Genomic DNA, 221,084 nt, shown 5'->3' with positions numbered 1-221,084 from the left:
ATCCTCCTCCCGGAAGGCTCGATCATGACCGTCGCCACCCCCACCCTCACCTTCGACCGCAATATTCCGCGCGGACTCGTGCACCGCGAATCCATCGCCGAGGTATTCCTCACCGACGCCCAACCCACCCCCGACGGCGCGATCTTCGCCGCCCAGCTACCGCGCAACCATTCCTATTTCAGCGATCATCGCGGCACTGCCACCACCTATGACCCGCTGCTGCTGATCGAGGTGTTCCGTCAGGTCGCCATCTATTACGCGCATTCCTTCGTCGGTGTGGCGCGCTCGGAGAAATTCATCTTCGGGTCCGCCGACTTCACCATCGCCGACGCCGACACCCTGCGCATCGGCCAGTGCCCCGGGCACTGCGTCATCGAGGCGCGCGTGATCGCCGACAAACGACGCGACGACCAGGTCATCGGGCTCACCCTGGAAATGGTCGCCGAGATCGAGGGCCACGAGGCGGCCCGGGAGATCATGGTCTACCAGTGGATGCCCGCGCCGGTGTGGAACCGGATCCGGGTGCGTGGGCGCGAATCGCTCGGCCTGCCCGCCGAGCCGAGTATTCCGCCCCAGCCGCCGGTCGCCCGGATGCGCCCGGGCTCGGTGGGCAGGCACAACCCGCGCAACGCCATCCTCGCCAACCCGGTGCTCACCGGGGAGGAACTGACCGCGCTCACCATCATCGACACCGATCATCCGTCGCTGTTCGACCACGCCCTCGACCATGTGCCCGGCATGCTGCAGTTCGAGGCGGCCCGGCAGGTGGCGATGGCGGCCGCCAACGCCGTTCTCGGCCTGGACACCAGCCGGATGGTGATGCACCGGCTCGGCATCGAATTCACCAAATTCGGGGAATTCGAACGGGATACGATCGCCCGCGCCACCGTCACCGGTGACACCGACGGCGCCCGCGCCCGGGTGAGCCTCACCCAGGGCACCGATGTGATCGCCGCCGGTGACGTGGAACTGCGTTTCCGTCCCGCCGACATCAGGACGATGGTCCAGTGAGCGCGCCGTTCGTCTGGTTCGATTTCGGCGGCGTGCTCTCCCCACCGCTCGACGAGCTGTTCCAGCGCTACGAACAGGTGGCGGGCATCCCCGTCGACCTGTTCAAACACGCGATCGCCGAGGTGGGCGCCCAGTACGGGCTGGCACCCCTTGCCCCGATCGAACTGGCCCTGCTCGACGAACGCACCTGGGTGGCGAAGCTGCACGCGGTGCTCCGGGCCAAGGCACCCGAGCTCGACTTGTCGCGCAGTGAACCGGATTTCGGCAGACAGTGGTTCGCCGATCACGAGGTGAACCACGCCGTCCGCGATTTCGCCATCGAGCTGGCCGGCGAAGGGGTCCGGGTCGGTGTGCTGAGCAACAACGTCGTCGAATGGGAGCCGTACTGGCGCACCATGATCGACCTGGACGACCACCTCAGCGCCCTGGTCGATTCGTGCAAGGTCGGCTTCCGCAAACCTGACCCGGAGATCTTCGCCCTCGCCGCGGAGACCGCCGGGGTCGCCCCGCAGGACAGCCTGCTCGTCGACGACCTCGCCGAAAACTGCGCGGCGGCAAGGGAAGCCGGGTGGACCGCTGTGCAGTACCGCGACGCCGACCAAGCCATCGCCGATGTGCGTAGGGCCTTGCGCGAGGCCCGATGATGCGACGGCCTCCCCATCGCCCGGCTGAAAGCTGTGCACACAGACACCTGGTAGCCACAACCACGGCCCGCGATCCGATCCTGCGCACGAGCGCTGAAGGCTCGAGCGGCCCGGTCCAGTGGTCTGTTCAGCACGAAGGCGCATGCGGTGGGGCGGGGCCGGTTCGGTGGTTGTTCCGGTGGGGTGGCACATGGGGTGGGGCCGGCGCGGCTCGGCGGTCGGGCCGGTGCGGCGGCGCGCAAGGTGCGGAAGGTGTTCGCCCCGGGTCGGCATGGCGTGGCAGCGGGTTCGTCCCGGCCGGTCTCGACTCGGTGGCCCGCTCACAAGGTGGACGCGAGGTAGCCGTCGGGGCGGATCACAGCCGAGGTCCACGGCTGGTCGGGTGTCACCTTGCCGGTGACGACCAGTGCGTCGTCGGGAGCGTCGGGGACGGGAGTGTGTTCGTCGGGACGGATCGCGACGAACCGGCCCGCGTGCAGCAGTTCCGCGAGAGTGCTCCCCCGCCCGTCGTTTTCGGTGAGGACGAGGTCGTGCTGGAATCCGGGCTGGAACTGGCCGCTGATGAGGTGGGCGATCCCGTCGTGCACAGCGGGCACGGCGAGCATGGCCAGCACGGCGTCGCGGACCTGCGGGTTCGCGGGATCCATCATCCGGGATTGCAGCACGGTGTTGCCGACGATCGCGGCGGCGTGGGCGACGCGTTCGCGGGAGTAGTCGGCCAGGACGGTGGGTCGCGCGCGTCCGGTGAGGACGCGGGCGAGCCGCCAGCCGAGGGCGAAGGCGTCCTGCATGCCGGAGTTGAGTCCTTGGCCGCCGAGCGGGTAGTGGCTGTGGGCGGCGTCGCCTGCCAGCAGCAACCGCCCGTCCCACATGCTGGTGCGGTAGCGGCCGTGGTCGCTGAACCGGGTGAGGTGGCTGACCCGGCTCAACGCGGGCTCGGCACCGAGTACGTAGGCGAGGCGTTCCCGGTACTCCGCTTCGGTCGGTTCGGGGCGGTGCTCGAGAGGTCCGCTGAAATCCATCGCGATGATGCGAGCCTGGCCGCCCAGGTTCGGGTTGTGCATCGTCCAGCCGGTCGGCGTCGGATTCCAGCCCGGCGGAATCTCGCCGGGCATATCCGAAACCGCGAGTCCAGCAATGGCATTCATCGTGGCCGGGTACACCTCGGCGGGGAAGTTCCCCGTGCGTGCGACAAGACTGCGCGCACCATCCGCACCGACCACGTACTTCGCTCGAATCCGCAGCCCGGCGGCGCCCCGCGCGCTGCCTTCGGTCGTGGTCTGAGCGCTGCCGCCCTGCGTGCGATCCTTGGTCGCGGCGTGGCCGCCGTCGACAGCCGCCCGTTCGTCGAGGTGCGCGTCGACCTGGGCGGTGACCTCGTGTTCTCCGATCTCCAATCGGATAACACTGTGCCCCCGCAAGATCCGAACGCCCAGCGATCGCGCCCGATCCTCGAACGCCGCCTCCAACCTGGCCTGCGGGATCCCCGCGATCGGTGCGGGCTCCACGCTCGGCGCGCTCAGCGTGAGCACCGGTTGCGCCGCGAACTGGAACCGGGTCCGGTGCACGCCCACCGGATTCCGGGCGATGGCCTCGGGCGGGACCGACGGGATATACCCGCGACGGGCCAGCAGCGACAGTGTGCGGGCGTGCACGGTCCCGGCGCGCGGACGCAGGTCGAGCTCCGTGCGCGACTCCACGACAACCACGTTCACCTGCTGCAAGGCCAGCTCCGCGGCGACGAGCATGCCCACCGGACCGCCGCCGACCACCAGGACATCGGTCTCGATCGCGTGCGGTTCGGTGCTCATCGGCTGCTCCTGGGGCGGGTAAGCCGCATCCGCGACTTCCGGTTGTACGAGAACTGTCGTAGCTACTAATATCATCGTACCTACCGATCGGGTAGTACCTAATTCGCGTACCGGAGCCCACCGAGGGAGATCCATGTCGACCGCAACCGAAACTCAAGCTCCACCCAGCCCCGCCACGCTGCCCGTCGTTCTCGCCGCGCAGTTCGTCACTCCGATGGCGATCGCGGGCACCGCCATCGCGCTACCGCTCATCTCCCGTGATCTCGGCTCGAATCCCACTGCGCTGCAATGGGTCGTCAACGGGTTCAATATCGCCTTCGCGCTCACCACTCTGCTGTGGGGTGCGGTCAGCGACCGGATCGGGCACCGCCGCACCTTCGGGATCGGCGCCGCGCTGGTGGTCGTCGGCAGTGTCGGCAGCGTCGTCGCACCCGCGCTGATCGTGCTCGACCTCGCCCGGGTCATCGCAGGCGTCGGCGCGGCGGCCATCCTCACCGGATCCACCGCACTGCTGTCCAGCGCTTACGAAGGCGCCCGCCGCACAAAGGCCTTCGCGATCTTCGGCACGGTCAACGGCCTCGGCCTCGCCCTCGGTCCCACCATCTCCGGCCTGCTCATCGCGGTGGTCGATTGGCGGGGAGTGTTCGTGGTGCACGCGGTGATCCTCGCGGCCGCCGGCCTCGGGACGCGCCTGCTGCCCGCCGCCGAACCGAGCACCGCCGAGCACGGCCCGATCCTGGACCTCGGGCTCCTGCGCAATCGCGAATTCCTGGCGATGTGCCTGGTTCCGGTGGCCGGGTCGATCGGTTTCGTCACCTTGCTCACCTACCTGCCCTCGGCGCTGAGCGGCATCACCGACCTGTCACCCGGGTCCTCCGGGCTGCTGATGCTCGCGATGACCATTCCCGTGTTCATCGCGCCGGTGGCCATCGGTCACCTGGTCACCCGGTTCCCGGCGCTCACCATCGGCCGGGTCGTCTACCTCAGCCTCGCGGCGCTGATTCTCGGCAATATCGGCGTGCTCGCGCTGGACGAGGGCCGCTCGGTGCTGTGGATTGTCGTACCGATGGTGCTGCTCGGCCTCGGTTTCGGGCTGCCCATCGGTCTCGTCGACGGGCACGCGCTGTCGGTCGTTCCCCCCGAACGCGGTGGGACGGCGGCCGGTGTCCTGAACTTCTTCCGCATCGGGAGCGAGGCCGTGTTCGTCGCGGGCTACGCGATCGTACTGTCCGCGGTGGTCGGCAGGCAGCTCAGCGGAGCCGCCGCGCACGACACCGCCGCGGGCCAGTTCGGTCACCCCGACGTCTACCGCACCGCGTTCACCACCACCGTCGGCGTGCTCATCGCCCTGCTCGTCGCACTCACCCTCGCCATCATCGTGGTCCGCCGTCAGGCGCGCCCGGAAGGAGTCACCTCATGACACACGCCATCGACGCCGTCCGGGTCGATCTCGACGGCCTCGCGAACATCAGTCCGCCGACCATGATCGAGCCGGTGGCCGAGCGCTCGCGCGGCGGGTTACCGCAGGTCGTGCTGCCCAGCGGCCACACCGTCGTCCACGTGACCAGCTACCGCGACGTGCACGCGGTGCTCACCGACCTGAGCTTCGCCCGCGCGGAGACCAATGTCGAGGACGGGCCGACCTTCCTGCCGACGATCATGCCGACGGAGATGCTGCTCAACCTCGATCACCCCGGGCACGGCAGGCTCAAGGGATTCGTCGCCTCGGCCTACAGCGCCGCGACGATCGCCCGCCGCGCACCCGCGGTGCAGCGCGTCCTTGACGGAACGGTCGCGGAATTGCGGGCCCAGAATGCCAGTGGCACAGCCGATCTCGTGCAGACGCTGCTGGACCCGGTGACCATCGGCGTGAACGTGGACTACCTCGGTATCCCGACCGCCGACATCGCCTACTTCCGGCACCTCTCGCGGAAGATGCAACTGGCCCACGACACCGACGTCCCCGCCCTGCTCGCCGAGTTCTGGACCCTTTACCACTACATCGAAGACCTGGTGGCCCGGCGCCGCGACCTCGAACCGGGCCTCATCCTCGACCTGCTCGACGCCCGCGATTCGGTCTCACCCCCGGTCACCGACGCCGAGTACGCGGCGATCCTGCTCGGCTCGATCGTCGGCGGCGATCAGAACATCCTGTCCGTCATCACCAAGATCGCCTACGTGGCCCTGGCCCGGCCCGAACTGTGGGACCACCTGGTGCGCAACCCCGACACCATCCCCACGGCGATCGAGGAATTCCTGCGACTGCTGCCACTGGGGCGCATCTCCACCTTCCCTCGGGTCACCACCAGGGAGATCGCACTGTCACAGGGCGTGCTCCACCCCGGCGACATCGTGTACGCCGACGCCCACTCGGCCAACCGCGACCCCGACGTGTACCCGGACCCGTCGGTGCTCGACCTCGGTCGCGACGGGAAACGGCACCTGCAATTCGGGTACGGCATGCATCACTGCATGGGCGCGGCACTGGCCCGGATGGAGATCATCGAGGTGATCCGGCGGCTCGTCACCGAGTTCCCCACCCTCCGGCTGGCCGTGCCGGAAAACGAGATCGTCTGGGAGACAGGGGTTCTCGTGCACCGGCCGGTGTCACTGCCGGTCAGCTGGTAGCCGGGGCGGCCGGATGGCGGTCCGCTGCGAGGATCGCGGCGAGCAGACCCGGAAACGCGGTTTCCATGTCGTCGCGCCGCAGCTTCGTCATCCGGCCGTTGCCCACATCGCGCTGCCAGATCAGCCCGGCCTTGCGCAGCACCCGGAAATGATGGGTGCGGGTGGACGGCGCCCAGGGCATCCCGAACACGCTGCAGAACTGTTCGGCGCCCTCGGGCTCGGCGTAGAGCTGGGCGATCACGCTGCGCCGGTTGTCGTCGGCGAGAGCGGCGAGCACGGTCGACAGGTCGAACTCCTCGATATCGGGATGACCATCGGCATCGGCCACGATGCACTCCTTCCGCTCGAACCTACGACAACCATAGTACCTATCTAGCGCCCGCGACCCTCCATCAGCATCTGCGTGAAGAACTCGTACACCAGCGCCGACAGGTACGCGGACTGCTTGTTGTCGGCCGCGCCGCCGTGCCCACCCTCGATGTTCTCGTAGTACCAGACGGTGCGGTCCTGGGACTCCAACAGCGCGGCCATCTTTCGCGCGTGCCCGGGGTGGACCCGGTCGTCGCGGGTGGAGGTGGCGAGCAGGATCGGCGGGTACTGCTTGTCGGGGTCGGTGTTCTGATACGGCGAGTACTCACTGATGAACGCCCACTCCTCGGGCTTGTCCGGGTCGCCGTACTCCGCGATCCAGGAGGCGCCCGCCAGCAGCAGGTGGTAGCGCTTCATGTCCAGCAGCGGCACCTGGCACACGATGGCACCGAACAGCTCCGGGTAGCGGGTGAGCATCACGCCCATCAGCAGACCGCCGTTGCTGCCGCCGATCGCACCGAGCCGGTCGGCGGTGGTGATGCCACGAGTCACCAGGTCGCGCGCCACGGCGGCGAAGTCCTCGAAGGCGCGGTGGCGGTGCTCTTTCAGTGCGGCCGTGTGCCATTCGGGGCCGTACTCGCCGCCGCCACGGATATTGGCGAGCACGTAGGTGCCGCCCTTCTCGAGCCAGCCCATGCCTGCCGAGCCCAGATACACCGGGGTTCTGGAGACTTCGAAGCCGCCGTAGCCGTTCATGATCGTCGGGCCGGGGGTGCCGCGGCGGTCGCGGTGGCGAATCACGAAGTAGGGGACGGCGGTTCCGCCGTCGGAGGTGGCAAAGAACTGCTCGGTTTCGATGCCGTCGGCGTCGAAGTACGCGGGTGCCTGCTTCAGCAGCGCGGGAGTTTCGCCGACCGCGCTGTTCAGGAGGGTGGTCGGGGTGGTGAAACCGGTGGTGGTGAGCATGAATTCGTCGCCACCTTCCAGCGGGTCGAGATTGCTCACGGAGGTGCTCGACATGGCGGGGGTATCGGGGAGGTCCGCGCTCGCCCAGCCGTCGGGGCCCGGGGTGAGGACGCGCAGGCCCGTCTGCACATCGCGCAGAGTGGTGAGGATCAGGTGGTTCTCGGTCCAGCCCCACGATTCCAGCGAGGTGTGCGGATCGGGGGCGAACAGTACCTCGAATTGCCCTTCACCCGCGAGGAAGTCATTGATATCGGTGACCAGCAAGCTGCCCGCCGGGAAGGTGGTGTCGGCGGGGGCCCACTCGGTCTTCAACCGCACCAGCAGCCAGTCGCGGTACCAGTCGACGTCGGCGTCGGTCGGTGTTTCCACCAGTCGCCATTCACCGTCGATGAGCAGGGAGACCTCGGAATTGAAGAAGTCCGTCGATCGATGCAGGTAGTGCCGTTCGTAGCCGGGGTGCCTGTCGTATCCGGCGCCGATCGACACATCACTCGGCTTGCCCTCGAAAACCGTTTCGGCGGCGGATAGCTCGGTGCCGCGCCGCCATCGCTTCGCGATGCGGGGGTAGCCCGAATCGGTGAGTGACCCAGGTCCGAAATCGGTGCCCACGTAGACGGTGTCGGCGTCGATCCAGCCGACCCGTGACTTTGCCTCGGGCAGAAAGAACCCGCCGTCCTCAGGGGCGATGAATTCTGGTGTGGTCATGTCGAATTCGCGTTCGACCGTAGCATCGGCACCACCGCGCGACAGGTGGACGATGGCGCGTTCCTGCGAAGGCCGAAGCACCGCGGCACCACCCCACACCCAGTTCTCCCCATCGGCCTCGGCGAGCGCGTCGACATCGATCAGCACATCCCACTCGGGATTCTCGCCGGCATACGACTCGAAGGTCGTCCGCCGCCACAGCCCGCGCGGGTGCTCGGCGTCGCGCCAGAAGTTGTACAGCCACGGTCCGCGCCGCGCGGGATAGGCAATCTTGGTGTCGTCGTCGAGCATCGCGAGGATGCGCTGCTCGAGGTCGGCGAACCGTTCGGTGTTCGCGAATCGGTCCGCGACCACCTCGTTGCGGGCACGGGCCCAGTCCAGCGCCGGTTCGGCGGTCACGTCTTCGAGCCAGAGGTAGGGATCGGTCACATTCTGCTCAACGCCGCTCATCCCCACATTGTTGCCGACCCGGCTCACCAATAGTGCGCGACGTCTATCACCACGCGGGATGGGCCTTCGAGGGTGAACACCCGGAACGGCAGCCGGGCGCGTACGCCGAGCCCGAGGGTGGTCTGGCCCTCGAACGAGCCGGCCCAGGCGACCTGACGGAAGGTCTGGTAGCCGTTCACGTTCACCAGGTCGCTGCGGTTACCCGGCAGGTAGGTGCTCGCGCCCGCGTCGTCGTGGGCGGGCGCCAGCACCGTGACCTGCAGGAACGCGCCACCGCGCAGCGGGACGCCCGCACCGGAACCATCCTGGGTGACGGTGCCGACGTAGCCCACCCGGTAACCGGACACCGGCCCGGCGAGATCAACGACGAGACGGTCGTAGCAATCGTGGCGGCCCGCGCGCACATCGCGCACGACACCCGACGAGTAGTTCGGACTCGACTTGTCGAGCGAGCCCCACGCGAGACCGCAGTAGGAGGGGGTCGCCGCGGCGGGCAGTGTCGACAGGCCGACAGCCGCCGCGAGACAAGCGAGCAGGACGAGGAAGCGACGCATGTCGCACCGCCTTCGAGCAAAGGGACGCAGTACTGATTAATCGGACGAATCAGACATCGCGTTAGCGTCGGTCCGGTGCCGATAGCGTTGCGAAACGTAGGATCGCAGGTCACGGATAACGATGGGGAGGTGTGTCCATGCTCTGGGAGCAGCATTGCTGTCTGCCGTTGTTGCCCACGGCGCGGGTCGCGGATCTGGCGCGCTACCCGCTCGGGTCGTATCTGTCGGTGAATGTCGGGTACTCGGGGGAGACCAAGGCCGACTCGCTCGCCCTGCTGCGATTGTTCCGCGAGCAGGCCGCCGCCGACCCACGGTTCCGGCTGGTCGATCGGGTGAGTGATATCGGTGCGCCCGAAGTGATTTCACTGGCCTTCGACCTGGAGGATTCCGCGCCGCTCGACGGTGACCTCGACAACGTCACGGTGTTCTACGAACTCGGCGTGCGCTCCCTGCTGCCCACCTACAACCACGCCAACGCGGCCGGCTGCGGCTGCCTCGACACGGTCGACACCGGCCTCACCGCGTACGGAAAAGACCTGGTGCGCAAGCTGAACGAGGTCGGCATGTTCGTCGACGGCTCGCACTGCTCCCGCCGCACCGGCCTCGACCTGGCCACCCACACCGCCGCCCCGATGATCTACTCCCACTCCAATTTCGCCGCCCTGTGGGCACATCCGCGCAATATCACCGACGACCAGGCTCGCGCCTGTGCCGCGACGGGCGGGGTGATCGGCATCAACGGTGTCGGCATCTTCCTCGGTGAGAACGCCCCCGAAGCGCGAGCCGAGCGCCTCGCCGCCATGGCCGACCACATCCGCTACGGCGTCGACCTGGTCGGCATCGACCACATCGGCATCGGCTCCGACTACTCCTTCGACGGCGACCAGTTCAACGCCGAGATCCACGAGAACCCCGCCGCCTTCTCCGCGGACTACACCGCCTGGGGCCCCTTGCAGTGGACCCCACCCGAAGACCTCCTCGGCGAAACCCCCGGCATCCCCAGCCTCGACGACCTCCTCACCGACCGTGGCTTCACCCCCACCGAACGCACCGCCCTCTTCGGCGGCAACTTCACCCGCGTAGCCACCCATGTCTGGCGCTGACCGGCATCGTCGCCGAGCGTGGCGACCCGGGCGCTCGCGCGCAATCCGCCACCACGGCCGCCGAGGTCATGCGGAGTCCGCAGTCAATCTTTGAAGTGTCGACTCCCGCCGGGCACGGGCGGCGCACCGGGTTCACGAAAGGTCAAGCGTGGCGGCTTGTAGATGCGGGATACATACGCGTAGCGCATATCTCGTCCGCCCGGACGGGACACGACTCCATACTTGGCCGGATCACCGGCGAACCAGATCTCGCGAGTGCCGTGGTTGACCAGTTTTCCCCGGTCCCACGCCCACGTGCTGAGCAGGAGGGTGCTCACTGTTTCACCGTGCGGGCCGAGCAGGTCCACCCACTCGTAGCGGGTACCGGACACGTACCGGATCCGCCATACAGTCCACGGGTTCCGCAGGGCTTTGCGGCGGCGCCGATTGATCCACAGGAAGCACCCACCGAACATCGTCCCGAAGATGAAGTACTGCCCGACCAAGGCCGCCACATCCATACCTTCGTTGATCATTACGACGGTCAGTGGTGCGGTGGCCAGCGCGGTGAGTAGCAACGGCCACCGAATCCACCAGTTACGGCGCATAGCTCGCCTGGTCGGTGGAAACTGCCGAGCCGGTCCGGGCGGCGGTGGAACGTCCACGGCGGGTGGCCGGTTCACAGGTCGAGACTCGGGGTCGTCGAGGAGGCTACGAATTCCAGGCTGGCCGTGGTGATCGCGGCCTCGATGTTCCGTTCGATACCGAATTCCCAGCTGCGCTGAAAATTCGCGGCGGCGTCGTTCAGGCCGGTGGTGCCGATATCGCCGTCGCCCGCACTCTCCAGGGCCTTCATCGCATCACCGAGTACTTGTTCGGAGTTCTTCAGTGACTGCACCGTGCTCGCGAGCACGTCGATAGGCACCTGGAAGTATCCGGCCATTTCCCCCTCCCCATCCGATGTCTCGCAGCACGATATAGCCGGTCGGGGAACCCGGCAAACCTCGAGCCGCCCGGCGCCTTCGCCGCGGACTTCACCCGCGTAGCCACCCAGGTCTGGCGCTGACGTGGACATTCGATCACCACGCTCTGGTGGTGGACGGCACTCGGACGATGCCGCCACCAGAGCGTGGGGATCTTGGTCCTCACGCGAGATGGACGAGCATTTTGCCGGTGTTGGCGCCGGTGAGGACGCCGAGGAGGGCGGCGGGGGCTTGGTCGAGGCCCTCGTAGGTGGTTTCGGCGGTGTGGAGGGTGCCGTCGGCGAGCCAGGCGGCGGCCTTCGGGATGTACTCGGCGAAGAGGGGGAGGTAGCTGGTCACGAGCATGCCGCGCAGGGTGAGTTCCTTGGTCGCCGCGAGGTAGAGGCCGGGGGTGGAATGGGTGGGTGCGCCGTTGTAGCCGCTGATGGCGCCGACCAGGGCGATGCGGCCGTGCTGGTTGAGGGCCTCGATCGCGACCTTCAGGTGTTCACCACCCACGCTGTCGAGGTACACGTCGATGCCGTCCGGTGCGGCTTCGGCGAGCTGTCCGGCGAGGTCACCGGCGCGGTAGTCGATCGCCACGTCGAAACCGAACTCCTCGAGCACCTTTCGCGTTTTGACCGGGCCGCCCGCCGAACCGATCACGCGTTTCGCACCGAGGGCCTTGGCGATCTGGCCCGCCACACTGCCGACCGCGCCCGCGGCCGCCGAGATGAACACCGTGTCGCCCGGTTCCACCTTCGCCACCTCGGTCAGGGCGGCGTAGGCGGTGAGGCCGGTGGTGCCGAGAGCGCCGAGGAAATGCTGTGGGGCAGCGAGTTCGGGGTCGATGGGAGTGGCCGATGCCGCATCGACGACGGAGTGTTCGCGCCATCCGGCGAAGTGCGTCACCGTGGTGCCGACCGTGATCTCCGCTTTCGACGCGATCACCTCACCGACCGCCGAACCTTCCAGTGCCGCACCGATTTCGAACGGCGCGATATAGGACGGCTTGTCGTCCATCCGGCCGCGCATGTACGGGTCGACCGACATCCAGGTGTTGCGCACCAGGATCTGGCCGTCGGCGAGTTCGGGCAGCTCCCGCTCCACCAGGGCGAAATCGGTGGCGACCGGTGCACCGTCCGGGCGGGCGGCGAGATGGATTTCGCGGGTATGCGTCGGAATGGTCATGATCTAGCCTTCTTTCGAGGTCAGCCGGTGTTTTCTGACCGGTGAAGACCACGTTATGGCGGTCCGATCGCCGTTCCCAGGTCCGCGCGCGCCACTACCCGGTCCTTACACGCCATGACCAGACAGGCCGGGTGCCATGGTCGCCACACCTGGCGAGCGAAAGGATTTCGCACCGATGAGTTCCGTACGCACGGCGCGTCTATATCGATGACAACCGATTCGCCAGGAGGCGCGAGCATGGGCAAAGTATTCACGCATATGACGATGTCGCTGGACGGATTCGTCGCCGACCCCGACGACGGGATCGGCGAACTGTTCGAGTGGTACGAGGGCGGCGAGGTGACCGTGCCGAGCGCGAGCAGCGAGCGGTCGCTGCAGGTCGACGAGGCAGGCGCACAGGTGCTGCACGAGTGGATCGACAACACGGGCGCCCTCATCGCGGGCCGCCGTCTGTTCGACATGACCAACGGTTGGGGCGACAAGCACCCGGTGGGCGCGCCCGTTGTCGTCGTCACCCATCACGCCCCGGACGACGCCGCGCAGCGCTGGCCGAACACCACCTTCGTCGGCGATGTGGCCGCCGCCGTCACCGAGGCCAAGCGGATCGCGGGCGACAAGAACGTCACCATCGCCAGCTCGACAATCATCCAGCAGGCCCTCGACCTCGGCCTGGTCGACGAGGTGTGCGTGAGCCTCGTGCCGGTGCTGTTCGGCGAGGGCGTCTCCTACTTCGGCAAGCTCGCGAAAGGACACCTGCTGCTCGACGACCCGGTCGTCGTCCCGGGCCGCCGCGCCACCCACCTGAGCTACAAGGTCCGCCGCTGAACGACCACTGCCCGGCCCCTGTGCGACAGGACCGGGCGGTGGCGATTCGGGCTAGTCGGCCACGGGCGCCGGCACGAACTGCGCGGGCCGCTTTCGGGCCGCGAACTTCTCGTACAGGAAGAAATATCCCTTCACGTATTGCCCCACGAGAATCGCGTTGATGATCGTCCCTTCGCGAATGAAATGCGGTGCGCCGAGGAACACGAGCCCGATGCCCGCCGAAAGCGCGAGCAGGGTGCAGTCGAAGACCGTCTTGATATTGCCCCATTTGCGGCCGGTCATCTGCTGGATGGTGTTCACGAACAGATCGATCGGCATCAGGATCAGGTTCGCGCGGATCATCAGGAACAGGCCGAGCGCCAGCATCGCATCGGCGAAGACCAGCAGGACCAGATTGGCCGTGTACGGCTCGAGATGGATCCACTCGGTGAGCCACAGGTTGAGATCGAGGAGCAGGGCCAGGACCAGCGCCGGGATCATCGAGAGCAGATAACTCGCCTTGAAGGCCTTCGGGCGGACCAGGAAGGTCAGCACGAGCATGATGACCTCGAGGATGAGGTTGTAATTACCCTGACTCAACGGTGTGAAGACCAGCGTCATGGTGCGGGTGAGACTGCTCTGTGGGGAAATGCCGATCGCCGCCCTGATGGCCAGGCTGAGACCGAGGGTGAGGATGTATATCCCGGCCACGTAGGTGATCCAGCGGCGCACCTTGTTCCCGTTGTCGATGACTGCCGCGTCTTTGTCGTGTTGCATAACGGTGGATCCCTTGCTCTGCGGTAGCCGAGGCTATTTCATGAAGCCGAAGCGGTCGAGCGAGATGAACAGCGTCAGCAGTTTGTTGACCACCGGCTCACCTTCGTTCTTGTTGCCGAGAACGGCCAAAGCGTTGTCGATCGTGCGGGTGGCCTCGACGAGTTCGGCGAGATCCATATCGGCCATCACGCCGTAGAAGTCGAGCGGCAGCACAGCTTTCACCGCGCCGCCCTCGGTGACGACGCAACCGCCGACGAGACCGTCCAGGTGCCCGAGGCTGCCGCACATCTCGGCGCTGTCGGCACCGACGACCACGAAATAGGCCTTCGGTGCGGGCCAGAACGTGGCGACCGCGCCGCCCTCGATCGAGACGCCTTTGAACAAACCGTTCACGATGTGCCGCTCCCCATCGGCATAGCGCTGCACGACGGAGATCCGGTTGAGCCGCACACCCTCGTGCTCGGGCACTATCGAACCGTCGCGCACAGGAACCCAGACTTCCTGGGCAAACTTGAGATGCCCCCGTCCGTAAACGTCGAAGAGCAGGACTTTCGCCTGCGTGCCGTCGTCGGAGACCTCGAGCGGTGTGAGGTCGAGCTGCTCGGGACGCAGGTCGTCGAGACCGGGACGCGGTTGCTTGGCGAGCACCGAATAGTCGATGCGGACCGGATCGAGCAGCCGGCGGTCCTTCGCCACCAACTTGCCGCCCTTGAAGACATAGCGCGGATTGATGCGCGAAAGGCTGTCGGTGAGCACGATGTCGGCGAACCGACCCGGACTCAGCGAACCGAGATCGCGATCCTTGTGGAAGGAACGCGCGGCATACAGGGTGCCCATCTTGATCGCCTGAATCGGCGGCATCCCCATTTCGACGGCCAGCGAGATCACCCAGTCGATATGGCCCTGCCGCAACACCCGGTCCACCGAGATATTGTCGGCGCAGAGCTGGAAATTCTCGGCGGGCCAGCGACGTTTGACGATGGCGCGCAACATGGTTCGAATAACCTCCGGACTGCCGACCCCGAATTTGATCTGGGTGTTCAGGCCGTAGCGGATGCTCTTCTCGATATCGTCCTCGTTCCACACATCGTGGTTGTTGTCGACGCCGATGGCGGGCATGTAATTCAGCAGGGTGTCCGACAGTGCCGTCACGCCCCAGTGGCAGTTCACGAACCCCGCGTTCGCCCAGCCGAGCGCGGACTTGCGGAAGTCCTCGGCATTGCCGGTCATATACGACAGGTGGGCGAGTTCACCCAGGCCGATGACCGGATCCATCTCCAGCATCGCCTCGGTGACTTCCGCCGGGGACTTCTTCCCCGGTGCGAACGCGTAGAGCCGGTACGGGAGCTTGTCGTGGTCGGCGAATAGTGCCCGTGCCGCGTCGACGGCCTCCTTGCCGGCCGCACTGGCGAAGTCGAGCGTCTCCCCGAAAACCGTCGTGGTTCCGCTCGGCACGATAGCCTCACCGAACGCGGCCGGATGGGCGAGCTGGGACTCGAAGTGCAGATGCACATCGATCAGGCCCGGGATCGCGTAAAGCCCACCGCCGTCGAAGGATTCGCGGTACCGAATGGTGTCGTCGGGATTCAGCGCGATGATGCGTTCGCCGTGCACCAGCAGCGAACCGGGATAAACGGTTTCGCTGTGCACGTCGAGTATGTGCAGATTGTGGAGCAGCAGATCGGCTTCCCGCCTGCCCTCCAGGATGTCGAAAATCGTTCGGACATGGTTTTCCTGATCGGCGACCGCGGCGGATCCGGTGAAGGAGTCGGTTGTCGAATTCGATTGGGGCATCGGCGTCCTCATCTCGATATGTGTGCCTGTATTGATTGGACGCGACCGGCACTGTTGCCCACAAGCATTCGTTTTCGCACGAGGTGTACTCAATTCTCGTACACTCTGCCGAGGAGGTGCGTGATGCTCCATTCACGATTGCTGCACTACATCGACGAGGTAGCACGGCTCGGGTCGATTCGTGCGGCAGGCGCCCGGCTGCACGTCGCGCCCTCGGCGATCAACCGGCAGATCCTGCTGCTCGAGGCGGAGCTGGAACAGCCGCTGTTCGAGCGGTTGCCTCGCGGTATGCGCCTCACCCCGGCCGGCGAGGCGCTGGTCGCCCATATCCGGCAGACGCTGCGCCAATACCGGGAAACGGTCACCGATATCCGGGACCTGCGCGCCCTCGGCAGCGGCGAGGTGGTCATCGCCACCATGACGGGCCTGGCCAGCAGCGTCGTCGCCACCGCCGCCGCGAGCTTCCGGGCTCGGCATCCGCAGATCCGGATCTCGATCCGCACCATGTCGACCCTCGACATCGTCGGGGCCATCGAGAACAGCGAGGCCGACCTCGGCCTCGGCTTCAATATCCCGGCCTCGGCCCAGCTGGAAGTCTGCTGGCAGATGAACACCCGGCTGGGAGTTGTTGTCTCACCGCATCATCCGCTCGCACCGATGGACACTGTTCCGCTCGCCCAGTGCACGCCGTTTCCGCTGATCTTCGCCGACCGTTCCATGGTGATCCACGGCATCGTCGCCGAAGCCTTCACCAATGCGGGACTCGATATCCAGCCGGCCTTCCACACCAATTCCATCGAAACGATGAAGCGGCTCGCCATGTCCGGAGACGCCATCGCCTTCCTCAGCGAATTCGACATCGCCGAAGAACTCCGCGACGGGCGGCTGCTCTTCCGTCAAGTCCGAGACGCGTTCAGCCTCAACATCATCTCCCTCGTGCGCCGGGAGAAACACGCACACGGTCTGGCCGGTTTTCTGCTCGCCGACGAGATCGGGAAGACCTTGCGGCCGGGGGCGTCAGCGCGCGAGGGTGGGCGGGGTCCCGGTCCAGCGGTGGAAGGCCTTGCGGAGGGCGCGGTCGTCGGTGAAGGCCAAATGGCGGGCGATGGTTGAGGTGGTGAGGCCCTGGGAGAGCAGGGTTTTCGCGCGCTCGTAGCGCAGGCGGTCCAGTTCGTCGCGCCAAGTGGTGCCCTGGTCGGCGAGGTGGCGTTGCAGGGAGCGTTCGCTCATGGCCAGGGCCTTCGCGACGCGGGCGAGGGTGGGGTCGGCGGCGTCGAGGGCGGACGCGAGGGCAATGCGGAACGCGTCGAGGGGGTCGGCGACGGTGCGTGCGGACGCGAGGACGAGGTCGGCGTGGCTGCGCATCAGGTCGGCGAGCATCGGGTCGGCGCGGGGGAGCGGGGCGTTGGCATCGTCGGCGCGGAACGTGATCGAGTCGGCCTCGGCACCGAATTCGATGGTGCGCGTGCCGAATACGTCGATCAGGTGGTGGCGGTCCGGTGGCGCCGGATGCCCGAAGGTCACCTTCGTCGGAACAAGCGGGCGGCCGGTCGCCTCGCGGGCGCGGCGCAGGTAGTACGCCAGCACGTATTCGTTGACCGTCGACGCGACCGCCGGGTCGCTCGCCGACGTGCGATAGCCGATGGTGAGATCGGCCTCGCCGGACAGGTCGAAACCCTCGGCGGCCGCGGTGACCAGACGGTGGTACGGCTGGGCGGCACGCAACGAATCCGCCAGTGTCGCACCGGTTGTCACCAGGTAGTCCCAGGTGTTCAAGGTGCCGAGCGGTGCGGCCTCGGCTACCGCGATGCCCGCGCCTGGCCGCGCGATCAACTCCCACAACCTGAGCAGCGAACTCATCGGCAGCCGGTTCAGCTCACCACGCAGCACCATGTCGTCGGTGCCCGGTACGCGCGCCAGCTGTTCCTCGGCCACCCCGAGCTTCCGTGCCGACTGAACCAGCAGGCGCACCAGGTGGACCGAAACGGTGCCGTCGACCCGGCTGCCGATCTCCGCTCGGCCCCCTGATCCCGCGCCGCTCACCCCGCCGACAGTACCGTTCGGTCCGCCTCGGTCGAGGTCGGGCGAGCGCATCTCAGGCGAAGTGGGGGACGGGTGGGTGAACTCCCCGAAACAGAGTTAGGCTCGGTGACGTGACTTCCCACTACGATGTCGTCGTTCTCGGCGCTGGTCCCGGCGGATATGTCGCCGCGATCCGTGCCGCTCAACTCGGCCTGCGAACAGCGATTGTCGAGCAGAAATACTGGGGTGGCGTGTGCCTGAACGTGGGCTGCATCCCGTCCAAGGCACTGCTGCGCAACGCCGAACTGGCCCACATTTTCCACAAGGAAGCCAAGACCTTCGGCATCTCCGGTGAGGTCAGCTTCGACTTCGGCGCCGCCTTCGACCGCAGCCGCAAGGTGGCCGACGGTCGCGTCAAGGGCGTGCACTTCCTGATGAAGAAGAACAAGATCGACGAGTTCGACGGTCTCGGCACCTTCACCGGCCCGAACTCGCTCGACGTCGCCCTCACCAAGGGCGGCAACGAGTCGATCAGCTTCGACAACGTCATCATCGCCACCGGCACCACGACCAAGCTGCTGCCCGGCACCCAGCTGTCGGAGAACGTGGTCACCTACGAGGAGCAGATCCTCACCCGCGACCTGCCGGGTTCGATCCTCATCGTCGGCGCGGGCGCCATCGGTATGGAGTTCGCCTACGTCCTGAAGAACTACGGCGTCGACGTGCGGATCGTCGAATTCCTCGACCGGGCCCTGCCCAACGAGGACGTCGATGTGTCCAAGGAGATCACCAAGCAGTACAAGAAGCTCGGCATCACCATCACCACCGGTGCGGCCGTGCAGTCGATCGACGACGACGGGTCCAAGGTCACCGTCCAGATCAAGGACAACAAGTCCGGCAACGTCGAGACCGTCACCGTCGACAAGGTGCTGCAGGCCGTCGGCTTCGCGCCGCGCGTGGAGGGCTACGGCCTCGAGACCACCGGCGTCGAGCTCACCGACCGCGGCGCCATCGCGATCGACGACTACATGCGCACCAACGTGGGGCACATCTACGCCATCGGTGACGTCACCGCCAAGCTGCAGCTGGCCCACGTGGCCGAGGCGCAGGGCGTGGTCGCGGCCGAGACCATCGGCGGCGCCGAGACGATGCCGCTGGGTGACTACCGGATGATGCCGCGCGCCACCTTCAGCCAGCCGCAGGTCGCCAGCTTCGGCCTCACCGAGCAGCAGGCCCGCGACGAAGGCTACGACGTGAAGGTGGCGACCTTCCCGTTCACCGCCAACGGCAAGGCCCACGGCCTGGCCGACCCGACCGGCTTCGTGAAGCTGATCGCCGACAACACGCACGGTGAACTCATCGGTGGCCACCTGATCGGCCCCGATGTCTCCGAGCTGCTGCCGGAGCTCACGCTGGCCCAGAAGTGGGACCTCACGGTCAACGAGCTGGCCCGCAACGTGCACACCCACCCGACGCTCAGTGAGGCGTTGCAGGAAGCGATCCATGGCCTCGCCGGCCACATGATCAACTTCTGAGTAGCAGAAACCGAGGGGCGGTTCGCGCAGCGGCCGCCCCTCACTCATGCCCGGAACTACCGGGTTTCTATTTCTTTTCGGCCGAATCGCGGAGTTTGATTTGGTGAATCTTCTTTTGTGGTCGATGATGCGTTAGCACCTTCTGGTGGTTGTTCCTGGCTCGTGTTCGAACTGTTCGTGTTCCATGAGATGGTCCCCTCGCCCCGGTCGACTCGCGGGTGGCGGGCACGGTTGAGAGGCAACTGAGAACCCATGAGCAAGCGCATTCTCGGATGGATGGCACGTGTGGCGGCTCTGGTCGCGGCGGCTGGATCGGTTGCCGTGGCACCCGCAGCGGCGGAACCTCTTTTCCCTGGTGGACCCGATATTCCGGGTGTCCCCTCCGTGATTCCGACGGCGTCGCCCTGCCCGGTGGTCGAGGCGAGGGCGTGCATGCGGCTGTCGACGAACGAGGCATGGCTGGTCGACAACGGGCGGGTGGTCTTCGGGCCGACACCGATCTCGCACGGAATGGCGGGCTTCGAAACTCCGCCCGCGGTGACCCGCATTTCCTTCAAGCGGGAATTCCACTGGAGCACCATGCACGACGCACCGATGCGGTGGGCGACATTCTTCAACGGTGACATGGCATTCCACGTCGGCCCGGTCACCTCGAAGTCGCACGGTTGCGTCCGCATGACCGAAGACGGCGCCCACCGCTTCTTCGACTACCTGAACCCAGGCGATATCACCCAGGTAATACCGTAGCCGCCTCTCCGGGACTTCAGGCCGGACTCGGGTACGTGGGGACTGCGGACGCGGCAAGCTTTTGGATGTGGTCGCGTCCGCCCGTCCCCGGTGAGTTACCCATGTTCTCGCCTTGGGTCGTCGGCGCGAGATATCTGCGGTATACACCACTATGCGCAAATGGTTGACCGGTGGGGCCGCGGTGCTTGTCGTTGTGGTCGCGGTGGTGGCGGGACTTTATGTGCTGATGAATTCGCGCACCTACCAGCTCACCGGCGAACTCGTGAACCGGGTCGAAACCCAGGACAAGGTCGTCGCGCTCACCTTCGACGACGGACCGACCGAGCGCACGCCGGAGATCCTGCGCACGCTGGCCGAATTGCAGGTGCCCGCCACGTTCTATCTCGTCGGTGACGATCTCGCCGCGCGTCCCGAATTGGGGCAGGCGATCGCGGCGGCGGGGCACGAAATCGGCAATCACACCTACACCCATCGCCGCATGGTGCTGGTTTCGGGCGACACCGTGCGTGACGAAATCGAACGCACCGACTCCGAGATCCGCCGCACCGGCTATCAGGGACCGATCACCTTCCGCCCGCCCTACGGCAAGAAGCTCTACGGGCTGCCGAAATACCTCGCCGACCACGACCGCACCACGGTGACCTGGGATGTCGAACCCGATTCCGCGGGCGGCGTCGACCGTGACACCGTGCTCGCCACGACCCTCGAACAGACCCGGCCCGGTTCCATCGTGCTGCTGCACGTCATGCACGGCACCGAATCGGCGGCCGCCCTGCCGGGCATCGTCACCGGCTTGCGCGCACAGGGATACCGGTTCGCCACCGTCTCCGAACTGCTGGCGAAGAACTAGCCGTTGCCGCGGTAGCCGGAGCGTGCCGCCCGCACCGTGTCGATATTGGTCTCGAGGACCTCGATCAGCGCGTGCAGCCGGTCGGCCACCTGTGCGCCCAGCTCGGTGAGGGTGTATTCCACGCGCGGCGGAATGGCCTCGAGGACTTCGCGATGCACCATGCCGTCGCGCTCGAGGGCCTGCAGGGTCTGCGACAACATGCGCTCGCTCACCCCGTCGACCCGCCTGCGCAGCGCGCTGAACCGGAACGGGCCCTCCCGCAGCGCCACCAGGGCGAGCACACCCCACCGGCTCGCGACGTTCTGCAGCACCGACCTGGAGGCGCAGTCGCGCGCGAAGACGTCGGCTTCCAGCGTCTGATCGTCGTCGAGGTGCTGCTCACTCATACCGGTGATCTTACCCTCCTTGACGACAGCGCCTACTGAATGCATAGTACTTACTAATAGTTAGTGCATGTCGATCAGTTCGGAGGAAGTCATGACTGTTGCGGTGGCCGGAGCGAGTGGACAGCTGGGCAGGCTCGTCGTCGAGGCATTGGTGGCGGCGGGTGAGCGGCCGGTGGCGATCGTGCGGGATCCGTCGAAGGTGGCCGATCTCGATGTCGAAGTACGCCGGGCGTCCTATGACGACGCGGCCGCACTCGATACCGCGCTGGTCGGTGTCGACCGGTTGCTGCTCATCTCGGGCAACGAGTTCGGTGCGCGGGTCGCCCAGCACACCACCGTGATTCGAGCGGCCGAACGCGCGGGCGTCGAGCTGCTGGCCTACACGAGCATTCCGCGGGCCGAGGTGAACCCGATGATCCTGGCCGCCGAACATCGCGGCACCGAAGAGGTGCTCGCGGGTGCGTCGGTGCCGACGGTGCTGCTGCGCAACAGCTGGTACTGGGAGAACTACAGCCAGGCCGCGGGCCTCGCCGCGCGGACCGGCGTGCTGCACGGCGCGATGGGCGAGGGTCGCGTCTCGGGTGCGGCCCGGGCCGACTACGCCGAGGCCGCCGCCCGCGTCCTCACCGGCGACGGGCACGCGGGCCGCGTCTACGAGCTGGGTGGTGACGAGGCCCTGTCCGGCCCCGACCTGGCCGCCGCGATCGGTGCCGCCACCGGCGCGACTGTGCGCTACGAGAACCTGCCGACCAGCGAATACGCGGCCACACTGCACGCCGCGGGCGTGGACGAGCAGTTCGCCACGGTCCTCGCCGACTCGGACGCGGGCATCGCACAGGGCTTGCTCGAGGTGCGCACCGGCGACCTCACCAAGCTCCTCGGCCGCCCGGCCACCCCGGCAGCCTCGGTCTTCGCGCCCGCCTGAGCCCCCGGGCCTCCGAGGTTCCGTCGGCTTCGACCGGATCCTGAGCGGTCCCCGTCCGGCGATCTGAGTGCCGACGGGGACCGGTTGGAAGGTGACGGTGCCCCGGGGCGGCCCAAGTGCCCGGTGACGACCCCGGTTCGCACCGCTACAGTGCGGAGCGTGGCTCATGAAACTCCCCGTCGACGCGCGCACACCTACCTGAGCGGTTTGTTGTTCGTGGTCGGTGTCCTGCATTTCGTCGCGCCGAAGCTGTTCGACGGCATCGTTCCCAAGCAGTTGCCCGGCGAACCCCGGGCCTACACCTACGGCTCAGGGGTCGCCGAGCTCGGGGTCGCGACGGCGCTGGCGGTGCCGAGGACCAGGCGTTTCGGCGGGTGGCTCGCCGCGGGCCTGTTCGTCGCCGTCTTCCCCGCCAATGTGCAGATGACCGTCGACGTGCTCGGCAATCCCAAGTCCTCGCCCGCTTTCAAGGCCGGGGTGATCGCGCGGTTGCCGCTGCAGATTCCGCTGATCGTGGCCGCCTTGCGCGTCGCGCGCCGCTGATCACACCCACTGCACGAGCTGGATGACCACCCCGTTGGGGTCGGTCATCTGGAAGTAGCGCTCGCCCCATTCCTCGGTTTCGATGGGCGTCTCGATCGGGACGCCCGCGCCGCGCAAGCGCTCGTATTCGCTGTCGATATCGTCGACCACGAACACGACGAGCACGCCCTCGCCCGCGCTGCCCGCGATGCGCGCCGGCTTGAACGACTTCAAGCCGGTGCGCAGGTAGATGACGTCCATGCCCGCGTCGGGCCGTCCGACGCTGACGAACCCGTCGGCGGCCATGTTCTCGGTGAAACCGAGGTGGTCGATGAGGAACTGGGCCGACGCCTGCGGGTCGTCCACATTGAGCGAGACGGCGGAAGCGGTGATCTGCATGGACTCTCCTCGGTGACGTTACTCCGTACTTTGTACGCTTTTAGTCTGCGAAGAATGACCACGAACCGCTCTATGAGCTGGATCACACCTTGAAGGTGTCGCGTTCGATCCGCAGCGTGGTGATGGTCGACGCGAGGCCCTCGTACTGGTTGACGAGCAACACGATCTCGATGAGCAACCGCTCGTCGTAGTGCGCGGCCAGCTCCGCCCACGCCGCGTCGTCGATATCGCGGGTGGTCACCAGCCGGTCGGTCGCGGTGAGCAGTGCCCGCTGACGCGGCGTCCACCCCTCCGCATCCGGCCCCGCCGCCACCCGGTCCACCTCGACCGCCGTGAGTCCGGCCTTGCGCCCGAGCCGGCGATGATGATCGGCCTCGTAACCGCAGTCGCGCAGATGCGCCACCCGCAGAATCACCAATTCGGCCTCCGCGCGCGGCAATCGCCCACCGGGCATGAGCTTGCCGGAGAAATGCAGCCAACCGCGGAACAGTCCACGCGTGCGTCCGAGTGTGCTGAAAAGGTGGGCGTCCGCCGTGCCCGCCGCGCGAGAAAGTACCTGCCAGACAACCCAGTTGATCGGTCCGAGTTCACCCAACCGGCCGGGGGAAATGCGTGGTAGGGGCGTTGCGGCCATCGTCGTCCACCTCGTCTTATCGCTCGGTTCCGTCGGAATCGACAGCGTACTCGGCGGTACGCGCGCACGGTGGCGAGTCGGTTTTTCTTTGGTTTCCAGTGGTTTTCGGAACAGTTGCGCGTCATGATTTGGGTACCGCAGCGCGCAGCGGCGGTGAGGTCGCAGCAGTGGTAGGGGAACATCGCAATGCTGGTTCGGATCAGGCCGGGCGCGGAACTCACCGGCGCCGAGCGGGAGTTCGTCGAATGCCTGAGCGCCTATCCGAGCCCGGGGCTCGCCCTGATCGACCCACAGGTGGGGGATCGGCGCCTCGACGCGGTGGTGGTGACGCCACGGGGGATCACGGTGCTCGACGTGTTGGGATTCCGGCGACGGCAGAGCGGGTTGCTTGCCCTGTCGCGCACGGGGGCGTGGACGATCAGTGACAGTCCGCTGGAGTTGGAGGCCGGACCGTCGAGCGGGCTGACCGACCGGCTCGAACACGGTGTGCACGCGGTGCGGGTGGCGCTGGAACACGCGCTGCAGGAGAGCAGGCATGTGTGCGGCGCGGTGGTACTCGTGCCGTACCGGGGTGTGGTGGTTCGACCGGCGCGCACCGCCTTACGTCCGGGCCTCGACGTGCTGGTCGCCAATACCGTAGACGCGCACGAACTGCGCGTCTACCTGGAGAACTTCTCGGTCGGCCCGCGCGAATGGACCGTCGAGAGGGTGCTCAACACCTGCGCCGCCCTCGGCCTGGCCGACCTCGCCCCCACCCGTGCCGAGCTCACCGACGACGGCTTCCCGGCCAAACGCCCCGACCCGGCACCGCGCGCCCCGCGCCCCCGCCGTGTCGAACCGCCCGCCCCGCCGACCGAACCGGCCGAGGAGGGCAAACTGGCAGGTTTGATTGTGTTCGGACTGGCTGTGCTCGGCATGTTGATCGTGCTGGTGATGGTGATCCTCGCTCTGCTCACCGACTCACCGTCCCCACGAACGGTCTCCGACGTCACCGAGTCGACCACCCCTGCCCCGGTCACCGTCACCCATCGTCCCGCGCACTGCTGGCCGTTCCAGTCCGACTGTTGACCCACATCCGACACCGCTGCACCATCGTGGCTCGGGCCGAGCTATGACATGTCCGGCTGGCGTCGACAGCGCGACGCAACCGTCAATCACGCACAGTTCCACCCAGTTTCGTGAAGGCGATAGCCTGCTCGGCCCGCGCCCGCACGTGCACGCAGGATGCGGTGATGTGGGTGACGAGGGTGTGCATGGCACGCTCGCGGCGTCCGGCCAGCACGTGCTCGGCGATGGCGATGTGCTCGGCGGTCATCGCCGCGACCCGGTCGGTGGTCGGCACATCCATCGTGCGCACCGGGCGCACCCGGATGTAGACGGCACTCAGCGCTTCGGCGAGGGCCGAATTGCCCGCTGCCCGAAGCAGTTCGGTGTGGAACCGCTCATCGGCGGCGACCAGCTCGGGTCCCGGGCGGGGCGGCGCGTCCCTGAATTCCTGCCAGCGCGTGAGTTCCGTGCGCACAGCGGCCAGGTCGTGTCCGGCCGGGGCCGCCGCAGAACCAAGCGCCGAACGTTGAAACCCGCGTGTCTCCAGCACCATTCGCAACTCGAACAGCTCGTCGAGTTCGGCCAGCCGTGGCCGGTACAGGTACAGACCCTCGGGATGACGCTGCACCAGCCCGTCGGCCTGCAACCGTGCCAGCGCCTCGCGCACCGGCGTGCGCGAGACGCCGTAGCGCCGGGCCAGCCGTTCGGCGCGCAACCGTTCGGCCGGTGCGAGCCGACCGGTCGCCAGGTCGTCACGTAGCGATTCGTACACGCGGTCGGCCAGCGAAACCCGCCCACCCCTGCCCATGACGCGGCCTGCGTTCAGATCGCCATCGCCGCGCGCACAGCCGATTCCGCGCCCGCACCGCCCGGTCCGGTGGAACCGACGTGCCCCGAGTGCAGCACGTAGTACTGCTGGGCGGCCTGCAACGCGAAACCGATGTGTTGCTCCACCAGCAGCACGCTCAGCCCACCGCGCTGCGTCAATTCGATGATGGTCCGCTCGATCTCGGCGACGACCGAGGGCTGGATACCCTCGGTCGGTTCGTCGAGGATGAGCAGCTTCGGTTCGGTGATGAGGGCGCGCGCGATGGCGAGTTGCTGCCGCTGACCACCCGAGAGCAGCCCGGCCTTGCGGGTGAGCAGCTCGCGCAGGGCGGGGAACAGATCCAGCGATTCGTCGATCAGCGCCTTGCCGCGCTTGCGACCGTCGGCAACCACCTGCAGGTTCTCGGCTGTGGACAGCTGGGGAAAACTCTGCTGGCCCTGCGGAACATAGGCGATGCCCCGTTTCACCCGTTGCGATGGCGAGAGCTTGCTGATCTTATCGCCGTCGAAGGTGATGGTGCCCGACTTGGTCGGCAGCAGTCCGACGGCGGTGCGCAGCAGGGTGGTCTTGCCCGCGCCGTTGTGGCCCATGATGGCGACCACGCTGTCGTCGGGGACGGTCAGGCTCACGCCGTGGACCACTTCGGTGCGCCCGTATCCCGAACGGACCTCGTCTAGTTCAAGCATCGGCGGCTTCCTTGTCTGTGGTTGCCATGGCGGCGGTGCCGAGGTAGACCTCCTGCACGCGCGGGTCGGCCTGCACCTGTTCCACGCTGCCCTCGCTGAGCACCTTGCCGCCCGCGAGCACCGTCACCGAGGTGGCGAAGGACCGCATGAAGTCCATGTCGTGCTCCACGACCAGGACCACACGGTCACCGCCGATGCGGCGCAACAGGTTTCCGGTTTCCTCGCGTTCTTCGGCGCTCATGCCCGCGACGGGTTCGTCGAGCAGCAGCACTGAGGCGTTCTGCACCAGCAGCATGCCGATCTCGAGCCACTGCTTCTGCCCGTGCGCGAGCACACCGGCAGGCTTGTCGCGCAGTGCGGTGAGACCCGTTGTCTCCAAGGCCTCTTCGATGGCGGGCAGCACGGATTTGCGCGCACGCAGCAGCGACAGCGCCGAGCGGCCCGCACCCGCCGCGATGTCGAGGTTCTGCAGCACCGTGAGCTGCTCGAACACACTCGCCGTCTGGAAGGTGCGCCCCACACCGAGCCGGGCGATCTGGTGCACCTTCTTGCCGAGCAGTTCGATACCCGACTTCTGCGCCGACCCGATGGCCGGGACCAAGCCGGTGATGGCGTCGATCAGCGTCGTCTTGCCCGCACCGTTGGGACCGATGAGGAACCGCAGGTCGCCCTGCAGCACCGTCAGGTCCACGTCGGTGACCGCCTTGAAACCGTCGAAACTCACCGAGAGCCCACGGATTTCGAGGTAGTCGCTGTTCATGCCCGCATTGCCGCCGGGCTTGGGTTCGTGTGAAGTCATCGGGCCAGCACCTTCTCCTCGGTGACCACGGCGGGTGTTTCCGGTTTGCGGCTCGCGCGCCATCCCTTGACCATCGGCCACAGTCCGGCGAGACCGGCGGGGATGAACCCGACGACCACGATGAACAGCACGCCCTGCAGGTAGGTCCAGCCCGACGGGAACGACTCCGACAGCGAGGTCTGCGCCCAGGCCACACCGATCGCGCCGAGTACCGGACCGAGCAGGGTGGTGCGGCCACCGATGGCGACCCCGATCAGGAACGCGATCGACGGGACCACACCGATATCGGCGGGCGAGATGATGCCGACGATCGGCGTGAACAGCGCACCGGCGATACCGGCGAGGAACGCCGCGACCACGTACGCGACGATCTTGATATTCGCGGGATCGTACCCGAGGAAGCGCACCCGCTCCTCGGCGTCACGCACCGCGATCAGCAGCTCGCCGTAGCGGCTGCGGTTGAGTTGACGGATCAGCGCGACCACCACGAGCAGCGTGCCCGCCGCGATGAAGAACAGCATCTGCCGGTTGGCCGGGTCCGAGAGGCGGAACCCGAAGAACGCCCGGAAGTCCGACAGCCCGGTGAAGCCGCCGATGGCCTGCTGACCGGTCAGCAGAATCGCCAGCGCCGCCGCGAGCGCCTGGCTCAGGATGGCGAAGTACGCACCGCGCACCCGCCGCTTGAACACGCCGTACCCGAGCACAGCCGCGACCAGCGCGGGCAGCACGAGGATGGCCAGGATCGCGACCGACGCGGATTCGAACGGCTGCCAGAAACCCGGCAGTTCGCTGATTCCGGAGATCTCCATGAACTCCGGCACCTCGTTGCCAAGGCGCGCGGCGTCGGCGAGCTGCATGTGCATGGCCATGATGTAGGCGCCGATACCGAAGAACACACCCTGGCCGAGGGTGAGCATTCCGCCACGGCCCCAAGCCAAACCGATGCCCGCCGCCACGATCGCGAAGCAGAGGAATTTGGCGAGCAGGTTCAGCCGGAAGTCGCTCAGCACCGCCGGGGCGACGGCGAACAGGATTATCGCCGCGACCGCGAACCCGGCCAGCGGAGTGAGCCGGGGATAGGCGCGAAGGCGTTCAGTCAGTGCGTTCATGCCAGGCTCCTCGTCCGCACGGTGAACAGACCCTGCGGGCGGACCTGCAGGAAGATGACGATCAGCACGAACACGATCACCTTCGCGATCGACGCGGTGGTGGAGTATTCGATGAAGGAATTGAGCAGACCGAGCGCGAACGCCGCGATCACTGTGCCCTTGATCTGGCCGAGCCCACCGATCACCACCACGAGGAAGGCGTCGATCAGATAGCTCTGCCCGATGGTCGGGCTGGTCGAACCGATGAGCGTGAGCGCGACACCGGCCACACCCGCCAGGCCCGAACCGATGAAGAACGTGCTGATATCGGTGAATCTGCTGGATATACCGCTGGTTTCGGCGAGACCGCGGTTCTGCACGACCGCGCGGATGCGACGGCCCATCGGGGTCGTCTTGAGGACGGCGGCCAGCGCGGTCACCGCGACGATCGCGAGCACGAGAATGAAGATGCGCGTCTTGGGCACCACCGCACCGGCGATAGTGATTCCGCCACTGAGCCATTCGGGCACCAGCACGTTCTTGGCCGGCGCGCCGAAGATGTCACGCGCGGCCTGCTGCAACACCAGGCCGACACCGAAGGTGACGAGCAGGGTGTCGAGCGGGCGGTCGTACATGTAGCGGATGAGGCCCATTTCCAGGACGGCACCGAGCAGGCCACCGATCAGGAAACCGGCGAGCAGCGAGACGGCCAGCGACACACCGGCCGAGGAGAAGACCTGCTGCACAACATAAGTGGTGTAGCAGCCGGCCATGATGAACTCGCCGTGCGCCATATTGATGACGCCCATCTGACCGAAGGTCAGCGACAAACCGAGCGCGGCGAGCAGAAGAATGGATCCCAGGCTCAGCCCTGTGAAGAGCTGGCCGATCAGCACGTCCATGGTGGTGGACTCCTAGAGAAACGGTGTGGGGCGCGGCGCGCCCCACACCTGCCGGGCGACTTACTTCAGGCCCTTGGCCCACTCGTAGGACTTCAGGTACGGGTCGGGCGTGATCGCCTTGCCGGAATCCCACACCGTGTAGATCAGGCCGTCGGCGCGGATCTCACCGATGCGGGCGGTCTTGGTGATGTGATGGTTGGAGCCGTCGATGGTGACGGTGCCCTCGGGCGCCTCGAAGCTCACGCCGTCGGCCGCGGCCTGGATGTCGGCCACCGCGAACGACTTCGCCTTCTCCACCGTGTTCTTCCACAGGAACACCGAGGCGTACGCGGCTTCCATCGGATCGGAGGTCGGCTTGTCGGCGCCGAAGGCGGCCTTGTAGTCGGCGACGAACTTCTTGTTCGCCGGGGAGTCGACGGTCTGGTAGTAGTTCCAGGCGGTCAGCTGGCCGGCGAGGCGATCCGCACCGATACCGACGACCTCTTCCTCGGCGATCGACACCGAGACCACCGGCATCTCGGCGGCCTTCAGGCCCGCGTTGGAGTACTCACGGAAGAACGCCACGTTGGAGTCGCCGTTGAGGGTGTTGAACACCGCGCCCGCCTTGGCGGTGCGCACCTTGTTGACGATGGTGGAGAAGTCGGTGGAGCCGAGCGGGGTGTAGTCCTCGCCCTTGATCTCGATGCCGTTGGCGGCGGCGTAGGCCCTGATCTCGCGGTTGGCGGTCTGCGGGAAGACGTAGTCCGAACCGACCAGGTAGAGGGAGGTGATGCCCTTCTGCTTCAGGTAGTCCAGGGCCGGGACGATCTGCTGATTGGTGGTGGCGCCGGTGTAGAAGATGTTCTTGGAATCTTCCAGACCCTCGTACTGCACCGGGTAGTAGAGCAGCGAGTTCAGGCTCTCGAACTTGGGCTTCATGGCCTTGCGGCTCGAGGAGGTCCAGCCGCCGAACACCGCGGCGACACAGTCGGAGCTGATGAGCTTCTCGGCCTTCTCGGCGAAGGTCTTCGGGTCGGACGCGCCGTCCTCGGGGACGAGCTCGATCTTCTTGCCGAGCACGCCGCCCGCCGCGTTGATCTGGTCGACCGCCAGCTTGGTCGAATTGGCAACGGTGACTTCGGAAATCGCCATGGTGCCAGAGAGCGAGTGCAGCGAACCGACCTTGATGGTGTCTTTGGTTGTGTCGACGCAGGACGCCGCGGTGGAACCGGTCGAGGCGTCGTCGCGGGCGCCGCAGCCGGTGAGCAACAGGCCGGCCAGGGCTACCGCCGTGGGGACGGCCAGTGCCCTGAGCACACGGGAATCAGACATGGGGCGTTCTCCTCATCAGGTGTAACGGCGGCGCACGCGCGCCACAACGAACACACCGCTGCCTGGCTGTACACCGGGTTGTATACAGCGGCTGTATTCGTGAGCGGAACAGTAGATGGAACATGTTGCAGCGGAATATCTCCCGATCACGTGCCCGTTTCGTCTGTTTCGTCCGTGTGAATTGTTCGGCGGGGAGCTACGGCGTGGCTACGGTTGCGTAGCCACGCGCCCGTGCGGCACGCTGGCGATTCGTACGACGTCGAACAGCCGGAATCTCGCGGCGCTCGGGCCGCGGGGTGGTCAGTCGAGGAGGAGCCCAGTGGGGCACTACAAGGCCAACGTGCGTGACATCGAATTCAATCTCTTCGAGGTACTCGGGCTCGACAAACTCCTCGACACCGGCGCCTACGGCGACCTGGACTCCGACACGGTGCGTCACATCCTCGACGAGGTGCGCAGGCTGGCCGAGGGGCCGATCGCGGAGACCTTCGCCGAGGCCGACCGCAACCCGGTCACCTACAACCCCGACACCTTCGACATCACCGTGCCCGAGCCGCTGCGCAAGACCGTGGCCGCCGTGCACGAGGCGCAGTGGTACCGGCTCGGCATGCCCGAGGGCATGGACGGCACGCCCGCGCCCAACGTGCTGCTGTGGGCCATCAACGAGCTCATCATCTGCGCCAACCCCTCGGCCAGCTTCTTCAATATGGGCCCGCTCATGGGCTCGGTGCTCTACGAGATCGGCACAGAGGAGCAGAAGCGTTGGGCGCGTGGGGGTTTCGAGCGCGGCTGGCAGGGCACGATGGTGCTCACCGAGCCGGACGCGGGCTCCGACGTCGGCGCGGGCCGCACCAAGGCGATCCCGCAGCCCGACGGGTCCTGGCATATCGAAGGAGTGAAGCGGTTCATCTCCGGTGGCGATGTGGGCGAGGCGGCCGAGAACATCTTCCACCTGGTGCTGGCCCGGCCCGAAGGCGCGGGACCGGGTACCAAGGGTCTGTCGCTGTTCTACGTGCCGAAGTTCCTCTTCGACCCCGACACCATGGAGATCGGCGACCGCAACGGTGTGTACGTCACCGGGCTCGAGCACAAGATGGGCATCAAATCCTCGCCCACGTGCGAGCTCACCTTCGGCGCCACCGGTGTGCCCGCCAAGGGGTGGCTGGTGGGTGAGGTGCACAACGGGATCGCGCAGATGTTCAAGGTGATCGAGAACGCGCGCATGACCGTGGGGGTGAAGTCGTCGGGCACGTTGTCGACCGGGTATCTGAACGCGCTCGAATACGCCAAGACGCGGGTGCAGGGCGCTGATCTCACGCAGATGACCGACAAGACGGCGCCGCGCGTGACCATCACCCACCATCCCGATGTGCGCCGGTCGCTGGCCATGCAGAAGGCGTACGCGGAGGGGCTGCGGGCGGTGTACCTCTACACGGCCGCACATCAGAATGTGGATGTGGCGCAGCTGGTTTCGGGCGCCGACCCGGAGATGGCGCACCGGATCGACGATCTGTTGCTGCCGATCGTCAAGGGTGTCGGCTCCGAGCGGGCCTATCAGTTGCTCACCGAATCGCTGCAGACCTTCGGTGGGTCCGGGTATCTGCAGGACTACCCGATCGAGCAGTACATCCGCGACGCGAAGATCGACTCGCTGTACGAGGGCACCACCGCCATCCAGGCCCAGGACTTCTTCTTCCGCAAGATCATTCGCGACGGCGGCGCCGCGATGGGCCACCTCAACGCCCAGATCACCGCGTTCCTGGCCAACGATTCCGGCCGCTTCGCCACCGAACGCGCCCTGCTGCGCACCGCCCAGTCCGACGTCGCCGCCATGGCCGCCACCCTCACCGGCTACGCCATGGCAGGCCAACAGGACCCCGCCGAGCTCTACAAGGTCGGCCTGGGCTCGGTCCGCTTCCTGATGGCCGTCGGCGACCTGCTCATCGGCTGGCGCCTGCTCGCCCAGGCCGAAATCGCCGCCGCCGCCCTCACCGGCGAATCCTCCGCCAAGGACCGCCCCTTCTACCAGGGCAAAGTAGCCGTAGCCTCCTTCTTCGCCAAGAACGTCCTCCCCGAACTCACCGCAACCCGCTCCGTCCTGGCCGCCCTCGACACCGACATCATGGCCATCCCGGAAGAAGCCTTCTGAGCGCTACTTGATGAGGTAGGGGGAGACGGAGCTGCGGTGTTCGCTGATGTCGAGGGACTTGCCGAGTGGGGGGAAGGCGCGTTGGGGGCAGTTGGAGCGGACGCAGACTCGGCAGCCCGCGCCGATGGGGGTGGCGGTGGCTTCGCCGAGGTCGATGCCGTCGGCGTAGACGACGCGGGAGGCGTGGCGTAGTTCGCAGCCGAGGCCGATGGCGAAGGTCTTGCTCGGCTGGCCGTAGCGGGTGGCGCGACGTTCCACGGTGCGCGCGACCCACAGGTATTTGCGGCCGTCGGGCATCTGGGCGATCTGGGTCATGATCTTGCCCGGATAGGCGAAGGTCTCGTAGACATTCCACAGCGGGCAGGTGCCGCCGCTGGCGGAGAAGTGGAAACCCGTGGCGGACTGGCGTTTCGACATGTTGCCCGCGCGGTCCACCCGAACGAAGGAGAACGGCACACCGCGCAGCGACGGGCGTTGCAGGGTGGACAGGCGGTGGCAGATGGTCTCGTAACTCTGCGAGAAGAACGCCGACAACCGTTCGATGTCGTACCGGAAGTCCTCGGCCACTTCGTGAAAGTGGGTGTAGGGCAACACGGTTGCCGCGGCGAAGTAGTTGGCGAGACCGAGCATGGCCAGCTTGCGTGACGCGTCGGAGGCGAAATTGCCCTCCTCGACCAGCTTTTCGAGCAGTCCGCCGCATTCCAGATAGGCCAGTTCGGCGGCCAGTTTGAAGGTGCGCTGCCCGCCGGACAGGTGCGGGGAGATCTCGAGCTGCTTGGTCTGCGGGTCGTAGGTGTGCAGCACGCCCTCGCCGAGGTCGATGCGTTCGCTGATCCGCACCCCGTGGGAGCGGAGCAGTCGCGCGATCTCGGTGCTCACCTCGCCGCCGTGGAAGCGGATGCGCGCGGTGAGATCCTCTGCGGCGGTGTCCAGCTCGTGGATGTAGTTCTGGCGCTGATAGAAGTAGTCGCGCACTTCCTCGTGCGGTTTGCTGATCGCGGCACTGCCTGAGCCGTCGGCGAAACGGTCCTCGGTGGCGGCGGCCAGCTGGGCGCTGGTGTTGCGGTACCGGTTGTGCATGGCGACCAGGGCCCGCGCCATCGACGGGTGCGCCGACACCATGTCGGCGATCTCCTTGGTGTCGGCCTCGATGCCCAGCTCGGCATCCATCACGACTTCCTGGAGTTCGGCGATGAGCCGGGTGTCGTCCTGGGCGGAGAAGAAGGTCGGATCGACGCCGAAGACCTCGTTGATGCGGGTGAGCACCGGGACCGTCAGCGGCCGCACATCGTGCTCGATCTGGTTGAGGTAGCTGGCCGAGATCTCCAGTTTCTGGGCCAGCGTCACCTGGCTCAGCCCACGCTCGGTACGCAGCTGGCGCAGCCGCGCACCGACATAGGTTTTGGCCATATGTCCAGTTTATGGGCGGTTTCACAGGGTTGCCAACCGGTTCTTAGCAGCGTGTGCTGAGCGATGTGTCACACCCGCGCGCTACGGTCGAACGGTGCTGTTCAGCGATGTCGTCGCGACCTCGGAGCAGGTCCGGGCCACCCGGTCGCGCAAGGAGAAGACCGCCGCCCTCGCCGCGTTGCTCTCGGCCGCGGGTCCGGCGGAGATCGGCACCGTGGTCGCCTGGTTGTCGGGTGAACTCACCCAGGGCCGGATCGGTGTGGGGTGGCGAACGGTGACCGGGCTGGGCGCGGCGGCGAGCGACCGGAACCGACTCACGGTCGAACAGGTCGACGACTACTTCACCCGGCTGAAGGGCCTGAGTTCCACCAACAGCCGCCGCGAAATACTCACCGAGCTGTTCACGGCGGCGACCGAAGAGGAACAGTCCTTCCTGATCCGGCTGCTCACCGGCGAACTGCGCCAGGGCGCGCTCACCGCGCAGGTGGTGGAGGGCCTGGCCCGATCCACCGGCATCGGCGTCGACGTGATCCGCCGCGCGCACATGCTCTCCGGGAACCTGCCCGCCACCGCGGTCGCCGCGATCACCGGCGGCGAGGACGCGCTGCGGGCGTTCCGTCTCGAGGTCGGCAGGCCGGTCGCGCCGATGCTCGCTTCCCCGGGCGGCTCGCTGGACGAGGCGCTGGCCGAACTCGGCCCGCAGGTGAGCGTCGAACACAAGCTCGACGGCGCCCGCATCCAGGTGCACCGGGCGGGGGAGCAGGTGTGGGTATTCACCCGCACCCTGCGCGACATCACCGCGGGCGTACCCGAACTGGTCGAACTGGTTCGTGGCCTGGACTGCACGAGCGTGGTGCTCGACGGCGAGACCCTCGCGCTCACCGACGCCGGTCGCCCGCGCCCGTTCCAGGAGACGATGAGCCGCTTCGCCACCATCGGCGACACGCGCGAACTGCTGCTGCACCCGTACTTCTTCGACTGCCTGCACCTGGACGGCGAAGACCTGCTCGACGAACCCCTGCGCGTGCGCCGCCGGGCGCTGGACCGGGTGGCCGGACCGCACGCCATCCCGGCACTGGTCGCGCCCGACGCCGAGGCGGCCGCCGAGTGCTACGACGACGCGCTCGCCGTCGGCAACGAGGGCGTGATGGTCAAGTCGCTCGAAGCGCCGTACGCGGCGGGCAGGCGCGGCAAAGCCTGGCAGAAGGTCAAACCCGCGCACACCCTCGACCTGCTGGTCATCGGTGCCGAATGGGGTTACGGCCGCCGCACCGGATTCCTGTCGAACCTGCACCTGGCCGCGCTCGACCCGGACACCGGCGAACCGGTGATGGTCGGCAAGACCTTCAAGGGCCTCACCGACGAACTGCTGCGCTGGCAGACCGAGGAATTCCCCGCCCACGCCACCCACCGCGACGCCCAGACGGTGTACCTGCGCCCGGACCTGGTGGTCGAGATCGCGCTCGACGGCGTGCAGACCAGCACCCGGTACCCCGGCGGCGTCGCCTTGCGTTTCGCCCGGGTGCTTCGGTACCGCCCGGACAAGGAACCCGCCCAGGCGGACACCATCGAAACCGTGCGTGCGCTGGGCGGACACTGACCCGCCACGACTTTCGGGGCAACACTGCGGCAATCCGGAACGGCCATACGACACACTGTTCGGGTGAGCGCCGAACTTGTGGTCCTGTTGATCGTCATCGTCACAGCTCTCGCCTTCGACTTCACCAACGGCTTCCACGACACGGCCAACGCCATGGCGACCTCCATCGCCACCGGTGCGTTGAAGCCGAAGACGGCCGTGGCGATCTCGGGTGCGCTGAACCTGATCGGCGCGTTCCTCTCGGTGGCCGTCGCCGCGACCGTCGCCAAGGGGATCGTGCGGCTCGACGAGGTGCAGGGCCAGGATCTGCTGGTGATCGTGTTCGCGGGGCTCGTCGGCGGCATCCTGTGGAATCTGTTCACCTGGTTGCTCGGCCTGCCGTCGAGTTCCTCGCATGCCCTGTTCGGCGGGCTGATCGGCGCCACGCTCGCCGCGCTCGGTTGGAGCGGCGTGATCTGGGTGTCGGGCACCGAGGGCGTGCTGGTGAAGATCGTGCTGCCCGCGGTGCTGGCGCCGGTGGTCGCCGCGCTGGTCGCCGCGATCGGCACCTACCTGGTGTACCGCATCACCCGTGGGGTGAGCCGGGACAAGACCGACGAGGGCTTCCGGTGGGGCCAGATCGGGTCGGCGTCGCTGGTCTCGCTCGCCCACGGCACCAACGACGCGCAGAAGACGATGGGCGTCATCTTCCTCGCGCTGGTGGCCTACGGCTCGATCGACGCCGACGACCACATGCCGCTGTGGGTGATGGCCTCCTGCGCCTTCGCCATCGCGCTTGGCACCTACCTCGGCGGGTGGCGCATCATCCGGACCCTCGGCAAGGGCCTCGTCGAGATCGAGTCGCCGCAGGGCCTCGCGGCCGAATCCACCTCGGCGGCGATCATCCTCACCTCCGCGCACTTCGGGCTGCCGCTGTCGACCACGCAGACCGCGACCGGCGCCATCCTCGGCACCGGCATCGGTAAGGGCGCCGAGGTGCGCTGGGGCGTGATGGGCCGCATGGTTGTCGCATGGATGCTCACCCTGCCCGCGGCGGGCGTGGTCGGTGCGATCTGCTGGCTGGTGGCGCATCTGATCGGCGGGCTGGCCGGAGTGCTCGTGGTGTTCGCGATACTGGTCTTCGGAGCGCTGGCGATCTACCTGCGCTCGCGCCGCGACCCGGTCGACCACCACAACGTCAACGAGGAATGGGCCTCGGCCGAACCCGACCACCCGCGGCCGGAATAGGAGGACACCGGGATGCACACACTCTGGCTGAATCTGCGTGAACTGTGGGATGTGCTGATCGCCGCACTCGTTCTCGGCGCGGGCGTGCCCGCCGTCTTCGCGTTCGCGGTGCGCTGGTGGGCCAACGGCGAAACGGTCGACGCCGACGGAGGGGTGCGGCGCAACCATCTCGCCCTCGCGGGCGCGTTCGTCTGCGTCGTTCTCATCGTCGTACTGGTGATCTGCGGAATCCTGTTCACGGCAAAGGCTTTCATCGCGCACCAGTTCGGCATCCACCTGTTCGGACAATCCTGAGCGAGGACCAATGACCGACTCGTCATCCACCCCACCGGTACGGCCCGGCCTGATGTCGCGGGTGCTCGGCTGGCTGCGCGCCGGCTACCCGCAGGGCATTCCGCAATCGGACTATGTCGCGCTGTTCGCGGTGCTGCACCGCAACCTCACCGATTACGAGGTGGTGGCCATCGGCGAACAGTTGATCGCGGCCAATCCGAACCGCGAATCCATCAGCCATGCCGAGATCGCGGCGGCGGTCGCCGATTTCGCGAAACAGCAGCCCGCCGCCGAGGACGTGTCGCGGGTGGCTTCGCACCTGGCGGCCGGTGGCTGGCCGCTGGCCGAACCGATCGACGACTCCGAGTAATTCGCCGTGTGCCAATAGAATTGGTGGCTGACGATTCCACCGGATTCGTGCCGTTCGCGCGCTAGCATGCACGGGTGGTACGGCGTGCGGCAGAAGTCGAGAGTGGTCGAAGTTATGGTGGATTGTCGCGCGAGCAGCGAATTGCCCTACGCCGGAGCCGTTTGACCGACGCGGCACTGGAATTGTTCGGAACCCGTGGTTATTCGTCGACCTCGATCGAGCGATTGTGTGCCACTGCGAATGTGTCGACGCGCAGTTTCTACGAAGACATCGGCAGCCGCGAAGCGCTGCTGATCGCGCTGGTCGACCGGCTCAATTCCGCCGCGCTGCAACGACTCGACGAAGCCCTCGACCGCACCCGTGAACAGCCGCTCGTGGTGCGCGTGGTGGAGAGTTTCCGCGCGTTTCTCTCGGTGACCTGCCGCGACCGGCGGGCCGCACGGGTTTTCTATGTGGAGATCGTCGGGGTGAGCCCGGCGGTGGAGGAATGGCGGCGCGCGCAACGGCGTTCGATTTCGGCGCTGCTCACCCGCGAGGCGCAACGCGCCGCCGAACGCGGTGAGGCGCCCTCGCGCAGTTTTCACCTGTTCACCCTCGCGCTGATCGGCGCGGTCACCTCGCTCGCCCAGGAAATGGTGCACGCCACCGTGCCGGGCGACGCGATCTCGGTCGACGAGATCTGCGACCAGATCGCCTACTTCATCCGTTCCGGCCTGCCCGCGCGCACGGCCTGAGAAACGAGAACGGGAGGCGCCCGAAGGACGCCTCCCGTTTCAATGCTTACCGCGAATCAGATACCCATACCCTGGGCGAGCAGCGGCCACGAATCGTGCAGCGCCTGCTCCCAGTAGGGCCAGTAGTGGGTGCCCATCGGGGTGAACTGGTAGGTCGCCGGGATGCTCAGCGAATCCAGCTTGGCCTTCAGGTTCTGGCTGCAGGCGTTGGTCGCCGCCTCGATGCCGACACCGAGGCCGAGGTTGATCGCACCCATCGGGCCGGGCGCGTTGCTGAGGTAGTACTCGACATCGGCGTTGGACGGCATGCCGCTACCGCTGGAGATGTAGAGGTTGGTGCCGCGCAGCTTCTCGGCGTTGATGACCGGGTCGTTCTCCACCCAGGCCGGATCGTTGTCGGCGCCGTACATGTTGGCGGTCTTGCCGCCCGCCCAGGTCTCCACCGAGAACTTGACGGCCTGCTTGCCCAGCGGGTCGGCGATCTGCGCGCAACCGCTGTAGGCGGCCACCGACTTGAACAGGCCCGGCTTGGCCTCGGCCAGCTGCAGCACCGAGGTGCCGGAGGTGGACAGGCCGGCCAGCGCGTTCAGGCCGGTCGAGTTCAGGGTGCTGTCGAGCAGCGGCGGGAGCTCTTCGGTGAAGAAGGTCTTCCACTTGTTCAGACCCAGCTTGGGGTCTTCCTGCTTCCAGTCGGTGTAGTAGCTGCCGCGACCACCGATGGGCTGGATGACATTGACCTGCTTGTCGGCGAGGAATCCGAGCGCGTTGGTCTGCGCGGCCCAGCTCGCGGTGCCCTCACCGGCGTCGAGGCCGTTGAGCATGTAGAAGTTGGGCGCGGGCTGCGACTCGTCGACGGGGCGCTGCACGTCGATGGTGATGTCTTTCTTCATCGCCGCCGAGTACACCTTCAGGTGCCAGGTGCGTCCTTCCTTGACGACCGAGGTCACCGAGGATGCCTTCTCCGGCTGGGCCGAGGCGCCACCGGCGAGCGCCGCCACCGACATGGCGGCGGTCAGGGCCACGGCCGTCGTGCGCAGCGCGGCGACATTTCGTAGTGCAGAAAGTTTCATCGAACAGTCGGTTCCAGTCCACGGGCCGTGTCGGCGCCGTCATCGCAGTTGGTCCCCGCGCACCGGGTATACGCCCGGTGGCGACGAGGCTGTCAGATCCTCCGGTATCTTATGTCCTCCCCGAGAGTGAAACTGTTACGAGTCCCAATCTGTGGACTTAACGGTCGCGCAATAACCGCCGGTGAATCGGAAATATCGGGGAAACCGGGCGCTCTTAGGGTGACGCCATGGGTATAGAGGTCAGCGGATTATCCAAGTCGTTCCGGGTGGGGCGCGACACCGTGCACGCCTTGGATTCGGTCGACCTGCACACCGCCGACGGCGCGTTCCTGTCGTTGCTCGGGCCATCGGGCTGTGGGAAGTCGACCGTGCTGCGGATCCTGGCCGGCCTCGACGAACCGAGCGCGGGGAGCGCGCGAATCAACGGCCACACCCCGGCGCAGTTGCGTGGTTCACATGAGCTGGGCATCGCGTTCCAGGATTCGGCGCTGCTGCCGTGGCGCAGTGTCGTGTCGAATATCGCGCTGCCTTTGCAGGTGGCGGGGCTGCCCGTGGACCGGGAGCGGATCGCGGACCTGGTCGCGCTGGTCGGGCTCGAGGGATTCGAGAAGGCCAAGCCCGCGCAGTTGTCGGGTGGGATGCGTCAGCGGGTATCCATCGCGCGGGCGCTGGTGGTCGAACCGTCGGTGCTGCTGCTCGACGAACCGTTCGGTGCCCTGGACGATATGACCCGACAGCGGCTGAACCTGGAACTGCTGTGGATCTGGACCGAGAAGCCCGCGACGACGCTGATGGTGACCCACGGCATCGGCGAGGCGGTGTTCCTGTCCGATGTGGTCGCGGTGATGAGCCCGCGACCGGGACGGGTGCTCGAACTGGTCGAGATCGACCTGCCGCGGCCACGCACGCCGGAGATGATGCGCACGCCCGAATTCCACAAGCTGCACGACTACCTCTCGGAGCTGCTGTTCGGGCGGGCGGGCGTGGCATGACGACCTCGGTTACCGGCGTGCGCTCGGCGCTGGGTGGGCACCTGTGGGTCGGCGGTGCGCGGTTCGCCGGGGCGCTCGGTGTGACGGCCTTGATCGTGTGCTGGTGGGTGCTCGCCGCCGCGGGTGTCGCGGGGGGAACGGTGCCGACGCCGTGGCAGGTGCTCTCCACCATGTGGTCGGACGGGTGGGCGCTGTACGGGCCGAACTTCCAGGTCACCGCCGGTGGTGCGCTGCGCGGCTTCCTCTGGGGCAACGCCCTCGCGATCGGAATCGCGGTGACGATCATGCTGGTGCCGCGCGTCGAACCGCTGGCCACCCAGCTCGCCATTCTGAGTTACTGCACGCCGCTGGTCGCGCTCGGTCCGATCATCCTCGTGGTGTTCGGCGGACGCACGCCGACGGTGTTCCTGGCCGCGATGTACTGCTTCTTCACCACGATGGTCGGCGCGGTGAGCGGGTTGCGCTCGGCCGACCCGGCGAGCCTGGACCTGGTGCGCGCCTACGGCGGTGGCCGATGGCAGCAGCTCTACCGAGTCCAAGCCGTTGCGGCACTGCCGAATACGTTCGCCGCGTTGAAGATCGCGGCGCCGTCGGCGGTGCTCGGCGCGATCATCGGTGAGTACCTCGGCGGGGTGGACAGCGGGATCGGGGTGGCGCTCACCGCGGCGCAGACCGCCTACAACGTGCCGCGCACCTGGGGGATGGCCTTGGCCGCGGCGGCTCTGGCCGGGCTCGGCTATGTGCTGATCGCGCTGCTGGCCCGGGTGGCCGCACCGTGGACGAGTGCGGAGGCGAAACGATGACGGTGCTGCGCGGCCTCGGGCGGTTCCTGTTCCCGCTGGTCACCTCGCTGCTTCTGCTGCTCGTGATCTGGACGCTGTTCCTTCGGGCGTTCCCGCAGATCGGCCCGCGGGTCGGCAAGACACCCTCGGACATCTGGGCGTACCTGGTCACCTCACCGGGTGCGCCGACGGCCCGGCAGGCGATCCTCGACGATCTCGCGATCACCCTGGCCGACGCCGCCGTCGGGTTCGCCGTCGGCATGGTCGGTGCGATGGGAGTCGCGGCGCTGTTCGTGCTGTATTCCGCTGTGCGACAGACCTTTATGCCGGTGGCGATGCTGCTGCGGTCGGTGCCGTTGGTGGCGCTGAGCCCCATCGTGGTGCTGGTGTTCGGCCGCGGGACGACGGGCGTGACGGTGCTGACGGCCATCGTCGTGTTCTTCCCCGCGCTGGTGATGATCATGACCGGCCTACGTGCAGCGCCGAGGCAGGCAATGGAATTGGTGACGGTATACGGCGGCTCGCGGTGGACCGGGCTGCGGATGGTCGCGGTGCCCGCCGCGCTGCCGTCGATCTTCGCCGCCGCGCGAGTGTCGGTGCCCGGCGCCCTGATCGGTGCGCTGCTCGGTGAATGGCTCGGCAGCGGAACAGGTTTGGGTGCCGCCCTGGTTCGCGCCATTCCGATGTTCCAGTACAACCGGCTGTGGGCGTCGATCGTGGTCGTCACCGTGGTGTCGGTGGTGCTGTACGCGCTGGTCGGGGTGATCGAAAACCTGGTGCTCGCCCGATTCGGGGTAAGGCGGAAAGAATAGTCGCGGAACCTGGCGGCAAAGAAAACGAAACGCGGCGAATCTAGCGTCTGCGTATGAACAGTATCGACCGCCGTGGTTTCCTTCGCTTTTCCGCGCTCACCGGCGCCGCTATCGGCGGTGCGAGCGTGCTCGCCGCATGCGGGGGTGGTTCGGCGACTTCCGGTTCCACCGACGACGGCTCGAAATACGGCAAGGTCGCGGTGCAGTTGTCCTGGATCAAGAACATCGAATTCGCGGGCGAGTATTTCGCCGATTCGCGCGGGTATTTCAAGGAAGCGGGATTCGGAACGGTAGATCTCATCGCGGGTGGTGCGGCGAGTACCTCCGTGGAAGCCGGTCTCGACACCGGGAAGGTGTGGATCGGCCTGTCCGCACCGCAGACCACCGCGCCCGCCGTGCTGGAGGGTTTGCCCGCCAAGATCGTCGGCGCGACTTACCAGAAGAACCCCTTCGCGATCGTCAGCGCGGCGGGCAAGCCGATCAAATCCCCGGCCGAGATGAAGGGCCGCAAGATCGGTGTGCAGGACACCAACCAGCTGATCTTCAGCGCCTTGCTGGCCGCCAACGGCATCGCCCCCGGCGAGGTGACCGTGGTGCCCGCCCAGTTCGACCCGACCCCACTGGCCAACGGCGAGGTGGACGGCTGGGTGAGCTACGTGACCAACGAGCCGATCACCTTGGCGGCCAAGGGTTTCGCCAACGATCACTTCCTCTTCGCCGACTTCGGCCTACCGCTGGTGGCCGAGACCCTGACCGTGGCCCAGTCGACCATCGACAACGAACGCGACAAGCTCAAAGCCTTCCTCACCGCCCAGATCAAGGGCTGGAAGGACGCCGTCGCCGACCCCGCCGAGTCGGCCCGCCTGGCGGTCGAGGTCTACGGCAAGGACCTCAAACTCTCCCTCGACGAGCAGATCAAGGAGGCCACCGCCCAGAACGACCTGGTCGTCTCGGCCGCCACCCGCACCGACGGCCTGCTCACCATGTCCGACGCCCTGATCGAACAGAACATCGCCGCCCTGCGCACCGCCGAGATCGACATCAAGGCAGACCAGCTCTTCGACCTGTCGATCCTCCGTGAGATCTACGCGGAGAATCCCTCCCTCAAATAGCGCAGACCCGCGGCGCCGGCCGCGAATCAGATAGCCATGCCTACCGAGGTGGAGTTGCCGAAGTCGCGGTGGGCGGCCAGGCGCAGGCCTGCGCGCGAGGCGAGGAAGTCGGCCGTGATGAAGACGGCGGTTTCGGCGGGGGTGCGTGGGCCCGCTTCCAGCCCGGCGGGGACGTGCAGCCGGGACAGCGTGGGCTCGTCGAAGCCGCCCGCGCGCAGGTCGTCGAGGCGACGGGCCTGGTCGGCGGGGGTGCCGAGGGCCGCGAGGTAGCCGAGTTCGGGCAGGCGAAGGGCCACGGTGAGCAGGGGAATCTCGAAGCGCGGCTCGTTGGCGAGCACGACGATGCCTGTGCTGCTGTCGATTTCGCCCGCGGCGGACAGCGTGTTCAGGTAGCGGTGCGGCCAGTCGACGACCACCTCGGCGCCGGGGAACGACGCCGGGTCGGCGAACTCGGGGCGCGAATCGCAGATGCTCACCCGGTAGCCGATCATCCGCGCCTGGGCGGACAGGGTGGCGGCGTAGGCGTTGGCGCCGAAGATGAGCAGGCGCGGCGGCGGGCAGTAGGAGGCGACGAACAGGTCCGACTCGGGCAGGGCGACCAGCTCGGTGGCGTGTTTGCGGTCGGTGATCAGGTGCTGGCCGATGACGTCGGGATCCTGGTTCCACACCACGGTGAACACGGTGACCCGGCGATGGGCCTGAATGTCGGCGGCGACGGTGGGGAATTCGGGGAAATCGCGGCAGGAGAACGGTTCGACGAAAATGTCGACGAGGGTGCCGTCGTCGGAGGACGATTCCAGCCCGGTGAGCATGCTGTAGCGGCGTAGTTGCCGGATGCCGGTGCGCGCGGCTTCCATCGCCGCCTCGTACACGGTTTCTTCCAGCCTGCCCGATGCGATGGATCCGAAGACGCCGCCATTGGGGGTGACGAGCATTGCCGATCCGATCGGCAGAGCGCTGGTTCCGATCGTGCGGACTACCGTTGCCAGGCCACCGGTAGCGCCCGAATGCCACACTCGCAGAAGGTCATCGACGATATCGCGCATATCTCAAATCTCCGATCACCGTGCGCCGACTTCCGGGAAATCGCGATCGGTCCCTGTCGCCAAGTCGTCGCACGTGACGCACACCATATCCTGTCGGGTACCCAAATAGGAACCTGCCCCCGCATCCCCAACGGCGGCAGTGTAAATGGCTTCCCAGTGCTTGTTCTCTATCACAACTGGATGGCCCGGAGTGTCGTGGAACACACTACGAGCCAATCCGCTCTCGCTCGCGCGGGCCGCGGCGAGCACTCGGGCCACCACGTCGGCACCGATATCGGGAGTGTCGACGGGGCGGAAGGCCACATATCGGGTACCCGCCCGCGCCGCCTCGGCCAAGCCCGCGCGCACCGTCGCCGACAGTCCGGTGGCCCAGTCGGCGACCCAGTGCCACCGAGTGCCGGGTGGCAGGTTCAGCGCCGCCGGGTCGGGGCCGGTGGCGCCGAGCAGCACGATCACCGGGTCGCAGCCGCCGTCGCGCAAGGCGGTGATCGCGGCGGTGAGCCAGGCGCCGTTTTCGGCGAGTGCCTTGGGTTTGCCGTAGCGGGTTCCGGCGCCCGCCGCGAGGACGATGCCCGCGCACGAGTCGTGCGTGAGCGCTTCGATCCGGGGCATGCAGGTGAAGGTAATGGCGCAATGTTGCCGGTCGATTACGGCCGGGGAGCGCGCGGGCGACGACACGGGTACGTCGGCGGTCGGCTCGAGTGGCGGGCCGCCGGTATTGGGGAGATGCTGGATCGATGACTAGGGAAGCGATCGGACTCGCGGGCTTCAACTCGTTGCCCGCCGACGCCGCTGAGCAGGCATTGCTTGCCTGTTGCTCGTCGCCGCGCTGGGCGAGGGCCATCGCGGCCGCCCGGCCCTATGTCAACGCGGTGTCGTTGCTCGATGCCGCCGACGCGGCTCTCGACGCGCTCGACGAGGCCGATATCGACGCCGCGCTCGCCGGGCATCCACGCATCGGTGAGCGCGCCACCGGCGCGGCCGCGCACGAACAGTCCGGTGTCTCCGGCGACGACGTGCGGGCCCGGTTGGCCGAGGGCAACCGGGCCTACGAGGAGAAGTTCGGGCACATCTACCTGGTGTGCGCGGCAGGCCGTAGCGGCGAGGAACTGCTCGCCGTGCTGCGGGCGCGACTCGACAACGATCCGACGACCGAAAGGCGGGTTATGCGAGACGAATTGGCGAAGATCAATCGGCTGCGCCTGACACAGCTGGTGGCGTCATGACCGGGCTGAGCACGCATGTGCTCGATGCCGTACGCGGGGTCCCCGCCGAGGGGGTCGCCGTGTGGTTGACGCGCGGTGAGTTGCGGCTCACCGAGGCATTGACCGATGCCGACGGGCGAGTGAAAGAGCTTGCCGCCGGGCTCAATCCGGGCGAATACCAGTTGTACTTCGATACCGGCAGTTACTTCGCGGCTCAGGGCGTCGAGACGTTCTACCCGGAGGTCTGTATCGCTTTCACCGTCGGCGAGCAAGCGCATCTGCATGTGCCGCTGCTGCTTTCGCCGTTCGCCTATTCGACCTACCGAGGGAGTTGAGCCGTGGCACTGACCGGCCCGATCATGTTGACCGACAACCGATACGGCAAGGCCGAGAACCGGGTGGTGCGGTTCTACAAGGAGAACGCACGCCACGAGATCCGCGATGTGAATGTCACGACCACGCTGCGGGGTGACTTCGAGGCGGCCTATACCGAGGGCGATCAGCGGCAGGTGCTGCCGACCGATACACAGAAGAACACGGCGTTCGCCTTCGCGAAGAAGGTCGGTCTCGACACGGTCGAGGATTACGCGATCGCGTTGGCGAGGCATTTCCACGAAACCGTCGAGCCGGTCAGCAGCGCTCGCGTCGATGTCGAATCCTATGGCTGGCAGCGGGTTTCGATCAATGGTGCCGAACACGATCACACCTGGGTGCGACAGGGCCCCGAGGTGCGCATCGTGGCGGTGACGGCCGCCGATGCCGGAACCTGGCTGATCGGCGGAATCAAGGATCTCGTGCTGCTCAAGTCGACCGGGTCGGAATTCGCCGACTTCCTCGTCGACGAATACACCACTCTGGCGCCCACGAACGATCGCGTCCTGGCCACTTCCCTCGACGTGCACTGGCGATTCGCCGAAATCGACGGCATCGACTGGGACGAGGTGTTCGCCGGGATTCGCGCCACCCTGCTGGAACTGTTCGCCACCACCTATTCCCGCGCGCTGCAGCAGACCCTCTATGCGATGGGAACAGCTGTGCTGGAACGTTTCCCGATGCTCGCCGAGATCCGCCTCTCGGCCCCGAACAAACACCACTTCGACTACGACCTCGACCGCTTCGATATCGAGAACAAAGGTGAGGTGTTCTGGGCCGCCGATCGCCCCTACGGTTCGATCCACGCGACCTTGCAGCGCGCGGACGCACCCGATGCCGGAACGGCGTGGTCGGCATGAGCGGGCCGGGTGTGGTCGCCGTCGGCGGCGCGGCGGGCCCCGGGACGGTCGTGCATGCGATGTGTAGTGGGGCGAGGTGGTCGCGGTGAGCGCGCCGGATCTGGTGGTCGACGGGTGTGCGGTCGTCACTGTCGATGCGTCCGGGACCGAGTATCGGCGCGGATGGGTCTCGGTGCGCGGCAACAGGATCGAAGCGCTCGGGGAAGGCAGGGCGCCTGCGTTCGGGGCGGAGACCGCGCGGGTCGACGGGCGGGGTTGCCTGCTCACGCCGGGATTGGTGAACACCCATCACCACCTCTACCAGTGGATCACCCGTGGGCTCGCCGCCGACAGCACCCTGTTCGAATGGCTGAAGACCCTGTACCCGGTGTGGGCGCGGATCGACGAGAAGTCGGTGCGGGTGGCCGCGACCGGCGCGCTGGTGTCACTGGCCCGTACCGGGTGCACCACCTCCGCCGACCACCACTACCTGTTCCCGCACGGTGGTGGTGACCTGCTCGCCGCCGAGATCGCGGCCGCCGCCGAGGTGGGGTTGCGCTTCCACCCCACCCGCGGGTCGATGGACCTCGGGCAGAGCAAGGGTGGGCTCCCGCCCGATGATGTGGTCGAGTCCATCGACGACATCCTCGCCGCGAGCACCACCGCGATCGAGCAGTGGCACGACCCCTCGCCAGACGCCATGGTGCGCATCGGCCTCGCCCCCTGTTCCCCGTTCTCGGTGACCACCGACCTGATGCGCGAATCGGCCGCCCTGGCGCGCTCGGCCGGGGTGCGGTTGCACACCCACCTCGCCGAAACCGTCGACGAGCTGGACTTCTGCCGCGAGAACTTCGACTGCACGCCCACCGAGTACATGGAGCGGCTCGGCTGGCTCGGCGACGACGTCTGGTACGCGCACGGCGTGCACCTCGACGACCACGCGATCTCGGCGATGGCCCGCACCGGCACCGGCATCGCCCACTGCCCGACCTCCAACGGCCGCCTCGGCGCGGGCATCGCCCGCACCGCCGACCTGGTCGCCGCGGGCATCCCGGTCGGGCTCGGCGTCGACGGCGCGGCCAGCAACGAGTCGAGCTCGCTGATCGAGGAGCCACGCAACGCCCTCCTCTACGCCCGAGCCGTCGGCGGCCCGCAAGCCATGACGGTGCGTGGGGCACTCGAACTCGCCACCATGGGCGGTGCCCGCGTCCTCGGCCGGGCCGACGACATCGGCTCGATCGAACCCGGAAAGCTCGCCGACCTCGCCCTCTGGCGCCTCGACACCCCCGCCCACGCGGGCATCGAAGACCCGGTCGTCGCCCTGATCCTCGGCTCCGCACCGCCGCTGGCGGCCCTGTTCGTGAACGGCCGCGAGGTGGTCCGCGACGGTGTGGTCACCACGGTCGACGAAGCGGCCGTCGGCGCCGACGTTGCCCAGGCCCAGGCCACCCTCCTCGCCGGAGCCTGATCCTCGGGACACCCGATCAAGATCACCACGCTGTGGTGGCGGGACCTACTCGGCCGATGCCGCCAACACGGCGTGGTGATCGGGTGACCAGGTGCGGAACGCGGGTGGAGGGGCACACTGGAGGGTGGATATCGGGTTTACCGCGGCGCAATCTCGAGTGGGTGTCGCGCAACATCGTGGCAACTCGCCGCCCCTACTGTGGCTGGTGAGGTAAGCGAGGTGGATGTGGATCTGGATACCGTGCGGGAGGTGGTGCTCGCTCGCCGGCGCGCCGATTTGGCGCAGGTCGGTGCGGGGAGCGCGGTGCTCGCCGGCGGGACCTTCCTCTACTCCGAACCGCACGATCACCTCGACCGGCTGATCGACATCACCACGCTGGGCTGGCCGTCGCTCGTCGAGACCGCCGAGGGCCTGGAAATCGCCGCGACCTGCACGCTCGCCGAGTTCGCCGGTGCGCGTGCCGGTCAGGAACTCGGCTCGAAGACCCTGCGGCCGGATTGGCCAGGGACGGAATTGTTCGCGCAGGCGTGCCGGGCTCTGCTCGCCTCGCACAAGATCTGGCGCACGGCCACGGTCGGCGGAAACGTATGCCTTTCCCTGCCCGCCGGTGCCGTACTCGGTGCGCTGGTCGCCCTCGACTCCGACGCGGTGGTGTGGCCGCACGAGGGCGGTGAACGGCGAATCACGTTGCGAGACTTCGTAACCGGTCCCGGATTGAATGTGTTGCCGCCGGGATCGGTGGTCCGCTCCTTTGTCGTCCCGCTGCGTAACCTTCACGCGCGCACCAGCTTTCGGAAGATCGCGTTGGCTCCGCTCGGGCGTTCCGGTTCCGTTGTGATGGGCAGGCGTACAGCGGATGCCTGCGCTCTGACGATCACGGCGGCGACGACCCGACCTGTCGTCCTGGATTTCGACGGACCGCCGAGCGTGGACGAGCTGACCTCCGCGCTCGCCGAGATCCCACCGAACATCTGGTTCGACGATCCACACGGCGCACCGGACTGGCGCAGGCACGTCACCCGTTTGCTGGCGACCGAGGTTGTCGCCGAACTGGCGGAGGGTCGGTCGTGAACCCGACGACAAGCGTCGATGGCGTCCCCGAGCCGGCGGTTCGGTACGAGGGAGGTGGACCGTGCGGCTAGAAGTCGACGGCCGCGTCGTCGACACGGCGCCCAGGCCGGGCCAGTGCCTGCGAACCCTGCTGCGGGAGCAGGGCACTCTCGCGGTGAAGAAGGGCTGCGATTCCGGCGACTGCGGCGCCTGCTCGGTCCTGCTCGACGGCGCCCCCGTCCACTCCTGCCTGATCCCCGCCCACCGCGCCGCCGACAGAACCGTCACCACCGCCGCCGGTCTCGCCGGCGAAGCCGGACCGAACACCGTGCAGCGCGGTTTCGTCGACAATGCCGCGTTCCAATGCGGCTTCTGCACCGCCGGAATGGTCGTCACCGCCACCGGATTGCTCCGCGACCGCACCGGTTCGGAAATCACCGAGGATGAGCGCGCGGAGTTGATGAAAGGAAACCTGTGCCGCTGCACGGGTTACCGCGCCATTACCGACGCCCTCACCGCGTGTGCACCACTGTGCACAACTCGTGAGGCCACTCCTGAACCGCCTCCCGGTGTGGAAGCACGAGTCGGAGTGCCTGGCGATGCCGCCTTTGGACAGCCTCCCGGTGTGGAAGCACGAGCTGGAGTGCCTGGTGATGGCCCCCTTGAACAGCCCCCCGGTATGGAGGCACGGGTTGGAGTACCTGCCGATGCCTCCTCCGTGCGCCCGCACGATGGGCATCGGCGGAGTGCCGGAGGTGTGACGACGGCGTCCGCGGGGGAGGGTCCTGCGGTGGCGGGCCGCGAGGTGAGCGCGGTCGCGGAGCGGGTGCGGGAGTTCGGGCCGGGGCAGGTCGGAAAGGGTGTCGGAGCGCCCGCCGGGGAGCGGGTTGTGCGGGGCGGCGAGGCTTTCACGTTCGATGTCGGGGTGGGGGACGAGCGGGGGCCGGGGGTGGCGCCTTGGCATCTCGCGGTGTTGAGCAGCCCGCACGCGCATGCGCGGGTGGTGTCGATAGACATCGCGGAGGCGGCGGCCGTGCCCGGCGTCCGGGCGGTGCTGACGTCGGCAGACGCGCCGGGGGTGGCGTTTTCCACGGCACGGCACGAATTCCGGGAGGACGATCCCGACGACACCTTCGTCCTCGATCGCACGGTGCGTTTCGTCGGGCAGCGCGTCGCGGCGGTGGTGGGGGAGACCCTCGATGCGGCGCGGGCGGGGGTGCGGGCGTTGCGGGTGGAGTACGAGGTTCTGCCCGCTGTGTTCGAGCCGGCGGAAGCGCTCGGAGACGAGGCGCCGAAATTGCACGGGGACAAGCCGGATACCGCGCGTATCGCCGACCCGCAACGCAACGTGATCGCGGAAATACACGGTGGTGTCGGTGATTTCGATCGTGGTATCGAAGAAGCGGCGCATGTTGTCCGTGGTGTCTGGCATTCGCCGCGCGTGCAGCACGTGCACCTGGAAACGCACGGCGGAATCGGCTGGCTCGACGACAACGGCAGGCTCGTCCTGCGCACGAGCACCCAGGTTCCGTTCCTGGTTCGCGACGAACTGTGCCACCTGTTCGGCCTCGACCGTGACCGGGTGCGGGTATTCGCGGCTCGGGTGGGCGGCGGGTTCGGCGCCAAACAGGAAATGCTTGTCGAAGACCTCATCGCGCTCGCCGTCCTGCGCACCCGGCATCCGGTGCAATACGAATTCACGCGGACCGACGAATTCACCTCTGCCACTTGCCGTCACCCGATGCGGGTGGCTGTCACTGCCGCCGCCGACAGGAATGGGTTGCTCACCGCATTGTCGGTCGACGTGCTCGCCGACGCTGGTGCCTACGGCAACCACAGTGCGGGTGTGCTGTTCCATTCCGTCGGTGAATCGGTGGCCGTCTACCGGTGCCCGAACAAAAAGGTCGACGCGCAAGCGGTGTACACCAACAACATTCCCTCCGGCGCCTTCCGTGGTTACGGGCTCGGTCAGGTGATCTTCGGCGTGGAATCCGCCATCGACGAACTGGCCCGCCGAATCGGCGTCGACCCGTTCGATTTCCGCAGGCGCAATGTGGTGGTTCCGGGCGACCGGTTCACCGGCGCCGAAGTCGACGAAAGCGACCTCACCTTCGGCAGTTACGGCCTGGACCAGTGCCTCGACACCGCCCAGCGGGCGCTGCATCGCGGCAACGGTGCGAAGGCGCCCGGCCCCGACTGGCGCGTCGGGGAAGGAATGGCCGTGGCGATGATCGCGACCGTTCCACCACGCGGCCATCACGCCGACGCGACGGCGCGCCTGCTCGTCGACGGGAACTACGAGATAAACGTTGGCACAGCGGAATTCGGCAACGGTACAACCACCGTCCACGCCCAGCTCGCCGCGACCGCCCTGGCGACATCCGCCGACCGGATCGTGATCCGTCAATCCGACACCGATCTCGTCGGGCACGACACCGGTGCCTTCGGTTCGACCGGCACCATGGTCGCGGGCAAGGCGTCCTATGCCGCCGCACTGGAACTGCACGCGATGATGCTGGCGCGAGCGGCCAAGGTGAGCGGCCACCCCGAGCGGGATTGCGTGCTGGAAGCGGGTGGCGTGCGCTGCGGGGACGAACTCGTCACCGGCGCACAACTCCTCGCCGACGGCGACCTCATAGCCCACGGGACCCATTCGGGCACACCGCGTTCGGTGAGTTTCAACGTGCACGCGTTCCGGGTAGCCGTGCGTCCCGTGACGGGTGAGGTGCGGATTCTCCAGTCGATCCAGGTGGCCGACGCGGGCACCGTGCTGAATCCGGTGCAGTTGCGCGGTCAGGTGGAAGGTGGTGTCGCGCAGGCCATCGGGACCGCACTCTACGAGGACATGCGCACCGACGCGGGTGTGGTGACCACCCGCGCCCTGCGGCACTACCACGTACCGCAATTCGCGGACCTGCCACGCACGGAGGTGTATTTCGCCGAAACCAGTGACGCGCTCGGCCCGCTCGGTGCCAAATCGATGAGTGAGTCACCCTACAACCCGGTTGCCCCGGCCCTGGCGAACGCGATCCGCGACGCCATCGATGTCAGACCCGACCGATTACCGATGACCGCCGACCGGATCTGGCGGCTCGCGAGGAAAGGAACGGCCGAGTGAATACCCGACTGCCCGAACACATCCGGGCACGCGTCGACGCAGTCCTCGATTCCGTCGACGCGGAGCTGCGGCTGCGCTATCCCGGCCAGGGGACGCGGATTCAACCGGTGCACACGGTGTATGTCCCCGCCGACCGTGCCACCGCCGACACCCCGGCGGAATGGGGCGCCACCGCGCTGGAACTGCTGGATCGCCATACCGACTTCCTCGCCGGTCTCGACACCACCGATTCGCTTCCCGCGGTCCGGGTCGGCCTGTCCGCTCGACCGGTGCAGGACCTGCGGATAGATTTCGAGGACGGATACGGTTTCCGCGCCGACGATGTGGAAGACGCCGCCGCGACAGCAGCGGGAAAGACCTTGGCATTGATGGCCGAAAAGCCGGGCGCACCCGGTTCGTTCGGGATCCGGATCAAGGGGCTGGCCAAGGACGAACGCAGGCGAGCGCTACGAACACTGGAATTGGTCCTCGACGGCGTCGCCGACGTATTACCCGGGTTCCTCTTCACCGTTCCGAAAATCCGGGCGGCCGAACAGGTCTCGGCCATTGTCGACATCTGCTCCGGCATCGAACGCGCCCACGGACTTCCCGACCACACCCTGCGCTTCGAACTGCAGATCGAAAGCCCGCAGGCGATCATCGCGCCCGACGGCACGGCCCCCATCGCCCGCATGCTCGCTCTGTCCGACAACCGCTGCAGTGCACTGCATTTCGGCACCTACGATTACACCGCCGCCTGTGGAATCGCCGCCACCGACCAGGCGCTCGACCATCCGGCCGCGGACCACGCCAAAACGGTGATGCAGGTCGCCGCCGCCCAGACCGGTGTGTGGATCTGCGACGGCTCCACCCAGATCGTGCCGGGTAGCGACCCCGAATTCGCTTTCACCAACCACTACCGCCTGGTGGAACGTGCCCTGCGCCGCGGCTACTACCAGGGCTGGGACATGCATCCCGGCCACCTGGTCACCCGCTGGCTGGCCACCCACAACTTCTTCCGTACCGCCACCGATGTGGCCGTCCCCCGCCTACAGGCCTACCTCGGTCGCGGCCAGGAAGGGGTGGTCGACGAGCCGGCCACCGCCGAAGCCCTGTCGGCCACGGTGGTGCGCGCCCTGCGCTGCGGTGCGGTCAGCGATGACGAGTTGCGCGCCCGTGCACCGGAACTCACCGAGCAGACACTCGTCGACCTGATGACCCGCCGGTGGTCGAGCCGAGAAAATACCGAAGCACGGGAGACCCGATGACCGACGACTTCACCCACCTGCCCGACCTGGCGGTCCGGCCGCTCGGCGGGTCGGTGATCTGGGCGAACGACGAGTTCTTCGCCGAGAAGGAAAACCTCGTCAACCCCGGCCCGGCCGAATACCGGCCCGCGACATTCGGGCACAAAGGGCAGATCTACGACGGTTGGGAAACCCGCCGCCACCGCGGCAAGCCCGGTGACGACGCGGCCATCGTCCGCCTCGGCGTGCCGGGCGTGATCCGCGGCATCGTGGTGGACACCGCCTGGTTCAAGGGCAACTACCCGCCCGAGGTGTCGGTCTCGGCGCTGGCGATCGACGGTTACCCCGCCGCCGAGCAGATCGCCGAACGCACCGACTGGGTGCCGCTGCTCGACCGCGTGAAGGTCGCGGGCGACTGCCGGACCCCGTTCACCGTCGACGACGAAAACCGGTGGACCCACGTCAAACTCACCATGCACCCCGATGGCGGCGTCGCCCGGCTGCGGGTCCACGGCGAGGGCAGGCCCGACCCGGCACTGCTCGGCCTCGGCCCACTCGACCTGGCCGCCCTCGAGAACGGCGCCCTGGTCCTGGACTGCTCCAACCGCTTCTACAGCTCACCCAACCAACTGCTCTACCCCGGCCAGGCGCGCGTCATGGGCGACGGCTGGGAAACCGCGCGGCGCCGCGACGACGGAAACGACTGGGTGCGTATCAAACTCGCGGGCCCCGGCGCCATCCGCCTCGCCGAGATCGACACCTCCTGCTTCCTCGGCAACAGCCCCGGTGCCGCCTCGCTCACCGGCTTCACCAGCGACGGAACCGAAGTCGAGATCATGCCGCGCACCGACCTGCTCCCCGACACCCGCCACCGGTTCGCCCTCACGCCCGCCGGCGCGTCGGTCGAAGAGGTTCGCCTCGACATCTATCCCGACGGCGGCCTGGCGCGCCTGCGGCTCTACGGCGAGCTGTCCGCATGACCGGGCCACGCGACTTCATCGGCTACGGCCCGACTCCGCCGGACCCACGGTGGCCCGGCGGAGCCCGGATCGCGGTGCAATTCGTGCTGAATTACGAAGAGGGCGCGGAGAACAACGTCCTCGACGGATCACCGCATTCGGAAACCTTCCTGTCCGAGATGACACCGGCCGAAGCCTTCCCGAACCGGCACATGAGCATGGAATCGCTCTACGAATACGGTTCACGCGCCGGCCTGTGGCGGATATTGCGCGCCTTCGAACGGCGCGGTATCCCGCTCACCGTTTTCGCGGTCGCCCGCGCGATGCAACGCAATCCCGAAGCGGTCGCGGCCTTTCTGGAGCTCGGCCACGAAATAGCGTGTCACGGTCTGCGCTGGCAGTCGTATCAGCTCGTGGATCGCGACACCGAACGTGCCGACATGGCCGAAGCCGTGCGCATCCTCACCGACCTCACCGGCGAGCCGCCACGCGGCTGGTACACCGGCCGCGACTCACCCAACACCCGCGAATTGGTCGTCGAGCACGGCGGTTTCGTCTACGACGCCGACTCCTACGCCGACGACCTGCCCTACTGGACCACGGTGCGCGGGCAGCAGCACCTCGTGGTCCCGTACACCCTCGACACCAACGACATGCGCTACTGCTCGCCCGCCGGCTTCGCCACCGGCGAGGAGTTCTACGCCCACCTGCGCGACGCCTTCGACGTGCTGTACCGCGAAGGGACCGAGGGCAGCCCGAAGATGCTCTCGATCGGCCTGCACTGCCGCATCGCGGGCCGCCCCGCCCGCACCGCGGCCCTGGAACGCTTCCTCGACCACGTGCAATGCCACGAGGACGTGTGGATCACGCGCCGCATCGACATCGCCGAGCACTGGCGAACGACGCATCCGGCCGGATCAGGCGAACAGGTCCCGGACGAACGGGAGCGAGTCGACCAGTGAGGCGTTGACCGTGCCGTCGTGGTCGGTGGGGTAGGTGCGGGTGGTCACCGGCTGGCGGTTGGCCTCGAGCACCGCGAAGTAGCGCAGGGTCGCGGGGGTGACCACGTCGGTGTCGCGCAGGCCCTGGGCCAGCAGCAGCGGGCGGTCGTAGCCGGATTCGGGCAGACCCATGTACTCGCCGAGCAGGCCGCGCAGGTTCGGGATGGACGACAGCGGGCGGGCGAACATGCTGCCCACCGACGGCTTGGCGGCGGCCAGTTCGTCACCGAGGGGTCCGATGCACGCGGTCTGGGCCCGCTCGAGCCAGGCGCGGCCGGTGTCGGTGAGCAGACCGTCGATTCCGAGGTCGGGGTAGGTGGTGCGCAGGCCGCTGAGGATGTACAGGACGTAGGCGGTCAGGTGCGAGCTCAGGGAGATCGGGGGCACACCCGGGCCGACGAGGCCGATGACGTCCTCGATGTAGGCGGGCACGCCCGTGCCGACGGCACCGCGGTAGTCGAGTTCGGGGCCGCCGAACTCGGTGGCGTAGCGGGCGGTGAACACCGCGGCGCCGCCGCCCTGAGACTGGCCGACCATGGCCCACTTGTTCGACAGCGACGGGTATTGCGCGGTCGCGGCGCGCACGGCGTCGACCACATTGCGCGCCTCCACGACGCCGTTCAGATACGGGTGCTCGCCCGGACCGCCGAGACCGGCGTAGTCGGCCGCGACGACGGCGTAGCCCTGCTTCAGCCAGGTGCCGAGGTAAGCCCAGTCGCGTTCGACGGCGGCCGGACCGGCCACGCTGTAGGCGCAGTCGTCGCCGAGCCCGACGGTGCCGTGGGCCCAGGCGATCACCGGCCAGCCGCCCGCGGGCGCTTCGCCCGGCGGGAAGTACACGGCGGCGCTGGTGGTGGTCGGTTGGTCGCCCGCGGTGGTCGAGCGGTAGATCAACCGTTCGGCGCGGGCCGAACCCGGCAGCGTCGCCGCAGCCGACAGGGCCTCCACCGAGACAACCTGCCCGCCGGTGGGTTCGGCGTGCGCCGGAACGACCGGCAGCACGGTCAGCGCGGCCATCGCCGCGATCGTCAGCATCCTCGACTTGCGCACGGTCCCTCTTCCCTTCGTCGGACAGTCCGATTCTGCCCCGTGCGCCACAGGGGTGACACGCCGGGCGGGCGTTGCGGAGTGACGACACGCACATGATCGACGCCCGGCGTGGTGTGTGAAACGACTCACAGCCTGGAAGGCTCGAGAGCATCGGCACCCACCCGGCCGAAGATCGCTAACAGTACGGGCGTTATGCTAAAACTCCTGGTCAGCACTACCCATCGGTAGCCGCAGTGCTTGCAATCACAGGGCAAATTTCGCAAAGTTAGCAACAGCGGCGGCAAACCTAGCTGAGATTCACACAACCAACAGGTAGACGGCTATTTCCGGGTATGCCATTGTTTGGAAGTACACCCCTCAGGCCCTAGCTAGTCCTAGCAAGCCTGCAAATTGCTTCAGCAGTACGACCCGTGCAACCGAAAGCGTTCAGCCGCCGGTTGTTTGAACGGCCGGACAGCGCGGAGCACCGACCACACCGAGGAAGTGGAGTCAGAGATGTCGACTGCCGGCACCCCGAAGACCGCTGCGGAAATCCAGCAGGATTGGGACACCAACCCGCGCTGGAAGGGCATTACCCGCAACTACACCGCCGAGCAGGTTTCCAAGCTGCAGGGCACTGTCGTCGAGGAGCACACCCTCGCGCGTCGTGGTTCGGAGATCCTGTGGGACCTCGTGAACAACGAGGACTACATCAACTCCCTCGGCGCCCTCACCGGCAACCAGGCCGTGCAGCAGGTTCGCGCCGGCCTGAAGGCCATCTACCTGTCGGGTTGGCAGGTCGCCGGTGACGCGAACCTGTCCGGCCACACCTACCCCGACCAGTCGCTGTACCCGGCGAACTCGGTCCCCTCGGTGGTCCGTCGCATCAACAACGCGCTGCTGCGCGCCGACGAGATCGCCAAGGTCGAGGGTGACACCTCGGTCAAGAACTGGCTGGCCCCGATCGTCGCCGACGCCGAGGCCGGCTTCGGTGGCGCCCTGAACGCCTACGAGCTGCAGAAGGCCATGATCGCGGCCGGCGCCGCGGGCGTGCACTGGGAAGACCAGCTCGCCTCGGAGAAGAAGTGCGGCCACCTCGGTGGCAAGGTGCTGATCCCCACCCAGCAGCACATCCGCACTCTGACCTCCGCGCGTCTGGCCGCCGACGTCGCCGACGTGCCGTCGGTGATCATTGCCCGCACCGACGCCGAGGCCGCCACCCTCATCACCTCCGATGTGGACGAGCGCGACCGCGAGTTCCTGGACGGCACCCGTACCGCCGAGGGCTTCTTCGGTGTGAAGAACGGCATCGAGCCCTGCATCGCGCGTGCCAAGGCCTACGCCCCCTACGCCGACCTCATCTGGATGGAGACCGGCGTGCCGGACCTCGAGGTCGCGCGCAAGTTCGCCGAGTCGGTTCGCAGCGAGTTCCCGGACCAGCTGCTGGCCTACAACTGCTCGCCTTCGTTCAACTGGAAGGCGCACCTGGACGACGCGACCATCGCGAAGTTCCAGCGTGAGCTCGGCGCGATGGGCTTCAAGTTCCAGTTCATCACCCTGGCCGGCTTCCACTCGCTCAACTACGGCATGTTCGACCTGGCGCACGGCTACGCTCGCGAGGGCATGACCGCGTTCGTCGACCTGCAGGAGCGCGAGTTCAAGGCTGCCGCCGAGCGTGGCTTCACCGCCATCAAGCACCAGCGTGAGGTCGGTGCCGGCTACTTCGACACCATCGCCACCACCGTTGACCCCAACACCTCGACCGCGGCCCTCAAGGGCTCGACCGAAGAGGGTCAGTTCCACTGAGTTGCTTTGACTAGCAACGGATTTCCTCTACACCAGTAGGGGTGTACGCCCTCCCCTGCCGATCAGCCCCGGCAGGGGAGGGCATCCCTATATTGTGGGTCGCGAGCCGCGGTGGCCAGTGACCCGAACAGGGCCGAAATCCGCGGCGCCAGCCGCCAACAAACCCAGGAGTGGGACGTGAGCAGCGACAAGATTCAGCGCGTCGGGATCATCGGCGCCGGACAGATGGGCGCGGGTATCGCGGAAGTGTGCGCACGCGCGCACGTCGACGTCCTCGTCTACGAAACCACCCGTGAACTGGCCGCCGCCGGTCGTGCGCGCATCCTGCGCTCGCTCGATCGTGGCGTCAGCAGCGGCAAGATCACCGAGCGCGAGCGCGAGCAGGCCGCCTGGCGGCTGCGCTTCACCTCCGACCTCAGTGACTTCGCCGACCGTCAGCTGGTCGTCGAGGCCGTTGTCGAGAACGAAGAGGTCAAGACGGCCATCTTCAGCGAGCTGGACAAGGTCGTCACCGACCCCGACGCCGTGCTCGCCTCCAACACCTCCTCCATCCCGATCATGAAGATCGCCGTCGCCACCGCCAATCCCGAGCGCGTGGTCGGTCTGCACTTCTTCAACCCGGTGCCGGTGCTGCCGCTGGTGGAGCTGGTCACCACGCTCAAGACCAGCGAGCCTGTTGCCAAGCGGGCCGAGGCGTTCGCCGCCGACATCCTGGGCAAGCAGGTCGTCCGGTCGGCCGACCGCTCCGGGTTCGTCGTCAACGCGCTGCTGGTTCCGTACCTGCTCTCGGCCATCCGCATGGTCGAGTCGGGGTTCGCCACCAAGGAAGACGTCGACAAGGCCATGGTGCTCGGGTGTGCGCATCCGATGGGTCCGCTGGCACTGACCGACCTCGTCGGGCTCGACACGGTGAAGTCGATCGCGGACTCGATGTACGCCGAGTTCAAGGAGCCGCTGTACTCCGCGCCGCCGCTGCTCATGCGCATGGTGGAAGCCGGTTTGCTCGGTAAGAAGACCGGCGCCGGTTTCTACCAGTACGGAAACTAGGTTCCACGCACCGACGGCCGCCTTCCTCCCCGACGAGACGAAGGTGGCCGTCGGTGTTCCCAGGGGTGTTTGCAGGGGGAACGGCACACTGCCGACCGCTCGGCTTAAGCTGCTGTAGGCCGCTCGTGCACGCGCGAACCGGCTACTCGTCGAGCGCAGTAATTGCGCGGCGCCCGGTTGCCGGGCGACCACGCAGGTGATGGAAAGGGATGTCCCGTTCATGGTCAACGTCACCGATGGATTCGGGTCGAGCGTTCTCGGATATCCGCGGATCGGTCCGCACCGGGAACTCAAGCGCGCGCTGGAGTCGTACTGGCGTGGGTCGCTCGAGCGGGAGGAGCTGCTCGCGGTAGGCCGGGACATCCAGGAGCGTCAGTTCGACGAGCTGGCCGCCACCGGGCTCACCCAGGTGCCGGGCAACACCTTCTCCTTCTACGACCACATCCTCGACAACGCGCTGCTGTTCGGTGCGGTGCCGTCGCGGTTCAAGCCGCATCAGGAGGGCCTGCACCCGCTGGACTTCTACTTCCTGATGGCGCGGGGTAACCCGGATCTGCCGCCGCTGGAGCTGGTGCGCTTCTTCGGCACCAACTACCACTACCGGCAGCCCGAACTCGACGCCGACTCCACGTTCTCGCTGCACCCCGAGGCGCTGCTCGACGAGTGGGACCGGGCGATGGCGCGCGGGATCGAACTGCGCCCGGTGGTGCTCGGGCCGGTGTCGTTGCTGCTGCTGTCCAAGGCCGGCCAGGTTCCCGGCGAAGCGGAGTTCGACACGCTGAGCCTGCTCGACAAACTGCTGCCGTTCTACGAGGAACTGTTCGAACTGCTCGCCAAGCGCGGGTCGACCTGTGTGCAGCTCGACGAACCGTGCTTCACGGGGGAGCAGTCCGACGCGGCGCTCGCGGCGTTCGAGAAGACGTATCAGCGGTTGTCGAAGGCGCCGCTGCGCCCGCGCATCCTGGTCACCGGCCAGTACGGCGACTTCGGTGAGGCGCTGCGAATCCTGGCGGCCAGCAATGTGGAGGCCATCGGGCTGGACCTGGCGTCCTACCGGATGACGCCCGAGGAGCTCGCCGAGATCCCCGGCATCCGCCGCAAGCGGATCTACGCCGGCGTCATCAGCGGCACCAATGTGTGGCGCGCCGATCGTTACGTGACGCTGAACTACCTGAACTCCATCGCCGAGGTGTGCCCCGATCTGGTGGTGTCGACCGGCACCACCCTGCTGCACGTGCCCTACGACGTGCTCGCCGAATACGACATCGAGGGCAATGTCGCCGACCGGCTCGCGTTCGCGAAACAGAAGGTGGGCGAGGTTGTTTCGCTCGCCAAGGCGCTCACCGAGGGTCCGTCGGAGAAGTGGCGCAAGCGGCCCACCTCGGTGCACTTCAAGCAGAAGCACGCCGTGCGGCAGCGGGTGTACGCGATCACGCCCGAGATGCGCGAACGCGTGCCGTACGCCGAGCGGGCCGCGGCTCAGCAGGAACGGCTGAACCTGCCGTTGGTGCCCGCAACCACGCTCGGGTCGTTCCCGCAGAGCAGCCGGTTGCGGCAGGCGCGTCACGAAGTCGCCGCGGGCCGGTTGTCCGAGCAGGACTACCGCAAGCAGGTCGAAGCCGAGATCGAGGCGACGATCCGGTTGCAGGAGGACATCGGTCTCGACGTGTTCGTGCACGGTGAGCACGAACGCAACGACATGATCCAGTTCTTCGCCGAACAGCTCGACGGCATGGCGACCACCCGCTTCGGCTGGGTGCAGGTCTACGGCTCGCGCTGCGTGCGGCCGCCGATCATCTACGGCGACGTGGCCCGGCCCGCGCCGATGTCGGTGGACTGGACCACCTACGCCCAGTCGCTCACCGACAAGCCGGTGAAGGGCATGGTCACCGGTCCGGTCACCATGCTCGCGCGCTCGTTCGTCCGCCAGGATCAGCCGCTCTACGAGACGGCCGACCAGGTGGCGCTGGCGATCCGCGACGAGGTGGTGGATCTGGAGAAGGCGGGCATCGCCATCATCCAGGTCGACGAACCCGCCATCCGCGAACTGCTCCCCGCCCGCCCACAGGGCCGCGAGGAGTACCTGCGCTGGGCGGTCGGCGCCTTCAAACTCGCCACCTCCGGCGTGCGCCCCGACACCCAGATCCACACCCACATCGGCTACTCCGGCCGCACCGAGGTGGTGGACGCGATCGAACAACTCGACGCCGACGTCACCGCGATCGTCGCGACCCGCTCGATCGAATGGGTCATGCAGGCCCTCACCGAGGACGCCGCCACCGGCCACGGCCTCAGCCACGGCGTCGGCCCCGGCGTCTACGAAAGCCGCTCGGCCCGCATCCCCGACATCGACGAACTCGACGAACTCCTCACCCAAGCCGCGAAAGCGGTTACCCCACAACGGTTGTGGGCCAACCCAGACGGTGGTCTGAAGACCCGCCACTACTGGCAGCTCGATCCGTCACTGCGCAACATGGTCGCCGCGGCCCGCCGCGTCCGTCGCCGGGCCCTTGCCGCCCTCGCGGAAGAAGCCGTCGCGAAGTAGCGCCAGAACCCGAAGGGGCACACCGGATCCGGTGTGCCCCTTCGTCGTGTACCGCTAGTGGCTCAGTGCCGACACCACGAACATCGCGCCCACTCCGAGGATGGTGAGGAAGAGGGTCAGGCGGGAGGGGTGTTCGGCGTGGGCTTCGGGGAGGATGTCGGCGGTGGCGAGGTAGAGGAGGAAGCCGGCGAAGTAGCCGAGGTAGAGGCCGATCCATTGTTCGGGGACGTGGATGAGGGTGCCGAGGACGGCGCCGACTACCGGGGCCAGGGCGTCGAGGGCAAGGAGGGTGATGGCGCGTTTGCGGGCGTGGCCGTAGAGGGTGGGGATGGTGAAGGTGTTGAAGCCGTCGGCGAAGTCGTGGCAGATGACCGCGATGGCTACCGACAGGCCGACGGTGGCCCCCGCCTGGTAACCGATGCCGATGCCGAAACCGTCGAGGGTGCTGTGGAAGATCAGGCCCATCGCGGCGAGCAGGCCGACGGATTCGAAACCGTGGTGGTGCGAACCGAATTCGTCCTCGTGGCCGGTGTGGATGGCGACCGCGCGTTCGATGATGTGCAGACTCATGAACCCGACGACCGCCGCGATCAGCGCCACCGGCACACCGAACGCCTCGTCGGGTGACTGCTCGAGTGCCTCGGGGATCAGGTCGAACGCCACCAGGCCGAGCATCACCCCGGCCGCGAGACCGAGGACCAGGTGCTTGCGGTCGCCGATGCGCATGGCGACGAATCCACCGAACAGGGTGGACAGCATGGAGACCACAGACAACAGAATTGCCATGGTGCGGGCCTATTCGTCGACGGTTCGGTCGGGCTCGACGGGTGTCTTCGTCCGGGACCTGGACAACCACCGGCGCTTCTGCTTCGGCGGTGGCCCGGCTTCCTCGGTCACCCGATACCGCCGGACGTAGGCCCCGGCGAAACCTTGCAGCGTCGCGGTGACCGGGATGGCGAGCAGCGCACCGGTCGGCCCGAGCAGCGCCGCACCCGCGATCACCGCCCCGAACGCCACCGCCGGATGCATGTCGAGGGTGGTCGCGGTGATCCGTGGCTGCAGCACATAGTTTTCGAACTGCTGGTACGCCACGATGAACAGCAGAATCCACAGCGCGGTGATCGGGTCGTGCACCAGGGCGACCAGCACCGGAAGGGCACCGGCGAGATAGGTACCGACGGTCGGGATGAACTGCGAGACCACACCCACCCACAGCGCCAGCGCGAACGCCGACGGCACATCGAACACCCGCAGCGCCACATAGTGCGCGATCGCCGAGCACAGCGCGAGCAGCGCGCGCGAGTAGATGTAGCCGCCGGTCTTCTCCACCGCGATATCCCAGGCGCGCAACACATGTTTCTGCTGGCGCGGCGGGAGCAGCGAACACACCCAGGTGCGGAAGCGCGGCCCGTCGGCAGCGAAATAGAACGTGAACAGCAACACCCCGAGCAGCTGGAACAGCGCACCGATCGCGACCGTGCCGATGCCCCAGACGTTTCCGGCCAAACCCACGAGATAGCCCTCGATGGTCGAGCTCCACTCGGTGGCGTATTTGGTGAGGTCGGCGCCGGACAGGTTCTGGTCGAAGGTGCGGTTGATCCAATCGACCACGTCCTGGATGTAGCCGGGTGCGTCCTGCACGAGCATGGTGACCTGGTCGATGAGCAGGGCGCCGAGCGTCCCGAAGAACGCGACCATCACCACCAGTAGGACGAGGAACACCGCACCGGTGCCCGCGCCACGCGGAATACCGTGCCGGGCAAGCCAATTCACCGCCGGTTCGATGGCGAAGGCCAGGAACAGCGACACCAGCAGGATGGTCAGCAGGCCCTGCAGTTTGCCGAGCACCCAGAAGCCCGCGATCAGGATGACGAGGGCGAGGGCGGTGTAGAGCAGGGCGCGCGGGAACCAGCTGGGCGGGGTCCGCACCGTCCAGGTGATCGGCAGGGCGCCCACCGCGGTCGGTGTGTCCGGGCGCGTATCGTCGTCGGCCACGACGTCACGGTACCCGGCGGTGGGCGCCGGACCGGCCTAGATGGACGCGGTGTCGATCACGAAGCGGTACTGCACATCGCTGGCGACGACCCGGTCGTAGGCGGAATCGATGTCGTCGGCGGAGATGAGCTCGATCTCGGCGCCGATGCCGTGCGCGGCACAGAAATTCAGCATCTCCTGGGTCTGCGCGAGACCGCCGATCATCGAACCGGACAGCGAGCGGCGGAAGCCGGCCAGATTGCGGCCGGTGACGCTCATCGGCTTCTCGGGCAGGCCGAGGATCACCAGGGTGCCGTCGAGGGCGAGCAGCCGCAGGTAGTTGTCGATGGGCAGGTCGGCCGAGACGGTGTTGATGATGAGGTCGAACTCGCCGCGCAGCCTGCGGAAGGTCTCCTTGTCGCTGGTGGCGTAGTAGTTGGTCGCTCCCATGCGCAGGCCGTCGTCGCGTTTGCGCAGCGACTGGCTCAGCACCGTCACCTCGGCGCCGAGCGCGGCGGCGATCTTCACCCCGACGTGCCCGAGCCCGCCCATGCCGATGATCGCGACCTTCTTGCCGGGACCCGCGCCCCAGTGGCGTAACGGCGAGTACAGGGTGATGCCCGCGCACAGCAGCGGTGCGGCGACGTCGAGGCCGATGCCCTCGGGAATGCCGACGACGAACTTCTCGTCGACGACGATGTGGGTGGAGTACCCGCCCATGGTGTAGCCGCCGGGCTGGACGTCCTCGGGGACGGGGTTGTTGTAGGTCCAGGTGGCGCCCTTGGCGCAGTACTGCTCCTCACCGGCCAGGCACGGTGCGCACTTGCCGCACGAATTCACCAGACAGCCCACCCCGACGCGGTCGCCCACCTGGTACTTGCGCACCGACGACCCGACCGCGCTGACGATGCCCGCGATCTCGTGCCCCGGCACGCACGGATACCGCGCACCACCCCATTCGTCGCGGGCGGTGTGGATGTCGGAGTGGCAGATGCCCGCGAATTTGATGTCGATCGCGACATCGTCGGGTCCGAGCGCACGGCGTTCGATCGCGACTTTCTCGAAGGAACCGTCGGCGGACGGCAGGGCATAGGCGGCAGCGGTGCTCATGGGTATATGCCTACCGCTGCATACGAGGTTTGCCAACCGCCGGGTGGCGGATGTCGATCGAGCCGGACCCGAGCCGGGTGACAATGGAAAGGGTCGGCCCGCGAGAGAGGACGTGCGCGTGCAACGTGGATCACGGGTGCTCATGGCGCTGGTCGTCGCGCTGCTCGCCCTCGGCGGTGTCCTCGGATATCGCGGTGAGCTGGGGTTCGAGCGGGCCGCCCCGCAGGAATTCGTCGCGGCGACGCCCGCGCCCGTGCCGCTGGATCCGGGCCTGGTCGCCGCGCAGGTGCAGCCCGCGCTGGTCAATATCTCGGTCGACGCGAGCCGGTTCGGAACCGCGGCCGCCGGGTCGGGCATCGTGCTCACCGGCGACGGGCAGATCCTCACCAGCCACCACGTCATCAAGGGCGCCGACGACGTGTCGGTCACCGACGTGGGGACCGGGCTGCGCTACCCGGCCACCGTGCTCGGTTACGACTCGAGCGCCGACGTCGCCCTCCTGGCACTGGCAGGCGCCTCCGGCTTGCCGACCGCGCGGATCGGTTCCTCGGCCGGGCTGCGACTACGTCAGGACCTGCTCGCCATCGGTGACGCGGGCGGCGACGGTGGTGAGCAGACCTCGGTGGCCGGGCCGATCACCGACCTGGACGCCAGTATCGTCGCGATGAACTCCGCGGACCTGAGCCGTAAATCGTTGCGCGGGATGGTGGAGATCGCGGCACCGGTGGTGGGTGGGCAGTCCGGTGGGGCGCTGGCCGACGGCACGGGCGCGGTGGTCGGCGTCATCACCGCGGCCTCCGGTGATCGCGGCACGCAGGACCGCCAGCCCAAACCCGCGCACGGTTACGCGGTGCCCATCGACACGGCCATGCGGATCGTCGCCCAGATCCGCTCGGGCACGCCGACCGATACCGTGCACATCGGGCCGACCGCCACCCTCGGCGTGCAGATCGTCGACGCGAAACCGGCGGGCGCGCGGGTCGACTGGGCCTTCTTCGGGCAACCGGCCCGCGCCGCCGGGATCACCGACGGTGACGTGGTCACCGCCGTCGACGGCGAGTCGATCACCACCGCGCGGGCGCTGAGCGCGGCCATCGGCAGGCGCAAACCCGGCGATGTGGTGCGCCTCGACGTCACCGCGCCCGACGGCAGCGTCCGCGTCGTCGACGTGGTGCTCGCCGAGGGCACGCCCAACTAGACCTTGCTCAGCCAGTAGTCCTGGAACTTCAGGAACATCAGCAGCAGCACCACGGCGTAGAACACGACGACGAGCGTCCAGCGCCACTCGGCCAGGATTCCCATCGGCCCGCGCGAGCCGCCCCAGGTCTCCTGGGTGGCCACCGCGAACAGCACCGGCACCGCCACCCACACCACCATGCAGTACGGGCACAGCGCGTTGATGCGGTACAGGCTCTGGAAGATCAGCCAGCAGATCGCGGCGACGCCGAGGACCGTGCCGACCCAGAGCGAACCCCAGATCCAGCGCGGGAAACCCACCCCGATCACCGAGAGCACGCCGAGGGTCACCACCACCGAGAACCCGACGATGCCGATGATCGGGTTCGGGAAGCCGAATACGGCGGCCTGCTGGGTCTGCATGATCGACCCGCACGACAGCACCGAGTCGAAATTGCACGAGGCCATGTAGGTGGGATCGGTGAACAGCTTGAACCGTTCGACGGTGAGCGTGCACGACGCCAGCCACCCGGCCAGCCCCGCGATCAGCAGCAGCCAGGCCGAGCGAGCCGACGCGGTGATCACTTGGCCGCGTCGGCGATCACGGACGCCAGGCCGTCTTCGGTGTAGACGGCGTTGCTCTCGATCAGCTCGCCGTCGACGAAGACCGACGGTGTGCCCTTGAGCCCGCTGGTCAGCAGGGTCTGGGTCGTCTTGGCGAGCGGGTCGGCCATGGCCTTGTCGTTGATGCAGGTGGCCACGGCCGGATCGGTGTATCCGGTCTCGTTCGCGATGGCCACGAGCTGCTCGTTGCTCAGGCCCGCGCCGCCCTCGGCGGGCTGACGGTGGAACATCAGCTGCAGCCAGTTCGGGAACTTGTTCGCGTCCGAGCGGGCCACACAGTAGGCGGCGTTGCCCGCGCGCGAGGAGTACTGGTTCGTCGAGGCCTTGTCGAGGAAGGAGATGATCTGGTATTCGACCGACGCGGTGCCCTCGGCCGCGGCCTTGGCCAAGGCGAGGCCGTTGGCGGTCTCGAACTGCTTGCAGGCCGGGCACTGCAGGTCGGCGACGACGCGCACCTTCACCTTGGCGTCGGGGTTGCCGATCAGCACGCTGCCCGACGGGGTGACCGTGCCGACGGTCGCGGGCAGCGTTGGCAGTCCCTCGGCCCCCGTGGTACCGCTGCCGGTACTGGTGTCGGAATCGGATCGGTTCATCGCGATACCGATACCGATCGCCGCGACCAGCGCCACCAACACCGCGGCGACACCGACCTGGATCGCCAGCTTGCGCTTCTTGTCGGCGGCCTCCGCCGCCGCAAGCGGATTCTTGCTGCCCGTGCTCACCGTTGTCACACGCCTTTCGCTCGTCTGCTCCACGACATCATGCGGGCCGAACCTGAGATTTTGTTCAAAGACAAGATCAGGACTGATCGAGCAGACGCAACTGCTCGGCCACGTCGAAATCGGCCTTCGGCCAGTCGAGCTCGAGGCCGGTGAGCGCGTCGATCAGTAGTTCGGTGACAGCCAGCCGCGAATACCATTTCTGATCGGCGGGCAGCACGTACCACGGAGCGTAATCGGTATTCGTGCGATCGAGAACGGCCTGGTAGGCCTTCTGGTATTCGGGCCAGAAGGCGCGTTCGGTGATGTCGGCCGGGTTGAACTTCCAGTACTTGTCCGGCCGTTCCAAGCGGGCGCGCAGCCTGCGCTTCTGCTCGTCGAGGGAGACGAACATGGCGACCTTCACGATGGTCGTCCCCGAGTCGGCGACCTCTTTCTCGAACGCGTTGATCAGGTCGTAGCGCTGCTCCCATTCCGACTGCGGTACCAGGCCGTGCACCCGGACCACCAGCACGTCCTCGTAGTGGGAGCGATCGAAGACGCCGAGCTGACCGGCAGCGGGCAGGCGCTTGCGGATGCGCCACAGGAAATCGTGCGCCCGCTCCTCCTCGGTCGGCACCCCGAAGGAGGCGTGGTCGACGCCCTGCGGGTCGACCGAACCGATCACGTGCCGCACGATGCCGCCCTTACCGGCGGTGTCCATGCCCTGCAGGATCAGCAGCACCCGGCGGTTACCACCGGTGCGTCCGTGCGCGAACAGCTTCTCCTGCAACACCGACAGCACCTCGCCGCGTTCGGGCAACATCGACTTGCCCAGCTGCTTGCCGCCGAGGAAACCGGGCGTGGCCGAGGTGTCGATATCGGCGACGCGCAGCCCGTCGGCGCGCAGGGCGGTGGTGACGGGCTCGGTCCACAGTTTCGCCATCAGCCATGCCTACCACTAGTCGCGGCGCGTCTGCCAGCACGCCACCCCGGCGGGGTCGGCGATCTCGGCCCGGTGCACGTACACCGGGTCCTTGCCCGCGCGACGCTGGGCGCGGTAGTCGGCGAGCAGCCGGAACGCCACCGCGCCGAGCGGCAGGATCGCGGTGAGGTTGACCAGGGCCATCACGCCCATGAACACGTCGGCCAGGTTCCAGATCAGCGCCACCGAGCCGAGCGCGCCACCGAACACCGCGACCAGCACCAGCACCCGGAACACGGTGAGCAGGCGCGGATGATCGGTGATGAACTCGATATTGGCGCGGCCGTAGTAGAAGTTTCCGATCATCGAGCTGAACGCGAGCATGAACACCACCGCGGTGAGCACGTGCCCGGCCCAGCTGCCGAGGGTGGTGTGCAGCGCGGTCTGGGTGAGGTCGGCGCTGTGCCGCTCGGACAGGTCCGGGTCACTGGTCAGGATGATGAACGCGGTGATGGAGCAGACGAGCAGTGTGTCGAAGTAGACGCCGAGCGACTGCACGAGACCCTGCTTCACCGGATGCGAGACATCCGCTGCCGCGGCGGCGTTCGGGGAGGAGCCGAGACCCGCCTCGTTGGAGAACATGCCGCGCCGGATGCCCTGGGTGATGGCCATACCGATACCGCCGCCCACCACCTCCCGCAAGCCGAACGCCCCGCCGACGATATCGGCGAACACCCGTGGCAGGTCGTCGAGATTCAGCGCGACCACGGCGATGCCGAGCAGCAGATACACCATGGCCATCACCGGGACGAGCACCTCGGTGATGCGGCTGATGCGGCGCACCCCACCGAAGATCACCAGGCCGAGCAGCCCGACCAGTGCCAGCCCGACCAGCGGCGCGAACCAGTCGCCGTCGATCGCCGCGAGCGAGGCGCGACTGGTGGCGACGATGGTGTTGGCCTGCACCGCGTTGAAGACGAAACCGAAGGTCACCGTGATGACCACCGCGAAGATCAGGCCCTGCCAGCGCCGGCCGAGACCGTGCTGCATGTAGTAGGCCGGGCCGCCACGGAATGTGCCGGGTTCGTGTTCGGGTCGCTTGTAGAGCTGGGCGAGTGTGGATTCCACGAATGCCGACGAGGCACCCAGGGTGGCCATCGCCCACATCCAGAACACCGCGCCCGGCCCGCCGACACTGATGGCGGTCGCGACGCCCGCGATATTGCCGGTGCCGACCCGCGCGGCCGCCGAGATACTGAAGGCGCCGAACGCCGACACCGACCGCTTGCCGTCCGCGGCGGGGGTGCCCTTCTCGGCGACCACCCGGAACATCTCCGGCACGAACCGCAACTGCACGATGCCGCTGCGCGCGGTGAAATACACCCCGGTCACGATCACCAGCGGGATCAGCAACCAGTCCCAGAACACGTTGTTGATGTCGACGATCACCGAATTCAGCGTGTCCATGCCCGGCAGGCTACCGCCGGGCTACCGGGTGTCGGCTCAGGCGGGGCGGGTCGCCTCGACGTATTGCATGAAACGGTGCACGCGCTGGGTGATTTCGGTGAGCCCGGAGGTGGCGAACAGGGTGGGGAAGGTGTCGCGGTCGAACAGGCGAAGACCGCTCACGCCCGCGGCCAGGGTGCTCGCCTTGCCGAAGAGGTTGTCGTCGCGGTAACTGGTGGTGATGGCGATGCGACCGCCCGGCGCGAGAACGCGGATCATCTCGCGGGCGGCGGCGATCGGGTCGGGGATCAGGTACAGGGCACCGAAACAGCAGACGGCGTCGAAGGTTTCGTCGGCGAAGGGCAGGGTGCGGGCGTCGCCGCGCACGTAGCCGACGCGCGGGCCCGCGTTGTCGGCGGCGGCGCGCGCCAGCATCGGCGCGGAGTAGTCCAGACCGGTCACGAAACCGTCGCCGCTGAGGTGTTCGCTCAGGTAGCGCGTGAAATTGCCGGGGCCGCAGGCCAGATCGAGCACCTTCTCGGGGCCGCCCAGGCGCAGCGAGCGCACCGCGTCGCGACGGTCGTCGCCCGTGGTGCGGCCGCTGGCCAGGTAGAACAGGGTGGGACGCCAGGCGTGCTCGTAGATCGCGGCGAGCGCGGGCGCGTTCATGGCTTTGCGGGCCAGGTTCACTGCCGTGCGACCTCGATGGTCATGCCCGCCGCGCGCAGCCGCTCGGTGAGCGCCTCGCCCATGGCGGACGCGGGGGTGAGAATGCCCGCGCGCTCGGGCAATTCGTCGAACGCCAGGCACAGACCGCTCTGGCCGAGCAGCACGGCGGTGGCCTGATAGCCGGGGTCGCCGGCGCCGGAGAACGTCGCCTGGTACTTGGCGCCGGAACTGGTGCGGGCGAAGGTCTTCATGGTGAACCAGCCACTGCGGCGGGCCTTTTCGTCCGGGCCGGTGCCGGGCTTGGGCAGGATACGGTCGAGCAGTTTACGGCCGAGCGACACCCGCGACAGCACCGCGCCCGAGGTCATCCCGGCCACGATGCCGCCCGCGATACCCGCCGCCACCAGCGGTGCGGTGGCCGAGGTGCCCGCGTTCATCACCTCGCGGTAGCGGAACTGCTTGCCGTAGGGCCAGCCGAGCAGGCCGTTGCTGCGGCGGACCACCTTGGTGTTGTGCGAGGCCATGATGAACGTGGTGACCCAGCCGTGCAGGCTCGGATCGATGCTGTCGGCGCGGGCCAGGGCCTGGTCGGTCTGCCTGCCGACATCGGGATCCATGCTGCGATCGGGGCTCAGCGAGTACGGATGCGCCAGGATCTTCGCGCGCCCGGAATCGGCGGCGATGTCCTCCATCATGGCGCGCCCGGAGTCGATGGTTCCGCCACTCATCCCACCCTTGAGGTAGGCGACCAGCGTGGTGTCCTCCAGCTCGCCGGTGTTGTCGGCGACGGAGGCGCGGTAGATCTCGTACACGCTCAGGTCCGACGGAATCGAGTCGTAGCCACAGGAATTCACGATCTTGGCGCCCGAGTCGACGGCGGTCTGCTCGAACTGCTCGATCGCATCGTGGATGAACAGCGGTTCGCCGGTGAGGTCGGCGTAATGGGTGCCCGCGGCGGCGCACGCGCCGAGCAGCGGCAGACCGTAGCGCAGGTACGGCCCGACCGTGGTGACCACGACCTTGGTGCGCTCGGCCATCGCCGCGAGCGAGGTCGCGTCGGTCGAATCGGCGACCACCAGATCCCACGACGCGGCGGCGGGGCCGAGCTCCTCGCGCACGGCGGCGAGCTTGTCGCGCGAACGGCCCGCCAGCGCGATCTTCGCGGTGGCGGGGGCGGCGGTGAGCAGGTACTCGGCGGTGAGTTTGCCGACGAAGCCCGTGGCGCCGAACAGGATCAGGTCGAACTCGCGGTCTTGCGGCACGGAGGAGCCTTTCATCGGGTGGTTGCCTTGCGGGGGCGCGTCTTCTTCACCGGTTTCGGTGGGTGGGTGCGCAGCCAATCATGATGGGCGATGCCGAGTTCGGTGACCGGCGGCTCGTCGTAGAGCCATTCGCGGGCGATCGAATGCCAGTTGTTGGTCGCGTCGAGCTGGCCGAGCATGCCGAAGGTGAGGAAGTCGGCGCGGCGGGAGAACAGGTGCTCGGGGGGCAGATTCTGCTGCTTCATCCCGGTGAACTCGCTGGCCCTCGGGTCGACGGCGAGCAGGAACGCGCCGCTGGCCAGCTCCGGGGTGATGGTGAGGACCTCGTCGACAAGACACCACTCGGAGGCGGCGAGCACGTATTCGAGACACTCCTCCGCGCCGATCTCGTCGGGCGAGTCGATCACGCCGCGATCGATCATCAACTGGCGCAGGTCTTCCGAACGTTCCTCGGCGGCCGCGCGCAGGCACAGTTTCTCGAAGTGCACCAGTTTCGGGTCCATCCGGTTGAACAAGCCGAAATCGAGGAAGGCCACCCGGCCGTCGGGCGCGAGCAGCACATTGCCCGGATGCGGGTCGCCGCAGAACTCGTTGAAGGTGAACAGCGAACCCACGTAGAAGCGGTAGACGATCTCGCCGATCCGGTTGCGCTCGGCGTCGGGCAGCGTGCGCATCTCGTCGAAACCGGCACCCTCGACGAACTCGCTCACCAGCACCCGGGTGGTCGACAACTCGGGCACGGCCGACGGAACGAAGATGAACGGGTGGTCGCGGTAGAGGTGCGCGATCTCGCTCTGCGTCGCCGCCTCGGCCCGGTAGTCGAGTTCGGCCCCCATATTGAGCTTCAGCTCGTCGAGCACAGCCGGCGTGATCCACGGCATGGCCGAGGCGAGCACGCGCCGGAACATGGTGAGGTTCTTCAGATCGGCGCGGACCGCAACGTCGACGCCGGGGTACTGCACCTTCACCGCCACTCGCCTGCCGTCGGCGAGGGTGGCGCGATACACCTGGCCGATCGAGGCGGCCGCGATCGGCTCGGGGTCGAATTCGGCGAACACGTCCGCCAGCGGGCGGCCGTAGTCCTGCTCGATCACCGCGCGCATGTTCTCGAACGACACCGTCGGTGCCGCGTTGCGCAAGACGGCCAGACGCTGCTGGAAGCGATCGCGGTGGTCTTCGGGGACCAGGTCCAGATCCAGCACCGACATCATCTGGCCCAGCTTCATGGCCACCCCCTTCATGGTGCCGAGCACCATGACCACCTGCTCGGTGGTGCGGATCATCGACTCCTCGGCCATCTTCGCGCGCACGGCCTCGGACCTGCCGCGCATCGACAACCGGGTCTTCTTGGAACGGATGACCGAACTCGCCGCCACCGCCCCCAGCTTCGTGCCACGGGCAAGCCGGGATGTCGGCACGTTCTTCGCCATCGAGGTACCTCCGTTGGTGCCGACGTGCACGCTGCCCGAACGCCTGAGGGCGCACGGCAACCTCGCGGTGACACATGCCACAGCGCCCCGCTCGGTTCAGCGTAACCAACCGCGCGGCGATGTCGAGCCCGGGACGGCGATGTCTGGTATCAGCGCTGGTCAGGACTCCGGGAGTGGCGGTAGAACGTGTGTCTGTTCGGTGAAGACAGCGGGCGAGCCACCCGCGCGAGCGATGCCCTCGATCGCGCTCCAGGCCATCATCGTGAGGTAGTCGATGACGTCCTGGCGCGGCATCGCCTTGTCGGTGGTGGTCCACCAGTGGGTGGCCAACTGGATGCCGCCGACCAGCACGTAGGACCACAGCATCGCACCGTCGGTGCGGATGCCCTTGGCCCCGGCCCGGTCGATGAGTACGGCGGTGACCACCTCGGCGAACAGGCGCTCGAACTCGGCGAGCGAGGCATTGTCGCCGCTGCCGTTGTGCATGATGAACCGGTAGACCTCGGGGTCGTCGTCGACGGTGCCCACGTATTCGGTCATGGCGGCGCGCACCAGCTGGTACTCGTCGGCATCGAGGCTGATGGCGCCGTACACGCGCGGCAGCAGCGTGGTCTCGATGAAGCGCTGCATGGTGGCGTGCACCAGGTCGTTCTTGTCGGCGAAGTACCGGTACAGCACGGTCTTGGACACGCCGATCTCGGCGGCGATCTCGTCCATGCCCGCCTGCGCGCCGCGTACGCGGATGGCGTTGAGGGTGCCGTCGACGAGCTCCTCGCGCCGGTCGATCTTGTGCTGGCGCCACCGCCTCTTGCGGCCGTCGACGGGACCCGCGCCGCGCACGGCGGAACCCCGACCGGTCTGCTCGCCGATCTCGACAAGGTCTTCGGTGGACAGGACAGCCCCCTTGCGATCGATGTGGCGTCTCTCGCGATACAGCTTATGCCTGCCGATGTGGGGTGGCGCTCGTTTAGGCGACGTTGGGGGATTTACCACAGGCCGGCGTCGGCGCGGCGGCATTTCGCACAGCAGAATGGGGGCCATGGAGAAAGCTCCCGGCAACACGGCGGTGCTCACGCCGCGCACCGCACCGGCGCAGCCCGCCGGGTTCGCGGATCTGACCGACGAGGCGGGCAAACGACGCGACCTGTTCAAGATGAAGGCCCTCGCCACCGGCTTCCTGCTGGTGGCGACGGTGATCTATCTGCTGTGCCGCTGGCTCGAGTCGCGCGGCGGTGGCGGCGCGTGGGTCGGTTATGTGCGCGCGGCGTCGGAGGCCGGCATGGTCGGCGCGCTGGCCGACTGGTTCGCGGTGACGGCGTTGTTCAAGCACCCGCTCGGCCTGCCCATCCCGCACACGGCGATCATCCGCAAGAAGAAGGACCAGCTCGGCGAGAGTCTCGGCGCGTTCGTCGGCACCAATTTCCTCGCTCCCGATGTGGTGTCGGCCAGGCTCGACGCGGCCCAGATCTCGCTGCGGGTCGGGCGGTGGATGGCCACACCGGCCAACGCGGCGCGGGTAGCGCAGGAGAGTTCGACCATCCTGACGGCCGTGGTCGGCGTGCTGCGCGACGAGGACGTCGAGCAGATCATCGACAACACCATCGTCAAACGCATCGCCGAACCGCAGTGGGGTCCGCCGCTGGGGCGGGTGCTCTCGGAGCTGATCGCCGACAACCGGCAGCTGCCGCTGATCGATCTGCTCGCCGAGCGGGCGCATCAGTGGGCACTCGGTTCGCAGGAGACGATCGACCGGATCGTGTTGCGCGACGCGCCGCAATGGGCGCCGAAATTCGTCAACACATTGTTGTCGGAGCGGATCTACCGGGAATTGGTGGAATTCACCTGGAAGGTGCGTTCGGACCCCGAACACGAACTGCGTCTGGCCGCCACCCGATTCCTGCAGGATTTCGCCGACGACCTGCAACACGACGAGGCCATGATCGCCAAGGCGGAAAAGGTGAAGGCCGAGATCATGGGCCGCGAACAGATCACCGGAATGGCGGAGGCCACCTGGCGTGCGGCCAAGCGACTGATTCTCGAGTCGGCGAACGACCCCGATTCCACGCTGCGACGCAAAGTGGCGGAGAATGTGCAACAGCTGGGTGAACAGTTGCGTGACGATCCGGCGATGCGTGGCAAGGTCGATGGGTGGATCGACCGGGGGGCGCGCTATCTGGTCGGTAACTACGCCGCCGAGATCTCGACGCTGGTGACCGATACGGTCGCCCGCTGGGACGCCGACGAGGCGAGCCGGAAGATCGAATTGCAGGTTGGCCGGGACCTGCAATTCATCAGGATCAACGGCACGGTCGTCGGATCGCTGGCCGGCCTGGCGATCTACACGATCTCGCAGCTGCTGTTCCACTGATTCCGGGCGTTCGCCCGGCGGCTGCTAACTGTAGTGCTTGCAAGAGCTAGCACCCTGACCTAGTATTGACCGTACAACGCCAGAAGGTGAGTGATGGCAGACCAGCCCGAGAACCGAGTGGTGCATGCTGCTCAAGATATCGGAGGGTTCATCAGGTCCCAGCGCGAAGCAGCGCAGGTGTCCCTGCGTCAACTCGCCGCCCTGGCTGGGGTGAGTAATCCGTACTTGAGCCAGATCGAACGCGGATTACGTAACCCTTCCGCCGAAGTACTCGCGCAGATCGCCAAGGCACTGCGGGTTTCTTCGGAGGTGTTGTATGTGCGGGCCGGATATTTGGAACAGCGCCCGCACAGCCCGGTCCGGGACGCCCTGCTGGCCGACACTTCGGTGACCGAACGGCAGAAACAGGTGTTGCTGGAAATCTATGAGTCGTTTCGCCGGGAAAACGGGGAAGAAACCGGCTCAGGGGGGAACGAACGGGACAGCGACGTTTCGTTCACGACAATTGACACTCCGCCACACCAGGAGAGCGAAGACTGATGACCGAGAAGACCGCTACCGTGACCAAGCCGCTGTTCGCCACCGTCGGCGCCGGTGATGCCATCTACACCGCCGTGAACGAGGTCGTCGCCGACGTCCGCGAGCGCGTCGCCACCACCGATGCCAAGGCCCGTGTCGAAGAGGCCCGCGAGCGCATCGCCAACGTGCCCGCCGACGTGCAGGCCCAGTTCGACACCATCCGTGAGCGCCTCGCCGGCCTGCCCTCGGAGCTGCCGGAGGACCTCGCCGAGCTGCGCGAGAAGTTCACCCCCGAGGAGCTGCGCAAGCTGGCCGAGCAGTACTACCGCCAGGCTCTCGACATCTACGCCGACCTCGCCGTGCGCGGTGAGGAGACCGTCGAGCGGCTGCGTGCCAACGAGGCCGTCGACGAGCAGATCGGTCGCGTCGAGTCCCTGTACAAGGATGCCTCCGCCCGCGCCGAGGAAGCCCTCGCCAAGGTCACCGACCTGCTGGGCCGTGGCAAGGAAGAGGCGCAGGCCGCTGCCGCCGAGGCCGCCGCTGTGGTCGAGGCCGAGGTCGTCGCCGTGACCGACGAGGCCGCCCCGGCCAAGGCTCCGGCCGCCAAGAAGGCGCCGGCCAAGAAGGCCCCCGCGAAGAAGGCCGCACCCAAGAAGGTGTAACCCTCACCGCCGACAGCGGCCCCGCGCACCCCTGGTGTGCGGGGCCGCTGTTCGTATGATGGGGGAGTGAATGTGGTGCATGGAGTGACGGGGATGATTTTGCTGGTCTTGTGGCTGGCAGCCTTCGGTGCGACGGTGTTCGCGCTGATCCATGCCGTGCGTCAGCGGCCGGACGCGTTTACGGCCGTCGACAAGATGACCAAGCCGATCTGGCTGGCGATCCTGGCGGGTGCGCTGGTGTTCCTGCTGCTGGGGATCAGCGGGTTCGGCATGCTCACCTCGTTCATCGCGATCATCGCGACCGGTGTGTATCTGGCCGATGTGCGGCCGAAAGTCGACGAGGTGCAGCGCGGGCCGCGCTGGTAAATCGTCGTCGGACCCTCGCGGTCGAGCGCTCCCGGTGTTACTGTTTCTATGAGTAACACAAAGGAGTGTGTCGATGCGCGCAACGCTGCCCGCGGCCGTGAACGACCTGGTCGATACCGTGACCACCAGGATCAAGGCCGGACTTGCCGCCCACCGGGCCGATCTGCGGACCCGGACCCACGGCGTGGCTGCCTTCGATCCGCCGAGCGTCCCGCACGAGGTGATCCCCGTGGTCACCGCCGACGGCGCCCGCCTGCGCGTGCACGCCTACGGCCCGGTCGACGCACCCGTCATCGTGTTCGCCCACGGCTGGACCTGTTCCATCGAGTACTGGAACGCCCAGATCAACGCCTTCGCCGGCGAGTACCGCGTGATCGCCTACGACCAGCGCGGCCACGGTGAGAGCACCAACGGCTACGCGCGGCCGAGCACCGACCTGCTCGCCGACGACCTGTGCGACGTACTCGACGCGGCCCTGCTGCCCGGCCAGCGCGCGGTGCTCGTCGGCCACAGCATGGGCGGGATGACGCTCATCGCCTGGGCGGGCCGCTACCCCGAACGAGTCGCCGAACAGGCCGCCGCCGTGCTGCTCACCAACACCGGCGCGCACTCGCTGGTCGAGGTGTCGACCATGGTTCCCGGCCTGAACAAGCCGCTGCGGTTGCTGCGCGGCCGGGCCCTGCCCTCGCCCGACTGGCTCGGCAAGCTCATCCTCGGCACCCCGGTGGTGTTCCCGCCGATCGCGCCCGTGCGCTGGATCTTCGCCCGCCAGGTGATGACCCTGGACACCACGCCGGAGAAACTGAGCTACGCCCTGTCGGTGGTGCGTGGATGCCCGATGATGACCCGCTCGCGCTACGGCCTGCTGCTGGCCGCGCTGCACCTGGGCGACGCCGCGAGCAACTTCACCGTGCCGACCACCGTGCTCGCCGGCGACCGCGACGACATGACCCCGGCCATCCATGCTGAACGGCTCGCCGAGCTGCTGAGCAAGGCGGGCACGCTGGCGAAGTTCGCGGTGCTGCCCACCGGCCACCTGGGCAATGTCGAGCGCTACGACCTGTTCAACCGGGAGCTGCGCGAAGTACTCGCCGCCGTCCGCGAGCCCGCACGCGCCTCTGCCTGAGGGCCTGCGAGGATGAGGGGATGAGTTCTGCCCCTGTGACCTCGGACGACCGTCGGTTCGTGTTGACGCTCGGCTGCCCCGACCGGCCCGGCATCATCGCCGCGATCTCCTCGTTCATCGCCGATTTCGGCGGGTCGATCGTGGAGGCCGGCTATCACTCCGACGGTGACATCGGCTGGTTCTTCACCCGGCAGGCGGTGAAGGCCTCGACGGTGCCGTTCGGCATCGACGAACTGCGTACCCGGTTCGCGCGGGTGGCCGCGGAGTTCGGTCCCGAGACCGACTGGCAGCTGCACGACACCGGTGCCCGCCGCCGGGTGGTGCTGCTGGTGAGCAAGGACGGGCACTGCCTGCACGACCTGCTCGGTCGCGCGGGGGCCGGTGAGCTGCCCGCCACCATCGAGGCCGTCATCGGCAACCACCCCGACCTGGCCGCGATGACCGAGGCGCACGGGGTGAAGTTCCACCACGTGCCGTTCCCGAAGGACCCGGCCGAGCGCGGACCGGCGTTCGAGCAGGTGCGCGAACTGGTCGACGTGCACGACCCGCACGCGGTGGTCCTGGCCCGGTTCATGCAGGTGTTGCCCGCCTCGCTGTGCGAGCACTGGGCGGGCCGGGCGATCAATATCCACCACAGCTTCCTGCCGTCGTTCGTCGGCGCCCGTCCCTACCACCAGGCCTACGACCGTGGCGTGAAGCTGATCGGGGCGACCTGTCACTACGTGACCGCCGAGCTGGACGCGGGCCCGATCATCGAGCAGGACGTGATCCGCGTGGATCACGCCGACGACGTGCCCGACATGGTCCGCCAGGGTCGCGATATCGAGCGGGTGGTGCTCGCCCGGGGCCTGCGCTGGCATCTCGAGGGCCGGGTGCTGGTGCACGGTCGGCGCACCGTGGTGTTCGAGTAGGCCTACAGGTCGTAGAACGGCGCCGGGTAGCGGAATTCCCCGGTGACCGCCGGATCGTAGGCAGCGAGCGGCCTGACCTGGAAGTATTCGGCCCAGTCGGCCTGATCGGGGACGATGCCGCGGCGCGCGCCCGGCACGAAACCGAAGCGCGAGTAGTAGTCGGGGTCGCCGACGAGGCCGACCACCGATTCGTCGAGGGCGTCGGCGGCGCCGAGCGCCGCGTGCACCAGGGCCGAACCGACGCCGGTCTTCTGATGATCCGGGTCGACGCCGAGCGGGCCGAGGGCCAGCACCGGGAACGGGCCGATGCCCGCTCTGGTGAGGCAGATGTGCCCGACCACGGTGTCGTAGGCCAGCGCGACCAGCGACAACGTCGGCATCCAGGATTCGTCGGCGCGTAGGGCATCGACCAGCGCGGGCTCCGGTGGCTCGGTGACGGCCGGATCGCCGACATAGTGCGGGGCGAAGGCGGCACGATGGATCGCGGCGATCGCCGCGGCGTCCGCAGGGGTCTCGCGACGAATCAACACGGTCCAAGTCTCCCGGATAGGGGTACGCGTGCGCAATGGACTTCTGTGCCGATATGCCAGACTCGCTCCCATGACGTCGCTGACCCGGGCCGACGTGGCCGCCATGATCGATCACACCCTGCTCGCTCCCGAAGCGACCCCGGACCAGGTGAACGACCTGATCGCCGAGGCCCGCAAACTCGGCGTGTACGCGATCTGCGTTTCACCGTCGATGCTTCCGGTGCGCGCGCCGGGGCTGGTGGTCGCCACCGTCGCGGGATTCCCTTCGGGCAAACATCATTCGCTGATCAAGGGTGCCGAGGCACGCCTGGCCGTCGACAGCGGCGCGGCCGAGGTGGACATGGTGATCGACGTGGGTGCCGCGGTGGCCGGTGATTTCGCGGCGGTGCTCACCGACATCATCACCGTGCGCGAGGCGGTCGAGGACCGGGCCGTGCTGAAGGTCATCATCGAATCGGCCGCGCTCACCGACGAGGCGATCGTCGGCGCCTGCCGCGCCGCCGAGAAGGCCGGTGCCGATTTCGTGAAGACCTCCACCGGTTTTCATCCCGCCGGCGGGGCCAGCGTGCACGCGGTGCGGCTGATGGCCGACACCGTCGGCGGCCGGCTCGGCGTCAAGGCCAGTGGCGGGATCAGGACCGCGCAGGACGCGGCGGCGATGATCGAGGCGGGCGCCACCCGGCTCGGGCTGTCGAAGTCGGCGGTCGTGCTCGACGGCTTCCCGGACTGATCAGCAGCGCAGCTCGGCGTCGCTGCGCCCGGAGCTCTCCAGGACGGTGCGCCCGCCCGAAAGGTGAACGACCACACCGTCATCGGTGACGTCGACCTTCTGGTCGCGCAGGCCGAGCGGGTAGCTCTGCAGGCTCTGGGTGAAGGTCTCGACGATGCCCTGCACCAGGTCGGTGGGCAGGCCGATGCCGAGCAGCTGCGCGGACTTGGTCTCCACCTCCACATTGCCGTTGCGGACCATCGGCTGCACCTGCAGCTGGGCCAGGCCGCCGAGCACGTCGAGGGTGAGCACGTCGCTGCTCGCCGAGGAGCTCACCCCGCTCACCATGGTGCCGAGGGTCTGGCGGATGCCGTCGTTGTTCCAGGTCACCTCGGCACTGGAGCTGCCGACGGTCGCGCCGCCGCGCCCACGATCGGTGAGTTCGATGTCGGAGAACTTCGCGTGCACGACCATGCCCACAGCCGGGCCGAACTTGTTGTCCTCGCTGTCGATGCTCATCGACCCGACCTTGCCGTCGAGATAGGTGATCAGCATCGGTTTCGGACCGAAACTCACGTCGATGCTCGAGCCCATCTCCTGCTCGAACTGGCTGCTGATGCAGCGCGAGATCTGGTGGCGGGCATACGCTTCGGTCGCGACGATGGTGCCGACGAGGAGCACGGCGACCACGGCCAACGCGATCACCAGCGTGCGCCGACGGACCTTCGGGCGTTGGGGTGTCTGGGTGCTCATGACAGTCGATTCTTCCGGATTTTTCTGTGTCCGCTCTGAGGAGGCCATGAAGGCCTTCTTTCATTTTGTGATCTGTACCACTTCACCCGGCGTAGCATGGCTGGATGGCTGGCGAGGGAGCGCGCCGGATGGCGGGGACCACCGAACACCGGTGGCGGGTGCTGCGGCGCCTCGCCGGACGACACGCGGGGTTCTTCACCACCAGGCAGGTCCTGCGCACCGGTTGTGAGCTGCGGGTGCGGGCCGCGCTGGCCGACGGGTCGGTGACCAGATCGGGAGTCGGGATGCTGCGGCTGGCGCAATGGCGGCCCGGCCCCCTCGACGAATACGCGATGTGGGCGGCCTGGTTCGACGGTGCCGCCGTGGTGTCGTATCAGAGCGCGGCCGAACTGCACGGGCTCGGACGGTTGCGGCCACGGTTTCTGCACCTGTCGGTGTCGGCGGGGCGACCACCGGTGACGCCACGGCTGGTGCTCACCCGGCGCAAGCTCACCGGGGCGGCGACGGAATCGGCGGGATCGTTCCTGGTGACCACACCGGCGCGGACGGTGCTCGACCTGGCCGAAACCGAGATCGCGCAGTCGGCGCTGAACGAGGTGGTGACCGACGCGGTTGCCATCCACCGGTGTGACGTCGACGAGATACGTTGGGGTGCGGAGCAATTGGCTCCCCGGGCAGCTGGACGGATACGGCGGGCACTGCTCGCGGTCTGACTTCCTCCGACGGGGCTACTCGTCCTCCTCCCACCCGTTCGGTGCGACGACATCCCACGGCACCGACAGCACACAATCACGCATCCGCCGGTTGTAGGCGCGCACCGGGAACCCGTTGGCGCGCAACAACTCCGCCGTACCGCGCCACCGGGTACGTGGACCGAAGGGTGCGAGTGCGGCACTGCGCTCCCAGGCCTGATCGGCGGCGGTGAGCAGGGCGTGCACCTTCTCGCCGCGAATATTGCGGTGGATCAACACCTTCGGCAGTCGCTCGGCGATATCGGACGGGCGCTCGACGGTGAACGGATCCCACGCGAGGGTGAGCGAGAGGGGGCGGTGCCGGTCGAGGAGCACCCAGGCGCTGCGGCGGCCGAGTTCGTCGCAGGTGCCGTCCACGAGCAGGCCGTCGGGTGCCAGGTTCGACTGGATCCGCGACCACGCGGCCGGGACCGCGTCCTCCGGATACTGGCGCAGCACATTGAAGGCGCGGACCAGCACCGGGCGCAGACCGGCCAGTTCGAAACCGCCGCGGGCGAAACGCACGCCGTCGCGCGGGGGCAGCACCCGGGCGGGGTCGATCTCGAGGCCGACCACACGCAGATCGGGGCGAACGGTGCGCAGGCGCGCGGCCAGTTCGATCGTCGTCCAGCCCGCCGCGCCGTAGCCGAGGTCGACCACGAGCGGGTCGACGGCCTCGCGCAGGCGGGTGCTCACCAGGTCGTCGTTGACCAGCCAGCGATCGCTGCGGCGCAACCGGTTGACGCCGGTGGTGCCGCGCGTGATGGTGCCGACCGGCACCGTCCTCCTCGTGCCGGTCATGGGACGAGGATCAGACCGGGTTCTTGGCGGCCGTCTCCAGCCAGCGCAGCGTTTCCTCCTGCTCCGCGCGGAACAGGTCGACGAGATTCACCAGCATCAGCTGTTCCAGGCGCGGGCCGACCATGGGGATGAACACCTTGGCGACGGGGGAGAAGCGCATGGTCGCGCCGGTCTCGGTGGGGAACAGGCGGATGGTGCCGTTGAGGCTGCCCGGGCCCGCCGGGATGGAGGCGGAGAACTTGCCCTCGGTCTCGTCGTGGTCGAACGGACCCCAGCTCTCCTTGCGGGTGATGACCATGTCCTTGCGCATCACCGTCTGCGCGATTTCCGGGAGCATCTCGCGCGGCAGGGTGTGGGCGAGCACCACGTCGATGCCGTCGTCGCTCACCTCGTGGCTGATCACTTCGTTGTGCGGCGCGTACTTACGCATCTCCGCCACACGCGCTTCCCAGTAATCCCTGCTCTGCAACGCCGCGTACAGCTCTTCGGTGGTGTGCAGCGGGTAACGGGCGGAGTAGTCCAGTCGACGTGCCATGCCCGAACACGTTACTGCGTCGTTGGAGCGCTGGTGCGCTCGAGGTTCGCGGCCCCGCAAGTCCCGACGATCAGGCGCCGTGGCTTGCTCCTTCGTCGCCTACGCCACGGCACCTGATCGTCGGGACGGCCGCGAACCGCCGCTTCGCGGCGGACCCTCCTCAGGTCAGGTCTCCCGGGGTCGGGGAGGCTGCTACTTGCTCAACCACTGTTCGGTGAAGGTGGCCTCGTTGCTCAGGAGTTCGGTGAGGCGTTCGGCGATGGCGGCTTCGATCTTGCCGCCGAAGAGGGGGATCTTCACCTCGATGGTGCCGGTGACCGAACCCTCGCAGCCGGTGGCGGTCGGGGTGAGGGTGACCGTGCCGCGGACGGTGGCGGGGGCGCCGTCGACGTGGGCCTCGAAGGTGCCCGAGGTGCCGGTGTAGTGCTCGACGCGGGGGATCACCAGGTCGCCGGGGCGCACGGCGGTGATGGCGGGCGGGAGCTGGTCGGCGGGGATGGACTGCACCAGCTGGATGCGGACCTGGTCGCCGTCGACCGTCAGCGAATCGAGCCGCGCGCTGGGGCCGCCGACCTCGGCGATGCGGGCCTTCCAGTACTGCTCATCGGAGTACGCGGCGCGCACCGCGTCGATGGAATGCGTATAACCGGCCGTGAACGCCAGAGGTGTAGCCATGTGCGACACGGTACCGTCTTCTGACGTGCGAACAACACGGGTGGTGTCCCCCGAACAGCTGCGTGACCTGCTGGCCGAGACCGGTGCGGTGGTGCGCCCGGCGGTGCCGTTGTCGGAACTGACGACGCTGCGCGTCGGCGGTCCCGCGCTGGTCGCCGAATGCGACAGCACGTCCTCGCTCGTCGCCACGGTGCGGGCCCTGGACGATGCCGGTGTGGCGGTGCTGCTCGTCGCGGGTGGATCGAACCTGCTCATCGACGACGCCGGGTTCGACGGTGTGGTCGTTCGGGTGCGCAACACCGGAGTCGAGTTCGGGACCGATTCGGTGCTCGCGGAGGCGGGCGCGAACTGGGACGAGCTCGTCGCGGCTTCGGTGGCGGCCGGTTTCGGTGGGCTCGAATGCCTCTCGGGTATCCCTGGTTCGGTCGGGGCAACGCCGGTGCAGAACGTCGGCGCCTACGGCGTGGAGGTGGAGTCGCTGCTGCGCCGGGTGCGGCTGCTCGATCGGGTGAGCGGTGAGGTGCGCTGGGCGGAACCGGCCGAGCTGGGATTCGGTTATCGCACCAGCGTGCTCAAGCACAGCGACGCCGCCGTGGTGCTCGCCGTCGAATTCCGGCTCGACCCCACCGGAACCAGCGCACCGTTGCGCTACGGCGAACTGGCCCGCGTGCTCGGCGCGAGCGAAGGCGAGACCCGGCCCGCCGCCCAGGTGCGCGCCGAGGTGCTTCGCCTGCGCGCGGGCAAGGGCATGGTGCTCGACCCCGCCGACCACGACACCTGGAGCGCGGGTTCGTTCTTCACCAACCCCGTCGTCGGCGCCGACCGCCTCGACCAGGTGCTGGCCGCGATCACCGCCCACCTCGGCGAGGTGAGCGTCCCGACCTACCCGGCCCCCTCGGGCACCAAGTTCTCGGCCGGCTGGCTCATCGAACGCGCCGGTTTCGCCAAGGGTTTCCCCGGCGAGCACGCGCCCGCGCGGCTGTCGACCAAACACACCCTCGCCCTGACCAACCGGGGCGCGGCGCGGGCGGCCGACATCGTCGAGCTGGCCCGGACGGTCCGCGACGGAGTACGCGAACGGTTCGGCATCGTGCTCGAACCGGAACCGGTGACCGTCGGGATCAGTCTGTGAGCTGAGCCGGGTCCTTCTTGGCCTGCTCGGTGCTCAGCGCCGCGGTCTGCGCCGCATCCAGACCCTGCTGCTTGGCCAGCAGGTCGCGGATCTCGATGAGCAGTTCGGTCTCGGTCGGCTCGGCTTCCTTGGTGGTACCGAATTTGTTCTTCAGCGACTTCATCGGGACCATCAGCACGAAGTAGAGCACCGCGGCGACCATCATGAAGTCGATGAACGCGGTGATGATCGGGCCGACCGCGATGAACGTGGCGGGCTTGTCGGCGATGAGCTGCACGCCGAGGCCGAGTTCATTGGTGGAGCCGAACACCGCGAGCAGCGGGTTCACGAAGCCCTTGGTGACCGAGGTGACCACCGCGGTGAACGCGGTACCCATCACCACGGCGACCGCGAGATCGATGACGTTGCCGCGCATCAGGAAGTTCTTGAAACCGTCGAATACCGACTTGATTCTGCCCATCGCAGAGATGGTAATGACTGGTCATTCGCTCAGCGAATTGTCAGCAACAATCTGTGGTCAGGCTCACGACCTGCGGTTTCAGTTCGCGGGACGACGCGAGAAGCGGCCGGGCCCCTCCTGATCGCGCGGCTTCACCACGATCGTGTCCAGGTTGACGTGCGCCGGCCTGCTCGCGGCGAAGGCGACGATCTGGGCGATGTCCTCCGCGTAGAGCGGATCGATGCCCTCGTAGACCTTGGCCGCCCGCTCGGCGTCACCGTCGAAGCGGACGAGGGAGAACTCGGTCTCCACCGCGCCGGGCGCGATCTCGGTGAGCCGCACCGGCTGACCGAGCAGTTCCCCGCGCAGGGTCCGGTGCAGCACGCCCTGGGCGTGCTTGGCCGAGGTGTAACCCGCGCCGTTGTCGTAGGCGTGCATGGCCGCGATCGAGGTGACGGTGACGATCAGACCGTCGCCGGAAGCGATGAGCTTGGGCAGCAGCGCCTTGGTGACGCGCAGGGTGCCGAGCACGTTCGTCTCCCACATCCAGCGCCAGTCGTCGAGGTCGGCCTCGAGCACGGGCGCGAGCCCCTTCGCGCCACCCGCGTTGTTGACCAGCACGTCGACCCGCTCCACGGCGTCGGTGAACGCGCGCACCGAGTCCTCGGAAGTGACGTCGAGTTCCAGCGCGGTGCCGCCGATCTCCTCGGCCAGCCGCTGCACCCGGTCGAACCGGCGGGCCCCCACGTAGACGTGATACCCCTGCTTGGCCAGTTCCCGTGCGGTGGCTTCCCCGATGCCCGAACTGGCTCCGGTGACGACGGCGGTGCGAGTACTCATGACCACCGATCCTATTCGCCGCCGTTTCGCCGCCGCCACGGCTCCGATCACGGTGAGCGATACCGGCGTTAGCCTGTCGGCATGGGTATTCGTGATGCTGTCAGCGCCGATGGAACGACGATCGTCTACCGGGTCACCGGTCCGGAGACGGGCAGGCCGCTGGTGCTGCTGCACGGCTGGGCGGGCAACCTGCGCTGCTGGGGCGCCGCCGCCGACGACCTCGCGCAGCGCTACCGGGTGATCGCGGTCGACCTGCGCGGGCACGGCTACTCCGACGACCCCGGCGTGTACGACGACCCGAAGGCCTGGGCCGCCGACGTGGCCGCGGTGCTGGCCGCCGAGGGCATCGACTCCGGTGCCGTGCTGCTGGGCTGGTCCTACGGCGGCATCGTCGCCACCGACTACCTCGCCACCTACGGCACCGGCGCCGTCGCGGCCGCGATCTACACCGGTTCGCTGGCCCACATCGGCCCCGGTGTGCCGGGTGCGGCGACCGGGCCCGCGATGGACAAGGCGATCCCCGGTGTCTTCGAGGAGTCGGCCGGGCGGGCGGTGCGCGCGTTCGCGGTGTTCGGTAATGCGAACACCGGGCCGGGGGAGGACAAGGGTGTCGACGCGCAGCGGTTGTTCGGCGGCAGTCTCGCCACCGCGCCCTCGGTGCGCAAGGCGCTGTTCTACCGCACCATCGACAACACCGAAACCCTTCGCGCCCTTGATATCCCGGTGCTGGTGCTGCACGGCACCGCGGATCCGGTTGTGCCCGCCGACAACGGGCGCTACATCGTCGACAACGTGCCGGGCGCGCGCGGTTCGTTCTGGGAGGGCGCTCAGCACGGGCTGTTCATCGAGGATCGGGCCCGGTTCGTCGCCGAGGTGAGCGAGTTCGTCGACGCGCTGGACTGAATTGCGGCGCGGCGTCACGGGGGATTGTCGGACTGTGCCCGGAACCAATCCGGAGGGTCTATTTTTAGGCTGTAATGAGGTTGATTCGGGCATAGTCGATGTCCGCCGTGAGCGCTTCGCATCGAGTCACTCGTCGTCTGTTTCCGCAGCTAGAGCGCTGGTCGTCAAGTAGCATTGCATGGGCGTGATAAGCCCGTGATTGCGATCGTTCCTGTAGCGAACTATCCGCACAGTTTCACGGAAAATCTTCTGGGGATCGTCACAATGATTTCCTGAAAGCCTGTGTAGCGTTCGGATATGTCGTTGAATCACGAATCAGGAACAGGATTCGGCGATCGGAGTTCGATGATGTCTTGTCGGGCGTTGGGGGTTCGGATCGTCCTCGCGGCGCTGGCCGCGATGCTCGCCACCGCAACGGCGGCGGGCCAGGGGATTTCCGAGCCGATCGAGCAGGCACGGATCGACGATCGGCGCGTGGAAGCCGATCAGACCATCGATATCGGCGTGTACTCACCCGCCATGGACAACGTCAACCGGGTGCGGGTGCTGCGCGCCGCCGACCCGTCGAAACCCGCGCCGACGTTGTATCTGCTCAACGGCGTCGGTGGCGGCGCCGACGGCAACTGGCTCGACCGCACCGATGTGGTGTCGTTCTTCCGCGACAAACAGGTGAACGTGGTGATCCCGTTCGGCGGCGCGGGCAGCTATTTCGCCGACTGGCGCAGCGACGACCCGGTGCTGGGCAAGCAGCGCTGGGCGACCTTCCTCACCAAGGAACTGCCGCCCCTGATCGACGCCGAATTCGGGGGCACCGGCGCCAACGCGATCGCCGGGCTCTCGATGGCAGGCACCTCGGTATTCCAGCTCGCCCTCGCCGAACCCGGCCTCTACCGGGCGATCGGCTCCTACAGCGGGTGCGTGCGCACCAGCGACCTACGCGGGCAGGCGATCGTGCGCACCGTCGTCGGCAGCCGGATGGGCAACGCGGCCAACATGTGGGGCCCGCCCACCGACCCGGCCTGGTCGGCCCACGACCCGTACCTGCACGCCGAATCCCTGCGCGGCACCGAGGTCTACATCTCCTCCGGCACCGGCCTCCCCGGCCCGTACGACAACCCGGCCGTCCAGCCGGACCCGCTGCAGCTCGCCTACCAGCTGGCCTTCGGTGCCACGCTCGAAGCGGTCACCCACCAGTGCACCCGTCAGCTGCGCGACCGGTTCCAGTCGCTCGGCATCCCGGCCACCGTCAACCTGCGGCCAACCGGCACCCACTCGTGGGGCTACTGGGAGGAGGATCTGCACACCTCGTGGCCGCAGTTCGAGTCCGCGCTCAACCGCTGAATGCGACGGCCGAAAAGCGCTGGCGTGTGCCGCCCGGATCGGGCACGCTCGATGACGATCGGTGCGTGAGCTCACTCACCGCACGCCTGTGATGGCCGTCACCGATCCCGGTAGGGATGTTATCGGTGGCGTCGCGGCGTGCACACTGGAAGGTGTGAGTCAGCGACGTCTTGAACTTCGGCCCCGCCGCATCGCGGTGCTGTCGGTGCATACCTCCCCGCTGGCCCAACCCGGCACCGGTGACGCCGGGGGCATGAACGTCTACGTGTTGCAGACCGCGCTGGAACTGGCCGCCAGGGGCACCGAGGTGGAGATCTTCACCCGGGCCACCTCCTCGGACCTGCCGCCGGTCGCCGAGGCCGCACCCGGTGTGCTCGTGCGCCACGTCGTCGCCGGACCGTTCGAAGGGCTCGACAAGCAGGAACTGCCCACCCAGCTGTGCCCCTTCACCGCCGAGGTGCTGCGTCAGGAGGCTCGGCACCTGCCCGGCCACTACGACCTCGTGCACTCGCACTACTGGCTCTCCGGTCAGGTCGGCTGGCTCGCCCGCGACCGCTGGCGGGTGCCGCTGGTACACACCGCGCACACGCTGGCCGCGGTGAAGAACCTCGCGCTCGCCGAGGGCGACACCCCCGAACCCGAGACGCGGGTGATCGGGGAGAAGCAGGTGATCGCCGAGGCCGACCGGTTGGTCGCCAACACCGCCGACGAAGCCGGTCAGCTGGTGGACCTCTACGGCGCCGACCGCGACCGCATCGATGTGGTCCCCCCGGGCGCCGACCTGGGCCGCTACCGGCCCGGCGACAAACTCGCCGCCCGCGCCGAACTCGGCTTGCGCGCCGACGAACAGGTCGTCGCGTTCGTCGGCCGGATCCAGCCGCTCAAGGCCCCCGATGTGCTGGTCCGCGCGGCCGCCGAGCTGCTGGCCCGCGACCCGCGGCGCGCGCTGCGCGTACTGATCGTCGGCGGACCCTCCGGCACCGGCCTGGCCCGCCCCGACGCCCTGATCGAACTGGCCGCCGACCTCGGCATCGCCGAGCAGGTCACCTTCCTGCCGCCGCAGCCCGCCGACCGCCTAGTGCAGGTGTACCGCGCGGCCGACGTGGTCGCCGTCCCCAGCTACAACGAGTCGTTCGGTCTGGTCGCCATCGAGGCGCAGGCCAGCGGCACCCCCGTGCTCGCCGCCGACGTGGGCGGCCTGGGAACCGCTGTGCGGCACGGTGAATCGGGTCTGCTCGTGCCGAGCCACCGCACCGGCGACTGGGCCGACGCCCTGGCCGCCCTGCTCGACGACCCCGATCGCCTGCGCCGTATGGGCACCACGGCGGTCGAGCACGCGAGCCGGTTCTCCTGGGCGCACACTGCCGAAGGACTGCTCGACAGTTACGCCGCCGCGATCGCGGGTATGCGCGTCGAACGCAGCCCGATCGCCCTGCGCGCGGGTGAGACAAGCCAAGCCAGATCGCGGGCGCTGTGGCGGCGCCGGACAGGAGTACTCAGGTGAGCGCCGTATCGCAGGTGATCGACGAGACGCTGCGCGACCGGGAGATCGAATACACCCGCCACGGTGACGACACCTTCATCGTGGTGCTGCCCGGCGAGCGCAAGCTCAAGACCACCGTGATGCTCACCGTCGGCAAGCACGGTGTGCGGATCGAATCGTTCGTCTGCCGCAAACCCGACGAGAACTTCGAAGGCGTCTACAAGTACCTGCTGCGCCGCAACCGCCGCCTCTACGGTGTGGCCTACACCCTCGACAATGTGGGCGACATCTACCTGGTCGGTCGCATGTCGACCGAGTCGGTGACCGCCGACGAACTCGACCGCATCTTCGGTCAGGTCCTCGAGGCCGTCGACACCGACTTCAACATGCTGCTCGAGCTGGGCTTCGCGGAATCCATTCGCAAGGAATGGAAGTGGCGCGTCTCGCGCGGGGAATCGCTGAAGAACCTGCGCGCCTTCGAACATCTCATCGACGAGGCCGACAAGGTATGAGAAACGCGGGTGCCGTTGTGCGGCACCCGCGTTCGGGTTCTCAGCAGGTGGTCGGCACCGGTTCGTCACGGAAGCGGGACTCCACGTAGCTCCACGCGTCGACGAAACCGGCCACGGCCGCGGTCATATGCTCGGCGATGTCGTAGGTCGCCAGCTTCACGGGCGCGCCCGCACCGCACCAGTGCGACACGGTGTCGGCCACCGGGCCGTACGGGGTGAGGGTGTCGTAGCGGCCCTGCCAGATGTAGGTCGGCGCGGTCGGCGCACCCTCGTAGTGCACGATGCTGTTCTCGCGCAGCACACCACGCGCCACCTGGCTCGACAGCAGTTCCTTCGACGCGGCCATCTGCTCGGCGTTGCGGAAGATGCCGTGGAAGAGCAGGAAGCGGCGGCAGGCGTCCTTGGTGAACTCGCGGAACCACAGGCCGGTCTCGTTGAGCTGATCCGACACCGGCACCCGATCCGGGTACTCGCGCTCGATGCCCATGGCGGCCGCGAAGGCCAGACCGAAACCGGGGTGCGGTGCGAAACCGAGGGCGTCGGCCATCAGTTCGAGGTCGCTCGGGATACCGCCGGCGACCACCGCGGCCAGCTTCAGTTCGGGCGCGTACTCCGGCTGCAGCGCACCGGCCCACGCGGTGGCCATGCCGCCACCGGAGTACCCGGCCAGCGCCACCGGCGAGCCGCCGAGACCCAGTTCGGTGACCTTCTGCACCGCACGCACGCTGTCGAGGGTCACCATGCCGCTCATTCGCGCCGCACCGTAGGCGACGGTCGGGCCGAGGTAGTCGGGCACCGAAACCGCCCAGCCGCGACCGATCGGCAGCATCGCGCCCGGTGCGTCCTGCAGCTCACCGTTGAACAGCGACTTCGACGGGTTGCACCGGGTGCCGATGGAGTTGATCAGCGCCTGGTAGGAGACCAGCGGCGGGCTCTTCACCCCGATCGGCATGAAGACCGTGGTGACGCCCATGATCGCGTTGCCCGCCGAGTTGGTGGAGCGGAACGCGACCTGCCAGCCCTCGGTGCCGGGGTAGAGCATCGTGTCGATGCGGCGAGTGCGGACCACGTCGCCGGGAGCCAGCGCGGCGATGTCGGCCGGTGCGGTGAAGAACGGGTCAGGATCGGGCGTCGGATACAGCGGATTCGCAGCCGCGGGAGCGGCGAGGAGGCCTACCGAGAGCAGGCTCAACACCAGTACTACTAATTTCGACACAACTTTCCTTCATCATCAGTAACGCAGCCCAACGGAGTCACCCGACCCGGACGAAGTATCCAACGAAAACCGGCGGTGTGGAGCAACCACTAGTCAAAGTGTCCACCGCCACATTTTTGTGAGCGTTCACATCGACGACGGGGTCATGGCTGCTCAACCGGCTACCGGCCGAACAGACAGGAGTGGGCGATGGTTGTCCTCGCACTCGACATCGGAGCGACGAAATTCGCTGTAGGAGTGGTTGATCCGGACTACACGGTGCATTCGGTGCGGCGCGCGGCCGTGGCCGTCGACGATCCGTGGGCGGTGTGTCGGGAGTTACTGCTCGCTGTGGCGGGGGACAACGAGGTTCGCGCGGTCGGCATCGGGTCGGCCGGACCCGTCGATGTGCCGGCCGGGGTGACACGACCGCTGAACTTTCCCCGGTGGCGCGACGGGTTCCCCATCGTCGACCGGGTGCGCTCGGTGTTCCCCGGTGCGGCCGTGCGGTTCGCGATCGACGGCGCGTGCCTCGTACTCGCCGAACATCGGGTCGGCGCGTTGCGCGGGCTCGACAACGGGCTGGCGCTGACGGTGTCTTCGGGGGTCGGCGGCGGGGTGCTCGCCGACGGGCGGGTGCTTCGCGGGCGAACCGGCAATGCGGGCCACATCGGCCACATCATCGTGCCCGGTGATGAAACGCCCTGTGCCTGTGGCGGTTTCGGTTGCGTTGAAGCGGTTGCCGGTGGGATGTCGACCGTTCGCTGGGCTCGTGCGCAGGGCTGGACCGGTGCGACGGGGATCGAACTCGCGCAGGCCGCCCGCGACGGCGAGCCCGTCGCCGTCGCCGCGATGGCACGGGCCGGGACCGCTCTCGGTCGGGCCGTCTGTTCGGCCGCGGCCCTGCTCGACGTGGACCGCGTGGTGATCGGTGGCGGCTTCGCCGACTCCGGCGAACCGCTGTGGGGGCCGTTGCGCGCCGCTGTCGACCGGCACGCCGGGCTCGAATTCATCGACGCTCTTCACGTTTCACTCTCCACCCTGCCCGAGGGTGCCACCCTGGTCGGTGCGGGCGTGCTCGCCATCGACGAGGTGGCGTGGGCCGAGCGCGGGTGAAATGCCAGAATGACCTCATGACCTACACCCTCGTGCTGCTGCGCCACGGCGAGAGCGAATGGAATGCCCTCAACTTGTTCACCGGCTGGGTGGATGTGCACCTGACCGACAAGGGCATCGCCGAGGGCAAGCGGGCAGGCGAGCTGCTCGCCGAGCACGACGTGCTGCCCGACATCGTCTACACCTCGCTGCTGCGTCGCGCGATCAGCACCGCCAACAACGCGCTCGACGCGGCCGATCGCCTCTGGATCCCCGTCATCCGCGACTGGCGCCTCAACGAACGCCACTACGGCGACCTGCAGGGCAAGAACAAGGAGCAGGTCCGCGAACAGTACGGCCAGGACCAGTTCATGCTGTGGCGGCGCAGCTACGACACCCCGCCCCCGCCCATCGCCGACGACAACGAGTACAGCCAGGAAGGCGACCCCCGCTACGCGGGGATCGAGGTCCCCAAGACCGAATGCCTCAAAGACGTTGTCGCCCGCATGATCCCGTACTGGGAGAACACCATCTCCAAGGAACTGCTCACCGGCAAAACCGTCCTGGTGGCAGCCCACGGCAACTCCCTGCGCGCCCTGGTGAAGCACCTCGACGGCATCTCCGACGAGGACATCTCCGGCCTCAACATCCCCACCGGCATCCCCCTGCGCTACGAACTCGACGAGAACCTGCGCCCGGTGAAGCCGGCCGAATACCTCGACCCCGAGGCCGCCGCGGCCGGTGCGGCCGCCGTGGCCAACCAGGGCGGGAAGTAGTCGTTCCATCGAGCCGGTGCCGCATCGTTCGCACGGTGCGGCACCGGGTCGCTCCTGCGGGCACAGGTCTCAGCAGCCGCGCGGTGGCCACACCACCGACAAGGGTGACGGAAGGTCGATGATGTCCCAGGCAGCCGAGTCTGCGGCGACGGTAGCGGTGTACTGCACCAGATAGTCGTGGTCGAGAACATCGATCAGCAGATATTGCGTTCTGGTGCGGACACGCAGCTCACCACCGGTATAGAGACCCGAGATGGTGGCCGCCCGATACCCGTCGCAATCCACGAATTCGGCCGATTGCTCGATCCAGCTCGGCAGCCGCCGGGAGTCGACGAACGCGCAGTCCATCAACTCTGAAGAATCGACTCGTTCGCTGAGTCGGCCGACCATGACCAGGACGTTGTCCGCCCACCCTCCTCCATCGGCCGACGGATTCGCCCACGCCGCGTAGACGCCTGGCATCGCATCCTGGCCGATCTCGAGCCAGCCCTCCGGTGGAACAACACGGATATCCGGCGCTCCGATGGTGTCGGTGTGTACCGGGATGATTCGGATCTCGCGTCCATGGAGATATTCGGCAAGACTCTGGTTCATGCTGTGCTCCTGATTGCGTCAGTCGTTCGGCAGTTGGTGATAACGCAGGGTGAACCACTCCGTCGCGGCCTCGGTCGCGAGAAGCTGTCGCGACTCCGGCTCGTCCAGGAGATGTTTCATCAGCGCCAGCAGAAGATCTGAATCGCATCGAAGAATGCAAGCCGGAATTCCTAATTCACCGACTCTGTCGAACAATTTGTGCTTCGCCGGTCGGGAGCTGTCTGCCAAGGTCGCCAGGACAACCGGCGCCTTATCGTATTGAGCCGAGAGTTTGCACACATCGCCGCGAATGCTCGAGATGTCCGACCAGTTGATCCGTGAAGTTCCGCGCATAGGCATTCGGCAGATGATTCCTGCCGGGTACAATTCCCATCGAATTCGTGCGAACCGCGCGAAAATCATCAGGAGGAGTGCGATAACGGTTACGATCGAGAACACCAGTGCGCCGATAGCGCCGCCGCTGTTGTTGCGGGAGAACGGAAGTAAGCCGTCTGTGCCGCCTGCGTGCCAGTCCCACCAGGCTGCGAAGCCGAAGAGGCCGCAACCGGCGAGGGTCAGTTCCAGTGACAGCAGACTGGATTCTTGTCGTAGGTGGATCCCCGATCCCCATTCCGCGTCGACATTTCGACTTGTAGTGGGGGGCACTGTTGCGGCCGCATGTGGGAACATCGTCAGCAACCTGGCGCCGAACATTCCTGCGGCGCCGAGAAATAGGGTAATCGCCCCGAGGTGTCCGAGGATGGTCATGATACTTTTGCCATCGCCTCGGAGCGCAATCACCAGCCAAACCGACGCGGCAGCTAGAAGTACGAGCATCATGATCGTTGTGAAGGCAATCATGCCCCGTGACGCTCGTTCGTGCCACTGTCGATCGACGACTACGACCGGCGGCTTCGGAGGGGAGCAGTTAGTCATCTCACCAGACCCACTGGATAGATTTGGACGTCAGGTACGCCATCCCGGCACCTACGCCCGCCCCGACTACGAAACCCACCGCGGTTCCTGCTCCCGGCACGACGGAACCTAATGCCGCCCCGGCTGCCCCGCCCGCCCAGACGCCGGCCGCGGAACCCGCTGCCATGCCCACCGCTGTCCCCGCGCTTTCGCTAACGATCGCCTCGGTTGGGTTCATACCACCGTTGATGTCGTTGGCGATCGCTGGGACAGTGCCTATGACGTTTCCGACGATCCCGAGTCTGCTCAGCCCCGTGGTGTACTTCCCGGCGTCATCGAGTTTGCCCCAGTTCTCGACCCATTTGAGAACGCCCTTGTCCGCGGCATCTTTGGCCGCGGATTCGAGGCCCATTCGAGTGCCGTCGGTCATGGCGCCCGCTATTGCGGCAGCGGTCATCGCTTCTTTGTCCGGTGCCCAATGCGACGCGGGGGATGTGGCGATGGAATCGGGGATAGCCGAAGGATCTTCGTTCTTGATCGCGGTGATCGCTGCGGCCGTAGCGGTCAATGCCGACGCGGGCGCCATTCGGTCGAGCTCGCTGTTCGCATCAGCAATCTTCTGACCCCACGTGGCATCGGCGGTCATCAGGGCCGACGCAAGTCCCGGTAGCCGGGCCAACTGGATACCCGCTTCGGAGTTCCAGTCATCGACTCCGTGGACGCTCCAGTCGTCGGTGACCGATACCTTCCCCGTCACGTAATTCTGGTAAATGGTTTTGATGTCGGCCAGCGGTTGATTCATGGCCTGGTAGGCGCCGTTGCATGCGGCCTCCAGGTCGTCGTAGGCGACCGCGATAGCGCGCATCTGGGTCTGTTCCTCGTCGGCTTTGTCTTCGGCGGCCGTTTTCGCATCGCCCTTCCAGATCAAGCCGTTGTGGATCGTGTTGTGCATGGTGCCGGCCGCAGCCACGATGGCGTCGGCGATTTCGCCCGCGCTGGTCGCCACGGCAGGTAGGTGCGAAAGATCCCAGGTGAGGACGTCAGCAGGTGGGGCCACGTCACTTCCCCTCGTGGGCGTTGCCGGAGTTCAAGTCGGCAACAGCGGCAAGGCGCCGTGCCGCATCCGCGTCGGTGCCCTCGTATTTGTTCGCCGACAGGGCCATCAGGCCCGACAGGTGGTTGAATCGTGCCTTCAGCACATCTTTCGCCGTCTTGCTCCGGGAGTCGGAGCCACCGAGAGCAGAGCCGACCGCTGAGCCCTCGAGCGCTGCGGCCACCGGCGCCGCCCCGAGCTTCTTCGCTTTCTCGATGTCGTTGGGGAGGAGGGCGAGGGCTGCGGCGGCCTGTCGCAAGCTGTCAGGACTGACTTCGAGCGCCATGAACCGCCTCCCCCATATTCTGCAGAACCTTCACACACCTCTTGGACGCAAGCTAACAGCAGATGGTTCCATCTGGATTCTCAGCCTGGTCTCGAGCCGCGGTGACGAACGTGGAGATCGCGATGATGTCGGATGGTCCAGGCGGGCGTTAGACTGCGTGCGACCGGCCGGATGTGGGGAGGGAATCTATGGCGATCGGTGGGGATGCTGCGGCCCAGTTGTGGAACGCTGCGTCGTCGGGGCAGTTGCGGATGGAGCCGGATGCTGCTCGGGAGGTAGCGTCCTCGTATCTGCGGTTCGCGGGGATGTGTGACGAGTGGGTTAAAGACGCCGAGATGCTCCGGACCATCCATGGGTTCGGGTCGCTGGCGTCAGCGCAACAGTTGCAGACCGGCTTCGCAGAGAAGGCGGTGCGGGCTAAGGAAGTCCTCGGTCAGCTGGCAACCGCAGCGCGGGGTATGGCGGATGGATACCTGAAGGCTGCTGGAATCCTGAGTGAGGCAGATGAACTCACTGCAACCGCATTGAGCAACCTTCCTGGACAGGCGTGACATGAGATTTCAAACGGTAGCGGGCTGCGCCCTTGTCGTAATCGCAGCCTCGTCATGCGGCTCGGCCACCGACAGCACCGGGCCCAATTCCGGCTCGCCGGAAAACTCGACCAGCGCATCGGAGGTGTCGGGGGTACGGCCGACTCTGACGAATCCGAAGCTACAACCGCCGTCGCAGGACAACAAGTACACGAGGTCATCGGGTCGGCCGGAAGTGGTCTTCGACCCCTGTACGTGGATCACCGATGCCGAGGTCGAGTCGATGGGATTCCGGCCCGAGTCCCGGAGGCGTGGTCCGGACCTTGTAGCGGAGTACACCTTCTTGACCTGTGTGTTCGACAACCCTGGCAACACTGTCGCACTCCACGTCGACTCGGGGAACACGACTTGGGACGAGAATCTGCAGAAGAACGGCGCTTGGTTGTCGGCGACGACCGTGAACGGCCGACAGGCAGGGTTGGTGCGTGGGGAACCGGGAGGCGAGGACGCCTGCCAGGTGCACATGGTGACAGAGGCCGGTTTCGTGATTGTCGGGACTCTTATCCAGAGCCTTGGAAAGAACAAGGGGCTGGACCCGTGCGCCAACATCATGGAAATCGCCTCGGTAGTGGAGAAATCCATCGGTAAGGAGAACTGAGTATGGCGGACGGGGGAGGCGGTACGCCGGATCAGTACATCTCGGAGCTGACAGGCTTGCCGCTCGAGCAATCGGTGAGCGGGCTGCGGCAGCAGCAGGGTGCTGAGAAGCAGCAGGAGTCGATGAGTCATGGGGGGACCGATCCGAAGTACATCGCGGACTTCGAAGTGTTCGAAGGTCTTTCGCACCAGGACATCTATGACGCGGTGCAGAAGATGCAGCCGGGAGTGATGCAGCAGTTCGGTGACAAGTGGGTCGAGATGTTCACCGAGATCTCGGGTGCGGTGACCGGGTTGATGATTCAGACAGCGCGCGCGACTTCGAGTCTGGATGGTGCGTTCGCGTCGGCAGGGGAGGCTGCCGGACGGCGGTTCATCACCGACGTCACGGACGTGTACACGGTGCTGTCGGTGGTCGGTCGCCGGGTGAAGGCGGCTGCCTACGGTGCTGAGGCAGTGAAAATCGCCGTGCCGGCTCCGGTTTCGTCTACGGATGCGCCTGCCTCCAGTGGCACTTCGATGCCGGCGACCCTTACCGAATTCATACTTCCCGACACAGCAGCCACCACCGCACGGGAGGCGGAAGACCGGCGGTTACAGGCCATCGCGGCGATGAATTCGACCTACAAACCCACCTATGGTCCGGCTGGTGAATCCGTGCCCGCCTTCGTTGCGCCGAGCCAACCGGGCGACGGAACGAGTGATCCTGGCTCCGGCGGTGGCGGATCGAACAATGGTGGTGCCGGTGGCGGTGGCACCGGGCCGGGCGATGCGGGCGACACCGCGACCACCGAGGACCCGAACCAGCCCGGTACGACCACGGACGACGAAACATCCAGTGCGGGTACGGATGACGACGACAGCAGCGGTACCGACGACTCCCAGGGGCAGAACAGCACCACCAATCCGGCGAGTACCGATCCATCCTCGACCACGCCATCCTCGACGACCCCTGGCGCTGGTTCGCCGGGTACCGGATCGCCAGGCGGTAGTTCACCGGGTGGTGGTTCGCCGGGAGGCGGGTCACCGGGCGGTTCGACGCCGGGTAGCGGCACACCTACACCGGGTGGTGCCCTGGCTGGTCGCGGCCCGGTGGTTGCCGGCCAAAACCCCGGCGCCGCAGGTTCTTCGGGTGCCGCGGGATCCAGTGGGCGCGGGATGAGTCCGGGAATGATGGGTGCGCCGGGCGCGCGTGGGGGCGGCAAGGACGACGAGGACGAGCACAAAGCGCCCGACTACCTGCGTGGTGTTCAACCCGAACTGCTGGGTGACGAGCAGCATGCGGTGCCCCAGGCCATCGGTGCCGACGCACCGGCGACCCGCCTGCCGGAGCAGGAGTCCGGGAACGTATGAGCTGGGTATTCACCCCCGACGAATTCGCGCATGTGTGGTTGCGGGAGACGGGTGACGATCGTTATCCGTTTCCGCTCACCGTGTACTCGGCCGCCGCGACGGAAAGCGAGTACGAGAAGCTTGCCGTCGCTGCCGCGCAACGTTGGCCCGCCGGTGCTGATCTGGACCTGAGCGCGGTACTCCGGCACGCCGCGCGGCCCGAGACGGCACTGGCGCTCTTCAGCGAAACCGGCCCACAACTGCGCGCCTACGGTGCGCGGACTGGGGACCGAGGGGTCGTGATTCGCCAATACGAGGATCACAGCGTCGAGGTGTTCTCCGGCAGTGCGGGTCTGGTCAACCGTGCGTTCGCTGCCTTCCTCGGCGACCAGCCCGCTGGACAGGTCGGCCACCTGGTCGAGGATGTCGACCGGCTGGCCACACATTTCGAATCCTGGCAGCGCCCACCGGATTCCGTCGCCGCCCGCATGCATCGGCTCACCGAGGCGAAACGGGCGGCAGGAGGGCGGATCGAAATCAGAACCGGATTGCAGTCGGGCCGGCCTGGTCCCACTTCGTACCTCACCTGGCTCGACGTTTCCGATGACGGCCGTTATCTGTCTTACCGCCGGTACCAGGACCTGCACATCGAACCGGCCGGAAAGCAGCGTGTGATCGACGCGATCGAGGCTGCTGCCTCGATCGGCGTGCATACCGGCTGAGACAGGGCGGAGAATATCGTCGGCCGCGCTCGCCGGTCGAATCCTGATCGTCGGTCAGGGCAGTGACGGCGTCGTGACCTCTCGGTACAACCGTGGTCTCCCCTGCAATGAGGCGATGTCACACTTTCTACGGCTGTGTCGTCGACTCTGTGAACGCCGCGAAAAGCGCGGCAGGGCAAGGAGTCGAGTCATGGAAACTGCCTACGTTGTCGTTACCGTTGTTGCCGCCCTGTGGGTCGGGTTCTCGGCATTCTCGTTATTGCGGCGGGCTGCGTTTGTTGTCGATCCGCTGGTGGACTACGGGGTGCCGGAGAGTTGGTGGACGCCGTTGGGGGTGGCGAAGGCGGCGGGGGCGGTCGGGTTGGTGGTGGGGTTGTGGGTGCCGGTGGTCGGGGTGGCCGCGGGTGTCGGGCTGATCCTGTATTTCACCGGTGCGGTGGTGACGGTGTTGAGGGCGCGGTCGTACAAGACGGTGGCGTTTCCGGTGTTGTATCTGGTGCCTGTCGCGGTGGCGTTGGGACTCGGGTTCGCGGCCTGACCTGAGAGGGTGGGGATTATGCGGACATTCGAGGAGTTGATCGAGGAAGCCGACTCGGTGTCGGTGGCCGGGTGGGACTTCTCGTGGCTCGAGGGACGGGCGAGCGAGGAACGTCCGTCCTGGGGGTATCAGCGGTTGCTCGGTGCTCGGCTGCCGGCCGTGACCGCCGCGTTGGATATCCAGACCGGCGGTGGGGAAGTACTGGCCGGGGTCGACCGGTTTCCGCCGACCATGGTCGCCACCGAATCGTGGCCGCCGAACGTCGCCGCGGCCACCGCGCTGCTCCACCCGCGGGGCGTCGTCGTTGTCGCCACACCGGACGAGCCGCCACTTCCATTCGCCGACAATGCTTTCGATCTGGTCACCGCCCGCCATCCGGCCACCGTGTGGTGGGACGAGATCGCCCGCGTGCTGCGACCGGGTGGCACTTACCTCGCTCAGCACGTCGGGCCCGCGAGCGTGTTCGAACTGGTCGAATACTTCCTCGGAGCGCAACCGCAGGCCCGTCGGGCGCGCCATCCCGATGACGAAGCCGCCGCCGCCCGCGCGGCCGGACTGCGGATCGTCGACCAGCGCACCGAACGTCTCCGCATGGAATTCGGCGACATCGGCGCCGTCGTCTACTTCCTGCGCAAAGTGATCTGGATGGTCCCCGGTTTCACGGTCGAGACCTACCGCGACCGGCTGCGCGAACTGCACGAACAGATCCGGCGAGAAGGACCCTTCATCGCACACTCCAGCCGGACCCTGATCGAGGCGACCAAACCCTGACAACGATCCGGGTGGGCGACAGGCCGTTCGTCAATCGGCGACGGCGAAAGCGGCAGTCAGCGGAGGTAAGGCGGCGCGGGTGTCCAGTCCGGCGAACCAGAGACCGACTGTGAAGACCGCCGTTGCCTCGAGGTACCTGGCGCGATGCAGACCGCCTGCGGGGAAGGGTTGCAGCGCGAGGTCTTCCGCCAGATCGGCAACGATTCGCATCGCTGTCTCGTCGTCGCCGCAGAACGGGACTGCCAGCCGAACACCGTCGAAGACGCGGTCCTCGCCCGCCCACACCTCGGCGGCGAGCAGATTGAAGGCCTTGACCACTCGGGCACGCGTGGCGCGGGACGCGATCCGCTCGGCTACCGCCGGTTCGCCGAGGATGAAGGCGGTCGCGCCGTCGGGCGCCGACTCGTCGGGCTGGAACGCATTCGTGCAATCGATGACGACACGGTCGGCCAACCGCTCGTTGTGGTCGTCGAGCAGTTCGGTCAGCGCGGCTACCGGAACCGCGAGCAGCGCCACCTCCGCGAAATCGATCGCCTCGGCGATCGTGGCCGCACCGACCCGGTGTCTGGGTTCGGTGCCGGCGTTGATGGTGTCGGCGAGCTCGCGAGCCGAGCGTGCCGAGCGGGCGCCGATGAGCAACTCGTGGCCGACACGGGCCCAGCCGCCGCCGAGCGCGGCCGCCATCGACCCTGCCCCGATGATTCCGATTCGCATGACAACTCCCGTGATCCGTCGATGCCGAGCGGCACCGGCACAACAGACGCTAGGGATTGCGAAAGGCACCTCCGGGTGCCTCACGACGCTGCCAAACTGGACACATGACTGAGCCGATCCGATTCGCTCCCTACGGCGAATTCGAGGCCGACTGTCCGGCCAGGCTCGGCGTCGATCTGTTCGGCAACCGGTGGTTGCCGGTGGTCGTGTACATGCTCAGGGAGGGTCCGCAACGTCACAGCGAACTTCTCGCGGGCATCGGCGGCATCAGCCAGAAGATGCTGACGCAGACCCTGCGGCGGATGGAGCGGATGACGCTCGTACGCAGGCGTCGGTACGCCGAAGCACCGCCACGGGTCGAATACGAACTCACCGAATCGGGGCGCGATCTGCTCGTCCCGATTCATGCGCTCGGTGCATGGGTCGACGCGCACGGGGCCGCGGTGAGCGCCGCGCTCTACGGCGGAACCGACGTCTGACACGCCCGGCGGCCCACTGGGTGCCCGCTGGGTGAACGGCGGACGAACACCACCCCAAGTGCCCGTGACCTGCGCGAAACTTCACCCCACCCCGCGCCGGGAAGTCGGTGTGCACTCGTACGATCAATAACGTGAGCGTTCCGCAGGCCGTGCTGTTGGCAGTCCTCGCGGCTGTCGTCGGACTGGCAGTCGGGGGTCTGCTGATCCCCTACGTCAATGCCAGGCAAGCGGCGCGGACGCAAGAGGACACCGGGCTCACGATGTCGCAGGTGCTCGACCTCATCGTCCTCGCCTCCGAGAGCGGCATCGCCGTGGTCGACGAATACCGCGACGTGGTGCTGGTGAACCCGCGTGCCGAGGAACTCGGACTGGTCCGCAACCGGCTCCTCGACGAACGCGCCTGGTCGGCGGTCGAGAAGGTCCTCGCCACCGGTGAATCCGCCGAGTTCGACCTCACCGCGAAGAATCCGTTACCCGGACGCGGCCGCATCGCGGTGCGCGGCATCGCGCGCAAACTCTCGCGCGAGGAGACCAGTTTCGTCGTGCTGTTCGCCGACGACGACTCCGAACAGGCGCGCATGGAGGCGACCAGGCGCGATTTCGTCGCCAATGTCAGCCACGAACTCAAGACGCCGGTCGGCGCGATGAGCCTGCTCGCCGAGGCCATGCTCGAATCCGCCGACGATCCCGACGCCGTGCGGCACTTCGGTTCCCGCGTGCTCGCCGAATCCCGGCGCCTCGGGAAGATGGTCACCGAACTGATCGCGCTGTCGCGGTTGCAGGGCGCGGAGAAGCTGCCCGACCTGGCCGTTGTCGATGTCGACACCGTGGTGCAGCAGGCCGTCGACCGCTCGCGCACCGCCGCCGAGGCCGCGGGCATCACCGTCAGCACCGACCGGCCGAGCGGGCTGGAAGTGCTCGGCGACGAAACGCTGCTGGTCACCGCGCTGTCGAACCTGGTGGAGAACGCCATCGCGTACTCGCCGCAGGGTTCGCACGTGTCGGTGAGCCGGTCGCTGCGCGGCGATCACGTCGCGATGGCCGTCACCGACCGTGGCATCGGCATCGCGAAAGAAGACCAGGAACGGGTGTTCGAGCGGTTCTTCCGCTCCGACAAGGCCCGCTCCCGCTCAACCGGCGGTACCGGGCTCGGCCTGGCCATCGTCAAACACGTGGCGGCCAACCACAACGGTGAGATCACCCTGTGGAGCAAACTTGGCACCGGCTCGACGTTCACCCTGCGCATCCCCGCCCATCTGGAAACCGATGGGGACGAGGACGCGGGGCAGACGCCCGAGCTCGCCACGAGAGAAACCATCGCCCAGCGCAATCCCGCTGGACGAACGAACGGTGTGGAGGCACGCAGATGACGAGTGTGTTGATCGTCGAAGACGAGGAGTCGCTGGCCGATCCGCTGGCGTTCCTGCTGCGCAAGGAAGGCTTCGACGTCACCATCGCCGGTGACGGGCCCTCCGCGCTGGCCGAATTCGACCGCTCCGGCGCCGATATCGTCCTGCTCGACCTCATGCTCCCCGGCATGAGCGGCACCGACGTGTGCAAACAGCTGCGCACCCGCAGCGGCGTGCCGGTCATCATGGTGACCGCGCGTGACAGCGAGATCGACAAGGTGGTCGGGCTCGAGCTCGGCGCCGACGACTACGTCACCAAGCCGTACTCGGCGCGCGAGCTCATCGCCCGCATCCGCGCCGTGCTGCGGCGTGGAGCCGGAGACGAGCTGGACTCCGGCAGCGAGAACGGTGTGCTCGAGGCCGGGCCGGTGCGGATGGATGTGGACCGGCACACGGTGCACGTCAACGGCGGGCAGGTCACGCTGCCGCTCAAGGAGTTCGACCTGCTCGAATACCTGCTGCGCAACTCGGGCCGCGTGCTGACCCGTGGTCAGCTGATCGACCGAGTGTGGGGCGCGGATTACGTGGGCGACACGAAGACCCTCGACGTGCACGTCAAGCGCTTGCGCTCGAAGATCGAGGCCGACCCGGCGAAGCCGGAACACCTGGTGACAGTGCGCGGGTTGGGCTACAAACTCGAGGCCTGACCGACGAGAACCCGGCATCCGAGGCGATGCCGGGTTTTGTCGTGCGTGTCAGATGGCGCTCCACACGACGCCGAGCGGGGTGTCCATCTTCTTCAGCGGAACCCAGCCGTAGGCGTCTTCCTGCATGCAGTCGTAGATCTCCACGTCGGCGCCGTTGCCGCGGCAGGCGATGGTGGTGGAGGTGCCCTGGGTGCTGGCGATGATGTACTTGCCGTTCTTCGCCGCGTCGATGGCCGCGGGGTCGGTGTAGCTCACGAAGCTCGAGGTGAAGTCGGCGTACTCGGCCGGGTCACCGTTCGGCTCGGCGTGGGCGAAGCCGGTCATGGTCAGGGTGGCGCCGATCGTCAGGGTCGCGAGGTAGAGCGCTTTCTTGGACATGAGCAGCGATCCAACCCGACCTCGATGACGCGGCGATTGCGGGCAGGTGAACCGGACCCCCGGCTCAGGCGGGATGCGTGCCGTGGAGGCGTTCGGCTTCCACCGTGGCGGGGTGCACGGCGATCAGGCCGAGGCCCTCGCGGCGGCGGCACAGCTTGGCCAGTTCCTCGTAGGCGGGGGCGCCGAGGAGTTCGCGCAGTTCGGGCGCGTAGGACTGCCAGACCGGTTTCGCGCCGACGTGGGCGTCGGGGGAGCCGGTGCAGTACCAGTCGAGGTCGAGGCCGCCGGGACCCCAGCCGCGGCGGTCGTACTCGGTGACGACGGTGCGCAGGATCTGCTCGCCGTCGGGGCGCTCCACCCAGTCCTGGGTGCGCCGGATCGGCAGCTGCCAGCACACGTCCGGCTTCACCTCGAGCGGTTCGATGCCCTTGCGCACGGCCATGATGTGCAGCGCGCAGCCGGCGCCCGCGGCGAAACCGGGGCGGTTGAGGAAGATGCAGGCACCGTCGAAACGACGGGTGCGCAAGGCGGGTTCGTCCTCGAGTTCGTCGAGCTCGAGGTAACCCTTCTTGACGACCTTGCCCTTCTCGGTGGCCTCGCCCATCAGCTGCCAGTCCTGCGGTGTGAGTTGTTTCACAGCACTCGCGAGGCGCTTGCGGTCGTCCTTGTCGGCGAGGAACGCGCCGTGCGAACAGCACCCGTCGTCGGGACGATCGGCGATGATCCCCTGGCAGGCGGGGGTGCCGAACACGCACGACCAGCGCGACAGCAGCCACGTGAGGTCGGCGACGATCTGGTGCTCGTCGTTTGCTGGGTCGGTGAACTCGATCCACTCGCGCGGGAAATCCAGCTCGACTTCCGGGGCCGGATCGATCTTCCGCCCAGGTCGGAGCCCGGTCTGCGCGATGGGGCCTTCGCCTTCGGTCACAAGTTCTGACGCTAACAGTTCAGTCGCCTGCCCTGTACTCCCGGATCACCAAGTACCGTATTCGGAGTGCGGCTAGGTGTTCTCGATGTCGGAAGCAATACCGTTCACCTGCTGGTGGTGGACGCGCATCGTGGTGGACACCCGATGCCCATGAGCTCGTCGAAGGCGGCATTGCGCCTGTCGGAGAACATGGACGGCGACGGCCGGATCACCGAGGCGGGCGAGGCGCGGCTCATCACGACCATCACCGAATTCGCCGATCTGGCCCGCAAGGCCAAGTGCGTGGAACTGATGCCGTTCGCCACATCCGCCCTGCGTGAGGCCACCAATTCCGAGGAAGTGCTCACCCGGGTGCGGGCGAGCACGGGGGTCGATCTGCGGGTGCTTTCCGGCGAGGACGAGGCGCGGCTGACGTTCCTCGCGGTGCGCCGCTGGTTCGGCTGGAGTGCCGGGCGCATCCTCAACCTCGACATCGGCGGCGGCTCGCTCGAGATGTCGAACGGCGGCGACGAGGAGCCCGATGTCGCGCTGTCGCTGCAGCTCGGCGCAGGCAGGCTGACCAGGGAATGGTTAGGCGACGATCCGCCGGGCAAGCGTAAGATCGCGGTCCTGCGGGACTGGCTGGAGGCCGAACTCGTCGTCCCGTCCAAAACCCTGATCGAAGCGGGAAAACCCGACCTCGCCGTCGGCACGTCGAAGACGTTCCGTTCGCTGGCCAGGCTCACAGGAGCGGCACCCTCGGCCGCGGGCCCGCGGGTGCGCCGTACACTGACCAGCTCCGGTCTGCGCCAGCTGATCGCGTTCATCTCCCGGATGACCGCCTCGGATCGCGCGGAACTGGAAGGTGTGAGTTCGGACCGGTCCCAGCAATTGGTGGCCGGGGCTTTGGTCGCGGAGGCGAGTATGCGGGCGTTATCGCTCGACAGCATCGAGATCTGCCCTTGGGCGCTGCGCGAAGGGCTGATCCTGCGCAAACTCGATACCGAACCCAACGGGGGTGGCCCGGTGGCGATGCCGCCGGTGGAACCGGTAGGGAGACAGCATGAGTGGTGAGGATTCCAAACAGCTCTCGGTAGCCGAACTGCTCGCGCGCAACGGTGCGCAGGGCGGGTCGCCGCCGTCCTCCGGTGGCGGCAGGCGGCGCCGCAGCGGTCGTGGGGTCTCGGTCACCGACCTGACCGGTGAGAACGCGGTGGTCCGGACGGGTGGCCGCTCACACGCCGCGCCCACCGAGACACCGCCCGAACCGCCCAGCTACGAACCGCCCGCGAGCCAACAGCCCGCGCCGTATCCGCCGCCCGGCCCCGCCGAACCGGCGTACTCACCGATCTCCGGCCCGATCACCCGCCTCGATCCGACCGCGGACCCCCTCGCGCCCACCGCGTCCCGATCCGGCTCCGATCCGTTCGGTCCCTTCCGCGCCGAAGCACGCGACACGCGCCAGAACGGCAGGCTCGGTGTGCCCGGCGGCACGACGCAACCCGTCGACCCCGGTATCGCCGAGATGTTCGGTTCCGGTGCGTTGCCCGCCGTCGGCGGTGGCCGTCGTCGCAAGGCCGACGACGGACCCGAGTACCCGGAACCGGCCGCACCAGCCGCACCACCGGTCACCGGTGGCCGGGCCGCGCGCCGCCGCGCCGCCGAGGCCGCGGAGGAAGCCGCCGAACCGCCCGCCGCGAGCGGGTACGCGGCCTCGCTGCACGAGTCGGGGATCGACGCGCCGCGCGCGTTCATGGGCCGTCCCGGCCAGACCCCCGGCTTCAACGCCTTCCCGGATCTCGGATTCGAGAACCACCCGAGCGTCGAGCCGACGCCCTATGAACCGCCCGCCTACGAGCCGCAGGCCTTCAACGGCAGGGACAGCGGGTACCCGGCGCCGAACGGTTACCCCCAGCCGACGCAGGCCTACAGCCCCGCGCCCGAGGCCCCCGCCGACCCGCGCCCGTCGCTCGAGCGCAGACGCGATGCGGGCAAGGGTGGCGGTCTGCCGTCGTGGTCGGCCCGCAGGCACCGCCCCGCGCAGGATCCGGCGCCCGAAAGCGCCGGTGTCCCGACGGCGGCGTGGTCGCCGATCAGTCAGGAACAGCCGCTGCTCGCCGGTGACTCGGTGGCCGCCGATCTGCTGCGTCAGCGCGCCGAGATCGACGCCACCGCCGACGCGCGCACCGAGGTGTATCGCCTCGGCGGCGTCGAACCGGCGACCGACGACTACGCCGAATCCGACTACACCGACCGCGATTACGCCGACAACGACTACTCCGACACCGACTACGGCGACTACGACGAGTACGAGGACGACGACTACGAGCCCGAGCCGAAACCGAGCCGGGCGAGCAGGCGGGCCGCGACCAAGGCCGCCGCGGCCAAGGTAGCGGGCCGCGCGAGATCCCGTGCCAAGAGCCGGGTCGCGTCGTCACGCAACCGGTCGGCGGCGGGTGGCAGGATCTCCCGGTTCACGGCCAAGGCGCCCGCCGACGATCATCGCCGCGAGTGGATGATGCTCGGCGCGCAGAGCGCCGGTGCGGCCGTTGCGGGCATGTTGCTGTTCAAGGGTTTCGAGACGATGTGGGAGACGTTGCCCTGGGTGGCGCTCGCCCTCGCGATGGTGGTGATCCTCGGTCTGGTCGCGCTGGTTCGGGTGCTGCGCCGCACCGACGACATCTTCAGCACGGTGATCGCCGTCATCGTCGGCGTCTTCGTGACGCTCGGACCGCTAGCCTTCCTCCTCAGTACCAGCTGAATACAGGGAGTGGGCCGTGGGGAACATCGAGATCGGGCTGTCGACGGCGTCGGTTTATCCGGAGAACACCCAGGCGGCGTTCCGCTATGCCGCCGAATTGGGTTACGACGGAATCGAATTGATGGTGTGGGCCGAACCGGCCAGCCAGAACATCGACACCGTGCAGTCCTATGCCAAGCGCTACGGCGTGCGGGTGCTCGCGGTGCACGCGCCGTGTCTGCTGATCTCCCAACGGGTCTGGGGCGCGGACCCCGTGGCGAAGCTGGAACGCAGTGTGCGCGCGGCCGAGGCGCTCGGTGCCGACACCGTGGTCGTGCATCCACCGTTTCGCTGGCAGCGCCGCTACGCCAGGGGTTTCGCCGAGCAGGTCGGTGAACTCGAGGCGCACCACCCGGTGAAGGTGGCGGTGGAGAACATGTTCCCGATGCGGGCCGACACCCTGTTCCGTGAGGGCGCGGTGCGCAGGCTGGAACGTCGCGCGGGGCCGGGGCGCGCCGTGAGCGCGTTCAGCCCGTCCTACGACCCGACCGATACCGGTTTCGACCACTACACCCTCGACCTGTCGCACACCGCGACGGCGGGCACCGACGCGCTCGAGCTGGCCCGGCGGATGGGCCAGGGCCTGGTGCACCTGCACCTGGCCGACGGGCGCGGCGCCGCCCACGACGAGCACCTGGTCCCCGGCGACGGCACCCAGCCCTGCGCGCAGCTGTGTGAATACCTGGTGGACACGGGCTTTCGCGGCCACGCCGTCGCCGAGATCAACACCCAGAACGCGCGGACCACGGCCGCCCGTTCGGCCCTGCTGGCGCGCACTCTCGAATTCGCGCGTCGTCACCTCACGGGCGCTACGCCCGACCCGCAGCCCCGCCACGCCGACCTGCCGTAACCATCGCGGCGAACTCGGGAATATGCCGAGCGGCACCGTGCTTGTACGCTGTACGAAAGTGCACCGCGACCAGGAGTGACGATGACGCGAGAACTCGCGACCGACGCGCCGTTCAGTCAGGTCATCGACCTGACCGAGCTCACCACCACCGATGCCGAAACCGGCCGCTACGCCGGTGTCATCGACCCCACCTGGACCATCGGCCCCAAGGTGCACGGCGGCACCATGGTGGCCGCCAGCGCCGCCGCGGCGACCCGATGGCTCACCGAGGCCGACGCCTCCTACGCCCGGATGGCGCCCATCGCGGCCAGCTCCGACTTCCTCGGCGCCCCCGATCCGGGCAAGGTCGAGTACGCGGTGCACATCCGCAAGAAGGGCCGCCAGATCTGCCTGGTCGACGCCGAACTGATCCAGAACGACCGCACCCTGGTGCGCACCGCGTTCACCTTCGGCCACCTCGACGCCACCGCCACCCGCTGGAGCGGCCCCGACACCGACATGCCCGCCGAACCCACCGACACCGCGCTCCGCTACACCCCGGACTCGCCGATGGGCAAGATCGTGCACGTCAGCCAGGGCGCGCACGTCCTGCTCGACCCCACCTGGGGCGAATTCCTGCGCGGTGAGACCGGCGATCCCCGGCTGCGACTGTGGATCCGCCCCTTCGACGGCGACGAAGCCGACCCCCTGGCCCGCGCCGCCTTCGCGATGATGGCCGCCGACATGAGCCCGCCGGTGCCGATGAACCTCGGCCACTTCGGCTGGTCGCCGACGGTCCAGATGACCACCTACCTGCGTCGCGTCCCGGCACCCGGCTGGCTGCGCGTCATCGCCACCTCCCGCGAAGTCGGCGAGCGCATGTTCGACGAGGACCAACTGGTCCTCGACTCCACCGGTGCGGTGGTCGCCCAGAGCCGCCAACTGGCCCTGATCCCCGCCAAGTAACAATCGCGGCCACACCACCACTAACCTTGGCCGCATGACGAGAATTGCTGTTGTCGGTGGTGGGCGGATCGGTGAGGCGCTGGTCGCCGGATTGCTGGAAGCCGGTCGGGCGCCCAAGGATCTGGTCGTCGTCGAGACGCACGCCCCCCGCGCCGCGCAGCTGGCCGAGCGGTTCAAGGTGCGGGTCACCGGGTCGACCGCCGACGCGGTCGTGGGTGCCGACATCGTCGTCATCGCGGTGAAGCCGAACGTGGTCGACTCGGTGCTCGCCGACCTGTCCAAGGCCGACCTCGACACCGGCCGCGAGCAGGTACTCGTCTCGCTGGCCGCGGGCATCACCACCGGTCACCTGGAGTCGAAGCTACCGGCCGGCTTCGCCGTGGTGCGGGTCATGTCCAACACCCCGATGCTGGTCGGTCAGGGCATGTCCGTGCTGTCGCCCGGCCGCTATGCCGATGCCGAACAGCTCGAGGTGGTCGGTGAGATGCTCGAGGCCGTCGGCAAGGTCGTCACGGTGCCGGAGACGCAGATGGACGCCGTCACCGCCGTCTCCGGGTCGGGTCCGGCGTATTTCTTCCTCGTCGTCGAGGCCATGATCGACGCCGGTGTCGGCCTCGGCCTCACCCGCGAGGTCGCCACCGAACTGGTCGTGCAGACCATGATCGGCTCGGCCGCGCTCATCGACGAGAGCGGGCAGAACGCCGTCGATCTGCGCGCGGCGGTCACCTCGCCCGGCGGCACGACGGCCGCGGCATTGCGCGAACTCGAACGCGGCGCGATTCGGTCGACTTTCATCGAGGCATTGCAGGCCGCCAAGCGTCGATCCGTGGAACAGGGCGCGTCCAGCGAATGACACGCGGGCGCCCGGCGCGATAACCGATTTCTCACACCCGTCGCAGTAATCCCACTGGCACCGCTAAGCTCGTAGAAGCACGTGCGTGTCTGTTCCGCCGGTGGGGAAGCCGGCGGCGCGGACGTGCCGGAGGTCAATGGTGCCATGATGTCTGCGAACAGAATGTCCAGTAATTCACCGGCGTCCGGCGGTGGATCGGGGTCACCCGCTCCACGAGTCGGTGCCACTCCGCAACCGGTGATCGGCGGTGGCACACAGTTTCTCACCGTCGCCGAAGTCGCCGATCTCATGCGGGTGTCGAAGATGACGGTGTACCGGCTCGTGCACTCGGGTGAACTGCCCGCGGTGCGGGTCGGACGCTCGTTCCGGGTGCACGCGAAGGCGGTGCACGACTACCTGGAGACGTCGTACTTCGACGCCGGATAGGTTCTCGGCCGCCTCGGGGCCGAGAACCCGCGGCACCCGTGCCGCCGACAGCGCTGTAGCATGGACAATCGGTTCGTGTCCGCCTGCCGGTGGCACCGCTTCGTGGTGTCCGGTGCGCCCCGGCGGCGCGGGCACCAGACGACGCACGCGACACCGCGTGTGCATGCCGAGTAGAGAGAACGCGAGGAAACCCTATGGGTTCTGTGATCAAGAAGCGCCGCAAGCGTATGTCGAAGAAGAAGCACCGCAAGCTGCTTCGCCGCACACGTGTTCAGCGGCGCAAACTCGGCAAGTAAGCCTGCGTGCCCGTGAGAGCCCGTCACCTTTCGAGGTGACGGGCTCTCGCTGTGAAATGTCCCGGTTTGTAAATCTCGCTGTGCGATAACGGGTCGTCCTCGTTAAAAGCTGGTAGATCGTGTCGGCGGGTGGCACGAATGCGGCTACTCTGGTACGCGGAAATCATGAGAAGCAGGGGGCTTTGAGTGGGGTCAGGTCAGGGTTCCGATACGCGGGAACGCCACGAACCGAAAGTCGTGCTGGTCACCGGTGCCAGCCGCTACTTCGGTAGCCGGATCGCGTCCCGGTTCGCCGCCGATCCCGGTGTCGAACGGGTGATCGCGGTGGACACCATGCCCCCCGGGCGCGAGGTGCGCCGTCGCCTCGGCCGTACCGAATTCGTGCGCGCCGACATCAGGAATCCGCTGATCCGCAAGGTCGTCGAGAACAACAACGTCGATACCGTCGTCCACGCGGCCCTGCTCACCCGCCCGCCGGCGCGCGGCGGTCGCGCGGTGATGAAAGACCTGAATGTGCTCGGGTCGATGCAACTGCTCGCGGTGTGCCAGAAGGCGCAATCGGTGCGTCGCGTCGTCGTGCGTTCGTCGTCGGCCGTGTACGGCTGCAGCGCCAAGGACCCGGCGAAATTCACCGAGGAAATGAGTGCGCGCACGCCACCGGCCGGGTGGTTCGCCCGCGACATGATCGATATCGAGGCGCTCGTGCGTGCGATGGCGCGGCGCAGGCCCGATATGTCGGCGTCGATTCTGCGGCTCGCCCCGATCGTCGGTCCCCGGCTGGCCGACAGCGGCGTGCAATACCTGCGGTCGCCGATCACCCCGACCGTGCTCGGGCGCGAAGCCCGGATGCAGTTGCTGCACGAGGAGGACGCGGTGGCGGTACTCGTACACGCCGCCTGTCGCGCCCACGGTGGCACCGTCAATGTGGCCGGAGACGGCGCGCTGGCGATGTCGCAGGCCATCCGCCGGGCCGGGCGCATCGCCGCCCCGGTACCCCTCTTTGTTTTTCGCACCGTCGGCCGGAGCCTGATGGGTCCGGTCATGCGCGGTTTCAGCGGGGAACAACCCGACTACTTCTACTTCGGTTGCGGTCTCGACACCACCCGCATGCGAACCGAACTCGGCTTCACCCCGCGCTGGACGACGGTCCAGGCATTCGACGACTTCATCGCGGGCGCAGCGTTGCGGCCCGTCTTCGATCCGGCATGGATCGACGCCGCGGAACACAAACTGCTCGGCCTCATCGGGGCCGGTTCAGGAGCGCACACATGAACGAAGGAGCGAAAGTCATTCGTCTCGACGTGAATGTCGAGACCCGGCACCGGCCGTCGTCCCGGCGCAAACCGGACGTTCCGGTCCAACCCACCCCCGTCACCGCCCTGAGCGATCACCGGCCGGGCATGCCGGCCCGGCCGCCGAAGTCGCTGTCGGAGACACTGCGCGACGCACTCGGCAAGCAGATCGAGAGCACCGCGGAGTTCGCGCGGCGCAGGCTCACCGGTGACTACCAGATCGACGAATTCGGCTACGACAAGCACCTGCTCGAATCGGTGATCCTGCCCGCGCTGCGGCCGCTGTCGGATTACTGGTTCCGGGTTGAGGTGTCCGGGATCGAGAACATTCCCGCCACCGGCGGCGCGCTGCTCGTCGCCAACCACGCGGGCACGGTTCCGCTCGACGGGCTCATGCTGCAGCTGGCCGTGCACGACAAGCATCCGGCCCACCGCGCGCTGCGCCTGCTGGCCGCCGACCTGGTGTTCGAGCTGCCTGTCTTCGGTGCGCTCGCCCGCAAGGCCGGGCACACCCTCGCCTGCCACCCCGATGCCGAACGGCTGCTGCGGTCCGGGCACATCGCCGGGGTGTTCCCCGAGGGCTTCAAGGGTGTCGGCAAGAACTACGCCGACCGGTACAAGCTGCAGCGTTTCGGTCGCGGTGGATTCGTGTCGGCGGCGGTGCGCACCGGTGTGCCGATCATCCCGGTGTCGATCGTCGGCTCGGAGGAGATCTACCCGAAGCTGGCCGACATCAAGCCGCTGGCCCGTCTTCTCGGCCTGCCGTACTTCCCGGTGACCCCGCTGTTCCCGCACCTCGGCCTGCTCGGCGCGATCCCCGTCCCGTCGAAGTGGTACATCGAGTTCGGTGAGCCGATCGCGACCACCGCCTTCGAACCGGAGGAAGCCGACGACCCGATGACCATGTTCGAGGTCACCGACCAGGTGCGCGAAACCATCCAGCAAACCCTGTACAAGCTGCTGGCCAAGCGCAGGAACCCGGTTCTCGGCTGACTATTTCTCGCGGTGGCGGGCGACCGCCGCCGCGACCGCGCCACCCGCCGCGCCCAGCGCGAGCGCGGTCGGTACGCCGATCTTGGCGGCCTTGCGCCCGGTGCGGAAGTCGCGAATCTCCCAGCCCCGGTTCTTGGCCACCTCACGCAGGTCGGAATCGGGGTTGATGGCCACGGCCGTGCCGACCAGCGACAGCATGGGCACGTCGTTGTGGCTGTCGGAGTACGCGGTGCACCGCTTGAGATTGAGGCCCTCACGAATCGCGAGGGTGCGCACGGCGTGGGCCTTGCCGAGACCGTGCAGGATGTCGCCGACCAGGCGACCGGTGAACTTGCCGTCGACGCTCTCGGCGACGGTACCGAGCGCACCGGTGAGCCCGAGCCGCTTGGCGATCACATTCGCCAGCTCCACCGGGGTCGCGGTCACGAGCCACACCTGCTGACCCGCGTCCAGGTGCATCTGCGCGAGCGCGCGGGTGCCCGGCCAGATCTTGTCGGCGATGATCTCGTCGTAGATCTCCTCACCGAGCATCGCCAGCTCGGCGGTGGGCCGACCGGCGATGAAGCTGAGCGCCTTCTCCCGGCCCGAGGCCATATCGGAGGAGTTCTCCTTGCCGGTGACCCGGAATTTCACCTGTTTCCAGGCGACGTCGACCAGATCGGAGGTCTTGAAATACTTGCGGGCCGCCAGGCCACGCGCGAAATGCACGATCGAGGCGCCCTGCACGAGGGTGTTGTCGACGTCGAAGAACGCGGCGGCGGTGAGGTCGCGCGGCGGCGCTTCGGGGCCCGCGTCGGTGCCCTGTTCGGCCAGTTCGGCGTCGTGCAGCGTGAGGGCGGCATCGGCACTGGCCTCACCGGCCAGATTCGCGCGCAGCTCCTCCTCGCTCGGCCCGAACGGGCTGCGCGGCAGCCGCGCGAACTGTTCCTGCAGTTCCTGGCCGAGGCGGCTGGGCTGCCACCGCGCAGGGAACTCGCCGAATCGCCCTGCGACGAATCCGGCCCTAGTCACCTTCGAACGTTCCGGCACCAGTACCCTCCGCTAGTCGCGCGAACATGTCCACAGTAACCGGATTCGCCGACATGCCGCGGCGAGCCCGGGGATTAAATAAGAGCCATGACGAATCCCACACCAAGCGTGACCCTGTTGACGCGCGCCGGTTGCGGAATGTGCAGCATCGCACTCGCCCAGTTGGAGACCATCTGTGGTGATTTCGGTCTCCCGGTACAGACCGTCGATGTCGACGAAGCCGCGGCAACCGACCCGGCATTGCGTGCCGAATACGGCGATCGGCTCCCCGTTGTGCTGTTGGACGGCCGTGAACACAGCTATTTCGACGTCGACGAGCCACGTTTGCGGGCCGATCTGAGCCGTTTCGCTGGTCGCGAGCGAAAATGAGGCCAAATTCACCGACTTTGTGAACGCCTGCACAAGCGGTTACGGTGGTGGCACGCAATCCGCACCGCCGCCTTCAGCAGCGGTGGTGATCGGGTTTGTACGCCCCCCATGGCACCGGTCGCTGCCTCGAGACGCAGCGGCCCACAACCGGTGAAGCAACGACAGGTACCGGACCGCGATCAGGCCCGGAACGAGGAGCCGACGACGTGACAGAGCAGCACGAGACGCCGACAGGCGCCTCCGGCAAGGCTCTCGCGCGGGATATCCCGCAGGCCACGGTGACTCGTCTTGCTACCTATCTCCGAGTTCTGGCCGGCATGGCCGACTCCGGTGTTGCCATCGTATCGAGTGAGGAACTGGCTGTCGCGGCGGGTGTCAATTCGGCGAAGCTGCGCAAGGATCTTTCCTTCCTCGGACCCAACGGTGTGCGGGGTGTCGGCTATGACGTAGCCAAGTTGCGCACCAGGATCGAGGATGTGCTCGGTCTGTCGCAGGGACATCGGGTGGTGCTGATCGGTGCGGGCAACCTCGGCCGCGCCCTGGTCGGCTATGGCGGTTTCGGGGTACGCGGCTTCACCGTGGTCGGCATCTTCGACAACGACCCAGCGGTGATCGGTCAGTCGTACGCCGGTCTCGTCGTGCGCGATGTCGAGCTGCTCGTCGCCCAGATCCCCGCTCTCGCCCCCACGATCGCGCTGCTCGCGGTCCCCGACGAAGCCGCGCAGGACGTGTGCGACCGGCTCGTCGACGCCGGGGTGCTCTCGATCCTGAGTTTCGCCCCGTGCGAGCTGCGTGCGCCCGCGCACGTGCAGATCCGCCGGGTGGATCTGGCGATGGAACTGCAGATGCTGTCCTTCGACGCCGCCCGCAACGACGCGCCGCCGCTGCCCGAGGTCGCCCACGCGAGCTCGGGCCGGGTCGCGCGCCGGGTGCCGCCGCAGAACCATCCCGCCCTCAATCACCCCGCGCCGGTCGAACCGGCGCGCGGCAGGCCGCCGCGTCGCACCGCGCCGCATTCGGCCAACCCGCATGCGGCAACGCCAGCCAAGCACCCAGGGATCGGTGATCACCCCATGAGCGAGCGTCAGCGAGCGAACCAACAGGCAGGCGCGCGTGCGCGCGTGACCGAACCGGGCGAGGTGCAGTCATGAGCATTCTGCTTGTCGGGATCTCCCATCGCAGTGCCCCGGTTTCGGTGCTGGAGAAGGTGGCTGTCAGTGAGGCCGACCGGCCCAAACTGGTCGACCGCTTGCTCGAGTCGAGTCACGTGTCCGAGGCGATGATCGTCTCCACCTGCAACCGGGTGGAGGTGTACGCGGTGGTCGACGCCTTCCACGGCGGCCTCGACGTGGTGGGCGAGCTGCTCACCGAACACTCCGGGATGGCCTTCGCCGATCTCACCAGGCACGCCTACGTGCGCTACAGCGAGGCCGCCGCCGAGCACCTGTTCGCGGTGGCCAGCGGGCTCGACTCGATGGTCGTCGGCGAGCAGCAGGTGCTCAGCCAGATCCGCAGCGCCTACGCCAGTGCCGACAGCCAGCAGGCCGTCGGGCGCACCCTGCACGAGCTGGCCCAGCACGGGTTGCGCGTCGGCAAGCGGGTGCACGCCGAGACCGGGATCGACCGGGCCGGTGCCTCCGTGGTTTCGGTCGCGCTCGACCGGGCGCGCGGCGTGATCGGTGATCTCACCGGGCGCACCGCCGTGGTACTCGGCGCGGGTGCCATGGGTGGCCTTGCCGTGGCGCATCTTTCGCGGGCGAGCATCGGCCGCATCGTGGTGGTGAACCGCACGCTCGATCGCGCGCAGCGGCTCGCGGAGACCGGGCGGACCATGCACGGTGTCGACGCCGTCGCGGTGGAAACGAGCGGGCTCATCGACGCCATGGCAGGCGCCGACGTCGTCATCACCTGTACCGGCGCGGTCGGGGCCGTGGTGACCCTGGCCGACACCCACCGGGCCCTCGCGGGCCGGGCGAACACCGGTGCGGCCGAACGGCCGCTGGTGTTCTGCGACCTCGGCCTGCCCCGCGACGTGGAACACGCCGTGGCCGGGCTGCCGGGTGTCGTCGTGATCGACATCGAGTCGCTGCAGCGCGATCCGGCCGCGGGCGCCGCGGCCGACGACACCGCCGCCGCCCGCGCGATCGTCGCCGACGAACTCACCAAATACCTTGCCGGGCAACGCATGGCCGAGGTCACCCCCACGGTGGCCGCGCTGCGTCAGCGTGCCGCCGAGGTGGTCGAGGCCGAGCTGCTCCGCCTCGACTCGCGGTTGCCCGACCTGGCCGATCCGGCTCGCGACGAAGTGGCGCGCACCGTGCGCCGCGTCGTCGACAAGCTGCTGCACGCGCCGACGGTGCGGGTGAAGCAGCTGGCGTCCACGCCGGGCGGTGACAGCTACGCCGAGGCGCTGCGCGAGTTGTTCGAACTGAAACCCGGTGCGGTGCAAGCGGTTGCCGCGCCCATGGAGGTCGCCGCGGCCGAGCCCGCGCTGGCCGACGACTTCACCGCGGGACACCTCGGCGACGGGCAGTCGGCATGACCGCCCGCGCCGTGACACACAACCAGACGAAGCCCGGACGTGCGAAGAAGGGCACATCATGACCACGACAGTGCAGGAAGAGGACACCGTGACCGCAGGAAGCACTCGTGCGCCCTGGCGGATCGGCACGCGCGGCAGCCTGTTGGCGCTGACCCAGGCGGGTACCGTGCGCGACGCCCTGATCGCGGCGGGCCAGCCCGCCGAACTGGTCGTGATCAAAACTCCCGGCGATCTGTCGTCGGACCCGGTCCAGAAGATCGGCGTCGGCGTGTTCACCTCCGCACTGCGCGACGAGCTCGCTCTCGGCGGTATCGATATCGCTGTGCATTCGTACAAGGATCTGCCGACCGCGCAGGACCCGCGCTTCACCATCGCCGCGATCCCGCCCCGTGAGGACCCGCGCGATGCGCTGGTCGCCCGCGACGGGCTCGTGCTCGGTGAGCTGCCGGCGGGCGCGAAGGTCGGCACCTCCGCGCCGCGTCGTGCCGCGCAGTTGCGTGCGCTCGGACTCGGTCTCGACATCCTCCCGCTGCGCGGCAACATCGACTCCCGGCTGCGCAAGGTGAGCGAGGGCGAACTCGACGCCATCGTCATCGCCCGCGCCGGCCTGTGCCGGATCGGGCGCACCGAGGCCATCACCGAATCGCTGGAGCCGGTGCAGATGCTGCCCGCTCCCTCCCAGGGCGCGCTCGCGGTGGAGTGCCGTAGCGACGACCCGCAGCTGATCGAGGTGCTGTCCGGTCTGGACGACGCGCCGACCCGATACGCGGTGGAAGCCGAACGGGCGCTGCTCGGCGAACTGGAGGCCGGTTGCACCGCGCCGATCGGCGCGCTCGCCGAGGTCGTCGAGTCGATCGACGAGGACGGCCGGATCTTCGAGGAGCTGTCGCTGCGTGCCTGCGCTGCCGCGATCGACGGTTCCGATGTGTTGCGGGCTTCGATAGTCGGCGCGCCGGAGGACGCCGCCGAACTCGGGCGCACGCTGGCCCGCGAACTGCTCGACCTGGGTGCCCGCGCCCTGCTGAGCGTCGCCGATGAGCCCGCGCCCGCCACAGACTTCCCTAATTCCAGCCCGATGGAGAACAACCGATGAGCAGCCGAGCCACCAAGAAGCAACCCGGGCGGATCCTTTTCGTCGGATCCGGCCCCGGCGACCCGGCCCTGCTGACCGTGCGCGCCCGCGAGGTGCTCGAGCGGGCGACGCTGGCGTTCACCGATCCCGATGTGGACAAGGGTGTGCTCGCCCTCATCGGCGTGGCCGTGGAACCGGGCGAGGACGGCGAACGTCCGGTGGACGTGCGTCCGGCGCTCGGCGAACCCGCCGAGGTGGCCAAGACGCTGATCGCCGAGGCCCGCAACGGCCACGACGTGGTCCGCATCGTCACCGGCGACCCGCTGACGACCGATTCGGTGATCAACGAGGTCAACGCGGTCACCCGCTCGCACATGGTGTTCGAGGTGCTGCCCGGTCTGCCCAACGGTTCGGCGGTGCCGAGCTACGCCGGTATCGCGCTCGGCTCCGGACACACCGAGGCCGATGTGCGCGGGGAAGTGGACTGGGCCGCGCTGGCCGCCGCTCCCGGCCCGCTGGTGCTGCACGCCACCTCCGGCCACCTGGCCGAGACCGCGAGCGCGCTGGTGGAGCACGGGCTCGCGCCGCAGACCCCGGTGGCGGTGACCGTGCGTGGCACCACTCGTCAGCAGCGCACCATCGAGGCCACGCTCGCCTCGCTGAACAACGCCGCTTCCGAGCTGGTCGGCCCGCTGGTCGTCACGGTCGGTAAAGAGGTCGAGAAGCGCTCGAAGATGTCGTGGTGGGAGTCGCGGGCGCTGTACGGCTGGACCGTGCTCGTGCCGCGCACCAAGGATCAGGCCGGCGAGATGAGCGAACGGCTCGTCACCCACGGTGCCATTCCGATGGAAGTGCCGACCATCGCGGTCGAGCCGCCGCGCAGCCCCGCGCAGATGGAACGCGCGGTGAAGGGCCTGGTCGACGGCCGCTACCAGTGGGTGGTGTTCACCTCCACCAACGCGGTGCGCGCGGTGTGGGAGAAGTTCGCCGAGTTCGGTCTCGACGCGCGGGCGTTCTCCGGTGTGAAGATCGCCTGTGTGGGCGAGGCGACCGCCGAGAAGGTGCGCTCCTTCGGCATCAACCCCGAACTGGTGCCGAGCGGGGAACAGTCCTCGGAGGGCCTGCTCGCCGACTTCCCGCCCTACGACGACGTGTTCGACCCGGTGAACCGGGTGCTGCTGCCCCGCGCCGACATCGCCACCGAGACCCTCGCCGAGGGCCTGCGCGAACGCGGCTGGGAGATCGACGACGTCACCGCCTACCGCACGGTGCGTGCGTCGCCGCCGCCCGCGGAGACCCGCGAGATGATCAAGACCGGCGGTTTCGACGCGGTGCTGTTCACCTCGTCCTCCACGGTCCGCAATCTCGTCGGTATCGCGGGTAAGCCGCACGCGCGGACCATCGTGGCCTGTATCGGCCCGAAGACCGCCGAGACGGCGATCGAGTTCGGTCTGCGCGTGGACGTGCAGCCCGAGACCGCGCAGGTGGGCCCCCTGGTTGAGGCGCTGGCCGAGCACGCGTCGCGCCTGCGCGCCGAGGGTCTGTTGCCGCCGCCGCGTAAGAAGAGCCGCCGCAGCAGCAGCCGCTAGCCGTCGTAGATACCCCGAAAGCCCGCCCGTCACGGCGGGCTTTCGGCGTATCGGGGTCATCGGCTGTAGCGCAGCAGCGTGCGCACGAGCCGGCAGGTGGCATCCGACGGCGCGCGCAGGTCGATCTTCTCGGCGGTGCGCCGGATCGTGTCGTTGGTCGCTTGATTCGGCAGGTACACACCGGAATCGAGCAGGGCGATGGTCAGCCGCATGGCCTTGAGCCTGCGGTTGTGCGCGATGTACCAGCGGCGCGGACGGCCTGCTGGCAGCCGTTTCTTCTCCAGCGGGACGTAGGGCTCGGTGATGAAGGTCTTTCGTTGTGCGGCAATGGCGTTCATCGGCGTCCTCCCTCGCGAACGGATCGCGCTGTGTGCGGCGCGATCCTCGAACACGCTTTCGATTGTATCGGGAGGCACCGACAAGTTTCGCCGCTCGCTATCGGAAGTTGTTGTGCTGGTTTGCGATTGGAAGTTATCCACAGGTTTGCCGAGGGCGGTTGTGCGCGGTGCCGGAGGCGATTCGGCAATAGCTGTCGGACCGCTGTGGTCTAGTGGCATCACGCGAACGGGAGGAGATGCGATGACGCTCGACCCGATAGACCAACGCCTCGGCGCACACGTGGCGGCCGACGAGCTGCTCGGCCTGGCCTGGCTCGTCGACGATTCGAACACCGTGGCCACCGGTGCGATCGGTCATCTGGATGCCGCGCGCACGACGCCGGTGCGGACCGACACGATCTTCCGGATCTCCTCGATGACCAAACCGCTCACGGCCGTCGCGGCATCGATCCTGATCGAGGACGGCGTCATCGACCCCGCCGAACCAGTCGACCGCTTACTGCCCGAGCTCGCCGATCGGCAAGTGCTCACCCATCCGGCTGCCGAGATCACCGACACGGTCGCGGCACGACGGCCCATCACGATCGACGACCTGCTCACCTTCCGGCTCGGGTGGGGCATGGATTTCACCGACTTCTCGCCGAAGCCGTTCACCGCGGCCTGTGCCGAGCTGGGCCTCGGCGCCGGTCCGCCCACCCCGGCGGAGATGCCGCCGCCCGACATCTGGCTCGCCCGGCTCGGCACCCTGCCGTTGCAGTTCCAGCCGGGGGAGCGCTGGCTGTACCACGTCGGCTCGGCGATCCTCGGCATCCTGATCGCCAGGGCGGCGGGCACACCGCTGTCGCAGTTCCTGTCCGAACGGGTGCTCGACCCGCTCGATATGCCCGACACCGGATTCAGTGTCGCGCCCGGCCAGCTCGACCGCTTCGGCCCGCATTTCGTCCAGATCGACGGCGAGCGTGTGGTCTTCGATCCGGTCGACGGCCAGTGGATCAGCCCACCGGTGTTCGAAGGCGGCGGCGACGGACTTGTCTCCACCCTCGCCGATTTCCATCGTTTCGCGCGGATGCTGTCCGGCGGCGGTGAACTCGACGGAACGCGGATCCTGTCCGAACGGTCCGTCGCGGCCATCACCACCAACCATCTGACGGCCGAGCAAATCGCTCGCGGCGGCCCCGAGCCGGACGGCAGCGCCGGCTGGGGTTACGGCGTGGGGGTGCAACTGACCGACCGTCCCGACGGCCCCCGCGCAGGTGCCTACGGCTGGGCGGGCGGTCTCGGCTCGAGCTGGACCAACGACGGCCCGGTGACCGCGATCCTGCTCACCAACCAGATGTGGAATTCGGCCGGACCGCTACCGGTGTTCGCGACCTTCGAGCAGATTCTCGGCGAACGCAGCCGCCTGTCCGGCGGGGTATAGGCGCCGGTGCGGGCCGTATAGCGCAGGCGTATTCTGCGGGCTATGACCGCTTTCGACCGCCCGCGGCGGTTGCGCAGGACACCCGCATTGCGTCGGCTCGTCGCCGAAACCACGCTCGAGCCGCGCCACCTGGTGCTGCCGATGTTCGTGGCCGACGGGATCGACGAACCGCGCGCGATCAGCTCGATGCCCGGCGTGTACCAGCACTCGCTCGACTCGCTGCGCAAGGCCGCCGTCGAGGCGGTGACCGCCGGCGTGGGCGGTCTCATGCTGTTCGGGGTGCCGCTGCCCGAGGACAAGGACGCCACCGGCAGCCAGGCCAGTGACCCCGACGGCATCCTCAACCGCGGGTTGCGCGCGCTGGCCGAGGAGGTCGGTGACTCGACCGTCGTCATGGCCGACACCTGCCTCGACGAATTCACCGATCACGGCCACTGCGGCGTGATCGGGACCGACGGCGCCGTCGACAACGACGCCACCCTGCACCGCTACGTGGAGATGGCCCTCGCCCAGGCCGAGGCGGGCGCCGACCTGCTCGGTACCAGCGGCATGATGGACGGCCAGGTCGGCGCGATCCGGCGCGGCCTCGACGCTGTCGGCCGCACCGACACCGCGATCCTGGCCTATGCCGCCAAGTACGCCTCGGCGTTCTACGGCCCGTTCCGTGAGGCGGTCGGTTCGTCGCTCGAGGGCGACCGCCGCACCTACCAGCAGGACCCGGCCAACCGCCGTGAGTCGTTGCGCGAACTCGATCTCGACCTCGCCGAGGGCGCCGACATCGTGATGGTGAAGCCCGCGATGTCCTACCTCGACATCCTGCGCGACGTCGCCGACCGTTCGACCGTCCCGGTCGCGGCCTACCAGATCTCGGGCGAGTACGCGATGATCACCGCCGCCGCCGAGCGCGGCTGGATCGACCGCCGTGCCGCCGTGCTGGAATCGCTGGTCGGCATCCGGCGGGCGGGCGCGGACATCGTGCTCACCTACTGGGCGACCGAGGCCGCACACTGGCTGTCGTGATCGTTCCACCGAACAAACCGGAATCCCGTCCGATGCCCGAGGACGTGGGCACCGCCAAGCAGCTGTGGTTCGCCGTCGCTGCCCTCGGTGTGGTGTACACGGGCGCGAGCGTGGCCGCCATGACCGGGCAGCGCGACGAGCTCAGTAAGCAGTTCCTCGACGAGATGCACAAGAGCGACCCGAATATCCCCGCCTCGACCGTCGATCTGATGGTGACGGCCGCCTTCGTGCTCACCGCGATCGTCGGGGTGCTGCTGGCGGGCGTCACCGTCGCCATCGCCCATCAGCTGGGGCGCGGTAAGAACTGGGCGCGCACAGTGCTGACGGTGGTCGCGGTCTGGCTCGGGATCGGTGCCGTCGCCACCATGTTCAGCTTCTCCGGCGACACCGGTGTGGCCGCGATGGTGAGTGGCGGCACGTCCATCGTGCAGGGTGTGCTCGCCGTCGGCGCGGCGTACCTGTGTTTCCGACCGGACTCCGCCGGGTACTTCCAGACGAACCGGAGATGAACAACAGGTCCCATTGGCCGCTGACGCGCCGCCGTGTATCGTGAGGATTGTCACACAGTGGCAGTAATGGTGCTGCCAGGGGAGCGGAGGCAACGATGCGCGTGGTGATCGAGCAACCCCACAGTCTGCGGCGCGATTGTTTGGTGATCGGGCTGCTCGTGCTGCTCGGGCTGACCACCATCGCCCTCGTACTGCTACCCAGCGTCGTCTGACCCACAGCCCTGCGCTCGCTCGCGGCCCTGGCAGGATCGCACGCATGAAACGCTGGATCGTCGCGGTGTCGGTCGAACTCGGCCTGGCCGCCGTGTGCCTTGCCGGTGCCGTCGCCAGTTGGGGCAACGCCCGACGAAGTACCGAATTCGTCGGCAGCGATGAGCATTCCGGTTTCGAGGCCGTGCGGTACGTGCCGCCGATGCTGGCGTTGTCGACCGGGCTCGTGATCCTCGCCGGGTTGTTCCTGATCGACGCGGTCGCGCGAACCCTTTCGGCTCGCGAACGACGTGTAGCGTTGCGCGCCGCGGGTCCGATGGTCTGAGGGAAGTCGAATTCCGATGTGCGCGTTGGGATTCGAACACCCGATGCCGGGTCCGTCGAGGCGGGCCCACCAGGAGGAAACTCGATGACCAAGTTCACCGCAGGGATATTCGCCGTCGGCGCCGCAGTCGCCACGATCGCGCTCGCCGCGCCCGCTCAGGCCGAGGCCGGTCTGCCGCTCACCCCGATGGTCGCGGACCCCGCCGCGGGTGGCTTCGCCCCGGAGACCGGTTCGAGCGGCATCTACAACGGCATCATGTGTCAGCTGCACACCATCTCGGCCGACGTGCCCTGCATGTACACCTAGTACGTCTTCCGACGCCGACGTGCGCCGCGACCTGCTGTAGCCGGGCGCGGTAGCCGTCGGCATCGCGGCGTGTCGGGCGTGTCGTCGGTGGGTCGCTGCGGTCTGGGTCACTGTGCTCCACCCTGTCGTCCGGCGTGCCGAGGCGAGCTGAGACACTGGAATTCGTGAGTTCTTCTCCGCGCGCGACCACGGCCAGTTCGTCGCAGGTACCGATTTCCGCCCAGCTCTTCGAGCGGGCGGCTTCGGTGATCCCGGGTGGTGTCAATTCCCCGGTCCGTGCGTTCAATTCGGTCGGCGGCACGCCCCGGTTCATCTCCTCGGCCAACGGCTACACCCTCGTCGACGCCGACGGCAACGAGTACGTCGACCTGGTGTGTTCGTGGGGCCCGATGATCCTCGGACACGCCCACCCCGCCGTCGTCGAGGCGGTGCAGCGGGCCGCCACCGGCGGTCTGTCGTTCGGCGCTCCGACCGAGGCTGAGATCGAGCTCGCCGAGGCCATCGCCGCCCGCGTGGAACCCGTGGAGCGGGTGCGCCTGGTCAACTCCGGCACCGAGGCGACGATGAGCGCGGTCCGGCTGGCGCGCGGCTTCACCGGGCGCTCCAAGATCATCAAGTTCTCCGGCTGCTACCACGGCCACGTCGACGCCCTGCTGGCCGATGCGGGCTCGGGCGTGGCGACGCTCGGCCTGCCAACCTCGCCGGGTGTCACCGGTGCTCAGGCCGCCGACACCATCGTGCTGCCCTACAACGACCTCGCCGCCGTCGCCGCCGCCTTCGAAGCGCACTCCGGCCAGATCGCCTGCGTCATCACCGAAGCCGCCGCGGGCAACATGGGTGCCGTCGCCCCGCTGCCCGGTTTCAACGAGGGCCTGCGCACGCTCGCGCACGACAACGGCGCCCTGCTCGTCATGGACGAGGTCATGACCGGCTTCCGGGTGAGCGCCTCGGGTTGGTACGGCCGCGAAGGCGTGGCCGGTGACCTCTACACGTTCGGCAAGGTGATGAGCGGTGGCCTGCCCGCCGCCGCGTTCGGTGGCCGCGCCGAGATCATGAACAACCTCGCCCCCCTCGGCCCGGTCTATCAGGCGGGCACGCTGTCGGGTAACCCGGTCGCCGTCGCGGCGGGCCTGGCGACGCTGCGCGCGGCCGACGACGAGGTGTACGCGGCGCTCGACCGCAACGCCGATCGGCTCGGCGGCCTCTTCGCGAAAGCGCTCACCGAAGCCGGGGTGGAGCATCAGGTGCAGTTCGCAGGCAATATGGTGAGCGTGTTCTTCGCCGATCGCCCGGTCACCGACTATGCCGCCGCCAAGGCGAGTCAGACCTGGCGTTACCCCGCCTTCTTCCACGCCCTGCTCGACGCGGGTGTGTACGCGCCGCCGAGCGCGTTCGAGGCATGGTTCGTCTCCGCGGCGCTCGACGAGGACGCGTTCGACCGTATCGCCGCCGCTCTGCCCGCCGCCGCCCACGCGGCCGCGGCCGCCACCCCCGAAGGATCGCAAGCGTGAGCTCCGACCAGCCCGACGCACTCCCCACCCCCGTCGCCGACGAGGCGCCGAACCCGGCGCCCGCCGCCGCCCCGCCCGGTCTCGACCACGATCCGTCGAGCGTGGAAACCATCGTCCACGTACTGCGCCACGGCGAGGTGCACAACCCCAACGGCATCCTCTACGGCCGTCTGCCCGGTTTCAGCCTGTCGGTGACCGGTCGTTCGCAGGCCGCCGCGGTGGCCCGTTCGCTGTCCGACCACGACATCTCCCTGGTGATCGCGTCGCCGTTGCAGCGCGCACAGGAGACCGCCGCCCCGATCGCGGCCGCCCACGACCTCATCGTGCGTACCGACGAGAACCTGATCGAAGCGGGCAACACCTTCGAGGGCCTTCGCGTGTCGGTGGGTGACGGCGCGCTGCGCAAGCCGAGGCACTGGTGGAAGCTGCGCGACCCGTTCACCCCGTCGTGGGGCGAGCCCTACCTGCAGATCGCGCATCGCATGCTCGCCGCCGTGAACAAGGCGCGCGTCGAGGCCGCCGGCCACGAGGTGGTGCTGGTGTCGCATCAGCTGCCCGTGTGGACGCTGCGCCGTTTCCTGCAGGGTCAGCGCCTCTGGCACGACCCACGCAACCGCCAGTGCTCGCTCGCCTCGCTGACCTCGCTGGTCTACCACGGCGACACGCTGGTCGACATCGTCTACTCCGAGCCCGCCGGCGCGTCGGATCCGTCGGTTCACGGCGCATGAAGCTACGCACCGCATCGGGTAACGCCCGTGGCCATCGGCTGCGGGCGCTGACCGCCGTCCTGTCCGCCCTGCTGGTCGTCGTGGCCGCGGCGGGCTGTTCGACCGGTACCGATGCGGTGGCCACCGGCGGCGGCACGTTCGAATTCGTGTCGCCCGGTGGTAAGACTGATATCAGATACGATCCGCCCGCCACGCGCGGCACGATCGGTACGCTCGCGGGGCCCGATCTGATGAACGAGGGAAAGACCGTTTCGGTCGACGATTTCCCCGGTCAGGTCGTGGTCGTGAATCTGTGGGGACAGTGGTGCGGCCCGTGCCGCGCCGAGTCACCCGCGCTCGAGAAGGTGTACGCGGCGACCAAGGACAAGGGCGTCGCATTCCTGGGCATCAATGTGCGCGACCACCAGCGTGACAAAGCCCAGGACTTCGTAGTGGACAACAAGATCGCGTATCCGTCCATCTACGACCCGTCGATGCGAACCTTGCTCGCCCTCGGCGGAAATTTCCCAACCAGTGTTATCCCGACCACGTTGATCCTGGATCGTCAGCACCGGGTCGCCGCGGTCTTCCTTCGCTCGCTACTGGCCGAAGACCTGCAGCCCGTGGTCGAGCAACTCGCCCTCGAGGAGAAGCAGTGAGTCGTCGTCGTCCCGGAAATCTGACCGCGTGTCGCCCCCGCCAGGGTGCCCGCCGCATGGGAGCGGGGTGGACCGTCGATGATCGTTGGGCGGGCATCGCCACCGTCCCGCGCAGCGTCGCCGGTGCGGGCCTGTTCGAGTTCGGTCCGGTCGAGCCGGCCGAGACCGAGCGCACCCTGTCGTTGCCCCGCGACGAGCAGCGTGACGAGGACACCTCCGAGTGATGGTTCTTGCCGCAGTCGGGGACTCGTTCCAGCAGACCGCGGCATCGGGACCGTTGCTGTTGGCGCTGGGTGCCTGTCTGCTCGCGGGCCTGGTGTCGTTCGCTTCACCGTGTGTCGTGCCGCTCGTGCCCGGCTACCTGTCGTATCTGGCCGGCCTGGTCGGTGCCGAGGCGCCGCCTGCCTCGACCGCCCAGGTCGCCACGCTCACCGAGCAGCGCCGTAGCGCGAAGCTGCGGGTCGCCGGTGCCGCCGGGCTGTTCGTCGCCGGGTTCACGGTGGTGTTCGTGCTGGCCACGGCCACTGTTTTCGGCGTGATCCAGACGCTCAACGTCAACCGCGAACTGCTGCAGCGCATCGGTGGCGTGGTGACGATCCTGATGGGTCTGGTCTTCATCGGCCTGGTGCCCGCGTTGCAGCGCGATACGCGGATGGAACCGCGCCGGTTCACCAGCATCGTCGGTGCGCCCCTACTCGGCGGGGTGTTCGCGCTCGGCTGGACGCCGTGCCTCGGCCCGACGCTGTCGGGGGTGATGGCGGTGTCGGCAGGTACCGAGGGCACCACCGCCGCGCGCGGTGTGGCGCTGATTGTGGCGTATTGCCTCGGCCTCGGCTTGCCGTTCGTGGTGCTGGCCTTCGGGTCGGCGGGCGCGCTGCGCGGGGTGGGCTGGCTGCGGCGCAATTCGCGCACCATTCAGGTAATCGGGGGTGTTCTGCTCGTCGCCGTCGGCGTCGCGCTGGTCACGGGGGCTTGGGATCAGTTCGTCGGCTGGGTGCGTGACGGGTTCGTCTCCGAGGTGACCCTGCCGATCTGATGACTGACACACTGACTCCCCCCGCTGCCTCCGCCCCGCCCCGCCAGTCGCTTCCCGGTCGCGCCTGGGCGCTGGTCCGCAACACGTGGCGTGGCCTGACCAGCATGCGCACGGCGCTGGTCCTGCTGTTCCTGCTCGCCCTGGCCGCCATTCCCGGCGCACTGCTGCCGCAGCGCAGCCTGAACGCGCAGAAGGTCGACCAGTACATCGCCGACCGGCCGACGCTCGGCCCGTGGATGGACCGGTTCGAACTGTTCGACGTATTCGGCAGTTTCTGGTTCACCGCCATCTACGTGCTGCTGTTCATCTCGCTGGTCGGCTGCATCCTGCCCCGCTGCTGGGACCACTACAAAGCGCTGCGCACCCCGCCCGTCGCCGCCCCGCGCAACCTCGGGCGGTTGCCGCATCATTTCGACGAGACCGTCGACCGTGACGCCGACGCCGTGATCGAGCAGGCGCGCGAACAGTTGCGCGGCTGGCGTACCGAGGTTCGTCCGGGCAACCGCGACGGCGAGATGACGATCTCCGCCGAGAAGGGGTATCTGCGCGAATTCGGCAACCTCGTGTTCCATCTGTCGCTGGTTGGGCTGTTGGTCGCGATCGCGCTCGGCAAGCTGTTCGGGTACGAGGGCAATGTCATCGTGATCGCCAACGGTGGTCCCGGTTTCTGCACCACCTCGCCCGCGGTGTTCGACTCGTTCCGGGCGGGCAATGTCAACGACGGCACCGGGATGACCCCGCTGTGCGTGAAGGTCAAGGACTTCGAGGCCGATTACCTGCCCACCGGTCAGGCCGAGATGTTCACCTCGAACATCGACTACCAGGCGGGCGAGGACCTGACCACCGATACGTGGCGCAGCACCGAGCTGCGGGTGAATCACCCGTTGCGCGTCGCCGGTGATCGCGTCTACCTGCAGGGGCACGGTTTCGCGCCGACGTTCACCGTCACCTTCCCGAACGGGCAGACCCGCACCGAGACCATCCAGTGGCGGCCCGACGACGCCCAGACCTTCCTGTCCAGCGGTGTGCTGCGCATCGACCCGCCCGGCGGCATGTACGCCACCGAGGAGGAACGCCGCCAGAACCAGATCGCCATCGAAGGTCTCTTCGCGCCGACCGCGATGTTCCACGGCAGTCTGCTCACGTCGTCGTTTCCGAAGATGGACGATCCGGCCGTCGCGGTCGACATCTACCGGGGCAACACCGGCCTCGACACCGGGCGTTCGCAGTCGCTGTTCGCGCTGGACCCGGAGATGGTGAAGCAGGGGCGGCTCACCAAGGAAGCGCGCGTCAACCTGCGGCCCGGCGAGTCGACCACCCTGCCCAACGGCACCAAGGTGACCTTCGACGGCGCCGAGGAGTTCGTGAATTTGCAGGTCTCGCACGACCCCGCCCAGCAGTGGGTGTTGGTGAGCGCGCTGACCATGATGGCCGGTCTGCTGGTTTCGCTGCTGGTGAAACGACGCCGGATCTGGATCCGGGCGTACCCCGCCGACCCCGGGGCAGGTACCGTGGATCAACGACGAACCGTAGTAGAGATGGGCGGCCTCGCCAGAAGCGATCAAGCGGGCTGGGGCGGCGAATTCGATCGACTGCGGGCACGGTTGCTGGGAGCGGAGAAGTGATGCGGAGCGCACGCGACATCGAGGCGGAGTTCTGATGCCGATCGACGAAACGCTGGCACGCTACAGCGACTATTCGTTCATGTCGGCGATCGCCGTCTACACCCTGGCGACGGTGCTGCTGATCGTGCAGTACGCCTCGGCCCGCGCCAAGCAGGTCGCCGCGCGCGACCACGGCCCCGTCGATCCGTCCCTGCCCGGCCGGATCGCGATGCCCGAGGCGAAGTCGCGCGCCGAACGCTTCGGCGACATGGCGTTCTCCGTGCTCTCGGTGGGTGCGGTCCTGCACATCGCCTCGATCGTGCTGCGCGGCTTCGCCACCCACCGCTTCCCGCTCGGCAACATGTACGAGTTCACCACCATGGCCACCGCGGCCGCCGTGGTGATCGGTCTGATCTTCCTGCGCGACCAGCGTTTCCGCGCGATGTGGGCGTTCCTGCTCGTCCCCGTGCTGATCCTGATGTTCCTCGCGGGCACCGTCCTCTACGCCGACGCGGCCCCCGTGGTCCCCGCCCTTCGCTCGTTCTGGCTGCCCATCCACGTCACCATCGTGAGCGTCGGCAGCGGCGTCTTCCTGGTCTCGGGCGTCGCCAGCCTCCTCTACCTCTACCGCATGCGCCAACCGGCAGGCGAAGAGTCCTCGAACATCTTCGGCACCGTCGCCCGCCGCCTCCCCGACGCCCGCACCCTCGACCAGCTCGCTTACAAAACCACCATCATCGGCTTCCCCCTCTTCGGCGCGGGCGTCATCCTCGGCGCCATCTGGGCCGAAGCCGCCTGGGGCCGCTTCTGGGGCTGGGACCCGAAGGAAACCTGCTCCTTCATCGCCTGGGTCCTCTACGCGGCCTACCTCCACGCCCGCGCGACGTCGGGTTGGCGCGACACCAAGGCCGCGTGGATCAACATCGCCGGGTTCGTGGCAATGCTGTTCAACCTCTTCATCATCAACATGGTGATCAGCGGTCTGCACAGCTATGCGGGCCTGAACTAACCGCTTCTGCCAGTGCGTTGGGGTTGTGCTCAGCTCACTTTGTGGGACTCGATTGCTGTGTCGAGGTTCTGGACAGCTGCGTCGTACCGGATGCGGTCGAAGAGGAACGGGCCGAACGCGCTGTAGTCGCGAGTGGGGCGGTGGGGCTGTTCGAAGTGGTCCCAGACGACGAGGTCACCGGTCAGGCTGATTCGGGTGAACAGCGGCCAACAGCCGACTTCCCCGCAACTGCAGGCGAGAACGGGGGTCTTTCGAGGCTTGCGGGATCCGTGGAAATGCTCTGTCGCCGAGTCGAACCGGAATAATTGGGGTGTGAGGCCCCCGTACATGTCACCGGAAGGCTTCATACCGGCACCGATTTCGAAGGTGTCGACGAGATCGATCAGGGGGATGCTGTCGATGCGGGGCATGATTTGGTGGACGTCGGCACGGTCGAGGGATCCCGGCTGGTAATCGAAACTGATCTCGCTGGTCACGGCGTGACCGTAGCCGGTGCTCGCCGATCCTGGAAGACGATTACCGCGTGCCCGTACGCTGTGGCCGCATGGGGATCATCGTCGAATCCGCGCAATTGCCCGCTAGTTCTGACGAGGACCGGCTGGTCGTCACAGAACATGCTGTGATCGTTCTCGACGGCGCCACGGCCCACGATCCCGCGATGCCGTCGGCCGGGGCGTATGTCGACTTTCTCGCCTCGGACCTCGCGGAGTCGATCGATGGAACGTCGCCGTTGGCGGTCGTCCTCGAGCAGTCGATCGCGAGGGCAGTGGCCGTGCTCGGAATCGAACCGGGCGCGGCGCCGTCGAGCACAGTCGCGCTCGTCCGCGTCGAATCCGACGCCGTCGATGTGCTGGTTCTCGGTGACTCGTCGGTGATCGTCGGGCTGCGCACCGGAGGCGTGCAGGTGCATACCGACGATCGGCTGCCGAGGCTTCGGCTACCGGAGGCTGACCTGTTCCGCAGGTTGCTGGCCGACGGGCAGGGCTACAGCGAACAACATCGGAAGGTCCTGCGAGAGCTTCAGGTCGCCGAACGGGCGCAGCGCAACCGCCCGGACGGTTACTGGATTGCCGAAGCCGATCCCCGCGCGGCCGAACATGCTCTGCGCTTTCGGTATCCACGCGATGAGGTCGCGTGGATCATCGCTGCCACCGACGGTGCCTTCGACCTTGTTCCCTCGCTCGGGGTGACCTGGCCCGAAGTCGCGAACATGTGCACGCGACAGCTCGAACAACTGCTTCGTGATGTGCACATCTGGGAGGCCGAGACGGACCCGGACGGCCAGGAACTTCCTCGGGCCAAACGCCACGATGACAAGACCGTGGTCGTTATGCGCATCGCGGCCTAGATTCATCATTTTCTGAATACAGATTTCGATGTATTGTCGACGTGTGGATACTTTGATTCGTCGTGACGCGCTGGCACGCTTCGGGCATGCGCTCTCCGATGCCACTCGCACGCAGATCTTGCTGAGCCTGCGTGAAGCGCCTGCGTACCCCTCGGACCTGGCCGAACGTATCGGAGTGTCGCGTCAGATCCTGTCCAATCACCTGGCCTGCCTGCGCGGTTGTGGGCTCGTGGTCGCGGTGCCGGAGGGGCGGCGTTCGCGTTATGAGCTGGCCGACGCACGCATCGGACGGGCCCTGGACGACCTGACCGGGCTGGTGCTGGCCGTGGATCCGGCCTGCTGCCCGGACTCGGCTACGCAGGAGTGCTGCTGATGTCTTCCTCGGTGACCGCGGCTTCGACGCAGCGTCGGGCCTTGCTGGCGCGCCGGATCCGCTGGTTCGTCGCGGCCACCATCACCTACAACGTCATCGAAGCGATCATCGCCTTGACCGAGGGCGCTCGCGCTTCGTCGGCCGCGCTGATCGGATTCGGTCTGGACTCGATCATCGAGGTGTCCTCGGCCGCCGCCGTCGCCTGGCAGTTCGCAGGCCGGGACCCGGAGAAGCGCGAGAAGATCGCGCTGCGGATCATCGCGTTCTCGTTCTTCGCCTTGGCTCTCTATGTCACCGTCGATTCGATCCGTGGGTTGCTCGGTGCCGGCGAAGCCCGGCCTTCCCCGATCGGGATCACGCTGGCGGCGGTGAGCCTGGCGGTGATGCCGGTGCTGTCGTTGGCCCAGCGCCGCGCCGGTCGCGAGCTCGGATCGGCTTCCGCGGTCGCCGATTCCAAGCAGACCTTGCTGTGCACCTATCTCTCGGCGGTGTTGCTGGTCGGACTGTTGCTCAACAGCCTGTTCGGGTGGTCGTGGGCCGATCCGATCGCCGGCCTTGTCATCGCCGCGATCGCGGTCAAGGAAGGTCTCGACGCGTGGCGGGGCGACACTTGCTGTCCGGCACCTGTTGTCGCGAGTACGAGCGATCACGACTGTGCTTGCTGCGACTGATCCGCAGACTGCGCCCATACAGATGCTTCGAGCTACAGACCACGGAAGCGGGGTCTCGTGGTTGCGCCAGCGCCCCAATATCCTGCTCGGCAGTGGGCAGTTCGAAGCCCGGCGCAGTGAGGATGCTCGATGAACAGATCTTTCGCGGTGGCTACGTTGGTCGGCGCGCTGATGCTGGCACCGGTCGGCTCCGCCCATGCTGCCACTCAGCCCGTTGCCCCCGTTGCCGCGTGCGTCGAGTACCCGATCGGAGCACCGGGCGGGTGCGACTTCATCCAGAACATCCTGCAATTGCTGAGCCTCGGCTCGTCCACACTGAGCGCCGGCCCGACAGCATCCTGAATCGAGTCGGCCGACATCCCATAGCCGCGGGGATCTCGCCGCCGGTCCATCCCGGATTCTGTCTGGTCCGGGGCGCCCGCAGTGGATGATCTGTAGAAAATGTCGACTCTGATCCTTTCACCCCGCTATTCCGAGGACTCGCGCGTCATGCGAGCCGCCGCAATTCGCGCAGGGTGGAATGTCGTCCGGCTGACGAATTGGCGCGTTCCCGAGGACACGGTCGCGACAGCCATCTACGGCGAGACGATGTTCGCCGAGGTTATCGCAGCACAGCTCGGCATCACCTTGCTCGACGCCCCGGACGACTGGCTGCCGAATCTGCCGAAACCCCTACTGCAGCGACAAATTCAGATCTCCACCCTTGGTGAGGCTCGCCGCCATGCCGACCCGGTGTTCGTCAAACCCGCAGACGGCCGCAAAGGCTTCGCGGGCGCGGTCTATCGCAACGGGATCGGTCTGCCACCGCCGCAAGCGTGCCCCGACGACACGCTCGTATTCATGGCGGAGCCTGTCGAATGGCGCGCGGAATTCCGCTGCTTTGTCAAAGACGGTGCGGTACTGACCATGTCGCCTTACCTCCGCAACGGTGAGTCCGCCCGCGCCGAGAACGGCAGCTGGCCTGCTGCGACATCGGAAGTGACCGCAGTCCAGGCGTTTATCGAAGAGTTGGCCGCCGAAGTACCCGTCCCACCGTCGATCGTCATCGACATCGGTCTGATCGAGGGACGTGATTGGGCAATCGTCGAAGCCAACTGCGCTTTCGGTGCCGGGGTATACGGCTGCGATCCGCGCAAGGTCCTCGAGGTTCTCGAAAGAGGTTGCGTCCCCACCGCGGAACTGACCGCGATTGACGCGTCGTGGGCCAGACCGACCGCGCAGCTCGAGTGACCGAATAACGACACCAGATCTCTGGGGCATCTATGGCTCGAAGGTCGCGGACTCTATCGCGTCTATGGAAGCCGAGGCACTTGACCGCGGGGAGGTGTGACGCGAGCCCACGGAAGTGGGGGCGTTTCACTTTTGGTCATCGGCATTACCGTCGGCGGTATCTATCGGTGTTCGAGAGGTTGAAGAAATGCGTCGTCTGAGTGTGGTTGCTGCTGTTGCGATTTCGTTGGGTATCGGGCTTGCCGGTACTGCGACAGCGTCGCCCGTCGCGACCCCGAGCCCGGTGGCCACCGATTCCGGATCGGCCGGCCCGATGACTGCCTCCGCAGATCCGGATTCGGGCTCGGCGGCCCTTCCCGGCCTGCTGCTGCGATGCCTGTCCACCGGCACAAGCATGCTCATGGGGATGCCGACCTGCGTCTGACCTTCAGGCAAGGCCCCTGAACGTCCCCGGCCTCTCGGTGAGGAGCCGCTGTCAGGTCGTGGTTGGGCACTGTCACCGGCACCGAGCCCGGTTTGTCCTGAGCTCGGTTGGGCTCGGTGTGCTGCTGTGAAGCTCCTTGTGCCGCAACCGAGTTGACGTTGATCGCCGGGCGGGTCATGCTGTCCGGTTCGGCTCGGCAGGAGTCGATGATCGACTGGAGGGCCCCGTGGGGAAGCAGATTTCGATGGTGTTGGCCGCTGTGGCGATGGTTGTCGCGGGTGCCGGGGTGGCGGCGGCCGAGCCGGGGGAGGGCGGGCGGTACTACGGGGTTGTCACGATGGATCGGGCCGATTCGTCGCATCTGATCTCGGCGGTGAACTACCCGAGCTGGGAGGCTGCCGAGGAATCCGCACGGGAACTGTGTCACCGGCCGAACTGTGAAGTCGTCGCCCGATTCGTCGACGAATGTGTGTCGTTGGCGAGGAACATGGTGAATGCTGGCGGGGCCGGGCGTGACGGGGACTTCCGCGCCCGGGTCGCCCCGACGGCCGAGGAGGCCGAAGCGGCCGCGATCGCCGCTGCGGCGAAGATCGGGCCGGGTCCGGTGATAGTGATGAAGACGGTCTGCAGCGGCGTGTAGCGCCGCGATCAGGAAGCTGGAACGAGGGTGTTCTGGCGGGCCGACACCCACCACCGGTCGTTCTCCTTGACCAGTACGTACAGGGCGACCATGGCAGGGTCGGTGTCGATCAGCGTGCCGTCGGCGGTGGTGGCCCGGGCTTCCTTGTGCGCGATGGCGACATCGGGGCGCAGCAAGGTGATGTCGGTGACGTCGTACCGGACGTACTCGTCGGCGAGAAATCCTGCCAAGCCCCGCCGATTGGCATCGAGCAGCGCATCGCGCCCACGCAGCACCATGCCGACCGCATTACCCACGACCGCGTTCTCGGCGAACGGTGCCGTCATCAACTCGGCATCGTTGGTGTTGAACGCGGTCTGCGTGTCGGCGACGACCTGACGGATGGCGGCGATATCGGCGGTGTGATCGACGGTGTCGTCCTGGACAACCGGCGGTTGCATCGTGTTCATAGGTCCGGACGCTATTTGCTCAACTTCGGTTGAGGTCAAGCGTGGCGGGCCGGAGACAACTGTGCCCGGGTGCTCGGGTGAGCATCCGGGCAGTGGTCGGTGCGATCAGCAGTAGTAGCAGATCTTGTTGGCCGGGAGTTCCACGTGGCAGTTCAGGCAGACCGGTTTGCGGACCGGTTCGGGCTTGGGGGTGGTGACGCTGGGGCGCGAGGCGGCGGTGCGCTTGGCTTCGGCGGCTTCCGCGGCCTCGGTGGTCGCCAAGTCCTGGGAGGTGCGCTGGCGGATCGCGGCGACCTTCGGGGGGAGGGTGGGGAGGCCACCGTCGGCGGGGAGGTCGGTGGCGTAGTGCTGGTAGCACTGCCAGCGGGCGGCGGCCGCGTGCATCTCGAGGTCGTCGGGGATGGGCAGGCCGGCGAGTTCGAGGATATAGCGGTAGCCGGTGCCTACGGTCTGGTTGCGGCGCACACACAGCGCGCTCAGCGGCGGCTCGTTGTTGTTGTGACAGTATTCGGCGACCCGGTCGAGCACGACCGGCAGCCAGTGCTGCCACTTCACCTGGGTGCGGATACCGGACTCTTCCTGCACCAATTCGGCCAGCTCGGTATTGATGATGAAGTTGTTGAAGCGCGACGCGGTGGCGGCGAGCACGTCGTGTGCCGCGCGTGTCCACGCCGACCGCGCCTCGGTGAACGTCACGGCGCTGCCGTCGGCCGCGCGCCAAGTGGTCGGGATGGAAGCCTGCTGCACATCGATCACCGGAATACGTTATCTACCCAGCTGTTTCGTGCGCAATGGGGGGTATGTGGGTCAGCTCACGCCTCGGGACCGGAATCGTCGCGTGGTTGCTTGCGGAGCCGCCACAGGAATTCCGGGTCGTCGTCCGGACCGAGGATCGGCCTGCGTGCGGCCGGGCCGGGATTCGGGCTCGGGCGTTCGGGGCCGAACGCCTTCCAGCACAGCACCGCGATGGCCACGATCGCGATGAGTGCCAACAGGTACGTCACGTCGCTCACCTCCTGCTATCGAGGGTAGCCGTGTCCGCACCGTGTGCACATCGGCAACGGAAGGGAAATTCCCGGCAAACGCGAGCCGAACCGGCTCGCGCCGCCGGTGAGGTCAGCGGGGGGCTGCCTCGGTGGTGAGCGATTTGAGCAGCTGCAGAACCTCGGACTCGCGGAATCGGCGGTGTCCGCCCGGCGTGCGCAGCGAACCGAGCCTGCCCGCATGGGCCCACCGAGTAACGGTCTTCGGGTCTACGTGGAACATTGCGGCCACTTGGCCTGGTGTCAGCAGAGTGTCCTGGCCGCCGACGGTGATCGCAGTCATAGCTAACCTCTCCGTTCTCGACAGTTCCCTCATCAGATGGCGCCATCGTCGCACTGCGACCCCCACGTAGTCGAACCACCTACAGTTGGTAAAGGGGAAGTAATAGACAAATGCCGCGAACGGGGCCGCGCGCGCCGGGGTTACCCTGTCAAGGTGAGTGAAGCAACTGGTCAGCAAGGTTCTGCGGGGAAGCGGCTGGCCCGCAACCTTGCCCTCTACACGCTGGCCCGGCTCGGGCTTGTCGTGGTGATCGCCGCGTTGATCGTCGGCGTCGCCAAGCTCATCGGGGTCGAGGTGCCGATCATCGTAGCGGCCCTGTTCGCGCTGATCGTCGCGATGCCGCTGTCGCTGACCCTGTTCAAGAAACTGCGCATGAAGGTGAACGAGGACATCGCCGTCGTCGACGAGCGCCGCCGCCAGGACAAGGCGCAGCTGCGGGCTCGTCTGCGGGGTGACGACGACGCGTGAAGTACCTCGACCGCAGCGCACCGCGTGACTGGGTCGACAACGCGGTACGGCTGATCGACGCCGACGCCCAGCGTTCCGCCGACACCCACCTGTTGCGCTACCCGCTGCCCGCCGACTGGCCGGTGCAGCTGTATCTCAAGGACGAATCCACCCACATCACGGGCAGTCTCAAGCACCGCCTGGCCAGATCGCTGTTCCTGTACGCGATCTGCAACGGCTGGGTCACCGAGGGGACGACGGTGGTCGAGGCGTCGTCGGGGTCGACGGCGGTGAGCGAGGCGTATTTCGCCAAGCTGCTCGGGCTCGATTTCGTGGCGGTGATGCCGGCGAGTACGTCGCCGCAGAAGATCGCGCTGATCGAAGCCCAGGGTGGCCGTTGTCATTTCGTCGAGCGGCCGCCGGAGATGTACTCCGAGGCCAAGCGGCTGGCCGTCGAATCGGGCGGGCACTTCATGGACCAGTTCACCCACGCCGAACGGGCGACGGACTGGCGCGGCAACAACAACATCGCCGAATCCATCTTCCAGCAGCTGGCTTTGGAACAGCATCCGATCCCGGAGTGGATCGTGGTCGGCGCCGGAACCGGTGGCACGAGCGCGACGATCGGTCGCTACATCCGCTACCGCAGGCACCCCACGCGCCTGGCCGTGGTCGACCCGGAGAACTCCGCGTTCTACGGCGGTTACGAGACCGGCGACGCCGGGTACGAGACCGGAATGCCTTCGCGCATCGAGGGAATCGGTCGCCCGCGGGTGGAGCCGTCGTTCATCGGTCAGGTCGTGGACCGCATGATCGTGGTGCCCGACGCGGCCTCGATCGCGGCCACCCGGCACGCGAGCACCGCCCTCGGCCGCCGTGTGGGCGGCTCGACGGGGACCAATCTGTGGGGCGCGTTCCACCTGGTCGCCGAACTGCTCGCGGCCGGACGCAGCGGCAGTGTCGTCACCCTGCTGTGCGACGGCGGTGACCGCTACGCCGGTACCTACTTCGACGATGCCTGGGTCGAGGGTCAGCGCCTCGACCTGACCGACCCGAGCGCCGTTCTCGCCGAATTCGCCGCGACGGGTCGCTGGACCGGCTGATTTCCCACACCGAACCTTGACAGTGGATGGCAGGTTTCACTGTCAGGATCGGTGTTCATGACGACCACCTATTACACGGCTTCCAGTCTCGACGGCTACATCGCCGACCCCGACAATTCGCTGGATTGGCTGATGGCGGTAGCCGATGCCGATCCAGCCACCGGGGATGTCGGCGTTTTCCTGGAAGGCGTCGGCGCCATGTGTCTCGGGTCGACCACCTACGAGTGGATGGCGAACAACAACCCGCCCGAGACCTGGCACGACGAGTACGGCGACCTGCCGACCTGGGTGTTCACCCACCGGGAGCTGCCCCGGCTGCCCGGTGCGAACGTGCGTTTCGTCGCGGGTGAGGTCGGCCCGGTCCACGAGCAGATGACCGCGGCTGCCGGGGGGCGCGACATCTGGGTGATGGGTGGTGGCGACCTCGCCGGACAGTTCGCCGATGCCGGGCTGCTCGACGAGGTGATCGTCGGCGTCGCGCCGGTGACTCTCGGTGGCGGCGCGCCCGTACTCCCGCGCCGCATTCTGGCCGACCGGCTGCGACTCGTCGAGGTGGAGCGCCTGGGGCAGTTCGCCAAGCTCGTGTACCGATTGAGCTGACGTCAATTTTTGTTGACAACTTCCGGAACGTCAATCAAAATTGACAGCATGACCGATGCAACCACGCTCGCCGCCGCGGCGGGCAATCCCGATCCCTCGGTCGGTCTGCGCGCGGTGCTCGCCCTGCGCAGACTGGCCGACCGGCTCGAAACCATCCAGGTGGCCAACGCCCGCGCCAACGGCTGGTCGTGGCAGGCGATTGCCGACGCGCTCGAGGTGAGCAAGCAAGCGGTGCATCAGAAACACAACCGGAAGGGTGGCACCCGCTGATGTTCGAGAAATTCACCAAAGGCGCCAAGGTGGCCGTTGTCCTGGCTCAGGAAGAAGCCAAGGAACTGGGCGCCCAGCGAATCGGACCCGAACACGTCCTGCTCGGCGTGCTCACCAACGCCGAGCCGCCGTTGCGCGCGGTTCTCGACGCCGACGGCATCACCGCCGAGGGTGTGCGCTCCACGCTCGCCGCACGGGCCAACGAAACCCCGCTCGGCGCAGATGACGCGGAGGCGCTGCGCTCTATCGGCATCGACCTCGACGCGGTGCGGGCCAGCGTCATCGAAAACTTCGGCCCGCAGGCGTGGGATCAGGCCGAACCCGAACCCAAGCGCGGGATCTTCGGCCGCGTGAAGGGTGCCAACTGGGGCCACATCCCGTTCTCGGCGCCCGCCAAGAAGTCCCTCGAGCTCGCCCTGCGCGAGGCACTGCGCCGCAAGGACCGCGAGATCGGCACCGCCCACCTGTTGCTCGGCATTCTCCGCAGCGTCGATCCGGCGCAGGCCGATCTGCTGCTCGGTGGCAGCGACGGCATCGCGACGCTGCGCGAGGACATCCACCGAATGCTCGACCGCGCCGCCTGAACTTGCCGCGCCGGACACACCGCGATGTCCGATTTCGGGCCTAGCATGGGTCTATGCAGCTAGCCATACGGTTGGTCATCAACGCCATAGCCATCTGGGCCGCGGCGGCGTGGATCGACAAGATCACTATTTCCGTGCCGCCGGAATGGTCCGACGAGTGGGGCAACTGGGGCAAGGCCCTGGTCATCCTCATCGTCGCGATCGTGTTCACCGCTGTGAACGCCGTCATCAAGCCGATCGTGAAACTTCTGTCCCTGCCGTTCGTGATCCTCACGCTCGGTCTTTTCCTGCTGGTGGTGAACGCGGCCATGCTGTGGCTCACCGCCAAGATCACCGAACTCACCGACTACGGCCTGCGGGTCGACGGTTTCTGGGCAGCGGTGCTCGGCGGTGTCATCATTATGCTGGTCAACTGGGTACTCGGCATCATCGTGCCCGACGGCGACTAGCCGAAACCGACGGCCAGCGCGCTCAGCGCCGACCAGGCAAGCAGCGCCAGCCCGGAATCACGCAGGGCGGGAATCAGTTCCAACCCGCCCTTGCCCGTACGCACGGGGGCGTTGGCCCGGACCGCGAGCGGAATCGCGAGCAGTCCGACCAGCGCCAGCGGTGTGCGGGCGATCAGCGCGAGACTGATGAGGAACGGTACGGCCAGCAGCACCAGGTGCAGTGTGCGGGTGCGCGCGTCACCGAGTTTCACGGCGAGGGTGACCTTCCCGGACTCGGTGTCGGTGGGAATGTCACGCAGATTGTTGGCGACCAGCACGGCACTGGAAAACGCGCCGACACCGATCGCGAGCAGTAACCCCACCCAGTCGACCCGCTCCGCCTGCACGAACTGGGTGCCGAGCACGGCGATCAACCCGAAGAACACGAACACCGCGATCTCACCGAAACCGCTGTAGCCGTAGGGCTTGCTGCCACCGGTGTAGAACCAGGCACCGGCCAGGCACAGCGCCCCGAGGAGTACCAGCCACCAGGCGGTCGTCGCGGCGAGCACGAGCCCGGCGACGGCCCCCACCGCGAGGCTCACCACGGCGGCGGTGCGAACAGCGCTGGGGGAGGCCAGTTTCGACCCGACCAGCCGCAGCGGCCCCACCCGCTCGTCGTCGGTGCCGCGGATTCCGTCGGAGTAGTCGTTGGCGTAGTTCACCCCGACGATCAGGGCGAGCGAAACGAGCAGGGCCAGTAGTGCTTTCCACCAGACGGCGCCGTCGATCGAGGCGGCGGCACCGGTGCCCGCCAGGACCGGGGCGATCGCGTTGGGCAGCGTCCGCGGCCGGGCGCCTTCGATCCATTCCGCAGCTGTAGCCATGAATCGAAGCCTAGTCGCGTGTTCAGGACCCGGCTGATTCGGCGACCGTCTTCAATCTGGCCAGGCCCTTGTCGAAGTCCTTGCCGATCATGTTGTCGATCGGGAACACCTTGCCGAGCACACCCATCAGGCCCGAGTGGGTGCCGGTCATCCGCCAGGTCACCTCGGTGCCGCCGGGCACCGGATCGAGGGTGAAGGTGACCGTATTGGTTGCCTTGAACGGTTTCTCGAACTCCAGTTGCACGCCGATCTCGCGCTCGGCATCGGCTTTGATCTCCATCACACCGGCACCGGCCTTGCGGTTGCCGCGCCACGCGTACCGCGCGCCCACGCCGGATTCGGGACCGCTGTAGGTGCGGGCCAGCTGCGGGTCGGAATCCTCCCAGGGCGACCACAGCCGCCACTGCCGGAAGTCGTTGATGAAACCACGGATGCGTGCCGGCTCGGCGGCGATGGTCGCGCGCCTGCTCACCTCGAAGTCGCCCATGAGAGTGAGCCTAGAACCCGGCACCGACAAATTCGCGGCACGCGGGCCGGTGTCATCGCGGCAGGTCGACACCCCACCCGTCGGCCGCGACGACTATCCGGCCAGCAGGCGTGCCCGCACGGCCGCGCGATCGGGCTTACCGGGCCCACGCAGCGGAATCTCCTCGAGCACCACGAGTTCCCTCGGCGCCGCGATCGAGTCGAGCTCGGCGACGACGTGCGCCCGGATCTCCTCCAGCGTGGGGGCGGCGCCCGCGTTCGGCACGATCGCCACGGCCACCCGCTGACCGAGTCGTTCATCGGGTAACCCGAGCACGATGCATTCCCGGATCCCCGGATGAGTGGCCAGCACGGCCTCCACCACCTGTGGGATCACCAGCAGGCCACCGGTCATGATGGCCTCGTCGAGTCGTCCGCTGATCGCGAGCTTGCCGTCTTCGAACGAACCCGCGTCCTCGGTGCGGAACCAGCCGGGCTCGGCGAAGGCGGGGTGGTCGGGCAGGTTGCGGTACCCGCGCGCGATCATCGCGCCGCCGAGCACCACCCGGCCGTCCTCGATGCGTACGCGGGTGCCGTCGAGCGGTACGCCGTCGTACACGCAGCCGCCGCAGGTCTCGCTCATGCCGTAGGTGCGGACCACATTGATCCCGGCGTCGCGGGCCCGCTCGTACACCGGTGGTGGGGTGGCCGCCCCGCCGACCAGCACGGCGTCGAGCTCGCTGAGCGCCTTGGCCGCGATCGGCGAGTCCAGCGACTTGATGAGCTGGGTCGGGACGAGGGCGGTGTAGCGGCGCGGCCCGCGCATCGCACCGACCGCCCCGGCCAGCGCCTCCGGCAGGAATCCGCCCGACACATCGAGCACGGTCGGCTCGGTGCCCGCGAGGATGCTGCGCAACAGCACCTGGATACCCGCGATGTGGTGGGTCGGCAGGGCGAGCAGCCAGCTGCCGGGTCCGCCGAGGCGCGCGTGGGTGGCGTTTCCGCTGGCCCGCAGTGCCTCGGCGCCGAGCAACGCGCCCTTGGGGATGCCGGTGGTGCCCGAGGTCGTCACGACGAGCGCGACGTCGTCGTCGATCGGGTCGCCCGGCTTGAGCGCGTCGGAGAGTCGGCGTGCCTCGCGACGGTCGGTCGTCGGGATCGGCAGCCACGCCGGTCCGCTGCCGTCGAGGGCCTGCCGCAGATGGGGAAGTACTTCGCCGACACCGGAACCGGTGGGCATCTGCAGCGTCCGAAGGGTTCTGCTCACGCCACCACCTCCGGATACAGCAAGCTGTGCGACCTCACGACTTCGATCGTGTCATGCGGGCGACAAGACCCGGCCAACGGGTCGGTTTGCTCTGCGGGAAAAAGCCAGGCATAGCGTCTGCGATTCAGTAGATGGACAGAACTCGCTGCGCGGTCCGGACGTCGGCGGTCGGGCGCTTGCTCCCAGCCATCGTGCTCGGGCACGCGCGCATCGGCAAATCGGGCGACCCGGCTCACTCCGGCGACCAGCGCTGGTCACGCCGGATGGGGTGTTCGGCGGGCACCTCCACCAGCACGATCGGTACGCCGTCGGGGTCGGCCACCCACATCTCCCACAGTCCCCACGGCTCGAGCACGGGTTCACGGACGATGGGAATTCCCTTCAGCGCCAGCTCCGCCGCCGCGTCGGACACGTCGCGCACCTGCAGCCACAGCGCACCGTCGAAGGTGCCCGGCTGCCCGCTGCCACCGTGCGCGGCGACCTCCACCAGCGACTGCCCGGCGAAGAACACCGTGCCGCCGGGGTACTCCCTGGCGATCGCGAGACCGAGCCCGTCGCGGTAGAACGCGAGGGTGGCCGCATAGTCGCTGGGCCGCACGATGATCCGGCTGTTGAGAATTTCCATCGCCCGTCCGTTCTCAGAAGTACCAGGGGTAGGGCGTCCAGTCGGGCGCGCGCTTTTCCAGGAAGGCGTCGCGCCCCTCGACCGCCTCGTCGGTCATGTACGCCAGCCTGGTCGCCTCACCGGCGAACAGCTGCTGACCGACCAGACCGTCGTCGAGCAGGTTGAACGCGTACTTCAGCATGCGCTGGGCCTGCGGCGATTTGCCGTTGATGTCGGCGGTCCACTCCAGCGCCACGTTCTCGAGCTCGTCGTGGTCGACGACCTTGTTCACCGCACCCATCTGATGCATCTCCTCGGCCGTGTACGGCCTGCCGAGGAAGAAGATCTCGCGCGCGAACTTCTGGCCGACCATCTTCGCCAGATACGCGCTGCCGTAACCACCGTCGAACGAGCCGACATCGGCGTCGGTCTGCTTGAAGCGCGCGTGCTCGCGCGAAGCGAGCGTCAGGTCGCACACCACGTGCAGGCTGTGCCCGCCGCCGGCCGCCCACCCGTTCACCAGGGCGATCACCACCTTGGGCATGAACCGGATCAGCCGCTGCACCTCGAGGATGTGCAACCGGCCCGCGCGCGCCTTGTCGACGGTGTCGGCGGTCTCGCCCTCGGCGTACTGGTAGCCGCTGCGGCCGCGGATGCGCTGGTCGCCGCCGGAACAGAACGCCCAGCCACCGTCTTTCGGGCTCGGCCCGTTGCCGGTGAGCAGCACCGCACCCACGTCCGGCGACATGCGCGCGTGGTCGAGCGCGCGATACAGCTCGTCGACGGTGTGCGGGCGGAAGGCGTTGCGCACCTCGGGCCGGTCGAAGGCCACGCGCACGGTGCCCTGTTCGACGTGCCGGTGATAGGTGATGTCGGTCAGGTCTTCGAACCCGGGGACGGGCCGCCACAGCTTCGGATCGAAAGTCACGACACCGATTATTGCCCTACCGCATGGGGCGAGCCTACGAGGCGGTAACACCGCAGGTCGAGCGGTCGCGCGAGCATCGCGCGCGCGGGTGCGTATAGTTGCGCCTGCTCGTTCATCGAACCGATCCGGAGGAACCTGAAAGTGGTTGCAGCACTGTCTGAATCCCTGCTCGACGACGCCAAGCGTCCGGCTTTCCTTGCTGACGCCGTCGAGGTTCTCGACGCCGAGGTCTCGGACAAAGGTGGTGCGTCCGGCCTGGCCGTGAAGGGTGGTTACGCGGCGGTCAAGAAGATCAGCCCCACCATCGTTCCCGACGCGCTGGCCTCGCTGGCGCCGAAGCTGCTCGATCAGCTCCAGCCGTACTGGGCCGAATTCACCGCCTCGGGCACCGGCACCTTCGCCGATCTGCTGAGCGCCAAGTCCGACGAGGTCGCCGAGTCGCTGCTGGCCGTCACCGACGCCCGTGCCGAGGCGTCGACCCGTCCCGCGCTGCAGAAGGTGTACTCCTCGATGCGCGGTTCGGCCAAGAAGCACGTCATCGAGGCGCTGCCGCGCGTCGGCGATCTGGTGCAGAAGCACGCGGGCTGAGTTTCCCGCACACACCGAAGGCCGGTGTGGTTCGTACGCGAACCGCACCGGCCTTTCGCATATCCTGTGACCACTGTCACCCCGAGTGATTCGCGGGAACCGCCCGCCACGGCGACGCCCGGTCGCGGGTAAATTCCGCCGCCTCGACTGTGAGCGAGATAACCGCGCCGGTAAACGGCGGGAAAATTGCGGGTTGCCGTGAATTATGGAGCGCGTGAGGATGCCGCGAACGATTGGCTACTGCCGACCGGAATCGATTACCGTGCCTCTCGAGCGGTTCGGAAAGAGGAATTGCTTGCTGCGGAAATCGCATCTTCCGCTGGGTACAGATGAAATGACTGCATTGCGCAGGTCGAAAGGAAGTCCGGTCACATGATCTCTCGTAAGGCCCTCGCCGCCACCGGTGCCGCCGCTACCGCCGCCGTCATGTTCTTCGGTCCGGCCGCTATGGCGAACGCTGAGGACAGCGGCTCCGCCAGCGGTTCCGCCGAGCTGCTCGAGCTGTCCACCGGCTCGGCCGGCCTGCTCGAAGGCCCCGCCGCCGGCTCCAGCGTGCTCGAGTCGGGCAGTGGCGCCATCGACGGCCTCACCTCCGCCGTCCTCAACATCGTCGACGCCGTCACCGGCATCAAGGACCTCACCGCTCCCGCCGAGTGAGCTGATCCCACCTTCGGCCCTTGTGCCGAAACGAAATCCGGCGACCGGGCCACGGCCTCGTCGCCGGATTTCTTTGTCTTGACGACTTGTTTGCGAACCGATGTATCTCGAACAGATAAACATAGTAATAGCCATACCTTTCGAGCCATCGGCAGCTAATTGCCCGGAACCGCCGGGGAATTGGTCTCCGGCACCATGACGGTGCCGAAGGGCTCCGGCGGTGACGTATCCAACGTGGGCCGGAGGCAGACGTGCCCCGCCCCGTCTGACAGGCTGGTGATTGTGAATCCGTCAACTGCGCAGGCACGAGTGGTCGTCGACGAGTTCGTGCGCGGCGGCGTCCGCGAGGTGGTGCTGTGCCCCGGATCGCGCAACGCCCCGCTCGCCTTCGCCCTGCAGGCCGCCGACGCGGCCGGTCGGCTGCGGCTGCACATGCGCATCGACGAGCGCACCGCGGGATTCCTCGCGATCGGCCTGGCGGTGTCGTCGGGGCGGCCTGTCCCGGTGGTGATGACCTCCGGGACCGCCGTCGCCAACCTGGCACCGGCCGTGCTCGAGGCGAACTACGCGCGAGTGCCGTTGATCGTGGTCAGCGCGAACCGGCCCTACGAGATGCTGGGGACCGGCGCCAACCAGACCGTCGAGCAGCTCGGCCTGTTCGGCAGTCAGGTACGCGCGACCATCAGCCTCGGACTTGCCGAAGCCGAGGCCGGCGAGGCGAACTACCCGAGGCAGAACAGTGTGTGGCGTTCGGCCGTGTGCCGGGTGCTCGCCGCCGCGCGCGGTACCCGGTCCGGCAACGCGGGACCCGTGCAGTTCGACATCCCGCTGCGCGAGCCCCTGGTCCCCGAGCTGTCCGACGACGTGATCCCCGTCGGTCGCGAGGGTGACAAGCCGTGGACGGCCACCCAGTACGCGACCCTCGACGTGCCCCTCGACATCGACCTCGCTCCCGACACCGTCGTCATCTCCGGCCACGGTGCCGGTCTGCGCCCCGAGCTCGCGGCGCTGCCGACGGTCGCCGAGCCCACCGCGCCCATGCACGGCCCTGCCCTGCATCCGCTCGCGCTGTCGCTGCTGGCGCCGAAGCAGGCCATCATCACCGGCCGGCCCACGCTGCACCGGCAGGTGTCGCGGGTGCTCGCCGATCCGAACGTCACCGTGTACGCGCTCACCACGGGTCCACGCTGGCCCGATGTGTCCGGCAATGTCGTCGGCACCGGCACCCGCGCGGTCACCACCGGAACCCCGGACCCGGCCTGGCTGGCCCGCTGCGCCGATTTGAACAACCAGGCCGAAGCGGTGGTCCGCGACGAGCTGGCGAGCCACCCCAAGGCCACCGGCCTGCACGTCGCCGCCGTGGTCATGGACGCTCTGCGCGAGGGTGATCAGCTGCTGCTCGGCGCATCGAACCCGGTGCGCGACGCCGCACTGGTGTCGAGCCCGCGCCGAGGTGTGCGGGTGCTGTCCAACCGTGGCGTCGCGGGCATCGACGGCACCGTCTCCGGCGCGGTGGGTGCGGCGTTGGCCCACCCCGGCCGCACGATCGCCCTCATGGGTGACCTGACGTTCCTGCACGACGCGTCCGGCCTGCTCATCGGCCGCGGCGAACCGCGCCCCGGCAACCTGACCATCGTGGTCGCCAACGACGACGGCGGCGGCATCTTCGAACTGCTCGAACAGGGCGACCCGCAGTACGCGGGCGTGTTCGAGCGGGTCTTCGGCACACCGCACGGCATGGACCTTGCCGCGCTGTGCGCCGCTTACCGCATTCCGCATCGCGGCGTCGACCCCGCCGAACTCGCGGAGGAACTCACCGCCGACGCGCACGGCATGCGGGTGCTCGAGGTGGCCACCGAACGGTCCAGCCTGCGCGAGCTACACGCCACCGTGCGCGCCAAGATCGCCGGCTAGAGCTCGTCCTCCTCGTCGACGAACGCGTCACCGTCGTCGAGCGGCACCTCGATGCTCTGCTCGATCACATCGGCCGGATTGGCCCGGTCGGCGTCCTGATCGACCCGGGCCGCCATCTCCTCGGTGTAGTCGGCGCTGTCGACGAAGGCCGGGTCGTCGGGGACATCGTCGTGGAAGGCCGACTGCTCCTGTTCCACGCGATCGGCCTCGGGGACCTCGTCCAGCGGGCGGGCGGTGTCGTAGTCGATCATCGGTACTCCTCTGTCGTCGTCGTTGCCTCGGACGGGTGTCGCTGATCGGGTCGTGCGCTGTCCAGAGTGCGCCGTTCGCCGGTTCTCGGCAACCCGCACCGATGATTCCGGCAGCATCGGGTCGTCTCGTTCTGTATGGAGCCGCAATTCGATTTCGCCCCGGCCGCCCGTTCGCTGGCCACCGTCGTCGCCGGGATCACCGACGACCAGTTCACCGCCCCCACCCCGTGCGTCGGCCTCGACGTTCGCGATCTGATCCGCCATGTCGTCGAGCTCACCGAAGCGTTCCGCCAGGCCGCGACCAAGGAGTCCGTCGGTCGGTCCACGCCACCCGGCGTGGTCGACGACGAGCTGTCCGCCGATTGGCGCACCAGGATTCCCACGCAGCTCGACGCGCTCGTCGAGGCATGGCGGGTGCCCGAGGCCTGGGACGGTGAGACCGAAGCCGGTGGGGTGGTGATGCCGGCTGCGGCGATGGCGATGGTCGCGCTCGACGAGCTCGTCGTCCACGGGTGGGATCTGGCGGTGTCGACTGGTCAGGTACTCGAGGTCGACTCTGGTCATCTGGAGGTTCTGCTCGATTTTCTGGGAGAGACCGATCCGGAGGGGACGCCAGGGTTGTTCGGGCCGGTCGTCGCTGTCGCCGAGGACGCGCCCGCACTCGACCGGGTGTTGGGGCTCACCGGTCGTGATGCGGGATGGAAGCCTCCGGCCTAGCGCTGCGAGGTGGAAGCCGCGGGCCTGGCGCTGCAGGGTGGAAGCTGCGGGCCTGGCGCTGCGGGCCTGTTTGCCCGACCTCCCGGGTCGAACGAGCGTCCTACGACCGTTGGTCCGCGTAGGCCGCGTCGACGAAGGTGCCTGCCATCGTCGCCACGGTCGCGGCGCGCGCGGCTCGGTCGGCTGCCTCCCGATCGATCGGATCGCCGCTGGCCAGGAGACGGTAGTAGAGCGGTGCGGAGACCGCTGACAGCACCGCGCGGGCATCCGTGCCCGCGGGTGCTTCGCCGCGAGCGACCGCGTCGTGGACGCAGGGCGCCCACTCGTCGAGGCGGGTGTCGTAGAAGGCGTGCAGCGCGTTCGCGGTGTCGGCGTCGACGGTAGCGGCGGCGATCACGGCCCGGAACAGGTTGCCTTGGCGTGGGTCGGTGAGGGTCTTGGCGACCAGGCGGGCGTTCGCGGTCAGGTCGTCGAGCAGGGCGCCGGTGTCGGTGCGGGGCAGCGACTGCTCGGCCATATCGACCAGGAGGTCCGCGACCAGGCCCGCGGGTGTGCGCCAGCGCCGGTAGACGGTGGTCTTCCCGACGCCCGCCGTCGCGGCGACTTCGGTCAGATCGAGCCCGGCCAAGCCGCGTTCGGCGAGCAGATCGCCGGTCACCTGCAGGACGGCTTCACGAACCCGCGCGGTGCGCCCACCTGGGCGAACAGACCCGGGCCAAGCGATATCGTGCTGCATAACGGAACTCCTGTTTCATTTACGGCGAATCGGGTGTACTGTCCGAAGCGTTAACGAAACTATAGACCCCTTAGGAGTTCTCATGGAGTATCGGCGGCTCGGCGCTTCGGGTCTGCACGTTCCGGCTCTCGGTTTCGGGGCAGGCACCTTCGGCGGGCGTGGTCCCCTGTTCAGCGCGTGGGGCGATACCGACGCGGCCCAGGCCAGGCGGTTGATCGACGTCAGCCTCGAGGCTGGAGTCACCCTGTTCGACACGGCCGATGTCTATTCCGACGGTGCGTCCGAGGAAGTGCTCGGCGCCGCGATCAAGGGCAGGCGCGACAAGGTGCTGCTGTCCACCAAGTCGGCGCTACCCACCGGGCCCGGCGCTCACGACGCCGGTGCGGGTCGGGCCAGGCTCATCCGCGCGGTCGATGCGTCGCTGCGCCGCCTCGACACCGACTATCTCGACCTGTTCCAGCTGCACGCCTTCGACGCCGGCACACCGCTGCTCGAAACACTCTCGGCGCTGGGCGATCTCGTGCAGGCAGGCAAGATCCGCTATGTCGGTGTCTCCAACTTCGCCGGTTGGGAACTGATGAAAACCCTGGCCACTGCCGAGGCGCACGGACTTCCGAAACCCGTTGCGCACCAGGTCTACTACTCGCTCGTGGGACGCGATTACGAGTGGGAGCTCATGCCGCTCGGCGCCGATCAGGGTGTCGGCGCGGTGGTGTGGAGCCCGCTCGGCTGGGGCCGTCTCACCGGGAAAGTCCGCCGTGGCCAGCCACTTCCGGCGGGCAGCCGACTGCACGACACGGCGCAAGCCGGTCCACCCGTCGACGAGGAGCACCTCTACGACATCGTCGACGTGCTCGACACCATTTCGGCCGAGACCGGCCGCAGCGTCCCACAGATCGCCCTGAACTGGCTGCTCACCCGGCCCACCGTCGCCACCGTCCTGATCGGTGCCCGCAACGAGGAACAGCTGCGGCAGAACCTCGGCGCTGTCGGTTGGCAACTCGACCCGGAACACCTCGCCGCCCTCGACGCGGCGAGCGCCACCACACCCCCGTACCCCTACTACCCGTACCACCGGTTACCGGACTTCGCCCGGCTCAACCCGCCCGTGGTCCGCGCGGCCTGATCAGTACACGTCGCGCACGTAGCGCTTCTCGGCGACCAGTTGCTTCTTGAAGGCCAGTGCGCCCGCCTCGTCGAGCTTGCCGTGGATGCGGGCGATCCGCAGCAGGGTGTCGTCGACGTCCTTGGCCATGCGGGCGGCGTCGCCGCACACGTAGAAGTGGGCGCCGTCGCACAGCCACGACCACAACTCGGCGCCGTGCTCGATCATCCTGTGCTGCACATAGATCCGCTCGCGCTGATCACGAGAAAAGGCCAGGTCGAGGCGGGTGAGGAAGCCGGAGCGGAACATGTCCTCCAGCTCGGTGCGGTAGTAGAAGTTGTGTGCCGCGTGCTGGTCGCCGAAGAACAACCAGTTGCGCCCGGTCGCGCCGACGGCCCGGCGTTCGTGCAGGAACCCACGGAAAGGAGCGATACCGGTACCGGGGCCGACCATGATCATCGGCACGGTCGGGTCCAGCGGTGGACGGAAATGCGGTGCCCGCTGGAGGAAGATGGGTACCTCGGCACCGGCGCGGTCGGACAGGAAGGTCGAGCACACCCCGCCTCGGCGCACCGAATCACCCACCGGGTCGCCGTAGCGCAACACACCTACCGTCAGCTGCACCTCGTCCGGCGTGGTGAGCGGGCTGGACGAAATCGAATACTGGCGCGGCTGCAGCTTTTTCAGTGCACCGAGCCAGTCGACCAGGTCGGTCCGCACCGGGAAGTCCCGCAGCACGTCCACGGCTTGGCGGTCCCACAGGTAACTCGCCAACTCGTTGCGGTTGTCCCGGCGCAGCAGTTTGGCCAGCTGCGGGTGCGGATTCCGCTCGGAGATGAAACCCAGTAGATCGTTGCTCACCTTGGTGATGTCGAAATGTGTGCGCAGTGCGTCGGTGAGCAGCAGTTCCCGCCCGTCGACCTCCACCGCGCGTCGTCCGTCGAGGCCGGTAGCCGCGAGCCACTCCGCCACGAGGTCGTCACAGTTGGTCGGCAGCACACCCAAGGAATCGCCCACCTCGTAGGTGGCATCGAGGTTGTGCAGGTCGAAACCGAAGCGGCGCACCTCTTTCGGTGATCCCGGCGCGCTCAGCACTTCGTTGCGCATGAGGGTGGCGAGTACAGGGGACTGACGGGTGAAGGGTGCGGCGGGTGCTCGCCGCGAAGGTGTGGTCTGCGGGCGATCGAGGACGGAGGCGCCGCCTCGACCGCTCGGTCGGCTCGCGGTCTGCGCGGGATAAGGCTGCGGCGGGGCCGCCTGTATTGCGGAGTGCTGGGTCGTCGCCGTGAATCCAGGGGGCCACGTCCCTGTTGGTACAGGTGCGAATCCCGGCGTGGCAGGGGCCGTCGGCCCGGGCAGGGCCGTGCCGAAGTGGTTGCCTGCGTCAGCCGAGGGGGAACCGACGAGTGGCGCTGCGGGCGGGAAAGTGGTTGCGGGCGGGACGGAGCCGAATCGGGGCGTGCCTGCGGTTGAGGGGATGCCGGTCAGCGCAGATCCGGCTGAACTCGTGCCGAATGTTGTGGGAGTGCCAACCGGTGAACCAACGTTGGCCGGTGAACCAACGTTGGCCGGTGAACCGACGTCGGCCGGTGAACCGAGGCCGGACGCCGACGAATCGGGGCCGGACGGTGACGAACCGGGTGGCGTGTCGAGGTTCGGGGTGAGGGCAGCGAGGACATCGGTGAGCCACTGGTCGGCGGCGTCGTCGAAATCGGGTTCGCTGTCGACGCGGGGGAGTAGGCGGTGGGCGCCGCGCGCGGCGAGAAGGGTGTCGAGGGTGCGGCCATGGCCGCAGAAGTCGTCGTAGGAGGAATCGCCGAGGGCGAAGACCGCGTAGCGGACTCGGGGGAGGCGGACGGCGGTGTCCTCGAGCCGGGCGAGGAAGTCGGCACCGTTGTCCGGCGGACCACCGTCACCGAAGGTGCTGGTGACGACGAGAACATCACCTTCCAGCGCGGTGGGCTCGCAGGAGTCCATGTCGAGCAGCTTGGGCACGAACCCGCCTTCGGTGAGCCGCGCCGCCACCGAGGCGGCCAGCTCCTCAGCGTTGCCGGTTTGCGAAGCCCACAACACCGTCACAGTTGTGGATAACGCACCACCTGCTCCCGGCTCGGCTCCACCCGCCGAGACGCCTACGGCACCCGGTCGGCCGGGAACCGCATCGCCGGTGGGTCCGCCGTTGGTTACCGCGCCGCCTGAGCTGAAGTCTCCGAAGGGAGGGTTACCGAACGGCTGCCCACCGAACGGCATTCCGGTGCCAGCGCTGCCGGCGGATTCCCTGGCGGTGCCGGGACCCCGGGAGTACATGCCGGCCAACATGCCGTCGATCCACAGGCGGGCCTGCGGTGACAGCGGGGCGGTGGCAGGCAGCACGGGCTGACCGGACACCGGAAGAGATTGCAGCGCAGCGAGATACCCACCGAGATAGATGCGCTCGGCCTCGCTGAGTAACGGCGAGATCCCCGCATCGAGTCCGAGCATCACAGCCAACGGATGCGGACCACCGTGACCGGGCCCCGGGACCGCCGGGCTCTCCGGGGCGAACCCGGCCGGTTGACGGGTGTCGGCTGACGGTTGACCAGTGTGCGCGGTCGGCGGTGCGGGTTGCCCGGTCGGCATGGCGTGTTGGGGCAGCCGGCCGGCCTCTGGGGAACCTTGCTGCATCGGAACTCCCGTCGAGGACTCCGGCGCCGGACCCACACGGCGCAGCGCGACCGCGGACGCCTTGAACTCCGGTTGCAGGGAGGTGGGGTCGACGGCGTCGTTGGTGACGGCGTTGATCGTCAGGTATTCGCCCTGTTCGTCATTCCAGTGGAAAGGAGCGAAGCAGTCGCCGGGACGGACCCGGTCGCTGATGCGTACCGGGAGAACGGCTCGCCCACGACGGGAGGCGATTTCGAGCTGATCGCCGGGTTTCAGGTCGAGGCGGGCGGCGTCGTCGGGGTGCACCTCGACGAACGGTTCCGGGTTGAGTTTGGTCAGTTTGGTGACCTTGCCGGTCTTGGTCATGGTGTGCCACTGATGTTGCAGCCGACCGGTATTGAGCAGGAAGGGGTAGTCGTCATCAGGAAGTTCAGCAGCGGGCAGGTGGGGGCGAGGGAAGAACACCGCGCGCCTGCTCGGCGTGGCGAAGGCCAGCGCGGGGGTGTGACCGTCGGCATCTACGTGCAGCGGCTGGTGGATGCCGTCGTTGCGGTAGCGGATCGGGTTGCGTGGGCTGTCGCTGTCGTTGCACGGCCACTGCATCGGGCCCTCACGCAGGCGGTCGTAACTCATACCGCTCAGGTCGTAACCGGTGGCAGGATTGGTGAACTGCCGCAACTCGTCGAAAACCTCGGCGCTGGAGGTGAAGTCGAAACCGGGGAAACCCATGGCGGTGGCCACCTGGGCGATGAGCAGCCAGTCGGCCCGGGCTTCACCGACCGGGTCGACGGATCGGCGCAACAGGGTGACATTGCGTTCCGAATTCACCATCACCGCATCGCTTTCCGCCCACAGTGTGGCGGGCAGCAGCAGATCGGCATAGGAGTTGGTCGCGGTCTCGGTGTAGGCGTCCTGCACCACCACCAGTTCGGCCGCCTCGAGCCCGGCGATCACCGTCTTCCGGTTGGCGACGGTGGCAACGGGATTGGTGCAGATGATCCACGCCGCCTTGATCTCGCCGTCGGCGAGACCGGCGAACATGTCGATGGTTCCCGGCCCCGCTTCGGTGCGCAGCGTGCCCTCGGGCAGGTCCCACGCGGTCTCGACGAAGGCGCGGTCGGCGGGGGAGAGCAGGCTGCGCTGGCCGGGCAGCCCCGGCCCCATGTAACCCATCTCGCGCCCGCCCATCGCGTTGGGCTGGCCGGTCAGCGAGAACGGCCCACTGCCGGGTCGGCAGATCGTGCCGGTGGCCAGATGCAGGTTGATCAGGGCATTGGTGTTCCAGGTGCCGTGCGTGGATTGGTTGAGCCCCATCGTCCACAGCGACATCCACTCGCCCGCCTCGGCGATCATGGTCGCCGCGGTCCTGATGTCGGCTTCGGGGAGCCCGGTGAGTTCGGCGACCCGCTCCGGCGGGTAGTCCGCGAGGAACTCGGGCATCGCCTCCCAGCCCTCGGTGTGTTCGGCGATGAAGTCGGTGTCGATGGCGCCGTCGGCGACGAGCAGGTGCAGCAGGCCGTTGAGCAGAGCGAGGTCGGTGCCCGGCGCGATCTGCAGGAACAGGTCGGCGCGCGCGGCCGTTTCGGTGCGCCGCGGGTCGACCACGATCAGTTTGGCGCCGGCTTTGAGCCGGTCGGCCATGCGAAGGAACAGGATCGGATGGCAGTCGGCCATGTTCGCGCCGGTGACGAAGAACAGGTCGGCGTGCTCGAAGTCGTCGTAGGAACCGGGGGGTCCGTCGGCACCGAGGGACTGCTTGTAGCCGGTGCCGGCACTGGCCATGCACAGCCGCGAGTTGGCTTCGATGTGTTTGGTGCGCAGGTACCCCTTGGCGAGTTTGGTCGCCAGGTATTGGGCTTCCAGCGACATCTGCCCGGACACGTAGAGCGCGATGGCGTCGGGCCCGTGTTCGTCGAGGATCGCGCGCAGCCGGTCGGCGGTTTCGCGCACCGCGTCGTCCACCGGCAGCGGGACGGGCGCCTGACCACGCTCGGGACGGTGGTAGGCGGTGGTCATCCGGCCGGGTGCGGCCATCATCTCCGCGTGCGTCGCGCCCTTGGTGCAGAGCCGGCCCGCGTTCGCGGGATGCAGTTTGTCGCCGCTCACCTTGGCGATCACCGGTGCGCCGGACTGGTCGATCGTGGTCCGGACGGAAATGCCGCAGCCCACGCCGCAGTACGAACACTGCGTGCGCACAGAGTCGTCGCCGGTCATGCGCTTCCCCCTCGGCATGCTCGGGCGCCCTGCGTGGTGACGCGGGTAGGCGTGTCCGGGCGCTGACCTGTCATGGCACCGATCATCCGCACCCGGCGTTGCGCTCGATTTAACGAACGTTATGTCCAGGTGACAATCGACCTCACCGGTCGAAATTCCGACTGTGAGGTTGCCACCGGAATATAGTCCCTGATCAGGGGATCTTCCGAGGTTTGCCGCAGATCCGAGCGGGTGCCCGGCGTGACCGGACTCACCCGGTGAAATCGGCGCAGGTCAGCCCATTTTGTAGCCGCGGTGCAGGGCGACGACACCGCCGGTGAGGTCACGCCACTGCACCGAGTCCCAGCCCGCGTCGGCGATGCGCCTGGCCAGCCTGCGCTGGTTCGGCCACGCCCGGATCGACTCGGCCAGGTACACGTAGGCATCCGGGTTGGAGCTCACCGCGCGCGCCACCCGGGGCAGCGCCTTCATGAGGTACTCCATGTAGACGGTGCGGAACGGCCCGAACACCGGGGTCGAGAACTCACACACCACGAGCCGGCCGCCCGGCTTGGTGACGCGCAGCATCTCGCGCATCGCCAGGTCGATATCGGCCACGTTGCGTAAACCGAAGGAGATGGTCACCGCATCGAACGAGTCGTCGGCGAACGGCAGCGCCATCGCGTCGCCCGCCACCATCGGCACCTGCCGGAACCGGCCCGCGGCGAGCATGCCCTGGGAGAAGTCGGCGGCCACACACCAGGCGCCGGACTTGCCGAGTTCCACGGTGGACACACCGGTGCCCGCGGCCAGGTCGAGCACCCGCTCGCCGGGGCGAAGGGCGAGCGCGCGTCGTGTCGCCCACCGCCAGTACCGGTCCTGACCACCGGAGATGACCGTGTTGGTGAGGTCGTAGCGTTTCGCCACACCGTCGAACATCGACGCGACCTCGTGGGGTTGCTTGTCCAGCGAAGCCCGAATCGGTTCCCGCTGCTCTGTTGTCGCCACGATTCGAGCTTATCCGCCCGCTCGTGGCTAGGCCGAGCGCGGCAACCGCTGCCGCATCCCGGTGACGTCGGCGTAGTGGCCCATCAGTTCGGTGCAGATGGCGGGCCAGGTGCGGTGCAGCACCGACTTGCGAGCCGCGGCCGCGAACCGGGCACGCTGGTCGGCGTCGCGCAGCGCCGACACCGCGCTCGGCAGCAACTCGGCGAACCGGTCCACCGGCAGCAGATAACCGTTGCGGCAGTGCGCGATCAGGTCACGCGGTCCGCCGGCGTCGGGCCCGATCACCGGCACCCCTGACGACAACGCTTCCTGCACGCCCTGGCAGAACGTCTCGTGCTCGCCCGGATGCACCATCACATCGAGGCTGGCGTAATGGGTGGCCAGTTCGGACCCGCCCAGTTCGCCGGTGAACACCGCGCGCGGCATCAGCCTGCTCAGCCGCGCCCGCTCCGGCCCGTCACCGACCACGACGAGCTGAATGGACGGGTCATCGGCGAGCGCGGCCAACCGGTCCACATGCTTCTCCGGCGCGAGCCTGCCGACGAACCCGACCACCAACCGATCGCTCGATCCCAGCCAGCTCGCCCGCAGTTCGGCACTGCGCGCGGCCGGGTTGAACCGGTCGACATCCACACCGCGCCCCCACCGGTGCACCCGGGGAATCCCGTGTTCGGCCAGGTCGGCCGCGGCCGCCGACGACGGGGCGAGCGTGCGCGTGGCTCCCTCGTGGATCCGGCGCGTCCACGCCCAAGCCGCCCGCGCCGCCAGTCCGAGCCCGTAGCTCTTGGCGAAACCGGCCACATCGGTCTGGTACACCGCGATCGAGGGCAGGTCGAGGCGGGTGGCGGCGGCGAGCCCGCCCGCGCCCAGCAGAAATGGCGAGGCCAAATGCACCACGTCCGGGTCGAACTCGGCGATCGCGGCGGTGATCCCGGGTTGTGGCAGGCCGACGGGCAGCGAACTCACCTTCGGCACCATCATCGCGGGCACCCGATGCACCGGGAACCGGCCGTGCAGGCGCGGGGCGGGCGGTGCGCCGCGCAGCGTATCGGGCGCCACGATCATGGCATCGTGCCCGTGCTGGTCCAGGTGATCGAGCACCCGGAGCACGGAATTGACGACGCCGTTCATGTTCGGCAGGAAAGACTCCGAGACGATGGCTACGCGCACACTCCAAGAGTGACCGCCACACCGCGCGCCACGCCCACACCGACGTGAAGCCGGGGCGAACAGCAGGGGAAAGTTACCGCTGTCTGCGCCGCACCAGCCACAGGGCGGGCAGCGCGAGCGCCCACACCACCACGATCACCGACGCGGCGGGCACGATCGCCACCCGCGCGTCGCGTCCGGCCACCCGGACCAGGTCGGGGTCGCGGGTGCTGTACTCCACGTTGATGCGCTGACCGGCGGTGAGATTGGTGGGATAGAGGATCCCGACCTTCGGATTGTGGGTGACGCTGTCGGGCGTCACATACATCACCGCCGAGCGCAGCCGACCCGCCGAGAGCACCTCACCGGAGGTGACCCCACGGTTGTGCTCGATCTCGTAATCGTTGCGCCATGCCGCGAGTACCAGCAGCACCATGAGCACGCTGATCACCGTCGCGGTACCGAGGATTCCGGTACGAACCCGCCGCAGGCGATCGGAGTACCTATCCGACTGGCTGGTTTCCGACACCACGCCACCCTAACGGTGGGCTGCACTAGCGTGTGCCACCATGTCCCGAAAATTCAGCTTCACCGTGCCTTATGCCGTCCCGGTCGAAGATCTTCACCGGGCACTCGTCGACGACGCGATCTGGCAGGAGCGGTTCGCCGCGGCCGAGACCGCGACGCTGGAACTCTCCCATCCCGACGGACCGGATTCGATCCGCATCGAGATGACCGAAACACCCGGCCGGGACAAGGTTCCCGCGCTGGTCCGCAAGGTTCTCAAGAGCGATCTCGTGCTCGCTCGCACCGATGTCTGGCAGCCGCTGGACGGCGAGGTCGCCAAGGGCAGCTTCACCGGGCGCACCGGCGGCATCACCACCGAGATGTCGGGCACCTACGAGCTGCGTCCCACCGCCGAGGGCAGCGAGATCGAGGTCGTCGGCACCGTCACCGTCAAGGTGCCCCTGGTGGGCGGCGCCATCGAGCCGCTGGCCGAACAACTGCACCAGCGCGTCCTCAACAGCGAACGCAAGTTCATCGAGGGCTGGTTCGCGAAGCTCAGCTGAACGGCGCCAGTTCGTCGGCGCGTAGGGAAGCGCGACCGGCCGTTCGCCACAGGCGGGCGGTCAGGTCGTCGTCCTCGTCGGTCACCAGGTTGCCCATCACGCGAACGGCGGTGCGCTGCAAGTACTTCGAGCGCATCACCGGCGGGCCGCCGAGGGGGACCATCTTCGGGTGCGTGGCCAGCCCGGCCAGCCTGCGGGCCACGGAGAACGTGCGCCCGTAGCGCTCGCGCAGTAGTTGCGGCCACACCCGCGTCAGGTCCGGTTCGTCGAGCAGGTCGGCGAGCAGATGACCGCCTTCGAGCCCGTAGTCGATGCCTTCGCCGTTGAGCGGATTCACGCAGCCCGCGGCGTCACCGACCAGCACCCAGTTGCGTCCGGCCACGTTCGACACCGCCCCGCCCATCGGCAGCAGCGCCGAGGCCACCGCGCGCAGTTCGCCCTCGAACTCCCATTCCTCGCGGCGCAGTCGGGTGTAGTGCTCGAGCAGCGGTTTCAGCGCGATATGCGACGGCCGTGCCTCGGTGGCCAGCGAACCGACACCGATGTTCACCTCACCGTTGCCGAGCGGGAAGATCCAGCCGTAGCCGGGGACGAGCTGGTCGTCGGCATTGCGCAATTCCAGGTGCGAGGAGATCCACTGGTCGTCGCTGCGGCCGGAGGTGATGTAGGCGCGGGCGGCGGTGCCGTAGGCGTAGCGGCGATGCCAGGCGCGGCCGAGCTGTTTGCCGACGGGGGAGCGAACCCCGTCGGCGACGACGAGCACCCGGCAGTTCACGGTGTGCGCGGTGTCGCCGATACGCACGGTCACCCCGGTGACCCGGTCGCCGTCACGCAGCACCTCGGTGACCTTCGCGCCGTCGACCATCCGGGCACCGGACTTGATCGCCGTTTCCCGCAACGTGTTGTCGAGTTCGGTTCGCGGAACGGCACTTCCGTAGGTGGGGAACGACCCGCCCGGCCAGGGCAGCAGCGCCTCGCGCCCGAACCCGGCCATCCGCAAACCATGGTTCACCGTGTGTGCACGCAACCACTCGCCGAGCCCGAGATGTTCCAATTCGGCGGTGGCGCGCGGGGTGAGACCGTCACCGCAGGTCTTGTCGCGCGGGAAGACAGCCGAATCGAGCAGCAGCACATCGCGTCCGGCGCGGGCCGCCCACGCCGCCGAGGCGGAACCCGCAGGTCCGGCCCCCACCACGAGCACCTCTACGGTGTCGGGCAGCGTCGCGTGGTCGGCGGGGACGACATCCGGTGAACCCATGGCTCAATACTGGCACCTCGCGTGGTTGTGCGAGAGTGTCGGGTACACCGGGAAATCTCACGTGTGACGGGGTTCATCGGCTGTAGCGCAGGAACACGCTAGGTTGCTACCCGTCGGGGTCGGACGCATCGCTGGGAGAAACTAATGAGCACATCGGCTGTGAGCGACGAGAGCACCGTGGTTGCCGGGGTCGATCTCGTCGATCCGGAACTCGCCGCCACCGTGCGCGACGGGTTGGCCGCAGTCGAGAAACTGCTCGTCGACGAACTCTCCGACGGCGAGGAATTCCTGCAGGAGGCCGCGTTACATCTGGCCAGGGCCGGCGGTAAGCGGTTCCGGCCGCTGTTCACGCTGCTCACCGGCCAACTCGGCCCGAATCCCACCGATCCGGCACTGGTCACCGCGGGTACGGTCGTCGAACTCGTGCACCTGGCCACCCTCTACCACGACGACGTGATGGACGAGGCCACCCAGCGCCGCGGCGCCGAGAGCGTGAACTCGCGCTGGGGCAACAACATCGCCATCCTCGCGGGCGACTACCTGTTCGCGCACGCCTCCCGCCTCACCTCGACCCTCGGCCCCGACGCGGTGCGCATCATCGCCGAGACGTTCGCCGAGCTGGTGACGGGTCAGATGCGGGAAACCATGGGTGCCAAGCAGACCCAGGACCCCGTCGAGCACTACCTGAAGGTGGTGTGGGAGAAGACCGGTTCGCTCATCGCCGCCGCGGGCCGCTTCGGTGGCACCTTCTCCGGCGCCGACAGGGAGCACGTCGAACGCCTGGCCCGCCTCGGTGACGCGGTCGGCACCGCCTTCCAGATCTCCGACGACATCATCGACATCTCCTCCTCGTCGGAACAGTCGGGCAAGACGCCCGGCACCGACCTGCGCGAAGGCGTGCACACCCTGCCGGTGCTCTACGCCCTGCGCGAGTCCGGCGCCGACGGCGACCGCCTGCGCACCCTGCTCGACCACCCGCTCGATACCGACACCGAGGTCGACGAGGCCCTGGAACTGCTGCGCCGCTCGCCCGGCATGGCGATGGCCAAGGACAAGCTGCAGGAATACGCCGACCTGGCCGACGCCGAACTGGCCGCCTTGCCGGCCGGCCCCGCCAACGACGCCCTCACCCGCCTCGTCCGCTACACCATCGAACGAGTCGGCTGACCCGGAACTTCTCGCCCCCCGCACCCGTTCACTAAACGCGAGCAACCCGTCCGGATCCGAAAGCAACACCTGATCTCGTACGGACATGGGTAACTCGCCGGGAACGGGCTGACCAGACCCTCCACCTCTGTCTGGCCGCCAACGCGAGCCCGCCCGCACCGGAGTCTGGCCAAAAATCGCGGAGAGGCGGAACAGCATGTTGCGAACGATCGGGCTGATGGTCGCCATGTCGGCGCTCATCGTCGCCATCGGCGCGATGTTCCGCAGCCCGACCATCCTCGTCATCTCGATCGTGCTGGCCGTGGCGATGAACGCCTACGCCTATTTCAACAGCGACAAGCTGGCGTTGAAGGCCATGCACGCCCAACCGGTTAGCGAGCTGGAAGCCCCGGTCATGTACCGCATCGTGCGGGAACTGGCGACCGCGGCGCGACAGCCGATGCCGCGCCTCTACATCAGCCCGACCAACGCGCCGAACGCCTTCGCCACCGGGCGCAATCCCCGGCACGCGGCGGTGTGCTGTACCAGCGGCATCCTGCAGTTGCTCGACGAACGCGAGTTACGCGCGGTGCTGGGCCACGAACTGTCGCACGTCTACAACCGCGACATTCTCATCTCGTCGGTGGCGGGCGCGATGGCCTCGGTCATCACCGGCCTGGCCAACTTCGCGTTCCTGGCGAGTTCGTTCGGCAACCGCGACGGGCAGGGCCCCAATGTCATCGGCGTGTTGCTTGTCTCGCTGCTGGGCCCGATCGCGGCCGGGCTGATCAAGATGGCGGTGTCACGTTCCCGCGAGTACCAGGCCGACCAGTCCGGTGCCGAACTCACCGGCGACCCGCTCGCCCTCGCCTCGGCACTGCGCAAGATCGAACGGGGCGTCCAGGCGGCCCCCCTGCCGCCGGACCCGAAGATCACCAGCGAATCGCACCTGATGATCGCCAACCCGTTCCGCGCGGGCGACCGCATCGCCCGCTGGTACTCCACCCACCCCCCGACCGCCGATCGCATCAGGCGGCTCGAGGAAATGGCGGGCGGAACGCACCGGTACTGAGGAACTAGCGGTAGTTCACGAACTGCAGCGCGATACCGAAGTCCTCGCCCTTGAGCAGCGAGATCACGGCCTGCAGATCGTCGCGCTTCTTGCTGCTCACCCGCAGCTCGTCGCCCTGGATCTGCGCCTTCACGCCCTTGGGGCCCTCGTCGCGGATCTTCTTGGAGATCTTCTTGGCCTTCTCGGTGTCGATGCCCTGCACCAGCGTGCCGGTGATCTTGAACACCTTGCCCGAGGCCTGCGGCTCGCCGGCGTCGAACGCCTTGAGCGAGATGTCGCGCCGGATCAGCTTCTCCTTGAACACCTCGAGCGCCGCCTTCACCCGCTCCTCGGCATTGGCGGTGAGCACGATGGCCTCCTCGCCGGACCAGGCGATCGAGGCGTCGGTGCCCTTGAAGTCGTAGCGGGAGTTCAGCTCCTTCTCCGCCTGATGCAGCGCATTGTCGACCTCCTGCCGGTCGACCTTGCTCACCACGTCGAATGACGAATCAGCCACACTGCGCTCCTGTTCTTCGGAAGGTCCGTACAACTCCGCGGCAAGACTGCCTCACCGCCGAGACAGTTGTACCCGTAACGCGCCGTAGCGCGCGCCCGCAGGGGGTCTGTGCAGGCGGTTTGCATCCCCGGGGTGGGTTCGTTGTAAGCTGCTCAGCGCACCGGAAACGGCGCACAAGGCAGATTGCCCGAGCGGCCAATGGGAGCAGACTGTAAATCTGTCGGCGCAAGCCTACGTAGGTTCGAATCCTACATCTGCCACATCGAACCCCGTCGATCACAGGATCGGCGGGGTTTTCTGTTCCGCCTCCCCGGGACTTTGGGCCAGACTCAGGCGCGTGACCCGGTTCTCGACGCGGCAAGCTTGATCGAGGCGCTGAGTCAGCCCGTACCCGGTGAGTTACCCATGTGCTTGCGCAATCAGTGGTCTGTTTGGCGGCAAAAAGCTGCTCCCACCTGGCGATTTGGTGCTCATCGGTTGCAGTGTGTAATCTCTTTCAGGACGCCGGAGCACGGGGTCGCTCTGATCGGTTCGCCGACCAAGACTCTGTGCCACGTAGTCATGCCCCCTTAGCTCAGTCGGCAGAGCGTTTCCATGGTAAGGAAAAGGTCAACGGTTCGATTCCGTTAGGGGGCTCGCCGGATTGCCGGTGGTGACCGACTTTCCCGCCGGCCCCACCGTAATAGGTCCGCCGTGGCGGTGTAGCTCAGTCGGTAGAGCAAACGACTCATAATCGTTGTGTCGCCGGTTCAAGTCCGGCCATCGCTACCAATAACGACTCAGCCCAGACCGGAAAGAAGGCATATCGTGGCCGCGAAGTCCACCGATGTCCGGCCAAAGATCACCTTGGCCTGCGAAGAGTGCAAGCACCGCAACTACATCACCAAGAAGAACCGGCGCAACGACCCGGACCGCCTCGAGCTGAAGAAGTTCTGCCCGAACTGCGGCACCCACCGGGCGCACCGCGAATCGCGCTGACTCGAAAACAAAAACATCTGCCGAAGGCCGGACGAAAGTCCGGCCTTCGTGCGTTTTCCAGACCGGTCGACAGGGGTGCGCGCGCACAAGTCGGTAATGTGCCACGCTGTGACAGTGAACACCGGAACTGACGAAGCGGTCTCGGCCGCAGCCGCCGAACCATTCGATCCCGCCGCCCACGCGGCCTCGATGGTCGGCCACCACTACCGGGTCGACGACTATTACGAGGTCGGTCGCGAAAAGGTGCGTGAATACGCCCGCGCCGTGCAGGACTACCACCCGGTGCACTGGGACGAGGACATCGCGCGCGAATACGGCCACTCCGGTCTGCTCGCCCCGCTCACCTTCATCTCCCTGGTCGGCATCCTGGCCCAGCGCCGGTTGTTCGAGGAGATCGTCACCGGATACGACCTCAGCCAGATCATGCAGACCGATCAGATCCTGGAATTCCACCGGCCGATCCGCGTCGGCGATCGGCTCACCTGTGACGTTTATCTGCATTCGTTCCGGCAGGCATTCGGCGGCGACATCATCGTGACCAAGAACATCGTCACCGACGCCGACGACGAATTGGTGCTCACCACCTACACCACTCTCATCGGACGCAGCGGCGGTGATATCGATCCGAATATGTCGGCGGCCGTCCGCAATGTGCTCATGCACGGCCTCGGCGATGACGAACCGGCCCACCACGCGCCCAGCGACGCCTTCGCCGCGATCACCCCGGACCCGGTGACCAAGAACCCGGAACCGCAGGTCAGTACCCACGCGCTCGCCTTCGAAAGCATCGCGGTCGGCGACGAACTGCCCGCCCGGACGGTCCGGCTCACCCGCGGCGACCTGGTGAACTACGCCGGCGTCTCCGGTGACGCGAACCCCATTCACTGGAGTGACGAGATCGTCAAACTCGTCGGCCTCGACAACGTGGTGGCCCACGGCATGCTCACCATGGGCCTCGGCGGCGGCTTCGTCACCTCCTGGCTCGGCGACCCCGGCGCGGTGAAGGAATACAACGTGCGCTTCACCAGCCCCGTCTACGTGCGTGCCGATGCACCGGCCGAGGTGGATTTCACGGGTAAGGTGAAGTCGGTCGACCCGGAGACCCGAACGGCTGTCGTCGCCATCACGGCGAAATCGGCGGGCAAGAAGATCTTCGGCCGCGCCACGGCAACAGTTCAGCTGGCCTGACCTGGTCGAGCGTCCCGATTGGCACATTGCCCACGCGGTAACGTACACTCGGGACTCTGGGGTCACCGGCTGCTGCGCGCTGACTTCCCGGGAGCCTGCTCCCACGGAAGCGGCGCGCGTGTTGTGTGTGATGCCGACCCTGGAAACGACGGCTCGCAAGAGTCGATAATCGAATATCGATTGTGGTTGGACGTATCGGCTCAGGCCGGTCCAACCGAAGGGGCGTAGCTCAATTGGCAGAGCAGCGGTCTCCAAAACCGCAGGTTGCAGGTTCAAGTCCTGTCGCCCCTGCCCTGAATGCCAGCGACGAGAGAGGATCGACGTGACGGACGAGCGGGATACTCGCGCCGAAGACGGCGACGATACCGCCGCTGCCACTCGGCCGAGCGGCAAGCGGACTGCTCGTCGTGCGCGCACGTCGGACTCTCCGGCGACCACCGGTTCGGTGGCCATGCTCGACCGGCCGTCGAACTCGCGCAAGGCGGACAAGACTGCCGGTAAGGCCAAGACGGGCAACCCGTTCAAGCGGCTGCTCAAGTTCCTGCGAGAGGTCATCGCGGAACTGCGCAAGGTGATCTGGCCCAACCGGAAGCAGATGGTCACCTATACGACCGTCGTTCTGGTGTTCGTGGTCTTCATGGTCGCGTTCATCGCCGGGATCGACGTAGCGTTCGTCAAGGGTGTCGACTGGCTGTTCGGCTGATCGCCGACACCCACGCCGGTAGCCGATCGCGGGCCGGAACGGCGGAGTGTGCCTCCGCGCACCCGACCCGGCCCAGAGGATGTACGTGACGACACAGGAAGCGAGTGCCTCAGTGAGCACCCCGGAGAACGACACCAACGACGAGTTCCCGGTTGACGACACTGTCGCGGCGGACAACGCCACCGACGAGGTCGAGGCCACCACCGAGCTCGCTGACGAGGCCGCCGACGCCGTCGTCGAGGACACCACGGTTCCCACCGAGGAAGACCCCGAAGCCGACCCCGTCGAGTCGATGAAGGCCAAGCTGCGCCGCGTCCCCGGCGACTGGTACGTCGTGCACTCTTACGCCGGTTACGAGAACAAGGTCAAGACCAACCTCGAGACCCGCGTGCAGAACCTCGGACTCGAGGACTACATCTTCCAGGTCGAGGTACCGACCGAAGAGGTCACCGAGATCAAGAACGGGCAGAAGAAGAACGTCAACCGCAAGGTGCTGCCCGGCTACATCCTGGTCCGGATGGAACTGAACAACGAGTCGTGGGGCGCGGTGCGCAACACCCCCGGCGTCACCGGTTTCGTCGGTATGACCGGCGGCGGCCCGGGCGCCAAGCCCACCCCGCTGACCATCAACGAGGTCGTGAAGTTCCTGGTCCCGGCCGGTGCGCAGGCCCAGAAGAAGGCGGCCGCCGCCGCCGCTTCGGGTGGTGCCGACACCGGTGCCACCGCCGCGGGCAAGCCGACCATCGAGGTCGACTTCGAGGTCGGCGAGTCGGTCACCGTGATGGACGGCCCGTTCGCGACGCTGCCCGCCAGCATCAGCGAGGTCAACGCCGAGCAGCAGAAGCTCAAGGTGCTCGTGTCGATCTTCGGTCGCGAGACCCCGGTGGAGCTGAACTTCACCCAGGTTTCCAAGATCTAACTCGAACCAGCTTCGCAACGGCACCGCCTCGGCGGTGCCGTTGTCGTTTCCCGACCCTCCCGGCTGCGGCGCCCGCGACGCGGTTCGGTAGAGTGTGACAGTTCGTGTGTAGACCCCCTCCAGGCGTTTTCCGCCCGGTGTGACGGTCGTGCGCGAATGCCGGGCTTGGACCCGGCGTGGGAGCGATCCCGCAACAGGCTTACGGCAACCGTAAGGAACCGAAACCCAAGGAAGAAAGATGCCCCCCAAGAAGAAGAAGCTCGCCGGGATCATCAAGCTGCAGATCCAGGCCGGCGCCGCGAACCCGGCCCCTCCGGTCGGCCCCGCGCTCGGTCAGCACGGCGTCAACATCATGGAGTTCTGCAAGGCGTACAACGCCGCGACCGAGTCGCAGCGTGGCAACGTCATCCCGGTCGAGATCTCGGTGTACGAGGACCGGTCGTTCGACTTCAAGCTGAAGACCCCGCCCGCCGCCAAGCTGCTGCTCAAGGCCGCCGGTGTGCAGAAGGGCTCGGCCGAGCCGCACAAGACCAAGGTCGCCAAGGTCACCATGGACCAGGTCCGTGAGATCGCCAAGACCAAGCAGGAAGACCTGAACGCCAACGACATCGAGCAGGCCGCGAAGATCATCGCCGGCACCGCGCGCTCGATGGGCATCACCGTCGAAGGCTGATCTTCCAGCAATCCGAGTGGGAGGGCCGGCCAGGCCCGACAACCACTTCTGAACCAGATTAAGGACAGACAAACATGGCAAAGCGAAGCAAGGCGTATCTCGCCGCTGCTGAGAAGGTCGATCGCGACAAGCTGTACTCCCCGCTGGCCGCCGCGCGCCTGGCGAAGGAGACCGCGACCACCAAGACCGACGCGACCGTCGAGGTCGCCGTTCGTCTCGGCGTGGATCCCCGCAAGGCCGACCAGATGGTCCGTGGCACCGTCAACCTGCCGCACGGCACCGGTAAGACCGCCCGCGTCATCGTGTTCGCCGCCGGCGAGAAGGCCGCCGAGGCCGAAGCCGCCGGTGCCGACGCCGTTGGCGCCGAGGACCTGATCGAGCGGATCCAGGGCGGCTGGCTCGACTTCGACGCCGCGATCGCCACCCCGGACCAGATGGCCAAGGTCGGCCGCATCGCGCGTGTCCTCGGCCCGCGTGGTCTGATGCCGAACCCGAAGACGGGCACCGTCACCAACGATGTGACCAAGGCCGTCAACGACATCAAGGGCGGCAAGATCAACTTCCGCGTCGACAAGCAGGCCAACCTGCACTTCGTCATCGGCAAGGCGTCGTTCGACGACTCGAAGCTGGTGGAGAACTACGGTGCCGCGCTGGACGAGATCCTGCGTGTGAAGCCGTCGACCGCCAAGGGTCGCTACGTCAAGAAGATCACGGTTTCGACCAACACCGGCCCGGGCATCCCGGTGGACCCGAACCGCACCCGCAACCTCCTCGACGAGGACGCGTGAGCTTCTGACAGGTAGCTCCTGATCAACCGAGAGGGTGGGAACGCACTGCGTTCCCACCCTCTCGGCGTTTCAGCGCTCGGTGTCGTCGGTGTCGCGCCAGGCGAGCAGTACGGATTCGCCGCGGTGTGGTTTCCAGGGCAGGAAGATCGCCACGATCACGGCGCAGACGAGAACCGCGCCGGTCGCGACGAGGGAGGCGGCGTGCGCGCCCTGGAGGGTCGCGGTCTTCATGGCGACGATGAGGTTCTCGCGCTGGGTCTCGAAGAAGGGTGCCAGTTCGCGTTTGCGCAGTTCGAGGACGCTGAGCGGGCTGGCCTTGACCAGGCTCTTCTCGTTGTCGTTCATGATGCCCACCGGGATGGCGTCGATCCGGGCACCGATCCGGCTGGTGTAGTACGAGGCGACGATCGAGCCGAGGACCGCGACGCCGAGGGTGCCGCCGATCTCACGGGTGGTGTCGTTGACGGCCGAACCGGCACCCGCCTCCTTCAGGGGCAGCGCCGACATGATCGATTCGGTGGCCGGTCCCTGCACGATGCCGAGGCCGAGTGCCATCGACACCATCGACGGCAGCACCCCGATCAGGTAGCTGCTGTCCACGGTGACCTGTCCGCCCAGGTAGAGGCCGAGACCGGTGAGCAGCAGGCCGATCACCAGGACCGCCGTCGTGCCGACCCGTTGCGCGAGCAGGGTCGCGACGGGGGCGCCGATCGCCACCGAGAACGCGAACGGCAGCGAGGCGATACCGAATTCCAGTGGCGTGTATTCGCGGACGCCCTGGAAGTACTGCGTGATCAGGAACAGGAACCCGAACATCGAGAAGTAGCCGATGGCAATGGCCAAAGCGGGCAACGAGAATCGTCGATTGCGGAACAGGCGCATGTCGAGAATCGGTGCGGGCGTGCGCAATTCCCAGATCACGAAGGCGGCGAGCAGGAGCGCTCCGAGGGTGGCGGTGCACAGGGTGGTGAGCGAGAGCCAGCCGTTGTGCGGCGCCTCGATGATCGCCCACACCACCAGCGTGATGCCGGCGATCGAGAGTCCGATCCCGGGTAGATCCAGCTTGCCGACCTGGTCGGCTCGCGATTCCGGCACCCAGATCAGCGTCGCGATCAACGCGGCGAGCGCCACCGGCACATTGATCCAGAACACCGAGTGCCAGCTGAAGTGTTCGAGCAGCCAGCCGCCCGAGATCGGGCCGATGGCGATGGCGAAGCCCGCCATCGCGGTCCAGGCGGCGATGGCGAGCGCGCGTTCGCGCCGGTCGGTGAAGATGTTGATGATCAGGGCGAGGGTGGCGGGGAAGACGGCGGCGGCGAAGACGCCCATCGCCGCGCGGGCCGCGATGACCTGCGTCATCGACTCGGCGAGCGCGCCGCCGACCGACATGATCGCGATGCCGACCAAGCCGATCGTCATGATCCGCCTACGGCCGTACCGGTCACCGAGGTTGCCCGCGGCCAGGAGCAGTCCGGCGAAGGTGAGGGTGTAGGCGTCGACGACCCATTGCAGGCCGGAGACGCCGGTGGCGAGCTGGACGCCGATGGAGGGGAGGGCGACGTTGACGATGGTGTTGTCGAGGACGACCAGCAGTTCGGCCAGACAGATCACGGCGAGTGCGAGGAATCGCCGGGAACGCCGGTCCAGCAACACTGGTGGAGCGACTACGGAAGTTGTCATAGGCCAGGAGTGAACCAGGTTACTGTCACCCCGCGTAACACCTTTCGACTGCGATTGCTACCACAATGTAGGAACCGAAGTGGCCTGGCTCACACCGGATTCGGATGTTTCGGGCCTCATGCACCCCGTTTTGGCAGATAGGGGCGGGTGCAGGTACAGTGGAATCCGGTCGTCGGCCTGTTCGACGACTACCCATTCGTTCTACCGAAGACCGTTGGTCGTCGATGCCGCCTGTGCGGTATTCGATCGAAGGTCCGGCGACATTGCCGGCGGCCCACGCAGGGAGAGCTGAGGCAGAAGAATTCTATTCTTTCGCGCCCCGGTACGCCTTGCGTCCGGGGCGTTAGTTTTGTCGCCGGCCCCTGATTCGGTAGTGCGCGTTCACGAACCGACATCAGAGAGGAGGCGAAGTATGGCGAAGCCTGAAAAGGTCACCGCTGTCGCGGAGATCGCGGAGCAGTTCAAGAACTCCACGGCCACTGTCGTCACGGAATACCGTGGCCTGTCGGTCGGCAAGCTCACCGAGCTGCGTCGCGCGCTGGGCGCCGGTGCCACGTACTCCGTCGCCAAGAACACCCTGGTCAAGCGTGCGGCCGCGGAAGCGGGCATCGAGGGCCTTGACGACTTGTTCGTCGGACCGACCGCCATCACCTTCATCCAGGGTGAGCCGGTCGACGCCGCGAAGGCCATCAAGACCTTCGCCAAGGAGAACAAGGCGCTCATCATCAAGGGCGGCTACATGGACGGCGCTGCGCTGTCCGTGTCCGAGGTCGAGAAGATCGCCGACCTCGAGAGCCGTGAGGTCCTGCTGGCCAAGCTGGCAGGCGCGATGAAGGGCAACATGTCCAAGGCTGCCGGGCTGTTCTCGGCTCCTGCCGGTCAGGTGGCCCGTCTGGCCGCCGCGCTGCAGGAGAAGAAGCAGGCCGAAGGCGCTGCCGAGTAATACCCCCGCACGGGTGTTACCGCCCGCGCACCAAGACATTCACCACCGAAAGGAACAATCATGGCCAAGCTGTCCACCGAAGAGCTGCTCGACGTTTTCTCGGAGATGACCCTGCTGGAGCTCTCGGGCTTTGTGAAGGCGTTCGAGGAGAAGTTCGAGGTCACCGCTGCTGCCCCCGTCGCCGTCGCCGCCGCCGGTGGCGCCGCTGCTCCGGCCGAGGCCGCTGAGGAGCAGGACGAGTTCGACGTCATCCTCGAGGGTGCGGGCGACAAGAAGATCCAGGTCATCAAGGTGGTCCGTGAGATCGTCTCGGGCCTGGGCCTGAAGGAAGCCAAGGACCTGGTCGAGGGTGCCCCGAAGCCGATCCTGGAGAAGGTCGCCAAGGACGCCGCCGAGGCTGCCAAGGCGAAGCTGGAAGAGGCCGGCGCCAAGGTCTCGGTCAAGTAATTCAGCGCTTCGCGTAGACGAACGGGCGGTCCCTCAGGGGGCCGCCCGTTTGTTATATATACGGACATGGGAAAGTGATACGCGCTGTAGCGCATGGTCGGGGTTACTCTTCAGTCATGTAGAGGTGTGCCCCGTCTCACTCATGGGTTACAGTGACCGGACCCACAGTGTCGTGACGCACCGCCGAGATGTGAGCGCGCGGTGAGCGGGTGGGGTGCTCGCAGGATCAATGGAGGTAGGCGTGGGCGTCGAGGTCAGGACCGAGGGTGTAACCAAGTCCTTCGGTTCACAGCGAATTTGGCAGGACGTGTCGATCACGCTCCCTTCGGGCGAGGTGAGCGCGCTGCTCGGCCCCTCGGGTACGGGTAAGTCGGTGTTCCTGAAATCGCTCATCGGTCTGCTGCGGCCCGAGCGCGGGTCCATCTTCATCGATGGCACCGATATCACCACCTGCTCCAACAAGGAGCTCTACGAGATCCGCAAACTGTTCGGCGTCCTTTTCCAGGACGGCGCGCTGTTCGGCTCGATGAATCTGTTCGACAACATCGCGTTTCCGCTGCGCGAGCACACCAAGAAGTCGGAAACCGAGATCCGTCGCATCGTGATGGAGAAGCTCGAGCTCACCGGTCTGCTCGGCGCGGAGAACAAACTGCCCGGCGAGATCTCCGGTGGTATGCGCAAGCGCGCCGGCCTGGCCCGCGCGCTGGTGCTCGACCCGCAGATCATCCTCGTCGACGAGCCCGACTCCGGCCTCGACCCGGTGCGTACCTCGTACCTGGCGCAGCTGCTGCTCAACATCAACGCCCAGATCGACGCGACGATCCTCATCGTGACGCACAACATCAACCTGGCCCGTACCGTGCCCGACAACATCGGCATGCTGTTCCGTCGTCAGCTGGTGATGTTCGGCCCGCGTGAGGTGCTGCTCACCAGCGAGGAGCCGGTGGTCAAGCAGTTCCTCAACGGCCGCATGATCGGCCCGATCGGTATGTCCGAGGAGAAGGACGAGGCGCAGATGGCGCGCGAGCAGGCGCTCGTCGACGCCGGTCACCACCACGGTGGCGCCGAGGAGATCGAGGGCATCATCCCGCAGATGAAGGCCGAGCCGGGCATGCCCGCACGCCAGGCTGTCTACCGCCGCCAGGCCCGTGTGCGCGAGATCATGCACACCCTGCCCGCCGCGGCCCAGGCCGCCATCCGCGAGTCGCTGGCCGAGTCCGACGACACCCAGGTGATGGCCGCCTACGGGGGCAACGATCACCCCACCGAATCGTTCAAAGCGATGCCGCACGGCCAGACCAACGGCTGACAAGTTTCGTCTCGAAAGGCCCCGGGTTCGCCCGGGGCCTTTCGCGTTACGGTGCCGGAAAGCGCCCTGACCTGGCGTTTCGCGGGATGGCGCACACGGCGTGTCGCGGGTAAAATAACCGCGGTTCGGGCGGGGATGCCCAGCGCGCCAGGCGATCTCGATCTCGGACACGGAGCCGCCGCGCCACTTGACGAGCCGGTCGCGAACCGTCACCCTATTCACAACAGCGTCTGCTGTTACAGGGGCTTCGGCGCCCGAGTTTCCGACGCGGCCAGCGTCCCGGGACTTCGGCGCGTTTGCCGTCCGAGTGATGACTCGGATGGTATGTTGACACCCCCTTGCATAGGGGTGTAAGTTTGGACGTTGCGCTGGCTGCCTCCTGTCCACACCTTGATTCGCACACGTAAGTTCCACCCTTCCGGTGTTACTTCCGCTGCTGCCTGTTCGGGTTTCGTTCGGGTTGTAACCAGCGGAATTCGTAGCAGACAAGCGACGGTCGCGGACCACCACGCGACGCGCGTGAGGTGCTGGAAGGACGCATCTTGGCAGTCTCCACCCAGACCAAGGCTGGTATCCCCGGAGCCCCGTTGAGGGTTTCGTTCGCGAAGATCCGAGAGCCCTTGGAGGTGCCCGGACTTCTCGACCTACAAACGGACTCGTTCGCCTGGTTGGTCGGTTCTCCCGACTGGCGTGAGAAGGCGGCCGCACGCGGCGACGTCGGTCTCGCAGGCGGCCTCGAAGAGGTGCTCGAAGAGCTCTCGCCGATCGAGGATTTCTCCGGTTCGATGTCCCTGTCGTTCTCCGACCCACGCTTCGAAGAGGTCAAGGCCTCCATCGATGAGTGCAAAGAGAAGGACATGACCTACGCGGCGCCTCTGTTCGTCACCGCGGAGTTCATCAACAACAACACCGGCGAGATCAAGAGCCAGACCGTCTTCATGGGTGATTTCCCCATGATGACCGACAAGGGCACCTTCATCATCAACGGCACCGAGCGTGTCGTCGTCTCCCAGCTCGTGCGTTCCCCCGGCGTGTACTTCGATCACAGCATCGACAAGGCCACCGAGAAGGACCTGCACAGCGTGCGCGTGATCCCGTCGCGCGGCGCCTGGCTGGAATTCGACGTCGACAAGCGCGACACCGTCGGTGTCCGCATCGACCGCAAGCGCCGTCAGCCGGTCACCGTGCTGCTCAAGGCACTCGGCATGACCACCGAGGAGATCGTCGAGCGTTTCGGCTTCTCCGAGATCATGATGTCGACCCTGGAGAAGGACAGCACGCCCGGCCAGGACGAGGCGCTGCTCGACATCTACCGCAAGCTGCGTCCGGGCGAGCCGCCGACCAAGGAGTCCGCGCAGACTCTGCTGGAGAACCTGTTCTTCAAGGAGAAGCGCTACGACCTGGCGCGCGTCGGTCGGTACAAGATCAACAAGAAGCTCGGCATCAACCTCGACAAGCCGGTCACTTCCTCGGTGCTCACCAAGGAAGACATCGTCGACACCATCGAGTACCTGGTGCGTCTGCACGCCGGTGACCGCTCGATGACCGCCCCCGGCGGCGAAGAGGTCCCCGTCGAGATCGACGACATCGACCACTTCGGTAACCGTCGTCTGCGCACCGTCGGCGAGCTGATCCAGAACCAGATCCGCGTGGGCCTGTCCCGCATGGAGCGCGTGGTCCGCGAACGGATGACGACTCAGGACGTCGAGGCGATCACGCCGCAGACCCTGATCAACATCCGTCCCGTGGTCGCGGCGATCAAGGAGTTCTTCGGAACCTCCCAGCTGTCGCAGTTCATGGACCAGAACAACCCGCTGTCGGGTCTCACCCACAAGCGCCGCCTGTCGGCGCTCGGCCCGGGTGGTCTGTCCCGTGAGCGTGCCGGTCTGGAAGTTCGTGACGTCCACCCGTCGCACTACGGCCGCATGTGCCCGATCGAGACCCCGGAAGGCCCGAACATCGGCCTGATCGGTTCGCTGTCGGTGTACGCGCGGGTCAACCCGTTCGGCTTCATCGAGACGCCGTACCGCAAGGTCGTCGACGGCAAGGTCACCGACGAGGTCAAGTACCTCACGGCCGACGAGGAAGACCGTTACGTCCGCGCGCAGGCCAACTCGCCGGTCGACGCCGAGGGTCGCTTCATCGAGGAGAAGGTCCTCGTGCGGCGCGCCGGTGAAGAGGTCGAGTTCGTCTCGCCGTCGCAGGTCGACTACATGGACATCTCGCCGCGCCAGATGGTGTCGGTCGCGACGGCCATGATCCCGTTCCTCGAGCACGACGACGCCAACCGTGCCCTCATGGGTGCGAACATGCAGCGTCAGGCCGTGCCGCTGATCCGTTCCGAGGCTCCCATCGTGGGCACCGGTATGGAGCTGCGCGCCGCGGTCGACGCCGGCGATGTCGTGGTGAACGAGAAGTCGGGTGTTGTCGAGGAAGTCTCGGCCGACTACGTCACCGTGATGGCCGACGACGGCAGCCGCAAGTCCTACCGGATGCGCAAGTTCAACCGCTCCAACCAGGGCACCTGCTCCAACCAGCGTCCGATCGTGGACGAGGGTCAGCGGGTGGAGGCCGGTCAGGTGCTGGCCGACGGTCCCTGCACCGAGAACGGTGAGATGGCGCTCGGCAAGAACTTGCTCGTCGCGATCATGCCGTGGGAAGGCCACAACTACGAGGACGCGATCATCCTGTCGCAGCGCCTCGTGGAAGAGGACGTTCTCACCTCGATCCACATCGAAGAGCACGAGATCGACGCCCGCGACACCAAGCTGGGCGCCGAGGAGATCACCCGGGACATCCCGAACGTCTCCGACGAGGTGCTGGCCGACCTGGACGAGCGCGGCATCATCCGCATCGGTGCCGAGGTCCGCGACGGCGACATCCTGGTCGGCAAGGTCACGCCCAAGGGCGAGACCGAGCTCACCCCGGAAGAGCGCCTGCTGCGTGCCATCTTCGGTGAGAAGGCGCGCGAAGTGCGCGACACCTCGCTGAAGGTGCCCCACGGTGAGTCCGGCAAGGTCATCGGCATCCGCGTGTTCTCGCGCGAGGACGACGACGATCTGCCTCCCGGCGTGAACGAGCTGGTCCGGGTCTACGTGGCGCAGAAGCGCAAGATCCAGGACGGCGACAAGCTCGCAGGCCGCCACGGCAACAAGGGCGTCATCGGCAAGATCCTCCCCGTGGAGGACATGCCGTTCATGCCCGACGGCACCCCGGTCGACATCATCCTGAACACCCACGGTGTGCCGCGTCGTATGAACATCGGCCAGATCCTGGAAACCCATCTCGGGTGGATCGGTAAGGCCGGCTGGAACATCGATGTGGCCTCGGACGGCACTCGTCCCGAGTGGGCGGCCACGCTGCCCGAGGAGATGCTGGCCGCACCGGCCGACTCGAACATCGCGACGCCCGTCTTCGACGGCGCGAAGGACAACGAGCTCACCGGTCTGCTCGGCTCGACGCTGCCCAACCGTGACGGTGAGCGGATGGTCGACGCCGATGGCAAGGCGACCCTGTTCGACGGTCGTTCCGGCGAGCCGTTCCCGTACCCGGTCGCGGTCGGTTACATGTACATCCTGAAGCTGCACCACCTGGTCGACGACAAGATCCACGCGCGTTCGACCGGTCCGTACTCGATGATCACGCAGCAGCCGCTGGGTGGTAAGGCGCAGTTCGGTGGTCAGCGTTTCGGTGAGATGGAGTGCTGGGCCATGCAGGCCTACGGTGCGGCGTACACGCTGCAGGAGCTCCTGACCATCAAGTCCGACGACGTGGTCGGCCGCGTGAAGGTCTACGAGGCCATCGTCAAGGGCGAGAACATTCCGGAGCCGGGCATTCCGGAGTCGTTCAAGGTGCTCCTCAAGGAACTCCAGTCGCTGTGCCTCAACGTGGAGGTCCTGTCTTCGGACGGCGCCGCGATCGAGATGCGTGACGGTGACGACGAGGATCTGGAGCGCGCCGCGGCGAACCTGGGCATCAACCTGTCCAGGAACGAAGCGGCCACTGTCGACGATTTGGCGAACTAGGTGGTAAGCGCGGTGCGGGCGTCTCCGGAAAAGGCGCCCGCATCGCGCACCGCGCTCGACAACTAGTGAACTTTTGCTCGAATTCGACCCGAACAGGGGAAAGGAAGTTACGTGCTAGACGTCAACTTCTTCGATGAACTCCGGATCGGCCTGGCCTCTGCCGAAGACATTCGCAACTGGTCCTACGGCGAGGTCAAGAAGCCGGAGACCATCAACTACCGCACGCTCAAGCCGGAGAAGGACGGGCTCTTCTGCGAGAAGATCTTCGGCCCCACCCGGGACTGGGAGTGCTACTGCGGCAAGTACAAGCGCGTCCGCTTCAAGGGCATCATCTGTGAGCGCTGTGGCGTCGAGGTGACTCGCGCCAAGGTGCGTCGTGAGCGCATGGGCCACATCGAGCTGGCCGCACCGGTCACCCACATCTGGTACTTCAAGGGCGTTCCGTCGCGCTTGGGCTACCTGCTTGATCTGGCGCCGAAGGATCTCGAGAAGATCATCTACTTCGCCGCCTACGTCATCGTCGGTGTCGACGAGGAGCTGCGCCACAACGAGCTCAGCACCCTCGAGGCCGAGATGGAGGTCGAGAAGAAGGCTGTCGCCGATCAGCGCGACGCCGATCTCGAGGCCCGCGCGCAGAAGCTCGAGGCCGACCTGGCCGAGCTGGAGGCCGAGGGCGCCAAGTCCGACGTGCGCCGCAAGGTCAAGGACGGCGGCGAGCGCGAGATGCGTCAGCTGCGCGACCGCGCCCAGCGTGAGCTGGATCGTCTCGACGAGATCTGGACCACCTTCACCAAGCTGTCGGTCAAGCAGCTCATCGTCGACGAGGTGCTCTACCGCGAGCTCGTCGACCGTTACGGCGAGTACTTCACCGGTGCCATGGGTGCGGAGTCCATCCAGAAGCTGATGGAGAACTTCGACATCGACGCCGAGGCCGAGTCGCTGCGCGAGACCATCCGCAGCGGTAAGGGCCAGAAGAAGCTGCGCGCGCTCAAGCGCCTCAAGGTCGTCGCGGCCTTCCAGGCCAACGGCAACTCGCCCATGGGCATGGTGCTCGACGCCGTTCCGGTGATCCCGCCGGAGCTGCGCCCGATGGTCCAGCTCGACGGTGGCCGTTTCGCCACCTCCGACCTGAACGACCTGTACCGCCGCGTGATCAACCGCAACAACCGCCTCAAGCGACTGATCGATCTGGGTGCGCCCGAGATCATCGTCAACAACGAGAAGCGGATGCTGCAGGAGTCCGTCGACGCGCTGTTCGACAACGGTCGTCGTGGTCGCCCGGTCACCGGTCCGGGTAACCGCCCGCTGAAGTCGCTGAGCGATCTGCTCAAGGGCAAGCAGGGTCGTTTCCGTCAGAACCTGCTCGGTAAGCGTGTCGACTACTCGGGCCGTTCGGTCATCGTGGTCGGTCCGCAGCTGAAGCTGCACCAGTGTGGTCTGCCGAAGCTGATGGCGCTCGAGCTGTTCAAGCCGTTCGTCATGAAGCGACTGGTCGATCTCAACCACGCGCAGAACATCAAGTCCGCCAAGCGGATGGTCGAGCGTCAGCGTCCCCAGGTGTGGGATGTCCTCGAAGAGGTCATCGCCGAGCACCCGGTGATGCTGAACCGTGCGCCCACCCTGCACCGCCTCGGTATCCAGGCCTTCGAGCCGCAGCTGGTGGAAGGCAAGGCCATCCAGCTGCACCCGCTGGTGTGTGAGGCGTTCAACGCCGACTTCGACGGTGACCAGATGGCCGTGCACCTTCCGCTGTCGGCGGAGGCGCAGGCCGAGGCGCGCATCCTGATGCTGTCGTCGAACAACATCCTGTCCCCGGCGTCGGGTCGCCCGCTGGCGATGCCGCGTCTGGACATGGTGACCGGCCTGTTCTACCTGACTCGTCTCGACGAGAACGGTGTCGGCACCTACCGGGCCGGCGGCAAGGACACCCCGGAGTTCGGCGTGTACTCCTCGCCCGCCGAGGCGCAGATGGCCGTCGACCGCGGTGAGCTCACCGTGCGTTCGATGATCAAGGTGCGGCTCACCGAGCAGCGCCCGCCGAAGGAGATCGAGGCGGAGCTGTTCCCCGAGGGCTGGCACCGTGGCGATGCCTGGCTCGCCGAGACCACGCTCGGTCGCGTGATCTTCAACGAGCTGCTCCCGGCGGACTACGCGTTCATCAACGAGCCGATGCCGAAGAAGCGTCAGGCCACGATCATCAACGATCTGGCCGAGCGCTACCCGATGATCGTCGTCGCCCAGACCGTCGACAAGCTCAAGGACGCGGGCTTCTACTGGGCCACGCGTTCGGGTGTCACCGTCTCCATGTCGGACGTGCTCGTTCCGCCGGAGAAGGCCGACATCATGGAGCGTTACGAGGGCATGGCCGACCAGATCGAGAAGAAGTACCAGCGTGGTGCCCTCGATCACCAGGAGCGCAACAACGCCCTGGTCAAGATCTGGCAGGAAGCGACCGAAGAGGTCGGTGCGGCGCTGCGCACCCACTACCCGGCCGACAACCCGATCATCACGATCGTCGACTCGGGTGCCACGGGTAACTTCACCCAGACCCGTACCCTCGCCGGTATGAAGGGTCTGGTGACGAACCCGAAGGGTGAGTTCATCCCGCGCCCGATCAAGTCCTCGTTCCGTGAGGGCCTGACCGTGCTCGAGTACTTCATCAACACCCACGGTGCTCGTAAGGGTCTGGCCGACACCGCGCTTCGTACCGCCGACTCGGGTTACCTGACCCGTCGTCTGGTCGACGTCTCGCAGGACGTCATCGTGCGCGAGCACGACTGTGGCACCGAGCGCGGCATCGTGGTGCCGATCGCGGAGAAGCAGGCCGACGGCACGATCATCCGTGACGCGCACGTGGAGACCTCGACCTTCGCCCGCACCCTGGCACAGGACGCGGTCGACGCGAGCGGCAACGTCATCGTGGCGAAGGGTGCCGACCTCGGCGACCCCGCGCTGGAGGCGCTGCTCGAGGCCGGTATCACCGAGGTGAAGGTCCGCTCCGTGCTGACCTGCACCACCGGCACCGGCGTCTGCGCCACCTGCTACGGCCGTTCGATGGCCACCGGCAAGCTGGTCGACATCGGCGAGGCCGTCGGCATCGTCGCCGCCCAGTCCATCGGTGAGCCCGGTACCCAGCTGACCATGCGTACCTTCCACCAGGGTGGCGTCGCAGGCGACGACATCACCGGTGGTCTGCCGCGTGTTCAGGAGCTCTTCGAGGCCCGTGTCCCCAAGGGCAAGGCGCCGATCGCGGAGGTCTCGGGCCGGGTGCGTCTCGAGGACGACGACCGCTTCTACAAGATCACGATCATCCCTGATGACGGGTCGGAGGAAGTCGTCTACGACAAGCTCTCGAAGCGTCAGCGTCTGCGGGTGTTCAAGCACGACGACGGCTCCGAGCGCCTGCTGGCCGACGGTGACCACGTGGAGGTGGGTCAGCAGCTGCTCGAGGGCGCTGCCGATCCGCACGAGGTGCTGCGCGTGATGGGTCCCCGTCAGGTGCAGGTCCACCTGGTCCACGAGGTCCAGGAGGTCTACCGCTCGCAGGGTGTGTCGATCCACGACAAGCACATCGAGGTCATCGTGCGCCAGATGCTGCGTCGCGTGACGATCATCGATTCGGGTGCCACGGAGTTCCTGCCCGGTTCGCTCACCGAGCGTGCCGAGTTCGAGGCCTCGAACCGTCGCGTGGTCGCCGAAGGTGGCGAGCCCGCCTCCGGCCGTCCGGTGCTGATGGGTATCACCAAGGCGTCGCTGGCCACCGATTCGTGGCTGTCGGCGGCCTCCTTCCAGGAGACCACCCGAGTGCTGACGGACGCGGCCATCAACTGCCGCTCCGACAAGCTGATCGGCCTGAAGGAGAACGTGATCATCGGTAAGCTCATCCCGGCCGGTACCGGTATCAACCGTTACCGCAACATCCAGGTGCAGCCGACCGAAGAAGCCCGTGCCGCCGCGTACGCGGTGCCGTCCTACGACGACACCTACTACTCGCCGGACAGCTTCGGCTCCTCCACCGGTGCCGCGGTGCCGCTGGACGACTACGGCTTCAGCGACTACCGCTAAGCAGTAACCGAACGCCCCGCTCCTTTCGAGGAGCGGGGCGTTCGTCGTTTTCGGGTCAGCGGATTCGGGGACAGGTTCTGCCCGCGATATGACAGCGTTCCTCGAAGTCGTGCGGCAACCACGAGCCGCTGATCAATTGTGGGTGGTTGGGGAATCTCGCATGGGCGGCGAGCAGGAAGGCCGGCGCCGCCCAGGCTGTCGCCAATTCGAGGTAGTGCGAGGTGGTCGCTTCGGTGAAGCGGATTCGGAGCCGGTCGGGTTGCGTCAGCTCGATGTGCTCCAACGCGGCGAGCGGAATCGGCGACGAGCGATAGTGGTTGGTGAGGTGGATCCGTCGATTCGTCAGGGTTATCCGGCCCTCCGGCTCCGGCATCCAGCGCGGCGCCATCGCCTGCTCGCGGGCTGCTGCCGCCGCGGCGTTCGCCGCACGCGCGGCCTCGGCCGCCGCCCACACCATCTGAGCCGCCAACTGTTGGTTTTGCTGCCTGGCGTTGTAGGCCGCCGCGCTGGCGGCTGTGCGCGCCCGTTGGATATCGCGGCGTGAACTGCCACGTGCCGGGAGGACGACCGGCGTCGGCGGGCTGACAGCGGCGATCACTGGTGTGGCGATCGCCGGCGGCAACGGCGGCGGCACCTCAGGACTCCGAAACGCCGCCCATACTCCAAGCCCTTCGCCGAGGCAGACCTCCCGTTCCGCCAACCCGATCGACGTCGGGTACGGCTCGAGCGCCGCAATCCCACCCGCCCGCAGCCGCGACAGCATCTCGCAGGCGTAGATCAGATGGTCATCGACCCGATTCCACCCGACCCGCGCGGCCAGCGCCCGCTCGACTTCTGCCATCGGATCGTGCACCTTCACCGCCTGGATCGCGCCGCATGGGGATCAATCCAGAGTACCGGCACCACTACCGTCCCCCTGCCTCCGCTCGTCTTTTCTGGAGCCTGTCGATGACATGTTCCAAGCGGAATCAGTGTGGCTGTCAGCGGTCGGTACGCGTAGATTTCGCCACGTGAGGTCTCAGGTAGTCGTGGTCGTGTTCGCTGTGATCGGCGTACTGGCGTCCGCGTTCACCACCTATTGGGTTGCGAGTCATTGGATGTCGGACCAGGTGGTCGTCAGCTGCCGCCCTGATTCCGCGCGGTCGTACTGCGTGTACCACCGCACCACACCGGGGCTGCTGAGCACCGAATACGAAATGCATGTCGGAATCGCACCGAATCGTGGCTTGTTCTATGACATCCCGTATTCAGCGGGCGACGTCCAGGCTTCCTGGAACACCGATACCGGCCTCCTGACGATCACGATGCCCGGAACCGGGCTGACCATCGCGGAGGCGGAATATCGCGATCGGTAGGCGATTACCATCATCACAGCCACGGTGAACGCGCCCGCGAAGTTGCCGACGAAGACCAGCCCCCAGTTCCGCAACATCGAGCGCACGGTGACCCCGCGCCGCTTGGCGATCAGCGCCAGCGGTACCGGGCAGGCTGGCGGCGACCCCGAATCGAGGAGCCCGCATGCAACCGATCCTGCCCAAGTCCGTCGCCGCCGATCTGATCGTCGCCGCCCGTCTCCGCAAGGGCATCACGTGGGTGAGCATCGCGGAGTCGATCGGCGCACCACTGGTCTGGACGACCGCGGCCCTGCTCGGCCAGCACCCGATGACCCAGGAGCAGGCGGCCGCCGTCTGTGCGCTGCTCGACCTGGACGACACCGTCGCCGAAAGCCTGCGCTCGCCGCCCCCACCCCGACGGCGACCGTGTCGTCATCACCCTGGACGGCAAGTTCCTCGACTATCGCTGGTGAGCGAGGGACTTCGAGCAACCTGCCCGCGGCCTGCCTGCTGCCGCGGCCGAGCAGCGAGGACGCGGGCGCCGCGTGTCCTCGGATGACTGAGGACAGGACTCATGACCGGTCGAGTTGGGGTTCGGCGGTGGGGGATTCGGGGTCGCCGACGGTGGTGATGGCGGGTTCGCCGAGGCGGACGGCGATGACGCCCAGGAGGATCAAGGCGCCGCCGAGGAGTTGGACGAGGCCGGGGGCTTCGCCGAGGAGGAGCCAGGCGAAGACCAGGGCGGCGAGGACTTCGGTGAGGGCTACGAAGGAGGCCAGGCGGGAGCCGAGGCGGCGGGTGGCGGCGATGCCGGTGACGTAGGAGATGGCGGCGGTGACGATGCCGATGAGGAGGATCGGCAGCCACCAGGGGGTGGTGAAATCGTCGAAGACCACGGGGTTCGTGGTGGCGCGCAGGGGGACGATGCCGATGGTTCCGGCCGCGAGCAGGACCACGCCGCCGATGAGGAGACCGCCTGCGGCGAGGACGGTGCCGGGTAGGTCGCTGCCCTGGTCGGAGAGCACGAAATAGGTTGCCGCGCCGACCATCGAGCCGAGGGCCCAGATGATGCCGACGGGGTCGGTGGAGACGCCGGAGACCACGTCGAGCACCAGCATCAGGCCGGTGATACCGAGAATCGCACCGGCGACGGTCGCCGCGCCGGGGCGCTGCCGGTGCCGCACCCACAACCAGCCGACCACCGCGATCGGCGCCGCGAATTCGATGAGCAACGCGGTGCCGACCTCCATGCGCGCGACCGCGTTGAAGTAGGCGAGCTGCGTGCCCGCTACGGCGACCAAACCGTAGGCGACGATGAGTTTCGCATTGCTGCGCAACAGCTTCCGGTTGTCGCGCAGATGCGGCCAGGCCAGCGGCAACAACACGACGCCTGCGAGCAGCACCCGCACGGCGACTACCGCGGCCGCACTCCAGCCCGCGTTCATCAACCCACGCGCGAGTGGCCCGGAGAGTCCGAACGAGGTGGCCGAGGCGAGGGCGAAGAGCAAGCCGGTACGCAACCGCCGGGCCGCCGCGTCATGGGTCAAAGTCTCCATGACTAATGACGGTAGGAACCATGGCGTAATCTGTCAACATGGTTTTTGCTCATGACACCGAGGCGGCGCTGCTGTCGGCTGTGGAGCTGGTGAATTCCGCCGTCGAGCCGGACACGCTCACCGAGATCGCCCAGCTCGACGAGTTCTTCGTCCGGCACGACTACACGGGCGCGCACCGGAGCGACGCGGCGGAACTCTCCGAGGTGCGTGCCCTGCGCGGCCCGCTACGCCGGTTGCTGACCAGCGACCGCGACACCGCCGTCACGCTGGTGAACGAGATCCTGCGCGAGCACCGCGCCGTGCCGCAGCTGGTCCGCCACGGCAGCGTCGACTACCACGTGCACGCCGTCCCCGCCGAGGCCGCGCTCCCGGTGCGCATCGCGGTGGAAACCGCCATGGCGATGATCGATGTCATCCGCGCCGACGACCTGAGCCGGCTGTCGATCTGCGCCGACGACGACTGCGAAGGCCTGGTCCTGGACCTGTCCCGCAACCGCTCGAAGCGCTACTGCAGCACCACCTGCGGAAACCGCAATGCCGTCGCCGCGTATCGCGCACGTCAGCGGTAAGGCGGCAGCGTGCACCCTGAGCGGGGTGCGCGCGAGCGTGACCGACGGCGCGAGGGAAGGACTCGGCCTACCCGATGTATCGCGGGTCGCGACTCAGGGCGCTCCGGTGACGTACGCGAACGCGGTGTCGATCGCCGGCTGACCACCGGCCATCGCGTACCCCGCGAGCGCACCGATCGCGGCACCGGCAACGGTAGCTACGGGCACCGTGATGAAGTCGAGGACGAACAGCCCGAGGGGGAAGCCGAGAACGAATCCGATGGCAGCACCGATCGCCGCGCCCTGGATGATCTCCGGCTGCAGCCGTTGGGTTTCGGCGAAGAACCGTTCCTGCGCGCTGATGTCGCGGACGGGGGTCTCGGATTCGCCGACCGGGGTGAGGGTGAGTCGCGAACCCTCGGCGTCGATGCTCGGAGTGAGCGGCACCGCGTGCTCGCCGACCCGCACGACCATCGGCAGCGCTGCCACTACCGCTCCCGAATCATCGGTGATGGCAACGACTTTCGCGTCGTGGACCAGCTCGAAGCGGCCGGTGTCGATGCTGGTGACCACCGCGCGCCGGTCGTTGGTCGCGCTGACCTCGTAGTTCACGCCCTTGTCGACCCCACGCAGGCCGAGGAATTCCGGGGCGGGCGCCGGCTCGGCGTGTCCGATCCCGACCCCCGCGACACCGACTCCCACTGCCAGCACCGCCGCGCCGAACATCTTGCCGAACCTCATCGCGCCATCCTCCTGCTGCCCGCACCGGGCCACGCACGCCCGGTCATCGCGGCAAACTTAGCCGCTGATCAGCTTTTCGGAAAGTTCTCCCCCGTCACGACCCGGGCGTCGGGCAAGACCACAACCAACAATCGTGATCGGCGTACGAATCCACAGTTCAGTGAGCTGGATTCAAAGGGTCCGCGCCGACCGGTGGACGCCGGGCGAAGTCGGGTGCGTGCTCCGGCCGAAGTCCGATACCGCCCAAGTACGCGGTGAGCCCGGCGAGCGCGGGCATCGCGTCGACCACGCGCAGCGGCAGCGGTGCGGCGTCCAGGTCGCCGCGCAGGGCGGGAGCGATGAGAAGCTCGTGTTCGCCGCGCTGCGAGCGCTGGGTGAAGCTCGCGGGCAGCATTCGCCTGCGCTGCACCTTGTCGAGGTCGGCGGTGGTGACGGTGCCGTCGAGCAGGGGTCGCGCGAGTAGGCGGGCGGCGGCGACGGCGTCCTGGATGGCGAGGTTCACGCCCACACCGCCGACCGGCGACATGGTGTGCGCCGCGTCGCCGATGCACAGCAGGCCGGGCACGTGCCAGCGTTCGAGCATCCCGACGGTCACCTCGAGCAACTTGACGTCGTCCCAGGACCGGATGTGTGCCAGCGCCTCGCCCGGCCAGTCGAACAGCTCGCCGATCCGATCCCGCAGCCACTGCACGTCGTGCTCGGCCCGTAGCGTTGCGTCGCAACCCTTCTCGATGATGTATCCGGTTTGGTAGTAGTCGCCGCGATCGATCGCCACGGCCGAGTTTCCGCTGGTGAACCGGGTCTGTACGGCTCCGCTCGCGCTGTCGTCGACGGCTTTGGGGATGCGGAAGAACCACATGTCCATCGGTACGTCCTCGCTTCGCTGAAGCAGGCCCGCCGACTCTCGTGCCACGGAATCGCGTCCGTCGCAGGCGATGACGAGGTCGGCGCGCAGTGTGTGCGTGTCGCCCGTCGCGTCGAGGTAGCGCACGCCGACGACCGTGCCGGACTCCTTGACGAGCCCGGTGACGGTCGAGCGCATCCGCAGGGTGAACCCGGGTTCCTCGGCGGCGGCCCCGGCCAGCAGGTCGAGGAAATCCCACTGCGGCACCATCGCGATGTGCCGGTACCGGCCGGGGACCCTGGTGAAGTCGGCGGCGACGACCGTGCGGTCGCCCGCGTAGACGCGCAGGGTGGTCAGCACGGACTGGGGGAGACGGGCGAATTCGGCGCCGAGCCCGAGCTGGTCGAGCAGCCGAATCGTCGACGGATGGACGGTGTCGCCGCGGAAGTCGCGCAGGAAGTCGGGGTGCTTTTCCAGCACGGTGACCTCCACGCCCGCGCGCGCCAGCAGCAGGCCCGCCATCATCCCGGCCGGTCCGCCGCCGACGATGCAGCACGTTGTCTTGTCCATCGTTTTCCCCTCCGCCGGAATGTCTACGACGAAGCGTAGTAGTAAATCCCGCTGCCGGTACAGCGAATTTGGCAAACTCCCGACCGCCCCTTGACGCGCCGAGGCACGCGCGCAATACTGAACTAGATGGTTCAGTATGACTTCCTAGACGCCTCGTTCGGGGCGCTCGCGGACCCCACCCGGCGGGGCATCCTCGAGCATCTCGGTCGTGGGCCCGCCACCGTCAGCGAGTTGGCCGAGCGGTTCGAGATGACGTTGACCGGCATCAAGAAGCACATCGGGTTGCTCGAGGAGGCGGGCATGGTGGTCACCGAGAAGCGTGGGCGGGTGCGGTACTGCCGCATCGGCGAGCACGTGTTCGACCGTGAGGTGGCCTGGATGCAGGGTTATCGGCAGATGCTGGAAGCCCGGATGGACCGTCTCGATGAATTCCTGCGACGAACGGAGCCAGAGCAATGAGCACCACAACCAAGGACGCGGTCATCACCTCCACCTCGGACCGCGAAGTGCACATCGAACGCGATTTCGACGCACCGCTGGATCGGGTGTGGGACGCCTACAGCCGCGTCGAGCAGCTGTCGCGCTGGTGGGCGCGCGGCCACGAGGTCGACATCGAGCGCTGGGAGTTCCGCAAGGGCGGCCACTGGCGTTTCGTGGAGCACGAGGGCGACGAGTCCTACGGTTTCGAAGGCCGCTTCCGTGAGATCACCCCGAAGGAGCGGATCGTGCAGTCCTTCGAATGGGACGGTATGCCCGCCCACATCTCGATCGACACGACCACCTTCGTCGACCTCGGCAACGGCCGCACCCGTGTGGTCACCGACAGCATCTTCCACACCGCCGAGGAATGCGCGGGCATGCTCGCCTCCGGCATGGAGACCGGCCTCAACGACAGCTACCGCGCCCTCGACGCCCTGCTCGCCGGAAACCGCTGACCGCGCACGGACTCACGACGAAGGCCCGGCTGCTCAGCTGTGCGAGCAGCCGGTCGCGCGTTTACGCGGCTTCAACCGCAGCGGCGGCAGCGGCGGAGCGGGAATCCGCTCCTGCTCCGGATGGCCGACCACCTGCCCGAACCGGCTGGTGTCGTGGGCTTCCCACGCCTCGCGCGCCGCCACGATCTCCTCGTGACTTCGTCCAACGAAGTTCCACCACATCACCAGTTCCTCGGTGAACGGCTCACCGCCGATCAGGGCGAAATGCGCGCGGTCGGTGCTCGTCGAACGCACCTCGGCCCGATCGGTGCCCAGGTACAGCAGCGGTCCGGGACCGAGCTCGATACCGTCGACGACGACCGTGCCCTCGACGACGAGCACCGCGTGCTCGAAGGCGCGTTCCAGCGGTAGTCGCACGTCGGCGCCGGGGTCGAGGACGATGTCCGCGCCGACGATCGGCGTATAGGCCTTCGCCGGTGAGGTGACGCCGCCCAGCGAACCGATCAGCACGGTCGCCCGCAGTCCCGGTTCCTCGTATACGGGCAGCTCGCGGTGCTGTTCGAAGTGCGGTTCGACGCCGGTCGCGTTGTCGGGCAGGGCGATCCACAGTTGCAGGCCGTTGCCCGCGTTCGCGCCCGGTACGCCGAACTCCGAATGCGCGATGCCGCGCCCGGAGGTCATCAGGTTGAGCTGACCCGGTTCGATCCGCACATCCGAACCCACCGAATCGCGGTGCCGGATCTGCCCGTCGAACGGCCAGGTCACTGTCTGCAGGCCGATGTGCGGGTGGGGCAGGATGTCGGGTGAGGCGCCGGTGCGGGTGACGGTGGGCGAGCCGAACCGATCGAGGAAACACCACGCGCCGACGGTCGGCAGATCCCGTTGCGGCAGCGTGCGTTCCACGTATACGCCGCGTACGCCGCCGAGCGGGACCTCCCTGGCCGGGTACAGCTCGGTGATCGGACCGGGGCTCGGCGACGGTTCGCACAGCACCTCGGTGGGGTCGGCCTCGAGGTCGCTCATCCGGGGATGCCCTTGCCGACCACATGCGCGTCGAACTCGGGGTGCTTGTCGAGCCAGCCACGGATGAACGGGCAGTGCGGGGTGATGGTTCGCCCGCGCGCGATCACGTCCTCGACGGCGTAGCGGGCCAGCTTGCTGCCGAGGCCCTTGCCGCCGAAGGCGTCGTCGATCTCGGTGTGCACGAAGTCGGTGTCGTTGCCGCGCTCGATGTACTCGGCGAAGCCGGCGAGTTCGTCGCCGTAGAAGATGTCGTAGCGGTTCTTGTCCTGGTTGCGGACGACACGGGCCTGCGACGCGGTGGTCTCCGACATCTTTGCGCTCCTTCCGCACCGCCGACAGGTGCGCTCGTGACTTGGTATACCGACCAACCCGGGCGCGGCGTGAGTATTCCCGGCCGCACCCGAGCCGATGCTATTCCCGTCCAGCCGAGGTGAACGACATGTCCGCGTACCGTGGGCCCGCCACCTGTCCGGCGATCGGTTCCAGCGTCGCGAGTTCGTCGTCGCCGAGCCGCACCCCGGCGGCCGCGACGTTCTCCGCGAGCCTGCCGCGCTTGCGGGTGCCCGGGATCGGCACCACCGCAAGGCCGTGTGCCTCGGCGCGCGCGTGCACCCACGCGAGGGCGACCTGGGCCTGGGTGATGCCGTGCGCTTGCGCGATCGCCGCCAGCGGTGCGAGGAGTTCGGCATTGCGTTCGGCGTTGGCGCCGGTGAAGCGGGGCATCCGCTGCCGGAAGTCGTTGCCGCCGAGGCTGTCCGCGTTGCGGAACGCGCCGGTGAGGAACCCGCGACCCAGCGGCGAGTACGGCACGAATGTCACGCCGAGTTCGGCGGCGGCGGGCACGGCGGTGCGCTCCACATCGCGGGAGAACAGTGACCACTCCGACTGCACGGCCGCGATCGGGTGCACCGCGTGCGCGGCGCGCAGTTCGTCGCCGGTCACTTCCGACAGGCCGAGCGCGCGCACCTTGCCCGCGGTGACCAGCTCGGCCATCGTGGCGACGGTGTCCTCGATCGGCACGGCCGGGTCGCGGCGGTGCATGTAATACAGGTCGATGGTGTCGACACCGAGCCTGCGCAGGCTCGCGTCCACGGCGGCGCGGATGTACTCGGGGGAGTTGTCGAAGCCGCGGAACGCCGGATCGTCGGCCTTGCGCACGATGCCGAATTTGGTGGCGATCACCAGCTCGTCGCGGTGCTCGCGGACGAAACCGGACAGGAATTCCTCGTTGTGGCCGGAGCCGTAGATATCGGCGGTGTCGAACAGCGTCACGCCGAGTTCGAGGGCGTGCTCGAGGGTGGCCCGGGACTCCGCCAGATCGGAGTCGCCGTAGAACTCGCTGATGCCCATGCAGCCAAGACCCTGGATGCCGACCCGTCGACCGTCGGCGCCGAGGGTGGTGGTCGGCAGAGTGGTGCTCATGTATCGGTTCCTTCGCTCGTGTGCGCGGTGAGCGTGACGGGCGGGACCAACTCGGATCGGCCCTCGTACACGGCGATCTTGTAGTCCAGCACGGCCACGGTCTTCTGTAGTTCCGCGATCTTGTCGAGCACGTCGGCCCTGGTCTGCCGGAACATCTCCAGCCGTTGCGGGAAGGTCTGCTCACCCGCCCGCACCAGTTCGGCATACCGGATCATGTCGGCCACCGGCATGCCGGTGGTGCGCAGCCGCGCGATCAGCTCCAGCCACTCCAGGTCGCGATCGCTGAAGCGGCGATTGCCGGTGTGGTCGCGACCGATGTAGTTCATCAGCCCGATCCGCTCGTACCAGCGCAGCGTGTCGCGACTGAGGCCCGACCGCTCGGCGACCTCGCCGATCGAGTATTTCGGGCGCTCCCGTTCGTTCGCGCTGTCGGTGTGCCGAACCGCTTCCGGATCCATCGTGCTCGTCCCTTTCCGTGGAACTCCACCGACGCTAGCCACCTGGAGTGCACTCCAAGCAAGCCTATTCGCGGGACGAGCCGATCTCAGTTGTACTTCGGCAGTTCCTGTACCGCCCAGCGGTTTCCGTCGGGGTCGGCGAAGAACGTGAACAGGCCCCAACCCAGATCCTGCACCGGAGTCGCCTCGACGCCCGCCGCGACGAGTTGTTCGTAGGCCTGCTGGGCGCTCGGCACCACCATCTGCATGCCCTCGACGCTGCCGGGAGCAGCCTGGGTGATGCCGCGGCCGATGCAGATCGAGCAGCCCGAACCCGGCGGGGTGAGCTGGACGAAGCGGATGTCGGGGCTCGGCGTGTGGTCGTGGTCGGCGTTGAAACCGATGCTGGTGTAGAAGTCCTTGGCCCGATCGATATCGGTGACCGGGATGGCAACGAGCTCGATTTTCCAATCCATGCGGTCAAGCATCCCACCGCCCACCGACAGAAACGTAGTGTGGATCACATGGCTAAGGAGATCGACCGCATCCGGGCCCGCTCGGCTTGGGAAACGGTGAAGGAGAGCCCGGTGATCACCGCCATCGCGGTGGCACCGGTGGTACTGGTACTCGGCGTGGTCTGGTGGCTGACGAACGGCGTGGTCGCCTTCGTGTTGCTCGCGCTGCTCGGCGTCGGAATCGTGGTCGGGGGCAAGCTGCTGAAGTAGGTCAGCGCGGCACGTGGAAGTGCGTCAGTTCGCCGGTTCCCTGGTCCACTCGCGCCCACGGCCGGTCGAACTCGAGCACCGCCAGCGCCGAGGTGGGGAACTTGCGGCTCAGCTCGGTGGCCGCGTCGGAATCGCGGTTGGTCGCGAGATCCCAAGCGGTCCAAGGGATTCCGGGAACATGACCGACAAGGAGGAGAGTCGAGACAGCATGGTCGGTGAGCTGGATCAGCTCGATCAGGGTGTGCGGGTTCGCCTCGTAGATGTCGTCGCGGTACTCGACGGGAGCGTCGATCCCGGTGGCCGCCAGGGTGAGCCGGGTGCGCTGGGCGGTGGAGCAGCGCACCGCGTCGATCGCCGGCTGGGTGGCGCGCAACCAGTCGCCCGCCAGGGCGGCTTCGCGTTCGCCGCGCGGTGCCAGTGGCCGTTCGTGATCGTCCACCCCGTCCGGGTACGCCGATTTTCCGTGCCGCATCAGGATCAGGGTCACCGCCATGTACTACACGGTAATCGTGCACACCGGTGAGGTCGCAGTCACACTCGAGGCACACTGAAAGCTGCGTCACTCATACCCGAGGTGACGTCCGACCACACATTTCGAGGATCTGCACCCATGGCCTACGTCATCACGCAGCGTTGTTGCAACGACGCCAGCTGCGTCACCGAGTGCCCGGTCGACTGCATCCGCCCGACCCCGGATCAGCCGGAGTTCGCCACGGCGGAAATGCTCTACATCGACCCAGACACCTGTATCGACTGCGGCGCCTGTGTCGATGCGTGCCCGGTGGACGCCATCTTCTCCGAGGACGATCTCCTCGCCTCGCTCGGCAGGTACCGCGAGATCAATGCCGAGTACTTCCGGCGTCACCCGCTGGAGACGAATTTCGACCCACTCGCCACCCCCGTGCGCCCACCGAAGAGTCTCGGCACCCTGCGCGTCGCGATCGTCGGTGCCGGCCCGGCGGCTTGCTACGCCGCCGACGAGCTGTTGCGGCGCAGCGATGTCGAGGTGGAGATGTTCGACCGGCTGCCCACGCCGTGGGGTCTGGTCCGCGCGGGCGTGGCGCCCGATCACGCGGGCACCAAGAACGTCGCGACGATGTTCGAATCGGCCTTCCGCCGCGACACCCTGCAGTACTACCTCAATGTCGAGATCGGCGAACACATCGATCACCGTGAGCTGCTCGAGCACCACCACGCCGTGATCTACGCCGTCGGCGCGTCGAGCGACCGCAAGCTCGGTGTCCCGGGTGAGGACCTGCCCGGCAGCCATTCGGCCACCGAGTTCGTCGCCTGGTACAACGGCCATCCCGATTTCGCCGAGCGCGAGTTCGACCTGTCGGGTGAGCGCGCGGTGATCGTCGGCAACGGCAATGTGGCGCTCGACGTGGCGCGCGTGCTCACCGTCGACCCGGACGAGCTGGCCAAGACCGACATCGCCGACCACGCCCTGGACGCGCTGCGCCGCAGCAACATCCGCGAGGTCGTGATTCTCGGCCGTCGTGGTCCGCTGCAGGCCGCCTACAGCTCGCCGGAGTTCCTGGCGCTCACCCATCTGAAGGGTGTCGACGTGGTCGTCGATCCCGCCGACCTCGATCTCGACGAGCACAGCCGGGCGATCCTCGACGACCCGAACATCGAACCGTCGCTGCGGCTGAAATACCAGTTGGCCCAGGAGTATTCGACCGGCCGACGCGATCCGGCGAACAAGCGCATCGTCTTCCGCTACCTGGCGACCCCCACCGAGGTGCTCGGTGACGACCATGTCACCGGTATCGAGTTCGCGCACAACGAACTCACCGCCGACCTCGTCGCCACCCCCACCGACCGCACCGAACGCCTCGACACCGGCCTGGTGCTCCGCTCGATCGGTTACCGCGGCGTCCCCGTGCCCGGCCTGCCGTTCGACGAGCGGCGCGGTGTGGTGCCGAGCGAGCACGGTCGCGTGCTCGCCGATACCCAGCCGCTGCCCGGTGTGTACGTGGCGGGCTGGATCAAGCGTGGCCCGCGCGGCGTGATCGGCTCCAACCGGATCGATGCCGAGGAAACCGTCGAGGCACTGATCGACGACTTCATCGCGGGCAGACTCACCAACCCGACCGGCGACCGGGCCGCCCTGCGCGCCCTGCTCACCGAGCGTCAGCCAGACCTCGTCGACCGCGCCGCCTGGAAGACCATCGACCAGGCGGAAAAGGCCGCGGGTAAAGCAGCGGGCCGACCCCGCGTCAAGTTCACCACCCGCGCCGACCTCCTCAAGGCCGCGAAGGGCTAGACCGACCCGCGACGGTTCTCGGCCGCCTCGATCCTGACCAAGAAGCAGGCCGAGAACCCCACCGCGAGCCCGAAAGGGCTAGGCAAAACCCGCATCCGGTTCTCGGCCGCCTTGATCTGGACTGACCGGAGGGTGCGACGAAGGAGTGCCCGGAGGGAGGGAAGATCAAGGGAACAGGCCGAGAACCCGCGGCGCCAGCCGCAAAATTACGGCAGGGGCATGACCTTGACGACGGTTGTCGTGATCCCACCGACCACGAACCACAACCGCAACACCGGCCGCCCACTCACATCGCCCGGCTCGTACCGCCCGCGCACCGTGATGTGTTCACGCGCCAGCACCGGCGCCACGTACTCGATCACCGCGCGATGCGGCACCGCGAGCAGTTTCGGATAGTCGACGAGGAACTGCTCCACGGCCTGCCAGTAGCAGGCGTTGTTCACGTGGTTGTACTGGTCGATGTCGGTGGCGCGCACCGGGAACGGCACATCGGTGTCGGATTCGCGCGGCGCCGGATCGGTGAGGTAGGGCCGCCACCGCAGCCGGTGTTCGTCGGTGGTGCGGGCCAGATAGGCCAAGCCTTCGTCGCTGATGCGGGCGGGCAGGTTGCTCGACTCGCTGAGGTTGATCCAGAACCCCTCGGTCTCGATCAGGCCGCCGCCCTCGCTGGTGATGCGCACGCGCATGTTCGTCCACCTGGTCGACATGCTCGCGCACCACCGCGTGAGGTGTACGTGATCGGGGAAGACGACCGGGCGGATCACGTCGATGACGGTGCGGCGCACGATCCAGGTGGGATCGGTGCGGTGCAGCGCGGTCTGATGCAGTTCCTCGTAGGCGATATCCTGCAGGTAGCGGGCGACCCCGTCGAAGCGCAGCCGGTGGTACGGGTCCACGTCGCCGGCCCGGACAGGCCACGCCGTGGCGAAACCCGTGCCCTCCTGGGGTAGCGGGGCCAGTGGCTGATCGAGTGACACGTGTGCTCCTTGCGCGGTCCACACAGGTGAGCCGCGACTTCTTGCGTAGTTCTGCCCTCGACTTTACGGTGCGCAGATCACACCCTCACGTCGAGCCGGGACTAGCCCCCACCGGCGTACATGACAAGTGCTGTAGGCGCCCGGTAACCTGCTGGAATGGCCGGCGGGGCGATGGCAGGCGCGATGTTCGGTCGCTATGAGTTGCGTCGGCTTCTCGGAGTCGGCGGTATGGGCGAGGTCTACGAGGCTTTCGACACCACCAAGGATCGCGTCGTCGCGCTCAAGGTGCTCAATCGTGAGCTGGCGGCCGACCCCACCTATGTGCAGCGTTTCCGCCGCGAATCCCATGCGATGGCCAGTGTGCAGGAGCCGCACGTCATCCCGGTGCACGACTGGGGCGAGGTCGACGGTGTGCTCTACATCGACATGCGTCTGGTGCGCGGTTCCGATCTCAAGGAGCGGCTGCAGCAGCACGGCAAGCTGACGCCCGGCGAGGCGGTGCAGGTGGTCGAGCAGATCGCGGCCGCGCTCGATGCCGCGCACGAGCTCGGCCTGGTGCATCGCGACGTGAAGCCGGCCAACATCCTGCTCACGGCCAACCTGTTCGCCTATCTGGTCGACTTCGGTATCGCGCACGGCGCGTCCGATCCCCAGCTCACCAGCGCGGGCAGCGCCGTCGGTTCGATGGCGTACATGGCGCCGGAACGGTTCGAGGACGTGCCGATGACGCCGGCCGTCGACACCTACGCGCTCACCTGTGTGCTCTACGAGTCGCTGGTGGGACGGGTGCCGTTCCCGGTGAACAGTCTCGCCGGCGCGATCGGTTCGCATCAGATGGCACCGCCGCCCCGGCCGAGTGCGGTCGATCCGGCGCTGTCGGCGTTCGACGCGGTGATCGAGCGTGGCATGGCCAAGCGGCCCGAGCAGCGCTACGGCTCGCCGGGCGACCTGGCTCGCGCCGCCCGTGCCGCGCTGGTGCAGGCCGAACGCGACGCGCCCGCAACCGTTCCCGGCCCGCGGGTGACGCCGTTGGTGAAGCAGCCGCCGCCGCGCCCGTTCACCGGGCAGACCCGGGTCACCGGGCCGCAACCACCGCCGCCGACCGCTCCCTCGCCTGCTCAGCCACCCGCCGCGGCGCACCGGTCCGCACCGCAGCAGCCGATCGCCGGTTTCGCGCAGTCCGGGCGGCAGCAGACCCGGATGAGCACCGGCCCCCAGTTCTCCTCGGGTGCCTACGCCCATCCGTCGGAGCCGCTGCCCCTTCCGCAGCGGAATTCGGCGACGCCGATTCTCGCCGGTGCGCTCGGCGCGCTGATCGTCGTCGCCGCGGTCGGTGTGGCGGTGTGGGTGATGTTGAGCGTCAACGATTCCGGTACCGATCGCGCAGGTCAGCCGGTGTCCTCGTCCAGTCTGCGGATGCCCCCGCCGGTGGTGGTGTCGGTCAGCCAGGAAGTGCCAACCGGCGTTCCGCAGGCACCGCCGACGGAGCCGAAACCGACCACAACCACTGTGCCGCCGTTGAATTCGGCCGTCACCGGCGCCGACGGTCAGGGTTTCCTCAGCGGTGGCCCGCGCTGCAACGACAACGACGCTGCCATGACTATCGCGCGCACCACCACCTCGCGGGTGGTCATCTGCCACACCGGGGACGACCGCTTCTACTACAAGGGTGTCGCGGTGCGTAACGGCAACGCGATCGAACTCGACGATCCCGTCCCGACCGGCGACGGCGGATTCACCGCGACCAACCCGAGCGACGGAACGCAATACCAGGTCACGCCTGCGGGCCTGACGATCATCAAGGGTGGTTCGGTGCTCTCCAGTGAGGCGATGCTGGAATTCGCCCATCGCTGAGCGTGGCCGGGATATGTTCGACAGGGGTTCGATGTCGAGAGAGGTTTCCCGGATGCGTGCAGCTCAGGTGAGCAAGTTGGAAGGTCCGTCGTCGATCGAGGTCGTCGACCTGCCCGAACCGGTCGCTTACCCGGGCGGTGTCCTCATCGACGTGCACGCCGCCGGGATCGCCTTCCCCGATGTCCTGATGACGCGTGGTCTCTACCAGATGAAGCCGGGTCTGCCGTTCGTCGTCGGCGGTGAGGTCGGTGGCGTGGTGCGTGAGGCGCCCGCCGAGTCCGGGCTGCGTGCCGGTGACCGGGTCGCGGCACTGACCATGCTCGGCAACGGCGTCGCGGAGGTGGCGGTCGCACCCGCCGACGCGGTCTTCAAGCTGCCGGACAACGTGTCGCTCGAGTCGGGTGCGGGCATGCTGTTCAACGACCTGACCGTGCACTTCTGCCTCACCAAGCGCGGCAGGCTGGCCGAGGGCGAGACGGTCCTCGTGCACGGTGCGGCCGGTGGCGTCGGTACCTCGACCCTGCGGCTGGCCAAGGCGCTGGGCGCGGGCCGGGTGATCGCGGTGGTGAGCACCGAGGCCAAGGCGCAGGTCGCCAAGGCCAACGGCGCCACCGACGTGGTGCTCACCGACGGCTGGCTGGCGGCGGTCAAGGAACTCACCGGTGGGCGGGGCGTCGACATCGTGCTCGACCCGGTGGGCGGCGACCGTTTCACCGACAGCATCCGCAGCCTCGCGGGCGGTGGCCGGTTGCTCGTCGTCGGGTTCACCGCGGGCGAGATCCCCACGGTGAAGGTGAACCGGCTGCTGCTCAAGAACGTGGAGGTCGTCGGTGCGGCCTGGGGTGAATGGGTGATGACCCACCCCGGTTACCTGGCCGAACAATGGGCCGACCTGGAGCCGCTGTTCGCCTCCGGTGCAGTCACGGCGCCGGAACCGGTGCTCTACCCCCTGGAGCGCACGGCCGAAGCCGTTGCGGCCCTGGACAACCGGACCGCGACCGGCAAGGTCGTCGTACAACTGCGCTGACGCGGTGTGAGGTTGTCGGACCGCCGGGGTAGCGTCCGGTTCGTCGCCGGGATCGAAGGAGCGCGCCGTGCAGTTGTCGAATCGGGTACTGAACCGGACGCTGCTCGCGCGGCAGCACCTGCTCGAGCGGTCCACCCTGAGCACACCGCAGATGTGCGAGCATCTCGTCGGGTTGCAGGCGCAGGATGTCCCGCCGCCGTTCATCGGTTTATGGAGCCGGACAGTCGATTTCGACCCCGACACGGTGTCGCGCGGATTGGACGACCGCACGCTGGTGCGGATCACCCTGATGCGCGGCACCATCCACCTCGTCACCCCGCCCGACGCCCTCCGCATCGCCCCGCACATCCAGCCCGAACTCGAAAAGGTGCCCTTCCGTAAGGGTTTCAACTACGGGGCCATGGTCGGACTCGACCCCGAGCAGGTCCGCGCCGACGGGGAGGCGGTGCTCGGCGACGAGCCGATGTCGGCCGCCGACCTGCGCGCCGAAGCCGCCATCCGCTACCCGGATCGCGATCCGGGTGCGGTGTCGCAGACCTGGCTCTACCAGCTCCCGGTTCTGCAGACCCCGCCGCGTGGCCGCTGGCGCGACAACAGCCGACCCGTCTGGTCGCGGGTGCAGCCGTGGCTGGGCGCCCCGCTCGACCCGGACTATCCGGTGGCCGAACTGATCCTGCGCTACCTGCGCGCCTTCGGGCCGGCCTCGACCATGGACATGCAGACCTGGTCGCGCCTGCCCGGCATGAAACAGGTGGTCGCCGACCTGGGCGACCGTGTCCGCACCTACACCGACGAGCGCGGCCGGTCCCTCTACGACGCCGCCGAACTCGAACTCGCCGACCCCGACCTGCCCGCCCCGGTGCGCCTGCTCGGCTGGTACGACAACGCCCTGCTCTCCCACCAGGACCGCAGCCGCGTCATCGGCGAAACCATCGCCCCACGTTCCTTCGGTGCCAATGTCTCGCCGGTCCTGATCGACGGCTTCACCGCCGGGGTCTACAAAGTCTTCGTGCAGTCGGGAACCGCCCGTCTCCGGGTGAGCCCTACCCGTGCATGGACGAAAGGCGAAGCGGCAGAGGTCGAATCGGAGGCCACTGCCCTGCTCGCGTTCCTGGAGCCGGAATCCGCCCCGGTCGTCGAGATCCTCGCCCCGGCGGCCGACCTCCGTCCGTGACACGGCTTTAACGCCGGGGAAATACCGGATTCCTAGGGTCGGTCCTACGACGTTCATGGCTGCAACGGACGACGTGCTCGGCCGAACCCGGCGAGCGAACCAGCCGCAACCGAAAGGGTGCGCGCATGGGTTCGTCCGTGGTCATCACCGATGTCACCGTCTACACGCCGCAGGGGTGGCAGCCTGGAGAGGTCGTCGTCCGCGACGGCCGGGTCGCCGCATTGCGGGCGGACCAGGAGCACGCGGCGCTCCCACGCTTCGACGGTGCGGGCGGCTATCTGCTTCCCGGCTTCGTCAACACCCACACCCACCTGCAACAAGCGGTACTTCGCGGCGTGGGGGAAGGCCTGCCGCTGCTGGAATGGTTGCGCTGCGTCGGCGAGCACACCGTCGCCGCCACCCCTGAACAGACCTACCTCTCGGCCCTGGCCGGTGGCTTGGAACTGCTCCGCGGCGGGGTGACAACGGTCGTCGAGCACCTGTGGCCGAACCCGTCCGACCAGGTCCACCAGGCCGTGATCCGCGCGCTCGACGAGCTCGGCATCCGGGTGGTCCTCGGGCGCGGCATCGCCGACCGCGCCGACGTCACCCGCAAATGGGGCCTCGACCCGCGCCTGATGCAGCCGCTGGACGAGGCGTTCGCCCATATCGACGCACTCGACCGGCAGCTGGCGGGCTCGCGCATCACCACCGCGCTGGCCGTGCCCAATCCGCGCTGTCTCACCCCCGACGGCATGGCGGCGGCCGGCGCCTACGCCGAGTCGACCGGCAAGACGGTGTCGATCCACGTCCTCGAGACCACCACCGACGACGACATGTGCCGCCTGCACGCCGGTATGGGCGCCGTCGACTACCTCGACACCAACGGCTTCCTCGGGGAGCGCACGCTCGCCGTGCACTGTGTGAACCTCGACGCGCACGGCCGCGCGGTCTTCGCCGAGCGCGGTGTCACCGTCTCCTACAACCCGATCTCGAACATGCGCCTCGGCAGCGGCATCGCCCCGATCGGCGACATGCTGGCCGCCGGGATCGACGTGACCCTCGGCGTGGACGGCGCGGCCAGCAACGACACCCAGGACATGCTCCTGACCTTGCGCATGGGCGCGTATCTACAGCGCGCCGCACACCGGCGCGCCGACCTGTTCGGCATCGATCGCATGTTGCACATGGCCACGGGTGCGGCCGGTCGGGTGCTCGACGGGCCGGTACACACCGGCATCGCCGTCGGCGACCGGGCCGACCTCACCCTGGTCCGCTTCGACCGAGACTTCGCCTGTCTGCCTGTGCTCGACCCCGGTGCGACGCTGCTGACGACCGCTTCACCGCGCGTGGTCGACACGGTCTGGGTCGACGGCGAGGCGGTGATCCGCGACGGCCGCAGCACAAGAGTAGACACCGACGAACTGACTCACCGCCTGATCCACATGCGATGAATGTTAATCCAGCGGAAACAGCCCACATATTGCATGTAATCCAGCAAGACCACACTGAATTCATTCACATGTTGCACGCAACATCCACCGTAGGAAGGTGATCACGGTGACGCTCTACGACACAGTGAACGACGCGGACGCGAGGACGCTGCTCGCCGGACTCGAGGTCTACTTCGCGGGCGTCGGCAAACGTTTCGGCGGTGACGACGGCACCCTGGCCCTCACCGGCATCGATCTGGATATCCGCGAGGGCGAGTTCGTCGCCGTGGTCGGGCCGTCCGGCTGCGGCAAGTCCACCCTGTTGCGCCTGGCCGCAGGCCTCGAGCGGGTGAGCGCGGGAGCCGTTGCGGTGCGCACGAATTCGATCGGCTTCATCTTCCAGGAAGCCACCCTGCTGCCCTGGCGCAAGGTGCGGCGCAATGTCGAACTCTCGGCGGAACTGGCCGGGGTGCCGCGCGCTGTGCGGCGCGCACGGGTGGAACGGGCGATCGAGGCGGTCGGGCTGGCCGACTTCGCGGATGCCCTGCCGCGCAAGCTCTCCGGCGGTATGCGGATGCGGGTCTCGCTGGCCAGGGCGCTGGCGCTGGAACCGCGGCTGATGCTGCTCGACGAACCGTTCGGCGCGCTCGACGAGATGACGCGACTGACCATGCAGGAGGAACTGCTCCGCCTCTACCGCGACAACGCCTTCACCGCTCTGTTCATCACGCACTCGGTGGCGGAGGCGGTGTTCCTCGCGTCGCGGGTGGTGGTGATGTCGGCGCGGCCGGGGCGGGTGCACGAGGTGATCGACGTCGGCCTGCCCTATCCGCGCGACCGTGAACTGCGCTTCGATCCCGCCTTCACCGAACTCGTCGCGCGCGTGTCGCACTCGTTGAAAGAGGCTGCCTGATGGTGAGTATCGCCGCCCGGGCCGTGGTACCGGCGAAGCCGGGGACCGAGCTGTCCACCGCACGCATGCGCAAGATCGCCAAGGCCCTTGCCGCGCCAACCATTTCGATCGCCCTTGCCCTCGCCGCCTGGTACGCGGTGTCGATGCTGGTACTCAGCGAAGGTCGCCGCTTCCTGCTGCCACCACCGCATGTGGTGTTCGCCGAGTCGCTGGCCGATCCGAAGAAGCTCGAGGTGATGGGTGAGGCGCTGGCGGTGACCGCGCGGGTCGCGCTCACCGGACTGCTGATCTCGGCCGTGCTCGGTGTCGCCATCGCGGTGCTGATGAGCCAGGCCAAACCGATCGAGAACGTCGTCTACCCGTATGCCGTGGTGCTGCAGGCGATTCCGGTGCTCGCCGTGGTTCCCTTGATCGGGCTGTGGCTCGGTTACGGTTTCGCCGCGCGGACCACGGTCTGCGTGCTCATCGCCATCCATCCGATCATCGCGATGACATTGTTCGGCATCAAATCGGTCGACGCGAACCTGCGCGAGCTGTTCACCCTCGGCCGCGCCGGGCGCCTGCGCAGGCTCTGGTCCCTGCAGCTACCAGGCGCCCTGCCCTCTACTCTGACCGGTTTACGCACGGCCGCAGGGCTTTCCGTCACCGGCGCGATCATCGGCGACATGTTCTTCGCGCAGGGCAAACCCGGCATCGGCACCCTGCTCGACACCTACCGCGCCCGGCTCCAATCCGAGGACCTCATCGGCGCGCTCCTGCTCGCCGCCCTGTTCGGGGTGCTCGTGTTCACCGTTTTCACGCTGATCCAGAAAGTCAGCGTCGGCCGCTGGCACGACTCGGCCCACTAGAAGGAACCGCCATGAAAAACGCACGCCCCCTGCGCCGCCTCGGTATCGCGGCCTTGGCCCTCACCCTCGCGGCCTGTTCCGGCGAAACCGGTGACGACACCGCCGTCGCCCTCGAGCCCGCACCCACCGAACAACGGCTGGCCGGTGTCTGCCCGGATACCGTTGTCGTGCAGCTGCAATGGGCCCCGGAAACCGACTCCGGCCCCATCTTCGGCCTGCTCGGTCCCGGCTACACCGTCGACGCCGACAACAACAAGATCACCGGTCCGCTCGTCACCGCGGGCAAGGACACCGGGGTGGAACTCGAGATCCGGGCGGGCGGACCGGCCATCGGCTTCCAGACCGTGCCGTCGCAGATGTACGTCGACGAGAGCATCACCCTCGGTCTCGCCCACTCCGAGCACGCCATCGCCGCCGCCGGGCAGCAGCCGATCGTGGCGGTCACCACCTTGCTGCGCAACAGCCCGCAGATGCTGATGTGGGATCCGGCGACCAATCCCGGCTGGCAGGGGATCGCCGATATCGGCCGGTCCGGCAAGCCGATCGTGGTGTCCAAGGGGCAGCTGTACCCGGACTGGCTGGTGGCGCGTGGCCTGGTGAAAGCCGAACAGATCGACGCCTCCTACGACAATTCGCCGTCCCGGTTCGTCACCGATCCGTCCTTCGCGCAGCAGGGTTTCGTCAACGCCGAGCCCTACACCTACGAGCACGAGGTGCGCGCCTGGAACAAGCCCGTGCGCTACCAGCTGCTCAAGGATGTCGGCTACGAGGGATACGCCCGCACGGTGAATGTCCGGGCGGACGAACTCGCCGAATTGCGGCCCTGCCTGCAGAAATTGGTGCCGATGATCCAGCGGGCCACCGCCGAATTCCGGGCCGATTCGACGCATGTCGACGAGGTGGTCGTCGATGTGGTCGAGCAGAATCCCAAGCTCAGCCCCTACAGTGCCGAGCTCGCCGCGTTCGGCTCCAAGGCGCTGATCGACGGCGGCTTGATCGGCAACGACAGCGACGGTGTGCTCGGCAGCTTCGACGAGGCCCGCGTGCAGCGCATCATCGACGAGTTCGCGCCCATCCTGCGCGCGGGTGGGGCGAATGTGCCGTCCGGCCTGCGGGCATCGGATCTCGTCACCAAGGAATTCCTCGACCCGTCCATCTCCGTCACCGGATAAGGAGACATTCCATGAGCACCAGCTACGACCTGTCCGAGGTCTCGCGCGAGAAGCGGATGGGCGGCCTCGGCAGGGAAACCGCCCGTGAGATCCGCGTCGTCGACCTCACCGATTTCGAGAATCGCCGCGCCGAGATCACCGACCAACTGTGGGCGGCGGCCACCGAGATCGGCTTCTTCCAGCTCTCCGGGCACGGCATCCCACAACCTCTGATCGACGAGATGTTCGGCGCCACAGCGGAGTTCTTCGCCTTGCCGGAGGAGATCAAAGGCCAATATCCGCTGGTGAAGGAACACAACGCCGGCTGGGAGAGCATGAGTCAGGTGCGCCCGTCCATCGGAGTGCCCGATCAGAAGGAGTCGTATCAGGTCACCCGGCCGCACATGGACGGGCTCTGGCCGAGCGAGACCGAGCTGCCCGGATTCCGTTCGCGTGTCCTGGATTTCGAGCATCGGGCCTGGGAAGTGGCGATGCGGGTGCTGTCCTGCTTCGCCGACCGGCTCGGACTTGCGCGCGAACACTTCACCACCGCACACGATCCCGCATCGCCGGACTACCAGAGCGCACTGCGATTGCTGCACTACTTCGCGGTGCCCGAGGAACTGCGCGGCGTTCCCGGCCGCTGGCGGGCAGGCGCGCACACCGACTTCGACTGCCTCACCCTGCTTTTCCAGCGCGACGGCCAAGGCGGGCTGCAAGTATGCCCCGGCAAGGAGATGGCCGAACAGGAATGGACCTCCATCACCCCGTCCTCGAGCCTGATCACCTGCAATATCGGCGACATGCTCACCCGCTGGAGCGACGACCTGCTGCCGTCGAACTTCCACCGCGTCCGCAGCCCCGGCGAGGGCGAATACCAGGGCGAGCGCTACAGCATCGCCTACTTCGCCCAGGCCGACCGCGACGCGATCATCCAGGGCCCCGGCGGCAAATACCCACCGGTCACCGCGGCCGATTTCCTCACCCAGCGTGTGCGAGCCAACTACCGGCCGCAGGGATAATCGGCGCAGACAACGGAAGGGACACGGCATGAGCGGTCAGCGCCCGGAGGCGGAAGCGGAGCGTGGCGACGGCACCTCACTGCTCGGCCCGTCGGTGCATCGCCGGATCAGGCAGCTTGTCCTTTCCGGCGAACTCGCCCCGGGCAGCCCGCTCAGCGTGCCCGCGCTGGCGACTCGGCTCGGGGTGAGCCGCAGCCCGGTGCGCGAGGCCGTGCAGCAGCTCATCTACGAGGGTCTCGCGGTGAGCACACCGCACGCGGGCGCGAAGGTGGCCGCCGTCGACGACGAACGCATCCGTGAGGTACTCGCGGTCCGCGCCGTCCTCGACGGCCTGGCCGCCGCCACGGCCGCCACCCGCCTCACCGAAGCGGACCTCGACAAACTCGCGGCCGTCATCGCCGCCCAGGAAACCAACCTGGACGACGCCACCGACGCGGCCCGCGACGCCCAGCTCGACCTGGAATTCCACAGCTTCATCCGGGACGCGGCCGGAAATACCTGTCTAGCCGACGAATTGGCGCGCCTGGAAGCCCAGGCACACCTCTACCGAGGCGATCTGTGGTGCTCGGCGCGCAACCGTCGCGTGGCCCTGCGCGAGCACCGCCGCATCCTCGAAGCCCTGGAATCAGGCCACCCCGAATCGGCCCGCATTGCCGCCGAGGCGCATGTCCACGGCCTGATGACGCGCCTCGACCGCCACTGACGCGCCTCGCCCGGCACCGGCTTGCCTGAGCCGGTGCCGAAGCGGGTGTCACGCTCGATGGCCCTGGTCGGTCACGGCGCCAGAGGTTTTCGCGTACTTCCTACCGGTCCGTGGCGCGGGTACCCGGCGGGCTGACACGCCGGTCCCGATAAGCGGGCGCCTTCGCGGTGCCGGCGGGTGTCAGCGTGCGCAGCAAGGGGAGCGTGCGCCGTTCGATCACCGTCGACAGCACGATCACGCTGTGCGACCGCACCACCGCGCTCGTCCGGTCGATGCTGAGCAGCACGGCCTGTAGACCGGCGTGTGAGTCGGCACCGATGCGGCAGAGCACGTCACCGGAACCCGTGGTCGCGTAGGCCTCGAGCACGCCGGGGATCGCGTCGAGTTCGGCGGTGAGGGTGTCGAGCGCGCCCTGGGCGATCTCCAGGGTGACGAACGCCTGCACATCGAAACCCGCTGCGGTGACATCGATCTGGGGGTCGTAGGAGGCGATCACCCCGGCTTCCTCCATCCGGTTGATCCTGGCCTGCACCGTCGCGCGGGCCACCTTCGTGCGCCGCGAGAGTTCCAGGATTCCGGCCTTCTGGAACTCGTGCATGGCCGACAGGATCGCCAGGTCGAGTTCGTCCAGTTTCGCGGGTGTGCGCATGCCAGACCTCCGTCCTCGGGTGCTATTCAAATTGTCCACCATCCGGCAGCGTGAGGTATCAACTTTGGTCAGCATGACCAGGCGCGAGCCGTGTTGTTGCCTAGCTCACGGGTGGCGCGTTTTCCTAGGTCATGACCATTGAGCAGCAGCTCGTCGGGCTGATCGAGCACGACGACAGTGTCGATCCGTTCCCTGTCACCGGTTGGGACGCGCTGGTGTGGGTTGTCGGCAACGCCACCCAGTGCGCGCACTTCCTGCAATCGGCCTTCGGGATGCGGCTCGAGGCCTACTCCGGCCCCGAGACCGGCAACCGCGACCACAAGGCCTACGTGCTGCGCAGCGGGGGAGCGCGGTTCGTGGTCAAGGGCGCGGTCGATCCGGACAGTCCGCTGGTCGCCCATCACGATCGGCACGGCGACGGCGTGGTCGACATCGCCCTCGAGGTCCCCGACGTGGACCGGTGCGTCACCTGGGCGCGCGAGCACGGCGCGACGATCCTGGTCGAACCACACGACGACAGCGACGAATTCGGCACCGTCCGCTCCGCCGCCCTTGCCACCTACGGCGAGACCAGGCACACCCTCATCGATCGCTCCGCCTACGCGGGCCCCTATCTGCCCGGCTATATCGCACGCACCTCGACCCTTCGCAACGGTCCGCGCCTGTTCCAGGCCATCGACCATGTGGTCGGCAATGTGGAACTGGGCATGATGGACCGCTGGGTCGACTTCTACCGCCGCGTCATGGGTTTCACGAACATGGCCGAATTCGTCGGCGACGACATCGCCACCGAGTACTCCGCGCTGATGAGCAAGGTCGTCGCCAACGGCAACCACCGCGTGAAGTTCCCGCTCAACGAACCGGCCGTCGGCCGCAAACGTTCCCAGATCGATGAGTACCTCGAGTTCTATCGCGGACCGGGCGTGCAGCACATCGCCCTGGCCACCGGCGACATCCTCGCCACCGTCGACGCCCTGCGCGCCGCGGGCGTCGAATTCCTGCCGACCCCCGACACGTATTACGAGGACCCCGAACTGCGCGCCCGCATCGGCCATGTCCGCGTCCCCGTCGAGGAACTGCAGCGGCGCGGCATTCTCGTCGACCGCGACGAAGACGGCTACCTACTGCAGATCTTCACCCGCCCGATCACCGACCGTCCAACGGTGTTCTTCGAACTCATCGAGCGACACGGCTCACTCGGCTTCGGAAAAGGCAATTTCAAAGCCCTTTTCCAAGCCATCGAACGCGAGCAGGCGGCCCGCGGGAACCTGTGAGTGCGTCCGCGCACGCACTACAGTTCATGGCATGCGGATCCCCTCGGCGATCATCACCGGCATGGCCCTGGCTGTCGTGCTGTCGTCGTGCGGATCGGGGGGCGACTCCGATTCGCCGGCGGGCCCGAATCGGCCACCACCGAAGGTGGCCTCACTCGGCCCGTTCGTCGGCGAGTGCGGGCACGTCACCGACGACGAGGTGCGCGAGCTGGCGGGCCTGTCCCAGATCGCGCGGGTGTACAAGAACTCGACCGGCTGCAACTGGCAGTCGGCCGGATTGTTCGCCCCGAGCGTGACATTCGCGTCCTATCGCGGCAGCCCGATCGAACGCGAGAAGGCCTGGGTGTCCAGCGTCGGCCGCAACCCGGAGTCGATCGATGTGGCCGGTCGACCCGGTTTTCAGGCGCTCGACCCGCAGGGGACCGTCTGCGACTTCGCGGTGCAACTCGACGACGACTTCTTCGAATGGTCCATCTCCACCGGCACTTTCGCCACGGGCGGTAACCCGTGCGACCGCACACGGAAACTGGCCGAGCTCACGGTAGGACGGCTGGGATGAGTGCCACCAGGATCGCGACCGCCGCGGCGGCGCTGCTGCTCACCGTCACCCTCGCGGGCTGCGGTGAGAAGGTCGAGGGCAACGCGCGCCCGGCGGGCGGCGGTGGCGGCGGCGAGTCGGTGAACACCGATTTCGACAAGCTGCTGCGCGAATGCGAGGTCGTCGAACCCGCGAAGATCGGTGAGATCGTCGGCAACGCGCTCAGCGTCACCACCTCCTTCAGCGGCGCCGTCTGCATGTGGGACATCGACGACGCACCGGGCGGCTCGGCCATGGCCACCCTCAACTGGTACGAGATGGGTACGCTGAACAACGAGAAGACCACCAACGAGAAGTTGGGGTACCTCACCGGTGACATCACGGTGCAGGGTCGCAGGGCCCTGCAGGTGCGCAGGCCGGGCGACGACGACTCCTGCGGAGTCACCGCGCCGGCCGCCGATGTCGGGGTCATCGGCTGGTGGATCAACTACCGGCCGGGCTCGGCCCACCCGGATCCGTGCGCGGGAGCGCAGAAGCTGGTGGAGCTGACCTTGGATCTGGCCAGGTAGAAGCCTTGACGCACGACCCCGCTTTGACCCCGGTTCGGGCGGGCGCGTATCGTGGACCGCTGTGCCCGGATTGCTACGGGCAAGTTCGTGCGTGAACGTAGGCCAGCGAGAGCGGCTGATACGTTCCAGCGTGCCCAGAAAAAGGGCCCTGAGCTGCGCGCGACACGCCCGACCGCGGGTAAACGGAAACACGGTCGGACGTGCGAGTGAAAGCTCGATGAACTGAAGACACGTGTTCCGCTACCGCAATCACCAATAAGGAAAGCCGGTCTATGCCAACCATCAACCAGCTGGTCCGCAAGGGTCGCCGCGACAAGGTCACCAAGACCAAGACTGCGGCCCTGAAGGGGAGCCCGCAGCGTCGTGGCGTGTGCACTCGCGTGTACACCACCACCCCCAAGAAGCCGAACTCCGCGCTCCGTAAGGTCGCGCGCGTTCGCCTGACCAGCGCGATCGAGGTCACGGCGTACATCCCCGGTGAAGGCCACAACCTGCAGGAGCACTCCATGGTGCTCGTCCGCGGCGGTCGTGTGAAGGACCTCCCGGGTGTCCGCTACAAGATCATCCGTGGCTCGCTGGACACCCAGGGTGTGAAGAACCGCAAGCAGGCCCGCAGCCGCTACGGCGCCAAGAAGGAGAAGAGCTGATATGCCACGCAAGGGCCCCGCACCCAAGCGTCCGCTGATCAACGACCCGGTCTACGGGTCCCCGCTGGTCACTCAGCTGGTCAACAAGATTCTGCTGGACGGCAAGAAGTCGACGGCCGAGCGCATCGTCTACGGTGCCCTCGAGCAGGCGCGCGAGAAGACCGGCACCGATCCGGTCGTCACCCTCAAGCGCGCGCTCGACAACGTCAAGCCCGCCCTCGAGGTGAAGCCCCGCCGCGTCGGTGGCGCCACCTACCAGGTGCCGGTCGAGGTCCGTCCGGGCCGCGCCAACACCCTGGCGCTGCGCTGGCTGGTCAGCTACTCCCGCGCCCGTCGTGAGAAGACGATGATCGAGCGTCTCGCCCACGAGCTCCTCGACGCGAGCAACGGCCTCGGTGCCGCGGTGAAGCGTCGCGAGGACACCCACAAGATGGCCGAGTCGAACCGGGCCTTCGCGCACTACCGCTGGTGATAGTCCGGCCCGTCACTTAAAAGGGAGAATTTCGTGGCACAGGACGTGCTCACCGACCTGAACAAGGTCCGCAACATCGGCATCATGGCCCACATCGATGCGGGCAAGACCACCACGACCGAACGCATCCTGTTCTACACCGGCATCACGTACAAGATCGGTGAAGTTCACGACGGCGCGGCCACGATGGACTGGATGGAGCAGGAGCAGGAGCGTGGTATCACCATCACCTCCGCCGCTACCACCTGCTTCTGGAAAGACAACCAGATCAACATCATCGACACCCCCGGGCACGTCGACTTCACCGTCGAGGTGGAGCGTTCGCTGCGCGTGCTCGATGGTGCGGTCGCGGTGTTCGACGGCAAAGAGGGTGTCGAGCCCCAGTCCGAGCAGGTGTGGCGTCAGGCCGACAAGTACGACGTGCCGCGTATCTGCTTCGTGAACAAGATGGACAAGCTCGGCGCTGATTTCTACTTCACCGTGCAGACCATCAAGGACCGTCTCGGTGCCAAGCCGCTGGTCATCCAGCTGCCGATCGGTGCCGAGAACGACTTCGAGGGCATCGTCGACCTGGTCGAGAACAACGCCAAGGTCTGGAAGGGCGAGACCAAGCTCGGCGAAGAGTACGAAGTCGTCGAGATCCCGGCCGACCTCAAGGACAAGGCCGAGCAGTACCGCCAGGAGCTGCTCGAGACCGTCGCCGAGTCCGACGAGGCGCTGCTCGAGAAGTTCTTCGGTGGCGAGGAGCTCTCCGTCGAGGAGATCAAGGGCGCCATCCGCAAGATGACCGTCAACTCCGAGCTGTACCCGGTGCTGTGCGGTTCCGCGTTCAAGAACAAGGGCGTGCAGCCCATGCTCGACGCGGTCATCGATTACCTGCCTTCCCCGCTGGACGTCGAGGCCACCACCGGCCACGTGCCCGGCAAGGAAGACGAGATCCTGACCCGCAAGCCGAACGTCGACGAGCCGTTCTCGGCTCTGGCGTTCAAGATCGCGGTGCACCCGTTCTTCGGTGAGCTCACCTACATCCGCGTGTACTCGGGCAAGGTGGACTCCGGCTCGCAGGTCGTGAACTCGACCAAGGGCAAGAAGGAGCGTCTGGGCAAGCTGTTCCAGATGCACTCCAACAAGGAGAACCCGGTGACCACCGCTTCGGCGGGTCACATCTACGCCGTGATCGGTCTGAAGGACACCACCACCGGTGACACCCTCTCGGATCCGCAGAACCAGGTCGTCCTCGAGTCGATGACGTTCCCGGACCCGGTCATCGAGGTCTCCATCGAGCCCAAGACCAAGTCCGACCAGGAGAAGCTCGGCACCGCGATCCAGAAGCTGGCGCGCGAGGATCCGACGTTCTCGGTGAAGCTCGACCAGGAGACCGGCCAAACCGTCATCGGCGGTATGGGTGAGCTCCACCTCGACATCCTCGTCGACCGCATGAAGCGCGAGTTCAAGGTCGAGGCGAACGTCGGTAAGCCGCAGGTGGCCTACCGCGAGACGATCACCAAGCCGGTCGAGAAGCTCGAGTTCACGCACAAGAAGCAGACGGGTGGCTCCGGCCAGTTCGCGAAGGTCATCATCGCGGTCGAGCCCTTCGTCGGCGAAGACGGTGCGCACTACGAGTTCGAGAACAAGGTCTCCGGCGGTCGCGTGCCCCGTGAGTACATCCCGTCGGTCGACGCGGGTGCCCAGGACGCCATGCAGTACGGCGTGCTCGCCGGCTACCCGCTGGTGAACCTGAAGGTCACCCTGCTCGACGGCGCGTACCACGACGTCGACTCCTCGGAGATGGCGTTCAAGATCGCGGGTTCGCAGGCCCTGAAGGAAGCGGCCCGTAAGGCCGGTCCGGTGATTCTCGAGCCGCTCATGGCGGTGGAGGTCATCACACCCGAGGATTACATGGGTGAAGTGATCGGCGACCTCAACTCCCGCCGTGGCCAGATCCAGGCCATGGAGGAACGCAGTGGTGCCCGTGTCGTCAAGGCGCTGGTTCCGCTCTCGGAGATGTTCGGCTACATCGGTGACCTGCGGTCGAAGACCCAGGGTCGCGCGAACTACTCCATGGTGTTCGCCCAGTACGCGGAGGTTCCGGCCAACGTGTCCAAGGAGATCATCGCCAAGGCGACCGGCGAGTAATTCGCTTGCCGCGGCCTTGTACGCTTGGCCGCGGCAACCGGGCGTCAGCACGACCCCCCTTATTAACCGCACTGCTGCAAAAAAGCACGCACTAACTAGTCCAGGAGGACAACAGTGGCGAAGGCGAAGTTCGAGCGGACGAAGCCCCACGTCAACATCGGCACCATCGGTCACGTCGACCATGGCAAGACCACGCTGACTGCGGCCATCACCAAGGTGCTCGCCGACAAGTACCCGGACCTGAACGAGAGCTTCGCTTTCGACCAGATCGACAAGGCGCCGGAGGAGAAGGCTCGTGGTATCACGATCAACATCTCCCACGTCGAGTACCAGACCGAAAAGCGCCACTACGCGCACGTCGACGCCCCGGGTCACGCCGACTACATCAAGAACATGATCACCGGTGCGGCCCAGATGGACGGTGCCATCCTCGTGGTCGCCGCCACCGACGGCCCGATGCCGCAGACCCGCGAGCACGTGCTGCTCGCCCGTCAGGTCGGCGTGCCCTACATCCTGGTCGCGCTGAACAAGTCGGACATGGTCGACGACGAGGAAATCCTCGAGCTCGTCGAGATGGAGGTCCGCGAGCTGCTGGCGTCGCAGGAGTTCGACGAGGATGCCCCCGTCGTGCGCGTCTCCGGCCTCAAGGCCCTCGAGGGTGACGAGAAGTGGGCCGAGTCCATCGTCGAGCTGATGAAGGCCGTCGACGACTCGATCCCGGACCCGGTCCGTGAGACCGAGCTCCCGTTCCTGATGCCGGTCGAGGACGTGTTCACCATCACCGGTCGTGGCACCGTCGTCACCGGTCGTGTCGAGCGCGGCATCATCAACGTGAACGAGGAAGTCGAGATCGTCGGCATCCGCGAGAAGAGCACCAAGACCACCGTCACCGGTATCGAGATGTTCCGCAAGCTGCTCGACCAGGGCCAGGCCGGCGACAACGTCGGTCTGCTGGTTCGTGGCATCAAGCGCGAAGATGTCGAGCGTGGCCAGGTCGTCGTGAAGCCGGGCACCACCACTCCCCACACGGAGTTCGAGGGCCAGGCGTACATCCTGTCGAAGGACGAGGGCGGTCGCCACACCCCGTTCTTCAACAACTACCGCCCGCAGTTCTACTTCCGTACCACGGACGTGACGGGCGTTGTGACCCTCCCCGAGGGCACCGAGATGGTCATGCCCGGTGACAACACCGAGATGTCCGTCAAGCTGATCCAGCCGGTCGCCATGGACGAGGGCCTGCGCTTCGCGATCCGCGAGGGTGGCCGCACCGTCGGCGCCGGTCGCGTCACGAAGATCATCAAGTGAGTCTCTGACTCAACTGACACCGCAACGGCGTCGCTCCTTCGGGAGCGGCGCCGTTCGGCGTTTCCGGGGGCACTACCTTTGGGGTCATCGCTCAGGGGGGCGGTGGTGGGTAGCGTTTCTGGTTCAGGTGTTCCGGTGAATGGAGGCGGCGTGGTTGTGGTGAAGGGGTTCGAGGTTGTCGAGGGGGAGCTCGGGCACGGGTTGCCGTATTTCGCGTTCGGGGAGGGGCGGCCGTTGGTGTTCCTGCGGTGGTTCACGCCGGATCACACGAACCCGAGCGGGTGGATGCGGGCCAGTGAGGTGAAAACGCTGGCACCGCTGGCCAGGAACTTCCGGGTGTATGCGGTGAATCGGGCGCCGGGGATGGCGGAGGGGACGTCGATGGCCGATATCGCGCGCGACCACGCGGAGGCTTTGCGGGACGAATTCGCGGAGCCCGTCGATGTGCTGGGGATTTCTTCGGGCGGGTCGGTGGCACTGCAATTGGCCGCCGATCATCCGTCGGCGGTGCGCAGGCTGGTGATCGCGTCGTCGGGGTGCCGGCTGCCCGAGCCCGCTCGGGCCTCGCAGCTGAAATACGCGACGGCCGCCGCCGAAGGCAAACGCGCACTCCAGCACATGGCGACCGTCGGTATCGAGTCGCCGGTGAAGGCTCGCCTGGTCGGTGCGGTGGCCTGGCTCGCCGACCCGCTGATGCGCCCGAAGAACCCCGCCGACACCCTCGCCTTCGTCCGCGCCGAAGACGCCTTCGACGTCACCGACCGCCTCACCGACATCACCGCCCCCACCCTGGTGATCGGCGGCGAACGCGACGAGTTCTACCCCCAGTCGATCTTCCACCAGACCGCCGACGGCATTCCGAACGCCCGTCTCGTCCTCTACCCGGACACCACCCACATGGGCGCGATCAAGCACAAACGCTTCGCCCCCGAGATCACCGAATTCCTTTCGGCCACATAAGGATCAGGCGTCGGGGCGCATCCGCACCGTGACCCGCCCTCGCGTGTCCCGGTGCGCGATCGCATGTCCGTGGTGGTCCACGCCGTCGATGCGCAGGGTGAGGGGCCTGCCCGCACCGAGGAAGTTGCGCCACCAGGTCTTCTGATCCGGCATGACGGCACCGATGACGTACTCGTCGCCGGAGAGCCGGTAGTTCACCGGAGTGCTGAACGTCCGCCCCGAGCGCCGCCCGACGTAGCTGATCTCGGCGAAGGATCTGCCGAGGTACCTGCGCAGGACCGGCGCCTTGGTGAAGAAGACGACCACCGCATTGAACACGCGCATGCCGCGCCGGAACATCGGATTCTGAAACATATACCCGCCCCTGATCTTTTACGAGAGTGTGCGGGTTTCGACGGTACCGGTCGACTTTGGCAGATCACTGAGAGCGCACGGATCAGCGGACCTTGGCTCCGTAGACGTGTTCGACGGTCATCGTCATCAGGACGCGGCGGTCGGAGACCATCACCTCGCGGTATTCGTCCCAGTCCGGGTGCTCGCCCGCGGCGGCGCGGTAGTAGGCGACGAGGGCTTCCACCTCGGGGCCGTTCGGGTCGGTGCCGGGGCCGGTGAGGTGGGCGGTGCCTTCGGCGGTTGCCCAGGACCAGCCGTCGGCGCTGCCCACTTCGAGGGCGGCGCGTGGGTCGCGGCGCAGGTTCGCGGTCTTGGCGCGGCCTTCGGTCATCGAGACGTAGATGACGCCCGCCTCGCGGTCGTAGTAGGGGGTGACCGGTGAAAGCTGGGGCCTGCCATCGGCTTTGATCGTGGCGAGGACACCGATCTTCGCCTCGGCGAGCAGGGCGTGCGGATCGAACTGTTCGGACATGGGCCACTCCTGTTGTCGGTGTGTTCTGACGAACCGATGTGCACCTGCGTTTATGCCCGCGCGGAAAATCTGTCGACAATCCCGGACCGGGCCGCGTACAAAGAGTCCATGTTTACGGTACGTCCGCAGTCGCGGTTCTAGTTCGCATCGGGTCCGTGTGGCGCCGAGGCGACGCCGCGTGACCCGACGCCCGTGCCGTCCCCGGAGCGCCTCACCGGCGAGCGTCGATCTCTGACACCGACTCGGCCGGGAGCCTCCCATGATCAGAACCGACCTCGCCCGCCTACGCAATATCGGCATCGCCGCCCACATCGACGCGGGCAAGACCACGATCACCGAACGAATCCTGTTCTATACCGGCGTGATTCGCACCCTGGGTGAGGTGCACGACGGTACCGCCGTGATGGACCACATGGTGCAGGAGCGCGAGCACGGCATCACCATCACCTCCGCGGCGACCACCTGCGAATGGGCCGAGCACCAGATCACCGTCATCGACACCCCTGGCCACGTCGACTTCACCGCCGAGGTGGAGCGCACGCTGCGGGTGCTCGACGGCGCGGTCGCGGTGTTCGACGCCAAGGAGGGGGTGGAGGCGCAGTCGGAGCAGGTGTGGCGCCAGGCCGACACCTACGGTGTGCCCCGGATCTGTTTCGTGAACAAGATGGACAAGCTCGGTGCGGATTTCGCCTTCACCGTGCGGACCATCGCGGAACGACTCGGTGTGCGCCCGTTGGTGATCCAGCTGCCGATCGGTGCCGAACGTGCCTTCGAGGGCGTGATCGACCTGGTCGACATGACCGCGATGCGGTGGCGCGGCGACACCGGAAACGGTGTCCGCTACGAGACCGTCGAGATACCGGAACAGCTGCGGGCCAAGGCGATTCAGCATCGAGAAGCACTGCTGGCGACGGTCGCCGAAGCCGACGACGACGTGCTGGAAAGCTACCTGTCCGGCAAGCCGATCGCCGTCGACGTCCTCAAAGCCGCGATCCGGCGGATGACGCTCGACGCCACGGCCTACCCGGTGCTGTGCGGTTCGGCGCTGGCCAATATCGGCGTACAACCGCTGTTGGACGCCATCGTCGACTACCTGCCGTCGCCGGTGGACGTCGTTGCCGTGCACGGCTTCTCGACGGAAGGAACACACGTGCATCGCGCACCCGATATCGCCGAGCCGTTCGCGGCCCTGGCCTTCAAGGTCGCGGCGCACCCGTTCTTCGGGACGCTGGTGTATCTGCGCGTGTATTCCGGCACCGCCGAACCCGGTGCCACCGTGCTGAATTCGACGAACGGACGAAAGGAGCGCCTGGGCAAACTGTTCCAGATGCACGCGAGCACCGAGATCGCGATCGATCGGGTGCGGGCGGGTCAGATCTGTGCCGTGATCGGCCTCAAAGCCACCGGCACCGGCGACACCCTGTGCGATCGGCACGACCCGATCGTGCTGGAGTCGATGACCTTCCCCGACCCGGTCCTGTCGCTCTCGATCGAACCGAGGACTCGCGCCGACCAGGACAAGCTCGGCACCGCCCTGGCCCGCCTGGCCGACGAGGACCCGACGTTCACCGTGCACGTCGACGCCGAAACCGGACAGACGGTGATCGGCGGCATGGGCGAGCTGCATCTGGAAATCCTGGTCGACCGGCTGAAACGACAGTTCCGGGTGGACGCGACCATCGGCGAACCACGTGTGGCCTACCGCGAGACCGTCACCGCTCCCGTCGACCTGCTCGAGCACACCCACCGCAAACAGGTGGGTGGACGCGGGCAGTACGCGAAGGTGGCGATCGCGCTGGCCCCGCACGTGGCCGACGACGGCGCCGTCTACGAATTCCGCAACCAGGTCACCGGTGGGCGGGTGCCGAGGGAGTACATCCCCGCGGTCGACGCGGGCGCGCAAGACGCGCTCGCGGTTGGCCCGCTCGCCGGCTTCCCCCTGGTGAACGTGCTGGTGACGCTGCTCGACGGCGCCGCCCACGTGCAGGATTCCTCGGATCTGGCGTTCCGGCTGGCCGGTGCGGCGGCGGTGCGCGCGGCGGTGGCGCGCGCGAAGCCGGTGCTGCTCGAGCCCATGATGACCGTGGAGGTCGTCACGCCCGAGCAGTACGTCGGCGAGGTGATCGGTGATCTGAACACCCGGCGTGGCCGGATCACCGAGCTGGCCGAGCGCGGCGGCGCCCACGTCGTCCGCGCGCTGACCCCGCTGTCGGAGATGTTCGGCTACATCGGCGATCTTCGCTCGAAAACCCGTGGCCGAGCGAACTTCTCGATGACGTTCGACTCCTACGCCCCGGTCCCACCCGAGGTCGCGAAGTCGATCATCGCGGGCAGCTGACCAGGATGTCGGTGGCGTTTACTCGGGCGCCACCGACTCAGGGCGCCAGGGTGCCGACCGTCCACAGGGGCGCGGTTTCCACGCGGGCGAATCGCCATCCGTCGGGCGTGCGCACGGCATCGAATCGGTAGGTGCCGCCACCGGCGTAGAACGGTTCGGGGGCCACCCGGCCGGGGGTCGGTGCGCTGGGAACGAACGCGAACAGCGAGTTCGCCCGGACCTGCGCCCGATCGCCCGCGAGTTCGATGCGCACATTGCTGATGTAGTGCGGCGAGCGCTGCTGGTCGGAGTGATTGCGGCCGGCGAGTGCGATGACCTTGTCGAGCCCGGTGGCCTCCCCGCCGGGCGATTTGGCGGTCACGTCGGCGGTGTAGGTGGTGGCGAAGGCATCGAATCGTCCTTCTTCCAGTGCTGCGGCGAGATTGTCGATGAGGGCGTGGATCTCGTTGCGGTCTTCCAGCTCACGCAGTCGTTGCTCGGTGGAGTCGGTGGAGTCGGTGCAGGCGGTGGCGAGCAGCGCGGTCGGCAGCGCGAGGATCGGCAGGAGGTAACGGATTTCGGTCATGATCTCGGCCTTCGGCTTGATTGTTGGTATCACCAATGTAGGTGCGGCCAACGATAACATTCGTGGGTGTGACCAACAAGTGCTTGATACGATGAGGTCATGGAACAAAAGGGAGCGCAGGCGGCGGCGAAGCTGCGGGGGATGCCGACTCGACTGCTCACCCAGGTCGCGGTGCTGGCCGACCGGGCTGCCGAACGCGCCCTCGCCGACACCGGCTCGCGCAGGCATCACTTCGCGCTGCTGGCCACCCTGGCCGAGTTCGGTCCCGCCAGCCAGGCCGAGCTGGGCAGGCGCACCGGCATCGACCGCAGCGATATCGTCGGTGCGCTCAACGACCTGGCCGGGCGCGGCTTCGTCGACCGCAGCCCCGACCCCGAGGACCGGCGCCGCAATATCGTCACGATCACCGAGTCAGGCGCCGCCCACCTCGCCGACCTCGACGGCAAGCTGCGCGCCGCCCAGCAGGAACTACTCGGCGCGCTGTCCGAGGGCGAACGCGACCAGCTCGTCGGTCTGCTCAGCCGCGTTTTGGACGACCACGCGGGGCGGTGAAGCTCACCCGTGCTATTCGATCAGCTGTGCTCGCCCGTGAAGGCCTGGTCTTCGGGTGTCTGCCTTGTGGGCCGACGCGCAGCCGGTGCCCCGCGCAGCAGATGCAAGGCGTCGGCGGAGGCCTCGTTGCGGGCGGTGTAGACCTCGAGCCGGTGGTCGGGGCTGTCGGGCTGCAACCACACCTGATAGTCCACATCCACGCTGCCGACCGTCGGATGCTGTAGTCGCATCGTGCCGACGGTGCAGTCGGCGACTTCGCCCTCGGCCCACAGTGTCGCGAATTCCGTACTGCGCATGGACAATTCGCCGATCAGTTCGGCCAGGCGTGCGTCGGTGGGGTAGCGGCCCGCCGTGAGCCGCAGGTAGCCGACGTGAATGCGGGCGAGTTCGTCCCAGTTGCGATGCAGGTCCCTGGTGAGCGGATCGAGGAAGAATTGGCGCGGGATCGAGGGGCGCTCGACCGGGTCGGCGGGGGCGGCGAAGTCGAGGTGTTCGGCGAAGAGTGCGTGTCCGCTGTGGTTCCAGGCGAGCACGTCGCCGCGCCTGCCGAGGACGAGGGCGGGCATGGTGTCGCCGAGCGCGTCGAGTAGGGCGAGGACGCGGGGGTGGGCGCGTTCGGGTTCGTCGCGGGTGAGTCGTGGTGTGGTCGGTCGTCCGGCCAGGTTGTGCAGGTGTGCGGTTTCGGCGGCATCGAGGCGCAGTACCCGCGCGAGGGCATCGATGACCTGCGGTGACGCCGTGCCCGCCTGATCTTGTTCGAGCCGGGTGTAGTAGCCGGCGCTCACGCCCGCCAGCTGCGCGAGTTCTTCGCGGCGCAGCCCGGGCACCCGGCGGGTCGCGCCGTAGGTGCGCAGCTCGAGGTCGGCTGGGGTGATGCGGTCGCGGCGGGTTTTGAGGAATACGCCGAGGCTTTCCAGCTCCATGTTCCCGATCGTAGGGAGCACGGCGCGCTCGTGGGTATCCCTGCCAGGTGTACCCATCGCCGGGTCTGGTTGCCGTGCACGCCAGGGCCCAGATTCGGTGACATGAACAATGCTTCTCCCGTGCGGGCCTGGCTGGGCCTGCTGGTGGTCCTCGGTCCGGTTCTGCTAGTCGCGATGGACGGTTCGGTGCTGTTCCTTGCGATGCCCGCGATCACCGGCGCGCTGTCTCCGTCCGCCGATCAGAGCCTGTGGATCCTGGACAGTTACGGCTTCGCCGTCGGCTCCCTGCTCATCGCCTTCGGCACCATCGGCGACCGCTACGGGCGCAAACGGCTCCTGCTGATCGGCGCCGCGATGTTCGGACTCGGCTCGGTGGGCGCGGCCTTCGCCACCAGCCCCGAATCGCTGATCGCGTTCCGCGTGCTGATGGGTGTGGCCGGGGCGACGCTGTTGCCGTCGGCGCTGGCCGTGCTCGGTACCCTGTTCACCGACCCGAGGCGCCGCGCACAGGCCATCGGTATCTTCGCGGCCACGTTCGCCGCCGGATTCGCGATCGGACCGATCGTCGCGGGTCAGCTGCTGAGCCGGTTCTGGTGGGGTTCGGTCCTGTTGATCAATGTGCCGGTTGTGCTGTTGTTCCTGATGTTCGCGCCGATCCTGCTCGGGGAAGTGCGGGCCACGGTGGCCGGCCGTATCGACGTGGCGAGCGTCGCTACCTCGGCGGCGGGTCTGTTGCTCGCCATGTACGCCGTGAAATACACTGCGGCAGAAGGTATTTCCACTTCGGCTACGGGCGCGGGCTTGGTGGGTGCGGTGCTGCTCGGCTGGTTCGGGCGCAGGCAGGGTCGGATCGCGAACCCGCTGATCGACTTCGCGTTGTTCCGCAACCGCGTGTTCACGATCGCGATCGTCACCGGCTTCCTGCCGCTGGCGGCGTGGTCGGCCACCGCCTATCTCGGTGGCATCTATCTGCAGTCCGTGCTCGACCTCACCGTCACCGATGCCGCGCTGCTCGCGGTTCCCGGGGCCGCCGTCCTCACCGTCACCGCCGTCGTCACCCCGGCGATCGCCGCCCGGATCGGCCGGTCGGCCGCGCTCGTCACTGCGCATTTCACCATCGTCGCGGGTTTGCTGCTGTTGCTGCCGACCGGCACGAGCACCGGCGCGGGCTGGTACATCGCGGCGACGGCCGTGGCGGGCATCGGCTACGGCATCTCCTTCAGCGTGGTCGCCGATATCGCGGTCGCGGCGGTCCCGCCCGAGCGCGCGGGGTCGGCCGCCGCGCTCGCCGAAACCGGCAACGAACTCGGCAATGCTCTCGGCATCGCCCTGTTCGGTTCCCTGGCCGCGCTCGTCTTTCGCATCGGCGGTCCGGACCTGGCACCCACCCTCGGCGCAACCCTCGACCTACCCGACCTGCTTCCAGCCGCCGCCGCCAACGCGCGATCGGCGTTCGTCGACGGGTTGCATGTCGTCGCCGCGGCCGCCGCCGTGCTGCACGCGCTCCTCGGGCTGGTCGCGCTGCGCGTTCTGCGCTCGCGTCCAGTGGATGTGGAGAGCACGGAACCCGCTCCGGTGGGTCTCTGACGAAGCAACCATCGGCGACGCTCCGATTGCCTGTGGCATCACATCGCTGCCCGAATGCGACGTGAACCACACTCCCGACCGGCGCACTGGTACAAACAAGCGAGAGGGAAGGACGAAATATATGAGCGCGCCGATCGTCATCGTCGGAGCGGGCCTGGCAGGCCTGCGCACCGCCGAGGAATTACGCCGAGCCGGGTACGAAGGGGGTGTGCTGCTCGTCGGGGACGAGGCGCGGCCACCGTACGATCGCCCACCGCTGTCCAAGCAGTTCGTGCGTGGCGAGACCGACGACACCACCCTGCGGCCGCCGGAGTTCTTCGCCGAGAAGAACATCGAGCTGCGCCTCGGCACCGCTGTCGCCCGAGTCGACACCGCCGCGCGCACCCTCACCCTCGCCGACGGTGACACCATCGCCTACGACCAGCTCGTCATCGCCACGGGCCTGCGCCCCCGCCGCCTGCCCGGGGTGGAGGAGGTGACGGGCGTCCACGTGCTGCGCGCCCACGACGACGCCGAATCCCTGCGCGCCGACCTGGCCGCCGCCCAGCGCGCCCTCATCGTCGGCGCCGGATTCATCGGCTGCGAACTGGCCGCGAGCTTCCGCGCCGCGGGCAAGGACGTGACCCTCGTCGAACCGCAGCCTGCTCCGCTCGCGTCGGTACTCGGCGAGCGGATCGGTGGGTACGTGGCGCGTATGCACCGCGACCACGGGGTCGACCTGCACTGTGGCGTCGGCGTCGACACGCTTCGGGTGGACGTCGACGGGCACGTGCGCGGCGCGCTGCTCAGCGACGGTTCCGATATCGATGCCGACCTGGTGGTCATCGGAATCGGGTCTGTGCCCGCCACCGATTGGCTGGCCGGTTCCGGTATCGAACTGGCCGAGCCGGCGGCGGGCGGGGGTGTGCTTGCCGACGAGCTGGGGCGTACGTCCGCTGAGGGCGTCTGGGCCGTCGGTGACGTTGCTGCCTGGCGTTACGGTGACATTCGCAAGCGGGTCGAGCATTGGACCAGTGCGGGGGAGCAGGCGAAGCTGGTGGTTACCGCGCTGCTGGGGGGTGCGGCGCCTACGGCTGCGCGGGTGCCGTACTTCTGGAGTGATCAGTACGACGTCAAGATTCAGGCACTCGGTACGCCTGATCCGGCTGACGAGGTCACTGTCGTGTCCGAGGACGGGCACAAGTTTCTCGCCTACTACTCCAGGGACGGGATTCTCACCGCTGTGCTCGGGGCGGGGATGACTGCTCAGGTGATGAAGTTGCGGGCGAAGTTGGCCGCGCCTACGCCGGTGGCTGATCTGCTGGCTGCTACGTCCTGACTTCGGTTGGGTAACTGCCGTACTGGCGGGATGGAAGCACTGCGGTGTTTTGTGCACCACAAAGGTGTTGGGCTGTGTTTTTGGAGCGCTGGCGCGCTCGAGCGCGGCCCCTGGAGGGCCGCGCGAACAGCGCTCGAGACTCGCGCC

At 67.5% G+C, this 221,084-nt stretch carries 231 protein-coding genes, 4 tRNA genes and 2 pseudogenes; 149 read left to right on the top strand and 88 right to left on the bottom strand.

Annotated elements, in window-relative coordinates; genetic code table 11:
• Nucleotides 1–24 precede the first annotated feature (24 nt).
• Nucleotides 25–1,011, top strand: coding sequence for an AfsA-related hotdog domain-containing protein (locus ACSVDM_RS10415; protein ID WP_439264259.1), 987 nt, complete (start codon nt 25–27; stop codon nt 1,009–1,011).
• Nucleotides 1,008–1,655, top strand: coding sequence for an HAD family hydrolase (locus ACSVDM_RS10410; RefSeq protein ID WP_439264257.1), 648 nt, complete (start codon nt 1,008–1,010; stop codon nt 1,653–1,655). The genes ACSVDM_RS10415 and ACSVDM_RS10410 overlap by 4 nt, the downstream gene beginning before the upstream one ends.
• Before the next feature lie 320 nt (nt 1,656–1,975).
• On the opposite strand, the gene ACSVDM_RS10405 is transcribed toward ACSVDM_RS10410, so the two are convergent.
• Complete coding sequence (locus ACSVDM_RS10405; RefSeq protein WP_439264255.1) at nt 1,976–3,466, bottom strand: FAD-dependent monooxygenase; 1,491 nt, start codon at nt 3,464–3,466, stop codon at nt 1,976–1,978.
• A gap of 133 nt (nt 3,467–3,599) precedes the next feature.
• On the opposite strand from ACSVDM_RS10405, the gene ACSVDM_RS10400 reads away from it, so the two are divergent.
• Both ACSVDM_RS10400 and ACSVDM_RS10395 read left to right on the top strand, forming a co-directional pair.
• Complete coding sequence (locus ACSVDM_RS10400) at nt 3,600–4,886, top strand: MFS transporter (protein WP_439264254.1); 1,287 nt, start codon at nt 3,600–3,602, stop codon at nt 4,884–4,886.
• Nucleotides 4,883–6,094, top strand: a complete 1,212-nt coding sequence (locus ACSVDM_RS10395; RefSeq protein WP_439264252.1) for a cytochrome P450 — start codon at nt 4,883–4,885, stop codon at nt 6,092–6,094. Before ACSVDM_RS10400 ends, ACSVDM_RS10395 begins: the two co-directional genes overlap by 4 nt.
• On the opposite strand, the gene ACSVDM_RS10390 is transcribed toward ACSVDM_RS10395, so the two are convergent.
• Genes ACSVDM_RS10390 through ACSVDM_RS10380 form a run of 3 tightly spaced genes read right to left on the bottom strand, consistent with a single transcriptional unit; the run spans nt 6,084 to nt 9,078 of the window.
• Nucleotides 6,084–6,422, bottom strand: a complete 339-nt coding sequence (locus ACSVDM_RS10390) for an ArsR/SmtB family transcription factor (RefSeq protein WP_225278416.1) — start codon at nt 6,420–6,422, stop codon at nt 6,084–6,086. The two genes, ACSVDM_RS10395 and ACSVDM_RS10390, sit on opposite strands and share 11 nt — an antisense overlap.
• A gap of 44 nt (nt 6,423–6,466) precedes the next feature.
• The gene (locus tag ACSVDM_RS10385; RefSeq protein ID WP_439264249.1) at nt 6,467–8,524 is read right to left on the bottom strand and encodes a prolyl oligopeptidase family serine peptidase; all 2,058 of its coding nucleotides are present in this window, start codon (nt 8,522–8,524) and stop codon (nt 6,467–6,469) included.
• A 23-nt stretch (nt 8,525–8,547) separates the two neighbouring features.
• The gene (locus ACSVDM_RS10380; protein WP_439264247.1) at nt 8,548–9,078 is read right to left on the bottom strand and encodes an AMIN-like domain-containing (lipo)protein; all 531 of its coding nucleotides are present in this window, start codon (nt 9,076–9,078) and stop codon (nt 8,548–8,550) included.
• A 137-nt stretch (nt 9,079–9,215) separates the two neighbouring features.
• On the opposite strand from ACSVDM_RS10380, the gene ACSVDM_RS10375 reads away from it, so the two are divergent.
• Nucleotides 9,216–10,181: a dipeptidase gene (locus tag ACSVDM_RS10375; protein ID WP_439264245.1), complete on the top strand. Its 966-nt coding sequence runs from the start codon at nt 9,216–9,218 to the stop codon at nt 10,179–10,181.
• Nucleotides 10,182–10,264: 83 nt separating this feature from the next.
• Here the strand turns inward: ACSVDM_RS10375 and ACSVDM_RS10370 are convergent, their stop codons facing one another.
• From ACSVDM_RS10370 to ACSVDM_RS10360, 3 genes are all read right to left on the bottom strand, one after another.
• Nucleotides 10,265–10,768 (bottom strand): hypothetical protein, encoded by a 504-nt coding sequence (locus ACSVDM_RS10370; RefSeq protein WP_439264243.1) that lies wholly within the window; start codon nt 10,766–10,768, stop codon nt 10,265–10,267.
• A gap of 71 nt (nt 10,769–10,839) precedes the next feature.
• Complete coding sequence (locus tag ACSVDM_RS10365) at nt 10,840–11,103, bottom strand: hypothetical protein (RefSeq protein WP_439264241.1); 264 nt, start codon at nt 11,101–11,103, stop codon at nt 10,840–10,842.
• Between the two features lie 202 nt (nt 11,104–11,305).
• Nucleotides 11,306–12,313 carry an NADP-dependent oxidoreductase gene (locus tag ACSVDM_RS10360; RefSeq protein ID WP_439264239.1) on the bottom strand — a complete coding sequence of 336 codons (1,008 nt, stop codon included), beginning with the start codon at nt 12,311–12,313 and terminating at the stop codon, nt 11,306–11,308.
• 237 nt (nt 12,314–12,550) lie between these two features.
• On the opposite strand from ACSVDM_RS10360, the gene ACSVDM_RS10355 reads away from it, so the two are divergent.
• The gene (locus ACSVDM_RS10355; protein ID WP_378666904.1) at nt 12,551–13,138 is read left to right on the top strand and encodes a dihydrofolate reductase family protein; all 588 of its coding nucleotides are present in this window, start codon (nt 12,551–12,553) and stop codon (nt 13,136–13,138) included.
• Nucleotides 13,139–13,189: 51 nt separating this feature from the next.
• On the opposite strand, the gene ACSVDM_RS10350 is transcribed toward ACSVDM_RS10355, so the two are convergent.
• Together ACSVDM_RS10350 and ACSVDM_RS10345 are read right to left on the bottom strand one after the other, a co-directional pair.
• Entirely contained in the window at nt 13,190–13,894 is a 705-nt protein-coding gene (locus ACSVDM_RS10350; protein ID WP_378666906.1) for a YczE/YyaS/YitT family protein, read from the bottom strand.
• A 33-nt stretch (nt 13,895–13,927) separates the two neighbouring features.
• Complete coding sequence (locus tag ACSVDM_RS10345; RefSeq protein ID WP_439264237.1) at nt 13,928–15,688, bottom strand: adenine deaminase C-terminal domain-containing protein; 1,761 nt, start codon at nt 15,686–15,688, stop codon at nt 13,928–13,930.
• 123 nt (nt 15,689–15,811) lie between these two features.
• Between ACSVDM_RS10345 and ACSVDM_RS10340 the strand changes: the two genes are divergently transcribed.
• Entirely contained in the window at nt 15,812–16,801 is a 990-nt protein-coding gene (locus ACSVDM_RS10340; RefSeq protein ID WP_439264235.1) for a LysR family transcriptional regulator, read from the top strand.
• On the opposite strand, the gene ACSVDM_RS10335 is transcribed toward ACSVDM_RS10340, so the two are convergent.
• Entirely contained in the window at nt 16,706–17,731 is a 1,026-nt protein-coding gene (locus ACSVDM_RS10335; RefSeq protein ID WP_439264233.1) for an AraC family transcriptional regulator ligand-binding domain-containing protein, read from the bottom strand. The genes ACSVDM_RS10340 and ACSVDM_RS10335 overlap by 96 nt on opposite strands.
• Before the next feature lie 110 nt (nt 17,732–17,841).
• Between ACSVDM_RS10335 and lpdA the strand changes: the two genes are divergently transcribed.
• From lpdA to ACSVDM_RS10320, 3 genes are all read left to right on the top strand, one after another.
• Nucleotides 17,842–19,245, top strand: coding sequence for a dihydrolipoyl dehydrogenase (gene lpdA / locus ACSVDM_RS10330; protein WP_439264231.1), 1,404 nt, complete (start codon nt 17,842–17,844; stop codon nt 19,243–19,245).
• Between the two features lie 432 nt (nt 19,246–19,677).
• Entirely contained in the window at nt 19,678–19,992 is a 315-nt protein-coding gene (locus ACSVDM_RS10325; RefSeq protein ID WP_225278427.1) for a L,D-transpeptidase, read from the top strand.
• A gap of 151 nt (nt 19,993–20,143) precedes the next feature.
• On the top strand, nt 20,144–20,842 hold the full coding sequence (locus ACSVDM_RS10320; protein ID WP_439264229.1) for a polysaccharide deacetylase family protein: 699 nt from the start codon (nt 20,144–20,146) through the stop codon (nt 20,840–20,842).
• Here the strand turns inward: ACSVDM_RS10320 and ACSVDM_RS10315 are convergent.
• Nucleotides 20,839–21,228: a winged helix-turn-helix transcriptional regulator gene (locus ACSVDM_RS10315; protein WP_067641981.1), complete on the bottom strand. Its 390-nt coding sequence runs from the start codon at nt 21,226–21,228 to the stop codon at nt 20,839–20,841. The two genes, ACSVDM_RS10320 and ACSVDM_RS10315, sit on opposite strands and share 4 nt — an antisense overlap.
• 91 nt (nt 21,229–21,319) lie before the next feature.
• On the opposite strand from ACSVDM_RS10315, the gene ACSVDM_RS10310 reads away from it, so the two are divergent.
• Both ACSVDM_RS10310 and ACSVDM_RS10305 read left to right on the top strand, forming a co-directional pair.
• Nucleotides 21,320–22,153 carry an NmrA family NAD(P)-binding protein gene (locus tag ACSVDM_RS10310; RefSeq protein WP_439264412.1) on the top strand — a complete coding sequence of 278 codons (834 nt, stop codon included), beginning with the start codon at nt 21,320–21,322 and terminating at the stop codon, nt 22,151–22,153.
• A gap of 159 nt (nt 22,154–22,312) precedes the next feature.
• Nucleotides 22,313–22,696 carry a DoxX family protein gene (locus tag ACSVDM_RS10305; RefSeq protein WP_084457356.1) on the top strand — a complete coding sequence of 128 codons (384 nt, stop codon included), beginning with the start codon at nt 22,313–22,315 and terminating at the stop codon, nt 22,694–22,696.
• On the opposite strand, the gene ACSVDM_RS10300 is transcribed toward ACSVDM_RS10305, so the two are convergent.
• On the bottom strand, nt 22,697–23,074 hold the full coding sequence (locus ACSVDM_RS10300; protein ID WP_067641979.1) for a VOC family protein: 378 nt from the start codon (nt 23,072–23,074) through the stop codon (nt 22,697–22,699).
• An 82-nt stretch (nt 23,075–23,156) separates the two neighbouring features.
• Complete coding sequence (locus ACSVDM_RS10295; RefSeq protein WP_225278432.1) at nt 23,157–23,708, bottom strand: carboxymuconolactone decarboxylase family protein; 552 nt, start codon at nt 23,706–23,708, stop codon at nt 23,157–23,159.
• 186 nt (nt 23,709–23,894) lie between these two features.
• Here ACSVDM_RS10295 and ACSVDM_RS10290 point away from each other — a divergent pair, with 186 nt between their 5' ends.
• Complete coding sequence (locus ACSVDM_RS10290; protein WP_439264227.1) at nt 23,895–24,776, top strand: NERD domain-containing protein; 882 nt, start codon at nt 23,895–23,897, stop codon at nt 24,774–24,776.
• A gap of 82 nt (nt 24,777–24,858) precedes the next feature.
• Here the strand turns inward: ACSVDM_RS10290 and ACSVDM_RS10285 are convergent, their stop codons facing one another.
• The 6 genes from ACSVDM_RS10285 to urtA are packed head-to-tail and all read right to left on the bottom strand — an operon-like array spanning nt 24,859 to nt 30,370.
• Nucleotides 24,859–25,563 carry a GntR family transcriptional regulator gene (locus ACSVDM_RS10285; RefSeq protein WP_439264225.1) on the bottom strand — a complete coding sequence of 235 codons (705 nt, stop codon included), beginning with the start codon at nt 25,561–25,563 and terminating at the stop codon, nt 24,859–24,861.
• A 14-nt stretch (nt 25,564–25,577) separates the two neighbouring features.
• A complete protein-coding gene (gene urtE / locus ACSVDM_RS10280) occupies nt 25,578–26,270 on the bottom strand; it encodes an urea ABC transporter ATP-binding subunit UrtE (protein WP_439264223.1) in 693 nt (230 codons plus the stop codon).
• Nucleotides 26,263–27,069, bottom strand: a complete 807-nt coding sequence (gene urtD, locus ACSVDM_RS10275; RefSeq protein ID WP_439264221.1) for an urea ABC transporter ATP-binding protein UrtD — start codon at nt 27,067–27,069, stop codon at nt 26,263–26,265. The genes urtE and urtD overlap by 8 nt, the downstream gene beginning before the upstream one ends.
• Nucleotides 27,066–28,178 (bottom strand): urea ABC transporter permease subunit UrtC, encoded by a 1,113-nt coding sequence (gene urtC / locus ACSVDM_RS10270; protein WP_067484714.1) that lies wholly within the window; start codon nt 28,176–28,178, stop codon nt 27,066–27,068. The genes urtD and urtC overlap by 4 nt, the downstream gene beginning before the upstream one ends.
• Nucleotides 28,175–29,059, bottom strand: coding sequence for an urea ABC transporter permease subunit UrtB (gene urtB / locus ACSVDM_RS10265; protein ID WP_067484718.1), 885 nt, complete (start codon nt 29,057–29,059; stop codon nt 28,175–28,177). Before urtB ends, urtC begins: the two co-directional genes overlap by 4 nt.
• A gap of 60 nt (nt 29,060–29,119) precedes the next feature.
• Entirely contained in the window at nt 29,120–30,370 is a 1,251-nt protein-coding gene (gene urtA / locus ACSVDM_RS10260; RefSeq protein WP_439264219.1) for an urea ABC transporter substrate-binding protein, read from the bottom strand.
• 319 nt (nt 30,371–30,689) lie between these two features.
• On the opposite strand from urtA, the gene ACSVDM_RS10255 reads away from it, so the two are divergent.
• On the top strand, nt 30,690–32,519 hold the full coding sequence (locus ACSVDM_RS10255) for an acyl-CoA dehydrogenase (RefSeq protein ID WP_357150261.1): 1,830 nt from the start codon (nt 30,690–30,692) through the stop codon (nt 32,517–32,519).
• Nucleotides 32,520–32,522: 3 nt separating this feature from the next.
• Here ACSVDM_RS10255 and ramB read toward each other — a convergent pair whose 3' ends face one another.
• Nucleotides 32,523–33,929, bottom strand: a complete 1,407-nt coding sequence (ramB, locus tag ACSVDM_RS10250) for an acetate metabolism transcriptional regulator RamB (protein ID WP_067641970.1) — start codon at nt 33,927–33,929, stop codon at nt 32,523–32,525.
• 94 nt (nt 33,930–34,023) lie between these two features.
• On the opposite strand from ramB, the gene ACSVDM_RS10245 reads away from it, so the two are divergent.
• From ACSVDM_RS10245 to ACSVDM_RS10225, 5 genes are all read left to right on the top strand, one after another.
• Nucleotides 34,024–35,529: an ATP-dependent DNA ligase gene (locus ACSVDM_RS10245; protein WP_439264216.1), complete on the top strand. Its 1,506-nt coding sequence runs from the start codon at nt 34,024–34,026 to the stop codon at nt 35,527–35,529.
• A 63-nt stretch (nt 35,530–35,592) separates the two neighbouring features.
• Nucleotides 35,593–36,756, top strand: a complete 1,164-nt coding sequence (locus tag ACSVDM_RS10240; protein ID WP_439264214.1) for an inorganic phosphate transporter — start codon at nt 35,593–35,595, stop codon at nt 36,754–36,756.
• A 12-nt stretch (nt 36,757–36,768) separates the two neighbouring features.
• Nucleotides 36,769–37,050, top strand: a complete 282-nt coding sequence (locus ACSVDM_RS10235; RefSeq protein ID WP_439264212.1) for a hypothetical protein — start codon at nt 36,769–36,771, stop codon at nt 37,048–37,050.
• A gap of 10 nt (nt 37,051–37,060) precedes the next feature.
• Nucleotides 37,061–37,399: a DUF3349 domain-containing protein gene (locus tag ACSVDM_RS10230; protein WP_067979280.1), complete on the top strand. Its 339-nt coding sequence runs from the start codon at nt 37,061–37,063 to the stop codon at nt 37,397–37,399.
• A gap of 74 nt (nt 37,400–37,473) precedes the next feature.
• Nucleotides 37,474–38,133, top strand: coding sequence for a TetR/AcrR family transcriptional regulator (locus tag ACSVDM_RS10225; protein ID WP_067484741.1), 660 nt, complete (start codon nt 37,474–37,476; stop codon nt 38,131–38,133).
• 56 nt (nt 38,134–38,189) lie between these two features.
• Here the strand turns inward: ACSVDM_RS10225 and ACSVDM_RS10220 are convergent, their stop codons facing one another.
• Nucleotides 38,190–39,203 carry an alpha/beta hydrolase gene (locus tag ACSVDM_RS10220; RefSeq protein WP_225278443.1) on the bottom strand — a complete coding sequence of 338 codons (1,014 nt, stop codon included), beginning with the start codon at nt 39,201–39,203 and terminating at the stop codon, nt 38,190–38,192.
• 227 nt (nt 39,204–39,430) lie between these two features.
• On the opposite strand from ACSVDM_RS10220, the gene ACSVDM_RS10215 reads away from it, so the two are divergent.
• Genes ACSVDM_RS10215 through ACSVDM_RS10200 form a run of 4 tightly spaced genes read left to right on the top strand, consistent with a single transcriptional unit; the run spans nt 39,431 to nt 42,901 of the window.
• Entirely contained in the window at nt 39,431–40,195 is a 765-nt protein-coding gene (locus ACSVDM_RS10215) for an ABC transporter ATP-binding protein (protein WP_439264209.1), read from the top strand.
• Entirely contained in the window at nt 40,192–40,998 is an 807-nt protein-coding gene (locus ACSVDM_RS10210; protein WP_439264207.1) for an ABC transporter permease, read from the top strand. The genes ACSVDM_RS10215 and ACSVDM_RS10210 overlap by 4 nt, the downstream gene beginning before the upstream one ends.
• Nucleotides 40,995–41,789: an ABC transporter permease gene (locus tag ACSVDM_RS10205; RefSeq protein ID WP_439264205.1), complete on the top strand. Its 795-nt coding sequence runs from the start codon at nt 40,995–40,997 to the stop codon at nt 41,787–41,789. The genes ACSVDM_RS10210 and ACSVDM_RS10205 overlap by 4 nt, the downstream gene beginning before the upstream one ends.
• 53 nt (nt 41,790–41,842) lie before the next feature.
• On the top strand, nt 41,843–42,901 hold the full coding sequence (locus ACSVDM_RS10200) for an ABC transporter substrate-binding protein (protein WP_439264203.1): 1,059 nt from the start codon (nt 41,843–41,845) through the stop codon (nt 42,899–42,901).
• A gap of 26 nt (nt 42,902–42,927) precedes the next feature.
• Here ACSVDM_RS10200 and ACSVDM_RS10195 read toward each other — a convergent pair whose 3' ends face one another.
• On the bottom strand, nt 42,928–43,947 hold the full coding sequence (locus ACSVDM_RS10195) for an XdhC family protein (RefSeq protein ID WP_067641961.1): 1,020 nt from the start codon (nt 43,945–43,947) through the stop codon (nt 42,928–42,930).
• Between the two features lie 15 nt (nt 43,948–43,962).
• On the bottom strand, nt 43,963–44,559 hold the full coding sequence (locus tag ACSVDM_RS10190) for a nucleotidyltransferase family protein (protein WP_439264200.1): 597 nt from the start codon (nt 44,557–44,559) through the stop codon (nt 43,963–43,965).
• A 125-nt stretch (nt 44,560–44,684) separates the two neighbouring features.
• Between ACSVDM_RS10190 and uraD the strand changes: the two genes are divergently transcribed.
• The 9 genes from uraD (at nt 44,685) to puuE (ending at nt 55,146) form a co-directional block, all read left to right on the top strand.
• Nucleotides 44,685–45,173 (top strand): 2-oxo-4-hydroxy-4-carboxy-5-ureidoimidazoline decarboxylase, encoded by a 489-nt coding sequence (uraD, locus tag ACSVDM_RS10185; RefSeq protein WP_067641959.1) that lies wholly within the window; start codon nt 44,685–44,687, stop codon nt 45,171–45,173.
• Complete coding sequence (uraH, locus tag ACSVDM_RS10180; RefSeq protein ID WP_439264198.1) at nt 45,170–45,487, top strand: hydroxyisourate hydrolase; 318 nt, start codon at nt 45,170–45,172, stop codon at nt 45,485–45,487. Before uraD ends, uraH begins: the two co-directional genes overlap by 4 nt.
• Nucleotides 45,488–45,511: 24 nt before the next feature.
• Nucleotides 45,512–46,384, top strand: coding sequence for a factor-independent urate hydroxylase (gene pucL, locus ACSVDM_RS10175; RefSeq protein WP_439264411.1), 873 nt, complete (start codon nt 45,512–45,514; stop codon nt 46,382–46,384).
• Nucleotides 46,385–46,460: 76 nt separating this feature from the next.
• Nucleotides 46,461–47,831 carry an 8-oxoguanine deaminase gene (locus tag ACSVDM_RS10170; protein ID WP_439264196.1) on the top strand — a complete coding sequence of 457 codons (1,371 nt, stop codon included), beginning with the start codon at nt 46,461–46,463 and terminating at the stop codon, nt 47,829–47,831.
• A gap of 219 nt (nt 47,832–48,050) precedes the next feature.
• On the top strand, nt 48,051–48,902 hold the full coding sequence (locus ACSVDM_RS10165) for an FAD binding domain-containing protein (RefSeq protein ID WP_439264194.1): 852 nt from the start codon (nt 48,051–48,053) through the stop codon (nt 48,900–48,902).
• 61 nt (nt 48,903–48,963) lie between these two features.
• Nucleotides 48,964–51,999 (top strand): molybdopterin-dependent oxidoreductase, encoded by a 3,036-nt coding sequence (locus tag ACSVDM_RS10160; RefSeq protein ID WP_439264192.1) that lies wholly within the window; start codon nt 48,964–48,966, stop codon nt 51,997–51,999.
• Complete coding sequence (locus ACSVDM_RS10155) at nt 51,996–53,246, top strand: DUF6986 family protein (protein WP_439264190.1); 1,251 nt, start codon at nt 51,996–51,998, stop codon at nt 53,244–53,246. Before ACSVDM_RS10160 ends, ACSVDM_RS10155 begins: the two co-directional genes overlap by 4 nt.
• Entirely contained in the window at nt 53,243–54,205 is a 963-nt protein-coding gene (gene alc, locus ACSVDM_RS10150) for an allantoicase (RefSeq protein ID WP_439264188.1), read from the top strand. Before ACSVDM_RS10155 ends, alc begins: the two co-directional genes overlap by 4 nt.
• Nucleotides 54,202–55,146 carry an allantoinase PuuE gene (gene puuE, locus ACSVDM_RS10145; protein WP_439264186.1) on the top strand — a complete coding sequence of 315 codons (945 nt, stop codon included), beginning with the start codon at nt 54,202–54,204 and terminating at the stop codon, nt 55,144–55,146. Before alc ends, puuE begins: the two co-directional genes overlap by 4 nt.
• Here puuE and ACSVDM_RS10140 read toward each other — a convergent pair.
• The gene (locus ACSVDM_RS10140; RefSeq protein WP_439264409.1) at nt 55,102–56,202 is read right to left on the bottom strand and encodes an alpha/beta hydrolase family protein; all 1,101 of its coding nucleotides are present in this window, start codon (nt 56,200–56,202) and stop codon (nt 55,102–55,104) included. The two genes, puuE and ACSVDM_RS10140, sit on opposite strands and share 45 nt — an antisense overlap.
• Before the next feature lie 528 nt (nt 56,203–56,730).
• On the opposite strand from ACSVDM_RS10140, the gene aceA reads away from it, so the two are divergent.
• From aceA to metE, 3 genes are all read left to right on the top strand, one after another.
• On the top strand, nt 56,731–58,020 hold the full coding sequence (gene aceA, locus ACSVDM_RS10135) for an isocitrate lyase (RefSeq protein ID WP_067484780.1): 1,290 nt from the start codon (nt 56,731–56,733) through the stop codon (nt 58,018–58,020).
• Between the two features lie 177 nt (nt 58,021–58,197).
• The gene (locus ACSVDM_RS10130; RefSeq protein ID WP_225278455.1) at nt 58,198–59,067 is read left to right on the top strand and encodes a 3-hydroxybutyryl-CoA dehydrogenase; all 870 of its coding nucleotides are present in this window, start codon (nt 58,198–58,200) and stop codon (nt 59,065–59,067) included.
• Nucleotides 59,068–59,287: 220 nt separating this feature from the next.
• Nucleotides 59,288–61,612, top strand: coding sequence for a 5-methyltetrahydropteroyltriglutamate--homocysteine S-methyltransferase (metE, locus tag ACSVDM_RS10125; RefSeq protein WP_439264407.1), 2,325 nt, complete (start codon nt 59,288–59,290; stop codon nt 61,610–61,612).
• A gap of 54 nt (nt 61,613–61,666) precedes the next feature.
• Here the strand turns inward: metE and ACSVDM_RS10120 are convergent, their stop codons facing one another.
• The 3 genes from ACSVDM_RS10120 to ACSVDM_RS10110 are packed head-to-tail and all read right to left on the bottom strand — an operon-like array spanning nt 61,667 to nt 64,696.
• Entirely contained in the window at nt 61,667–62,398 is a 732-nt protein-coding gene (locus ACSVDM_RS10120; RefSeq protein WP_225278461.1) for a ZIP family metal transporter, read from the bottom strand.
• A gap of 9 nt (nt 62,399–62,407) precedes the next feature.
• Nucleotides 62,408–63,607, bottom strand: coding sequence for an AI-2E family transporter (locus ACSVDM_RS10115; RefSeq protein WP_439264183.1), 1,200 nt, complete (start codon nt 63,605–63,607; stop codon nt 62,408–62,410).
• 36 nt (nt 63,608–63,643) lie between these two features.
• Nucleotides 63,644–64,696: an NAD(P)-dependent alcohol dehydrogenase gene (locus tag ACSVDM_RS10110; RefSeq protein WP_357150241.1), complete on the bottom strand. Its 1,053-nt coding sequence runs from the start codon at nt 64,694–64,696 to the stop codon at nt 63,644–63,646.
• A gap of 118 nt (nt 64,697–64,814) precedes the next feature.
• Here ACSVDM_RS10110 and ACSVDM_RS10105 point away from each other — a divergent pair, with 118 nt between their 5' ends.
• Nucleotides 64,815–65,894, top strand: coding sequence for a S1C family serine protease (locus tag ACSVDM_RS10105; RefSeq protein WP_439264180.1), 1,080 nt, complete (start codon nt 64,815–64,817; stop codon nt 65,892–65,894).
• On the opposite strand, the gene ACSVDM_RS10100 is transcribed toward ACSVDM_RS10105, so the two are convergent.
• From ACSVDM_RS10100 to ACSVDM_RS10065, 8 genes are all read right to left on the bottom strand, one after another.
• On the bottom strand, nt 65,891–66,457 hold the full coding sequence (locus ACSVDM_RS10100) for a vitamin K epoxide reductase family protein (protein WP_067484793.1): 567 nt from the start codon (nt 66,455–66,457) through the stop codon (nt 65,891–65,893). The two genes, ACSVDM_RS10105 and ACSVDM_RS10100, sit on opposite strands and share 4 nt — an antisense overlap.
• Entirely contained in the window at nt 66,454–67,218 is a 765-nt protein-coding gene (locus ACSVDM_RS10095; protein ID WP_439264178.1) for a DsbA family protein, read from the bottom strand. Before ACSVDM_RS10095 ends, ACSVDM_RS10100 begins: the two co-directional genes overlap by 4 nt.
• 76 nt (nt 67,219–67,294) lie before the next feature.
• Complete coding sequence (locus ACSVDM_RS10090) at nt 67,295–68,140, bottom strand: polyphosphate kinase 2 family protein (protein WP_439264176.1); 846 nt, start codon at nt 68,138–68,140, stop codon at nt 67,295–67,297.
• A gap of 15 nt (nt 68,141–68,155) precedes the next feature.
• Nucleotides 68,156–69,586: an alanine/glycine:cation symporter family protein gene (locus tag ACSVDM_RS10085; RefSeq protein WP_439264174.1), complete on the bottom strand. Its 1,431-nt coding sequence runs from the start codon at nt 69,584–69,586 to the stop codon at nt 68,156–68,158.
• Nucleotides 69,587–69,622: 36 nt separating this feature from the next.
• Nucleotides 69,623–70,255 (bottom strand): class I SAM-dependent methyltransferase, encoded by a 633-nt coding sequence (locus ACSVDM_RS10080; RefSeq protein ID WP_067484801.1) that lies wholly within the window; start codon nt 70,253–70,255, stop codon nt 69,623–69,625.
• Nucleotides 70,252–71,511, bottom strand: coding sequence for a saccharopine dehydrogenase family protein (locus ACSVDM_RS10075; protein ID WP_439264172.1), 1,260 nt, complete (start codon nt 71,509–71,511; stop codon nt 70,252–70,254). Before ACSVDM_RS10075 ends, ACSVDM_RS10080 begins: the two co-directional genes overlap by 4 nt.
• Complete coding sequence (locus ACSVDM_RS10070) at nt 71,508–72,926, bottom strand: ABC1 kinase family protein (RefSeq protein ID WP_439264171.1); 1,419 nt, start codon at nt 72,924–72,926, stop codon at nt 71,508–71,510. Before ACSVDM_RS10070 ends, ACSVDM_RS10075 begins: the two co-directional genes overlap by 4 nt.
• Before the next feature lie 159 nt (nt 72,927–73,085).
• Nucleotides 73,086–73,766: a TetR/AcrR family transcriptional regulator gene (locus tag ACSVDM_RS10065; RefSeq protein ID WP_084475774.1), complete on the bottom strand. Its 681-nt coding sequence runs from the start codon at nt 73,764–73,766 to the stop codon at nt 73,086–73,088.
• Between the two features lie 199 nt (nt 73,767–73,965).
• On the opposite strand from ACSVDM_RS10065, the gene ACSVDM_RS10060 reads away from it, so the two are divergent.
• The 6 genes from ACSVDM_RS10060 to purU all read left to right on the top strand — a co-directional run bounded on the left by ACSVDM_RS10060 (nt 73,966) and on the right by purU (nt 78,878).
• Entirely contained in the window at nt 73,966–75,294 is a 1,329-nt protein-coding gene (locus ACSVDM_RS10060; protein WP_174550353.1) for a DUF445 domain-containing protein, read from the top strand.
• Nucleotides 75,295–75,387: 93 nt separating this feature from the next.
• The gene (locus ACSVDM_RS10055; protein WP_067641944.1) at nt 75,388–75,834 is read left to right on the top strand and encodes a helix-turn-helix domain-containing protein; all 447 of its coding nucleotides are present in this window, start codon (nt 75,388–75,390) and stop codon (nt 75,832–75,834) included.
• Nucleotides 75,834–76,475: a heparin-binding hemagglutinin gene (locus tag ACSVDM_RS10050; protein WP_067641943.1), complete on the top strand. Its 642-nt coding sequence runs from the start codon at nt 75,834–75,836 to the stop codon at nt 76,473–76,475. Before ACSVDM_RS10055 ends, ACSVDM_RS10050 begins: the two co-directional genes overlap by 1 nt.
• 93 nt (nt 76,476–76,568) lie before the next feature.
• On the top strand, nt 76,569–76,841 hold the full coding sequence (locus ACSVDM_RS10045; protein WP_067485839.1) for a DUF2516 family protein: 273 nt from the start codon (nt 76,569–76,571) through the stop codon (nt 76,839–76,841).
• 73 nt (nt 76,842–76,914) lie between these two features.
• Entirely contained in the window at nt 76,915–77,967 is a 1,053-nt protein-coding gene (locus ACSVDM_RS10040; protein WP_439264167.1) for an alpha/beta fold hydrolase, read from the top strand.
• A 20-nt stretch (nt 77,968–77,987) separates the two neighbouring features.
• On the top strand, nt 77,988–78,878 hold the full coding sequence (gene purU, locus ACSVDM_RS10035; RefSeq protein ID WP_357150220.1) for a formyltetrahydrofolate deformylase: 891 nt from the start codon (nt 77,988–77,990) through the stop codon (nt 78,876–78,878).
• A gap of 2 nt (nt 78,879–78,880) precedes the next feature.
• On the opposite strand, the gene ACSVDM_RS10030 is transcribed toward purU, so the two are convergent.
• A complete protein-coding gene (locus ACSVDM_RS10030; protein WP_067484816.1) occupies nt 78,881–79,408 on the bottom strand; it encodes a GNAT family N-acetyltransferase in 528 nt (175 codons plus the stop codon).
• Between the two features lie 70 nt (nt 79,409–79,478).
• On the opposite strand from ACSVDM_RS10030, the gene deoC reads away from it, so the two are divergent.
• Entirely contained in the window at nt 79,479–80,138 is a 660-nt protein-coding gene (gene deoC / locus ACSVDM_RS10025; RefSeq protein WP_356985300.1) for a deoxyribose-phosphate aldolase, read from the top strand.
• On the opposite strand, the gene ACSVDM_RS10020 is transcribed toward deoC, so the two are convergent.
• Entirely contained in the window at nt 80,139–80,870 is a 732-nt protein-coding gene (locus ACSVDM_RS10020; protein ID WP_439264165.1) for an LmeA family phospholipid-binding protein, read from the bottom strand. It lies immediately after the preceding gene.
• Between the two features lie 104 nt (nt 80,871–80,974).
• Between ACSVDM_RS10020 and ACSVDM_RS10015 the strand changes: the two genes are divergently transcribed.
• Nucleotides 80,975–81,583, top strand: a complete 609-nt coding sequence (locus ACSVDM_RS10015) for a hypothetical protein (protein WP_067484825.1) — start codon at nt 80,975–80,977, stop codon at nt 81,581–81,583.
• A gap of 15 nt (nt 81,584–81,598) precedes the next feature.
• Here the strand turns inward: ACSVDM_RS10015 and ACSVDM_RS10010 are convergent, their stop codons facing one another.
• From ACSVDM_RS10010 to ACSVDM_RS10000, 3 genes are all read right to left on the bottom strand, one after another.
• The gene (locus ACSVDM_RS10010) at nt 81,599–82,402 is read right to left on the bottom strand and encodes a class I SAM-dependent methyltransferase (protein WP_439264163.1); all 804 of its coding nucleotides are present in this window, start codon (nt 82,400–82,402) and stop codon (nt 81,599–81,601) included.
• Between the two features lie 10 nt (nt 82,403–82,412).
• Nucleotides 82,413–82,937, bottom strand: a complete 525-nt coding sequence (locus ACSVDM_RS10005) for a DUF2505 domain-containing protein (protein ID WP_356985297.1) — start codon at nt 82,935–82,937, stop codon at nt 82,413–82,415.
• 192 nt (nt 82,938–83,129) lie between these two features.
• The gene (locus ACSVDM_RS10000; protein WP_439264162.1) at nt 83,130–83,612 is read right to left on the bottom strand and encodes a DUF2505 domain-containing protein; all 483 of its coding nucleotides are present in this window, start codon (nt 83,610–83,612) and stop codon (nt 83,130–83,132) included.
• Between ACSVDM_RS10000 and ACSVDM_RS09995 the strand changes: the two genes are divergently transcribed.
• The gene (locus tag ACSVDM_RS09995; protein ID WP_439264160.1) at nt 83,611–84,744 is read left to right on the top strand and encodes a UDP-N-acetylmuramate dehydrogenase; all 1,134 of its coding nucleotides are present in this window, start codon (nt 83,611–83,613) and stop codon (nt 84,742–84,744) included. The two genes, ACSVDM_RS10000 and ACSVDM_RS09995, sit on opposite strands and share 2 nt — an antisense overlap.
• Here ACSVDM_RS09995 and mscL read toward each other — a convergent pair.
• Both mscL and ACSVDM_RS09985 read right to left on the bottom strand, forming a co-directional pair.
• Complete coding sequence (mscL, locus tag ACSVDM_RS09990; protein WP_225278479.1) at nt 84,734–85,204, bottom strand: large conductance mechanosensitive channel protein MscL; 471 nt, start codon at nt 85,202–85,204, stop codon at nt 84,734–84,736. The genes ACSVDM_RS09995 and mscL overlap by 11 nt on opposite strands.
• A 78-nt stretch (nt 85,205–85,282) precedes the next feature.
• On the bottom strand, nt 85,283–86,023 hold the full coding sequence (locus ACSVDM_RS09985) for an SDR family NAD(P)-dependent oxidoreductase (RefSeq protein ID WP_357150203.1): 741 nt from the start codon (nt 86,021–86,023) through the stop codon (nt 85,283–85,285).
• Between the two features lie 81 nt (nt 86,024–86,104).
• On the opposite strand from ACSVDM_RS09985, the gene ACSVDM_RS09980 reads away from it, so the two are divergent.
• The 4 genes from ACSVDM_RS09980 to ACSVDM_RS09965 all read left to right on the top strand — a co-directional run bounded on the left by ACSVDM_RS09980 (nt 86,105) and on the right by ACSVDM_RS09965 (nt 90,262).
• The gene (locus tag ACSVDM_RS09980) at nt 86,105–86,926 is read left to right on the top strand and encodes an alpha/beta fold hydrolase (protein ID WP_439264158.1); all 822 of its coding nucleotides are present in this window, start codon (nt 86,105–86,107) and stop codon (nt 86,924–86,926) included.
• Between the two features lie 345 nt (nt 86,927–87,271).
• On the top strand, nt 87,272–88,267 hold the full coding sequence (locus tag ACSVDM_RS09975) for an alpha/beta hydrolase (RefSeq protein WP_439264156.1): 996 nt from the start codon (nt 87,272–87,274) through the stop codon (nt 88,265–88,267).
• A 145-nt stretch (nt 88,268–88,412) separates the two neighbouring features.
• Nucleotides 88,413–89,771 (top strand): D-inositol-3-phosphate glycosyltransferase, encoded by a 1,359-nt coding sequence (gene mshA, locus ACSVDM_RS09970; RefSeq protein ID WP_439264405.1) that lies wholly within the window; start codon nt 88,413–88,415, stop codon nt 89,769–89,771.
• A complete protein-coding gene (locus tag ACSVDM_RS09965; protein ID WP_225278482.1) occupies nt 89,768–90,262 on the top strand; it encodes a YbjN domain-containing protein in 495 nt (164 codons plus the stop codon). Before mshA ends, ACSVDM_RS09965 begins: the two co-directional genes overlap by 4 nt.
• Nucleotides 90,263–90,302: 40 nt before the next feature.
• On the opposite strand, the gene ACSVDM_RS09960 is transcribed toward ACSVDM_RS09965, so the two are convergent.
• A complete protein-coding gene (locus ACSVDM_RS09960) occupies nt 90,303–91,478 on the bottom strand; it encodes a lipase family protein (protein ID WP_439264154.1) in 1,176 nt (391 codons plus the stop codon).
• A 189-nt stretch (nt 91,479–91,667) separates the two neighbouring features.
• Between ACSVDM_RS09960 and ACSVDM_RS09955 the strand changes: the two genes are divergently transcribed.
• Nucleotides 91,668–92,573: an ROK family protein gene (locus tag ACSVDM_RS09955; RefSeq protein ID WP_439264152.1), complete on the top strand. Its 906-nt coding sequence runs from the start codon at nt 91,668–91,670 to the stop codon at nt 92,571–92,573.
• A 17-nt stretch (nt 92,574–92,590) separates the two neighbouring features.
• Nucleotides 92,591–93,328, top strand: a complete 738-nt coding sequence (locus tag ACSVDM_RS09950; RefSeq protein WP_067485849.1) for a phosphoglyceromutase — start codon at nt 92,591–92,593, stop codon at nt 93,326–93,328.
• 69 nt (nt 93,329–93,397) lie between these two features.
• Here the strand turns inward: ACSVDM_RS09950 and ACSVDM_RS09945 are convergent, their stop codons facing one another.
• The 4 genes from ACSVDM_RS09945 to ACSVDM_RS09930 form a co-directional block, all read right to left on the bottom strand.
• A complete protein-coding gene (locus ACSVDM_RS09945; RefSeq protein WP_439264150.1) occupies nt 93,398–93,922 on the bottom strand; it encodes an LpqN/LpqT family lipoprotein in 525 nt (174 codons plus the stop codon).
• An 18-nt stretch (nt 93,923–93,940) separates the two neighbouring features.
• Entirely contained in the window at nt 93,941–94,762 is an 822-nt protein-coding gene (locus ACSVDM_RS09940; RefSeq protein ID WP_439264148.1) for a hypothetical protein, read from the bottom strand.
• Nucleotides 94,763–94,838: 76 nt separating this feature from the next.
• Nucleotides 94,839–95,822: a hypothetical protein gene (locus tag ACSVDM_RS09935; RefSeq protein WP_439264146.1), complete on the bottom strand. Its 984-nt coding sequence runs from the start codon at nt 95,820–95,822 to the stop codon at nt 94,839–94,841.
• Between the two features lie 52 nt (nt 95,823–95,874).
• Nucleotides 95,875–96,195: a hypothetical protein gene (locus ACSVDM_RS09930; RefSeq protein WP_439264144.1), complete on the bottom strand. Its 321-nt coding sequence runs from the start codon at nt 96,193–96,195 to the stop codon at nt 95,875–95,877.
• Between the two features lie 188 nt (nt 96,196–96,383).
• Here ACSVDM_RS09930 and ACSVDM_RS09925 point away from each other — a divergent pair, with 188 nt between their 5' ends.
• From ACSVDM_RS09925 to ACSVDM_RS09900, 6 genes are all read left to right on the top strand, one after another.
• Nucleotides 96,384–96,746, top strand: coding sequence for a hypothetical protein (locus ACSVDM_RS09925; RefSeq protein WP_439264142.1), 363 nt, complete (start codon nt 96,384–96,386; stop codon nt 96,744–96,746).
• A gap of 1 nt (nt 96,747) precedes the next feature.
• Complete coding sequence (locus ACSVDM_RS09920; protein ID WP_439264141.1) at nt 96,748–97,383, top strand: DUF3558 domain-containing protein; 636 nt, start codon at nt 96,748–96,750, stop codon at nt 97,381–97,383.
• Between the two features lie 2 nt (nt 97,384–97,385).
• Nucleotides 97,386–98,735 carry a hypothetical protein gene (locus ACSVDM_RS09915; RefSeq protein ID WP_439264139.1) on the top strand — a complete coding sequence of 450 codons (1,350 nt, stop codon included), beginning with the start codon at nt 97,386–97,388 and terminating at the stop codon, nt 98,733–98,735.
• Nucleotides 98,732–99,436 carry a hypothetical protein gene (locus ACSVDM_RS09910; RefSeq protein ID WP_439264137.1) on the top strand — a complete coding sequence of 235 codons (705 nt, stop codon included), beginning with the start codon at nt 98,732–98,734 and terminating at the stop codon, nt 99,434–99,436. Before ACSVDM_RS09915 ends, ACSVDM_RS09910 begins: the two co-directional genes overlap by 4 nt.
• Before the next feature lie 190 nt (nt 99,437–99,626).
• Nucleotides 99,627–99,974: a DoxX family protein gene (locus ACSVDM_RS09905; protein ID WP_439264135.1), complete on the top strand. Its 348-nt coding sequence runs from the start codon at nt 99,627–99,629 to the stop codon at nt 99,972–99,974.
• A 15-nt stretch (nt 99,975–99,989) separates the two neighbouring features.
• Entirely contained in the window at nt 99,990–100,745 is a 756-nt protein-coding gene (locus ACSVDM_RS09900) for a class I SAM-dependent methyltransferase (protein ID WP_439264403.1), read from the top strand.
• A gap of 30 nt (nt 100,746–100,775) precedes the next feature.
• Here the strand turns inward: ACSVDM_RS09900 and ACSVDM_RS09895 are convergent, their stop codons facing one another.
• Nucleotides 100,776–101,459, bottom strand: coding sequence for an NADPH-dependent F420 reductase (locus ACSVDM_RS09895; RefSeq protein ID WP_439264134.1), 684 nt, complete (start codon nt 101,457–101,459; stop codon nt 100,776–100,778).
• 104 nt (nt 101,460–101,563) lie between these two features.
• Here ACSVDM_RS09895 and ACSVDM_RS09890 point away from each other — a divergent pair, with 104 nt between their 5' ends.
• The 3 genes from ACSVDM_RS09890 (at nt 101,564) to ACSVDM_RS09880 (ending at nt 103,994) form a co-directional block, all read left to right on the top strand.
• Entirely contained in the window at nt 101,564–101,938 is a 375-nt protein-coding gene (locus ACSVDM_RS09890; protein ID WP_439264132.1) for a winged helix-turn-helix transcriptional regulator, read from the top strand.
• Between the two features lie 131 nt (nt 101,939–102,069).
• Nucleotides 102,070–103,308, top strand: coding sequence for a sensor histidine kinase (locus ACSVDM_RS09885; RefSeq protein ID WP_067484896.1), 1,239 nt, complete (start codon nt 102,070–102,072; stop codon nt 103,306–103,308).
• Nucleotides 103,305–103,994: a response regulator transcription factor gene (locus ACSVDM_RS09880; protein WP_067484899.1), complete on the top strand. Its 690-nt coding sequence runs from the start codon at nt 103,305–103,307 to the stop codon at nt 103,992–103,994. The genes ACSVDM_RS09885 and ACSVDM_RS09880 overlap by 4 nt, the downstream gene beginning before the upstream one ends.
• A gap of 48 nt (nt 103,995–104,042) precedes the next feature.
• Here ACSVDM_RS09880 and ACSVDM_RS09875 read toward each other — a convergent pair whose 3' ends face one another.
• Both ACSVDM_RS09875 and ACSVDM_RS09870 read right to left on the bottom strand, forming a co-directional pair.
• Nucleotides 104,043–104,372, bottom strand: a complete 330-nt coding sequence (locus ACSVDM_RS09875; RefSeq protein WP_439264129.1) for a hypothetical protein — start codon at nt 104,370–104,372, stop codon at nt 104,043–104,045.
• Nucleotides 104,373–104,436: 64 nt separating this feature from the next.
• Nucleotides 104,437–105,246 (bottom strand): hypothetical protein, encoded by an 810-nt coding sequence (locus ACSVDM_RS09870; RefSeq protein WP_067485851.1) that lies wholly within the window; start codon nt 105,244–105,246, stop codon nt 104,437–104,439.
• Nucleotides 105,247–105,366: 120 nt separating this feature from the next.
• Between ACSVDM_RS09870 and ACSVDM_RS09865 the strand changes: the two genes are divergently transcribed.
• The 9 genes from ACSVDM_RS09865 to ACSVDM_RS09825 all read left to right on the top strand — a co-directional run bounded on the left by ACSVDM_RS09865 (nt 105,367) and on the right by ACSVDM_RS09825 (nt 113,734).
• Complete coding sequence (locus ACSVDM_RS09865) at nt 105,367–106,353, top strand: Ppx/GppA phosphatase family protein (protein ID WP_067484905.1); 987 nt, start codon at nt 105,367–105,369, stop codon at nt 106,351–106,353.
• A complete protein-coding gene (locus tag ACSVDM_RS09860; RefSeq protein WP_439264127.1) occupies nt 106,343–108,040 on the top strand; it encodes a hypothetical protein in 1,698 nt (565 codons plus the stop codon). The genes ACSVDM_RS09865 and ACSVDM_RS09860 overlap by 11 nt, the downstream gene beginning before the upstream one ends.
• Before the next feature lie 31 nt (nt 108,041–108,071).
• Entirely contained in the window at nt 108,072–108,929 is an 858-nt protein-coding gene (locus tag ACSVDM_RS09855) for a sugar phosphate isomerase/epimerase family protein (protein WP_439264400.1), read from the top strand.
• Between the two features lie 81 nt (nt 108,930–109,010).
• A complete protein-coding gene (locus tag ACSVDM_RS09850) occupies nt 109,011–109,874 on the top strand; it encodes a thioesterase family protein (RefSeq protein WP_439264125.1) in 864 nt (287 codons plus the stop codon).
• A 34-nt stretch (nt 109,875–109,908) separates the two neighbouring features.
• Nucleotides 109,909–110,727, top strand: a complete 819-nt coding sequence (gene proC / locus ACSVDM_RS09845) for a pyrroline-5-carboxylate reductase (RefSeq protein WP_439264123.1) — start codon at nt 109,909–109,911, stop codon at nt 110,725–110,727.
• Nucleotides 110,728–110,889: 162 nt separating this feature from the next.
• On the top strand, nt 110,890–111,153 hold the full coding sequence (locus ACSVDM_RS09840; RefSeq protein ID WP_225278502.1) for a helix-turn-helix domain-containing protein: 264 nt from the start codon (nt 110,890–110,892) through the stop codon (nt 111,151–111,153).
• A 194-nt stretch (nt 111,154–111,347) separates the two neighbouring features.
• On the top strand, nt 111,348–111,449 hold the full coding sequence (locus ACSVDM_RS09835) for a 30S ribosomal protein bS22 (RefSeq protein WP_003402602.1): 102 nt from the start codon (nt 111,348–111,350) through the stop codon (nt 111,447–111,449).
• Nucleotides 111,450–111,635: 186 nt separating this feature from the next.
• A complete protein-coding gene (locus tag ACSVDM_RS09830) occupies nt 111,636–112,721 on the top strand; it encodes an NAD-dependent epimerase/dehydratase family protein (protein ID WP_439264117.1) in 1,086 nt (361 codons plus the stop codon).
• Nucleotides 112,718–113,734: a lysophospholipid acyltransferase family protein gene (locus ACSVDM_RS09825; RefSeq protein WP_439264115.1), complete on the top strand. Its 1,017-nt coding sequence runs from the start codon at nt 112,718–112,720 to the stop codon at nt 113,732–113,734. The genes ACSVDM_RS09830 and ACSVDM_RS09825 overlap by 4 nt, the downstream gene beginning before the upstream one ends.
• Here the strand turns inward: ACSVDM_RS09825 and ACSVDM_RS09820 are convergent, their stop codons facing one another.
• On the bottom strand, nt 113,735–114,763 hold the full coding sequence (locus ACSVDM_RS09820; protein WP_376739934.1) for an HAD family hydrolase: 1,029 nt from the start codon (nt 114,761–114,763) through the stop codon (nt 113,735–113,737).
• Between the two features lie 87 nt (nt 114,764–114,850).
• Here ACSVDM_RS09820 and ACSVDM_RS09815 point away from each other — a divergent pair, with 87 nt between their 5' ends.
• The 5 genes from ACSVDM_RS09815 to ACSVDM_RS09795 all read left to right on the top strand — a co-directional run bounded on the left by ACSVDM_RS09815 (nt 114,851) and on the right by ACSVDM_RS09795 (nt 120,335).
• Nucleotides 114,851–115,132: a glutaredoxin family protein gene (locus tag ACSVDM_RS09815; protein WP_439264112.1), complete on the top strand. Its 282-nt coding sequence runs from the start codon at nt 114,851–114,853 to the stop codon at nt 115,130–115,132.
• 206 nt (nt 115,133–115,338) lie between these two features.
• Nucleotides 115,339–116,283 (top strand): redox-sensing transcriptional repressor Rex, encoded by a 945-nt coding sequence (locus ACSVDM_RS09810; RefSeq protein WP_357148554.1) that lies wholly within the window; start codon nt 115,339–115,341, stop codon nt 116,281–116,283.
• Nucleotides 116,280–117,674, top strand: a complete 1,395-nt coding sequence (locus ACSVDM_RS09805) for a glutamyl-tRNA reductase (protein WP_439264110.1) — start codon at nt 116,280–116,282, stop codon at nt 117,672–117,674. The genes ACSVDM_RS09810 and ACSVDM_RS09805 overlap by 4 nt, the downstream gene beginning before the upstream one ends.
• Nucleotides 117,675–117,732: 58 nt before the next feature.
• Nucleotides 117,733–118,767 (top strand): hydroxymethylbilane synthase, encoded by a 1,035-nt coding sequence (gene hemC / locus ACSVDM_RS09800; protein WP_067484929.1) that lies wholly within the window; start codon nt 117,733–117,735, stop codon nt 118,765–118,767.
• Entirely contained in the window at nt 118,764–120,335 is a 1,572-nt protein-coding gene (locus tag ACSVDM_RS09795) for a uroporphyrinogen-III synthase (RefSeq protein ID WP_067641909.1), read from the top strand. Before hemC ends, ACSVDM_RS09795 begins: the two co-directional genes overlap by 4 nt.
• A 56-nt stretch (nt 120,336–120,391) precedes the next feature.
• Here ACSVDM_RS09795 and ACSVDM_RS09790 read toward each other — a convergent pair whose 3' ends face one another.
• A complete protein-coding gene (locus ACSVDM_RS09790; RefSeq protein WP_067485858.1) occupies nt 120,392–120,673 on the bottom strand; it encodes a hypothetical protein in 282 nt (93 codons plus the stop codon).
• Between the two features lie 241 nt (nt 120,674–120,914).
• Between ACSVDM_RS09790 and ACSVDM_RS09785 the strand changes: the two genes are divergently transcribed.
• The 12 genes from ACSVDM_RS09785 (at nt 120,915) to ccsB (ending at nt 130,989) form a co-directional block, all read left to right on the top strand.
• Nucleotides 120,915–122,093: a serine hydrolase domain-containing protein gene (locus ACSVDM_RS09785; RefSeq protein ID WP_439264107.1), complete on the top strand. Its 1,179-nt coding sequence runs from the start codon at nt 120,915–120,917 to the stop codon at nt 122,091–122,093.
• A 42-nt stretch (nt 122,094–122,135) separates the two neighbouring features.
• The gene (gene hemB / locus ACSVDM_RS09780) at nt 122,136–123,113 is read left to right on the top strand and encodes a porphobilinogen synthase (RefSeq protein ID WP_067484938.1); all 978 of its coding nucleotides are present in this window, start codon (nt 122,136–122,138) and stop codon (nt 123,111–123,113) included.
• Nucleotides 123,110–123,622 (top strand): hypothetical protein, encoded by a 513-nt coding sequence (locus ACSVDM_RS09775; RefSeq protein WP_439264105.1) that lies wholly within the window; start codon nt 123,110–123,112, stop codon nt 123,620–123,622. Before hemB ends, ACSVDM_RS09775 begins: the two co-directional genes overlap by 4 nt.
• A gap of 256 nt (nt 123,623–123,878) precedes the next feature.
• A complete protein-coding gene (locus ACSVDM_RS09770) occupies nt 123,879–124,157 on the top strand; it encodes a hypothetical protein (RefSeq protein WP_439264103.1) in 279 nt (92 codons plus the stop codon).
• 84 nt (nt 124,158–124,241) lie between these two features.
• Nucleotides 124,242–124,463, top strand: coding sequence for a hypothetical protein (locus ACSVDM_RS09765; RefSeq protein WP_357148540.1), 222 nt, complete (start codon nt 124,242–124,244; stop codon nt 124,461–124,463).
• Between the two features lie 164 nt (nt 124,464–124,627).
• The gene (gene hemL / locus ACSVDM_RS09760; RefSeq protein ID WP_067641903.1) at nt 124,628–125,974 is read left to right on the top strand and encodes a glutamate-1-semialdehyde 2,1-aminomutase; all 1,347 of its coding nucleotides are present in this window, start codon (nt 124,628–124,630) and stop codon (nt 125,972–125,974) included.
• The gene (locus tag ACSVDM_RS09755) at nt 125,971–126,702 is read left to right on the top strand and encodes a histidine phosphatase family protein (RefSeq protein ID WP_439264101.1); all 732 of its coding nucleotides are present in this window, start codon (nt 125,971–125,973) and stop codon (nt 126,700–126,702) included. The genes hemL and ACSVDM_RS09755 overlap by 4 nt, the downstream gene beginning before the upstream one ends.
• The gene (locus ACSVDM_RS09750) at nt 126,699–127,340 is read left to right on the top strand and encodes a TlpA disulfide reductase family protein (protein ID WP_067484954.1); all 642 of its coding nucleotides are present in this window, start codon (nt 126,699–126,701) and stop codon (nt 127,338–127,340) included. The genes ACSVDM_RS09755 and ACSVDM_RS09750 overlap by 4 nt, the downstream gene beginning before the upstream one ends.
• Before the next feature lie 56 nt (nt 127,341–127,396).
• Nucleotides 127,397–127,564 (top strand): hypothetical protein, encoded by a 168-nt coding sequence (locus ACSVDM_RS09745; protein ID WP_439264098.1) that lies wholly within the window; start codon nt 127,397–127,399, stop codon nt 127,562–127,564.
• Nucleotides 127,564–128,376, top strand: a complete 813-nt coding sequence (locus tag ACSVDM_RS09740; RefSeq protein WP_067484956.1) for a cytochrome c biogenesis CcdA family protein — start codon at nt 127,564–127,566, stop codon at nt 128,374–128,376. Before ACSVDM_RS09745 ends, ACSVDM_RS09740 begins: the two co-directional genes overlap by 1 nt.
• Nucleotides 128,376–130,001, top strand: a complete 1,626-nt coding sequence (gene resB / locus ACSVDM_RS09735; RefSeq protein ID WP_439264096.1) for a cytochrome c biogenesis protein ResB — start codon at nt 128,376–128,378, stop codon at nt 129,999–130,001. The genes ACSVDM_RS09740 and resB overlap by 1 nt, the downstream gene beginning before the upstream one ends.
• Nucleotides 130,002–130,035: 34 nt before the next feature.
• Nucleotides 130,036–130,989, top strand: a complete 954-nt coding sequence (gene ccsB, locus ACSVDM_RS09730) for a c-type cytochrome biogenesis protein CcsB (protein ID WP_439264094.1) — start codon at nt 130,036–130,038, stop codon at nt 130,987–130,989.
• A gap of 29 nt (nt 130,990–131,018) precedes the next feature.
• On the opposite strand, the gene ACSVDM_RS09725 is transcribed toward ccsB, so the two are convergent.
• On the bottom strand, nt 131,019–131,465 hold the full coding sequence (locus ACSVDM_RS09725; RefSeq protein ID WP_439264092.1) for a hypothetical protein: 447 nt from the start codon (nt 131,463–131,465) through the stop codon (nt 131,019–131,021).
• 68 nt (nt 131,466–131,533) lie between these two features.
• Between ACSVDM_RS09725 and ACSVDM_RS09720 the strand changes: the two genes are divergently transcribed.
• The 6 genes from ACSVDM_RS09720 (at nt 131,534) to ACSVDM_RS09695 (ending at nt 135,675) form a co-directional block, all read left to right on the top strand.
• Nucleotides 131,534–132,337, top strand: a complete 804-nt coding sequence (locus ACSVDM_RS09720) for a hypothetical protein (protein ID WP_439264090.1) — start codon at nt 131,534–131,536, stop codon at nt 132,335–132,337.
• Between the two features lie 28 nt (nt 132,338–132,365).
• On the top strand, nt 132,366–132,710 hold the full coding sequence (locus tag ACSVDM_RS09715; RefSeq protein ID WP_210740173.1) for an ArsR/SmtB family transcription factor: 345 nt from the start codon (nt 132,366–132,368) through the stop codon (nt 132,708–132,710).
• The gene (locus tag ACSVDM_RS09710) at nt 132,710–133,381 is read left to right on the top strand and encodes a cation transporter (protein ID WP_439264088.1); all 672 of its coding nucleotides are present in this window, start codon (nt 132,710–132,712) and stop codon (nt 133,379–133,381) included. Before ACSVDM_RS09715 ends, ACSVDM_RS09710 begins: the two co-directional genes overlap by 1 nt.
• Nucleotides 133,382–133,510: 129 nt before the next feature.
• Complete coding sequence (locus ACSVDM_RS09705) at nt 133,511–133,723, top strand: hypothetical protein (RefSeq protein WP_439264086.1); 213 nt, start codon at nt 133,511–133,513, stop codon at nt 133,721–133,723.
• Nucleotides 133,724–133,822: 99 nt separating this feature from the next.
• Nucleotides 133,823–134,611: an ATP-grasp domain-containing protein gene (locus ACSVDM_RS09700; RefSeq protein ID WP_439264084.1), complete on the top strand. Its 789-nt coding sequence runs from the start codon at nt 133,823–133,825 to the stop codon at nt 134,609–134,611.
• A 650-nt stretch (nt 134,612–135,261) separates the two neighbouring features.
• Complete coding sequence (locus ACSVDM_RS09695; RefSeq protein ID WP_439264082.1) at nt 135,262–135,675, top strand: DUF4189 domain-containing protein; 414 nt, start codon at nt 135,262–135,264, stop codon at nt 135,673–135,675.
• Nucleotides 135,676–135,683: 8 nt separating this feature from the next.
• Here the strand turns inward: ACSVDM_RS09695 and ACSVDM_RS09690 are convergent, their stop codons facing one another.
• The 4 genes from ACSVDM_RS09690 to ACSVDM_RS09675 all read right to left on the bottom strand — a co-directional run bounded on the left by ACSVDM_RS09690 (nt 135,684) and on the right by ACSVDM_RS09675 (nt 137,450).
• Nucleotides 135,684–136,124: an SgcJ/EcaC family oxidoreductase gene (locus tag ACSVDM_RS09690; protein ID WP_439264081.1), complete on the bottom strand. Its 441-nt coding sequence runs from the start codon at nt 136,122–136,124 to the stop codon at nt 135,684–135,686.
• Between the two features lie 105 nt (nt 136,125–136,229).
• Entirely contained in the window at nt 136,230–136,880 is a 651-nt protein-coding gene (locus tag ACSVDM_RS09685) for a hypothetical protein (RefSeq protein WP_439264079.1), read from the bottom strand.
• Nucleotides 136,881–136,936: 56 nt separating this feature from the next.
• A complete protein-coding gene (locus ACSVDM_RS09680; protein ID WP_067485864.1) occupies nt 136,937–137,128 on the bottom strand; it encodes a hypothetical protein in 192 nt (63 codons plus the stop codon).
• Nucleotides 137,129–137,240: 112 nt separating this feature from the next.
• Complete coding sequence (locus tag ACSVDM_RS09675; protein WP_019049435.1) at nt 137,241–137,450, bottom strand: BldC family transcriptional regulator; 210 nt, start codon at nt 137,448–137,450, stop codon at nt 137,241–137,243.
• Between the two features lie 153 nt (nt 137,451–137,603).
• Here ACSVDM_RS09675 and ACSVDM_RS09670 point away from each other — a divergent pair, with 153 nt between their 5' ends.
• From ACSVDM_RS09670 to ACSVDM_RS09645, 6 genes are read left to right on the top strand one after another with little or no spacing between them, the layout of a single operon-like run.
• Nucleotides 137,604–137,918 carry a DUF4229 domain-containing protein gene (locus ACSVDM_RS09670; RefSeq protein WP_067641892.1) on the top strand — a complete coding sequence of 105 codons (315 nt, stop codon included), beginning with the start codon at nt 137,604–137,606 and terminating at the stop codon, nt 137,916–137,918.
• Nucleotides 137,915–139,000: a PLP-dependent cysteine synthase family protein gene (locus ACSVDM_RS09665; RefSeq protein ID WP_439264076.1), complete on the top strand. Its 1,086-nt coding sequence runs from the start codon at nt 137,915–137,917 to the stop codon at nt 138,998–139,000. Before ACSVDM_RS09670 ends, ACSVDM_RS09665 begins: the two co-directional genes overlap by 4 nt.
• A gap of 57 nt (nt 139,001–139,057) precedes the next feature.
• The gene (locus ACSVDM_RS09660; protein ID WP_439264075.1) at nt 139,058–139,600 is read left to right on the top strand and encodes a dihydrofolate reductase family protein; all 543 of its coding nucleotides are present in this window, start codon (nt 139,058–139,060) and stop codon (nt 139,598–139,600) included.
• Nucleotides 139,601–139,648: 48 nt separating this feature from the next.
• Nucleotides 139,649–139,870: a hypothetical protein gene (locus ACSVDM_RS09655; RefSeq protein ID WP_067484990.1), complete on the top strand. Its 222-nt coding sequence runs from the start codon at nt 139,649–139,651 to the stop codon at nt 139,868–139,870.
• Nucleotides 139,870–140,454, top strand: a complete 585-nt coding sequence (locus tag ACSVDM_RS09650) for a Clp protease N-terminal domain-containing protein (protein ID WP_439264073.1) — start codon at nt 139,870–139,872, stop codon at nt 140,452–140,454. The genes ACSVDM_RS09655 and ACSVDM_RS09650 overlap by 1 nt, the downstream gene beginning before the upstream one ends.
• Nucleotides 140,455–140,507: 53 nt before the next feature.
• A complete protein-coding gene (locus ACSVDM_RS09645) occupies nt 140,508–140,903 on the top strand; it encodes a phage holin family protein (RefSeq protein WP_067484995.1) in 396 nt (131 codons plus the stop codon).
• Here the strand turns inward: ACSVDM_RS09645 and ACSVDM_RS09640 are convergent.
• From ACSVDM_RS09640 to ACSVDM_RS09620, 5 genes are all read right to left on the bottom strand, one after another.
• Nucleotides 140,900–141,769 carry a 1,4-dihydroxy-2-naphthoate polyprenyltransferase gene (locus tag ACSVDM_RS09640; protein WP_439264071.1) on the bottom strand — a complete coding sequence of 290 codons (870 nt, stop codon included), beginning with the start codon at nt 141,767–141,769 and terminating at the stop codon, nt 140,900–140,902. The genes ACSVDM_RS09645 and ACSVDM_RS09640 overlap by 4 nt on opposite strands.
• A gap of 22 nt (nt 141,770–141,791) precedes the next feature.
• Nucleotides 141,792–142,256 (bottom strand): SRPBCC family protein, encoded by a 465-nt coding sequence (locus ACSVDM_RS09635; protein WP_067641887.1) that lies wholly within the window; start codon nt 142,254–142,256, stop codon nt 141,792–141,794.
• Between the two features lie 93 nt (nt 142,257–142,349).
• Complete coding sequence (gene menE, locus ACSVDM_RS09630) at nt 142,350–143,474, bottom strand: o-succinylbenzoate--CoA ligase (protein ID WP_067485003.1); 1,125 nt, start codon at nt 143,472–143,474, stop codon at nt 142,350–142,352.
• Nucleotides 143,475–143,733: 259 nt separating this feature from the next.
• A complete protein-coding gene (locus ACSVDM_RS09625) occupies nt 143,734–144,126 on the bottom strand; it encodes a VOC family protein (protein WP_067641885.1) in 393 nt (130 codons plus the stop codon).
• Between the two features lie 13 nt (nt 144,127–144,139).
• Entirely contained in the window at nt 144,140–145,033 is an 894-nt protein-coding gene (locus ACSVDM_RS09620; protein ID WP_439264069.1) for a 1,4-dihydroxy-2-naphthoyl-CoA synthase, read from the bottom strand.
• A gap of 141 nt (nt 145,034–145,174) precedes the next feature.
• Here ACSVDM_RS09620 and ACSVDM_RS09615 point away from each other — a divergent pair, with 141 nt between their 5' ends.
• The 3 genes from ACSVDM_RS09615 to menD all read left to right on the top strand — a co-directional run bounded on the left by ACSVDM_RS09615 (nt 145,175) and on the right by menD (nt 148,192).
• On the top strand, nt 145,175–145,621 hold the full coding sequence (locus tag ACSVDM_RS09615) for a DUF6918 family protein (RefSeq protein WP_067485009.1): 447 nt from the start codon (nt 145,175–145,177) through the stop codon (nt 145,619–145,621).
• A gap of 372 nt (nt 145,622–145,993) precedes the next feature.
• On the top strand, nt 145,994–146,278 hold the full coding sequence (locus tag ACSVDM_RS09610) for a hypothetical protein (RefSeq protein ID WP_067485012.1): 285 nt from the start codon (nt 145,994–145,996) through the stop codon (nt 146,276–146,278).
• Between the two features lie 282 nt (nt 146,279–146,560).
• Nucleotides 146,561–148,192 (top strand): 2-succinyl-5-enolpyruvyl-6-hydroxy-3-cyclohexene-1-carboxylic-acid synthase, encoded by a 1,632-nt coding sequence (gene menD, locus ACSVDM_RS09605; RefSeq protein WP_439264067.1) that lies wholly within the window; start codon nt 146,561–146,563, stop codon nt 148,190–148,192.
• Here menD and ACSVDM_RS09600 read toward each other — a convergent pair.
• Nucleotides 148,189–148,443, bottom strand: a complete 255-nt coding sequence (locus ACSVDM_RS09600) for a hypothetical protein (protein ID WP_225278538.1) — start codon at nt 148,441–148,443, stop codon at nt 148,189–148,191. The genes menD and ACSVDM_RS09600 overlap by 4 nt on opposite strands.
• Before the next feature lie 135 nt (nt 148,444–148,578).
• Here ACSVDM_RS09600 and ACSVDM_RS09595 point away from each other — a divergent pair, with 135 nt between their 5' ends.
• Nucleotides 148,579–149,160 (top strand): TIGR03086 family metal-binding protein, encoded by a 582-nt coding sequence (locus tag ACSVDM_RS09595; RefSeq protein WP_439264065.1) that lies wholly within the window; start codon nt 148,579–148,581, stop codon nt 149,158–149,160.
• A 100-nt stretch (nt 149,161–149,260) separates the two neighbouring features.
• Here the strand turns inward: ACSVDM_RS09595 and ACSVDM_RS09590 are convergent, their stop codons facing one another.
• Nucleotides 149,261–149,896, bottom strand: coding sequence for a TetR/AcrR family transcriptional regulator C-terminal ligand-binding domain-containing protein (locus ACSVDM_RS09590; protein ID WP_439264063.1), 636 nt, complete (start codon nt 149,894–149,896; stop codon nt 149,261–149,263).
• Nucleotides 149,897–149,978: 82 nt separating this feature from the next.
• On the opposite strand from ACSVDM_RS09590, the gene ACSVDM_RS09585 reads away from it, so the two are divergent.
• On the top strand, nt 149,979–151,022 hold the full coding sequence (locus tag ACSVDM_RS09585; protein WP_439264061.1) for an aldo/keto reductase: 1,044 nt from the start codon (nt 149,979–149,981) through the stop codon (nt 151,020–151,022).
• Here ACSVDM_RS09585 and ACSVDM_RS09580 read toward each other — a convergent pair whose 3' ends face one another.
• The 4 genes from ACSVDM_RS09580 to ACSVDM_RS09565 form a co-directional block, all read right to left on the bottom strand.
• Nucleotides 151,023–155,858: a molybdopterin-dependent oxidoreductase gene (locus tag ACSVDM_RS09580; protein WP_439264058.1), complete on the bottom strand. Its 4,836-nt coding sequence runs from the start codon at nt 155,856–155,858 to the stop codon at nt 151,023–151,025.
• 273 nt (nt 155,859–156,131) lie between these two features.
• Complete coding sequence (locus ACSVDM_RS09575; protein ID WP_067485031.1) at nt 156,132–156,845, bottom strand: demethylmenaquinone methyltransferase; 714 nt, start codon at nt 156,843–156,845, stop codon at nt 156,132–156,134.
• 27 nt (nt 156,846–156,872) lie between these two features.
• Nucleotides 156,873–158,015 carry a glycosyltransferase family 4 protein gene (locus tag ACSVDM_RS09570; protein ID WP_439264057.1) on the bottom strand — a complete coding sequence of 381 codons (1,143 nt, stop codon included), beginning with the start codon at nt 158,013–158,015 and terminating at the stop codon, nt 156,873–156,875.
• Nucleotides 158,016–158,088: 73 nt separating this feature from the next.
• Complete coding sequence (locus ACSVDM_RS09565) at nt 158,089–158,523, bottom strand: DUF3592 domain-containing protein (RefSeq protein ID WP_067485868.1); 435 nt, start codon at nt 158,521–158,523, stop codon at nt 158,089–158,091.
• Nucleotides 158,524–158,563: 40 nt separating this feature from the next.
• Here ACSVDM_RS09565 and ACSVDM_RS09560 point away from each other — a divergent pair, with 40 nt between their 5' ends.
• Nucleotides 158,564–159,064 (top strand): DUF2505 domain-containing protein, encoded by a 501-nt coding sequence (locus tag ACSVDM_RS09560; protein WP_067641876.1) that lies wholly within the window; start codon nt 158,564–158,566, stop codon nt 159,062–159,064.
• On the opposite strand, the gene ACSVDM_RS09555 is transcribed toward ACSVDM_RS09560, so the two are convergent.
• Complete coding sequence (locus ACSVDM_RS09555; protein ID WP_439264056.1) at nt 159,057–160,322, bottom strand: geranylgeranyl reductase family protein; 1,266 nt, start codon at nt 160,320–160,322, stop codon at nt 159,057–159,059. The two genes, ACSVDM_RS09560 and ACSVDM_RS09555, sit on opposite strands and share 8 nt — an antisense overlap.
• Nucleotides 160,323–160,466: 144 nt before the next feature.
• Here ACSVDM_RS09555 and ACSVDM_RS09550 point away from each other — a divergent pair, with 144 nt between their 5' ends.
• Nucleotides 160,467–161,489: a polyprenyl synthetase family protein gene (locus tag ACSVDM_RS09550; protein WP_439264055.1), complete on the top strand. Its 1,023-nt coding sequence runs from the start codon at nt 160,467–160,469 to the stop codon at nt 161,487–161,489.
• Between the two features lie 196 nt (nt 161,490–161,685).
• Complete coding sequence (gene htpX, locus ACSVDM_RS09545) at nt 161,686–162,540, top strand: zinc metalloprotease HtpX (RefSeq protein ID WP_067485047.1); 855 nt, start codon at nt 161,686–161,688, stop codon at nt 162,538–162,540.
• A 4-nt stretch (nt 162,541–162,544) separates the two neighbouring features.
• Here htpX and ACSVDM_RS09540 read toward each other — a convergent pair whose 3' ends face one another.
• Nucleotides 162,545–163,036 (bottom strand): YajQ family cyclic di-GMP-binding protein, encoded by a 492-nt coding sequence (locus ACSVDM_RS09540; protein WP_067485050.1) that lies wholly within the window; start codon nt 163,034–163,036, stop codon nt 162,545–162,547.
• A gap of 177 nt (nt 163,037–163,213) precedes the next feature.
• On the opposite strand from ACSVDM_RS09540, the gene ACSVDM_RS09535 reads away from it, so the two are divergent.
• From ACSVDM_RS09535 to rplA, 10 genes are all read left to right on the top strand, one after another.
• Nucleotides 163,214–163,296 (top strand) — tRNA-Tyr (locus tag ACSVDM_RS09535).
• Between the two features lie 303 nt (nt 163,297–163,599).
• Nucleotides 163,600–163,672, top strand: a tRNA-Thr gene (locus ACSVDM_RS09530).
• Nucleotides 163,673–163,731: 59 nt separating this feature from the next.
• Nucleotides 163,732–163,807: transfer RNA gene (locus ACSVDM_RS09525), tRNA-Met, on the top strand.
• Between the two features lie 36 nt (nt 163,808–163,843).
• Entirely contained in the window at nt 163,844–164,014 is a 171-nt protein-coding gene (gene rpmG, locus ACSVDM_RS09520) for a 50S ribosomal protein L33 (protein ID WP_019049401.1), read from the top strand.
• 114 nt (nt 164,015–164,128) lie between these two features.
• Nucleotides 164,129–165,202: a fused (3R)-hydroxyacyl-ACP dehydratase subunits HadA/HadB gene (locus ACSVDM_RS09515; protein WP_439264054.1), complete on the top strand. Its 1,074-nt coding sequence runs from the start codon at nt 164,129–164,131 to the stop codon at nt 165,200–165,202.
• Between the two features lie 218 nt (nt 165,203–165,420).
• Nucleotides 165,421–165,493: transfer RNA gene (locus ACSVDM_RS09510), tRNA-Trp, on the top strand.
• A 31-nt stretch (nt 165,494–165,524) separates the two neighbouring features.
• On the top strand, nt 165,525–165,905 hold the full coding sequence (gene secE, locus ACSVDM_RS09505) for a preprotein translocase subunit SecE (RefSeq protein ID WP_067641871.1): 381 nt from the start codon (nt 165,525–165,527) through the stop codon (nt 165,903–165,905).
• A 112-nt stretch (nt 165,906–166,017) separates the two neighbouring features.
• Nucleotides 166,018–166,824, top strand: coding sequence for a transcription termination/antitermination protein NusG (gene nusG, locus ACSVDM_RS09500; RefSeq protein ID WP_225279207.1), 807 nt, complete (start codon nt 166,018–166,020; stop codon nt 166,822–166,824).
• Nucleotides 166,825–167,062: 238 nt separating this feature from the next.
• Nucleotides 167,063–167,497: a 50S ribosomal protein L11 gene (gene rplK / locus ACSVDM_RS09495; protein ID WP_067485062.1), complete on the top strand. Its 435-nt coding sequence runs from the start codon at nt 167,063–167,065 to the stop codon at nt 167,495–167,497.
• Between the two features lie 74 nt (nt 167,498–167,571).
• Nucleotides 167,572–168,285, top strand: coding sequence for a 50S ribosomal protein L1 (rplA, locus tag ACSVDM_RS09490; protein WP_067485065.1), 714 nt, complete (start codon nt 167,572–167,574; stop codon nt 168,283–168,285).
• Between the two features lie 69 nt (nt 168,286–168,354).
• Here rplA and ACSVDM_RS09485 read toward each other — a convergent pair whose 3' ends face one another.
• Nucleotides 168,355–169,965 carry an MFS transporter gene (locus ACSVDM_RS09485; protein ID WP_439264053.1) on the bottom strand — a complete coding sequence of 537 codons (1,611 nt, stop codon included), beginning with the start codon at nt 169,963–169,965 and terminating at the stop codon, nt 168,355–168,357.
• Between the two features lie 412 nt (nt 169,966–170,377).
• Between ACSVDM_RS09485 and rplJ the strand changes: the two genes are divergently transcribed.
• The 5 genes from rplJ (at nt 170,378) to ACSVDM_RS09460 (ending at nt 180,754) form a co-directional block, all read left to right on the top strand.
• A complete protein-coding gene (gene rplJ / locus ACSVDM_RS09480; protein ID WP_067485070.1) occupies nt 170,378–170,908 on the top strand; it encodes a 50S ribosomal protein L10 in 531 nt (176 codons plus the stop codon).
• 60 nt (nt 170,909–170,968) lie between these two features.
• Complete coding sequence (rplL, locus tag ACSVDM_RS09475; RefSeq protein ID WP_067485073.1) at nt 170,969–171,355, top strand: 50S ribosomal protein L7/L12; 387 nt, start codon at nt 170,969–170,971, stop codon at nt 171,353–171,355.
• 229 nt (nt 171,356–171,584) lie between these two features.
• Nucleotides 171,585–172,664 (top strand): ABC transporter ATP-binding protein, encoded by a 1,080-nt coding sequence (locus ACSVDM_RS09470; protein ID WP_067485076.1) that lies wholly within the window; start codon nt 171,585–171,587, stop codon nt 172,662–172,664.
• 524 nt (nt 172,665–173,188) lie between these two features.
• Nucleotides 173,189–176,689: a DNA-directed RNA polymerase subunit beta gene (gene rpoB / locus ACSVDM_RS09465; protein WP_067485078.1), complete on the top strand. Its 3,501-nt coding sequence runs from the start codon at nt 173,189–173,191 to the stop codon at nt 176,687–176,689.
• Between the two features lie 111 nt (nt 176,690–176,800).
• On the top strand, nt 176,801–180,754 hold the full coding sequence (locus tag ACSVDM_RS09460; protein WP_067485082.1) for a DNA-directed RNA polymerase subunit beta': 3,954 nt from the start codon (nt 176,801–176,803) through the stop codon (nt 180,752–180,754).
• Nucleotides 180,755–180,809: 55 nt separating this feature from the next.
• Here ACSVDM_RS09460 and ACSVDM_RS09455 read toward each other — a convergent pair whose 3' ends face one another.
• Nucleotides 180,810–181,613: a hypothetical protein gene (locus ACSVDM_RS09455; protein ID WP_439264052.1), complete on the bottom strand. Its 804-nt coding sequence runs from the start codon at nt 181,611–181,613 to the stop codon at nt 180,810–180,812.
• 151 nt (nt 181,614–181,764) lie between these two features.
• Here ACSVDM_RS09455 and ACSVDM_RS09450 point away from each other — a divergent pair, with 151 nt between their 5' ends.
• Nucleotides 181,765–182,109, top strand: coding sequence for a hypothetical protein (locus ACSVDM_RS09450; protein WP_157105023.1), 345 nt, complete (start codon nt 181,765–181,767; stop codon nt 182,107–182,109).
• Nucleotides 182,110–182,111: 2 nt separating this feature from the next.
• Here ACSVDM_RS09450 and ACSVDM_RS09445 read toward each other — a convergent pair.
• A pseudogene (locus ACSVDM_RS09445) lies at nt 182,112–182,234 on the bottom strand (formate/nitrite transporter family protein); the annotation flags it as partial.
• A 38-nt stretch (nt 182,235–182,272) separates the two neighbouring features.
• Between ACSVDM_RS09445 and ACSVDM_RS09440 the strand changes: the two are divergent.
• Nucleotides 182,273–182,561, top strand: a pseudogene (locus ACSVDM_RS09440) (hypothetical protein).
• Between the two features lie 99 nt (nt 182,562–182,660).
• On the opposite strand, the gene ACSVDM_RS09435 reads toward ACSVDM_RS09440, so the two are convergent.
• On the bottom strand, nt 182,661–183,644 hold the full coding sequence (locus tag ACSVDM_RS09435) for an EamA family transporter (protein WP_439264051.1): 984 nt from the start codon (nt 183,642–183,644) through the stop codon (nt 182,661–182,663).
• A gap of 38 nt (nt 183,645–183,682) precedes the next feature.
• Here ACSVDM_RS09435 and ACSVDM_RS09430 point away from each other — a divergent pair, with 38 nt between their 5' ends.
• Nucleotides 183,683–184,213 carry a CGNR zinc finger domain-containing protein gene (locus tag ACSVDM_RS09430; RefSeq protein ID WP_439264050.1) on the top strand — a complete coding sequence of 177 codons (531 nt, stop codon included), beginning with the start codon at nt 183,683–183,685 and terminating at the stop codon, nt 184,211–184,213.
• 93 nt (nt 184,214–184,306) lie between these two features.
• On the opposite strand, the gene ACSVDM_RS09425 is transcribed toward ACSVDM_RS09430, so the two are convergent.
• Both ACSVDM_RS09425 and ACSVDM_RS09420 read right to left on the bottom strand, forming a co-directional pair.
• On the bottom strand, nt 184,307–184,933 hold the full coding sequence (locus ACSVDM_RS09425) for a hypothetical protein (RefSeq protein ID WP_439264049.1): 627 nt from the start codon (nt 184,931–184,933) through the stop codon (nt 184,307–184,309).
• Nucleotides 184,934–185,090: 157 nt separating this feature from the next.
• Nucleotides 185,091–186,347, bottom strand: a complete 1,257-nt coding sequence (locus ACSVDM_RS09420) for an FAD-dependent oxidoreductase (RefSeq protein ID WP_439264048.1) — start codon at nt 186,345–186,347, stop codon at nt 185,091–185,093.
• 126 nt (nt 186,348–186,473) lie between these two features.
• Between ACSVDM_RS09420 and ACSVDM_RS09415 the strand changes: the two genes are divergently transcribed.
• Both ACSVDM_RS09415 and ACSVDM_RS09410 read left to right on the top strand, forming a co-directional pair.
• On the top strand, nt 186,474–186,806 hold the full coding sequence (locus ACSVDM_RS09415) for an ArsR/SmtB family transcription factor (protein WP_439264047.1): 333 nt from the start codon (nt 186,474–186,476) through the stop codon (nt 186,804–186,806).
• Nucleotides 186,803–187,282: an SRPBCC family protein gene (locus ACSVDM_RS09410; RefSeq protein WP_067485115.1), complete on the top strand. Its 480-nt coding sequence runs from the start codon at nt 186,803–186,805 to the stop codon at nt 187,280–187,282. The genes ACSVDM_RS09415 and ACSVDM_RS09410 overlap by 4 nt, the downstream gene beginning before the upstream one ends.
• Nucleotides 187,283–187,315: 33 nt before the next feature.
• On the opposite strand, the gene ACSVDM_RS09405 is transcribed toward ACSVDM_RS09410, so the two are convergent.
• The 5 genes from ACSVDM_RS09405 to ACSVDM_RS09385 form a co-directional block, all read right to left on the bottom strand.
• The gene (locus ACSVDM_RS09405) at nt 187,316–188,305 is read right to left on the bottom strand and encodes a pirin family protein (protein ID WP_439264046.1); all 990 of its coding nucleotides are present in this window, start codon (nt 188,303–188,305) and stop codon (nt 187,316–187,318) included.
• Nucleotides 188,302–188,616, bottom strand: coding sequence for a GNAT family N-acetyltransferase (locus tag ACSVDM_RS09400; RefSeq protein WP_357148432.1), 315 nt, complete (start codon nt 188,614–188,616; stop codon nt 188,302–188,304). Before ACSVDM_RS09400 ends, ACSVDM_RS09405 begins: the two co-directional genes overlap by 4 nt.
• Before the next feature lie 100 nt (nt 188,617–188,716).
• The gene (locus ACSVDM_RS09395; protein ID WP_439264045.1) at nt 188,717–189,727 is read right to left on the bottom strand and encodes an aldo/keto reductase; all 1,011 of its coding nucleotides are present in this window, start codon (nt 189,725–189,727) and stop codon (nt 188,717–188,719) included.
• Entirely contained in the window at nt 189,724–190,185 is a 462-nt protein-coding gene (locus tag ACSVDM_RS09390; RefSeq protein ID WP_067641856.1) for a MerR family transcriptional regulator, read from the bottom strand. Before ACSVDM_RS09390 ends, ACSVDM_RS09395 begins: the two co-directional genes overlap by 4 nt.
• An 86-nt stretch (nt 190,186–190,271) precedes the next feature.
• Nucleotides 190,272–190,640, bottom strand: a complete 369-nt coding sequence (locus ACSVDM_RS09385; RefSeq protein ID WP_067485872.1) for a VOC family protein — start codon at nt 190,638–190,640, stop codon at nt 190,272–190,274.
• A 48-nt stretch (nt 190,641–190,688) separates the two neighbouring features.
• Here ACSVDM_RS09385 and ACSVDM_RS09380 point away from each other — a divergent pair, with 48 nt between their 5' ends.
• A complete protein-coding gene (locus ACSVDM_RS09380; protein ID WP_067485129.1) occupies nt 190,689–190,889 on the top strand; it encodes a hypothetical protein in 201 nt (66 codons plus the stop codon).
• A gap of 1 nt (nt 190,890) precedes the next feature.
• Here the strand turns inward: ACSVDM_RS09380 and ACSVDM_RS09375 are convergent, their stop codons facing one another.
• Entirely contained in the window at nt 190,891–191,382 is a 492-nt protein-coding gene (locus ACSVDM_RS09375; RefSeq protein WP_439264044.1) for a SixA phosphatase family protein, read from the bottom strand.
• Between the two features lie 117 nt (nt 191,383–191,499).
• Between ACSVDM_RS09375 and ACSVDM_RS09370 the strand changes: the two genes are divergently transcribed.
• Nucleotides 191,500–193,158, top strand: a complete 1,659-nt coding sequence (locus ACSVDM_RS09370; protein ID WP_378667051.1) for an FAD-dependent oxidoreductase — start codon at nt 191,500–191,502, stop codon at nt 193,156–193,158.
• Between the two features lie 206 nt (nt 193,159–193,364).
• On the opposite strand, the gene ACSVDM_RS09365 is transcribed toward ACSVDM_RS09370, so the two are convergent.
• Nucleotides 193,365–194,135, bottom strand: a complete 771-nt coding sequence (locus ACSVDM_RS09365) for an acyl-[acyl-carrier-protein] thioesterase (RefSeq protein WP_067485874.1) — start codon at nt 194,133–194,135, stop codon at nt 193,365–193,367.
• Nucleotides 194,136–194,291: 156 nt separating this feature from the next.
• Between ACSVDM_RS09365 and ACSVDM_RS09360 the strand changes: the two genes are divergently transcribed.
• The 9 genes from ACSVDM_RS09360 to ACSVDM_RS09320 all read left to right on the top strand — a co-directional run bounded on the left by ACSVDM_RS09360 (nt 194,292) and on the right by ACSVDM_RS09320 (nt 204,239).
• Nucleotides 194,292–195,989, top strand: coding sequence for a serine/threonine-protein kinase (locus ACSVDM_RS09360; protein ID WP_439264043.1), 1,698 nt, complete (start codon nt 194,292–194,294; stop codon nt 195,987–195,989).
• 52 nt (nt 195,990–196,041) lie between these two features.
• Nucleotides 196,042–197,016: an NADPH:quinone oxidoreductase family protein gene (locus ACSVDM_RS09355; RefSeq protein ID WP_439264042.1), complete on the top strand. Its 975-nt coding sequence runs from the start codon at nt 196,042–196,044 to the stop codon at nt 197,014–197,016.
• A gap of 67 nt (nt 197,017–197,083) precedes the next feature.
• Nucleotides 197,084–198,190, top strand: a complete 1,107-nt coding sequence (locus tag ACSVDM_RS09350) for a winged helix DNA-binding domain-containing protein (protein ID WP_439264041.1) — start codon at nt 197,084–197,086, stop codon at nt 198,188–198,190.
• A gap of 125 nt (nt 198,191–198,315) precedes the next feature.
• Nucleotides 198,316–199,623: an amidohydrolase family protein gene (locus tag ACSVDM_RS09345; RefSeq protein ID WP_439264040.1), complete on the top strand. Its 1,308-nt coding sequence runs from the start codon at nt 198,316–198,318 to the stop codon at nt 199,621–199,623.
• Between the two features lie 106 nt (nt 199,624–199,729).
• Nucleotides 199,730–200,515 carry an ABC transporter ATP-binding protein gene (locus ACSVDM_RS09340; protein WP_439264397.1) on the top strand — a complete coding sequence of 262 codons (786 nt, stop codon included), beginning with the start codon at nt 199,730–199,732 and terminating at the stop codon, nt 200,513–200,515.
• Nucleotides 200,515–201,363: an ABC transporter permease gene (locus ACSVDM_RS09335; protein ID WP_439264039.1), complete on the top strand. Its 849-nt coding sequence runs from the start codon at nt 200,515–200,517 to the stop codon at nt 201,361–201,363. The genes ACSVDM_RS09340 and ACSVDM_RS09335 overlap by 1 nt, the downstream gene beginning before the upstream one ends.
• Nucleotides 201,364–201,374: 11 nt before the next feature.
• Complete coding sequence (locus ACSVDM_RS09330) at nt 201,375–202,535, top strand: nitrate ABC transporter substrate-binding protein (RefSeq protein ID WP_439264038.1); 1,161 nt, start codon at nt 201,375–201,377, stop codon at nt 202,533–202,535.
• 11 nt (nt 202,536–202,546) lie between these two features.
• Nucleotides 202,547–203,536, top strand: coding sequence for an isopenicillin N synthase family dioxygenase (locus ACSVDM_RS09325; RefSeq protein WP_439264037.1), 990 nt, complete (start codon nt 202,547–202,549; stop codon nt 203,534–203,536).
• Between the two features lie 28 nt (nt 203,537–203,564).
• Entirely contained in the window at nt 203,565–204,239 is a 675-nt protein-coding gene (locus ACSVDM_RS09320) for a GntR family transcriptional regulator (RefSeq protein WP_439264036.1), read from the top strand.
• A gap of 100 nt (nt 204,240–204,339) precedes the next feature.
• Here ACSVDM_RS09320 and ACSVDM_RS09315 read toward each other — a convergent pair whose 3' ends face one another.
• On the bottom strand, nt 204,340–204,888 hold the full coding sequence (locus ACSVDM_RS09315; protein WP_067641846.1) for an Lrp/AsnC family transcriptional regulator: 549 nt from the start codon (nt 204,886–204,888) through the stop codon (nt 204,340–204,342).
• A 131-nt stretch (nt 204,889–205,019) separates the two neighbouring features.
• On the opposite strand from ACSVDM_RS09315, the gene hppD reads away from it, so the two are divergent.
• The 8 genes from hppD to ACSVDM_RS09275 all read left to right on the top strand — a co-directional run bounded on the left by hppD (nt 205,020) and on the right by ACSVDM_RS09275 (nt 212,789).
• The gene (gene hppD, locus ACSVDM_RS09310; RefSeq protein ID WP_439264035.1) at nt 205,020–206,162 is read left to right on the top strand and encodes a 4-hydroxyphenylpyruvate dioxygenase; all 1,143 of its coding nucleotides are present in this window, start codon (nt 205,020–205,022) and stop codon (nt 206,160–206,162) included.
• Nucleotides 206,163–206,193: 31 nt separating this feature from the next.
• A complete protein-coding gene (locus ACSVDM_RS09305; RefSeq protein ID WP_067485165.1) occupies nt 206,194–206,721 on the top strand; it encodes a DUF3558 domain-containing protein in 528 nt (175 codons plus the stop codon).
• On the top strand, nt 206,718–207,269 hold the full coding sequence (locus tag ACSVDM_RS09300; protein WP_439264034.1) for a DUF3558 domain-containing protein: 552 nt from the start codon (nt 206,718–206,720) through the stop codon (nt 207,267–207,269). The genes ACSVDM_RS09305 and ACSVDM_RS09300 overlap by 4 nt, the downstream gene beginning before the upstream one ends.
• A 272-nt stretch (nt 207,270–207,541) precedes the next feature.
• Complete coding sequence (gene rpsL / locus ACSVDM_RS09295; RefSeq protein WP_056814220.1) at nt 207,542–207,916, top strand: 30S ribosomal protein S12; 375 nt, start codon at nt 207,542–207,544, stop codon at nt 207,914–207,916.
• A 1-nt stretch (nt 207,917) separates the two neighbouring features.
• Nucleotides 207,918–208,388, top strand: a complete 471-nt coding sequence (rpsG, locus tag ACSVDM_RS09290; protein WP_067485171.1) for a 30S ribosomal protein S7 — start codon at nt 207,918–207,920, stop codon at nt 208,386–208,388.
• A gap of 33 nt (nt 208,389–208,421) precedes the next feature.
• On the top strand, nt 208,422–210,524 hold the full coding sequence (gene fusA, locus ACSVDM_RS09285; protein WP_067485174.1) for an elongation factor G: 2,103 nt from the start codon (nt 208,422–208,424) through the stop codon (nt 210,522–210,524).
• Nucleotides 210,525–210,638: 114 nt separating this feature from the next.
• Complete coding sequence (gene tuf / locus ACSVDM_RS09280; RefSeq protein ID WP_067485177.1) at nt 210,639–211,829, top strand: elongation factor Tu; 1,191 nt, start codon at nt 210,639–210,641, stop codon at nt 211,827–211,829.
• 150 nt (nt 211,830–211,979) lie between these two features.
• The gene (locus tag ACSVDM_RS09275) at nt 211,980–212,789 is read left to right on the top strand and encodes an alpha/beta fold hydrolase (RefSeq protein WP_439264033.1); all 810 of its coding nucleotides are present in this window, start codon (nt 211,980–211,982) and stop codon (nt 212,787–212,789) included.
• Nucleotides 212,790–212,792: 3 nt separating this feature from the next.
• Here ACSVDM_RS09275 and ACSVDM_RS09270 read toward each other — a convergent pair whose 3' ends face one another.
• Complete coding sequence (locus ACSVDM_RS09270; protein ID WP_439264032.1) at nt 212,793–213,143, bottom strand: hypothetical protein; 351 nt, start codon at nt 213,141–213,143, stop codon at nt 212,793–212,795.
• Nucleotides 213,144–213,225: 82 nt separating this feature from the next.
• Complete coding sequence (locus tag ACSVDM_RS09265) at nt 213,226–213,654, bottom strand: PPOX class F420-dependent oxidoreductase (RefSeq protein ID WP_439264031.1); 429 nt, start codon at nt 213,652–213,654, stop codon at nt 213,226–213,228.
• A 259-nt stretch (nt 213,655–213,913) separates the two neighbouring features.
• Here ACSVDM_RS09265 and fusA (ACSVDM_RS09260) point away from each other — a divergent pair, with 259 nt between their 5' ends.
• Nucleotides 213,914–215,992: an elongation factor G gene (gene fusA, locus ACSVDM_RS09260; protein ID WP_439264030.1), complete on the top strand. Its 2,079-nt coding sequence runs from the start codon at nt 213,914–213,916 to the stop codon at nt 215,990–215,992.
• Between the two features lie 37 nt (nt 215,993–216,029).
• Here fusA (ACSVDM_RS09260) and ACSVDM_RS09255 read toward each other — a convergent pair whose 3' ends face one another.
• The gene (locus ACSVDM_RS09255) at nt 216,030–216,557 is read right to left on the bottom strand and encodes a nuclear transport factor 2 family protein (RefSeq protein WP_439264029.1); all 528 of its coding nucleotides are present in this window, start codon (nt 216,555–216,557) and stop codon (nt 216,030–216,032) included.
• A 99-nt stretch (nt 216,558–216,656) separates the two neighbouring features.
• On the opposite strand from ACSVDM_RS09255, the gene ACSVDM_RS09250 reads away from it, so the two are divergent.
• Nucleotides 216,657–217,109, top strand: a complete 453-nt coding sequence (locus ACSVDM_RS09250; protein ID WP_439264028.1) for a MarR family winged helix-turn-helix transcriptional regulator — start codon at nt 216,657–216,659, stop codon at nt 217,107–217,109.
• Between the two features lie 20 nt (nt 217,110–217,129).
• Here ACSVDM_RS09250 and ACSVDM_RS09245 read toward each other — a convergent pair whose 3' ends face one another.
• Complete coding sequence (locus tag ACSVDM_RS09245) at nt 217,130–218,032, bottom strand: helix-turn-helix transcriptional regulator (protein ID WP_439264027.1); 903 nt, start codon at nt 218,030–218,032, stop codon at nt 217,130–217,132.
• Between the two features lie 102 nt (nt 218,033–218,134).
• Between ACSVDM_RS09245 and ACSVDM_RS09240 the strand changes: the two genes are divergently transcribed.
• Together ACSVDM_RS09240 and ACSVDM_RS09235 are read left to right on the top strand one after the other, a co-directional pair.
• Nucleotides 218,135–219,619 (top strand): MFS transporter, encoded by a 1,485-nt coding sequence (locus ACSVDM_RS09240; protein WP_439264026.1) that lies wholly within the window; start codon nt 218,135–218,137, stop codon nt 219,617–219,619.
• Nucleotides 219,620–219,740: 121 nt separating this feature from the next.
• The gene (locus tag ACSVDM_RS09235; protein WP_439264025.1) at nt 219,741–220,937 is read left to right on the top strand and encodes an NAD(P)/FAD-dependent oxidoreductase; all 1,197 of its coding nucleotides are present in this window, start codon (nt 219,741–219,743) and stop codon (nt 220,935–220,937) included.
• Nucleotides 220,938–221,084 lie beyond the last annotated feature (147 nt).

The sequence above is a fragment of the Nocardia sp. JW2 genome (genome assembly GCF_051843015.1).
Classification (GTDB): domain Bacteria; phylum Actinomycetota; class Actinomycetes; order Mycobacteriales; family Mycobacteriaceae; genus Nocardia; species Nocardia coubleae.
Note: the sequence above shows the minus strand (reverse complement) of the source record. Positions and strands in the feature narration are given on the sequence as shown.

Excerpts from the sequence above, each read along its gene's own strand:
- ACSVDM_RS10415 (WP_439264259.1), top strand. The coding sequence starts at position 25 with ATGACCGTCGCCACCCCCACCCTCACCTTCGACCGCAATATTCCGCGC.
- ACSVDM_RS10405 (WP_439264255.1), bottom strand. The coding sequence starts at position 3,466 with ATGAGCACCGAACCGCACGCGATCGAGACCGATGTCCTGGTGGTCGGC.
- ACSVDM_RS10400 (WP_439264254.1), top strand. The coding sequence starts at position 3,600 with ATGTCGACCGCAACCGAAACTCAAGCTCCACCCAGCCCCGCCACGCTG.
- ACSVDM_RS10395 (WP_439264252.1), top strand. The coding sequence starts at position 4,883 with ATGACACACGCCATCGACGCCGTCCGGGTCGATCTCGACGGCCTCGCG.
- ACSVDM_RS10385 (WP_439264249.1), bottom strand. The coding sequence starts at position 8,524 with ATGAGCGGCGTTGAGCAGAATGTGACCGATCCCTACCTCTGGCTCGAA.
- ACSVDM_RS10380 (WP_439264247.1), bottom strand. The coding sequence starts at position 9,078 with ATGCGTCGCTTCCTCGTCCTGCTCGCTTGTCTCGCGGCGGCTGTCGGC.
- ACSVDM_RS10375 (WP_439264245.1), top strand. The coding sequence starts at position 9,216 with ATGCTCTGGGAGCAGCATTGCTGTCTGCCGTTGTTGCCCACGGCGCGG.
- ACSVDM_RS10370 (WP_439264243.1), bottom strand. The coding sequence starts at position 10,768 with ATGCGCCGTAACTGGTGGATTCGGTGGCCGTTGCTACTCACCGCGCTG.
- ACSVDM_RS10365 (WP_439264241.1), bottom strand. The coding sequence starts at position 11,103 with ATGGCCGGATACTTCCAGGTGCCTATCGACGTGCTCGCGAGCACGGTG.
- ACSVDM_RS10360 (WP_439264239.1), bottom strand. The coding sequence starts at position 12,313 with ATGACCATTCCGACGCATACCCGCGAAATCCATCTCGCCGCCCGCCCG.
- ACSVDM_RS10355 (WP_378666904.1), top strand. The coding sequence starts at position 12,551 with ATGGGCAAAGTATTCACGCATATGACGATGTCGCTGGACGGATTCGTC.
- ACSVDM_RS10350 (WP_378666906.1), bottom strand. The coding sequence starts at position 13,894 with ATGCAACACGACAAAGACGCGGCAGTCATCGACAACGGGAACAAGGTG.
- ACSVDM_RS10345 (WP_439264237.1), bottom strand. The coding sequence starts at position 15,688 with ATGCCCCAATCGAATTCGACAACCGACTCCTTCACCGGATCCGCCGCG.
- ACSVDM_RS10340 (WP_439264235.1), top strand. The coding sequence starts at position 15,812 with ATGCTCCATTCACGATTGCTGCACTACATCGACGAGGTAGCACGGCTC.
- ACSVDM_RS10325 (WP_225278427.1), top strand. The coding sequence starts at position 19,678 with ATGCGGCTGTCGACGAACGAGGCATGGCTGGTCGACAACGGGCGGGTG.
- ACSVDM_RS10320 (WP_439264229.1), top strand. The coding sequence starts at position 20,144 with ATGCGCAAATGGTTGACCGGTGGGGCCGCGGTGCTTGTCGTTGTGGTC.
- ACSVDM_RS10315 (WP_067641981.1), bottom strand. The coding sequence starts at position 21,228 with ATGAGTGAGCAGCACCTCGACGACGATCAGACGCTGGAAGCCGACGTC.
- ACSVDM_RS10310 (WP_439264412.1), top strand. The coding sequence starts at position 21,320 with ATGACTGTTGCGGTGGCCGGAGCGAGTGGACAGCTGGGCAGGCTCGTC.
- ACSVDM_RS10300 (WP_067641979.1), bottom strand. The coding sequence starts at position 23,074 with ATGCAGATCACCGCTTCCGCCGTCTCGCTCAATGTGGACGACCCGCAG.
- ACSVDM_RS10295 (WP_225278432.1), bottom strand. The coding sequence starts at position 23,708 with ATGGCCGCAACGCCCCTACCACGCATTTCCCCCGGCCGGTTGGGTGAA.
- ACSVDM_RS10290 (WP_439264227.1), top strand. The coding sequence starts at position 23,895 with ATGCTGGTTCGGATCAGGCCGGGCGCGGAACTCACCGGCGCCGAGCGG.
- ACSVDM_RS10285 (WP_439264225.1), bottom strand. The coding sequence starts at position 25,563 with ATGGGCAGGGGTGGGCGGGTTTCGCTGGCCGACCGCGTGTACGAATCG.
- urtE (WP_439264223.1), bottom strand. The coding sequence starts at position 26,270 with ATGCTTGAACTAGACGAGGTCCGTTCGGGATACGGGCGCACCGAAGTG.
- urtD (WP_439264221.1), bottom strand. The coding sequence starts at position 27,069 with ATGACTTCACACGAACCCAAGCCCGGCGGCAATGCGGGCATGAACAGC.
- urtC (WP_067484714.1), bottom strand. The coding sequence starts at position 28,178 with ATGAACGCACTGACTGAACGCCTTCGCGCCTATCCCCGGCTCACTCCG.
- urtB (WP_067484718.1), bottom strand. The coding sequence starts at position 29,059 with ATGGACGTGCTGATCGGCCAGCTCTTCACAGGGCTGAGCCTGGGATCC.
- urtA (WP_439264219.1), bottom strand. The coding sequence starts at position 30,370 with ATGTCTGATTCCCGTGTGCTCAGGGCACTGGCCGTCCCCACGGCGGTA.
- ramB (WP_067641970.1), bottom strand. The coding sequence starts at position 33,929 with ATGGCCAAAACCTATGTCGGTGCGCGGCTGCGCCAGCTGCGTACCGAG.
- ACSVDM_RS10235 (WP_439264212.1), top strand. The coding sequence starts at position 36,769 with ATGCACACACTCTGGCTGAATCTGCGTGAACTGTGGGATGTGCTGATC.
- ACSVDM_RS10230 (WP_067979280.1), top strand. The coding sequence starts at position 37,061 with ATGACCGACTCGTCATCCACCCCACCGGTACGGCCCGGCCTGATGTCG.
- ACSVDM_RS10220 (WP_225278443.1), bottom strand. The coding sequence starts at position 39,203 with ATGAAACTTTCTGCACTACGAAATGTCGCCGCGCTGCGCACGACGGCC.
- ACSVDM_RS10215 (WP_439264209.1), top strand. The coding sequence starts at position 39,431 with ATGGGTATAGAGGTCAGCGGATTATCCAAGTCGTTCCGGGTGGGGCGC.
- ACSVDM_RS10210 (WP_439264207.1), top strand. The coding sequence starts at position 40,192 with ATGACGACCTCGGTTACCGGCGTGCGCTCGGCGCTGGGTGGGCACCTG.
- ACSVDM_RS10205 (WP_439264205.1), top strand. The coding sequence starts at position 40,995 with ATGACGGTGCTGCGCGGCCTCGGGCGGTTCCTGTTCCCGCTGGTCACC.
- ACSVDM_RS10200 (WP_439264203.1), top strand. The coding sequence starts at position 41,843 with ATGAACAGTATCGACCGCCGTGGTTTCCTTCGCTTTTCCGCGCTCACC.
- ACSVDM_RS10195 (WP_067641961.1), bottom strand. The coding sequence starts at position 43,947 with ATGCGCGATATCGTCGATGACCTTCTGCGAGTGTGGCATTCGGGCGCT.
- ACSVDM_RS10190 (WP_439264200.1), bottom strand. The coding sequence starts at position 44,559 with ATGCCCCGGATCGAAGCGCTCACGCACGACTCGTGCGCGGGCATCGTC.
- uraD (WP_067641959.1), top strand. The coding sequence starts at position 44,685 with ATGACTAGGGAAGCGATCGGACTCGCGGGCTTCAACTCGTTGCCCGCC.
- uraH (WP_439264198.1), top strand. The coding sequence starts at position 45,170 with ATGACCGGGCTGAGCACGCATGTGCTCGATGCCGTACGCGGGGTCCCC.
- pucL (WP_439264411.1), top strand. The coding sequence starts at position 45,512 with ATGTTGACCGACAACCGATACGGCAAGGCCGAGAACCGGGTGGTGCGG.
- alc (WP_439264188.1), top strand. The coding sequence starts at position 53,243 with ATGACCGACGACTTCACCCACCTGCCCGACCTGGCGGTCCGGCCGCTC.
- puuE (WP_439264186.1), top strand. The coding sequence starts at position 54,202 with ATGACCGGGCCACGCGACTTCATCGGCTACGGCCCGACTCCGCCGGAC.
- ACSVDM_RS10140 (WP_439264409.1), bottom strand. The coding sequence starts at position 56,202 with ATGGCCGCGCTGACCGTGCTGCCGGTCGTTCCGGCGCACGCCGAACCC.
- aceA (WP_067484780.1), top strand. The coding sequence starts at position 56,731 with ATGTCGACTGCCGGCACCCCGAAGACCGCTGCGGAAATCCAGCAGGAT.
- metE (WP_439264407.1), top strand. The coding sequence starts at position 59,288 with ATGGTCAACGTCACCGATGGATTCGGGTCGAGCGTTCTCGGATATCCG.
- ACSVDM_RS10120 (WP_225278461.1), bottom strand. The coding sequence starts at position 62,398 with ATGGCAATTCTGTTGTCTGTGGTCTCCATGCTGTCCACCCTGTTCGGT.
- ACSVDM_RS10110 (WP_357150241.1), bottom strand. The coding sequence starts at position 64,696 with ATGAGCACCGCTGCCGCCTATGCCCTGCCGTCCGCCGACGGTTCCTTC.
- ACSVDM_RS10090 (WP_439264176.1), bottom strand. The coding sequence starts at position 68,140 with ATGGCGAAACTGTGGACCGAGCCCGTCACCACCGCCCTGCGCGCCGAC.
- ACSVDM_RS10085 (WP_439264174.1), bottom strand. The coding sequence starts at position 69,586 with ATGGACACGCTGAATTCGGTGATCGTCGACATCAACAACGTGTTCTGG.
- ACSVDM_RS10075 (WP_439264172.1), bottom strand. The coding sequence starts at position 71,511 with ATGAAAGGCTCCTCCGTGCCGCAAGACCGCGAGTTCGACCTGATCCTG.
- ACSVDM_RS10070 (WP_439264171.1), bottom strand. The coding sequence starts at position 72,926 with ATGGCGAAGAACGTGCCGACATCCCGGCTTGCCCGTGGCACGAAGCTG.
- ACSVDM_RS10060 (WP_174550353.1), top strand. The coding sequence starts at position 73,966 with ATGGAGAAAGCTCCCGGCAACACGGCGGTGCTCACGCCGCGCACCGCA.
- ACSVDM_RS10055 (WP_067641944.1), top strand. The coding sequence starts at position 75,388 with ATGGCAGACCAGCCCGAGAACCGAGTGGTGCATGCTGCTCAAGATATC.
- ACSVDM_RS10050 (WP_067641943.1), top strand. The coding sequence starts at position 75,834 with ATGACCGAGAAGACCGCTACCGTGACCAAGCCGCTGTTCGCCACCGTC.
- ACSVDM_RS10045 (WP_067485839.1), top strand. The coding sequence starts at position 76,569 with ATGATTTTGCTGGTCTTGTGGCTGGCAGCCTTCGGTGCGACGGTGTTC.
- ACSVDM_RS10040 (WP_439264167.1), top strand. The coding sequence starts at position 76,915 with ATGCGCGCAACGCTGCCCGCGGCCGTGAACGACCTGGTCGATACCGTG.
- purU (WP_357150220.1), top strand. The coding sequence starts at position 77,988 with ATGAGTTCTGCCCCTGTGACCTCGGACGACCGTCGGTTCGTGTTGACG.
- deoC (WP_356985300.1), top strand. The coding sequence starts at position 79,479 with ATGACGTCGCTGACCCGGGCCGACGTGGCCGCCATGATCGATCACACC.
- ACSVDM_RS10020 (WP_439264165.1), bottom strand. The coding sequence starts at position 80,870 with ATGAGCACCCAGACACCCCAACGCCCGAAGGTCCGTCGGCGCACGCTG.
- ACSVDM_RS10015 (WP_067484825.1), top strand. The coding sequence starts at position 80,975 with ATGGCTGGCGAGGGAGCGCGCCGGATGGCGGGGACCACCGAACACCGG.
- ACSVDM_RS10010 (WP_439264163.1), bottom strand. The coding sequence starts at position 82,402 with ATGACCGGCACGAGGAGGACGGTGCCGGTCGGCACCATCACGCGCGGC.
- ACSVDM_RS10005 (WP_356985297.1), bottom strand. The coding sequence starts at position 82,937 with ATGGCACGTCGACTGGACTACTCCGCCCGTTACCCGCTGCACACCACC.
- ACSVDM_RS09995 (WP_439264160.1), top strand. The coding sequence starts at position 83,611 with ATGTGCGACACGGTACCGTCTTCTGACGTGCGAACAACACGGGTGGTG.
- ACSVDM_RS10000 (WP_439264162.1), bottom strand. The coding sequence starts at position 83,612 with ATGGCTACACCTCTGGCGTTCACGGCCGGTTATACGCATTCCATCGAC.
- mscL (WP_225278479.1), bottom strand. The coding sequence starts at position 85,204 with ATGGGCAGAATCAAGTCGGTATTCGACGGTTTCAAGAACTTCCTGATG.
- ACSVDM_RS09985 (WP_357150203.1), bottom strand. The coding sequence starts at position 86,023 with ATGAGTACTCGCACCGCCGTCGTCACCGGAGCCAGTTCGGGCATCGGG.
- ACSVDM_RS09980 (WP_439264158.1), top strand. The coding sequence starts at position 86,105 with ATGGGTATTCGTGATGCTGTCAGCGCCGATGGAACGACGATCGTCTAC.
- ACSVDM_RS09975 (WP_439264156.1), top strand. The coding sequence starts at position 87,272 with ATGATGTCTTGTCGGGCGTTGGGGGTTCGGATCGTCCTCGCGGCGCTG.
- ACSVDM_RS09955 (WP_439264152.1), top strand. The coding sequence starts at position 91,668 with ATGGTTGTCCTCGCACTCGACATCGGAGCGACGAAATTCGCTGTAGGA.
- ACSVDM_RS09950 (WP_067485849.1), top strand. The coding sequence starts at position 92,591 with ATGACCTACACCCTCGTGCTGCTGCGCCACGGCGAGAGCGAATGGAAT.
- ACSVDM_RS09945 (WP_439264150.1), bottom strand. The coding sequence starts at position 93,922 with ATGAACCAGAGTCTTGCCGAATATCTCCATGGACGCGAGATCCGAATC.
- ACSVDM_RS09940 (WP_439264148.1), bottom strand. The coding sequence starts at position 94,762 with ATGATTGCCTTCACAACGATCATGATGCTCGTACTTCTAGCTGCCGCG.
- ACSVDM_RS09930 (WP_439264144.1), bottom strand. The coding sequence starts at position 96,195 with ATGGCGCTCGAAGTCAGTCCTGACAGCTTGCGACAGGCCGCCGCAGCC.
- ACSVDM_RS09925 (WP_439264142.1), top strand. The coding sequence starts at position 96,384 with ATGGCGATCGGTGGGGATGCTGCGGCCCAGTTGTGGAACGCTGCGTCG.
- ACSVDM_RS09920 (WP_439264141.1), top strand. The coding sequence starts at position 96,748 with ATGAGATTTCAAACGGTAGCGGGCTGCGCCCTTGTCGTAATCGCAGCC.
- ACSVDM_RS09915 (WP_439264139.1), top strand. The coding sequence starts at position 97,386 with ATGGCGGACGGGGGAGGCGGTACGCCGGATCAGTACATCTCGGAGCTG.
- ACSVDM_RS09910 (WP_439264137.1), top strand. The coding sequence starts at position 98,732 with ATGAGCTGGGTATTCACCCCCGACGAATTCGCGCATGTGTGGTTGCGG.
- ACSVDM_RS09905 (WP_439264135.1), top strand. The coding sequence starts at position 99,627 with ATGGAAACTGCCTACGTTGTCGTTACCGTTGTTGCCGCCCTGTGGGTC.
- ACSVDM_RS09895 (WP_439264134.1), bottom strand. The coding sequence starts at position 101,459 with ATGCGAATCGGAATCATCGGGGCAGGGTCGATGGCGGCCGCGCTCGGC.
- ACSVDM_RS09890 (WP_439264132.1), top strand. The coding sequence starts at position 101,564 with ATGACTGAGCCGATCCGATTCGCTCCCTACGGCGAATTCGAGGCCGAC.
- ACSVDM_RS09880 (WP_067484899.1), top strand. The coding sequence starts at position 103,305 with ATGACGAGTGTGTTGATCGTCGAAGACGAGGAGTCGCTGGCCGATCCG.
- ACSVDM_RS09875 (WP_439264129.1), bottom strand. The coding sequence starts at position 104,372 with ATGTCCAAGAAAGCGCTCTACCTCGCGACCCTGACGATCGGCGCCACC.
- ACSVDM_RS09860 (WP_439264127.1), top strand. The coding sequence starts at position 106,343 with ATGAGTGGTGAGGATTCCAAACAGCTCTCGGTAGCCGAACTGCTCGCG.
- ACSVDM_RS09850 (WP_439264125.1), top strand. The coding sequence starts at position 109,011 with ATGACGCGAGAACTCGCGACCGACGCGCCGTTCAGTCAGGTCATCGAC.
- proC (WP_439264123.1), top strand. The coding sequence starts at position 109,909 with ATGACGAGAATTGCTGTTGTCGGTGGTGGGCGGATCGGTGAGGCGCTG.
- ACSVDM_RS09840 (WP_225278502.1), top strand. The coding sequence starts at position 110,890 with ATGTCCAGTAATTCACCGGCGTCCGGCGGTGGATCGGGGTCACCCGCT.
- ACSVDM_RS09835 (WP_003402602.1), top strand. The coding sequence starts at position 111,348 with ATGGGTTCTGTGATCAAGAAGCGCCGCAAGCGTATGTCGAAGAAGAAG.
- ACSVDM_RS09825 (WP_439264115.1), top strand. The coding sequence starts at position 112,718 with ATGAACGAAGGAGCGAAAGTCATTCGTCTCGACGTGAATGTCGAGACC.
- ACSVDM_RS09815 (WP_439264112.1), top strand. The coding sequence starts at position 114,851 with ATGACGAATCCCACACCAAGCGTGACCCTGTTGACGCGCGCCGGTTGC.
- ACSVDM_RS09805 (WP_439264110.1), top strand. The coding sequence starts at position 116,280 with ATGAGCATTCTGCTTGTCGGGATCTCCCATCGCAGTGCCCCGGTTTCG.
- hemC (WP_067484929.1), top strand. The coding sequence starts at position 117,733 with ATGACCACGACAGTGCAGGAAGAGGACACCGTGACCGCAGGAAGCACT.
- ACSVDM_RS09795 (WP_067641909.1), top strand. The coding sequence starts at position 118,764 with ATGAGCAGCCGAGCCACCAAGAAGCAACCCGGGCGGATCCTTTTCGTC.
- ACSVDM_RS09790 (WP_067485858.1), bottom strand. The coding sequence starts at position 120,673 with ATGAACGCCATTGCCGCACAACGAAAGACCTTCATCACCGAGCCCTAC.
- ACSVDM_RS09785 (WP_439264107.1), top strand. The coding sequence starts at position 120,915 with ATGACGCTCGACCCGATAGACCAACGCCTCGGCGCACACGTGGCGGCC.
- hemB (WP_067484938.1), top strand. The coding sequence starts at position 122,136 with ATGACCGCTTTCGACCGCCCGCGGCGGTTGCGCAGGACACCCGCATTG.
- ACSVDM_RS09770 (WP_439264103.1), top strand. The coding sequence starts at position 123,879 with ATGAAACGCTGGATCGTCGCGGTGTCGGTCGAACTCGGCCTGGCCGCC.
- ACSVDM_RS09765 (WP_357148540.1), top strand. The coding sequence starts at position 124,242 with ATGACCAAGTTCACCGCAGGGATATTCGCCGTCGGCGCCGCAGTCGCC.
- ACSVDM_RS09750 (WP_067484954.1), top strand. The coding sequence starts at position 126,699 with ATGAAGCTACGCACCGCATCGGGTAACGCCCGTGGCCATCGGCTGCGG.
- ACSVDM_RS09745 (WP_439264098.1), top strand. The coding sequence starts at position 127,397 with ATGGGAGCGGGGTGGACCGTCGATGATCGTTGGGCGGGCATCGCCACC.
- ACSVDM_RS09740 (WP_067484956.1), top strand. The coding sequence starts at position 127,564 with ATGGTTCTTGCCGCAGTCGGGGACTCGTTCCAGCAGACCGCGGCATCG.
- resB (WP_439264096.1), top strand. The coding sequence starts at position 128,376 with ATGACTGACACACTGACTCCCCCCGCTGCCTCCGCCCCGCCCCGCCAG.
- ccsB (WP_439264094.1), top strand. The coding sequence starts at position 130,036 with ATGCCGATCGACGAAACGCTGGCACGCTACAGCGACTATTCGTTCATG.
- ACSVDM_RS09720 (WP_439264090.1), top strand. The coding sequence starts at position 131,534 with ATGGGGATCATCGTCGAATCCGCGCAATTGCCCGCTAGTTCTGACGAG.
- ACSVDM_RS09715 (WP_210740173.1), top strand. The coding sequence starts at position 132,366 with ATGTATTGTCGACGTGTGGATACTTTGATTCGTCGTGACGCGCTGGCA.
- ACSVDM_RS09710 (WP_439264088.1), top strand. The coding sequence starts at position 132,710 with ATGTCTTCCTCGGTGACCGCGGCTTCGACGCAGCGTCGGGCCTTGCTG.
- ACSVDM_RS09705 (WP_439264086.1), top strand. The coding sequence starts at position 133,511 with ATGAACAGATCTTTCGCGGTGGCTACGTTGGTCGGCGCGCTGATGCTG.
- ACSVDM_RS09700 (WP_439264084.1), top strand. The coding sequence starts at position 133,823 with ATGTCGACTCTGATCCTTTCACCCCGCTATTCCGAGGACTCGCGCGTC.
- ACSVDM_RS09690 (WP_439264081.1), bottom strand. The coding sequence starts at position 136,124 with ATGAACACGATGCAACCGCCGGTTGTCCAGGACGACACCGTCGATCAC.
- ACSVDM_RS09675 (WP_019049435.1), bottom strand. The coding sequence starts at position 137,450 with ATGACTGCGATCACCGTCGGCGGCCAGGACACTCTGCTGACACCAGGC.
- ACSVDM_RS09660 (WP_439264075.1), top strand. The coding sequence starts at position 139,058 with ATGACGACCACCTATTACACGGCTTCCAGTCTCGACGGCTACATCGCC.
- ACSVDM_RS09655 (WP_067484990.1), top strand. The coding sequence starts at position 139,649 with ATGACCGATGCAACCACGCTCGCCGCCGCGGCGGGCAATCCCGATCCC.
- ACSVDM_RS09650 (WP_439264073.1), top strand. The coding sequence starts at position 139,870 with ATGTTCGAGAAATTCACCAAAGGCGCCAAGGTGGCCGTTGTCCTGGCT.
- ACSVDM_RS09645 (WP_067484995.1), top strand. The coding sequence starts at position 140,508 with ATGCAGCTAGCCATACGGTTGGTCATCAACGCCATAGCCATCTGGGCC.
- ACSVDM_RS09640 (WP_439264071.1), bottom strand. The coding sequence starts at position 141,769 with ATGGCTACAGCTGCGGAATGGATCGAAGGCGCCCGGCCGCGGACGCTG.
- ACSVDM_RS09635 (WP_067641887.1), bottom strand. The coding sequence starts at position 142,256 with ATGGGCGACTTCGAGGTGAGCAGGCGCGCGACCATCGCCGCCGAGCCG.
- menE (WP_067485003.1), bottom strand. The coding sequence starts at position 143,474 with ATGCCCACCGGTTCCGGTGTCGGCGAAGTACTTCCCCATCTGCGGCAG.
- ACSVDM_RS09625 (WP_067641885.1), bottom strand. The coding sequence starts at position 144,126 with ATGGAAATTCTCAACAGCCGGATCATCGTGCGGCCCAGCGACTATGCG.
- ACSVDM_RS09610 (WP_067485012.1), top strand. The coding sequence starts at position 145,994 with ATGATCTCTCGTAAGGCCCTCGCCGCCACCGGTGCCGCCGCTACCGCC.
- ACSVDM_RS09600 (WP_225278538.1), bottom strand. The coding sequence starts at position 148,443 with ATGATCGACTACGACACCGCCCGCCCGCTGGACGAGGTCCCCGAGGCC.
- ACSVDM_RS09595 (WP_439264065.1), top strand. The coding sequence starts at position 148,579 with ATGGAGCCGCAATTCGATTTCGCCCCGGCCGCCCGTTCGCTGGCCACC.
- ACSVDM_RS09590 (WP_439264063.1), bottom strand. The coding sequence starts at position 149,896 with ATGCAGCACGATATCGCTTGGCCCGGGTCTGTTCGCCCAGGTGGGCGC.
- ACSVDM_RS09585 (WP_439264061.1), top strand. The coding sequence starts at position 149,979 with ATGGAGTATCGGCGGCTCGGCGCTTCGGGTCTGCACGTTCCGGCTCTC.
- ACSVDM_RS09580 (WP_439264058.1), bottom strand. The coding sequence starts at position 155,858 with ATGACCGGCGACGACTCTGTGCGCACGCAGTGTTCGTACTGCGGCGTG.
- ACSVDM_RS09560 (WP_067641876.1), top strand. The coding sequence starts at position 158,564 with ATGTCCCGAAAATTCAGCTTCACCGTGCCTTATGCCGTCCCGGTCGAA.
- ACSVDM_RS09555 (WP_439264056.1), bottom strand. The coding sequence starts at position 160,322 with ATGGGTTCACCGGATGTCGTCCCCGCCGACCACGCGACGCTGCCCGAC.
- ACSVDM_RS09550 (WP_439264055.1), top strand. The coding sequence starts at position 160,467 with ATGAGCACATCGGCTGTGAGCGACGAGAGCACCGTGGTTGCCGGGGTC.
- htpX (WP_067485047.1), top strand. The coding sequence starts at position 161,686 with ATGTTGCGAACGATCGGGCTGATGGTCGCCATGTCGGCGCTCATCGTC.
- rplK (WP_067485062.1), top strand. The coding sequence starts at position 167,063 with ATGCCCCCCAAGAAGAAGAAGCTCGCCGGGATCATCAAGCTGCAGATC.
- rplA (WP_067485065.1), top strand. The coding sequence starts at position 167,572 with ATGGCAAAGCGAAGCAAGGCGTATCTCGCCGCTGCTGAGAAGGTCGAT.
- ACSVDM_RS09485 (WP_439264053.1), bottom strand. The coding sequence starts at position 169,965 with ATGACAACTTCCGTAGTCGCTCCACCAGTGTTGCTGGACCGGCGTTCC.
- rplJ (WP_067485070.1), top strand. The coding sequence starts at position 170,378 with ATGGCGAAGCCTGAAAAGGTCACCGCTGTCGCGGAGATCGCGGAGCAG.
- rplL (WP_067485073.1), top strand. The coding sequence starts at position 170,969 with ATGGCCAAGCTGTCCACCGAAGAGCTGCTCGACGTTTTCTCGGAGATG.
- ACSVDM_RS09470 (WP_067485076.1), top strand. The coding sequence starts at position 171,585 with ATGGAGGTAGGCGTGGGCGTCGAGGTCAGGACCGAGGGTGTAACCAAG.
- ACSVDM_RS09435 (WP_439264051.1), bottom strand. The coding sequence starts at position 183,644 with ATGGAGACTTTGACCCATGACGCGGCGGCCCGGCGGTTGCGTACCGGC.
- ACSVDM_RS09430 (WP_439264050.1), top strand. The coding sequence starts at position 183,683 with ATGGTTTTTGCTCATGACACCGAGGCGGCGCTGCTGTCGGCTGTGGAG.
- ACSVDM_RS09425 (WP_439264049.1), bottom strand. The coding sequence starts at position 184,933 with ATGAGGTTCGGCAAGATGTTCGGCGCGGCGGTGCTGGCAGTGGGAGTC.
- ACSVDM_RS09420 (WP_439264048.1), bottom strand. The coding sequence starts at position 186,347 with ATGGACAAGACAACGTGCTGCATCGTCGGCGGCGGACCGGCCGGGATG.
- ACSVDM_RS09415 (WP_439264047.1), top strand. The coding sequence starts at position 186,474 with ATGGTTCAGTATGACTTCCTAGACGCCTCGTTCGGGGCGCTCGCGGAC.
- ACSVDM_RS09410 (WP_067485115.1), top strand. The coding sequence starts at position 186,803 with ATGAGCACCACAACCAAGGACGCGGTCATCACCTCCACCTCGGACCGC.
- ACSVDM_RS09405 (WP_439264046.1), bottom strand. The coding sequence starts at position 188,305 with ATGAGCGACCTCGAGGCCGACCCCACCGAGGTGCTGTGCGAACCGTCG.
- ACSVDM_RS09400 (WP_357148432.1), bottom strand. The coding sequence starts at position 188,616 with ATGTCGGAGACCACCGCGTCGCAGGCCCGTGTCGTCCGCAACCAGGAC.
- ACSVDM_RS09395 (WP_439264045.1), bottom strand. The coding sequence starts at position 189,727 with ATGAGCACCACTCTGCCGACCACCACCCTCGGCGCCGACGGTCGACGG.
- ACSVDM_RS09390 (WP_067641856.1), bottom strand. The coding sequence starts at position 190,185 with ATGGATCCGGAAGCGGTTCGGCACACCGACAGCGCGAACGAACGGGAG.
- ACSVDM_RS09385 (WP_067485872.1), bottom strand. The coding sequence starts at position 190,640 with ATGGATTGGAAAATCGAGCTCGTTGCCATCCCGGTCACCGATATCGAT.
- ACSVDM_RS09380 (WP_067485129.1), top strand. The coding sequence starts at position 190,689 with ATGGCTAAGGAGATCGACCGCATCCGGGCCCGCTCGGCTTGGGAAACG.
- ACSVDM_RS09375 (WP_439264044.1), bottom strand. The coding sequence starts at position 191,382 with ATGGCGGTGACCCTGATCCTGATGCGGCACGGAAAATCGGCGTACCCG.
- ACSVDM_RS09370 (WP_378667051.1), top strand. The coding sequence starts at position 191,500 with ATGGCCTACGTCATCACGCAGCGTTGTTGCAACGACGCCAGCTGCGTC.
- ACSVDM_RS09360 (WP_439264043.1), top strand. The coding sequence starts at position 194,292 with ATGGCCGGCGGGGCGATGGCAGGCGCGATGTTCGGTCGCTATGAGTTG.
- ACSVDM_RS09355 (WP_439264042.1), top strand. The coding sequence starts at position 196,042 with ATGCGTGCAGCTCAGGTGAGCAAGTTGGAAGGTCCGTCGTCGATCGAG.
- ACSVDM_RS09345 (WP_439264040.1), top strand. The coding sequence starts at position 198,316 with ATGGGTTCGTCCGTGGTCATCACCGATGTCACCGTCTACACGCCGCAG.
- ACSVDM_RS09335 (WP_439264039.1), top strand. The coding sequence starts at position 200,515 with ATGGTGAGTATCGCCGCCCGGGCCGTGGTACCGGCGAAGCCGGGGACC.
- ACSVDM_RS09330 (WP_439264038.1), top strand. The coding sequence starts at position 201,375 with ATGAAAAACGCACGCCCCCTGCGCCGCCTCGGTATCGCGGCCTTGGCC.
- ACSVDM_RS09325 (WP_439264037.1), top strand. The coding sequence starts at position 202,547 with ATGAGCACCAGCTACGACCTGTCCGAGGTCTCGCGCGAGAAGCGGATG.
- ACSVDM_RS09320 (WP_439264036.1), top strand. The coding sequence starts at position 203,565 with ATGAGCGGTCAGCGCCCGGAGGCGGAAGCGGAGCGTGGCGACGGCACC.
- ACSVDM_RS09315 (WP_067641846.1), bottom strand. The coding sequence starts at position 204,888 with ATGCGCACACCCGCGAAACTGGACGAACTCGACCTGGCGATCCTGTCG.
- hppD (WP_439264035.1), top strand. The coding sequence starts at position 205,020 with ATGACCATTGAGCAGCAGCTCGTCGGGCTGATCGAGCACGACGACAGT.
- ACSVDM_RS09305 (WP_067485165.1), top strand. The coding sequence starts at position 206,194 with ATGCGGATCCCCTCGGCGATCATCACCGGCATGGCCCTGGCTGTCGTG.
- ACSVDM_RS09300 (WP_439264034.1), top strand. The coding sequence starts at position 206,718 with ATGAGTGCCACCAGGATCGCGACCGCCGCGGCGGCGCTGCTGCTCACC.
- rpsL (WP_056814220.1), top strand. The coding sequence starts at position 207,542 with ATGCCAACCATCAACCAGCTGGTCCGCAAGGGTCGCCGCGACAAGGTC.
- rpsG (WP_067485171.1), top strand. The coding sequence starts at position 207,918 with ATGCCACGCAAGGGCCCCGCACCCAAGCGTCCGCTGATCAACGACCCG.
- ACSVDM_RS09270 (WP_439264032.1), bottom strand. The coding sequence starts at position 213,143 with ATGTTTCAGAATCCGATGTTCCGGCGCGGCATGCGCGTGTTCAATGCG.
- ACSVDM_RS09265 (WP_439264031.1), bottom strand. The coding sequence starts at position 213,654 with ATGTCCGAACAGTTCGATCCGCACGCCCTGCTCGCCGAGGCGAAGATC.
- fusA (WP_439264030.1), top strand. The coding sequence starts at position 213,914 with ATGATCAGAACCGACCTCGCCCGCCTACGCAATATCGGCATCGCCGCC.
- ACSVDM_RS09255 (WP_439264029.1), bottom strand. The coding sequence starts at position 216,557 with ATGACCGAAATCCGTTACCTCCTGCCGATCCTCGCGCTGCCGACCGCG.
- ACSVDM_RS09250 (WP_439264028.1), top strand. The coding sequence starts at position 216,657 with ATGGAACAAAAGGGAGCGCAGGCGGCGGCGAAGCTGCGGGGGATGCCG.
- ACSVDM_RS09245 (WP_439264027.1), bottom strand. The coding sequence starts at position 218,032 with ATGGAGCTGGAAAGCCTCGGCGTATTCCTCAAAACCCGCCGCGACCGC.
- ACSVDM_RS09240 (WP_439264026.1), top strand. The coding sequence starts at position 218,135 with ATGAACAATGCTTCTCCCGTGCGGGCCTGGCTGGGCCTGCTGGTGGTC.
- ACSVDM_RS09235 (WP_439264025.1), top strand. The coding sequence starts at position 219,741 with ATGAGCGCGCCGATCGTCATCGTCGGAGCGGGCCTGGCAGGCCTGCGC.